Genomic DNA, 230,686 nt, shown 5'->3' with positions numbered 1-230,686 from the left:
GAAATTGTCCTTGGCAAACGACTGCAACAGGAAATATTCAAGTATCAGGTCGTCAAGATTGTCGAGCGAGGTATATCCGCCCTCGGCTGTCCAGTACGTCTTGAAGAAATTGTCTATCGCCGCGTTTGAAGGCGCGAATACATTATATCCCGCATACTCAAGTGTGGCGACGGCCTGCCAGCTTAGCACCGGCCACTCCATAGCTATCGAAGGCAATGTGCCGTGACGGTGTACGTATGCTATGTATCCGAGCGAGTTGTTTATATCTTCGGATGCCGGCTCGTATGTAGAGTACTTGTCGTACAGTTCCACATATTTGGAGTATTGGGGATTAAACCTCAACTCGTCGTATATTGTGTTCAACGGATCAATCACGCGGTCCACATGATACAGATAACCGTTGTCGGTGACAACATTCCTGCTGTCTTTCACCTTGGCATTGGCCACATTGAACACTCCGTTGGCGCCGGCGTTTCCTTTCCACTCCGTGCCGGGATAGAAATAGTTGTAGTTGTACGCCGCGTCTATGCCCTTAGTCTCGAACATCTTGTTTGAGAACACCGGCAGGTAGCGCTCGTAATGATAGATGTTGATGAGCGTGTCGCTGGTGGCATTGGGCGTCAGCTTCACACGCTGCTGTTCTATCGGGTCGATGCTGTGCGTGCGGTGCTTGTAGAAGTAGCCCGCCATCACCTCCTTGTCCTCGTCCGTACCGGCATCGCCGTCGTCGGGGCGGAAGTTCACCATCTTGGACCAGTCGTAAGCATAGTACATCAGATGGTATCCGATGAGCTTGTTGAGATACTGCGGGTCTTTCTGTTTCAGGTCGTCGATGGACGAATAGCCCTTTTCCTTCAAGAAAGTCCTGAACGCATTGTCATCCGGCGCCATGACCGTGACGATACTGTTGCCCCTCACGATAGAGGCATAGTCGGACAAATCGACACCTCTCAGGAAGATTCCGTGATTGCCTTCTCCCTGCAACACTTCGTAGGCATTACCTTTCAGCCAGTCGGGCGACTTGTAATGGTCGCTCTCGGACAGGTCGTCCTTACAAGAACTCACCCCCCCTAACAGAAGAAGCGCAGCCAACGAAATAAACAAATCTTTTCTTTTGTTCATTGGTTATAATATTTGTTAATAATTCTCGTCAAACCCGGAAACATCGACACAACAACGTATATAGCCGACAAATACGGCCCGGAAACCGGACTCATACTGTTCCATATCCAACTATGAAATTCTCTGTTTCAAGATTGTTTTATAAAGTTTGTAGTTTGTTAGTGATTAATCGGTACAAAATTATAAAAAATTATAAGCATTGCAAAAGCCCCCTTACGGGGGGGGGCAATATTATAATGTTTTTATCAATTATTCGGGTATTATAAGACTTAACGACAAGCCAAATAAAGGCGTTAAAACACTGAAATAAATATTAATTACAAAACCCGACACGAAAAAGGCCAAGACAGCATACGCCGCATGCTGACAAACGACGCAGAGACATGGCACACAGATGTTTGTAAATAAAATATCAAACGCAAACAAGCCTGACACCACTGCGAAAACACGATAAACAGTAAAGGTCGCAGCATAAAAGACAAACCGTCACCACTGTCGCACAAATGAATATTTATACAAAAATGGGGTAAATACGCAAGCGCTTTTCCTGCGTTTTTTGATATTTACCTCACTGTGCGAGCCATAAACATCGAATAAAACCGAAGAAAAAGCCTGCCCCGTGCAATGGGATACCCGTTACACTCCATTCGGTATCCCGTTGCGTCGCGTTTAGATACCAAACGCGACGCAACGGGATGCTTAACGCACGGCAAAAAGAGGCTTGTTACAAGGATTTTAAAGGCCTGAAAACAAAAAAAGGCACCCGATGCCAAGCATCGGATGCCCCGAGTATATGATACCGGACGGCCGCAAATCCCCTTCGTGCGCGCTACATAGTCATAGCGTGCATCGCCGCTGGCCTTTGCTTATCAAAAATCACAGACAATACCGGATGTATAAATATGCACATCCGCCATATATCTGTGCCGGGGCGCGAAACCTGATTGTGGATGCCTGCCATACCGGCCGCATGCGACAGAGCGCCCGTGTTGTAAAAATTATTCGTTGTTTCCATGGCTTTAAATCGTTTTTATATCACAAAGTTAGCATCAAACCGCCGAAAATGCAAGCGACATCACGATACACTTCACTATACGGCCGGTTATTATCCGGCAGAAAGAGAAAACCACAGGAAGGAGGATTAAAACTCGGCCGGCAACTCGTTTTTTTGCCACAACAGACTGCTAATTACGGGATTTTGAGTATTTTTGCATGAGATTAAGACGGGCATACGCACGGAGTGACATGAAAAACGAGGAAAAGCATGCCTGCAGCGGCACCCGTCACATACCGTATACACATCATCAACATCGTATTTTGAAATTATGCAAGAGACAAGACAGAACAAAATCGCGAGGCTGCTGCAAAAGGAGCTGAGCATCATATTCCAGCAACAGACACGGATGACACGCGGCATAATGGTGTCGGTGACACGCACGAGGGTGTCGCCCGACCTCAGTATATGCACCGCCTATCTGAGCATTTTCCCCAGCGACAAGGCCGAAGACATACTGGCCAACATCAAATCGAGCGAAAAGACAATACGCTACGAACTGGGAACACGCACACGCCACCAGTTGAGGATTATCCCCGAGCTGCGCTTCTTCGTGGACGACTCGCTCGACTACATCGAACATATCGACGAACTGCTGAAAGAGGAATGATACTGCCGCTATACATATCGCGCCGTTATCTCTTCTCAAAGAAAAGCACGCACGCCATAAACATCATCAGCGGCATCAGCATGGTGGGTGTGGCGGTGGCTACGATGGCGCTCGTGGTGACGCTAAGCGTGTTCAACGGTTTCCATGACCTGGTGGCATCGTTCTTCACCACGTTCGACCCGCAGATTAAAGTCACTCCCGTGACAGGCAAGGACGCTCCGGCCGACGACCCGGTGCTGACGCGCATAAAGGCTCTCCCGCAGGTGGAAGTAGCCACGGAGGTGGTGGAAGACATGGCGCTGGCCATGTATGAGGGCCGCCAGGCGATGGTGAATATAATGGGTGTGGAGGATAATTTCGACAGCCTGACACACATAAGGGAGATACTTGTGGGCGACGGCACATACGAGCTGCATGCCGCCGACATATCATACGGCATACCTGGCATACGCCTGGCCGAGACGCTCGGCACCGGATTCACCTACCGCAACCCGATAAGGATATTCGCGCCGAGGCGCGAGGGGCAACTGAGCATGACTGACGTGGAAGACGGATTTGTGGAAGACGAGCTTTACTCTCCGGGTGTGCTCTTCAACGTAAAGCAAGCCAAATACGACAAGGGCCACATACTGACTAACATTGCGTTTGCCAGGAGGCTGTTCGACCGCCAGGGAATGATAACGTCTCTCGAACTGCGCCTGAAGCCGGGAAGCGACTTCGACGCCGTGAAAGCCGAGATGAAGAATATCGCAGGAGGCAAATACTACGTGAGAGACAGGTACGAGCAGCAGGAAGACACGTTCAAGATAATGAAAATAGAGAAACTCATCGCATATATCTTTCTTACGTTCATCCTCATCGTGGCATGCTTCAACATCATCGGAAGCCTGTCGATGCTGATGATCGAGAAGAAAAACGACGTGGTGACACTGCGCAATTTAGGAGCGAGCGACAAACTGATAACAAGGATTTTCCTCTTCGAGGGGAGGCTCATCACCGTGATAGGCTCCGTGGCCGGCATTGCACTCGGCCTGCTGCTCTGCTGGCTGCAACAGACCTACGGCATCGTGGGACTGGGTCGCTCGTCGGGCTCTTTCGTGGTAGACGCCTACCCGGTGAGCGTGCATCCGGACGACATCATCGTGATTTTCATCACCGTCATAGCCGTAGGCTTCGTGTCGGTGTGGTATCCGGTGAGATATTTCGCAAAGAGGTTGTTGTGATTTGAGGAGTTGAGTAGTAAGGAGTTGAGTAGTAAGGAGAATACTTTCAAGAACAAGAACAAGATTTCATGCTCAAAGATGTGGATAAATATTCTTTGGGCAGTTAACGACAAATAAAAATCAAGCCGTGATTGTTTCATACACAAATCACGGCTTTTTGATTTTATAAGGAGAATACTTTAAGGAATAGTCAATTCCAGAAAGTATTCTCCTTACTCCACAACTCCTTACTCCACAACTCCTCAAATCAATATCTGAACGAGCTTCCTCCGAGAAACTCGCGCAACAGCGATGTAGACGGTACCTCATCGTTGGTGATCGGCTTTATATAACGAAGGAAACGAAGCAGGCGGCGGGCCTCGCTGTACTCGGGAGCGCACTCGGGCACAAGCTCGAGAAGCGGCTCGGCCTGCGTCTTTATCACGGCAAGCTCGAACAGCATGGCCGTATTGAACATCACGTCGGCATTCTCCTGGTAAGGAAATATCCACTTGTCTTCTCCCGCACGCACCGACGGCCAGCGACGTATGGTATCCAAGGCGCTCATGCCACGATACTTGTGGTCGCGGATGATCCGGCGCAGCAGACGGTTGTCCGTCGTGGGTACATAGTTGTGCGAGTCTAACAGGATAGTGGTAAGGGCGGAGGCATACACCCTGAACTTCTGTTCCTCGGGTATGGCGGCCGTCAGTTCGGGGTTAAGGGCATGTATCCCCTCAACCACAAGCACCTCGTTTCCTTTCAGACGGAGCCTGCGCCCGCTCTTCTCGCTGCGTCCCGTCTGGAAGTCATAGCGCGGCAACTCAATCTCTTCGCCTGCGAACAGTGCGTTCATCTGCTCGTTGAGCAACGGTATATTGAGCGAATACAGGCTCTCGAAATCATAATCGCCCGACGCGTCGCGGGGGCTTTTCTCACGGTCTACGAAGTAATCGTCGAGCGAGATGCCTATCGGCCGTATACCGTTGGCGAGCAGCTGGATAGACAACCGCTTGCAAGTCGTGGTCTTGCCGCTCGACGACGGTCCGGCAATGAGCACCATCCTGACGTTTCGCCGCTCGGCTATCCGCTCGGCTATTTTCACTATCTTGTTCTCCTGCAACGCTTCCGACACGTTTATAAGCTCGGTGCTGTTGCCGGATGCTATCACCTCGTTGAGGTCGCCGATGGTGCTCATTCCGAGAATATCCTGCCAGTGATGATGCTCCTTGAATATCTCGAACATCTTGTCCTGACGCACCAACTTGCCAAGCACCGACGGGTCTTTGCGCGACGGTATGCGCAGAAGCAGGCCGTCGTAGTAGCGCACGAGGTCGAAAAGATGCAGGTCGGCAGTGTTTGTCAGCAAGGAACCGTAGTAATAGTCGCAATATCCGTCGATATCGTAATACACGGTATAAAGGCTTCCCACGCTTTCGAGCAGTTTCACCTTAGAGTACGTGCCCAAGGCACGGAACATCTCTATCGCTTTCTCCGTGGTGGTCTCATGCCGGCGTATGGGATGGGCCTCGGCCACAATCCGGCGCATACGTCCAAGGATGGCGGCGGCGTCCGCATCGCTGACAGGGTGCCCTATGGACAGATCGCAATAATAACCGTTCGACACGGGGATGTCTATCTTCACATGGCCGTCGGGATAAAGGTCGTGAACGGCCTTGCACAACACGAAAAAGAGCGTCCGGGTATACGACCGTTGCCCCGAGGACGAATACAGGTCAAGAAATTCCACATCTTTATTATGGTACACCCTGTAATTCAGTCCCTCCACCTTGTTGTTCACTTTTGCGCTGACCGGGCCGAAAGGCATATCCAGATCAAATTCATCAAATATCTCAGAAAGTGTACTTCCGATGCGAAAGTTTTTAATTTTTTTATTATTTTTGCAACGTATTTGTAACATCTTTTCCATTCTCGTATCATTTTAATGGTTATACATTTACAGCCGTAAAGTTACTCAGAATATCCGAGAAAAGAAAACGGTAGCATTTTAATTAAATAAAAAATATGTCGTTAATTATTATTTTTAAGTTGATTGGAGCCTTGGCACTGCTAATCTATGGTATGAAAGTGATGAGCGAAGCCCTGCAAAAAATGGCCGGATCGCAATTGCGCCATATCCTCGGAGCCATGACAACGAACCGCTTTACAGGAATGCTCACGGGCATGTTCATAACCGTATCAGTGCAATCATCATCCGCCACGACGGTAATGACGGTGTCATTCGTAAACGCCGGGCTGCTGACTTTGACGCAAGCCATATCGGTAATCATGGGCGCCAACATCGGAACCACGCTCACGGCATGGATAATGAGTGCCGGTTTCTCGTTCAACATCACGGACTTCGTATGGCCTGCATTCTTCGCAGGCATCATACTTATATACATGCGCAGACACAGATACATAGGCGATTTCCTATTCGGAGTGGCGTTTATGTTCTTCTCCCTTGGCGCACTCAGCCAGACGGGCAAGGAGATGGACTTGGGACACAACGCCGAACTGGCGTCTTTCTTTGCCTCGTTCGACCATGACAGCTTCATTACCATCGTACTTTTCCTTGCCATCGGAACCATACTCACATGCATCGTGCAGTCGTCCGCCGCACTGATGGCCATCACGATGGTGCTCTGCACGAGCGGCGTACTGTCTATATACCACGGCATCGCGCTCGTGATGGGAGAGAATATAGGAACCACACTGACCGCGAACCTTGCCGCCCTCACCGGAAACACACAAGCCAGACGCGCGGCAATGGCCCACCTGTTCTTCAACGTATTCGGCGTGTCGTGGATACTTGCATGCTTCTATCCGTTCGTAAACACAGTGTGCTCCACGGTTGGAGTAGACCCGATGACCGAGCATATCAATCCCGTGCGATTGTCGTTCGTATTGGCGGCATTCCACACAGCGTTCAATATCACCAACACAGCGATACTGATTTGGTTCATACCACAAATAGAACGATTCTGCAATTGGGCTATAAAACCGAAGAGGAACGACGAGGAAGACGAGTTCCGGCTACGCTACATAGGCGGCGACAACATCATGAAAACCCCTGAGCTATCGGTACTTGAAGCGCAGAAAGAGATTCAGTCGTTCGCCAAGCGCATACAAAGGATGTTCGGATTTGTACGCGAACTGCTCGGAACAAAGGACGAAGCGGCCTTTACCAAACTCTTCACACGAATAGAGAAGTACGAGAGTATCAGCGACAACATGGAGATCGAGATAGCCAAATACCTCGACAGCGTGAGCGACGGGCATCTGAGCGACGACACAAAGGCAAAGATACGCACCATGCTCAGGGAGATATCCGAGATAGAGAGCATCGGAGACAGCTGCTACAACATAGCGCGCACCATCAGCAGGAAGAACTCCGGAAAGGAAGACTTCACCGAAAAACAGTATGAACGCATACACCAGATGCTCGAACTGACAGACGATTCGCTCACGCAGATGAACACCCTGCTCAGCGGCCGGAAGGACAACTTCGACGCCAACCGCTCGTTTAACATCGAAAACGAAATCAACAACTACCGCACACAACTCAAGAACCAGAACATCAACGATGTCAACAACCACGAATATACATACGCCATGGGCACGATGTACATGGATATCGTGAGCGAGTGCGAGAAACTCGGAGACTATGTGGTAAACGTTGTTGAGGCACGCATGGGCACAAGACAAAGAGGCGCGTGACCGAACGTCACACGTCACGTCACAGGCCGTAACCGGATAACGGCATGACAAAGGCACGACACACCCCATAACAATAAGATACATAAGCATGATGAGATACACCGCCGGCATAATGATATTGCTGTTATGCGCCGCCCTATGCAGGGCACAGCAACAAACGACATGGGGAGACATGGGCGACGGCACGTACCGCAACCCTGTTCTCAACGCCGATTACAGCGATCCGGACGTCATCCGGGTGGGCGATAAGTACTACATGGTAGCTTCCGACTTTCATTTCATCGGCATGCAGGTTCTCGAATCGGAAGATCTCGTCAACTGGCGGATTATCAGCCAGATATACGACAGGTTTGACATGCCGGGTTGGGATGCGAACAAACGGTACGCAGGCGGCTCGTGGGCACCGAGCATCAGGTATCACGACGGACTGTTCTACGTGTTCTTCTGCACTCCGCACGAAGGCTTGTTCATGAGTACCGCCACCGATGCCAGAGGCCCGTGGGCACCGCTGCACTGTGTGAAGGAAGTGGAGAAATGGGAAGACCCGTGCCCTATCTGGGATGAGGACGGACAGGCATATCTCGGCCACAGCGTGCATGGAGCCGGCCCGATAATAGTGCACCGCATGAGCGCCGACGGCAAAACACTTCTCGACGAGGGCACAACGGTATACACAGGCCCCGTGGCCGAGGGCACGAAATGGCTCAAACGCGACGGCTATTACTATCTCAGCATTCCGGAAGGAGGCGTCCGCACGGGATGGCAGACCATGCTGCGGTCGCGCGACATATACGGTCCTTACGAGAGGCGCATCGTTCTCGAACAAGGCTCCACAGCCATAAACGGCCCGCATCAGGGCGCGCTTGTAGACACTCCGAACGGCGACTGGTGGTTCATCCACTTCCAGTCTGTCCCCTCTACCGGCCGGGTGACGCACCTGCAACCGGCCCGCTGGCGCGACGGCTGGATAGAAATAGGCGAAGACTACGATGGGAACGGCATCGGCGAGCCTGTGACCGCATACTCGAAGCCTGCTCCCAAGAGCGACATGAGACCCGAAATACCGGCGATGAGCGATGAGTTTGCCGGCAACGGCCTGTTCTGGCGAGGCCGTAAGCAAACCGCTCTCGGCCTGCAATGGCAGTGGTGCCATAATCCTGTGGACAGCGCTTGGAGCCTGACAGAACGCGAAGGCTGGCTGACACTGCACGCCATGGAAGCCGACAGCCTGCGGTTTTGCCGCAACATGCTCACGCAGAAGAGTATAGGACAGCCCGGCGAGGTGACCACGGCCGTCGACTGTACAAACATTTCGACCGACACCTATGCGGGCTTGCTGCTCATCGGCAAGGAATTCAGAGCCGTCGGCGTTTGCCGCGACGGCATCTTTACAGAGGCAAACGGAAAAAGACAGATTGTCGACCGCAACGTGAAATCATCGAAAGGCAAGCCAAGAGTGGTATACCTGCGCGCCACCATCGACAATCAGAGAAACATAAACCGGTTTTATTACAGCACCGACGGAAAACGGTTCGTTCCAGCCGGAGCGTCATTCACCATGCGCGACGGCTATTGGAAAGGCGTGCGGCCGGGACTGTTCTGCTACAATACGAAAGAAAACGGCGGCACCGCACGGTTCGATTACTTCCACTACGACCTGAAGCAGCCGGCAGCCACACAGCGTACGACAAAGAAATGACCCATAACGGACGTATGGCGGAAAGGTGAAAACCTGCCGGCAGACCGGACATGAACCGCCGCTATCATCAGCATGGCTCTCGTCCGATCGCCGGTAAACGATGGCGGAGTGGCACAGGCTGACATAATCAGGAGGCTGTTCGGCTCGCCGACCGCCGTTTCCGAGGCATTCAAGCCATTCGAGACACAATACGACACATATCTTATAAGTATGAGGATATAATAGAGAGACAAGATTTATAACTGCCTGAAAGCATTTAACATAATGCTGAAAAAATATTTAACATAACCGCAAAAAGCGTTTAACAAATCAAGAAAATATCTGACAAAACGCTATCCGTATTTCGCCCGTTTAAAAATTAAAAGCCAAAAGCCGGAAATAAACGAATTACGAACTGCTTTCCGCAAGTATCTGTGCATCAGCTTGATACGCCTACCACACCTACTTCCCCTACCAAACCTACCCCACCTACCCTCACTATTTTTTCCATTCAGCGTCCCGTTGCCTCGCATTCAGACGCTAAACGCAAGCCAACGGGACACCGAACGCGACGCGATTGGCAACCCAACGCGATCCAACGGGCATCCCGTTGCGGAAAAAACGCCGCTTTTCGTCTATGGCGAAAAGCGGCGTATCGCATTGCATATAGCGGTGCGTATCGTATTCGTTCTCTGTTTCAACAGAAAACAAAGTGTTAAATACGTGACTTTATCATTACATTTAAAAAGCGTCTTCACGCACATACTCCGGACGCTCGTCCGGAGTGTCGGTACGTATCTCCACGTTGTCGAACACCACGTTGCGGGCATGGCGCACGAAGAAGCCTTTGGCCGGCAGGGTGTCCCACATAGTGGCCTCGGGGTAGTCTTTCTCTTTCTCGTCGGCCGGCACAGGAGTCTTCTTCCCGCCTCCCTTATGACATATAAGGATGTCGCTCAGCCTGACGTTCTCCACCGGATGGCCGGGAAGACCGGTCACCGAGCATCCCGTGGCACCCGCGTTGCGCACTATCACGTTGTCTATATGCACATCGCGGATTATACCCACATTGCCGATCACCTGCCCGTTGTAGTATCCACGGGCACGATTGCCGAGCCGCACGAATATCGGAGCCTCAGTGCCCTCGACGGTAATTCCGCTCACACTTACGTTTTCCAGCACGCCCCCATCCACTATTTCAAGAGATATTGCCGATATGCCCCTTGGCAGTCCGAAATACTGCGACGTCTGGTCTTCCGACGGTTTCACGGCGATGCCGCTGATGTTGATGTTGCGGAACCCGCCGTTGGTCTCCGTTCCCAGCTTTATAGCGTTGCAGTGGCTGCTCACCACACAGTTGCTTATCGTAACGTTCTCGCACAACCTCGGCGAGGTGCTCTTCAATGTGATGGCGTCGTCATCGCTGTCGGCCGTCATCCCGGTCACGATCACATCGTGACAGCCGTCTATGTCGAGCGCGTCATTGTTGTAGTTGTTGCGGTTTTTCACCCTGATGCCGTCTATGCGCAGACGGTCGCAAGCCAGATAGTGCTGCATCCAGCACCCGCTGTTGCGCAGGGTGATGTCTTTGACCGTTATGTCCCGTCCACGTATGAAGCGAAGCAGGTGCGGACGCGTGATTCCCTCGTCGTTCCACGACAGTTTCTTGAATGCCTTGCCGCGCCCGTCTATCGTGCCGTGACCGTCTATCACCACGTTGTCCACATCGTCGGCATATATCAGCTGTATAGTCTCGGTCTGTGTGCGGAGCGAAAGATAGTCCGATTTCACGGGCTTATAGTCTGCCAGGTCGGTACTGCCATACAGCGTGGCACCATGTTCGAGATGCAGGTTGACATTGCTTTTGAGCACTATCGTGCCTATCTTGTAGCCTCCCGTGGGCACTATTACCCGTCCGCCGCCGGCCCTCGAGCAGGCGTCTATGGCCTGCTGCACTGCAACGGTGCTCAGTCTCGCGGTATCGCCGACGGCGCCGAAATCCACGATGTTGTAGTCTGCGGCACCGGCCTGCGCCACGGCGACACATAGAGAAAAGGCGATAAATATCTTTCTGATGTTCATAAGATTAGTTTTTTTATTGAGACAACAGTCCCCACCGGTAGGAAGACCGGTTGCCCCGGGTTGTTTAAACAGTGTTTTTATCTTGAAGTCCCTTACCTTTTGATTGACAAACCGGTCATACAACCGTGGGACACACACCGCATTTAAGGCGTAAGACCTACGATAGCGCCTCAATCGGGACGGTCGTTTGTTTCATAACGACATACCCCGGCAGGCATATTATGGCCTGCCGGGGTATACAAAGGTATCATCATTTTTTGGTTGCCCGTATGAAATATACTATCAACAGGGCGTATGCGCCGAGCGAAAGAATTTCAGACAGCGGGTTTGCCCACCACGTGTCGTATGCGAAATCGACACCGCCGAAGCGCAGCAGGGCACTCACCACACCCATGAGAGCGCCGCCGGCAATGAACCCTGAAGCTATCAGGTTACCTTTCTCGCCACGCTCCTTGTTTGCTTTATCATCGGCTGTGCGTGTTGTCACAAACCAGTTTATCGCTCCTCCGACAAGCAAGGGAGTGTTGAGTTCCAGCGGGATGAACATTCCAAGAGCAAAAGCCAGGGCCGGAACACGGCACCATGTGAGCACAACGGCAATGCCGGCACCTATGGCATAGAGTATCCACGGAGCGCTGATGCCGTTCATCAGCGGCTCGATGACCGCTGCCATCGCATTGGCCTGAGGGGCTGAGAGCTTGCCGGTGTCAAATCCGTATGCCTCGTTGAGCAGCATCATCACACCGCCTACCGTGGCAGCCGACACCAACGTGCCGAGAAACTTCCACGACTCCTGTTTTCTCGGCGTGGTGCCGAGCCAGTAACCGACCTTCAAGTCGGTGATGAACGCTCCGGCCATAGACAGCGCCGTGCACACCACGCCACCCATGACGAGCGCAGCCACCATGCCGCTTGTGCCGCTGAGACCTACACCCACCATCACCACGGAGGCGAGAATAAGCGTCATCAGCGTCATACCCGACACAGGATTGCTGCCCACAATGGCTATGGCATTGGCTGCCACGGTGGTGAAGAGGAACGCTATCACGGACACAAGGACTATCGCCACGAGGGCGAAGAGCATGTTGCCGTCCATCACTCCCAACCAGAAGAAAAGGAAAGTGACGATTATCGTGAACACGGTGCCTACGGCGATGACCTTGAAAGGGATGTCGGCATTCCCGGAACCATCCTCACTCCTCGAAAAGCCGTTACTCTTTCCCCCCCCCGCGATTCTGCCGATGCTCTGCCTGATGATACCCCATGACTTGATGATACCGATGATACCGGCCATGGCTATGCCGCCGATGCCTATCGACTTGCCATACTCCTTGAATATAGCCTCAGGGCTCATGGCTCCCACGGGGTCGGTGATTGCGGGATTCCATGCGTTAAGCACCGTGTCGTGGAAGAGCAACGCCATGCCAGGCACTATCAGCCACCACACAGCCAGTGATCCGAGTGTGATTATCAACGCATATTTCAGACCCACGATATAGCCCAGTCCGAACACCGCAGCTCCGGTATTGACCTTAAACACGAGCTTGGCCTTGTCTGCCAATTGCTCGCCCAGCCCGCAAACGCGCGTCGTGAAGTTCTCGTTCCACAGTCCGAACGTGCCCACGATAAAGTCGTACAGACCGCCGACAAGTCCCGCTACGAGCAGCGGTTTCGACTGGTTGCCGCCCTGTGCCCCGCTTACAAGCACCTGTGTCGTGGCGGTTGCCTCCGGGAAAGGATATTTACCGTGCATGTCGCTTACGAAATACTTACGGAAAGGTATGAGGAAAAGTATACCGATGATACCTCCGAGAAGCGAGGATATGAATATCTTGATGAATGACACAGTTATCTCAGGATACTTGGCTTGAAGTATGTATATGGCCGGCAAGGTGAAAATGGCGCCCGCCACCACCGCGCCCGAGCACGCTCCGATGCTCTGTATGATGACATTCTCTCCGAGAGCCTTGTGGCGCTTGGCGGCGGTAGACACCCCGACAGCGATAATGGCGATAGGTATAGCGGCCTCAAACACCTGCCCCACTTTAAGACCGAGGTATGCGGCGGCGGCCGAGAAGAGCATCGCCATTATCACACCCCACGTCACCGACCATGCGTTTACCTCGGGATAGTTCTCTCCCGGCGTCATGACAGGCTCGTACTTTTCTCCTTCTTTCAACTCACGGAACGCGTTTTCCGGCAGTTGAAGCATTTCTTTTTCGTTCTGTTTCATATTTTGTTGATGTTTTGTTGCTAAATTTGAGGAGCTAAGAAATTAAGGGAGTCAAGCCAATAGCTTTCAAGACCTGAAAGCTCCAAAACTCCGGTTCCAATATTCCTGTATCCGCCACTCAAAGCTGTTGGTTTAACTTCTTGACTCACAAATGGTTCTCTTTCTCTTCCAAATACTCAGCGAATATCCTCGCGGCGGAGATTATCTGCCTGACGCACGGCCGCGTCTTGTAGTATTCCGCCGTGCGTTCGGATGCCTCGCAGGTGACGGGGGCACCCCGTTTGAGTTTCAACAGCTCGGCGCACGTGAGCGAGCCGTGCTCGGCGGCGAACCGTCCGGCAAGCCGCTGTACTACCTTATAGTTATGGGATTTGCCCTCCCGGTCGCCGGGCGTGGTCGAGCCGCAGTCCATCCCGGCAAGGGTGAACATACCGCAAGCGGCACCGCACGTAAGTCTCATACGTCCGATGCCGCCTCCGAACCCGGCGCTGAGCCTCAACGCCTGTTCTTCCGTGTACCCGTAAATATCGGCAAACGCCGCCACGACAGACTGCGAGCAGTTGAACCCCTGCATAAACAGTTCCTCGGCACGGCGTATCCGTTGTTCCTTATCTATCGGCATGGTCATTCATTACAGTTTATTTTTTAAGACAGTCAAACCGAACGCAATGAAAGCCGTTTCAAATTGCCGAGGCGCAGACTATCTCCTTGCAAAGTTAACCTAAATTCCGATGAATACAAAATAAAAAAGCCGCAAATATGACAAACCGGTCGTCAGCGTGGCAGCACGGCCGCCATGCGGCGCAGTCCTTCCATCATCCGCTCTCTCGGACAGGCAATGTTTATACGGATGAACCCCTCGCCCGCCTGACCGTATATTGTTCCGCTGCTGACCATCACCCGGCCCTCTGTAAGCAGCCGTTCGGTGACTTGGTCGGATGTCATGCCAAAAGCGCTGATATCCGCCCACACAAGATATGTGCCCTCCATAGGCACTATGCGCACACGCGGAAGCCGCCCGGCGAAAAACTCACACAGTGCCGTGTAATTGCCCTTGATGTAGGCCAACAGACTGTCGAGCCACTCCCCGCCCTCATTATAGGCCGCTATGAGGGCTGCCACACCGAAAGGATTTACGTCGCACACCTCGTTGATGTTTATCGCCCGGTCTATGCGACGGCGCACATCGGCATCGGCCGATATTATATTGGCTATCTGCAATCCCGCAGTGTTGAACGCTTTTGACGGTGAACAGCACGTCACCGAGTTTGCCAGACAGCCGGCAGAGAGCGACGCGAACGGGCGATACTCATGCCCGTCGTATACCAACTCGCAGTGTATCTCGTCGGAAACGACGGTCACACCGTGGCGCACGCAGATGTCGTTGACCCGCAACAGTTCCTCTGCCGTCCACACACGGCCGGCGGGGTTATGCGGGTTGCAGAGCAGCATGAGCCGTGCTTTCGGGTCGGCAGCCCGCTGTTCCAAGTCGTCGAAGTCCATTGTGTACAGGCCGCCGGCATATATCAGCGGACTTTCCGACACATCACAACCGTTATTCCTGATAGACGAAAAGAAGCAGTTGTAGACCGGAGTCTGCACGATCACACGGTCGCCAGGCACTGTGAGAGCTTTTATCACGGCCGACACGGCCGGCACCACGCCCGATGTATACTGTATCCACTCACGCCGCATTGTCCACCCGTGACGACGGGAGAACCATGAGATGACGGCATCGTAATACTCGTCGGTCACAAGCGTATATCCAAACACGCCGTGCTCGACCCTGCGCCGCAACGCGTCCATTATCGGCCGGGCCACACGGAAGTCCATGTCGGCCACCCACATGGGTATTATGTCGTCGCCTTCCGGCTCGTCCCACTTGTAGGAGCCGGTGCCGCGGCGTGTTATCAGATCGTCAAATTTATTGGTCATTTTTAGGGAATTAAGAAGTTAAGGAGAGTTTTTTTTGGAAAGTTATTTATTGTAGTTAAGGTAGTTTTCTTGGGGAGTTATCGTTCGCAAGCCTGCTCTAACTCCCCAAGGAAAACCACTTTAACTCCTTGATATAACCTCACAATCCGCCGGCGCCTTGATGTTCTCATCTATCGTGACACTTCCTATGCTGTCGGCCGTGATGCGTCCCGACCTTGGATTTTTGATGTTTGTTATAGCACCACGGATGTCGGCCTGCACGGTGGAATACTCGAATGCGCGGTCGCAGTCGGCACCGAACGTACAGTTTTCCAACACCAGGTCGTGAGCATAGCACAATGGCTGCTCACCCGTGATATGACAGTTCACCAGACGCAGGTTCTTAGAGTGCCAGCCGAGATACTCACCGTTGAGTTCGGAATCGTAAATAGTGACATTCTCCACCTCCCAGAAAGCGTCTTTGGTGGTTATCCTGGCATTGTGTATCTCAACATCGCGCACATACTGGAACACATACTTACTGTCGCTCACCAGCCCGTCGACACGGATATCCCGGCTGAACATGAACGGATAAGTGCCGTCGTGCAGCGTGACATTCTCCAACCGCAACCCCGAGCAGCGCCAGAATGTCTCGTCGGCATCATTCACGGTCACGTTGCACAGCGTCAGATCGTCCATCTCACGAAACATCTTCGGGGCATCTATCACAGTGTCCGTCATCTTCAAGTGCGACGAATACCACAACGCCGAGCGGGCTCCTACGGCAAAATAACAGTCGGCGATGCTGAAACGGTCCACATGCCAAAACGGATAGTTTCCCTCAAAACGACAACGCACGGCCTGTATGTCGCTACACTCTTTTATGGCAGACTCTCCGGTGGTTATCGTCACGTTGTCCAGCAACACGTCGTGATGCTCAAACAGCGGACGCTCGCCGCCAAAAGTCATGTTTCTTATCTCTTTCATCTTGATATTTGATATTGGTTTTTGTTGTTTATCCTGCCAGCTCAGGCTTGTTTGTTTTTTTTACGAATGCAAAATTAACAAGTTTTTTCCAATATCCGTGTAACTGTTTTACGGATTGAACAAACATTTTCATCCGTAAGCATGGAAAAGAGAGAAAAACAGCACACCACAGCGCAAACCGGGATACGACAGAAGACAGGACGAGAATGAGACGAAACGGGAACATACGTAAATAACGATGATATTATTTTGTTTTCCGCCGCCTTTGCACTACCTTTGCAGAAGATAGGCATTGCCACGGTAACCAGAAACAGGTTTCGCCGTACACGGCCTGCGCTGTCTTTGCATACAAAATATACTGAAAGAAAATGAAAAAACTGTTTATCGAGACCTACGGCTGCCAGATGAACGTGGCAGACTCGGAGGTGGTTGCGTCGGTGATGAAGATGGCAGACTATGACATCTGCGATACGATTGACGAGGCCGATGCCGTGTTTCTGAACACATGCTCGGTACGCGACAATGCGGAACAGAAAATATACAACCGGCTCGACACGCTGAACGCCATGCGCAAGAAAGGGCGGCGGCTAATCCTCGGCGTGCTCGGCTGCATGGCGGAACGGGTGAAAGAAGACCTCCTCGAAAACCATCATGCCGACCTCGTGGCCGGTCCTGACGCCTATCTAACCCTGCCCGACCTCATAGCGCAGGCCGAGACAGGGCACAAGGCAATAAATACGGAACTGTCTGTCACGGAAACGTATCGCGATATTGTGCCGCAACGCCTGCACGGGGCAAGGATAGGAGGATTTGTGAGCATCATGCGCGGCTGCAACAACTTCTGCCACTACTGCATCGTGCCATACACACGGGGCCGGGAGCGAAGCCGTGACATAGAAAGCATACTCCGTGAAGTGAGAGACCTGCGCGACAGGGGGTACAAAGAAGTGACGCTGCTGGGACAGAACGTTAACTCATACCGATTTGAGAAGCAGGCGGCAGACGGCACTGAGAACGCCGGACAGACGGTGGCAGACTTCCCGGGATTGCTCCGCGCCGTGGCCGGGGCAGTGCCGGAAATGCGAGTCAGGTTCACTACCAGCCACCCGAAAGACATGAGCGACGAGACGCTCAGGGTGATTGCCGAGATGCCGAATGTGTGCAAGCACATACACCTGCCTGTACAGAGCGGCAGCGACAGGATACTGAAACTGATGAACAGGAAGTACACCCGCGAGTGGTATCTCGACAGGGTGGCCGCGATCAGGAGAATAATTCCCGACTGCGGGCTGTCTACAGACATATTCGTGGGCTACCACAGCGAGACAGAAGAAGACCACCGGCTGTCGCTGTCACTGATGCGCGAGGTGGGATACGACTCGGCGTTCATGTTCAAATACAGCGAGCGACCCGGCACATACGCATCGAAGCATCTGCCGGACGACGTGCCGGAGGATGTGAAGATAAGCCGCCTCAACGAGATGATAAAATTGCAGACAGAACTGTCGGCCGAGGCAAACCGGCGCGATGAGGGCAAAACGTTCGAAGTGCTTATAGAAGGATACAGCAAACGTTCGCGCGAACAGCTCTGCGGACGCACAGAACAGAATAAGATGGTGGTATTCGACCGTGGCGACTATCATGTGGGACAGACCGTCAAAGTGAAGATAACAGGCAGCACAAGCGCCACACTGATGGGAGAACCGGCAGGCCTGTAAGCGGCTTGCGAAGATGTGGGACAGGGATTGAAGATGGTGGCAAGCATCATCACCCACCGAAAGAAAGGATGTACCACCCCAACAATAAATAAAACAACAAACCGGAAAATGAAAGAATTCATACAGGTGATGCGCCGCTTCGTGCCGCCATACAAGAAATATCTCGTCGCGTCGATCGTGTTCAACATACTGTCTGCCGTGCTGAACATATTCTCGTTCATGACGCTGATACCGATACTGAACATCCTTTTCAAGACAGAAGAGAGCAAACGGGTGACGGAACTGATGCCCGTAGGCTGGGACAATCTGAAAGAAGCGGCGATGAACAACGCCAACTACCACATCACACAGCTGATAGACAGCGTGGGGGCGACCACCACCCTGCTCATCATAGGACTGCTGCTCGCCGTGATGACATTCGCCAAGACCGCCGCCTACTTTTTCAGTTCGGCATCGATAATCCCCATCCGCACGGGCATCGTGCGCGACATTCGCAGCCAACTGTACAAAAAGATAACATCGCTGCCGCTCGGTTTCTTCACCGAAGAACGCAAGGGAGACATCATAGCAAGGATAACGGGCGACGTGGGAGAGATAGAGAACTCGATAATGTCGTCGCTTGACATGCTTTTCAAGAACCCGATACTCATCATAGCGTACTTCTCGATGCTGCTGTTCATCAGTTGGGAACTGACGCTTTTCACCATAGCCATAGTGCCGGCGATGGGCTGGGTGATGGGCATGGTGGGCCGAAAGCTCAAGGCACGGTCGCTCAAAGCGCAGTCGCTGTGGAGCGATACGATGAGCCAGGTGGAGGAAACACTGGGCGGACTACGCATCATCAAGGCCTTCTGTGCCGAGGAGAAGATGAACGCCCGCTTCGCAAACATAAACAACGAGCACCGCAACACCATCATGTGGGTCAACATCCGCCAGCAAATGGCACACCCGATGAGCGAGTTTCTCGGCACGGTGATGATTGTAATCGTGCTCTGGTTCGGCGGAATGCTCGTGCTCAACAACTCAACGCTATCGGGTCCGGTATTCATCTACTACCTCGTGATACTGTACAGCATCATCAATCCGCTCAAAGAGTTCTCCAAAGCGGGATACAACATCCCCAAGGGACTGGCGTCGATGGAGCGCGTCAACAAGATACTGAAAGCCGAGAACAATATTAAAGAACCGGCAAGCCCGAAGCATATAAAGGATTTCACAGGCAAAATAGAATTCCGAAACGTGTCGTTCGCTTACAACGCTGAGGCGGAAAACAACAAAAGCACATCTCCCTCCACACCACACGCACCACACTCCACAAAAGAAAACCCGAACATCCGCTGGGTATTGCGCGACATCAACCTCACGATAGAGAAAGGGAAGACCGTGGCACTGGTAGGCCAGAGCGGCGGCGGCAAGTCGACTCTCGTGGACCTTATACCGAGATATTACGACGTGCAGGAGGGCGAAGTGCTCATAGACGGCATCAACGTGAAAGACATCGGAATACAAGACCTGCGCCAGTTGATAGGCAACGTGAACCAAGAGGCAATATTGTTTAACGACACATTCCGAAACAATATAGGCTTCGGGGTGGAGAACGCCACGCAGGAACAAATCGAAGAGGCGGCGAAGATAGCCAACGCGTACGATTTCATAATGGAATCGGAACACCGGTTCGACACAAACATCGGCGAACGGGGCGGCCGTCTCTCCGGCGGACAACGCCAACGGGTAAGCATCGCACGCGCCATTCTCAAAAACCCGCCGATACTTATCCTCGACGAAGCCACGTCAGCGCTTGACACCGAAAGCGAACGACTCGTACAAGACGCGCTCGAAAGGCTGATGAAGACACGCACCACAGTGGCAATAGCCCACCGGCTGTCCACCATACGGCAGGCCGACGAGATATGCGTGCTGCACGAAGGACGCATAGTGGAGCGCGGAACGCACGACGAACTGATCGCCATCGACGGATATTACAAGAAGCTCAACGACATGCAGAGCAAATAAACATGGAAAAGGCCGCGCTTAAAATTGAAGACACAAGCGCGGCCTTTTATATTGTCAGGCTCCTTGCCTTTCAGCCTTTCATCCACCGGTCCTCTACCTTCAATACTACACCGACAGCCAACGGCATACCATTCCAGAACCATATCGTATTGACACAGGTTGCCGTCAACTTCTCGTCACTGAAAAGATGAAGCCACAACATAAGCAGTATGGCAATCCCTTTGAGCTGCAACGTAGTATTTTTCCGCATCACATTTATTTAAATTGCCACAAAGATAACGAATTTAAGGCGAATAACAACGTGTATCAAGTTTTTATCCGTATCTTTGCACAAGATTAAACGCATCATGGGCAAAGCCATTAAAGTATCATGGCGCTCATCCGATCCTTTATCAAACATGACAAAATATAATACCGACGGAAATCCATAAAACAGCATCGGACAATGAAAGCAACGTATTATATCATCCATACGACAATGTATCTGATATCATTGCTACCGCTCTGGATTCTATACCGCATCTCAGACGGTATCTATCACATCATATACCATATAGCCAAATACCGCCGTCCGCTGGTACGCAAACATCTGAAAGACTCTTTCCCTGAAAAAAGCGAGACTGAGATAATAAAGATTGAAAAAGGATTCTATTCATGGTTCGCCGACTATATAGTGGAGACAATAAAGCTGTTCTCCATGAGTGAGAGACAGATTAGGAAGCGGATGAAGTTCAAAGGAACGGAAGAGCTGGACATCTGCGTGGCAAACGGACAGTCGTGCGGAATATACCTGGGGCATCACTGCAACTGGGAATGGATAACATCATTGCCGCTTTGGACTACCGGAAAGGCGCACTGCGCACAGATATACCACGTGCTGGAAAACAAACAGTTCAACAACCTGTTCCTCCGGTTGCGCCAACGCTTCGGAGCCGAGTGCATACCGATGGCCGAGACACTGCGCCAAATAGCCCGGTACAAACAGGACAACCAACCGATTGTACTCGGATATATATCGGATCAGGTGCCGTTCTGGAACAACATACACCACTGGCTCGACTTCCTGAACCACGATACGCCGGTACTCACAGGTACGGAGAAGCTGATGCGCTCCACAAAACAAGCCGTTTTCTATGCCGACGTGCGCCGAATACGCCGCGGATATTATGAGTGCGAGCTGATACCGATAACCAGACATCCCGAAACGACCGGGCAATGGGAACTCACCGACACATATTTCGCGATGCTTGAAAAATCAATACGCAACGTGCCGGAGTGCTATCTGTGGACACACAACCGCTGGAAACGCACCCGCGAGGAGTTCAACATCCGATATGACACCGCCACCGGAAAGGTCGACTTGGGAAATCTGGATGATATCAAGAAACGAAAAGGCATCAAATAACATACCGACATGATATTCGTAAAAGGATACGGACAGATGTGCAACAACTGGTTGCAGTACGCTCACATCTATGCTTGGGGACTGGAGAACGGAGTAAATACCGTATCCATGAGGTTCTCATACAAGTACAAATATTTCAAACTGTCGGAACTGCCTTATCATAACTTCGCTACATACCTGCTCGCGAAATTCCTTATAAAGACCAAACTGATAAAATGCCTGTGGCTGCAACATCCCAAATACAGTACGGATGAAAACATATTGCGCATGCTCCGCAATACGCCGACAATCGCGGCAGACGGCTGGGCGTTCCGCCATCCGGCCTTATTTGACAAATATCACAATGAGATTAAGCGCCTGTTTGCCTTCCGCCATAAGAAAATCGCCGCCAAAGAGGCATGGATGAAGTCGCTGCCGGAGGCCGACATACGGCTGGGTATACACATACGGCGGGGCGATTACGCAAAGTGGCAAGGCGGATTATACTATTTTGACGACCGCATATACGCCGAAATGATACGCCGGTTCAGTGAATTGCACAACGGAAAGAGCATCCAGGTATTCATAGCCACCAACGATCCGAGAACCGACGTGGAGCTGATTAAGCGCATATCGGGAACCGACTGCATCTATATGAGCGCCGGAAATCCGGGCGAAGACCTGTTCGTTCTCTCCGAATGCCAATACATCATGGGCCCGAAGAGCACGTTCTCGCTCGTGGCCTCGTTCTACAACGACGCCTCGCTGCATTGGATCGAAAGCAAAGACGACAAGATAACGGAAGAGAGTTTCCGCAAATTCGATGATGTTTTCATGGATGTGTAAACACCGCCCAACCGCTTACAACCGTCAGGGCAATGCCCCTGCATATAATGACAAAGCGCAGAAAGACATGATAACGGAACATTATCGGATAAAAGACAACCACTCTCAACCATCGTATGCAAACATTACGGAATATCAATACAAGAATAAAGACATGAAAATAAAATCACCGAAGACAACACTTCTCATCACTACATACAACTGGCCGGAAGCACTGGAACGGACCGTAAGGAGCGCATTCGACCAAACAGTGGCTCCCGATGAGATTGTCATTGCTGACGACGGGTCGACAGACGAGACCAGGCAACTGATCGAACGATTGGGAAACGAAAGCCAGATACCAATAATACACGTGTGGCAGGAAGACAAAGGGTTTCTTCGCACAACCATACTTAATAAAGGCATAGCCAAGGCTTCGGGGGAATATATACTGCAAGTGGACGGCGACGTGATACTAAGCAGACACTTCGTAAGCGACCACCTGGAACTGGCCGAGCCAAACTATTTCGTATGCGGCAGCCGTGTCAAACTGTCACCGGAAATCACACAAAAGGTATTCGCCAACCCCGACTTCCATATCAGCCTGTGGAACATGCCGCCCAGCTTTGCCCTCAACAGCCTGCGCTCACGCCTCTTGCGCCGTTTCATGTCTCTGCGCTACGGCAAGAAGATAGACCACCTGCGCGGATGCAACATGGCATACTGGAAAGCAGACATCATAAAAATCAACGGATACAACGAGAAGCTCACTCAGTGGGGACACGAAGACGGCGAGATGGCCTACCGCCTTCACTTTGCCGGAGTAGGAAAGAAATCACTGAAAATGGGCGGATGCGTGTATCATCTGTACCACAAAGAAGCGTCACGAGACAACGAACAGGCGCATACAGCCGAGCAAAACAGGGTGATAAAAGAGCGGTTGCGCCGGTGCGACGACGGTATAGACAAATATCTGTAAAATCGTCGGAAAGCATTTACCGCGTTTTTGAAAAGTACTGATAACACTTTCTGAAAATATCCGCAATACCAACGGGATGTATCTGCAACACCATGGTAAAGCATTTGTAACGACATTGACAACTATCATACAAGAATGAACAACCTGAAAACCGGCATATTGAAATTCTTCTGCACACTCATCTCAGCGATTGTGCCGGTAAAATCATGGCGGCACAAGGTCAGATATGCGCTCAATCCGCTTAACGACAGACGATGCACGGCATACTTTACGAGAAAATATGCCACCTTGCCATATAACGGTTTCAGCGTAAAAGCACTCTGCCCGCTTCCTGCCGGCACCGAATGCCTGTGGCTATGCTGGCTGCAAGGCGAGCAGCAGATGCCCGAACTGGTGAAAAACTGCGTGCGGTCGGTGGAAAAACACAAGAACAAAGAACAACGGATATTCATCATCACCGAAGAGAACTACGGCCGATACATATCCCTTCCCGATTTCATTATAAAGAAACGAGAACGAGGAGCGATAGGAAACGCACATTTTTCCGACATCCTGCGTGTATATCTGCTCGCCGCATACGGCGGCTATTGGATAGACGCCACATGCCTGATGACCGACGCTTTCCCTGAGGGTATGTCCCGCCTGCCGTTTTTCATGTATCACTCGCAGGGAGAATTCGCATATACAATGATACAAAACTGCTTCATACATGCCAAGAAAAGCAACTATATCATAACCCGGTGGGCACAACTGACGACCGAGTTATGGCACAACGAGGACAGACTGCTGCACTATTTCCAACACCACCTGATGTTCAAGGCCATGATATCGTCCGATGACAGGGCAAGAAAAGAATACGAAGCCATGCCTTACGCCAACGAGAAAGACACACACACGATACAGGAATGGATGAAAGAACGAAAGGCTTTCTCGCCCGAACTGCTTGAAAAGGCTATGGGAAAATCGTTCATACACAAACTGACATACAAGCTGGCTGCTGACAACCACGACGGCACAGAAACCTTCACAGGCTACTTCTCCCGCCCGAAGCTATGCCTGCCACAGGCAAAACAGCACTCACTTACTTTTTCCTCCGCCGCTCCTCGATGAGCTTCGCCACTATCGCAAACTGATATACGGCATCCAACGTCGCGTGTATCAGGCCGGGCATACCGTCGAGAAACCCTCTTTTCAGAATGTAAGACTTGAAGAAACGGAACGCCGGGCGATATACAACCGCAAACAGTCCGTAGTTCTTATGCCTCCGTCGGGGCAGCTCGTGCTCTGAGTAAACATCCGTCTTTCGGATAATGGCGCTCACGGAATCGTTCGCAAGGTGCTCTAACGCCAGCCCGGTGCGCCAGGCCGGTATCTTCACCACCGTGCCGTCTACCCGTGGCGATGTGTGTATCACCGGAGGCCATACGGTCACACGGCGGTCAAAAAAACGCAATACATAGTCGGGATAGCAGCTGTGCATGAACCGCCCCATGAAGTAATTGCGCCGGGGTATGGCTATCCCGGCAGGACACGAACCGCCGGCAAGCATCCCGTAGAGATAGTTCCGCAACTCATCGGGCACCAGCTCATCGGCATCGACCACCAGCACATGATCGTAAGAGGCGCTGTCTATGGCAAACTGGCGGGCCGGCTCCACAATGTCGCAACCGTCTTTGGGAAACGTCACCACCCTGCAACCGCACCCGCGGGCAATCGCCACCGTGTCGTCGGTGCTCTCCATGTCGCAAACCAGTATCTCGTCGAACCCCGTCACCGACCCAATCACACGCTTCAAGTGTGCCGATGCGTTATAGGTGTTTATCACCACAGATATTTTCCTGTCGTTACTTGCTTCTGCCATACCGCCGTTTATAGATTGTTTACAAAAGTAATCGTTTTCCGCCAATACTCCAAATTTCGCGTTCCATTATACTGTTTATCTCTGAAAAACTTCTTACTTTTGCACGCATGAAGACAAGACTCACATATATAATAAGGTTATACGCCGTCATTCTCGCCATGTTTGCAGTGCAGAAGCCTCTGTTCATGTGGCTCGACAAGGCCGAAGACTCGTCATACTCAGCGGCCGACACGCTCGCCGTCGTTGCCCACGGGCTGTTGCTCGACATCCCCGTGACAGGCTATCTCATAGTATTGCCGCTGCTAATTACCGTTGTTTCAGTATGGACAGGCCGTCCGCTGCCGCTGCGCCGCCTCGCGTCGTTCTACTATCTGCCCGTGGCCGTGCTCTCGGCACTCGCCTTCGTGGCCGACACCTCGCTCTATCCGTTCTGGAAGTTCAAGCTCGACGCCACCATTTTCTATTATATCGACTCGCCGAAAGATGCCTTTGCCAGCGTGTCCGTGTGGTACCTTCTGGTCCGCCTTGTTCTTATTGCCGCATGCACGGCCGTCATATTCTTCTGCCTGCGCAAGGCCACGCCTCGCATGATGCCGCCGATGACCGGAGTCACGGCAGCCCGCCGATGTACCGCCACCCTCTCTTTCATACTGCTCATGATACCGCTCGGCATTTCTATCCGCGGCGGACTGGGCGAGTCGACGGCCAACATAGGCAAGGTTTATTTCAGCGAAGACGAGTATCTGAACCACTCTGCCGTCAATCCGATGTTCAGTATGCTCTACTCTCTGGGCAAGGCCGAGAATTATGCCGACGAGTTCGAATATTTCGACGAGCCGCGGCGGGCAAGTCTTTTCCGCGGCCTCTACCCGCAGACACCCGCAGACACTGCCTCGCTGCTCAACACACGACGGCCGGACGTGCTGCTGATACTGATGGAAAGTTTCGGCGGGCAGATTGTAGAGGCAGTCGGCGGACGAGCCGACATCGCTCCCAACTACAACCGGCTGGCCGCCGAGGGCGTGATATTCACCCGCTGCTACTCAAACAGCTTCCGCACAGACCGCGGCATGGTGTCGGCACTGAGCGGCTATCCGGCGTTCCCCACCCTCTCGGTGATGAAACTGCCGATAAAGAGCCGCACGCTGCCCTGCATAGCCAACAGCCTCAACGCCGAGGGATACAGAAGCACGTTTCTGTACGGCGGCGACATAAATTTCACAAACATGCAGAGCTATCTGCGCACGGGCGGTTACGGCACGATTATCAGCGACAGCGACTTCCCTGCCGACAAGAAGAAAGACAACCCGTGGGGAGCCGACGACGGAGTGACGTTCGACAGTCTGTTCAGCATCATCGGCGCGCAGAAGCACCACCCGTGGCACATCGGTTTCCTCACGCTGAGCAGTCACGAGCCGTTCGAAGTACCTTACAACAGGCTCAAAGAGCAGATACCAAACGCTTTCGCATATACGGACGAGTGTCTCGGACGGTTCGTGGAGCGCATGCGCAAGACTCCGCTGTGGGACAACCTGCTCATCATCTGCATACCCGACCACGGTTTCCAATATCCAGCTAACATCACCCACGAGCAACACCACCGCAACACCATGCTGTGGATAGGCGGGGCCGTGAAAGCGCATAAGACGGTAAGCACCGTCATGAACCAGAGCGACATGGCGGCCACACTGCTCTCACAGTTGGGCATCGGCCACGAAGACTATACGTTCAGCCGCGACGTGCTCAGCCCGGCATACCGCTACCCGTTCGCGTTCTTCACTTTCAAGGAAGGTTTCGGCTTTGCCGACAGTACGGGACACACCGTATACGACATCATCGGAAACAGGATATCGGAATACCGACCGGCAACGACATCCGGCGACAAAACGGCCGCCGACAGAAGAGCCGAACTTGGAAAAGCCGTTATGCAAAGCATATATGACGACTTGGGAAACAGATAATTTGTTTAAAGGTAAAAAGGTAGAAAGGTAAAAAGTAAGAGTCACCATGTATAAAAAACTGCACCCCAAAAGTTAGACAAATAACTTTTGGGGTGCAGTTAAAAACTTTCGGAGGTGTGCGGTTTAGCTTAAACGCAGTTTTTAAACCTTATTTACTCTTCTACCTTTTTACCTTTCTACCTTTAAACGGTTTTCCACCATTCTGGTCATATACTGTTGTATGATTGCTTTCACCTCACGCTCCATCTGCCCCTGTTCGGCCACATGCCCTACAAGGTTTTCCTTGAGCAGCGAGTCGGTGCGATAGCGGTATACGGCCTTCGTATTCCTGCCGTCGAACTGCAACAGATAGTCTCCCTTCACATACTGGTATATACCGTTGAGATAGTTCACCGCCCACGTGTCGGCGGCCGGTGTGGCAAGCAGGTCGCAACCGAAAGCCACGTAAGGCCGGTCGTAGCCCAGATAGCCGAGCACCGTTGGCATGATGTCTGTCTGCTGGGCTATGCCGTCACGCATGCCCGGAGTTATGCCGCCGCCCGGGTCGAAGAATATCACAGGCGAGCAAAAACCGCCGAGGTCTGTCTGGTAATAGGCGTGGTCGCTCAGGTTCGTGTGGTCTGACGTGATGACAAAGAGCGTGTTCTCGTACCACGGCTGGCGGCGGGCCGTCTCGAAAAAACGGCGCAGGGCGTTGTCGGTATACCGTATGCACTTGTGAATCACGATGCCCTCTTCCGGATATACATCCTTATACTCTTCGGGCACGGCATAGGGGTGATGCGAGGAGGCGGTGAAGACGGCCGACACAAACGGCTGTCTGAACTCCGACATCTTCAACGCATAGAATTGCAGGAACGGCTCGTCCCATATAGCCCACGTGCCGTCGAAGTCGTCGTCGCCGCGGAAGCGCTTGTCCTCGTTAAACTCTGTGCGCCCGAAATAGTCGGTAAATCCCGTTGTGCGGGCAAAGGCCTGGAAGCCCATCGACCCATTCTCGGCCCCGTGGAAGAAAGCCGAGTAATAACCCTTGTTCTTCAATTCGCCCGCTATTCCGCTCACATCGTTCATTGATGATGGAGTGAGGAAAAACGGTTCGACGAACATCGGTATGCCGGATAGTATGCTCGGCATGCCGTCTATGCTCTTGCGTCCGTTGCAATATGAGTACATCCACGTGGCACTGTGCCGCATGAGCGAGTCGGTGAACGGGGTGTAGCCTTTGTACTTGCCGTCATCGAGCCACTTGTTGAACCCGCCTATATACTCCCGTCCGAAACTCTCCACTATGAGCACCACCACGTTTTTCTTTCTCTCCGCGGCGTCCGCACGCGGCGTGTGCACCGGCGAGTATATCCGTTCAAGCTCCTGCGGACTATAATAATCGGGCACGATGAATATCTGTTTGTTGAACGTCCGTATCAGAGAGAAAGGAGTGTTGAGCACCAGGGCTGCTTCCAGCGGCCTGTCGACATACTGATTTGCGTTGCTGATGGTTATCGGCCGCACGGCGGTTGTGGCTCCGCCGCGCATCCCGCATACGCAGAGCGGCACGAAAAGTACGAGAAACAGTGTGTTCACGCCATAGTATGCCGCCATTTTCCGCCATCTGACAGGACGGCGCAACCCCTCGGGCACTCCCTTTTCCGGACTTACGTAAAGCCGCCACAGCCCGTAAACGACCAGCACCGCGAGCAGCACGAGATACCAGTGGCGCATGAACTCCACCGCCACGACCTTGCCCATGTTGCCCTCGTTGCCGAACTCGGAAAACACGGTTACCGTCGTCCGCCGGCCGGTATACTTGAAATACACGGCGTCGGCAAGGTTAATGGCCACGCACAGGCCGTTGAAAACGATGAACACGAGGCGCGCCGCACGCTGCCAGACAGCCGTCTCTTTCCAGTGGAGCGGCAATATCATCATCACGATATACAGAGCGTTTGTATACAGGATGGCCGACGTGTCGAACATCCACCCGCCGCGCAATATCTCGGCCATGGCACCCCATGTCAGGTTGGGAGCGAACGTGCTCCAATTCTCCAACAAATAGGCTATACGGCATATCCCGTATGCCACGTATACGAGTGCGAGATTGAGCATCATGCTCAACGGCGCGCGCAGAATGCCGCCGCTGTTTACAATCGGTTTCATATTCATTGTCTTTTATCGGGTTGCATGTCTCCTTTTGGCAAGTTGCCGGCCACGGGCATCCCGGCATAGTCGCGCGTCATCATCTCATACACGAGTTTCAGCCATATCAGCACGCAAGGCAACGCTTTGAGGGCATATGGCTGCACGTATGTCTTGCGGATGAAAGCCGGGAACAGGTCGGACGGCGACATACTGGTGAGTATGAAGGCGAAAACCATCAGCGCGATGTCCGCCCGGCCGCGCTTCCACGGAGCCGACACATACCATATCGCCGCTCCAAGCAACGCTATGATGTATGAGCTCGACTCGCTGCCGGTGCTGAACAGCACCACAAACAGCAGCACGGAAGCAAGTAAGGCATGGCGGAAAGCGAGGTTTCGGTATTGCCCTATGCGCAAATAAGGAAGTGCGAAAGCGGCCAGTGCGGGCACGATAAGCCACAGGTCGGAATACGACAGGCATCCGGTCAGCTTGCGCACAAGGCCGAGCAACGATATGTTCTGCCCGCCGCTAAGCAGGTTTTCAGAGTTCTTCTCGCCAAGACAGAGCGCCCATTCACGGTATTGCTCCACTATATACTCCGGACTGCTGATGGCCATCGGCAGCACAAAGAGCAGCGCCGACCACCCGACAAACGACAGGATGAAGCGCGATTTGTCGCGGGAGAAAAAGAAAAACGCCAGTCCCACTATCCCGTAGAGCTTGACAAACGTGCCAAGCAGGATGAGAAACGCGGCCGTGGCATCGCGCCCCCGCTGTATGCAGCAGAACGAGCCGATGATGATTGCGGCGATGGCTATGTTGAACTGGCTCATGAACAGGGCCGTGAGCAACTCGTGGGCGCAGAACCAGTAGATGAATACCAGCTTGCCCCATGGCAGCGACAGCCGTCCGACCGCATAGTAAAGGAGAACAGACATGACCGTAAGCCAGAGTATGAGGCCCGCCGGATGCGGAAGAACGGCAAACGGAGCTATCACCATACTGAACAGCGGCCCGTAATGATTGAGGTCGAAATACTCCGCCGGATACGGCTCATATAGCGGCGTCCCGTTCCATGTATGCACGAAAACACCCTTGAATATCAGAAAGTTATTGCACTTGTTTATCTTCAACAAGCCCGATATGACAGGCAGAAGAAGCCACAGCCCGCAAAGGACGCGCGGGTCGCTGAAAAACGGTTTGCCGAAAAAACGCCTCACCGACGCCGGCAGATTACTCATCACCATCGTTTTGTTATCACATAAATTCTTAAGTACGTGCAAAATTAGCGAAAACGGAATGAACGGCCAAATATATCGGGTTATTTCGCCTTTACGCCCATTTTTTTGAACATCGGGATACCGCATGTCGTTTTTTTTACTTAGATTTGCCGAAAAATAAAACGCTTACTGAGAATGAGAATAGGATTTGACGCCAAGCGGGCGGCACAGAACCGCACCGGATTAGGAAATTACAGCAGGTTCGTGCTCAGACTGTTATCGCAATATGAGCCTGAAAACGAATATCACCTGTATATCCCCGACGAGAGGCGCACACCCTACCTGAACGAGATCCCGACACTCACGGCACTCAGACTGCACTTCCCCGCGACCGGTATATGGCGCAGGCTGCGCTCCGCATGGCGGGTGCTGGGCGTGACAAAGGATGTTCGTCGCCACGGCATCGGCATTTTCCACGGGCTGAGCAACGAGCTGCCGCTGAACATCAGACGTGCCGGTTGTAAGAGCATAGTGACTATCCACGACCTGATTTTCATCAGTCACCCGCAGTATTACCACCCCATCGACCGATGGATATACGGCTATAAGTTCAAGAGGGCGTGCCGGATGGCGGACAGGATCATAGCCGTCAGCGAATACACGAAAAGGGAAATCATCCGTAACTACGGCACACCGGCCGAGAAGATAGACGTGGTATATCAGGGTTGCGACCCTGTTTTCTCGAAAGAGATAGCCCGTGAGACCCTGTCGGAAGTGAAAGAGCGATACCGGCTGCCCGACAGATTTATCCTTTACGTAGGCAGCATAGAGGAACGCAAGAACCTGATGGTCGTGGCACGGGCGCTCGCCGCGATGAGAAACGACGGCAACCGGGACGCTGAGAGCATCAGGGTGGTTGCCGTCGGACGTCACACGCCATACGAGGACAAGATCAAGGAGTTTCTCGCCGGCAACGGACTGGCTGACTCTTTCACGTTCCACAACAACGTGCCGTATGCCGACCTGCCCGCATTCTACAGGCTGTCGGACGCGTTCGTCTACCCGTCGCGCATCGAGGGTTTCGGAATACCGCTGCTCGAAGCCGCAAGCGCAGGCATTCCGGCAATCGGTTGCACCGGCTCGTGCCTCGAAGAGGCCGGCGGCAAAGGCGCCATATACACCGACCCTGACGACGAGAGGCAAATGGCCGATGCCCTGTCACTCCTGTGGAACGACACCGGCCTGCGCCGTCGAATGGCCGACGAGGGCAGAATACACGCCGAACGATTCACCGACGACAAGCTGCTTGCCGACCTTATGAAGGCATACGGCAAGCTATCGGCCGGCTGTTGAAAACATACACGGCCGGTCCGTTATCTGCCGGAAAGATAAATCAAGCTACATATCACCATGAAAATAACAGCGGCACACAAGGAATATCCCCGGTGTGCCGCTGTCTGCATATATAGGTAGTTCAGTAGTTTATCTATTACCAATCAGTTAAAGCCCGGCAGTACAATGGTGTCTGAACATATTCAAAAACTCTATCCGCAATAACGAAAATCTATCGGGCAATAACGATTGCACCGCCAAACAACCCCCTGTCTCCGTTCAAACATCCCGAAAACACTTACTCAAACCATCCCACCAGCGTGCTCTTATAGCTTTCGATGGCAGCTTTCAGAGCTTTCACCACGCCATAATCGGTGTCGGCAGTGGCGTTGTCGAACGTCCACTTGAAGTCGCCTTTGTTCATTCTTCCGGCCCCGTAGTAACCGGTCACCGCGGCAGGAACGTCGGTGGCCGGCAGAGGAGTGTATTCGTATATCAGCTTGCTGTCGGTGTCGAAGTTGTCGTATGTCGTTCCGCCGGCAACGGTCTTGAACGAAGCGGGCACCTGCTCGTCACGTGTATCTGCCTCATAACAGTCGAAATTGGCGGCACTCGCCTTGTGTGTGACCGGCGTATAGTTGGCACCGGTTCCCTTTTCGGCATACACATTGCCGAAACTCTTTATCATTCCGCCGTTCTCGCCACTGAAAGTGCCGTCTCCTTTGGCATCCGTTCCCTGCTTGGAGATGAGCATCGGGTTCTTGGTATGGCGGAAATAGTTGCTCTCCACGAAGACGCTCGACCCCATCATGGCTCCCACGCCATACTTGGAGCAGCCGTCATAGTAGTTGTTCCACACGTGAACGGTCATCGTGCGGACACGCGGATGGCGCGAGTCGCTATGGTCGAACCAGTTGTGATGATAGTCGATATAGTTCGGTCCGCTCTCGCCCGTCATTCCGCAGAGCGACGACTTGCCGCTGTCGAACATGTGGTTGTATGATATCGTGACATACTGCGAGTTGCCTTTTACGTCTATCGTTCCGTCGCCCTTGGCCTGGTCGCTGTCTCCTCCTGTCTTTCCGTAGAAGAGGTCGAGGTGGTGGATCCAGCAGTATTTGTTGTTCGTGTCTATCGACACGCAGTCGTCCATGCAGAGCATTATGGCGAAGTTGCGCAGCTCCACGCTCACGGCGTTGCGCAGCAGGAATCCGAATCCCCACACGGTGGCATCGTCGCCCACGCCCTCTACGGTGATGTTCATCGGTATGGTGTTGTTCCGGCCCTTTATTTGCAGTCCCTCCGACTTGCTTCCGAAAGCATCCATGTCGGTATCTTTGATTTGTCCTATGAAGCGGACTGCGAGCGGGCGTGTCTCAAGTCCTTTCTGATATGCGTTGATTATGGCCTGCAACCCGGTGAAAGTCTCTTTCTTCTCGTTGCTGCCTGTGATTACGTCGAGCCGCACGGTCTTTGCCGTCTGCGCCGTGACATATATCACACGGGCATCTGTTTTCAGTGTGCCATCGTCGTTATATGCTCCCACTCCCGTGTTATTGAAGTGCGCGAAGCCCGAGCGGTCGTATGCGTTCACGGTGATGTTGGCTGCCACGCTGGCCTTGGTTGCGTCTTCGCTGCCGCCCGCCACCGGCACCACCTTCACGGCATATCCCGTTCCAGCGGTCAGTCCCGGCACGTCGGCACGTCCGTATGTGCCGTAGTTTCTCACCAGTTCGGTGTCTATTTTCGTGTAGTCGGCATGCTTGCCGCCCTTGACGTACACGTTATACGCCGTGGCACCGTCGTATATGTCCCACCTGACATACAGCGACTCGTTCCAGCCCCGTGCCTCGGTTATCTTCACGCCGCCGTTCTGAATGTCTCCGCTCTGGCCCTGATCCGCGGCTTTCGAGAATGCTATGTCGCTCACGCTCTTGGTGTACACGTCGGTCCATTCGGCCGCTTTGGGCGTCACGGTGACGGTGCCGGCCTGCCTGTCGATGTCTATCGAGCCTATATTCTCCGTGTCGTAGTATTTTATCACGTTTCCCGCCGTGGTCAGCCGTGCCTGGTTTTTCGCCGTGTTTAGCGTCACGGAGTGGTCGCCGGGTGTTGTCGTCCCGCCTTGTCCTCCGCCCTGTCCGTCGGTCACGGCGATGCTGTAAACATACATCCCGCCGGTGTTTTCCAGTGTCACGTCACCATCTTCCGTCACCGTGCCCACGTTTGTCTGGTCGTCAATTGTCGTCGTCCCGAAATATCCCGACACGGGCGTAAGGTTGGTCGCGTTTATCCCTCGTGCCGCCGTCTTGCTCGATGTCTTGCAGTTCATGGTAAGCGTCATTCCTTTCCTGAGACCGGATATGGTGATTTTCATCACCTTGTTCATAGCCATGCGCTTTCCCTTGATGTCCACCCGCACAGCGTCGGCGACATCGGCCGTGACAGCCAGCCCTTTCGTAAATTCAAGTTCGGCACCGTTGGCTCTCAACGGCTCCGCGGCGTATGTCGTCCTGTTCTTGTACCTGTCGTTGCTGCTACTCAACTCGTGCTCCCAACCGGCGGCATCGGCAGCCAGATTGGCCTTGTCGGCACCGCTCACATACGAGAAATCCCATGTCTGCGCCACCGCCATATATGGCATGAGCATCATCAACAGCATGGCCGCACCGTATATAATAGTAGTATGTATATGTCTTTTCATGATTGCGGGTTATTTGATTATCATTTTCTTTCCATTCACGATATATACGCCTTTTGGCAACCCCTCGGGCGAGTCTCCGGCATACTGTCCGCCGATGGTATATATCCTGCGGGCGGTACTGCCCGATGCGGCATCCACATCGCTGATCGACGTGTCTTCGGCATCGTAAGATAAGGTTATGTTCACCTGGGACATGTCTGCGGCCATCGTCCTGCCGTCGTCAAAGAGCAGCGCGGCGTTGTCGCCATCAAATGTAATACGTGTCACAAACCCTTCTACGGCAGAGCCGCCCACGGTGACTGTCCCGCCGGTATCGGCCTGTCCCGCAAGGGCAAGCATGGCGAGACATGATGAAAGCATGTAATTCTTTTTCATACAGGTTAATGTTAAATAGATTGTCAAAAAACAGTTTACCTGACAAATATACGTCATTTAAATTGATATATTTACATAATATAATAAGTTTCTGCACGCAAACGATTACGCCTCGCCAATATTCTTTCACAAACAACAGTTATACGCCATATCGCTTACACAACGTTGCCATGCGGCCTGATCAGACATGTACCAACAGGGAGCATCCCGTCCTTTCAGGAATAATATTTACAAAACGCTATCCATATTTCGCCCGTTTCAAAATTAAAAGCCAAAGGCCGGAAATAGGCGAATTATGAGCCGCCTTCCGCAAGTATCTGTGCATCAGCTTGATACGCCTACCACACCTACTTCCCCTACCAAACCTACCCCACCTACCCTCACTATTTTTTCCATTCAGCGTCCCGTTGCCTCGCATTCAGACGCTAAACGCAAGCCAACGGGACACCGAACGCGACGCGATTGGCAACCCAACGCGATCCAACGGGCATCCCGTTGCGGAAAAAACGCCGCTTTTCGTCTATGGCGAAAAGCGGCATATCGCATTGCATATAGCGGTGCGTATTGTATTCGTTCTCTGTTTCAACAGAAAACAAAGTGTTAAATACGTGACTTTATCATTACATTTTCCTACCATGCCACCATGAACACGCACATTGGCACGGTAGGCACTGGCATAAAAAATCATAGATTCAGGAAAAGGATCCATATCATTTATAGGGCTCGCTATGTGTTTTCTATAATCCCAAACACGCCGTATTGCGGATTATTCGGAAATATTTGAAAAAAAACATGCCGCCATTAAATATATTTTCGTTTCTTTGCGTCTGTAAGAATAGAAGCGCCTTAAAAAAACAACGAACACCGAAAACAGATGAGCACCGACAGCGAACAGCACATGAAAAGGTTCGAGAGCCTCATTGCCGAACGGCAAGACTGGCTGTTCCGATTTGCATATATGCGCGTCGGGCGGCGTGAAGACGCCGAAGACATAGTGCAGGAGGTGTTCATGTCGATATTCTGCAAGATGAAGAAAGACAAGGACATCAAAGACATCGACCGTTATATGATAAGGAGCGTAAGCAACGCCTGCACCGACTATCACCGGCGGCGGAAGCAGAACCACATACAGATAGACGACATGCGGGACATCCCCGTGACCGAGACCGACCGGCAGATACACGATGAGTTCACGAGAATTAACCGCCTGCTCGACTCCCTTCCGCCCGAACAGGCGGAGACCGTGAGGCTGAAATGCTACGACAACCTTACCTTCCGGCAGATAGCCGAACTCACGGAAGTACCCGAAGCGACCGTAAAGTCGCGCTACCGATACGCAATCACGCATATACAACAACGATTAAGAAAGGAGCACAACAATGAAGGATAACCGCTATGACTTTAAGGACGTGGAGCAATTGCTCGGTCCGCGGTGCGATTTTCACGCATCGGAAGACCTCAAAGAGAAGATTACAGACAGGGCAAGGCGCATGGCCAAGCCCCGGCGGGCACGCCTCATGCCGTGGATTGCCGCAGCCTGCGCGGCCGGAATACTCGTGATATTCCTCACGCCGCCCAAGAACGGCGACACCGCCACGGCCCGGAAAGCACCGGTGACAGACACCGTAAGCGCGCAACCGCCACGGCAGCCGGCACCGACGGCAGACATACGGAAAGAAAACAACCTGACGGCCACGGCCTCACCGGCCGTAAAGAAAAAGCCGGCGCCGAAGCGCTCGGAAACCCGAACGCCACACACCAGCAGCGACAGCAGACAGGCCGAGGCACCCGCCAAGGCCGCAAGACGGAATATCACCGGGCCGATGCCTGCGGCAATAAGCATAGACGGAGCCTCACCGGACAGGATAATATCCGAGGCTGACCTGCCAATCACCAACCGGGAGAACTTCGAGTACACGGCCGAGGAAATAGAACAGATAAGGCGGCTGTCAGCGAAAGCCTGTCTGGCAAGGATGAGACTGGAAGTGGAAATAGCGAAGTACAACATGGAACAAATGGCAAACATATAACGGGAGCCTGTAATTTAATTAAAAAACAACTAAAACAATATTGATATGAAAAAGACAATCATCATGCTGCTCATCGCTTGCGGCATAAGCATGGCGGCAAGTTCGGCGGAGATTAACGCGCCGGCAAAAGTGCCCGAGAACCTGAAAAAGGCCCTTAACGACCTTTGCACGAAAGGCGGCAACGAGAAAGCCATGTCCGTAAAGAAAGACGTCGACCCGAATACCGGCTTGCTGAAAGAGATGTATAAGGGAACAAGCATCACGGTAAAAGCCGGCGACAAGCTGCTGCAAAAAGTCATAGAGGCATTCGAGAAAGACAAGGACTGCGGCTACCAGTATATCCACATAGCCCCGGGCGACAAGCCGAATGAAGTGATCAGCATGGGCAGCGGGCAGCTGGTATTGCGCGAGAAACCGGGAGACGAACTGTGGATGCTCAACACCAAAAATCCCGACAACCCGTCGCTGCGTGACTGCTATGCGCTCGTGCTCGACAACGGGAAAGACGTAAGGAAAGGAAAGATATTCATAATCACCTCTGCCCGCCCCGACATTGAAAATGATAAAGAAATCAAATACAACGGCTACATAACCTATCCGGGGATAACTCCCGCGGCCGGCGTAACGAAGAGAAGCGGCAAGTTTGTCATCGAGGGCACCGTAGACGAAGCCATTGCCGACTCGTGCTACAATATTTACATTGCCGACGACGATGACGTTATAGCCGACAACGACATTGTCGCGTGTGTACCGGTGGTGAACAAGAAGTTCCGTTTCGAGACAGAACTCGACAATATCAAATCCGGCCGCATACGCGCCATATTCCCGGGCAACGAGCTTTGCACGGCATGGATAGACATATACTTCATTCCCGACTTTACGGTCTACATGACGGTACATAACGGTCACTATAACATACAAAACCAAGGGGAATACTCCCGCATAGTGAACGAATACATTAACAGGCGCAACAACATCGGCGGCATCGTCCCGGTAGTGAAAGACAAAGAGTCGGATGAAGAAAAAATGAACAAGATGAGAGCATCGATAATACTTTACAGAAATATGATTTCCGACATAAAAGTTCAGATTAGGGACATCCGCAACAGCATGCCAGCCGACCACGACAACAAAAAGACAGCACAGAAACGCATCGACCGGCTGCACCAACAGATGGAAGACATAATGAAAAAGATGCAGTCGCTAATAGACAAGTTTGCCGAAAGCATCGACGAATAGAAAAAAGACATGGCAAACGCCGTATGGCAGACGCGGGACAACCGACGTAAAACAGATTAAACGGACGAGAGGTAAAAGGTGGTCGGGGCACCACTTTTTACCTCTCGTCCGTTTAATAACATTTGCATTTTTCCCAATTTCACATCCGCCATTTCACATTTACGCATCCGACATGATCAAAACTCCGATTATTTTCAGTAATTTTGCAGCGTAACCAAATAGAACACGGCAATGATATTACTCAGTTTTGACACCGAAGAGTTTGACGTTCCTCGCGAACATGGGGTGGACTTCACGCTCGAAGAGGGCATGAAAGTATCCGTGGAGGGTACGCGCCGCATACTCGACTGCCTGAAAGAAAACGGAGTTAAAGCGACGTTCTTCTGCACGTCCAACTTCGCCGAGAACGCCCCCGAGACCATGCGGCGCATCATCGAAGAGGGACACGAGGTGGCATGCCACGGTTGCGACCACTGGAAACCGGCGGCCACAGACGTGGAACGCTCCAAGAGGATACTCGAAAAAATCACCGGACGGACGATGAACGGCTACCGGCAGCCGAGAATGTTCCCAGTGAGCGACAGCGAACTGACCCGCATGGGGTATAAATACAACTCGTCGTTAAATCCCGCTTTCATTCCCGGCAGATACATGCACCTCTCCGCCCCGCGCACGTATTTCATGCGCGACGGCGTGATGCAGATACCGGCCTCGGTCACACCGTGGCTCCGCTTCCCGCTCTTCTGGCTCTCGCTGCACAACCTGCCCGAGCGGTTATACCACTCGCTCACGCGCCGTGTGCTGCGCCACGACGGGTATTTCGTGACCTACTTCCACCCGTGGGAGTTCTACGACCTTAAAGAACACCCCGAGTTCCGCATGCCGTTCATCATCCGCAACAACAGCGGGCGCCGCATGACGGAACGTCTCGACAGGCTCGTCAAGATGCTAAAAGCAGACGGACGGCAATTCATCACATACACCGAGTTCGTGAATTTAAAAACAAACCGATCATGACCAAACTGGCAATAGTGTCTCCCTGCTATAACGAGGAGGAAGTGCTCGAAAGCTCTGCCCGCCGGCTGACGGACCTGTTGGACAGCCTCACGGCATCGGGAGAAATCGGCGTAGACAGCTTCGTGCTCTTCGTGAACGACGGAAGCCGTGACCGCACATGGCAAATCATCGAGCGGCTGCACGCCGCCGACAACAGGATAAAAGGCCTCAACCTCGCCCGCAACGTGGGCCACCAGAACGCGCTTATGGCCGGATTGATGTCGGCTCGGTGCAGAGCCGACATTGTTGTCAGCGTCGACGCTGACCTGCAAGACGATCTCGACGCCATTCCCCGCATGATAAAGCTCTTCAAGGAGGGCAACGACATAGTCTACGGAGTAAAGGTGAAGCGTGACGCCGACCCGCTGATGAAACGCCTCTCGGCAGTGACGTTCTACAAACTGCAAAGCGGCATGGGCGTGGAATGTATATACAACCATGCCGACTTCAGGCTTATGAGCCGCCGGGCGCTCGACATGCTGGCCGGATACGGCGAACGAAATGTTTACCTGCGCGGCCTCATCCCGCTGATAGGACTGCAATCGGCAACGGTAGACGACGTGATAAGCGAGCGTGAGGCCGGCTCGTCGAAATACACACTGGGCAAGATGCTCGGCCTGGCGCTCGACGGAATAACGTCGTTCTCGGTAAAACCGATATACGGCATAGTGTGGCTCGGCGTGGTATTCATAATCATCAGCATGCTGATAGGCATCTATGTGCTGCACGCACTCATCGCCGGCACGGCCGTGCCAGGATGGTCATCGCTGATACTTAGTATATGGTTTGTAGGAGGAATGGTACTCATCTCAATAGGTGTCATAGGCGTTTACATAGGAAAAATATACAAAGAGGTAAAGAACAGGCCGCTATATAACATCAAGGAGACACTCGACTGAGAACCGGGAACAGGCATATCGGTAACAGACAACAAAACCGGCGGAAGATGAAAGAAAACGCGAAAGGGAAAATCAGGACCGAGTTCTGGCGGATATTCCGCTTCGGGGTGACGGGCACCGTGTCGTCGCTCATTCACTATGTGATATACTGCGTGGCGCTGTCGATACTCAACCCCACGCTGTCATACACCGCCGGCTATCTCGTCGGATTGGTATGCAACTACGGCATGACCACGTTTTTCACGTTCAGGCAACAGCCGTCGAAGAAAAACGCAGCTGGATTCGCGGCGAGCCACGCGCTCAACTATCTGCTCGAAATAGCGTTGCTTCACGCATTCTTCATACTCGGAGCGGGCGAACTGATGGCTCCCGTGTTGGTGATGATAGTGGTGGTGCCTATAAATTTCCTCATCCTCCACTTCGTCTACCTGCACAAGCGCAAGGCCTGAAGCGAGAGTATCAGCTCCCGTATAGTGGCAACGGCAGTCTCGCCGGCGGCATGAGCCACGACAAAACAATCGTCTCTTACTTCTATACGAACATCGGCAGGCTGACATCCGGCAACGCCGATGCCGTTTCTTTTCAACGCCTTCACCGCCATCTTGCGGCGCACGGTGTAGGCACCGAGAACGGTCACGCATGTGGCTATCGGCGTGTCGGCACGAAACAACCCCGTATCGGTATCGAAAGAGATGCCCCGCCCGGCAAAGAACTCCGACAGGCTGCCGTCTATCGACAGGTCTTCGGGAGTGCCGCTTACAATGCCCCGGCCACGCTCCATGAGCCATACGGTGTCCGATATCTGAAGAGCCAGTTCGAGATCGTGTGTCGACATGAATATCGTCTTGCCCGTCTCGCGGCTCACACGGTGCAGCAACCGCATGGTGTCCACCTTGCTCGGAAAGTCGAGAAAGGCCGTAGGCTCGTCAAGGATGATTATCGGTGTCTGCTGGGCTATGGCCTTGGCTATCATCGTCTTCTGCCGCTCGCCGTCGCTGAGGGTGTCTGTCATGCGGCCGGAAAGTTCCTCTATGCCCGTCATGGCTATCGCACGGTCAACGATTTCGAGATCGCCGGTACTGTATGTACCCCAAAATCCTGTATAGGGCGAACGACCCAAAGCCACCAACTCGCGCACCGTCATATTGCTTATATCGGGTTTCTCTGTGAGAACCACGCCGATATGGCGCGCCAGTTCCATGTCCTTAAATCCGGTGATGTCTCTCCCGTCAACAATCACCGTGCCGCCGAGCTTCGGCAAAAAGGCCGACAGCGTGCGCAGCAGCGTGCTCTTGCCCACGCCGTTGGCACCGAGCAGGCATGTCAACTCACCGGCACGTATCTCTCCGTTGAGGTCTTTCGCCACTGTTTTCGATGTCGCTCCCGTGCGGTATCCTATGGTGAGGTCTTTGAGAGTAATGGTCATTGATGCTTTATTATGATTCCGATCGGTTCTTTCAAGATATAAAAAAAACAAACAAACTTGTTTTTCGCCATCTCATTCGGACTATATTATGCTCTGCAAAGTTAGTGATAAATATCTATTACCAAATGCTGCCGACCGATATTTTTTTCCTATTTTGCCATTTCCCGGCCATTGCAAGACTCAGGCCACGCACAGGCACGCATCAATGAGGCGAAAACGGCATTCCCGCCGAGCAGCGCCGGATTGCCCGTGATTATCATCTGACGGCGGGCACGGGTGACGGCCACGTTCAGTTTACGGTCTATCACACGGCCGTTCTCGATGAAAGTGTTGGCAGTGAGGAATGCCAGCTGGCTGCGGCGATGCACGGTGAACGAATATATTATCACATCGCGCTGACTGCCCTGAAATCTCTCCACCGTATCAATGGATATCCGGTCAAGGGCCGATATGCCGAGAGCGGCCAGCCTACGGCGTATCATGGCTATCTGATTGCGGTAAGGCACAATGACTCCTATCGTCTTATCAGGGTCGAAGCGCTCTCCGTAAAAGCGATATATGCGACGCACGATGTCGGCCGCCATGTCGGCCTCGGCCACATTCACCTTGTCGGAAAGCCGGCCGGCGTTGTCATCCTCAACAGGGATGAATATCATTCTACGTACTTTCAAAAGTCCGTCCATGGCATCCTCTGCCGGAAGGTCATAACCGAGCGAGGCCTCAAGCTGGTGAGAAAGGGGCACAGGCCGCAGGTTCTCCCCGGTGTAGAACATGGTTTCGGCAAACCGCGCCACATCAGGGTGCATACGACCCTGCCTGTCCAAAAGTCCGACAAAACACTTACGGCCGCCGCGCCGCTCTATGTTCATCAATCGCTCGAACAACGAGTTTCGGCAGTCGGTCAGCCCGATGCCATGAAGCAGAGGGTCGTCTACCCGCGAATCAGTTTCACTTTGCTGAACCACGGCAGGTAACTGCTTATGGTCTCCCACAAGAATAAAGCGGTCTATGCAGCAACGTCCCGCTCCGTCGTGCGCCGACAATATGCCTATAAGCGCCGGTTCGAGTATCTGCGACGCCTCGTCGACAATGGCAAGGGAGAAGTGTTTCAGGCCAAACACGGACGGACGCGACTGCAACATTGACGTGGTACCGACAATGACAGCAACCGAACGCACGGCATCGCGCATATTCTCCACGGTGTCGAGACCGCCGACGGCATTCTCAAAAAGCCTGTCACGGAAACGTTCGTCACACGAACTCTCGCCGCCTATACGCAAAAATCCTATTCCCGCATCATTCAGCATAGCGCAAATCTCGTCTACCGCCATATTGGTATACGCAGTGAGAAGCACTCCGCATGTACCCCTGGCAATCTCTTCCTCTACCATGAAACGCAGAGCCATGGACGTCTTGCCTGTTCCCGGAGGGCCGACAAGCAGGAAAAAGTCTTGCGAACGGAAAGCGGAAAGCAGCACTTGATCGTAGTGAGGGTGGTATTTCCTGGTAAGACAGACAGTGTTGTCAGACACCGGTTCACGACGGCCGAGCAACAGGCTGCGCCGCTCTTCGGGCGCAGTAATAAATGTATGCAGAGCACGTATGGCACACGATGTTCCTGAATCGCTTGCCATGTGCTCCATGGCAAATGTCTTGCCATCGAACAAAGACGCGCTTCTCTGCCTGTTTACAAGCCTTACCGTAACATCATTGCCACCAAGCCGCTCCACCGTGGCGGTATGCAGCAGACTGCCGCACACATCAGGCTCACGGTCATAGCCGTATATATACACCATGTCGCCGCGTCTGAAATTAGGCATGAAGTCATCTCCCTGATCGGGATAAGAGAATGTCAGTGTTTTAAATGTCTGCCCGTTGTCTTCAGATGTGCCGGCATCCGCAATCCTCATGCCGGTTATAATGTTTCCCATCTCCTGCTTTTTGTATACAGGCAAGTTCCAAAGGTCGGCGGCACTCCTTGTTATTTCCTCGAAACCACCGGTCTTTGCGACAAGCTGTTCGCGATACACGAAAGTCATCATACGCTCGAAGTACGCCCGTTCGAGCGGCGGCATGGCATGCAACGGATCCGTAACCTCCTCAGTCTGCGGACGGATGTAAAGCTCGAAAAACCTGTTTTTCATCCCACGTTCGTTGATTGTATCTGCCGACAGATGACGCAATATATTGCCGATACCGCCCCGAGCGACAAACAACTCGCCCGCTACAATACGGTTGCGCAAGGCTATGGCTTCGTTGAACAGTGCATGGAAATAGTTGACATAAAGCAGACCGTCACGTGCCGGATAACCCGAATAGAGCAAAAAGGACGATATGTCACGGTCTTTAAGCCCGAAATTACAACGTAACACGCCAAAGTAAAGAAGCAATTGGACGTAGTGTGGTTCGAGATGGGAAATGCTGTCTTTCGGTGAGCGCAAAGAGTGTACCGCAGAAGAAGCTGAAGACCCGTCATTATGCTCCCCGCGACACCTTATGCCGCTATTCCCCATAAGCCGACCACCGCCCGAAAGCAAACTTTCTATCTTTCCGTTTCTTCCGGACTTCTGCTCCACAAGCAATTGAAGATCGGCGGTCATGAGGTCTACACGCCCCTGAATGCCGAGACGTTCGCACACAAAAGACGGCTCCACCACTACCTTCGAAATGTCGAACGGCCGCCGGCGGCCGTTCGCATCTCTACCGAACAAAGCCCCGACAGCCTGTTTTATGTTTTCGGCCTGCAAGCGGGCCTTGTCTTTCAAGTCCGCCATGCTTAAAGAACCGTCGGCGCAAAACGACAGCGACCGCTGCCGGCAAAAACCGGAAAATATTTCCTTGAAATCGAAACCGGCATCGTTCAATACGCCGTCAAGAATATCTCCGGCAAGATTTCCCAGTTGTATAGCCTGGGAAGGGACCTTCTTCCGCATCCTGTTGATAGTGTATGCAAGAGGATGATGACCGTAGTCAGTGAAACAAGCGGCCACAGAGCTGATGTCGACAAGAAAGTCCGGCTCTACCACTATCAGTCCCGGCGTTATCATGTCTCCCGATGTACGACAGTCAAGCAGGTTCAGTTGCATTCCGGGACGCAGCAGTTTTCGCAAATAAGACATATCCACACCATGGTCCTTGCTGCCATAGCCCACTCCCACCGTATGCCCTCCGTCGGCGCTGTCTGTGACAACAACAATCCTTTCGCTGTCGAATTCGACAACAACGCAGCGAATATAGGGAAGGTCTACGGCCGTATTGACGGCACGTTTGCGCCCTATGCGCGGTATGACGGCAGTGAGACGCGACGGAATATCAACCCCGAAGACAGCGGAAACGAACACGCAAAGAGCACGGATATCGTACATCAAGTCTTCATCAGGAATAATATCCTTACTGTTGGAATGACGCCGGGCGGTCTGTATCTCCCTGCGGTCATCCTCGGAAACGCCATACATACGGCACAGGCGGTCTACCTGGGAGAACACGTTTCCGAAGCACGAACCTTCCGGCGATGCCGCAGCGCATGCCATTACAAGCGTCTCACGCATACGCATATTCACGGTAATACCCTGCCGCCCGCAAGCAACGGCCATTTCATGACAACTGTCGAACAATTCTTCGGGAGTGACAACATTCATAAATGCAAAGATACGAAAAACAAGACAATAACGTAAACAAGAAAAGACAACTTTATATTCACAACCGTTTTATCGTGGCATAAGACAGCAATATCGTTTCGCTTACATCCCATGCTTGATGACAAACAATTCTCCGCGCCATGGCACGGGACAACAATACCTTTTTGTCTACATCCAAATAAAAAAAACATTACATTCCGAAATACAGGCCATATTGTTTCATTACCGTTATATACAACCGGTTTATGGACACTGGCGTCATACGGCACAATCCATACCGCATCAGACAGTCACACGGCATAAATACGTGACTACAAGTCAAAAAATACTTTATAATATTGCCGAAACGAGCCTTTTGTTATAACTTTACCACACATTTGAGATCTATTATCATTATTGACAACAAGAAAACAATAACATGGGAAGAAAGAAAATCACACTGCTCACAGGTGCCGGAATGTCGGCAGAAAGCGGAATAAGCACGTTCAGGGACGCAGGCGGACTATGGAACAAATATCCAGTCCAACAGGTAGCATCGCACGAGGGATGGCTCGCCGCCCCCGAACTGGTGACAGAGTTTTACAACTCGCGACGGGCCGAACTGATAAAGACAAGCCCGAACGACGGCCACAGGCTGGTGGCGGAATTGGAACGTGACTATGACGTGACTGTTGTCACCCAAAACGTGGATAATCTGCACGAGCAGGCCGGTTCGTCGGAAGTGATACATCTGCACGGCGAACTGATGAAGATGTGTTCAAGCCGCGACGTTGACAATCCGCGGTTTCATGTGACCCTCACGGCAGACAACTATCGTGTGGAACCCGGTACAACGGCCGGTGACGGCTCATTACTGCGCCCCTTCATCGTTTTCTTCGGCGAAAGCGTACCTATGATAAGCATCGCCGCCGACAAAGCGGCCGAGGCAGACATATTCATCATCATCGGCACGTCACTCAACGTATATCCGGCGGCCGGACTGGTGGATTTCGTAAGACGGGGAGTTCCCATATATCTGATAGACCCCAAACCTGTAGCCGCACCATCGAGATCAAACATTACCCACATACACAAAGGTGCGTCGGAAGGCATGCGGGAACTTATGAATATATTGGCGACAAGCACTGAATGATGTTCAGAATAAGAATTGAACTGCCAACGGGCATGGAAAAACTGCCGGACAGGGAACTCGTGATAAGAATAGACGATGACAACGGACTCTGCATACGGCCTAAAAGCACGAGAAGCAAGTCGGATGAGCGCCTGCTCCCATTTATGAGAAACATAACAGAAGAACTGCTTGCCGAGGGACGGGAACGAACCGCCGAGACATACATGAGCACCTTACGTAGTTTCAAGGAGTTCATGAACGGCAAGGACATAGCCATCGGAAACATTACCTGCGACACGACAAAAAGATACGAACAGTTCCTACGGCAAAAAGGGCTGAGCCTCAATACCGTATCATTCTACATGCGGGTGCTGCGCGCTGTGTACAATAAGGCTGTAACAAAGGGAAAAGCCATTGACATAAAACCATTCAGAAACGTATATACGGGCATCGCCAAAACCCGAAAGCGGGCACTCACCATAGAGGCGCTCAGGGCAATGAAGCGTCTCGAGCCGAAATCGGATGCGATGGCATTCGCAAGAGACATGTTTATGTTCAGTCTATACACCAGAGGAATGTCGTTTGCCGACATGGCCGCGCTGCGGCATTCGAACATCCGAAACGGTGAACTTGTATACACGAGAAAGAAAACAGGACAGCGCATAAGGGTTAAATGGGAAAAATGTATGCAGGACATAGTGGAACGTCACTACAGCAGGCATAAAGAAAAAGTGCCGGGGAACGATGATTTCCTCCTGCCGATAGCCGTAGACCCGAAAACAGGAAGGCTGCGACGGTATAAAAGCGTGCAATGGAAGGTGAACTACCAACTCAAAAACATTGCCGCCATACTCGGAATAACCAATGGCATCACCATGTATGCCGCGCGGCACTCATGGGCCAGCATGGCAAAGAACATGAACATACCACTTTATGTGATAAGCGACAGTATGGGACATCACTCACAAAACACCACACTAATATATCTGGACACGATAGACTCAGAAGTAATTGACCGTGCCAACATGAAAATAATAAAAGCGATATGACGCATCCGGCATGTAATTCATATATCGTCAAAAAGAAAAAGAGGATGCCGCACAACACCAACAGCCGAAACGTACTCTTACTATACGAATCAAATGTTATCCCGAACAATTAAAATCAGGTAGTACCGATGAGTATACTTCCCAAATGATTCTCATGTGTCTATAAACCTTTCTTTAAAGGTTTTCTTTTCACGACTCCAAATCTCTTGCAGAGTTTTACTTTTCGACGCAGAAACGGCCGGCAATCGAATGAAAACGATTGCCGGCCGTTTTTTATGCCGATGAATTATCGTCTTTATTTCACGTACTCCGCGAAATCCGTCAGTTTCATATCGCCTTTGCGCGCCAATGTATCGTGCATGGCGAACGCCGCCGACAGACAGTGCTTCGTATGACCGCCGGACGACAGTTTGAGATAGTCCCAAAGCAACTGGCGATAGTCGGGATGAGCACAGTTTTCGATAATGCACTGCGCCCGCTGCATCGGGCTTTTGCCTCTCAGGTCGGCCACGCCCTGCTCTGTCACTATAACGTTCACGTCGTGCTCCGTATGGTCATGATGGCTCACCACAGGCACGATAGAACTTATCATGCCGCCTTTCGCCACGCTCGGACAAGTGAAAATGGATATGTACGCATTGCGCTCGAAGTCTCCCGAACCGCCAATTCCGTTCATCATCTTCACGCCGCTGATATGGGTCGAGTTGGCGTTTCCGTATATGTCGCACTCCAATGCCGTGTTGATGGCAATCACGCCGAGACGGCGTATAAGCTCGGGAGAGTTCGAAATCTCGCTCTGCCGCAGCGTAAGGTGATTCTTGAAGTAATCTATATTGTCGTAGACCTTCATCAGACTGTCGTTCGTCACTGTGAGAGAGCATGCCGACGCCTCCTTCACACGGCCTTCAAGCATCATGTCTACCACGGCGTCTTGCAGCACCTCGGTAAATATGTTGAAGTCGGGCACGTTCTTGTCCTGGCTCAGCGCGGCGAGAATGGCGTTTGCAGTAGAGCCGACACCGCTCTGCAACGGCAGGAACGACTGCGGTATGATACCGCGCTTCATGTCGGCCACGAGGAACTCGGCCACGTTCATGCCTATCTGTGTAGTCACAGGATCAAGATCCTTGAAAGCGCGGGCCTCGTCGGGTATATGGCATTCCACCACTCCCACGATTTTGCTTGCGTCTATCTCCACGTATGGCGTGCCTATACGGTCGCTCACTCCCGTGATTGGAACAGGCTGGCGCAGCGGCGGGTCTTGCAGCTCGTATACGTCGTGCAGATACTTGGCGCCGGCACTGTGGAAAGAGTTCAGTTCGAGAATGACATGCTTGGCCAGCCGGGCGGCCGTCGGGCTGATACCTCCCGCCGACGTAAGATAAGCCTTGCACGTGGTCTCTCCCTCCTCTATGTCACACACCTCGAGTATCGCCCAGTCCACCTGTCCCATGAATCCGTAACGCAGTTCCTGTGCCATCTGGCTCAGGTGTATGTCGTTATATGCTATCTCGCCCATGTTGACGTGCTTGCGGAAATCGGGGTTCGTGGTATACGGAGCGCGGTATTTTATCGCCATGGCGTTTGCCAGGTCGCCATCGGTGCTCTGTCCGGTAGACGCTCCGGTGAACAGACCCACTTTAAACTCACGTCCGGCCTCATGTTCGGCCACGGCTATTTTAGCCAGTTCCTTAGTCACGGCCTTTGCCGTTCCCGAGGGTGTAAATCCGCTGAGAGCCAGGTTTTCTCCGTTTTTAATCAACGCTGCTGCTTCGGCAGCGGTCATGCGTGTGTATGCCATTTTGGTTTTATTGTTTTGTTTGTTATTCACTAATGTATATAAGCGAATGCAAAATTACTGAAAATCAGTCTTATGGCAAAACAAATCACCGTGTTTTATTTCCTCGTTTGCCCATTTTACCGTATCTTTGCAGGCGGAAAAAGCAATTATAAAGCCAAAAAGCGATGGAACAGAAACTTTTGATATACAACACTCTCAGTCGCCGCAAAGAGCCTTTCACTGCCCAGCACGCCCCCAACGTAGGCATGTATGTATGCGGCCCGACGGTATACGGCGACCCGCACCTGGGCCATGCCCGCCCGGCAATAACGTTCGACACGGTGTTCCGCTACCTGCGGCACTTAGGCTACAAGGTGCGCTACGTGCGAAACATCACCGATGTGGGGCACCTCGAACACGACGCCGACGAGGGCGATGACAAGATAGCCAAGAAAGCGAGACTCGAACAGCTCGAACCGATGGAGATAGCCCAACACTACACCAACCGCTATCACGACGCCATGGAAGCGCTCAACGTGCTGCCCCCGAGCATTGAGCCGCACGCCACGGGACACATCATCGAGCAACAAGAACTCGTAAGGCGGATAATAGACAACGGATATGCCTACGAGAGCAACGGTTCGGTGTACTTCGACATCGAGAAATACAACGGAGACCACCGCTACGGAATACTCTCCGGACGCAATCTCGACGACGTGATAAACGCCAGCCGCGAGCTCGACGGCGTGGGAGAGAAGCGCAACCAGGTGGACTTCGCCCTCTGGAAGAAAGCGCAGCCCGAGCACATCATGCGTTGGCCGAGCCCGTGGAGCGACGGATTTCCGGGATGGCACTGCGAATGCACGGCCATGGGACGCAAGTATCTTGGCGAGAGCTTCGACATACACGGCGGCGGAATGGACCTCGTGTTCCCGCATCACGAGTGCGAGATAGCGCAGGCGGTGGCCGCATACGGCAAGCCGATGGTGCGCTACTGGATGCACAACAACATGATAACCATCAACGGGCAGAAGATGGGCAAGAGCCTCGGCAACTTCATCACCCTCGAACAGTTCTTCACCGGAGACCACAAGAGCCTCGAAAAGGCATACAGTCCAATGACGATACGCTTCTTCATCCTGTCGGCACACTACCGCGGAACGGTCGACTTCTCGAACGACGCGCTCAAAGCGAGCGAGAAAGGCCTTGAAAGACTGATGAACGGACTGGCCGACCTCGAACGCATCCAACCGGCGGCAGAGTGCGACGAACAGACAAAGAAGACAGTGAAAGCTCTCCGTTCCAAGTGCTACGACGCCATGAACGACGACTTCGCCACGCCGCAGGTAATCAGTTACCTCTTTGAGGCGTGCGGAGTGATAAACAAGCTGATAGACCACAAAGCCTCCATCTGCGGCGAGTGCCTCGACGAACTGAAATCGGTGATGCGCCTGTTTGCCTGCGACCTGCTGGGCCTGCGCGAGGAACACGGCAACTCGACCGACGCACGCGAGGAGGCCTACGGCAAGGTTGTAGACATGGTTCTCGACTTACGTGCCAAGGCACGCGCCGACAAAGACTGGGCCACCTGCGACCGCATACGCGACGAACTGAAAGAGGCCGGCTTCGAGGTTAAAGACACCAAAGACGGCGTGACGTGGAAGTTGAACAGATAAACAACGGAAAAAACGTATTACATGATATGAACAGGCGGTATGCACAGTTATTGCATGCCGCCTGTTCATTTATCGGAAACGTATACCACACTTACCTCCCCCACCTGCCATGCCTGTCATAAATACCAAACCTACACTATCTACTCCCACTCTATCTTTCCATTCAGCGTCCCGTTGCAAAAAAAGCCGCTTTTCACCATCCGGCGGAAAGCGGCATTTCGCATCCTGTATATTCGGTGTGCATTGCTTTCGTTTTCTATTTCAACAGAAAACAAAGTGCCACATCCGTGATATTTTATTGACAACATGATGATGTCCCGCACTCATCGTCCATCTCGCACAGGCACGCAGTCGGCTGGAAGAAAGAGGGCTATGGTCTTCATCCGCACATAATCTTCCGACAGATACATCAGTCCGCCAAATGGATTGTCCGTGCCCCACGAATTTTTCATTATGAAATATCGGCGGCCCGATGAGTCACGGGCCATGCCAACAACAGCCATACTGTGATCGTCGGTGGTGTCGAAACGCTCGAAAGCGCTCTGGCGGGCAGCGGCATCAGACTGTGCACGGTAAGGGAGCACGGCCGTGCCGTCGGCAAACGAGAATCCCGGCTCACTGATATCGCCCTCCCAACATACACCACGACCATGGCTTACGGCATGCTCGAGGACGCTTATCATCGTGTCGAGCGGCAGGTTGTAGAAGCGATCGCGGTTATAGTTGTCGGGCAGTTCGAGATCTGCAAACTTATGGTAGGGATGGTGTGTGAAGCTCGTCACGGCAATATACTCGCCCGGGGCGCACACACTGCGGGCAAACTCCTGAGGAGTATACTCGGCGCCAAGCATGAACACGCGCCTGGGGACAGGACCGAGATCCTCATCGGCAATGCGGCATACACGCTCCCTGACAAACCGAAGTCCCTGCCGTCCGGAGGCGGCTCCTGCGGCAATGCGGAATGCCTTGCGGCCGAGAGTGGCAAAATCAGCCCCGCCGGCATCACCATAGGCATCGTGCGGCACCAGTCCGCGGGCGGAAATGGCGTCGAGCAGCGTGTGGGCCGTGGCACGAAGACGAAGCGGCCGCACACTTCCGGCAAGATAACAACGCACGGCACTCTCCTCTATCACCTGCCTGACGGCATACTTGACAGACAGGTGAACGGAGTCGCCGCGCATGATGTGCTCCGTCTCTATGGCCGACAGCATGGCGTACGCCCAGCATACGGGGTTCGTACCCTGATGCTTCACGGGTGTATAGCCGTTGAGCGTCTCCACGGTAAAGCGGCACCCTGGCTTTTCCTGCCCGTCTTCTCCGCCGGCACACGACACACACGCCACCACGGCGGCTGCCGCCACGCACCAAACCGCACGCCGTGTGCTGTGGCGAAACATATAATACGGTTTTGTCATCAATATCTGTTTTTTGCGCAAATTTATCAATATTAATCTGAAAAATAGTGATTTTTCGTTTATATTAAGCACCGTATCAGATAAAATAATTAACTTTGTATGTTTTTAAAAACATAATACACATTATTTATAAAAATACGAAAATGGACAAACTGAGTTACGCTTTGGGTCTGGGCATCGGTCGCCAACTGGCGCAGATGGGTGCGACAGACCTCAATATCGATGACTTTGCGGCCGCTATCAAGGATGTTATAGCAGGCAATGAACTGAAAGTTTCAAACCGTGAGGCACAGACTATCGTACAGGATTACTTCGCCAAGCAGGAAGAGAAACTGCAAGCCGAAAGAGCCGAAAACGGCAAGGCAGCCAAAGAGGCCGGCGAGAAATACCTGGCTGAGAACGCCGGAAAAGACGGTGTGACTGTGTTGCCGAGCGGACTGCAATACATGGTAATCAAAGAGGGCGACGGCCGAAAGCCGAAAGCCACAGACAGCGTGCAATGCCACTACGAGGGATTTCTCACCGACGGCACACTGTTCGACAGCAGCATACAGCGCGGCGAGCCTGCGGTGTTCGGCCTGCAACAGGTAATAGCCGGATGGACAGAAGGACTTCAACTGATGAGCGAGGGTGCAAAATACCGCTTCTTCATCCCCTATATGCTGGGCTACGGCGAGTCGGGCGCAGGCCAGTCTATCCCACCGTACGCAGCGTTGATATTCGACGTGGAGCTAATCAAGGTGATGTAACACGGCATACAGTCGACAAGGAAAGGAGCAAACGGGTATCGACAGCGGACAAACAAGCCAAGGATATTACCGAAAAGACGGGGCCGGAGGCCTGTCAGATATGTTTCGGCACAATAAGGCTTACACCTCACCGCCCGTATCCGGCGCTCCGAACCATGACAAAGACTGCACACAGCCTACATCCAAACAATAATAGAGAATAAATTTAAACAAGAATAAGAAAATGAAAAAACTTACATTCGTAGCCGCTATGGCCGTAGCGGCAGCCACAATGACATCGTGCGGAAACTCAACACCGAAAGCCAACCTCAAAAACGACATCGACTCTATGAGCTACGCCATCGGTATGGCACAGACACAGGGACTCAAAGGATACCTGCAATATAACTACGGAGTGGACACGACATACATTGACGAGTTCATCAAAGGTGTGAACGACGGCGCAAACGCAGGCGACGACAAGAAAAAAACGGCATACTACGCAGGTTTGCAGGTAGGCCAGCAGATAAGCAACCAGATGGTGAAAGGCATCAACAACGAGGTGTTCGGCGATGACTCCACACAGACGATTTCACTGAAAAACCTGCTTGCAGGCTTCGTCAGCGGAACAAAAGGCGAAGGAGGTGTCATCAGCATGGAGGAGGCTTCTACGCTGGCACAGACCAAAATGCGCGCCATCAAGGCCAAGAACATGGAAAAGAAGTTTGGAGACAACAAGAAAGAAGGTGAGAAATTCCTCGCCGAGAACAAGAAAAAAGAAGGCGTACAGACCCTGCCAAGCGGCGTACAATATAAAGTGATTAAAGAAGGCAACGGCCAAATACCGGCAGACACATCACGCGTGAAAGTACACTACGAGGGCCGCACGCTCGACGGTAAGGTATTTGACAGCTCATACAAACGCGGCGAGCCGGTAAGCATGCTGTGCAACCAGGTTATAAAGGGATGGACAGACGTGCTCACACACATGCCCGCAGGCTCCGTATGGGAAGTGTATATCCCGCAGGAACTGGCTTACGCGGAGCAAGGCACACCGAACATCAAGCCTTTCAGCGCATTGATTTTCAAGATAGAACTTGTAGGAGTAAACGAGAAATAATCGGATGAGAAAGATTATAATCATAGCACTCGCCATATTGGCGAGTGCCTCTTTTAATACGGCAGAGGCCGCAAAGAAGAGCAAAAAGAAGGAAAAAACCGGAGCCATGGCACCCGTTCAACTGAAAAACGGCTCCGACTCACTCAGTTATGCGGCAGGAATGTCATTCACAAACGGACTCACGACATACCTGAAACAGGCTCACAACCTCGACGAGACATACATGGCAGACTTTCTTCGCGGCCTGAACGACATGCTCAAAGCCGACAGCGACCCGAAGATGAAAGCATACGCGGCAGGCATGGAGATAGCCGGCAGGCTGTCAGGCTCTATGGTAGAGCAGTATAAAAAGGAGTTCGCGGAGAACAACGACACTATCGTCGCCACAATTTTATACCGAGGTTTCAACGACGCTCTGCTCAACGACACTACGGTTTTCGACCTGAAAGAGGCCGAAAAACTGCTTGCCGACAAGAACGAGGCCAACAAGAGAAGGAAAGAGAACACTTATCTGGAAGTGGAGAAAAAATTCCTGGCCGAGAACGCCACGAAAGACAGTGTCATGACGACACCGAGCGGACTGCAATATAAAATCATCAAGAAAGGAACGGGGGACATACCGAAAGCCAACGACGAAGTTCTCGTACACTATGAAGGACGCCTGCTCGACGGGACCGTGTTCGACGCATCGCGCAAACACGGTGACAAACCGCTGCAATTCCGTGCCAATCAGGTCATAAAAGGATGGACCGAAGCCCTCACCATGATGCCCGTAGGCAGCAGATGGCAGCTTTTCATCCCCTACAAACTGGCTTACGGAGACCGTGCCGCCGGACAAATAAAGCCTTACAGCACGCTCATTTTCGACGTGGAGCTGGTGGGAATAAACAAGAAATAGCTCTTGTCTGAAGTTAAGGGAGTATTTATTGGAAGTTAAGGGAGTTAAAGAAGTTATCGCTCGCAAGCTCGCTAAGAAGTCAAAGGACAATACTCTTTTTAAACATTAAAAGCCGTGATTTGTTTCAAATACAAATCACGGCTTTATTAATTTTGTTATTTTGGGAAGTTAAAGAAAGTACTTTTAGAAGCTAGAAGGACTCTTTTGGAAAGTTAAGAGAGTATTTATTGGAAGTTAAGAGAGTTCTTTTTAGAAGTTAAGGGAGTTAAAGAAGCATGCTTTATAGGTTATATGATTTAAAATCTCGGTTATGGAACAGGAGAAGCTCCATTTCAAAACTTAAAGCTATTGTCCTTTGACTTCTTAGCGAGCTTGCGAGCGATAACTTCTTTAACTCCCTTAACTTCCAATAAATACTTCCCTTAACTTCCAAAAAGAACTTCCTTAATTTCTAAAAGAACTCCTTATTCCCCCTCACTGAACAACACCTGAATGACCGTCTGGCCGACCGCTTGTAACGTATTGCGGTCTATATGCGACATATCGTCATGCACAGTGTGCCACGTAGGGCCGAAGCTACTCGCCTCACATTCCGGATAATATGGGACTATATCTATCGTAGGGATGCCCGCTATTTGGTTTACCGGCACATGATCATCGGATATCATGCCACCGTTTTCCACCGGGAAATAACTGCCGAAGCCAAGAAGTTCGGCCGCATCCCATACTTTTTCCACCACGCCGGGCGCATACTGCATCGAGAACGCCTCACGGTAGAAGCGTGCTCCCTGCCCCCCTACCATGTCGAGGAGCACACCGAAACGGGGCTTATAGCCTTTGACATGCGGATTGGCAGCCCAATACTGGGCACCGAGAGCAAACGAATTGCCATCGTCCCGCACATCGCTCCACGACGGGACGCCCCAATCCTCGGCGTCGAAGCATACGAAATCGACACCGACGGAAAGGCTGTCGGCCGACGACAATAGCCGTGCCACCTCAAGCATCACCGCCACGCCGCTCGCACCGTCGTTCGCTCCGAGCACAGGCTTGCGGTGGTTTGCGCTGTCGGGGTCGTTGTCTGCCCACGGACGGGTGTCCCAATGGGCGCAAATCATGACCCGCTCTTTCCTCTCGGGCTTATGGCTCGCTATGATGTTTGTGCTCTTCAACTGCGTGCCGTCATATCCGCGCAACACCGCTTTCTGTCTTGTCACCGTCATACCGTAAGCCTCGAAACGGCCGGCAATCCACTCACCGCAACGTTCGTGGGCCTCGCTGTTCATCACACGTGGTCCGAAATCGCACTGTGCGGCACAATAAGAATATGCGCTGTCAGCATTAAACACCGGACCGCAAGGCTCAGCCGCCGACGCTCCGGCAGTATCGTTTGCCTTGTTTTTGCCGCCGCAGGCACATAAAGCGGCTGAAATAATAATGTATGCCAATAATGTTTTTCTCATCACAAATATATTTTTGTTTTGTTTCCCGGCGGCAGATAACAACCGCCATGCCACTGCCGGCACCCGTTACGCCGCCGGCCACTCACTCTCTCGACCGCTGGGCGATATTCATCACCCGCAGGAAATTGCCTCCCCATATCTTCCTTATGTCGCTCTCGCTGTACCGACGCGCAAGAAGCATACGGGTGAAATTTATCAACTCGGCCGAATTGGCCAGTCCCCGTATACCTCCGTCACCATCGAAATCGGTGCCGATGCCAACATGATCGATACCCATTATCTTTACGGCATGCTCCAAATGAGCCATGGCATCGGCCACAGTGGCCTCGCCCTCACGCCTCAGGAAACCGCCGTAGAGCGTTATCTGCGCCACGCCTCCCGTACGGGCAAGGGCACGCATCTGGTCGTCTGTCAGATTGCGTGGATGATCGCACAACGCCTTCGCGCTGCTGTGACTGCACACTATCGGCACACCGCTGATGTCTATCGCATCGTAGAAACTCTTTTCCGACGCATGACTGAGGTCGACCATTATCCCGTTGCGGTTCATTTCCTTTATCACCTGCTCCCCGAAGCGGCTCACACCGCCGTGGGTATCGCATCCACGCGCACTGTCACAGATGTCGTTGTCGCCGTTGTGGCACAGAGTGATATATACCACGCCGCGCTGCGCGAAGTGCTTCACGCCCGCTATGTTTCCGCCCAGCGCCAGTCCGTTCTCAATCCCCAGCATCACTGACTTGCGGTTATGCCGCTTGTCCTCGTGAAGGTCGGCCGGTGTACGGGCTATGCTGACATAGTCCTTGTTGCGCATCACGATATCTTCTATCTTGTCGAATATCATGTCGGCATACTCCATAGGCCCGCTGACATCGAAGTCTACTTTCGACGAGAAAGTCTCGCCCATTCCGGGCTGAGGCAGATATGCCACCATTATCGTGGCGTCCTGACGGCCCTCGGTCATCTTGTGCAGGTCGACGAGCAATTGCGGGTCGCGGCTGTCAAAGCGCACGCCCCGTGGGAAAAGCATCGGGGTGTCGCAGTGGGTGTCGAGAGTGAGCACACGGTCGTGCAACCTGTGGGCACCACGATAATGCGCTGCTTGCTTCACAAGCCAGCAGAAGAGCGGAAGACCGTCTTCCATGCATTCCGGATGCCACTGCACACCCATTATAGACTTGAACTCCCTGCTCTCGATGGCCTCCACAACACCATCGGCCGCCACGGCCGTCACCCTGAACCGCTCGCCAGCCAAGGCCACGGCCTGATGGTGAAACGAGTTAACGGCGATACGCTCGCTGCCGTAAAGGGTGTGAAGAATAGAGTCGCGCTCTATCCTCACGCTGTGTGTCGGCTCGTCACGGCGTGTGTCTTGGCTATGTTTCACCCTCAGACCCGGATCGCCCGCGCCGGCAGCGTCTATGTCTTGCGCCACCTTTCCGCCCAGAGCCATTGCCAGTGTCTGTATGCCACGGCATATACCGAGCATGGGTATCTGCCTGTCGTAAGCCAGACGGGCGACAAGCAGCTCGGGAAGGTCGCGCTCGGCATTGATGCCGTGCAGGGCAGGCAACGGTTCCTCACCTGCATAAAGCGGGTTATAGTCGGCACCGCCGCTGAGCAGCAGACCGTCTATCCTGCCGAGGGTGTTCACGATCACACCCGCATCGGCCACGGGAGGGATAATCACAGGCACACCGCCCGCCGCAGCCACCGACTTGTAGTACATCTCACTCAGCCTGCAATCGGTGTCGGCATGATTGCCCGTAATGCCGATAACGGGCTTACGCTCCACTCCGGGGAAAGAGGAGTGGACATCGGCCAGACGTGCCTGCCAGTCAAAACGGTCCATGCTATACGGTTTGTTCCTCGTCTGTCATTGTACTCACGATAATGTCGCGCTTGATACTCTGTTCGAGCGATATCAGCGTCTCGGTAGCCACTACGCCGGGAATATCCTGCAAACGGCCGTTTAGTAGATCCATCAGTTGCTCGTTGTCACGGGCATACAGTTTGACAAGCATGGTATAAGGACCCGTAGTGAAGTGACACTCCACGATCTCGGGGATATGGCGCAGACGCTCCACGACCTTCTTGTACATGCTCCCTCTTTCGAGCGTTATTCCGACATAGGTGCATGTGGTATATCCGAGGCTTTTCGGACTGACGTCAAATCCGCTTCCCGTTATCACCCCTCCGTCTACCAAGTGTTGCACACGCTGGTGTATGGCAGCACGCGACACGCCGCATTCCGCAGCCACATCCTTAAAGGGTATGCGCGCGTTTTGTGACAGTATTCTAAGTATTTTCCTGTCAAGATTGTCGATTTTTTCCATTTAAATTAAGACTGTTATATTACAATATATTGGCTATACTTACAAAATGTAAGCAAAAGTAAAAACTTTAATCGAGCCGAGCAACTTATTGGAATAAAAAAAACTAAAAAAAGTATCAAAATGCTTTCATTCGGTCTTTAATTGCGGCATTTATCTCCGTTTGCCACGGCCTGACCGGCATCAAACCCGCAAATTGTAATTATAAAGTCATGAATTTAACACATTATCATTTAGTGAAATAGGATTGCGGAGACGATACCTGTCACGATATGCAACACGATATGCCATTTATTGCAATCTGATTATTCTGCCGATATTCCGCAACGGGACACCCGTTGGAGCGCGTTTGGCCGCCGGTCGCGTCGCGTTTGGATACCCGTTGCATTCCGTTTAGCGTCTAAACGCGAGGCAACGGGACGCTGAATGGAAAAAATCGGAAGGGCAGATGGGGTAGGTTTGGTAGGGGATGTGGGTACGGCAGACGTATTAAGCTGACGCACAGACACTTACGGAAAACAACTCATAATTCGCTTATTTCCGCCCATTGGATTTTAATTTTGAAACGGGCGAAATATGGAGAGCGTTTTGTATGATATTTTCTTAATTTGACAAAGAGGATTTTTTAAGGGCCAACGAGCCTTTATTCTTTGGGAAATACTCTAAAAGAATACCCTTAAAAAACTTATTCCAACCCACTGAAATCTATCGTTTAAAAAAATAAACAGAACTCACGTTAAATAAAATTGCATAATGATTGACATTGCCGATTATTTTGTAATTTTGCAACAATAATAACATCAGATAACACCAACGTATAATCAATGGCACAAGGTCAGGTTCAAGAGACAAGACAGGAGCAGGCACTCAAACAACTGCAAACCATCTCGCAGCAGCAACTGTTGCAGTCGCAACTCGTGGAACTGCCATTGAACCAGTTTCTCGAACGAATAAACACCGAGATGGACGACAACCCGGCTCTCGAAGCAGACACGCACGACCACGACGAAGACATGGCTCACGAAGACTATGGAGCCGACGAAGACACTACGGGAGCCGACGAAGACTTCGCCGCAAGCAAGGAACGTGAAGACCGGCAGACAGCACTCGACGAGGCGCTGAGCGGAATAGGACGCGATGACGAGGATCTGCCTGTATACCACGGCAGCGGGATGGCCACCGACGAAGAGCGTGAAGAGATCATATACGGCGACACGGTATCGTTCTACGACAGGCTGAAAGAGCAGATGGGCGAGACAGAGCTGACCGAAAGGCAAGCCGAGATAATGGAATATCTGATCGGATCGCTCGACGACGACGGACTGCTGCGCAAGAGCGCCGACTCCATTGCCGACGAGCTGGCTATATACCACGGGCTGGACATCAGCACCGAGGAGATAGACCGGGTGACGGCGATACTGCAAGAGTTTGACCCGCCGGGCATCGGCGCACGCACATTGCAGGAATGTCTGCTGCTGCAAATAGACAGACGTGACGAATCGCGCCTCAAAACACTTATGCGGACAGTGATAGGCAAATACTTCGACGAGTTTACCAAGAAGCACTGGGACAAGATAAGCGCGGCACTGAAACTGAACGACGAGCAGACCGAGGCACTGGCACGGGAACTGCGACGGCTCAACCCAAAACCCGGAGCGGCAATGGGCGAGACCGTAGGAAAGAACATACACCAGATTACACCAGACTTCGTCATCGACACGCAAGACGACGGCACCGTCACATTCACGCTCAACAGCGGGGACATCCCCGAACTGCACGTATCACAGTCTTTCGCCGACATGCTCAAAGAATATCAGGACAACAAGGCGGGCATGAGCCGGCAGATGAAGGAGGCATTGCTCTATACAAAGAAGAAGGTGGCGGCCGCACAAGGATTCATCGAGGCGGTGAAGATGCGACACCGCACGCTCACACTCACCATGAGAGCGATTATCAAATGGCAACACCGCTTTTTCGAAGAAGGCGACGAAGCGGCCCTGCGGCCGATGATACTCAAAGACATCGCCGAGAAGACGGGACTCGACCTCTCCACCATATCAAGGGTGAGCAACAGCAAATACGCCCAGACAAGGTGGGGCACTTTCCCGTTGCGCTACTTCTTCAGCGACGGATACGTGACCGAAAGCGGCGAGGAGCTGTCTACACGCGAGATAAAAGCCGCCCTGAGGGACATAATAGAGGCGGAAGACAAGAAGCGGCCGCTAAGCGACGACGCGTTGAAAGCGGAACTCAACAAGAAAGGATACCCGATAGCGCGCCGCACGGTGGCAAAATACCGTGAACAGTTGGGAATACCGATAGCGAGACTGAGGAAATGAAGAACAAAAACATCATAATAGCCGCACGCCTGATGAGCTCGGCGTTCACTCCTTTCTATCTTCCGATGGTGGGACTGATGGCTCTCTTCACATTAAGCTACCTAAGCCTGCTGCCAATGGCATACAAGATGGTGGTGCTCTCGATAGTGGCCTTCTTCACTATCCTGCTCCCGTCGCTGCTCATACACCTGTACCGCCGCTTCCAGGGATGGACGCTAATCGAGCTTGGGCACAAGGAACGGCGCATGGTACCCTACGTAATCTCAATAATGTGCTATATCACCTGCATATATGTGATGAAAGAGATGCACATCCCTCACTTCATGGGCAGCATACTGAAAGTGGCTCTGTGCATCCAGATTGTATGTGCGCTGATGAACGCCTGGTGGAAAATCAGCACCCACACGGCAGCCATCGGCGGTGTGGCAGGCGCGCTGTTCGCTTTCGCAGAGATATTCGGCTTCAACCCTGTGTGGTGGCTCTGCGTAGTGTTCATCCTCGCCGGCATGGTAGGCACAAGCCGCATGATTCTACGCCAGCACACTCTCTCGCAGGTGACCGGCGGTTTCTGTGTGGGAGCCGTATGCTCGGCCGTCACGATACTGATATGACAGGGTCACGCCGCAATACCGCAAAATACGCCACACATCAGCGCGCGCACCGCCAAACAACACCATAACGTCTGCCGGGCCGTACCGCGGAGACATCAAACAACACGGCGGAAACCGTAATTGCAAAGACAAAAAAACTTAAAAAACGATACGATATGAACAATCCATTGGTTAGCATCATCATGGGCAGCACAAGCGATATGCCCGTTATGGAGAAAGCATGCAAGTTTCTCGACGAAATGCAAGTGCCCTTCGAAGTGAACGCATTGTCCGCACACCGCACCCCGGATGCAGTGGAACAGTTTGCCCGCAACGCGAAAGAGCGAGGCATAAAAGTGATAATCGCAGGTGCCGGCATGGCCGCCGCATTGCCCGGCGTGATCGCCGCCTCCACCACATTACCCGTCATCGGGGTGCCAATCAAGGGCATGCTCGACGGTCTCGACGCCATGCTCAGCATCATACAGATGCCTCCCGGAATACCCGTAGCCACGGTGGGAGTGAACGGAGCGCAAAACGCCGCCATACTGGCAGTGGAGATGATGGCGCTCGCCGATGAAGAACTGGCCGCACGCCTGGCTGAATTCAAAAACGGACTGAGAGCCAAGATAGAGAAAGCCAACGGCGATCTGGCCGAGATAAAATTCAAATACAAAACCAATTAAAGGGCAAGGAGTCTTTTTAGGAAGTTAAGGAGCTCTTTTGGGAAGTTAAGGGAGTTAAAGAAGTTATCGCTCGCAAGCTCGCTAAGAAGTTAAAGGACAATAGCTTTATGCCGTTATACGATTTAAAATCTCGGTTATTCGGTTATGAAACAGGAGAAGTTCCGTTTCAAAACTTAAAGCTATTGTCCTTTAACTTCTTAGCGAGCTTGCGAGCGATAACTTCTTTAACTCCCTTAACTTCCCAAAAGAGCTCCTTTAACTTCCCCCAAAACTACTCCTTAACTTCCTATAAAAGTTTCTTTAACTTCTAAAAAAACTCTTTCTTACGTCCTAAAAAATACCCTTGAAATTTTTATTATGGATATATTCAATTACTCCCGTCGCCGCTCTTCAGTAGTCACGATTGGCGACACACCGCTGGGAGGCGACAACCCGATACGGGTACAGTCGATGACAACCACGTCGACAAACGATACGGAAAGTTCCGTGGCACAGGCCGAACGGATTACCGACGCCGGCGGAGAATATGTCAGACTGACAACCCAGGGAGTCAAAGAGGCCGAGAACCTGAAGAACATAAGCGCCCGGTTGCGGGCCGACGGATATACGGTACCACTCGTGGCCGACGTGCATTTCAATCCGAACGTGGCCGACGTGGCCGCGTCATACGCCGAAAAGGTGCGCATCAACCCGGGAAACTATGTCGACCCGGCACGCACTTTCAAACAGTTGGAATATACCGATGACGAGTATGCCGCCGAACTGCGCAAGATCGAGGAGCGGTTCGTGCCGTTTCTCCGTATCTGCCGCGAGCACGGCACAGCCGTACGCATCGGGGTAAACCACGGTTCGCTGTCGGACCGCATCATGTCTCGCTACGGCGACACGCCCGATGGTATCGTGGAGAGCTGCATGGAGTTCCTGCGGATATGCAAGCGCGAGCGGTTCGACAATGTGGTGATATCCATCAAGGCCAGCAACACGGTGGTGATGGTGCGCTCCGTGCGCCTGCTTGCCGACACAATGGAGCGCGAGGGCATGAACTATCCGCTACACTTAGGCGTCACCGAGGCGGGCGAGGGCGAAGACGGAAGGATAAAGAGTGCCGTTGGCATCGGAGCGTTGCTTGCCGACGGTATCGGAGACACCATCCGCGTATCGCTCAGCGAGGAGCCTGAAGAGGAAATCCCCGTCGGCCGTCATCTCGTAGAATATATCAGGCGGCGGGCCGGCCACATGATGATCCCCGGCACGGAAAATGCCGCTTACGATCCGATCCGCCCCGAACGCCGGGCCACAAAGGCAGTGGCAGACATCGGCGGGACAGCCGTACCCGTGGTAATCGGCAGCAGGACTACCGGTGAGACACATGCCGATGTCTGTAAGGGCATGACCCCCGACTATATATACATGGGCGGAAAACTGCCTGAGGACACAGATAGCGACACAAAGTACATAGTTGATTTCGATGTGTACAACTCATGGATTGAGAACGGCAGATTGAAGACCGGAAACGGTGAGGGAAATGATGGCAAGTATCGCGACACGCATCAATCCGCCATAAACGGCGGCCAGCCCTCTGAAACAGCTCATATATCATCGCGAAGCCAATGCGCTTCTCCCAGGCTCTTCCCTATTTTCCCGCACACCGCCATACCGTTCATCGGCATGACAGACGCCCCGTTGAAGTTTCTCGTGTTGCAATTCGGCGCGCCGGCGGAAGAATACATCGCCTGCCTGAAAGCCCACCCCGAGGTAGTGGTAGTGTGTGTGAGCAATCACGACAACCGTCTCGGCGAGCAGCGCGCGCTCATCCACGAGATGATGAACGCCGGAGTGACAAACCCGGTAGTCATCTGCCAGATGTACCGCCACACCAAAGGAGAGAAAGACGACTTCCAGCTTGAAGCCGCCGCCGACATGGGCGCACTGATGTTCGACGGACTATGCGACGGAATATGGCTCATGAACGACGGCGACCTGCCGTCGGACGACATAGACACCACCGCATTCGCCATACTTCAAGCCGCACGGTTGCGCACGTCGAAGACAGAGTATATCAGTTGTCCGGGCTGCGGACGCACGCTCTACGACCTGCGCTCCACCATCGCCCGCATCAAAGAGGCCACCAAAGACATGAAAGGCCTGAAGATCGGAATCATGGGATGTATAGTCAACGGGCCGGGCGAGATGGCCGATGCCGACTACGGATATGTGGGGGCGGGACGCGGCAAGATTTCTCTCTACCGCCGGAAAGAGTGCGTGGCAAAGAACATTCCCGAGGAAGAGGCCGTAGACCGGCTGCTCGAACTGATACACTCGGACAGGGTGTAGCCCATCGCCGGCCTGACGGCCTGTCGTGAGACGCCTTGGGATCAATATTGTTTTTCCATACAGCCAGGACCATGAGGGCCTGGCCGATGAATGCCATCCATAATAACACCGGCAGGACACACCATCCCAACAGCCATGGCGACAACTACCTGGAAGCCGGTCTCAGAAAATCGCTTATCCGGCCTATCGACTCCTTGAACTCATCGGGCTTGAAACCATGACCGGCACCACGAATGATGTGCAGACAGGCATCCTTATACACCTCTCCGGCCGCACGGCGCGAATCAGCCACAGAAACCACATTGTCCCTGTCGCCCTGAACGATAAGCACCGGACGGCTGTAACGGCCGATGGTACCGAACACATCCATATCGCGCACCTCAGTGAAGAAACGGCGTCCCATCGGCACGCCCCAAAGACGGGTGGTGTCGGGTATATCGGCCACCTCGGGATAACGCTCCGTCCAGTTGGCGGGGATACACAGTGCGGGGAACACAAGCACCAACCTGCTGATCTCCTTAGGCATGTCGGCGGCTGTGAGAGCCGAGACCAGTCCGCCCTGACTCTCGCCGATGAGCACGATGCGGTTCTTATCCACATCGGGACGGCCGCGGAAATGCCGCACGATGGCTTTCAGGTCGCTCACTTCGTCGAGCACGGACATGTTCATCGTGTTGCTGTCGCTGCGGCTGTTCAGCGAGCCGCAAGGAAAATCGAACGTATACACCTGATAGCCCAAAGCGTTCAACGCCCCGAAATAGCTTTTGCCGAACGAATGACTGCCGTTGAAACCGTGCGACACTATTGCCACGGGATGCTTGCCACGATTGTCGACCGGACGGCTCAGCACGCCGTATATCTTCCTGTCGCCGTTGGATATCCACAAATCACCGACCTGCGCAAAGGCCGCTACCGCCATATTGGCGGAAAACAACACTGATAAAAGTAGCTTTTTCATTTTATTCTAATAATTAAAGTTCATCATTTCACAATACATACTCTCCTCGCTGACTGTCACGCACGCTCAAAACCTCATCCTCGCCTGCACTTCGAGGTCGATCACGGACGAGGAATCTATCGCCTGATAACCGCTGCCGATGGTACTGCGGTCGAAATAGGCGGTATGGGCGAGACGGGCGTTGACAGTCATGCCACTCCATACGGATGCCGTGGCAAACAGCGAGCAGTGTATCCCATTGCCATGAAAAGACGGGAAACAGAACGTGTGCAGTATTCCGCTCTCATGCAGATAGACACGGCTGTCGTAGTCGTCGGTATCAAAATATGCCGCCGAAAGACTGACACTGAAACAAGGCCGCCTGTGCCCCACACGCCCCGAAAACATCCACCCCCGGCTGACATCGTCTCCGCCAGCCTGAGAAAAATCGGTCTGCGCGGCACAGTTCCAGTATCCTGCCGGCCCGGCATATACAGCACTGACACGCGCCCGATGCTCTGTACGCGGAACGAGAGCCGTCTTTTGTTCATTATCACGCTCTCTCAACCGAAGCCGATAGCGGCCTCCCACAGTCCAGGCACCGGCCTTATACGATGCCGAAAGCATGTTGTCTGCCGACTTTGACGACCCCGACACACGGTATCTCGGCCACGGGAAATAAGCGAAATCCGTATATGCCGACAGGCTCACGCGGCGGCTAATGTTCCAGTCGGCCGCCAGATACAGTCCGCTCTCGTTTCTGATGCTTCCTCCATCGCTGAAACCTCCGGCATAAAGAGACGTGTACCTGTATGAATAAAAACGCTGTACGGCGGTGAGCGACAATCCCCCCGCCACGGTCACACCTACGGTATTTATCGTGGCTATGGCACCGTGACGGTCGGTGGCCGTCTCGCCACGGAAAGTCAGGGCGCCAGCGATATATCCATAGTCCAAGCCAAGATTTACAAAATCACTTCCGGCAGCGTAATACTGACGGAAAACAGCGCCCGTCTTCGGCCTCAACTGCCTGTCGAGACGGGTATATACGGCCGTGGCTCCAACATGAATCCCGTCTGACGAGTAAGCAGCCGTAAGTCCTGCCGCCGCTGCATGGGTATTGTTTTTCTTCGCCATCTCCTCCGGACGGCGGTGATAGCCCGACGTGATTATGGTAGCCGCTGTGCCGTCGGCGTTCAGCGTGGCGTCCATCGGACGGTGAGAGACAAACACTCCTGCCTTTATCCGTCGCGACAGACGGGCGGTTGCAGCCGCACCGCGAAAGTATCCCGCCTCGGAACGCGACGAGTGCCCCCTGATCACGGCTCCCGAACGAGACGATCCTGAAAGCGCAGCCGTCTTTCCTATGCCGAATGAGTTGCCAAGCACAAGTCCCATGCCGGTCCGGAAGCGGTATTTGCCGACGGCAATGGTCTCAAACGGCCTGATGTCACGCATCACAACATAATATGAATAGTAGTCGTATCCGGTGTTGTTACCCGCCGAGAAAAACGGTTCGCCGGCATCATGGGCGCCCACCACGCCGGCCCGCAACCGGTAGCCGCAGTCAAAATCGTACCGGAACCAGTGCTTGAAAGGATAACCGAGATATCCGTTTATATCGCCCTTACGACTGTAAAACGGTATCTTCGCCGTGGCGACAAGCGTGTGGCGGCCGTTCTTTATGCTTTCGGAAAGCGGCCGGCGGCCGTCATGGGGCGGTTCGCCGGCATATACGAGACATTCGAGCAACCTGCGGCGGGCATTGTCAAGCGACGGTATCATCTGCAACTCGCCCGTTGTGCGCATCACCCCGTGACGGCCGATATACTCCTGTATGTCTTCTATCTGGCGGTCGGTGAGAAACGGCAACCGCTCAAGCCCGGTGCGCCCGGCGGCATTTATGTTTATCGGATGTTCCGCAACGGCCGACAACACATCGTGCATCTCTTCGAAAGCGGCTTCCGGTTCGTCTTCCAACGCCGCCATCTCACCCAGCACCGCTTCCCAGCCGGCACCCTGCTGGGCCGCCGACATCACCGGCACAAACAAGAAAAGAAGGCACAAAGCCTTCTTTTCCACATATTTCCTTATCGTCAAACAGTCTTTCATAGTATTCATTGTGTCGGTTTTGCGCCGGTCTGCCGGCCTGCTTACTGTATCTTGGAGGTCATCGGTCCGCGGACACCCTTGTAACCTTTAAGAAACGCCTTGGCCGAGCCGAAACTCAAAAACATGTCGAGCCTCACGGGTATGTGGTTTGTGTCGTCTGTCACATAAAACCTTATCAGCTCATGGTTCTTTCCGTCCTCGCGCTCTATGAACGAAAACACGAGACATCTGTACTTGTCGTTGGTACCTTCCATCTTGAAAGTCTCTTTCCCTCGGTATTTCAACCACGAGTTAGCCAGATGTTTAGCGTCGCTGATAGGCATCGGGATGTTCTGCCCTTTCTTCAAATTCCCGGTGTTGAAGTTACGCGCCCGTAGGAAGATGCTCATCATGTCGTATACGCATTTCTTGTATTCCGACTCCTTACGGATATGCTGCCCGGTGTGTTCGATACGGTGTTGCCTAAGGTGGCAGTTGCCGTTCGGATAGCTGTACCACAACTCATCGACGTAGTACCTGTCGCCTTCGTGCGCCCCCTTGCGGAAATAGAGCGGCGATAGATTCATGTCGCAGTATGAAAGGAGAGTGTCGCGCATTACAAACACCTTGTCGAGTTTGTTGTTTCCGCGTGTTATCAGACTGGTGCGATACGCCTTTTTTCCTTCATACACCGACTGCACGGTGCTCATGGACGCCGTGCCCACCTTCATCCAAATGAATTTCCAGTTGAAGAACAGGTCGTAATAGAGAAACTCTCCCGACTTGAAAGCCTTGTTCTCTATACCGCACTGAGCCGATACCGTGGTGGCCGACCACCTCTGTCCGACAACGAAAAACAACGCGACAACCAACAGCAATGCCGTCTTTGTCTTCAAACGGGTCCTCATCTTGCTTATATTTTCCATGTTTTTTCTTTTTGGTTTGACAAAAGTATATATCTTTCCAGCCACCCATAGCACTATGCCCGGCCGCAGACGCTCCGCAACAAGAACACCGGCCTTTCGTCACACGGCACCACGTACCACATCACCGGACCGGCCATATTACCGGATATTGCCTTTAAGCGTTCCGGGATAAGGCTTTCCGAGCTTGGCCGCCCGGTCGGCGTTTCTGTTTCTCAACTTCCTCTCCCTGTCTGGTTTTTGCTTCACTATGGCCCAAGGCTTCTGCCTTGCCACAGGCACCGCGGCCATATTCCAGTTATGGGTTATATCCCACTTGGCCTTGCACTCTATCTCCTTGGGATTGTAACAGACCGCCTCGGGTTGCAGATCGGCATGATAATCGCCTGTGTCCCACTTCCCGTTGCCGTTGACATCGGCGAAAGCGCGCATATAGTATTTGCCCGGCGCGAGATAGTAGAACTCGGCTGTGCCTCCGGTTACACGCGTCTGCTTGACAGGCTCGCCCGACCCGTTTAGCAATTGCACCACGAGCGTGGTGTCTTCCGTACCAGACAAGGTGACCATCAGCGAACCGAAATCATCGTTCGAGAGCACTCTTATGCCTTTCTTGACAGGCGACGACACCCGGCCGTATATGTCTTCAAAGGCAGCCGAGTCTATCTCTAGACTGTATTCAATGCCGGGACGCCACTCGGCGAGCAGCTCGTAGCCGCGCAAACGGCCCTCTATCGGCCTCAACTCGCACCGCGACCTGTACCAAAGCGTGTCTATCTTGGAGTAAAGATGGACGGCGGCTGTGTCGCAACGGGCCAAAGGCACCGGCATCTCGAATATGATTTTCCTGTCGGGCGCCATGGCCGACGGTATCTGTATGGAGGGTTCAAGAGGCTTTACAGGCATCACCGAGTCATACGGCTCTCCTTTCTTCTTTGCCTTCTCCTGCTCTTTCTGCCACTTCCCGAACTCACGCTCACGCTCTTTCTGGCGTCTCTCGTAAGACATCTTGGGCACCGCGTCTATCGTGTCGGTACGGCTGACGAGCAACCCGGTGGTGTCCGTCGTCATGTAGGTGACCTCCATCTGCAACGTATCGCGATTGACAAGGGCGGTGTCTTTGAGCCAGTAATAGACCGTGTCGAGTTTCTCGGACGACTCGACCAAGAATGCGTCCGAGGCGTCGAAGTCAAGCCCACGCACTGACGGCAGACTGTCGCTGCCCGCCGTGAAGTAGAAACCGATCTTCCTGTGGTCCTGACGTTCCGTTTTCAGAAGATAGCGGTCTGTCTGCGGAGCGGTGAAAGCCAGCAGCGTTATATCGTCTGGATAATGATGGGTATAGGGCACGCGGATGATCGAGTCGATACGCAGCGAGTCGCGCCATACGGTGTCTTGCCTTATGTCGGGCTTGCTGCTCGGCTCGAACGTGGCGTGACTGAAAGCCAGCATCTCGCTCTTCTGGCTGTAAACATAGTCTCCGTCGGCGTCTTGCAGGGCATATATGCGGTATGTTCCGGGAGCCACGCCCTTGATGACGAAGCGTCCGCGGCTGTCGGTGCGGCTCACGCGCATCATCGGCCTGGTGACGAACGCCGTGTCGGACAAGTCGTCGTAAAGCCCCACGAGTATCCCTTTCACCGGTTCGAGATTGGCCGCTTCGAGCACGTTACCCGCCACCTCGAACGTATCTATGCGCTCACCGGTGGAAAAAGTGTATGTATAGTTACCCATCGGGTTGCCCTCGTTGTTGTCGCTTATTGCGTCTGAGAAGTCTATCGTGTACGTGGTGTTGGGCTTGAGGGTGTCTTTCAGTTCGATGATTATCCGCTTGCCGGCGGCTTTAATGTCGGCCGGCTCTATCTGCGGGGGCGATATCACCACTTTGTTGACGGCGTCTTCAAGCTTTATGAACTCGTCGAACGTTATGGTTATCCTCTTGCCCCACACTCCGGTTGCCTTGTCGGCAGGCGATGTGTACAACACTCTTGGCGGAGTGTCGTCATACCATCCGCCGTCGGGCTGTCCCATACGGGCGCACGACAACAGTGTGGCTACGAGCGACAACGCCAATATATGTAAATGCTTTCTGCCCATAATGATTCGTTATGCCTTGCTCTGCTCGTTGAGTGTCATCATCTGCTCCATGATGTCGCGGCTGTTGCTCAGTCGCGGTATCTTATGCTGTCCGCCCAGCTTGCCTTTCAGTTTCAGCCAGTCGTTAAACAGGTTTGGCCGTGCCTCCACTATTTCGAGATGTTGCAAGGTGATGTCCTTATAACGTTTGGCCTCGTAGTCGCTGTTAAGCTCTTGCAGGCGCCTGTCGAGCAACCCGGCGAAGCGCCCAATGTCGTCAGGCCGGCGCGTGAACTCGATGAGCCACTGGTGGCGGCACTTGGCCTTGTCGTCCATGAACACCGGCGCGGCCGTATACTCGCTGACCTCGGCTCCCGTCTCGGCGCATGCGTAGGCAAGTCCCTGCTCGGCATTGTCTACGATAAGCTCCTCGCCGAAAGCGTTGATGAAACTCTTGGTACGGCCGGTTATTATGAACTTATAAGGATTGACCGACGTGAAGCTCACCGTGTCGCCGAGCACGTAGCGCCACAGCCCGCACGAGGTGGATATCACCATGGCGTAGTTACGCCCCGTCTCAACGCCCCACAGCGGAACCACCGCCGGGTTGTCCGTGCCGAACTCGTCCATGGGTATGAACTCATAGAACACGCCGTAGTCGAGCATCAGGAGCATTGACTTGTCGGCCGGATCGTCCTGCAAGCCGAAGAAGCCCTCGCTCGCGTTGTATGTCTCCATGTAGTGCATGTCGGGCGAGGTTATCAGTTGCTCATACTGCTTGCGGTATGGCGTGAAAGCCACTCCGCCGTGGAAAAACACCTCGATGCCCGGCCAGACCTCTTCCAGATGCGTCTTGCCTGTCAGCTCCATCACCCTTGTGAGCACCGAGAGCATCCACGAAGGCACTCCGCTCAGGTTGGTGATGTTCTTGCCTGCGGTCTCCCGCGCTATGCGGTCGCGCTTGACCTCAAAGTCAGACAGCAGCGCCGTCTGCTTGCATGGCACGCGCACCAGATTTGCGAGCGGTGTGATATTCTCTATCAATATGGCGCTCAGGTCACCCACGAGACTGTCTCTCAGATTGTAGTTCGGAGAGTGGCTTCCGCCAAGGATAAGTCCCTTCCCGTCAAACATGCGGCTCCTGGGATTGTTGCGCAGGTATATCGCCACAGCGTCCTTGCCGCCCTTGTAGTGCAGGTTTCTCAGTCCGTCGTCGCTCACGGGTATGAATTTGCTCTTGTCGTTGGTCGTCCCCGACGACTTGGCATACCACCTCACTTTTCCCGGCCACAGGATGTCGCGCTCTCCGTGACGCATCCTGTCGATGTCACCTTTCAGTTCCTCGTAAGTGTTCACGGGGGTGTTTCTCGCGAAATCATCATATCCTTTCGCGCTTCCGAAAAGGTGGTTGCGCCCATACTCGGTTTCCTTGGCATGTGCAAGAAGCCGCCTCAACACCTCGCGTTGCAGCGTCTCTCCGTCGTTTATGTGCTTTTCCAGTTCTTTCTGCCTGTGCAGGAAGACATTCCGCACTATTCCTGTTATGCTCATAATGATTGCAAAGATACGGCAAACTTTTGGAAGTAGGCCGCTTTTCACTATTTTTAAGGATAAAGCCGGAATACAGTCCTTTCTTCCGGCACATACGTTCATTATCACACAGATATATTTCTCATGTATTTTATATTAATTATTGCATGTATTTTATCTCAAAAATATATTCTCATGTCTTTTGTCTCAATTATTGCATGTATTTTGTCTCAATATATTCACACGTATTTTGTTTTCATAAACATATCGTTTATCATTAACAAGACACTTGGAAAAACAACATTCCGTAAAACGTAGAAAAAGGAATAAAATATTTACAAAACGCTCTCCATACTTCGCCCGTTTCAAAATTAAAATCCAATGCCCGGAAATAAGCGAATTATGAGCCGCTTTACGCAAGTGTCTGTGCGTCAGCTTAATATACCTTTCACACCTGCCTCCCCTATCAAACCTACCCCACCTACCCTCACGAATTTTTCCATTCAGCGTCTCGTTGCCTCGCATTCAGACGCTAAACGGAATGCAACGGGACGCTGAACGCGACGCAACCGGCAACCAAACGCACTCCAACGGGCATCCCGTTGCGGAAAAAACCGCTTTTTACCATCCGTCGGAAAGCGGCATATCGCATTGCATATAGCGTTACGTATCGTCTTCATTTTCTATTCCAACAGAAAACAAAATGTTAAATCCATGACTTTTTATTTACGAAACAATGATTGAAAGAATACCGCTTATCCGCCACAGTAAAGCAAACGGAATAAAAACCGGCCGGAACCGGCATTTGAACAACAGGAGGAAGACAAAACAAATCAATGAAAAAACGAGCCTCATACAAACGGAACAGAGATTTTTTAATTGACAGAGGACGGGATTTGGACAAATATGGAAAATAAAGCGAAATGAACATAAACCGGCCGCAAGCAACAATGAAATGAGATTTAACCTCGGAGAAAACGAAATTTAACTTTCAGTCTGCAACGTTATACGGGATATTTCGCTATTTTTGCAAAATACGACCGTCCGTAAACATAGACTATATCAACGGGCTATCAAACATAAAAAAACTACAAAAAAACGGAGTATGGAACAATATAAGGCTGACGAAGAGCGATACTCAGGACTGATGGAGTACAGCCGCTGCGGACGTAGCGGGGTGCTGCTGCCGAAAGTGAGCCTCGGGTTCTGGCACAACTTCGGCGGAGTGGACGACTACGGCCGAAGCAGAAATATAGTACGCTATGCGTTTGACAACGGCATCACACACTTCGACCTGGCAAACAACTACGGGCCGCCATACGGCAGTGCCGAGGAGACGGTGGGGCGGTTGATGGACGATGATTTCAGGCCATACCGCGACGAACTGTTCATAAGCACGAAGGCGGGATACGACATGTGGCCCGGGCCATATGGCAACTGGGGTTCAAGAAAATACCTTACGGCGAGCCTCGACCAGAGTCTCAGGAGGATGAGGATAGACTATGTCGACCTGTTTTACAGCCACCGCTATGACCCCGAGACACCTCTCGAAGAGACATTGCAAGCTCTCGTGGACATAGTGCGCTCGGGAAAAGCCCTTTATATCGGCATATCGCGCTGGCCGCTGCACGCACTAAGAGTTGCCATAAAGTATCTCAGGGAGCATGATGTGCCGCTGCTGATATATCAGGGACGGCTGAACATGATAGACCGGACACCGGTGGAAGAGGGTATAACAGACGAGTGTGAGCGCGAGGGAGTGGGATTCATCTCGTTCTCACCGCTGGCACAAGGGCTGCTCACCGACAGGTACCTGAACGGCATACCGACAGGCAGCCGCATGTCGAAAGGCAAATTCCTGAAAACGGAAATGCTGACACCCGATCTTCTCGAACGGCTCAAAGCACTGAACGCAAAAGCGGTCGGGCGAGGGGAGACGCTGGCGGAGATGGCTCTGGCCTGGGTGCTGCAACATAGGGCGGTGACCTCGGTGCTGGTGGGAGCAAGCAGTACGGAGCAATTGTCTGCAAACCTGAAATGCCTGAAAGCGGAGAAAGTGGAAGAGGATTTTTTTTAAAGTTAAAAAAGAGTTTTATTGGAAGTCAAAGAAAGGTTGTTTGGAAGTGAAGGAGGGATATTTGGAAGTTAAAGGAGGCTTGTTTGGAAGTTAAGTGGGTATTTGGAAGTTAAGGAAGTTATGGCAGGCACTGCCTGCCATAACTTCCTTTAACTTCTTTAACTTCCAAACAAGCCTCCTTTAACTTCCAGACAATCACCCTCTGACTTACAATAAAGAAACACATCAACAGAAAAAAACTTATGCCCATACATAGAATCATCGTAATACTGACCGCAATGCTTGCGGTATGCGCCATGGAGACAATGGCACAGGAGAAAGACAAGAATGCCAATGCGGAAGACAGGCAGCCCGACATGGACAGCCCGACATTCGTGCCGATGGTGAAGGTTGGAAAGGTGCTCGACGGCAGCGACAGCATACAGTACATGGAAATGAACAACGTTTATGTATACCCCGAACTGGAATTCAAGAACGAGAAACAGGCAAGAAACTACTCGAGGCTGGTGAGGAACGTGAAGACGGTGCTGCCCATAGCGAAAGAGGTAAACAAAATCATCATCGAGACATTCGAATATCTCGAAACACTGCCCAACAAGAAAGCACGGGACGAGCATATGAAGAAAGTGGAAGACGGAATATACAAACAGTATAAGCCGAGAATGAAAAAACTGACTTATGCGCAGGGCAAACTGCTCATAAAACTGGTTTACAGAGAGTGCAACTCATCGTCATACGACATTCTCAAAGCATTCCTCGGCCCGATAAGGGCAGGTATGTGGCAGGCGTTCTCGTCGATATTCGGAGCCAGCCTCAACAAGGAATACAAACCGGAAGAGACCGACCGCCTCACAGAGCGCGTGGTGCTGATGGTGGAAGCGGGGCAGATATGATTTATTGAGGAGTTGGGGAGTAAGGAGATATGCTACTTGTTGGTTAAGTCTGTACATAAAAGACATGAAAGTAATCACGACTCTACAGCTGTTCCCATTATTCTTCAAAGCACATCTACTTACTACACAACTACTTACTCCTAAGAAAAATACTCCCTCAACTGCGAGGCATACGAAGCGAGCGCCTCGCAACTGCTGTTGCCGAAGCGTTGCCATATACGCTGGCACGGCAGGAGCAACGGGCTGAACACAATATCAGTGCGGTTGAGATACGGATCGCAATGCTGGAACACATCCATTATGTCGGCGACATCCGCCGCATGCAGCCCTATGGTCCTCGCAAGTTCGACAACCTCGGGCGTATCGGCTACCATCGTGATCGGCGTGAGACGGAAATAAAGGTCGAGAATGAGTATAAGCATCACCGGGGTTACGGTCTCACCGTCGGCCACAGGGCGGAAATCGCGCTCAAACGTCTCGTTGGTCTCCACGCCGTCATAGAAACTTCCCGAACTGTTGAAACCGCTCATGGCACGTAACAGACCAACGACCCGCGACAGCCTGCGCGGATTTGAACCGTAATTACTCCACAGGCGCTCCATCCGCGGAGTGTCTATATTGGCGATTGAACACATCCGTGCAAACAGGGCGGCGGGCGGAATATGCAGTTCGAGACACAGTTCCACCATCGGACGACTGTACATCGGCTTTATGCCGACAGGGCGCCGAAGATACAACTGCATCAGCAACAGCCAATAATCATCGTGCCATACATACGGTTTTGACATAATCCTTTATTACAATAATAATCGGTTAGTTTTGCAAATATAGCTATTATTTTCTATATTTGCAGTGCCGGTACATCTTTTTATGACCGCAATACAAACAAATCATGACCATAAAACAAACAAACCTATGAGAAAAACCATCATCGCGGCGATACTGATATTCACGCCGGCAAGTGTCGGAGCGCAATCGGTACGCAAGGAAATAAGCGAAAACCTGCATCTCTCGGCAAGCAACCACCTTGCCTATCCAAATCCCAGGCCTGGAGCGATGACAGCTCCCCCTGACGGCAAAAAGCCTTTCTATATAAGTCATTACGGCCGACACGGTTCGAGATTTCTCATCGGCAAAGACGAATATGACGCGCCATACAGTACGCTGGCCAAAGCAGACAGCGCGGGAGCCCTGACCGACACCGGCCGCGACGTGATGCGACGGATTGCCGCCCTGCGCGATGAGGCACGAGGACGACTCGGCGAACTGACCCCGCTCGGCGCGCGACAGCACAGGAACATAGCCCGAAGGATGTATGAACGGTTTCCTGAAGTGTTTGCCGGAAACGCCAACATAGACGCAAAAAGCACCGTGGTGATAAGGTGCATACTGTCTATGGAGAACGAGCTGCTGCAACTCACGGCACTCAACCCTATGATAAACACCACCCACGACGCCAGTGAGCACGACATGTACTACATGAACTTCAACGACAAGAAGCTAAAGGCGAAAGCCCGGCCGAAAAGCGCCGAGCGGGTATACAGGGAGTTCTGCAATGCCTATCCCACTCATAAAAGACTTATGACGGTGCTGTTCGCCGACACGGCGTACGCCAACAGAAACGTGGATGCAGAAAAACTGAGCGACAGGCTTTTCAAACTTGCATCCAACATACAGAACTGCGAGTCGAGACGAGACATCACACTATACGACATCTTCACCGACGAGGAACTATACCTGAACTGGAAAAAGAACAACGTGAGATGGTATATGACATACGGAGCATGCCCGCTCAACGGCGGAACACAGCCTTTCACACAGCGGAACCTGCTGCGCCGCATTATCGAAGAGGCCGACAGCTGCATAGCGTTGCCTAAACCTGGAGCCACCTTGCGCTTCGGCCACGAGACGATGGTGCTGCCATTGACATGCCTTCTCGGCATAAACGGATACGACATGGAGGTCAGCGACATGGAGAAGCTCGAAAAAAAAGGCTGGATCAACTACCGGATATTCCCCATGGCGGCCAACATCCAGTTTATCTTCTATCGTGAAGGACCGGACGACGACGACGTGATCTTCAAGGTGTTATTAAACGAAAACGAGGCAACGCTGCCCTTGAAGACCAACATAGCCCCATATTATCGCTGGAAAGACTTCCGCAAATACTATCTCGACAAAATCAACTCGTTCAAGGAATGACCGCCCGCATGGCGGAAAACGCTTTTCAACAAAGTCTCAAACGCTCCTCATCGGAGTATTGAAGGTTTTTCATCGGAGTTTTGATTGCGGAGCGGTCAGTGGGATATACCGCAGGAAACATACGTTGCCCGCCATTCACCGGCAATATGTCCCACTGGCCGCTCCGCAATATCCGCTTTCAGAAAACCTACTCTCCTTTCACCTTATAAGCCAGCGCATACATACGCATCTGCTTCACCATGGCCAGCAATCCGTTGCTACGGGTAGGACTCAGGTGGTCTTTCAGACCGATACGGTCTATGAAATACAACTCGGCATCGAGTATCTCGGCGGGTGTGTGGCCGCCGAGCACACGTATAAGGAGTGCCACAATGCCTTTCACTATCAGCGCGTCGCTCTCCGCCGTGAAGTCTATCACGCCGTCGTGATAGTCGGCTTGAAGCCACACACGGCTCTGGCAACCGTCTATCAGGTTGCTTTCCGTCTTGTATTTGTCATCCAACGAAGCCTGCTCGTTGCCAAGATCTATAAGCAACTGGTACTTATCCATCCAATCGGTGAAGTCTGAGAATTCCTCGATTATCTCGTCTTGAATTTCATTTATAGTCATTATTGTATTATTTTGTCCGTTTCATTGAAAGATGTTGTCCGTTTTTATCAAGATACCATATCCTTATTATAGAAAGATGAAAAACATTCGATAATACCGACCTTGCTTTTCAAATATAAAAGAAAAGAACTCACATCATACCATAATGGGCGTTCCATCATTCCACTTTATCTATCCTGAACAACTTATCGCTCGGCCTCACCTTACCGGTAACGGCCACCGATACGCGTGTTCCCTTGCGGGCTACGTCCACAGGTCCGTGGTCGCCGTGAATTTCAGCGGTATCGATATACATCGCGCCTGTGGTCGGGCCGGTGACCAACAGCTTGTCGCCCACGGCGAACTCGGCGGCATCTACCGTGAACTCGGCTACCCCGAGCTTGCTGAAATACTTCACGCCGCGGCCCACATAGACCTTGCGCTCCGTGGCACATGAGCCGTAATGGCTGTTCCACTCGCCAAGCGTCTGCCCCTGGTAGTAACCGTCCCAGAAGCCGCGGTTGAACACAGTGGCGAGCCGAGCATCCCACCCGTCTTTCTTTTCCTCGGTAAACGTGCCGTCGAGCACCGACGCGATGGCCTCCTTGTAGCATCCCACCACGGTGGAGACATACTCCGGTCCGCGCGCACGCCCCTCTATCTTGAACACCCGCACGCCGGCTTTCATCATCCGGTCTATGAACCGCACGGTTTTAAGGTCCTTCGGACTCATGATATATTTGTTGTCTACAGCAAGCTGCGCGCTTGTCTCGTTGTCCGTCACTGTATACGAACGGCGGCATATCTGAACGCATTCCCCCCGGTTGGCGCTGCGGTTTGCCTCGTGAAGACTCATATAGCACTTACCGCTTATAGCCATGCACAGCGCCCCATGGCAGAACATCTCTATGCGTACCGGCTTGCCGGAAGGCCCGCAAATGTGCTCCCTCTCAATAGCATGGTATATCTCTTCCACCTGCTCCATGCGCAGTTCGCGAGCCAGCACCACCACATCGGCGAAGCGGGCATAGAACCGAAGCGCCTCGACATTGCTGATATTGAGCTGCGTACTGAGATGGACTTCCACCCCAACCTCACGGCAATATGTCATCACGGCCACGTCGCTGGCTATCACCGCCGATATTCCCGCCTCCTTGGCGGAATCCACCGTACGGCGCATCATGTCCATATCCTCGTCGTATATGATGGTATTCACGGTCAGATAGGTCTTTATTCCCTTCTCACGGCATGTGCCGGCAATATCCCGCAAGTCGTCCGCCGTGAACTCGTTTGCCGAGTGCGCCCTCATGTTCAGCCGTCCGATACCGAAATACACCGAGCCGGCGCCTGCCTGTATGGCGGCCGCGAGACTCTCGCGCGAACCCACCGGAGCCATTATCTCAAAATCGTTTATCGTATGTTCCATTATCGTTATATCATGAAAAAACTGTCCTCTTTCGTGTGAAAAGCAAGCCGTCGTATAATAAGATGCTCCGAAACAGATTTCATATATATTCGTTATCCGCTTCGGAGCATCTTCAAATAACCTTTTACCTATTCATAGGCAGCAGCTTCCGCTGCCGCTATGATGTCTTCTCTCGACGGTTCTTTCGGGTTGGCGGTGATGTCCGAGAGGTCGAACTCGTCTTTCACCGTCTCCACGCCGGTATTCCCCGCGCTCCCGTTCCGCCTTTCTTTCCTTACAGCCTGATCCTTGACCGGCTTCTCATCAGGCTCGGCCTGTATGGTGTCGGTTGTGTCGAGAGTCACTACCGGCGTTCTCCCGATGGGCTTATCATCATCGGCCACGGCCCGTGCCGGCTTTTCCTTCACGGTGCCAGCCTTGACCCTTTCAGCCTTTGCGGCAAACACGGCGTCGATAAACTGCGGCTCTTTCCGCAGACGCTGCAATGCCTCCTTGGCCGCCGCCTGCTGGCTTTCCTTCTTGGAGTATCCCCGTCCCGTTCCTGCCTCAAGCCCCTCGATGGACACTTTGGAAATAAATACGGGACTGACGTTGTCTTTCTCCATCTCCTCGCCCGCGAGCATGAACTCCATCGAGACCTTGTTCTTCTGCGTCCACTCTATCAGCTTGCTCTTGAAGTTGACCACCTTGTAGGCCACCTTGTCTATATTGACGAGCTGCGCGAGTATCCGCTTCTGCATGAAACGCATGCAGGCATCGTATCCACGGTCGAGATATATCGCCCCCACAAGCGCCTCGAAGGCGTTGCCGCCCATGTAGTTGTTGTGTGCGCAGTTGTGTCCCGACGACTTTATGAGGCGCGGTATGCCCATCTCGCCTGCCAGTTTGTTGAGCATGTCACGCTGCACGAGCTTGCTCCGGGTGTTTGTCAGGAAACCTTCACGCTTACCCTCGAAGTGGCGGTACACAATATCGCCCACCACGGCGTCGAGCACAGCGTCGCCGAGAAACTCGAGCCGCTCGTTGTTCAGCGGCTTTCCCTTGTCGTTGCGCCTGGCTACGCTCTTGTGCATGAGAGCCAGCTTGTAGTATTCTATGTGGTGGGGGTAGAACCCCATGATGTCATAAAGGGAAGAAAAAAGCTCCTTCTCCTTGCGGAAAGGGAGCTTGATCCTGTCTATGATATTGTTATTCAGCATACTTCTTGAAAACAACACAAGCATTGTGGCCTCCGAATCCGAAGGTGTTGCTTATAGCGGCGCGCACCGTTCTCTTCTGGGCCTTGTTGAAAGTGAAATTCAAGTCGTAGTCGATTTCTTCGTCGCGGTCGTCCTCGTCGTGGTTGATTGTCGGCGGGACGATGTCGTTCTTCACGGCGAGCACCGTTGCCATGGCCTCCACAGCGCCTGCCGCGCCGAGCAGGTGGCCGGTCATCGACTTCGTAGAACTGATGTTCAACTTGTATGCCGCGTCACCGAATACTTTCTTTATGGCCTTGGCCTCCGATATGTCGCCCACGGGTGTCGACGTGCCGTGCACGTTGATGTAGTCGATGTCCTCCGGTTTCAGGCCGGCGTCTTTCAGCGCGTTCTCCATCACGAGGCACGCTCCGAGACCCTCGGGATGCGACGCCGTGATATGATATGCGTCCGCGCTCGCGCCCTCGCCCACCATCTCGGCATATATCTTGGCTCCGCGCGCCTTGGCGTGCTCAAGCTCTTCGAGAATCAGACAGCCCGCGCCCTCACCCATGATGAAGCCGTCGCGGCTCTTGCTGAACGGGCGTGAGGCGTGTGCGGGGTCGTCGTTGCGTGTAGACAGCGCATGCATGGCGTTAAATCCGCCCACACCCACTGCACAGATAGCCGCCTCGGCGCCACCGCTCACCACTACATCGGCCTTGCCCAGACGTATCTGGTTGAAGGCGTCGGCCAACGCGTTGCTCGAAGACGCGCACGCCGATGTGGTGGCGTAGTTGGGTCCGTGAAATCCGAAGTGTATCGATATCTGGCCTGCGGCGATGTCGGCGATCATCTTGGGAATGAAGAACGGATTGAACTTAGGACCGTTCTCCTCGTTCACGCCATAGTATTTCACCTCGTCCTCAAACGTCTTGATACCTCCGATACCCACGCCGAATATCACGCCAACGCGTGTCTTGTCGATCGTGTCGAGGTTCATCTCGCTGTCTTTCACCGCCTGAATGGCCGACACGAAAGCCAACTGTGTGTAGCGATCCATCTTGCGCATTTCCTTGCGGTCGATGTATTCGGCAAAATTGAGGTTCTTGACTTCGCAACCGAACTGTGTCTTGAACTTCGAAGCGTCAAACAATGTGATGGGCGCGGCTCCGCTGACTCCGTTTACAAGGTTGTTCCATGTCTCCTCGGGGTTGTTGCCCACCGGGGTAACGGCTCCCAGACCCGTCACGACTACTCTTTTTAATTCCATGATGGTTATTTGTTTGTGGCGGAAAGCATCATTTTAAAGACACATACAAGACCACCGCCAAAACGGCAAAAGACGAGGGATGAAAGTTTTTGAACGCAACAGCATTCGGCTTTCAGCCTTCGTCTTTTGTCTTCCAGTGATAGTCTTTCAACTCGCGTCTTCCAACTTTCCGTCTGAAAAATATTATTTCGCGTTCTCCTCGATGTAAGTGATGGCGTCACCTACTGTACCAATTTTCTCAGCTTTGTCGTCCGGAATAGAAATACCAAACTCTTTCTCAAACTCCATGATGAGTTCAACTGTATCCAGAGAGTCGGCACCCAAATCGTTTGTGAAGCTTGCTTCGGGCTTTACTTCTGCCTCGTCAACACCAAGTTTATCAACGATGATTGCCTTTACTTTTGATTCAATTTCTGACATAATTGTAATGTTTAAAATGTTAATAATTTCTTCTTTTTGAAAAATACGGCTGCAAAGTAACTAATTTTTATTTAGTTACGCAAATTATTTCGAAAAAAAAGCACCGTTCATTGCACACAACGGGGGTGTTTGTGCAACTATTTAACGCTTTCGCCCTGTATTTCAGTCATATAAGACTGCATATACCACTATTTTGATTGCACATTGCAACATCATGGCACGTATATGCCGCCAAATGGGAACGCATTATATATAAATATGTGTCAAGATGATAACCGGCAAGATGCCCCAACGGCAACCACACTACATGTATCTCCGACCGGAAGGTGTCAATAATGTTTACAAAACGCTATCCATATTTCGCCCGTTTAAAAATTAAAAGCCAAAGGCCGGAAATAAGCGAACTATGAGCTGTTTTCCGCAAGTGCCTGCACGTCAGCTTAATACATCTTTCACATCTACATCCCCTATCAAACCTACCCCACCTACCCTCACGAATTTTTCCATTCAGCGTCCCGTTGCCTCGCATTCAGACGCTAAACGTAATGCAACGGGACGCTGGACGCGACGCGATTAGCTACCGAACGCGCTCCAACGGGCATCCCGTTGCGGAAAAAACAGCTTTTCACCATCCGGCGAATGGCTGCATATCGCATTAAATATAGCGGAATGTATCGTCTCCGCTTTCTATTTCAAAAGAAAACAAAGTGTTAAATACGTGACTTTATTATTACACACGCCGGCTGACGGAGACTACCGGAATGTCTCACGCCGCAACGGATAGTCGCCCCGCAGACGCTCGAAAGCCTCGGGCGACGATTTAAGTGCGGCGCTGTCTGTCAGCGGATTGTACAGTTCGAGCGGGTCGCCGGTATACACGAAGCCGGGCGGTAGCGGCGGAGCGACAACCGGCGGCGGCGGCACAAGTCCGAAAAAACGGCACAGGGCTGCCAGTGCCATATTGTCGGCGTTCACTTTCCCGTCGGCCGAATAGCCGGCGATATGGGGCGTGCCTATATATACCTTGTCGAGCAGGGCGCGGTCTATTTCCGGCTCGCCCTCCCAAGTGTCTATCACCGCCTGGCGCACCATGCCGCGGTCTATTGCCGCGCCGAGCGCGTCGCCGTCTACCACGGCACCCCGACTGGTGTTGATGATAAACGGCCTGCGTGCCAGACGGCCGAAGAACGCTTCGTCGGCAAGGTGGAACGTGGCATGGCGGCCGGAGGATGTGAGAGGCACATGAAACGTGATTACATCGGCCTCACGCTCTATCGTGTCGAGCCGCACGAAGCCTGTCCGGCCAAGCGGCGGGTCGCACACAAGCACGTTCATCCCAAGCTCACCGGCGGCGGCGGCCACGAGCGAGCCTACATGTCCGCAGCCTACCACACCGATGGTGGCACGGCAGAGGCACAGCCCGAAATCACGGGCAATCAGAAGCAGCGACGAGCGCACATACTGAGCCACGGAGGCGGCGTTGCATCCGGGGCAGTTGGTCCACGCTATGCCCGAACGGTCGAGAAAACGTGTGTCTATATGGTCATGGCCTATGGTGGCCGTGGCCACGAAGCGCACCCGGCTGCCGCCGAGCAGGGTCTCGTCGCAGCGTGTGCGGGTACGCACTATGATGGCGTCGGCATCGCGCACGTCAGCGGCGGTAATGGCCGCGCCGGGCATGTACACGGCATCAGGCGTGACGGCGGCCACCGCCTCACGTATATACGGAATCTTGTCGTCTATCACTATCTTCATCTTATCATGCTTTTTACAGGCAGAGGAAGAGCGGGGCCGCGGGGCCGCAGGCCCTCGTCCGTGCCATGTATCGTTGCCGGAAACAAAAGTAACTAAATTTCACATAAAAAGATTGCAATAAAAGTAAAAACTTATCTTTTAATTACGTAATTGGAAAAGTTTGAGTATATTTGCATCAGGATAACCGCTGCACGGCACTGCGCGGCCTTCATGAAAACGGACGGTTTTCACGGTGTCAGCCGCAAGCGGAAACAATACAATAACAATAAAAGAAACATACAGATAAACTATGTCATTTACAGAACAATGCAACACCATCTTCAACCAGGCGATAAGAGACTATCACCTGACGGATGACGTGGACACCCAGATAAACAACCCGTACGACAACAACACCATAGAGCACAACCTGTACATGAAGTGCTGGATAGACACAGTGCAATGGCATCTGGAAGACATAATCAGGGATCCTCACATAGACCCGCTCGACGCCCTCGCACTGAAAAGGCGCATAGACCGCAGCAACCAGGACCGCACGGATCTCGTGGAGCAGATAGACAGCCACTTCCGCAGCGAGTACGGCAACGTGACACCCATGGCGGACGCAAGACTGAACACCGAGAGCCCGGCGTGGGCGGTGGACAGGCTGTCCATCCTCGCACTCAAAATATACCACATGAAGGAACAGACCGAGCGCACTGAGGCATCACAGGAACACAGGGCCACATGCACGGCAAAGCTCGACGTGCTGCTCGAACAGCGGAAAGACCTCTCGCTGGCAATAGACCAGTTGATCGAGGACATCGCCGCCGGAAAGAAATACATGAAGGTATACCGGCAGATGAAGATGTATAACGACCCGGCCACAAACCCGGTGTTGTATAAGAATAAATAATGGTTTGAAAAGGCTCCGCACTCCAAGATAAACAACAAGATGAAGAAAGAGCATATTCTGGTCATCAGGTTCTCGGCTCTCGGCGACGTGGTGATGGCCGTACCGGTGGTGTACTCGCTCGCCAAAACATATCCCGACGTGCGGATAACGGTGCTGAGCAGGGCGTATGCACGCACTTTCTTCGAAGACCTCGCGCCGAACATCAACTTCATGGAAGCCGACCTCAGGGGTGAGTACAGCGGAGTGAGAGGACTGAACAAGCTCTACCGCAGGCTGACGGCAAAGAACTTCACGGCCGTGGCCGACCTGCACAACGTGCTGCGATCGGACTATCTGCGCATGAGGTTCAACATGAGCCGCTACAACGTGGCCCACATAGACAAGCACCGCAAGGCCAGAAAGATGCTCACGGCGGAAGAAAACAAGGCCATGGAGCAGCTGCCCACATCGTTCGAGAACTATGCCGACGTGTTCGGCAGGCTGGGATACCCGATAAAGGACATGTCGTTCAAGTCGATATTCCCGCCGGAGGGAGGCAACCTCAACCTGCTGCCGGCCATCATAGGACCGAAAAAAACATTCGGACAGTGGATAGGATTTGCTCCGTTCGCCGCGCACAACGGAAAGATATATCCGCCGGAAAAGATGCTCGAAGTGATAAAGATGACAAAAGCGGAATACCCGCAAGCACGCATTTTCCTCTTCGGGCGGGGCAAAAGGGAAGACGCCCTGTTCCCGAAATGGTGCGGAGAGACAAGCGACTGCATTAACGTGGGAGAGCACATGGAAACCATGCAGCAGGAACTGATACTCATGAGCCACCTCGACGCAATGGTGTCTATGGACAGCGCCAACATGCACCTTGCATCAATCACCGGCACGCCGGTAGTAAGCGTATGGGGAGCGACACATCCGTATGCGGGATTCATGGGATGGAAACAGGACACGGCAAACGCCGTACAGGAAGACATGCCATGCCGGCCGTGCAGCGTATACGGTAACAAACCGTGCATGCGTGGCGACTTTGCCTGCATGAACAACATAGCACCGAGACGGATTTTCGACAGGATAAAGGCCGTGGTAGGATGAAAAGACAAAAAGAAGATGTGAAAGACAGGGCGGCTTTGAGAAACGCCGCAATGCCACAATATAAACGCCATTGACAACGGCTTGAAAGGCCGAAGAGCCGACACTCCGGCAACAGGCAACCGGAACAACAGTGAAAGAAGCGCGATGAAAAGCCCGCAAAGCAGTGGCGACAATAAAAAGGCTGGACATAAACAGCATATAACTAACAGTATTATCAACCATTTAAAAACAAAAAGATTATGAAAAAGTATGTTTGTGACGTCTGCGGATACGTTTACGATCCGGCAGTGGGAGACCCAGAAAACAACATTGCACCAGGAACAGCATTCGAAGATATACCCGAAGATTGGGTATGCCCGCTATGCGGAGTGGGAAAAGACGAGTTTTCCGAAACAGAATAAAAAAACAAACGCTCTTCATTCAGTGAATGGGGAGCGTTTGTTTTTTTTATTGAGGAGTTGGTTGTGAGGAGTTGAGGAACAAGTTACTCCTCACTACCTACTTACCCAAGAATTTATACATTATTATCCCGGCGGTAACGGACACATTCATGGAGTGCTTCGTGCCGAACTGCGGTATTTCAAGACATCCGTCGCACATGTCTATCACCTCCTGATGCACTCCTTTGACTTCGTTCCCGAGCACTACGGCATAGCGACGGCCGGCAACGGGAACGAAATCGTGCAGCATGGTGCTGCCTTCTACCTGCTCTACGCCATACACCTCGTAGCCTGCGGCATGCAAAGCGTCGACAGCCTCAACGGCCGTGGCAAAATGTTTCCACTCCACACTGTCCTCGGCTCCGAGCGCCGTCTTGTGTATCTCGGTGCTTGGCGGGGTGGCGGTGATGCCGCACAAGTATACGGCCTCTACGCGGAAAGCGTCGGCCGTGCGGAACACACTGCCTACGTTATACATCGACCGCACGTCGTCGAGCACAACGACAAGCGGCAATTTCTCGGCCTGTTTGAAGTCCTCGACCGTCAGGCGGCTCATCTCTATCGTTCTTAATTTTCTCATAATCCCTATATAAAATAATGTGAACCTGCCCATACGGAATTTAACGCGTACCGGAACCAAGCAAAGAAACTCGCAGGCAGGATTATTTATAGCTTGCAAAGACAGTGAAAACCGAATGCGGTGAAAACAGTGTCTTTACCGCTGGGACACAGCCTATCTTGCTGCAAAGATACGCAAAAACGCCCGACCACACAAAAAATATAGTGGTCGGGCGATGTCTTTTTCATATCCTTTGCCGCCGGCTTCTTAATCAAAGGAAGCTTTTCTTTGGCTTTTTCACGGCAGGCTTCGTAGCCGGAACATCGGTATTCCGCTCGGTGGGCACGGCGGGCGACGTGCTGTCAGTCGCCGGAACTGCGGTATTTGACGGTGCCGGCTGCGGCTTGACGTTTCCCGTAACACCCTGCGTGTCGGCACGGCGAAGCAGATAGGCATGCGAAATAATCACGTTCACCCGGCAGTGTGTCTGTCCGGAAGCCGCACGGTCGAAGTCGTCTATCAACTCAATACCCGCACAGAATTGCTTGTAGCCCGGGTTCTTGCCTGTGAACATGTTGCCAAGCCAGAGGTTGGTACGCTTATGCTCGGCATTGGCCACTATGGGACGGCCGCCGTTGAAACCCTCCACCCCGCTGTACAGAATGGCTTGCATCACGTTGATACAAGCGTTTTCCAGCGCTTCCTCACGGTCGGCAGCGAATCCGTCAGAGGTGAACACGGCCGTCTGCGCGTCGGCATCGATGATGCTTATCCGTGCCCGTGAGTCCTGGGCGGCCACCGTCAACCTGACGACCGGCAAAGCAATGACGGCAAACAGCCGCATATATTTAAAACAGTGTAGCATATATTTTGAGATGACAGATGATTATTTAACAGTCAGGCCGCTTATTGCAGCAAATTGTCAAGTCCCTTGTCTATCGTATCGAACAGTGATTTCTTCGCACGGCTTACCACTGTCATCTTCACTCCGGCCTTATGTTTTGCCTGAATATCCTTTCCACCGTTCTTCACCTCGCACAGTGTCATATCTTCGGCCACCACCTCTTTGGCTTTCAGCTCGCCGATTTTCTTGCGCACGTTGCGGTTAGCGACGGTCACTTCGCTAAACACTTCGAATATCTGTCCCTTCTGAATGCCTTGTGCCGAGCCTGTCGTCACATACACCGTAACGGCTCCTTTCTTTTCATTCTCCTGCTCCAAATCGACAATTTCGGCCTCTACCTTGAAGTTCTCGTCCACAAACTTCTTCATGGCGCCATGCGCTTTCTTCACCACCGCAATGGCCGCTTCTTCCTCAGTCTTGTTCAGTGAGCTAAGGTCGGTATAGTTCTTTGACGCAACAGACTCACCCGTCTCAATGTCGGTGACAGTCAGCGTGTAGCTCACATGCGATGTGTATGTCGTCTTTCCGTCCTTTACATCTTTATCGTAAGTCATAGTGTTCAGCGTACCGCCGATTACATAGTTGATGCCTTTCTCACCAAATGCCTTCAACCGCTCGTTGGTTGTGGCCGGCAGGTCGGTCATCACGTTAACATCGACGACCGTAAGGCGTGTGGTGGCGTTCAAGCCGGCGATAATATCGGTGCGGAGAGCATCTACCACATCGCTCGTCTCGGTGGTGTTATCGGCAAATTTATCGACAACCACCACTTTCTTGTCCTGTGCGGAAACGGTAAGCACTGCGCAAACCATGGCCGCAAAAACAATAACTCTTTTCATAATAATCTGTTTTTTAAGTTTGTAAACGTTATAAATAATACTAATATCATAATAAATATCCATCGGCTGTATGTATGGCCCGGAGGTCACTTCTTGTCCTGAGCCAACCTTAATCCAACGGTGGGACGGGCTTCGTGCTGCTTCATGTGCGAGCGGTGCGATGTATGTCCGAGCCATCCGACGGTATCGTAAGCGCCTCCGCGCACCACACGCTCATAGCCGTCGGCATCGTTGCGGGGATTGTTGGCCGACAGTGCCGTGTAGCGCTTGATGAAGTCCTGGCACCATTCGGCCACGTTGCCCGTCATATCGCACAGTCCAAACACATTGGGGCGCTTGCCGCCGCATGCAGCCGTACCACTGCCGGTTACGGCGACATCATCCAACCGTGAGCCACCGGAATAGCTGTCGCCCGATGCCGTGCGCCCACGGGCGGCATATTCCCATTCGGCCTCGGTAGGCAGACGAAACTGTTGGCCGGTCATGCTGTTGAGCCGGGCTATGAACTGTTGGCAATCATCCCATGACACATTCTCCACGGGGAGGTCGCCGCCCTGATGAGCGGACGGATTGCTGCCCATCACCTTCTGCCACAAGGCTTGTGTCACCTCGGTCTTGCCGATGGCAAACGTGCCTACCGTGACACTGTGTGCCGGCTTGTCCATGCTGAAAGTGCTGTACTTGTCAAGCTCCCGCTGCGAACCCATGGTGAAAGTACCGCCTTCCACGAGCACCATCTCATACGATACACCGTCGAGAGAGAGGCTTCCGGCAGCCACCATGTTCATGCGGTAGTCGACTGTACGTCCAAGACGGATATCCACCTCGGCCGTCTCATCGTTGTAGCCGTCTGCCCGAAGTGTCAGCTTATGGCGCCCCTCGGTACCCTTATATACAAAGGGTGGCACACCGCCTGAAATATGTTTCACTCCGTCTACATAGAAATCGGCACGGCTTACATTGCTCGCCACGACAACGGTTCCTTTCGGATCGGTGTCTTTTTTGACGATGGTGTCTGTCTTGTTGGCCAGCACAAGGTTGCATACGAGTTTGTCTTTCGGCGTGAGGCCTTCTATAAGTGCCGCTTGAAGGGGAATGCGGTTTGTGCCGTTACCTTGCAGCACCACCGTGACTGCCTCGGCATATTCGCGTGTCGCGTTATCGCTCGCGTCTTTCAACTGCTCCAACCGCTTCCATTGGTCGTCGGTCCACTGCCCGTTGGCCGAATCATCCATCTTGCGGTAGGTATCGGCCGCATCGGCGGCCGCTGTCTTCAACTGCCCTATCCGCACTGTATTGACAACAAATGAATACTGATAGGTGCCTTCTCCGGTAAGAGTACCCTCGCCACCGGATACCTTTACCTTATCGCTTATCTGCACATCGAGTCTCACCGGACTCTTGATATCTATCAGTGCCTCGGTGGGCTTCTCGCCTTTGGCAAAATATGCGTTCTTGTCGATACGTTGGGTAGACGGCAAAAGGATAGTGGCCGGCTCGTCAATACGGAAGTACCGGTATTCATCCGGATTGACATTGAGCTGGTCTGACTTACCGGCGATGGGACTTCCTTTTTTATTGACTACGAACACCCGGCTCTTGCCTTTCGACACGTCGAGCAGCAACTTGAACTCGTAATGGCCGCCGACTTGCCGGCTTTCGGTGCATACAGGCTCGTCTTTATTTGTCGTCCGTATCACGTAATCAGGCTTCTTTGCCAAGAAGATGACTCCCGCCTTACCGTCGAGAGCCGCTTTCTCCTGCCGGTCTTTCACCACATTAAGCATATTGTCGCTGTCCTGCGCCAATACATGCAAAGGTATCGCCGCATACAGGATAAGCAGCCATAATATTCTTGTCATTGTTTTCATTACTATTTTGTTTTTATTAGGAGTTGGGGAGTAAGGAGTTGAGGAGTAAGTAAACGTCTATTGGGAGCTGTGGAGTAAGTAGTTGAGAAGTAAGTAAACATCCATTATGAATTGAGGAGCAAGGAGTCGGGAAATAAGTAAAATACCATCAAGGTAAGAAAACTTATCATACCGATGCCGTTAAACGGCTTTTTTACCCTCTTACTTCCTAAACCCCCTTTACCTTTTTACCTTTTTACCTTTTTTACCTTTTTACCCTTAAACACCCTCCAAATATCTTACGGTATCATGTCTTCCACCGAACTGATATTGAATATCTCCTCTTCCGGCAGTTTCTGGGATGTACCGCCTGCGGCAATCATCGTCGGCTGCCATGTACGCACATGGATCACAGGGTTCTGCTCGTCGCGGAAGTCCCACAATAGGAACACATATCCGTCGTCGCTGTAACTGCTCGACCGCCATTCCTGACGCAACCGCACGCCATAAAAGTCGGGATTGTTGCGCGATTGGGTGATGCCCGGACATCCGCCTCCACTTCCACCGTCGCCTATTTCGCTGAACTTCACTTCTATATACTTGTTGCGCAGGAACGCACGGCGCAGGTTCGACAGATACTGCTGCTTGTTCTGACGGTTGTATTCCACCTTGGCATTAGACTGTCCGAGATCGTCCGGCTTCGACATCACCACCTTACCGGTAATGATAAGCGCGTCGTCGCTGAATATCTTCTCCATAAAATTGAGGTTCTTCGTGCAGTAGGCTGTACGGAACTGCTCTATGTAATCGAGGATAATCATGCGCCGTTCGGTCTCAACCACCGAGCCACACCGCTCCATACTCTCCGAAAGCTGAGCGTCGAGAGCGAAACGGAAGTCGGTGATCATCCCGTCTTTACCGAACTCTATCACCGCTTCCTGATACGTACCGCTGGTGAACGCCTCATCCTGCGGGTCGATGATAAGCGGTATCTGACGCAGCAGATAACCTTTCTTCAACGGCCAGCAGCGGTCCACTACTTCCTCGTCGTCACAGTAGAAGTGCACCGTCGACCATAACGTGACGAGCATGTTCTTGGCGTGGTCGTCCATTTTGAGACCCGCCGTGTTCACATCCCGATTACCGTTATACGCATTGTTTATCTCAGTGAGCACCTCGCCGAGGTTCTGTTGCATCTTCTCTATAATCGCCGGATCATCAAATCCCTCGTCGGTGGTTATAGTTACAGTGACCGCATTGGCGCAAACGCTTGCCAACAAGGCAATAAAACCTAAATAAAACTTTCTCATTGTCATATCCGTTATTTTTTTATTTTTACTCCTATGGCGCCGCATCCCTTATAGTTGCTTATAGCGTCGGCCTTGCCCGTCTTCATGTTCGTGCGTCCTACACCCTCGCTCAACACAGCCTGTATGTTTCCCTCGCCGGTGAATATCACCATTAGATAGTTCTCGGGAGAGGTCAACGCGCTTAACTTGTTGTACTCGGTGATCTTTCCCTGCTGTTTGAGTTGCTTTAAGACGGCAGACAGCTGGCCTGTGTTCTCAACCTTGATGATTTCCGACACCACCGCGTCAACCTTCGGATTGCCTATCGGCGTGACGGTAGACACCCCCGGCTTGGCGGCCGTCTTGACCTGCATGTCAGGCGTATCGGTCACAGTCACGTTGTTGGCAGGTATGATGTCGTTTTTCTTCACGTACATGAACGCCCTGAACATATTGCCTCTGGGCAGCATCATATCCTCCACAGCATAGTTGGTGTTAACGGTAACCACGTTGCTCGAACCGGCAAATTTCTTCTGCTTCGACACCCATTCGTTTACATTCTGATACAATATATCCTTCGCAAGGTCTATGGCGGCCTGCTTGTCGGCGAGCGTTGCCTCGCCATATATATACGAACTGCTTTTCTTTATCTTGTTGATTTCTTTCTTCTGTTCCTCCACAGATTTCTGGGCAGAGGCAAAAGAGAAAACCGTCATCGCCGCAAATACGACGCATGTAATTCGTTTTAAACCGGAAATGTTCATCATTCGTTATTATTTTATAGGTTCAAACTCCGCTACATTCAACACTTTGTCCGACACGTTGTGCAACGGTATGTAGCAGTATATCCGTGCACCGGCCGTATATTTGGCAGGATCATCCAACGCTTGTTCAGGTATGTCTACGCTAAGCAGATGCAGATATCCGCCAAGTCTGTTTACCATGAATACCGTGCAGCGGTACATGTCGCCGGCCTTGCCTTTCATTCCGAAGTACGGAGTGCATCCCTCATCCTTACAGAACTGCCATAACGCGCTGTATCTCACCGTCGCGCTGTCCGTACGCAGTCCGTATTTATCCAGTTTCAGCCTCATTTCAAGACCGTTGCCGCTTTCAGGCCGGAGCATCATGTTAGACAATGCCCTTGTCGCCATCCGGCTGCCGCTCACGAGCGACCATCCGTCCCTGTCGCTTTTTCTCTTGTAATAGAGGTCGTTCCGCACCGCCGGACTTATGAAATAGTTTCCTTTCACCGTGTAGTCAGTGCCTTTCACGGGCAATACAGGCATGTCGGTGCCACGCGATTGCGGCTCGTAACGCCGCAGATTGCGGAACAACCGCTGTTCAAGCTCTATAGCATTAAGCCCCGTGAGCAACTGATAGTCCATCTGAAACGACATTTCGAGCACTTTCCTGTCAGCCACCGACCACGATACTTTATATACATGCAGGTCCACATGGTTCTCGGTAAACATCGCCGTGGTGTCTATCGAGAGCGCCGTACGCGCGTTTCCCACGGCAAAATATACCTTTTCCCAACTCATCTTCATCCCGTATTCGGAATTTGCCGGCACTGCGTTTGCGGCCAACAGATAACGTTCGAGAAAGTCATGTACGGGCAGCGGATTTATCTCTCTCAACTGTCGTGGAAAAAGCAAGAGGCCGATATGCTCGATCTCGTTCCACTTGTTGACGCGCACCGTCACCCTGTGTTGCTTGTAACGATAGCCGTCATGCACTCCGGGACGCAACGTGTCGAGACGTTGCAGACCGGCGTATGCCGCCAACCGTTCAAGTCTTTCCGACGAAAAAGTGGCAGCCCGGGCCTCGCCAATACCTATGGCAAGTGCCACCGAAACCGCAATGAAGAATTGTCTAAGCATGGTTTTGTGCCATTAAAAAAGCAGCGCACACATTATAAAATAACATGTACGCATACTCATTGTTATCATCTGTGTACCTTGACCGTGTTGCCGTCGTTCTTATACAGGGTGACAAAAGACGGCTTGCCATTGTCAAACACACCCTCGATGCGCTCACCGCTCTCTGCCATCACGTCTTTCGTGCTCACCACTCTCTGAGATGTATTGTATCTGAGAACACCTGTTCCGTCGGGTCTTCCGTCTACAATCTCGCCCGAATATGTTCCGTAACCGAGGTTGAGCGTGCCTTGATAGCGCTCACCGGGAGCATGCTTGGGAGCCGACTGTCTTGCGGCGGGTTTGCCCACTGTCTCCTTTCCGGCGGCTGTCTCTTTCTGTTCGGGCTTATGTGTCTCCTCAACAGCCTTGCTGTCAGCCTCTGCCGGCTTAGCATCAGCAATAACTTGTGCGGTATCGTTTTTCGCGCTGTCGGCCGGTGTTGCCAATATGACGGCCTGTTCGTTTTCAGCGGCCTCATCGCCACCACCTATAGATATACCCACACCGGCTCCCACAACAGCCACCGCCACTGCGGCGATTATGGTTTTCTTTCCGTTTTTGTCCCACCACGACTTCGGTGGAGGACAGTCAAGAAGAGATTTTCCACACTCAGCGCATACAAAATCCTTGTGTGCCGAAATCTGCTGTACTTCCTTTGCTTTTCCTTTCGAGCATGACTCATTCAGACATTTACCATATCTGAAACGCACACTCTTCGAACGATTTGATGTTGCCATGTTTTTTTTTATTGTTTTATTTGTTTATTATCGTGTTCATTATTGATTGGCCGATTATAGGATTGACTTGCCAAACCGTCTTTATCCGAGATTACACAAGTCAACCCGATATACCTTATCTTGATTATTACTACATCATCGGCGGCGGAACCGGACCTCCCGTAGGAGGCATCGGCGGCATTTCAGGAGTTGCGGGAGGAGCAAATAGCGGCTGCAATGCCGGCACCTGACCTGCCGGTGTCCATGCGGCCATGCCTTCCATCCATACCATTGTCTGTGCCGTAAGCTGTCTGCCCTGCACCATCTGCTTGCACATGTCCATGTTGTAAGGCCCATATTGCTGTCCGCCAATAGCCAAGAACAGTTTAATATCCGGCTGGGCGGGTGTCAATGGCGGAGGAGCGACATGAGATTCGGGCATTACCGGAGGTACCGCACCTGTTCCGACAGCAGGCTGTTGGGCGCCTGGCATCGGCTGACCTGCCGGTTGCTGCATGGATTGCCGCTCGTTTTGCTTGCGCCATACTTCTCTCTCATAGCGTTTTACGGATATCTCTTCCTCGCTGAGGGCAAACAATGATGGAAGTTCCGTACCGTCACCCTCGCTGTGTAGCAATATAGCGTTCTTGATATCGGTTATGGGATTACCAGAATTGAGGAACTGATTATAGCGGTCTTTGTATGGTGCCATCCAATCAATGGCACGCATCGGGTAACAATACTGTATTGCTATTATGGATAATTCATCCTTACGCGGACTTTGACGATTGATTATTATACTTCCTTGCGATGCTCCATTGCCAAACTGATCGTTAAAAGCATCAACAAGCTTATTGGCAAAACGCTCCAAGCCGGGACTTTCTTCATCAGACGGTATAGACACAAGTATCGTCTTTTTATTTACACTTGCCGGATTAATAGGACTTAACTCACCTTCATTATTACGAAGATGCAATTGCATTTGATCATTATTCAATTTGAGATATACCCCACTTTGCTTTACTATCTTGGTAGCAAATTCCTTTATATCATCATCGGTAACAAGTTTCTGTTGCAGCTGTGTGAGTATATTCAGACCCAAAACTTTCTTGTCGCTATCCGCTTTCTCGTCGTGTTTGGCTTTCACTATGGCCGACAATTTTATGTCGAAAGCGTCTTTTATGTCGTCCACGCTTATCTCGTTCGTAAGGCGTCCGAAATTAACAAATTGGCCTTGAGGCAGTATAGTCTCTCTTATCTGGCGGGCTATGTTGGGCATTTCCACCTTATCTACCTTTATGTCTACCTCAAACTCGCTCATCGCCTCGTCCTCGCTGACCTCGATAATGGCTCCCTTCATGTCTTCAAGACCTTTGTTTACCTTGCGTTGCGCGCCGACAAGCCGCTCAGTCTCCTCGATAGCCTCGTTTATCTTCTGTCCGAATGCCAGTATCTCAGCGTCCATCTTACCTATCTCCACGAATACTTTGGCTGCCAGTTTCTTGGCAAATTCAAGAGCCACGAGTTTTGTTTTAGACGTATAATAGTCTGTGAGTATACCTTGATGATCGGCATAGCGGCGTGCTCCAACTCCCACCATACGCTGCAAAATTCCCAGTCGGCTCCACTCTGATACATTATCAGTACGATCCTGATCGAAAGCGGTATAGTTGTCTTTCTCCTCTTTTGTCTTGGCTTCAAGCTCGGTCCGGATTTCTCCCATGCGTTCAAGCAGCAGCTTGGATACTTTTTGAAGCTCCACTATCGACACGTCGCCGATTTTCCAACTCTCAAAGATTCCGTTCTCTATCCTATGGCGTATCTCTCTCGCCATCTCGGGAATGGCACGCTCCTTGCCTGTGTAGAATGCCTCTACACCCTCTTCACGGAAGTGGTTTGCGTAGAACTCGCCCATTATGTTGTCAAGTTCGTTCAGCGGGCAATCGGCTTTCTTTGCGTCTTCGGCGTATGTTATCGCCTTGTCGTGCCAGTAATCGTTAAACTTCGGATAGTCGGTATCGCTTTCAAGCACTTTCAGTTCGAGTGTCATGTGATCCGTATCTATCATCCATTCCGATTGCTTGTCTGCGTTAAGATATGCCTTGCGGTAATCCTTATTACGCTCTTCGTTGACAAACCCTTGGTTTTCACGCCAGTTGTTGTACTTGAATTGATATAGCACGCTCTCGCCCACGGTATATGTTATATGTTTGAGCACGCGCAGTTCGGGATACATCACGCGCTTGATACCTATCGAATTGACTTTCTTTGTGCGGGCGACAGGTATATGACCTTTCTCGTCAGGATCAGCTGCCTCATCGTATTCAAGAGCGAACTTATCCATATTCTCATAGTTATAAGCACGCAGAATATCACCGAAATGTTTCTCGTCCTCTTCATTAACAAAGAATATACGGGCAAATATATAATCGCTGATAATCTTCGGAAGCTCTTCAAGCGAGTTGACAGTCATTCCGTTTTCGTTAACATTACTATATAATGTAACACCGTTTGCCACACCCTTTATCCTATCACTATAAAGACAAGCTTTACCGGTTCCCGTCACGTCTTGCGGACAGAAACGACCGGCCTGCAAGGCATTAAGTTCATTTACGGCCGCATATCCGTTCTGATAATAACGTCCCTGATCCATGTTACTTTTCGGAAGGTGCATTTCCGGTATCATGGTGTAAACGGAAATAATGGCATCGGGGAATGTCTTGCGTGCCTGTACTATGGCATCTATGATAGAACCGGAGCCGGTACCGCCACACAATCCGGCGAATATATATACATACTTTCTTGAAGCATCACCCGAAATCTGTTCGCAACGGCCGTATGCGTCTTTAAGGGCATTCACGTAAGCGACGGCGTTTGCGGCGAAAAGCAGACGGCCGGCACGGCGCATCTGTCCTGCGGCCTGACCGAGAGACCCGATAGCCGACTTCACCTGCTCTGCGTCTTCCACTATTCCTTTCACCGAAGGGTAGTTTCCTATATGGTCGAGTATATAGCTTACGTCAACCGCCTTGATGTTCAGAAATTCCCTGTTTGTGAACGAGGCGTCTTGTCCCATCACCCTGAAATCGGGGCGCGGACGGCCGTCCTTGGGCATCATCTCATCCGTAGAGTCAACATATAGCAACTGTACGGGCAGCTTCTTACGCTCATCGTGTGTAGGGAACTCTTCGAACATACGCATCTTAAACGCACGGAGAATCTTACCTCCCGTACCTCCAAGTCCCACCAGGATATGGTTGGCTGTGCAAAAACTTTTTGTCTCTGTCATGGTTATATTTATTTTTAGTTATATTTATTTTTAGTTTTATTTATTTTTAGTTTTATTTCAATATACGGTTTTTGTTATCGGTATAGAACAAATGGCTCCATGGATACACTCACCGCCGGCGGCGGACATGAGGACGCGAACCACTGCCCGACATCGGGGCACGGCTTCTCACAGGCCGTGCCGACCGGTGGCCGAGCCTGTTTTCGACAGTTATCGTCTTCACGGCTATCACTCCTCCCACAAGCACGAAACCGAGACACCACAACAACCTGCGCACAATATACTTCTTCATGAACGAACGCAGCTCGTCGGCCATGGCGTGTGGAAGCTCAGCGGCACTGTAACCGCTGAACTCCCCACCACCTATATAGTTGTTTAGTATTGGATACTTGTCCGTCAGACTGTCTATTATGCCGCTTGACTGTTCCACGTCTATCATATCGGCGCTGTCGTAAATACTGTTCACTATCCCCGTAATCTGCTGCTCATAGTATCCGGCGGTGTTCATTATCCTTATGGATCCGCAGATGAGTATGCACTGGATTGAAAGCAAAACGAAGAGAACGGCTCCCACGGCGTATGTGGCGACGGTGAAGACGGCGTTTTTCCACCATCCTTTTATTATGAGCACAAAGAGCGCCATGCACACCATGGCTATCAACACTCCCCAGAAAATGCTGCCTGCCGAAAAACGGATAATGTCAAAAAGTGCCCACATAAAAATACTTGCCGCAATGTTTTTATGCCTGCCGTTCCCCTGACAAAGCTTTTTGATATTATCTGAACAGAACATAAAAAAAGCGTGGGAACCGCACCTGTCACTCGTCCCACGAACTGAGGCTCTAGCATTGCCCGATATTGTAGAACGAGCAACGCTTAGAGCCCACGCCGATATGTATATAACAAATTCCCCTCTGTATGCAGATATCCGAATACAACGACCCAATAGCCATTACCCCTCTACCGCAACAAAGGGGATGCGTATAAAACACATCCCGAGGACATCTACCGTTGCCTCACCCTTGACAATATCAGTTGAATTTGCTAGATTCCAGTCCGTCAAGAACAAAGCGCCATGTAAACGCCTTTTAATATGTCGTGAATCCGTATTCCCTACCCTAATCCGCCGCCTCGCAATATACACCGATACATCGCTGGCGGCCCGGCGCAGGCTTCTCATCGCTCTGGCTGTCATCAAAGGCTCGAGACCTGGATTGACGCAAAGTCGATAAATAATGGATTCATTTGCAAATATAACGATTATATTTTACAAAACAACTAAATATTGTGAAAAATATTATGTATTTTAATCACATGAGTTTTCTGGCATGAGGATAACAGTATAATCACAATATCAAGACACGCCAAAAGCAATAATAATAAAAAATAACAATGATAATTCAGAATAATATTTACAAAACGCTATCCATATTTCGCCCGTTTCAAAATTAAAAGCCAAAGGCCGGAAATAGGCGGATTATGGGCCGCTTTACGCAACAACCTGCGCGTCAGCCTAATACACCCACCACACCTATTTTCCCTACCAAACCAACCACACCTACCCTCACTATTTTTTCCATTCAGCGTCCCGTTGCCTCGCATTCAGACGCTAAACGCAAGCCAACGGGATGCCGAACGCGACGCGATTAGCTACCGAACGCGCTCCAACGGGCATCCCGTTGCGGAAAAAACCGCTTTTTACCATCCGTCGAAAAGCTGCATATCGCATTGCATATAGCGCTACGTATCGTATTCGTTTTCTATTTCAACAGAAAACAAAGTGTTAAATACGTGACTTTATCATTACATTTATAAATCGAAAACAATGGACTATCAACTGTTGATAACTCTGTGGATAACCGTGTTGATAACTTGTTTATTATCCACAGAGATTTGCGCAGCCTGTGGCAGGCAGTGGATATCAACACTGTTATTATGCGGTTTTAAGTAAGTTTTAAACAGAATATTGACGGAAAAAGATATAAACTTATTAATTTTGCACAGAAATGAAATATTGTGGATAAAGTGCCGATATGGCTAACAGTCAGCAAGTAACTATCAACAATGTATGTTGAAAAACGAATTTATTACGTTTATATCGGAATATGCAAGAATTATGAGAAAAAGTTTTCAACATATCAACATCACATCATCTACAACATTTTATTTTTTAAAAGAAGAAAATAAAAAAAATAATAATAAAACAAAGCTGATAACGGGTGGAAAAACACCGTGCGGAGCCTGTGTGCGACGAACGGAACACATCAGCCGCCGACAGCTAAAACAATGACAGCGATGATAAAAAAAGAATGGGTTGAGAAAGGGTTCATAGACGAACCGGCCGCCGTGGGAACAGACCTGAAGGCTGAGATAAGACGGATGTGTGAAGAGAAGAATGCCGTGATACTGGCACATTACTATACAAGGGGTGAGATACAGGACGTGGCCGACTTCATAGGAGACTCGCTGGCTCTGGCGCGCAAGGCTGCCGATACAGACGCGCGTATCATAGTGATGTGCGGCGTTCACTTCATGGCCGAGACGTGCAAGATACTCAGTCCGGAGAAAACGGTGCTCGCTCCCGACCTGAATGCCGGTTGCTCGCTGGCCGACTCGTGCCGTGCCGAGGATTTGAAAAAGTATAAGGAGGAGCATCCGGGGTACAAGGTGGTGAGCTATGTGAACACCACGGCCGCCGTGAAAGCTCTCACCGACGTGGTTGTGACGAGCGGAAACGCCCGCAAGATAGTGGAGGCGCTGCCTAAGGACGAGAAGATAATCTTCGGGCCCGACAAGAATCTCGGTTCCTATATAAACGAGGTCACGGGCAGGCAGATGCTTCTATGGAACGGCGGTTGCCATGTACACGAGCGTTTTTCGGTAGAGGCGATAGCGGATTTGAAGAAAGCGCATCCCGGAGTGAAGGTGCTGGCGCATCCTGAGTGCAAGGGTACAGTGCTGGCACTGGCCGACGTGATAGGTTCAACGGCGGTGTTGCTCGACTATGCTGTAAAGAGCGGTGACAGGGAGTTTATAGTGGCTACCGAGTCGGGGATACTGCATGAGATGAACCGTAAGTGTCCCGGTAAGACATTCATCCCCGTGCCTCCCGAGATCGGTGAGGGAAGCATGGGATGTTCCTGCAACGAGTGCGACTACATGAAGATGAACACGCTGCTGAAGATATACAACACTCTAAGATACGAATGGCCAGCAGTAGATGTCGACGCTGATACCGCTCGCCGGGCCGTGAAGCCTATCGAGAGGATGCTCGCAATGAGCTGACGGCGGCGATACCGGCTATTGCGAACGGCAGGGAGGCATTGAAATACGTAATGTCGTACATAGAGTTGAAAATCTCCGTCCATGTGCCGTGTGCCAGCATGCTGTGGGTAAATGCCGTGGCGGGCAGCAGAACCATCATCACGGCCGTGAAAACGAGCATCCGGACGTGATTGCCTTTCCATTTGAGAGCGAGCAAGAGCGCTGCCGTCAGCGCGATGACTGAGTCTGGGGGTGTCCCCTGCCGTGTCTGAAGCACGAACGGGTTGTATTCGGCTCCTGTGAGGGCGTCGAAATCCCACAGGGCGAGCGGCAGGAAAGTTATTATAAAGGTGATGATAACCGTCAGTGGGACGGTTATCATTATTTTTTTGTCTGTCCGCAGATAGCCGGGCAGCAGGCAGATGAACAGCGGAAAGGCCGTGGAAAGGCGTGTGCTGAGCCATAGCCCGCAGCATACCGACAATATTATGGCATGGTTTGTGAAGTCTGTTTGCCGCCGGCATATATATAATATGAAAGCACACAGCAGCATGAAGTTTGTCATCATGTCGCTCCTCACGGCTGTCTCGTACCACAGGCTGACGCTCGCCGTAAGCAGAGCGGCCGATACAATGGCGGCTGTCGTGCCGTAAGCGTACCTCACGCTTAGTATGAAGACAACTGTTGCGGCGATTACGGACAGTCCTACGTTGTTCAAAAAGTAGAATGGTATGTGTAATACCATCCACACGGGAAAAGGAGACGCAAAGCCGCCCAAATGCGTCTCGGCCATATACGGGTATTCTCCGCCAAGCAGAGCGGCTATCACGTTATGGATGGCCGACCAGCGATCCACTTGTATCTGCATGGGGTCGAAGTGGTATTGAACGGCTATCATCATAACAGTCATGGCAGGGATTATGGCGTACAGGGTCTTCGGCGAACGCATGACTGCGCTGTCTTTGTATTTATACATTATATGTATCAGTGAGAGGACGGCGAACAGATATGACATGATAATGTACCCGAACATGTCTGTCACGCGCATGGTATACTTGCATATCACCATGTATCCCACTCCGGCGTATATGACCGTGGCGGCCGATGTTATGCCGTTTCCAGGCTTGGCGATGAACTTGTCGAGTTTATAAAGAAAATAAGCGAGTAGGCAGGAAAAAGCCATGTATAGCGGAATCACTGCCGCGTTATTGTCAATATGGGCCATGAACGGAGTGTGAACCATGAACAGTTCGTATGTGGCTAAGCCTGTAACGGATAGTATTCTTGATTTTGTTGCCTCCGGAAAGAAATACGGCAGTGTGATGACGAATATTCCCAGAGGCATTTTGATGAGCAGCAGTATGATGTTGTAAGGCAGTGTTCCGATAAAAGCCCTTACGCAGTGAATTTCTTTCAACAGCAGGAATGTCATGCCCACGGCAAGCGATGACAAGCCCACGGCAAGGATTTTACGGGCGTTCCATTGCCGGATACTGCCTATGTGGCGCGAGGCCATATAGCCGGCGAAGAACGAAAAGGCTTGTTCGCTTTCCAGTTGCGGCAGAAAAACATTGGCGACACCGAACAATGCCAGTGCCGTTGTCTTATGGCGACATAGAAAACGGTTTGCCATCCAGAAGGCGGCATACCACCTCAGTAGGAAGGTTATGAACCAGAAGTCGCATTTTACGAAGAAGATATTATTGAAAAGCCACTCGGGAGTGAACTCTGCTCGGAAGGGAATGACAAGCAGCGTGAATATCCAGAACGGTATGATGATGCGTTTGAACTTCTTGGTCCAAAAACCGTAGATGCCTTTTGACTTGTAGCTTTCGTTGAGTCCGAAGCCCGATACGAACATGAATATTGCCACTCCGATGCTTGCCGGCAGGTTGAGAAATCTCGGATAACCGTCTGTCTGCATTACGTAATGCAATGCCATTATAATAATAATGGACAGTCCTTGCAGGCATCTTGTGTGCTTATGAGACAGTATTTCGGCTGCCGGCAGTGTTCGTATCATGTGTTTCGGGTGCTTTACTGTTGTTCGTTCTGTGGCTTATTGTCGTCTTGTTCGGCGGCTTTCTTTGTCTGTTAGGAATATTGTCTGTTATAGGGTGGTTGCCGGTATTTTCATCAGTTGACTATCGCTATCTTGCATACGGTGCCTTTCGAGCCGTCGGCCTTTGCCGTATGCACCATATATACGCCCGAAGCCACTCTACGGCCGTCTTTGTCACGGCCGTTCCAGGTAAACATTCCGCCGTTGCTGCGTCCCTGAGCCACTATCGCTCCGTTGGCCGTGGTTATCTTTACGTCGGCGTTCATGGAGAGACCTACCACGGTGATGAGTCCTGTGTGGTCGGGTGTCACGGGATTGGGATATGCGTATACGTTGTCGTCTGTCATGTCGTCGCTTGGCATCGTGGCGTCACTCATGTATGAGCAGAGCCCTTTGTCTGTGCCCATGAACACCTCTCCGGTGCTGTTGTTTACCGCTATCGACTCGACGGTATTGGATAAAAGCATGCTGTTGTCGAACGTGAAGTGATGTATTTCCTCGATGTTGTCGTCGCTGATGAGGTATACTCCGTTGCCGTCGGTGGCAAACCATTTCCTGTTGGCACCGTCGACTACGATGTCTCTTATCCCGATGCCGGCCAACAGGTAGTCGGCAAGGTTTGTTCCGTCGTTTCTCGGCACTTTGACCTGAGTGAATTTATAGTCGTCTTTGAATATGTCTTCTTTCTCGATGACTATCGGCCCGATGTTTGTTCCTATCCAGATGTTCCCTTCTTTGTCTTCCGTTATGGCCGGAAGTGTGGTAATGCTGCCTATGTTGGCACCGTCCTGGTTGTAGAACCTGTCGAATGCTTTGATGCCGTCGGTAGCCGGATCATAGCAGAATACGGCCGGTTTTTCCCAATAGTCGAAATTAAACCAGAACAGTCCGCGGCTGTCTTCAAACATCTTTATCATATATGTCTTCGATATTCCGTTTTTGTCGAGCAGCTCTTTCTTGTTGTGTGTGGTCCAATTACCGTCTCTTTGTAGTGCTATTACCGACTGGCCGGGTGCCATGCTGTTCAGGCACCACAACGTTCCGCCTTTATCGAAAGCGCAGGTGAACACACAATTGTAGTTATATGAGTTTAAACCTGATTTTATCGGACTGTTGTCCATGGTGTATTCCTTTTCCAACCTGCCGTTCCTGAACTCGTAAATGCCTGTCCGTCCGCATGCGAACACATGTCCGGCATCTTTCGGATCAACATCGACGCTCATTATATCGACATAGTTATGCTCGTCTGTTCCGAAGTCATCCTGATATATTGTCCAGTCATCGGATATGTTGTCGGAACGGTCGAGCACCTGGACTGTGCCGGGACGCATGAGGTCCGACAGTATGTTGTATCCGCAACCGACGGTATACAGTTTGTTGTTTCTGATCCGCATGAAGCCGAAATTATTGTATTTGGGTCCTCCGGGATTGAGTTTCGAGACGGTGGGCAGCAACCTGTCATAATCGCTCGTGTCGATATCGAACATGCTTGCGTCGTAGTCTTGGGTTATAGTCCAATTGTTTCTGTCCACTAAATTGTCGGACATAGATGCCGACATCACAATGTTATCTTTTCTTTTGACGTAAATACGGTTGCCGCTTACGACAATGCGGGCCATGCTGATGCCGAAGATATTATACGATTCACTTATCTCAGCCCTGTCCATGTCTACCTTTACCGCTCCGAAATTAGTGGCGAGATAGGCGTGTTTGCCGTGTATGAAGATGTCGTTCACGGTCTTGTCTTCCGTCATGGGTTTTGCGTACAGCGCCGAAATGTTATTCACATTGCCGTTGACATCTATGAGGTCTATGTTCGAGTTTCCGTATACGGCTATCAGGCGGCGCGCCGTTTTCGACCATGCCATATGTGTGATATACGTGTCGTTAAGGCCGTTTGTACGGTCGTAAACGGTTATCGACATGTCTTTTTGGTTATAAGAGAACAGGTTGTTAGACGCCCTTACGAACACATCATCGCCTGCCGGTACTATCTGTTGAATGTCGTGGTAGGCCAAATAAGCGTTCCATTTGCCGGTGGCGGCATTCGCCAGGCTGCCGGATATTGTGCCGATGATGCAGAAAATATAGACTGTGATTGTTCTTTTCATATTATTACGCTTGTTTTGATGTATGTCCGTAAGATGCCTTATGTCTCTCTGTCAGCAGGTAATTGTAGTTTTTCCGGCATGTGGTCATCGGTATGTCGACAGATGGGTATTCCTATCGGTAACCAATCACCGTGTTTCGGAAAACCAATGGTTAATCGTATGGTATCGGCATGCTACCTTTCCAACAGGTAACCGGCCAGTTTCTTGACCGCTCTCGCACGATGGCTGATTTGGTTTTTGATGTCGTTTCCAAGTTCGGCGAATGTCTTTTCATATCCATCGGGACAGAATACGGGGTCGTATCCGAAGCCTTCCCCACCCCTTCTCTCTCGTATTATGCTGCCGTTGACGATGCCTTCGAATGTCATTACGGTGTCGGCCGCTTGCCCATCGCCTGTCAGTATCATTGCTATCACGGTGCGGAAGCGTGCCTTCCTGTTGTCGTTGTCTCCGAGTTCGGCCAGCAGTTTGTCCATGTTGGCCTCGCTGTCGTGCCCTGCTCCGCCCGCATACCGTGCGCTGTAAACTCCCGGCGCGCCGCCGAGTGCGTCCACTTCGAGACCCGTATCGTCGGCAAATACGCTCAATCCGTAATTGCGGCGTATGTAATAGGCTTTCTGCATGGCGTTCTCTTCGAGGGTGTGCCCCGTCTCGGGTATGTCTGTCGTGCACCCGATGTCTTTCAACGATACTACTTCTATATCGCTGCCGAGCATGTTTCTTATCTCACTTAGTTTATGCTCGTTGTTTGTCGCGAATACTATTTTCATGTTATGATGGAGTTAATGGAGTTAAAGGATTTATAGCGGACAGCGTCCGCGGGAGTCAAAGACAATGGCTTTTTATTCTTTGCAGAGTTAAAGAAATAAGGGAATTAAGAAATTAAGACAATGTTTTCAGACTTGAAAGCAATCATATCTTTGTACTTATCGCTAATGGTTCAATACTTGAAAGCCATTGTCTTTGACTCCCGCGGACGCTGTCCGCTATAAGTCCTTTAACTTCTTTAACTTCAAAAATCATCTTACCAAGCCCTCAAAAACAGGTTTTTGAGGGCTTGGTAAGATGATTTTATTTAATAACCACGTTCACCATGCGTTTCGGCACGATGATAACCTTCACTATCTGCTTGCCTTCAGTGTATTTTGCGGAGCGCTCGTCGGCCAGCACGGCGGCTTCTATCTGCTTGTTGTCGGCATCGGCGGCAAACTGCATCTCGAAGCGACGCTTGCCATTGAAGGCCACACCGAGCTGCACGGTGCTCTCAACGAGATATTTCTCGTCGTGTTCGGGCCATGCGGCATCGCACACGCTGCCATCGCCTCCGAGTGCGCTCCACAACTCTTCGGCTATATGCGGGGCGAACGGGGCTATGAGAACGACAATCGTTCGGAGCAGTTCCTTGTTGCAGCACTTCTGTTGCGACAGTTCGTTGACACATATCATGAACGCCGATATCGACGTGTTGTAACTGAAATTCTCTATGTCCTGCGACACTTTCTTTATCAGCTTGTGTACCGATTTGAGCTGTCCGGCAGTCGGTTCGCTGTCGTCCCATGTGGCGTTGCCGCTCTTTTGGTCGTAGAACAAGCCCCAGAACTTCTTCAAGAAACGGTGGCAACCGTCTATTCCGTTGGTGTCCCACGGCTTGCTTTGCTCCACGGGACCGAGGAACATCTCATAGAGCCTGAGTGTGTCGGCGCCGTATTTCTCCACGATCATATCCGGATTGACCACGTTGTACATCGACTTCGACATTTTCTCGACCGCCCATCCGCACACATACTTGCCGTTTTCGAGTATGAACTCGGCATTGTTGTATTCCGGTCGCCATGCCTTGAAGGCTTCGGTGTCGAGTATGTCGCCGCTTACTATGTTCACGTCAACATGAATAGGAGTAACGTCGTATTCGTCTTTGAGGCCCAGTGAGACAAATTTATTGGTATCCTTGATGCGGTATACGAAGTTGCTACGTCCCTGTATCATGCCCTGGTTGACGAGCTTGCGGAACGGTTCTTCGCTGCGCGAGTATCCGTAATCGTAGAGGAACTTGTTCCAGAAGCGCGAGTAGATGAGATGACCGGTGGCGTGCTCGGTGCCGCCCACGTAGAGATCGACGCACTGCCAGTATCCGGCCGCGTCTTCGCTTACGAGCGCACTGTTGTTGTGCGGATCCATATAGCGCAGGTAATACGCGCTCGAACCGGCAAATCCCGGCATGGTGTTCAGTTCGATTGGGAATACTTTGACGTTGTCTATGTTAGTGTTGTCCGTTATCTCGTTTTTCTCAGTGTCCCAAGCCCATTTCGTGGCGTGTCCGAGCGGCGGCTCTCCCGTCTCCGTGGGCAGGAACTTAGCCACTTCGGGCAGTTCAAGCGGCAGCTTGTCTTCCGGAATCATGTATGGCATGCCGTCCTTGTAGTATACGGGGAACGGCTCGCCCCAGTAGCGCTGGCGGGAGAATATGGCATCGCGTAGACGGAAATTTACCTTCACGTGGCCCAGATTATTGGTTTTGACATACTCCTTGGTCTTGGCGATGGCCTCCTTTACTGTAAGTCCGTTGAGCGAGAAGCCCCCCTCTCCCACTCCGTCCGTTGAGTCGGCGGCGGCCGGCGAGTTCATCACGATACCCTCTTTGGCGTCGAAGCTCTCCTCGCTCACGTCGGCTCCCTCTATCAACGGGATAATCGGCAGGTTGAAATGCTTGGCGAAGGCATAGTCGCGCGAGTCGTGCGCAGGCACTGCCATGATGGCTCCCGTGCCGTATCCGGCGAGGACATACTCGCTGATCCATATCGGGATGTTCTTTCCCGTGAACGGGTTGACGGCATAGCTGCCCGAGAACACGCCCGTGACACGTCGGTCACTGATACGTTCGCGCTCGGTGCGCTTCTTCACGTATGCTATGTATTCGTCCACTGCGGCGCGCTGTCCGGCAGTGGTAAGGCGGTCTACGAGTTCGCTCTCGGGTGCGAGCACCATGAATGTCACACCGAATATGGTGTCGGCGCGGGTGGTGAAGATTGTGAAGCTATCGTCCTCATCCATAAGTGGGGATGAAGAGTCGGCGTCCCGGCGGCCATCGTCTGACGGCTCTACCCTTTCGGGTGAGCCTGATGGTGTTGCCACCTTGAACCTCATTTCCGTACCCTCGCTGCGTCCTATCCAGTTGCGTTGCGTCTCTTTCAGCGAGTCGGTCCAGTCTACGTTGTCCAGTCCGTCGAGCAGACGCTGTGCGTATGCCGACACGCGCAGACACCACTGGCGCATCTTTTTCTGCACCACGGGATAGCCGCCGCGCTCGCTTACTCCGTCCACCACTTCGTCGTTTGCCAGCACGGTGCCCAGTTGCGGACACCAGTTTACCATCGTCTCGCCAAGGTAGGCTATGCGGTAGTTCATCAGTATCTCCTGCTGCTCTTTCTCGGTCATGGCCTTCCACTGCTCGGCAGTGAAGTGAAGTTCCTCGCCGCAGGCCGCGTTGAGACCCTCGTTCCCGTGTTTTTGGAAAGCGTCCGTGAGTTCCTGTATCGGTCTTGCCCTGTTAGTGTCGTTGCAGTAGTAGCTTTCAAACATCTTCTTGAACGCCCACTGCGTCCAGTGATAGTATTCCGGATCGCAGGTGCGTATCTCGCGGCTCCAGTCGAACGAGAAGCCTATCTTGTCGAGCTGCTCGCGGTATCGGCCGATGTTAGCCTCGGTAGTCACCGCCGGGTGCTGTCCCGTCTGTATGGCGTATTGCTCGGCGGGCAGTCCGTATGCGTCGTAACCCATCGGGTTCAGCACGTTGTATCCGTTGAGACGCTTGTACCGTGCGTATATGTCGCTGGCTATATATCCGAGCGGGTGGCCTACGTGCAGGCCGGCTCCCGAGGGGTAGGGGAACATGTTAAGCACGTAGAACTTCTTTTTTTCCTTGTCTTCCGTCACTTTGTAGGTGTTGTCTTTCACCCACTTCTCATGCCATTTTTTCTCGATTTCTCTGAAATTGTATTCCATTTCCGTATCTTGTTTTTTTGTTTTTCGCTTTTCGCGGATGTGCCGCCGTCATCGACAGTCGTGTCTCCGGGCAACGGTTCGAGCGCTGTTGCCTGCTTTTATATTAATGTGCAAAGATAGCGAAAAGCAGGATAATAACAAAACAAACGGCTCGTTTTGTTTTCCGCCTGTTTACGGTCGTTTTCCCGTTTGTGACATTTTCAGCTCCCGCCGAACACTTGTTTTATATTTATTATTTGTAAATAAAATATCATGCGTTTTGCTCTTTATTTTCCTATGCCTGTCTATGTTTTATCGGGCGTATGGGATTCGGTTTTCATTTGTATTTTTGATAAATATCCGTTGTTGCCGGTTTGCTGTACCGTTGCGTAATGTTGAAATATCTGTCTTGTCGCGTTCGGTACCCCGTTGTCATGAGTTCGGCGTCCCGTTATGTGTAACGGATATTGTTTTGTAAATATTATTCATCGTTTTTAATGCTTTTTCGTTATTTTACCGTAAGCAAATTTACGGCAAAAACCAAGCTGTCATATATATAACTGTGATGCAGATGACGATACTGCGGTGTTTTAATTTATGTTTACGAAAGGGAAATAAGCCTGCCAAATGTTTGAGTGAATGATATATTTTAATTAAATTTGCATACAGAAAGTATAATTATCAACAATTTAAAACAGTATTATTATGATTAAAGATTTACGTTATTCATTAGTTGTGTTGTTTGCTCTGATAAGCAGCCTGTCATTCGCTGATGCTTATAAGACTTTGACTTTCCCCGAAGGAAACAGCGAGGAAATAAGTTCTTACACAGCTACATGGACGGTGACATTGGACAATTTCACATGGACTATCGAGAACTTTAACAACAACAAGAACCAGTGGGCATACGTCAAGTGTGGAAGAAAGAACGCTGAGTCTATAGGTTATATAACCAATTCGACAGTGATGGACCAGGCAATCGGTTCTGTTGTTGTAACTATTGATGCACTTACGGCTTCAAAAGTAAATTCAATTTCACTGACAGTGGCTTCCGATAATGAGTTTGCTAATGTGGTGGAGAAGATCGAAGCCAAAGAAATAGCCAAGGGAGACATGACTTTCAAAGTGACAAAACCGACGGCTAACTGCTATTACAAGCTTACATTTGATTGTCAGTCAGGTTCGTCAAACGGTCTGGTACAGGTTTCAAAAGTGTCTTACTACAAGGAGGGCGATGAACCGCAGATAGTTGATATTTCCAATACTCCCGAGACAGCGTATACTGTTGCCAAGGCACATGAGTTGATAGCTGCCGGCGAGGGTTTGACGACAGACGTGTATATAAGAGGCATTGTCTACAATGTTGAAGAAGTTTCATTGGAGTACGGAAACGCCACTTATGTTATTTGCGACGACGCAACAGGTCAGAATCCGCTCAAAGTGTACCGCGGATATTATCTCAACGGTGACAAATTTACGGCCGAAGATCAGATAAAGGTTGGCGACGAAGTTATTGTTTACGGTCAGTTGACTGTCTATAAAGGCGAAAATCAGGTTGGCCAGGGTAACAAACTCCACTCCCTGACAACAGGTATCAGCGACATCACGGCTGATAAGGCTGAAGGCAGCGGAGCCATCTACAACCTTGCCGGACAGCGGATTGAGAAGATGCAGAAAGGCATCAACATCATCAACGGCAAGAAATACGTTGTGAAATAATAAACGTAAGCTTGTAGTTTTAGAGTGATATCGGGCGGAAGCAAATGTTTTGTTTCCGCCTTTTTTTTGTTGTGGCAGGGTGGGGTAGGTGTTACTTGTCGCTGCGGTAATTGCGGATTGGAATAGGCGGTATATCCGTCTGAGTGGGACAGAGGTAGGGCGCACGTATGTAGGAAGCCATACAGGAGTGGAAACGACTGTCGACTGACATGTGCCGCATAGCCGGATGCAGGCTTGTGAAGGGCTTAAAAACGAATGTTTTATTTTGTTTTTAAGCCCTTTTGCCGTACCTTTGCAGAACATAAACAATGCCTCGGCACGGTTGATGAGTTTCCGGATTATTGCGGAACAACCACGATCGTGCCCTGTTAGCATCATCTTTGCAGTAAAATAAAATACGCAGACATGACGAAGAAAGACAAGGAACTGACCCCGATGATGAAGCAGTTTTTCGACCTTAAGGCACAGCATCCCGACGCTGTGCTGCTTTTTCGTTGCGGAGATTTCTACGAGACATATTGCGAAGACGCCATCACGGCATCGCAGATACTTGGCATCACGCTGACACGGCGCAGTAACGGAGGCACGGAGATGGCCGGTTTTCCGCACCATGCGCTCGACACGTACCTGCCGAAACTGGTGCGTGCCGGCAAGCGGGTGGCTATATGCGACCAGCTTGAAGACCCGAAGCTGACCCGAAAGCTGGTAAAGCGCGGTATCACAGAGCTTGTCACGCCGGGAGTGGCCATGGCCGACAACGTGCTTAACTACAAGGAGAACAATTTTCTGGCGGCCGTCCACTTCGGGAAAGCCGCCTGCGGAGTGGCTTTTCTCGACATATCCACCGGCGAGTTCCTCACCGGCCAGGGCACGTATGACTACGTAGAGAAGCTGATGGGCAACTTCTCTCCCAAGGAAGTGCTGCACGACAGGGGCCGCAAGAAAGACTTCGAGCGGTATTTCGGTAACCGTTATTTCACGTTCGAGCTCGACGACTGGGTGTTTACCGACCAGAGCGCGCGCCAGAAGCTGCTAAAACACTTCGGCGTGAAGAACCTGAAAGGCTTCGGCGTGGACCACCTTGAAAGCGGAGTGATAGCCGCCGGCGCAATATTGCAGTATCTCGAGATGACGCAGCACACGCAGATCGGCCACATCACGGGTATCGCCCGCATTGAGGAGGAACGCTACGTGAGGCTCGACAAGTTCACCATCCGCAGTCTCGAACTGCTCAATCCCATGCAGGAAGACGGCTCGTCGCTGCTCGACGTGATAGACCGCACCGTGTCGCCGATGGGCGGCCGCATGCTGCGCAGGTGGCTGCTGTTCCCCTTGAAAGACGAAAAGCCCGTTGCCGAGCGTCTCGACATGGTTGAATACTTCTTCCGCCGGCCCGATTTCCGCCGCTGTATAGACGAGCAGTTGCACCGTATGGGCGACTTGGAACGTATAATGTCGAAGGTGGCTGTGGGCCGTGTGTCGCCACGCGAGGTGGTACAGCTCAGAGTCGCGTTGCAGTCTCTGCTGCCGATAAAGACCGCCTGCCTGTCGGCCGCCGACGAAACGCTGCGCAGGGTGGGGGAGAGAATAAACCTTTGCGAGTCGCTCCGCGACAGGATAGAGCGCGAGGTAGAGTCTGACGCCCCGCAGCTTGTAAACAAGGGCGGCGTGATACGCAGCGGGGTGAACGCCGAGCTTGACGAGCTGCGCCACATAGCATACAGCGGCAAGGACTATCTCTTGAAGATACAGGAGCGCGAGATGGAGGCGACGGGCATCGCAAGCCTTAAAATAGGGTACAACAACGTGTTCGGATATTACCTCGAAGTGCGCAACACGCACAAGGAGCGGGTGCCCGAGGGATGGGTGCGCAAGCAGACACTGGCCAACGCCGAGCGTTACATCACCCAGGAACTGAAAGAGTACGAGGAGAAAATTCTCGGGGCTGAAGACCGCATACTGGCTCTGGAAGCAAAGCTGTTTGGCGAGCTTGTCATGGCCATGCAGGAGTTCATACCTCAAATTCAGATAAACGCCGGCATCGTGGCTCATCTCGACTGTCTGCTGTCGTTTGCCAAGACGGCCGAGGAAAACAACTACATACGTCCGCAGATAGACTCCACCGACGTGATAGACATAAAGCAGGGACGACACCCCGTGATAGAGAAACAGTTGCCTCCGGGAGAGGATTTCGTGCCGAACGACATATATCTGGACAGCGACAAGCAGCAGATAGTGATAATAACAGGGCCGAACATGGCCGGAAAATCGGCTCTGCTGCGTCAGACTGCGCTGATAGTACTGCTCGCCCAGATAGGAAGTTATGTGCCGGCAGAGAGCGCCAGAATAGGCCTGGTCGACAAGATATTCACCCGTGTGGGCGCGTCGGACAACATATCGCTCGGCGAATCGACATTCATGGTCGAGATGACCGAGGCTTCAAACATACTGAACAACGTGTCGTCGCGCTCTCTCGTGCTCTTCGACGAGCTGGGACGCGGCACTTCCACATACGACGGCATAAGCATAGCGTGGGCAATAGTGGAGTATATGCACGAAAATCCGCGGGCACGGGCACGCATGCTCTTCGCCACACACTACCATGAGCTGAACGAGATGGAGAAGAATTTCGACCGCATAAAGAACTATAACGTAAGTGTGCGGGAGGCCGGCGGAAAGGTGATCTTCTTGAGAAAGCTCGCCCGTGGCGGCTCGGAGCACTCTTTCGGTATTCATGTCGCCGAGATTGCGGGCATGCCGAAAAGCATTGTCAAGAGGGCGAACACTATCCTGAAACAGCTCGAAGACGACAACTCTTCCGTTGGTTCGGCAGGCAATCCGGCCGTCACGCTCGCCAATCCGGCGGCCGACACGCAGCTGAACTTCTTCCAGCTCGACGACCCCGTGCTCTGCCAGATACGCGACGAGATTCTGGGTCTCGACATAAACAACCTCACTCCCATGGAGGCTCTCAACAAGCTGAACGATATCAAGAAGATTGTAGGCGGATAAACAGGGTGGGGCAGGCATATAACGAAAATCCGGTGACAGTGAAAAAACATTTTTCCTGTCACCGGATTTTCGGTTGATAATTTTCTGTTTATCATTGTTTGTTGTACGTAATAGACATGAATCCGCACGAACTTGAAAACTTGCTGTCATTTCTTTTCTGTCGTTTCATAGTCTTGCCGTTGTGTTTTTACTTCGTGTTTGTAATGTCCTGACTTTATATTTGTGTCGTTTTCCTTGTGTTTTCATGTCGTTTCTGGTACGTGGTTATTGTCATATTAGTAATAATAAATTCATGAATTTAACATTTTTATTTTCTTTAAAGTAGGATTTTTTAACGCTACGCATCGCTATACGCAATGCGATAATATTTTTATTGAAAGATGACGATTTTGCGGATGTTTTGCAACGGGACGCTCGTTGGAGTGCGTTTGGTTGGCCGTTGCATTGCATTCAGTATCCCGTTGCATTACAACGGGATACTGAATGCAATGCAACGAGGTGCTAATGAGCCCCCTCCGACTCTCTCGAGGGGGAGAATTTGGAGCAGAAACAAATTAAAATCCTTATATAATACTGACACACAGATATTTACAAAAACCGTAAAATACGGAGATATTTTCGTCCGCCGGATTTTTATTTTGAAATAAAACGAATTATGGAGAGCGTTTTGTAAAGATAGTTCCGAGTTTTTGTTGTGTCTGTCGATGATCTTTATTTAAATGCGGGATAAGTTGATTTTAAGATGTGATTTTTTGGTTATTCCATATTATTTTTGCTATCTTTGTGGTGTGGTTGGGATTGCCCCGACCACTACTTTTAGGAAATAGGAGCGTTGTGTCCTCATCTTGTAAGTGCGAAGCCTGAGAAACTTATCACAAATCGACAAGAGTTGGCATGACAGTTCCCACGTTATGGCGTGGGCTGTTGTCACCATATCTTTCGATTAAGGTTTTCTCAGGGCCTGCACTTTAAGACGTGGCGCATAGCAGGCCACGCTCTTTTAATTTTTATTTAACCGCTTCCGCATGGCCTGAGGAGCTAAATTTATGATTATGAAAAAGGTATTATCGGTTGTGTTGGTTGTCATGCTGGCTTTGGCTGCGCATGCACAGAATGATGTCACGAAGTTTCTTGGCATTCCTGTGGATGGCAGTAAGCAGGCAATGATACAGAAGTTGAAAGCCAAAGGGTATAAATATAATTCTACTTATGATTTTTTAGAGGGGGAATTTAATGGTAATGATGTTCATATATATGTTGTGACTGATAATAATAAAGTATGGCGAATAATGGTAACTGATGAAAAAAGTATAGATGAAACGAGTATAAAACTACGGTTTAATAAACTTTGCAGGCAGTTTAATAATAATAAAAAGTATGTCCAATCATCATTAAATGACTTTACAATACCGGAAGATGAGGATATAAGCTATGAAATGTTAGTTCATAAAAAGCGCTATGAAGCATCTTTTTTTCAATTACAAGGAACTGAAAATGATAATCCTTACAATAGATTTGTTTGGTTTATGATAAGGGAATTTGAGGGTAAATATTATATAACAATGTTTTATGATAACGAATATAACAGATCTAACGGTGAGGATTTATAACATTATAAAACAATGAAATCATGAAAACAGAAAATCAAGAGAAAGAGATTGTCATCAGATGTGGCAAGACTACAGACAACTTTGAGACACTGAAAGAACTGTGTGAGAAAGAAGCCGAGAAATTATCGGAAACGATAAGAGTTACCGAGCATGAGACGGTCTCTGTGCCCTGTTGGACAGAGGATGCGCCCGAGCTTATCTGTGTGGCTCGTTTTGAGATAGGCAACGGTGGTTCGATAGTGTATAATTTGGATTTCTCCGAAACAACCTTATAAGTATTTCACATATTAACAAACAAATATCCATCACCAACGGGAAAGGCAAATGACGCTTTTTCTGTTGATGATGAATATTTGTTTTATTCGTTAATATATTACCGCCGCCTCTTTTTGGTGGTGATATAATGAACTGGTGTACAGCCATTCTACGGCTTTCGGATATTAATTCTCATCTGTAATATCCTCTATGTTCTCCATTATCTCGCGGTATTTGCGTTGTATCTTGAAGTGAACGGAGAAGCCGGCTATACCTCCGGCGACACCTCCTATGGCTCCGCCAATAAGTAGCGGCATTCCGTTGGTGATGTTGTATCCTTCGTAGCAGAACCAGCCGAGCCATACGGTGACGAACGGTATTCCGAGCATCAGCCAGTCGGCATCCATCTTTTTGGCGCGGGCTATGCCGCGGTTTGTCTCTATGAGGCTGTTTTCGGGCTTGAAAGCCTGTCTGAGGGCTTTCATGTTGTAATACGTATATACTCCCGCCGTGATGAAAAAGAGGCTCGTGACGATGTTGAACGGCAGCGAGAAGCCAATCCATCGCATGGCCGTCATGGTGTAGGGGACCATCAGCACGCACGCAATGATGGATATGATGTATTTCCGTGATATCCATTTGCTGTTTCTATTCATTGCCCGGCGCAGTATCTTGTCGTTGACGATGGTCTGCTTTTCGAGTATGCTTTTCAGTGCCTGCATTTGTGATTGCAGGTCGTCTTGTCTGTTTACGTTTTCCATTTTCATTGTTTTTTTTGTTGTTATACATTTAGTTTTTCCGGTTATTGCGATACCGTATGTCTGTTTTTCAGACGGTGTTTTCTGTTTTTCGGGGTGCCTGTCGTCCCGTTTCCGGGAGGCAGCAGTGCCGTGGCGGTGTGTTTGCGGTGTCAGTCGGACATGCGTTTCAGTTGCTCCTTAATCCTGAACAGTCGCACGGAGACGTTCTTTGCGCTTATTCCGACGATGTCCGCTATCTCGTCGTAGCTTATGTTTTCGAGCCACAGCAGCACTATCGCGCGGTCGAACGGGCGCAGCCTGCTTATCCGTCGGTGGAGCAACGAGGCTTGTGCCGTGTCTTCGTTGTCGGTCTCGAAGAGGTCTACTGTCATGGTGAGATCGGCCGATTGCCGCCTTTTCTTCTTTCGCTCGGTGGATATGCAACTGTTGAGCGCCACCCGGTATATCCATGTCTTGATGTCGCTGCGGCTCTTGAAGCTGTCAAATCCATTCCACAGTTTTACGAGAACTTCTTGAAACAGGTCAGCGATCTCGTCGGCATCTCTGGAAAACATGTAGCAGACGGTATAGATAGTGCCTTTGTGTTCTCTCACAATCCGTGTGAACTCTTTTTCGGATGTTTTCATCATTTTATTTTGTTTGTTAATCAGTTTCTGTATGTTAGACGCTCAGTGTGCCGGAAAAACTACATTGTTTTTGGAAAAAGGAGTTTTGGCTTATTCAAGAGTTGTGTAGTGAGAGTAGTATGGAGTAAGTGAATATGCGTGGTTGGTTAAGTCTGTGCTTTCAATACATTGGATGGTGGGTAGGATATGATAAGTGGATATTAATGGGATATGCGGTAAGTTTTCTAGGAGTTGAAGGGCAATATTAATGAGATATGCGGTAAAAGGAATTAGGGGAAATTTACCGTAAATTTCCCCTAATTCCTTTCCCGTTTATACTTCTTCCGGTAATATTTTTACTACTGTTTACTTACTGATCGCCTGTCGTTTTCTTTCGGTATACCGTCCTTTTTCTATCAGTCTTGTGTTTCTTTTCTTTTATCCTCATGCCGGACGGCTCTATCCCAGCTGTTTTGCCGTCATTTGTCCTTTCTGCTCCTTGCCATGCACACAGCGCCGAGCACGATGAACGGTATGCTAAGCAGTTGTCCCATGTTCAATATCATGTCGGCCTCGAAGGCTTCCTGTATATCTTTGGTGTACTCGATGAAGAAACGGAAAGTGAATATGTATGCGAGACAAAGGCCGAAGAAGAAGCCTGTGCCCACCTTTTCGGCGTGCTTGCGGTATAACGCCCAGCCGATGAAGAAGAGAACGGCGTAGGCTATCGCCTCATAGAGTTGACCGGGATGCCGCGGCATGGAGTCTACGCGCTCGAATATGAACGCCCATGGCACATCGGTTATCTTACCGATAATCTCAGAGTTCATCAGGTTTCCGAGTCTTATGAAGCACGCCGTGACGGGCGTGGCTATGGCGATATTGTCGAGCACGGTCCAGAGTTTCACTCCGGTACGCTTCACGTAGAGCCATAGGGCGAGCATTAAGCCGAGCGTTCCGCCGTGGCTTGCCAGTCCCTCGTAGCCTGTAAACTTCCAACCGCCGTCCGGAAGAAAGTGAATAGGCACTATCATCTCGATGAAGTGTGGCACCGACGTGAGGAAATAGTCGGGCTGGTAGAACAGGCAATGCCCAAGGCGGGCACCTGCCAATATGCCTATGAAGCAGTAGAAGAACAGCGGTTCGAACAGCTCTTCCTTTATTTTCTGCTGCTTGTAGAGCATTTTTACTATGATATATGCCGCCGCCAGACCTATGAGCCAGCACAGGGAGTACCAGCGTATGCCCGCAAATGCGGTCAGATCGGGGTTCCAGACGATATAATTAAGTATGTTCATAATTGCAAATGATTATTGGTTCGCGGTTTATGGTAATTCGTTTCGGAGTTTATTACTATTCGTTTTGCGGTTTATGATAATTCGTTTTGCGGTTTATTATGCTTTGGTTCGGGGTTCGGTCGATAAGTGTCGAGCCATGATTACTTTCATTTCTTGAAAGCACAGGCATAGCCGCCAAGCATATCTACTTACTCCATACTACTTACTGCACAACTCCTTGATAAAGCGTTTGTCGTTAACTTCCAAACAAAAACTCCTTTAACTTTCCTCAAAAGAGCCTACACATTAAACCGGAAGTGCATGATGTCTCCGTCCTGAACGACGTATTCCTTGCCCTCGATGCCCAGCTTGCCGGCCTCCCGCACGGCGCTCTCGGAGCCGTATTGGATATAGTCTTCGTATTTGATTACCTCGGCGCGGATAAATCCTTTCTCGAAGTCCGTGTGTATCACGCCGGCGCATTGAGGCGCTTTCCAGCCCTTGCGGTATGTCCATGCCTTCACCTCCATCTCTCCTGCGGTGATGAATGTTTCGAGGTTAAGCAGCGAGTAGGCTTTCTTTATCAGTCGGTTCACGCCGCTTTCTTCCAGCCCCAGCTCGTCGAGGAACATCTGCTTGTCCTCATACGATTCCAGTTCGGCGATGTCTTCTTCCGTCTTTGCGGCGATAACCATCGCCTCGGCACCCTCTTCACGGGCCAGCTCCTCCACGCGGCGGGTCTTATCGTTGCCTGTCTTAGCGGCTGTCTCATCCACGTTGCACACGTATAACACCGGCTTGGCGGTAAGCAGAAAGAGGTTGCGTGCGGCCTCCTGCTCGTCCTTACTCTCGAACTCCACGGTACGTGCGTTCTTTCCCTGTTCCAGTGCCGCTTTGTACGCTTCGAGCACTCCTACCTCTATTTTGGCCTCCTTGTTGTTGCCCACAGCGGCCACTTTGGCCTGCTTTTGCAGTCGAGCCTCTATCGTTTCGAGGTCTTTGAGTTGCAGTTCGGTGTCTATTATCTCCTTGTCGCGTATGGGGTCTATCGTTCCGTCTACGTGTGTGATGTTATCGTCGTCGAAACAGCGCAGCACGTGTATTATGGCATCCGTCTCGCGGATGTTTCCGAGAAACTTGTTTCCGAGACCTTCGCCTTTCGATGCACCCTTGACCAGTCCGGCGATGTCCACTATCTCGCACGTTGCCGGCACTATTCGCCCGGGGTGCACAATCTCGGCGAGCCGTGTCAGCCGCTCATCGGGCACGGTGATCACGCCCACATTGGGTTCTATCGTACAAAAAGGGAAATTGGCCGCCTGCGCCTTTGCGCTCGACAGACAGTTGAAAAGCGTGGACTTGCCCACATTGGGCAGTCCCACGATACCACATTTTAAAGCCATATCTATTTTAAACGTTTAAATTCCGTATAGTCGAAACATCGCTGTCATATACCGGAGAACGGCACCGTGCGGTCATGCGCTTGGCTTGTCTGCCTGCCGGGTGACCTGTGTTTCTTTTGCAAAGGTAGTCTAAATAGTATAAAAAGCAAAATAAATAATGTTTTGTTTGCTTTCAGACATGCAAAAGTTATTGTCGTCGTGCTCTGAAAACCATGGTGATACATGGCATGACAGCCGCTCGGACGTTTGTTTCCTGCTTACCGCTTTTTGGAACATGCGGGGCAGGCGGTGCTTCTCCTCACGGCTATCTTCATGAAGTCCATCGTGCGGGCGTCGAACCGCAGCAGCCTGTCGGTCAGCAGGGTGCCCGTGCCCGTGAGATATTTCAGTGCCTCGGCGGCCTGTATCGTGCCGAGCATTCCCGCTATGGCGCCCAGCACCCCCGCCCCGGCCTTGGCCGGCATGACGTCGGGTGGGGGAGCGGAGCCGAAGATGCAGCGGTAGCATGCCGTGCCGGGCGTGTGTGTGAATGTGTGACCCTCAAACTCGAATATTGCGCCGTGGGAGAACGGTTTGCCTGTAGCCACGCAGAGGTCGTTGATGAGTATCTTGGCGGCGAAGTTGTCTGTGCCGTCTATCACGAAGTCATATCCGTCCATGATGTCCAGGGCATTGCTCTCCGTGAGCATCCCGTTGTGTGTGTGCACCGTGATGTTGGGGTTTATAGCTGTCATCCTTTGCCGTGCCGACTCGGTCTTCTGTATGCCCACCATCTCTGTGGTGTGTATCACCTGCCGTTGCAGGTTGGAGAGGTCTACCGTGTCGCCGTCGGCTATTCCTATTGTGCCCACTCCCGCCGCCGCGAGATACATCAGTACGGGTGAGCCGAGTCCGCCCGCTCCGACCACGAGCACCCGCCCGCGCTTGATTTTCTCCTGGCCCTCGATGCCTATCTCAGGTAACAGTATATGCCGGCTGTACCGTTGCCGTTCCTCTTCCGTCAGGTGTGTCATATAGCTTGTCTCGATGATTAAACATGTGCAAAGATAATGCTTTTCACGTGAAACATGTCCGCTTGTCGGGATAAAACGGTAACTTTGCAGAAGACAAGCAAACTTAAAGACAACAAACAATGAATATCGTTTCTGTATTTGGCACATGTCCGGCCTGTATTTGGCGTACTGTGTTTTCACGTATCGCCGCCATGCTGGCGTTTGTGTTTTTCGTTGCCGTCCCGGTAGGGGCGGGAGAACCGGATCCGCAGTTTGACGGACACCGCCGCATAGACCTTTGGCAGGGTGTTAAGATGCCGAACAGCCGGGGGCTTCACATCACAGACTCCGTCAGCAACCATCGCACGTGGCGCGTAGCCAGTCCGCGGCTATATGCCTTTCAGCCGTGTGCCGACGAGCGTACAAATACAGCCGTGATACTCATTCCCGGCGGAGGATATGCCAAGCAGGCATACGAGGCTGCCGGCATAACGATGGCCCGGTGGCTCAACAGTATAGGCATCACGGCGTTCGTATTGCTGCACCGTCTGCCCAACTCGCCCGACCTGACAAATGGCTGGGAAGCACCTGTGCAAGACGCTCAGCGGGCCGTGAGATATGTGCGTGCCAATGCGGCCGAGTATGGTATTGCTCCTGATCGCATAGGGGTCATGGGGTGCAGTGCCGGCGGCCATGTATGTGCCTGCGTGTCAACGATAGCCGACGACATGAGCCTTGCGGGCGACTCGCTCGACAGACACTCGTTCCGTCCCGACTTTGCGATACTCGTCAGTCCGGTGATAAGGATGACAGACGGCCTTGAAAGGCATTTCCTGTGCTCCGAGGCGGGCAATGAGGAGCTGCTTGCCCGTTACAGCATGGACCGCCACGTGACACCGGCCAATCCGCCTACACTGTTCATCCATGCGTCTGACGACCGCACGGTGAAACCCGTTCATAGCCTGTCGATGTATCAGGCGCTGATAGACAAGGGTGTCACACGCTCGTCGATACACATATTTCCTTTCGGGCGGCACAGCATTGCCGTGCGCCGTCAGCCAGGTACGACGGCCCTATGGCCGGAGATTGCCGAGCTGTGGATGGAGGAGACAGGGTTTCTCGAACCGCTGAAATACGGGAGATGAAGTAAAAAGGCTGTGTTTCACAGCTTTAAAATGTAATGATAAAGTCACGTATTTAACACTTTGTTTTCTGCTGAAATAGAAAACGAAGACGATATGCACCGCTATATGCAATGCTATATGCCGCTTTTCGCCATAGACGAAAAGCGGCGTTTTTCCGCGACGGGCATCCCCGTCGCATGGTGTTGTCAGTGTGCTTCGAGCCAGTTTGCGCCCCAGCCGCAGTCTGCCGTGAGCGGCACTTTCATCTCGAAAGCTCCCTGCATCTCTTCAAGCACTATGCGCTCTACAAGCTCTTTCTCATCGGCCGGCACGCTGAAGTTGAGTTCGTCGTGTACCTGTAATATTATCTTGGCGCGCACTCCCTCGGCCTTGAAGCGGCGGTGTATGCGTATCATCGCCACTTTTATTATGTCGGCGGCCGTGCCCTGGATTGGGGCGTTTATGGCGTTGCGCTCCGCAAAACCGCGCACGGTGGCGTTTCGCGAGTTTATGTCGGCCAGATAGCGTCTCCGTCCGAATAGGGTGTCCACGTAGCCTTGGCTACGTGCCGTCTCCTTGGCCTGCTCCATGTATTCATGCACGTGCGGGAACGTCTCGAAATAACCGTCTATCAGCTGTCGTGCCTCGTCACGGCCTATGTTGAGCCGGTCAGCCAGTCCCCACACGGTGATGCCGTAGATGATGCCGAAGTTGGCCCGCTTGGCTTTTGTCCGTTGGTCGCGCGTCACGCTGTCGATAGCCTCTTTGTATATCTTGGCTGCCGTGGCCGCGTGTATGTCGTGCCCCTCACGGAAAGCCTCGATCATGTTTTCGTCGCCGCTGAGGTGCGCCATGACGCGCAGTTCTATCTGGCTGTAATCGGCGGAGAAGAACAGGCAGCCAGGCTCCGGTATGAAAGCGCGGCGTATCTCTTTGCCGTCCTCGCCCCGCACGGGGATGTTTTGCAGGTTGGGGTCGCTCGAAGATAGTCGTCCGGTGGCCGTGACCGTCTGGTTGAACGACGTGTGTATGTGCCCGGTCCGGGCGTTGATGAGCTTCGGCAGGGCGTCCACGTATGTGCCCAGCAGTTTCTTTAACCCTCTGTGCGCCAGTATGTCGGCCACAATCTCGTGCTTGCCTTTCAGTGTTTGCAGCACATCCTCGCTCGTGACATACTGTCCTGTTTTCGTCTTCTTGGGCTTCTCTATGATTTTCAGTTTGCCGAACAGTATGTCGCCAACCTGTCGTGGCGACGCGATGTTGAACCGCTCGCCCGCCAGTTCGTATATCCGCCGTTCGAGTTCTTCCATCCGTGCGGTCAGTATGTTAGATGTTTCGGCCAGTGACCGGGTGTCTATCCGCACGCCGTTCATCTCCATTTCCGCCAGCACGGGCATGAGCGGCATCTCTATTTCGTGGAACAGTCGCTCGGCGCCGTACTTCTTTAATTCAGGTTCGAGCTTGTTTTTCAGTTTCAGTGTGATGTCGGCGTCCTCGGCGGCATACTCGTATACCTCAGTCGGTGTCAGGTCGCGCATGTTCTTCTGGTTCTTGCCTTTCGGACCGATAAGCTCGTCTATGTGTATGGTCTTGTAGTTGAGATACACTTCGGCCATGTAGTCCATGTTGTGACGCAACTCCGGTTGTATGAGATAGTGGGCTATCATGGTGTCGAACATGGGGCCGGCCAAGGTCACGCCGTAGTTTGCCAGCACTTCAAGATCATACTTTATGTTTTGCCCTACCTTGACTATTTTATCGTTTTCGTATATCGGTTTAAATATATTAACAATTCTTTGGGCTTCTTCACGGTTGGCCGGTACTGGCACGTAAAAAGCCTCATTTTCCTTGACGGCAAAGCTCAAACCGACCAATTCGGCATCAATCGCGTTCATTGAGGTAGTCTCCGTGTCTAGACTGAGAATTTCTTTTGTAATGAAATAATCATAAATTCGATGTAAACCATCCTCTGTATCAATGAGTTGGTAGTCGTGAGGGGTCGTTTTAAGGCTCTCAAAACTCGAAAATTCTGCGCTGCATGTGCTCTCGCCCGTATTTTCCGCAAATAAATCGAGTTGTGTATTATCGCTTTTTTGCTTATTTTCAGTTTTTTTTAGAAATTTGTTTGCAAAGCTTTTGAACTCCAACTCATCGAATATTTTTCGCAGTTCGTCCTCGTCGGGGTCGGCCACTGCGAGAGAGTCGAGGTCGAGTGGGATGGGGACATCGGTCTTGATGGTGGCGAGGAACTTCGAGAACACGATCTGTTCACGGTTCTCTTCCACTTTCTTTTTTATGGCGCCTTTCAGCTTGTCGGTGTTTTCGAGCAGGTTTTCGATGCTTCCGAACTCGTTGATCAGTTTTGCGGCGGTCTTCTCTCCCACACCCGGGCATCCCGGAATATTGTCCGACGAGTCGCCCATCAGCCCGAGCAGGTCTATCACTTGCAGAGGCGACGATATGCCATACTTCGCCTCCACCTCTTTCTCGCCCATTATCTCGTATCCCGCATTGCCGTGTCTCGGGCGATACATGTATATGTTCGGCCGGATGAGCTGGCCGTAGTCCTTGTCGGGTGTGAGCATGTATGTGGTGACGCCGGCTTCCGCCGCTTTCACGGCGAGTGTGCCTATGACGTCGTCCGCCTCATATCCTTCCGCCTCGATGACAGGTATGTTGAACGCCCTGAGCATGTCTTTGATGATAGGTACCGATGCCTTTATATCCTCGGGACATGCCTCCCGCTGTGCCTTATACTCGGGGTAGGCCTCGTGCCTGAATGTAGGGCCGGCGGGATCGAAAGCCACTCCTATATGGGTGGGTCTCTCTTTTGTGAGCACCTCGTTCAGAGTGTTTAGAAATCCCATTACCGCCGATGTGTTGAGGCCTTTCGAGTTAACTCTCGGGCTTCGTATCAGGGCGTAGTATGAGCGGTATATCAGCGCGTATGCGTCTATGAGGAAGAGTTTATCCATAATTCTATTTAATTTTAAGCGTAAAATTACGAAAAAATAATCAGTATACCGATAAAAATCAGTAATTTTGTGCCAAATTAAATTCGATGGACTATTTATCACTGATAAGGAAACCAATAGAAACCGAATTGAGCGATTTCATCGGATTGTTCAACGATTCGCTCACGCATACAGACGGACTTCTCTCACAGGCTTTGGAATATATTCGCCGCCGCACGGGCAAGCAAATGCGCCCCATGCTGATATTGCTGATGGCGAGAAACTACGGGCTTGTGACTGATGTGACACAGAATGCGGCCGTGGGTCTTGAGCTGTTGCACACGGCAAGCCTCGTGCACGACGACGTGGTTGACGAGAGTTGCGAGCGGCGCGGGCAGGCATCAGTGAACGCCATGTACAACAATAAGGTGGCGGTGCTTGTGGGCGACTATCTGCTTTCAACGGCGCTGCTCCGGGTGGCCTGTACGAGAAACGCCACGATAGTGGAATATCTCTCGGAGCTTGGACGTGTTTTGGCAAGCGGAGAGATACTTCAGCTGTCCACCACACATAACCAGGAGATATCGGAAACCGTTTATTATCAGGTGATAAGGCAGAAGACAGCGGCGCTTTTCGAGGCCTGTTGCGCCATGGGGGCAATGTCTTCAGGTGCCTCTGTGTCGGGCATTGAGGAAGCAAAGGCGTTCGGACGCAATCTCGGCATCATCTTTCAGATAAGAGACGACATATTCGATTACTACGAGTCGCCCGAGATAGGCAAGCCCACGGGCAACGATATGGCCGAAGGAAAATTGACACTTCCCGTCATACATGCCTTGAAAGCTACAGGCGACGGGGCCATGCATGCGCTTGCCCTGCGGGTGCGCAACCGCATCGCCACCCAGGAAGAGATAAGCATGCTCATCGGTTTCGCAAAGGCGAATGGCGGAATAGAGTATGCCGAGAGCCGGATGAAAGACCTGCGGGGCGAATGTCTCGCTTTCATAGACAGGTCTGTGGCTGCGGAAGACATAAAGACCGCGCTCAGGGCATACATCGATTTCGTGATAGAACGTAGCAAGTAAGGGGATATAGCGGAGCAAATAAGAAGATAGAACGAGGCAAATAGAAATATAGCAGGACATCATAGCAAAATGCACGGAAAGCGCTGTCATGGCTTTCCGTGCATTTTGTGTTTGGTATCATCATGCTTGTATGTATGAGGATAAAGCGCTGCCCGTCATCTTCCGCCGCTTATGATTTTGGTAATCGTGGGCATGGTTCTGCTCATCACATGATATATCATCAGGCAAATGGCAATCGTTATTACCGGCACGGCAAAGAAAACGGCAATCAGCAGGTATGGAGATTGCGGGTGCGGTGCCGTTTATCCGTAAGCATTCCAACGTTTCAAGACGTTTGTTCTCAGAAGAACTTGGTCTCTTCGCCCGTGATCTCGCTCAGCAGCATGTTGGCCAGCCGGCTCGTGCCGAGGCGGAACCATTGGTTGGTGAGCCATTTTTCGCCCAGCACCTCTTTCACTATCGTATAGTATATCAGTGCGTCCATCACGCTGTTGATGCCTCCGGCGGGCTTGAAACCTATCTGTATGCCTGTTTTGTCGTAGTATTCCTTTATAGCCTGACACATCACGTAGGCGGCTTCGGGTGTTGCCGCGGGTTCGAGCTTGCCTGTCGATGTCTTTATGTAGTCCGCTCCGGCATACATTGCCAGGATAGACGCTTTCTTGATGTTCTCGGCTGTTTTGAGGCATCCCGTTTCGAGAATGACCTTCATTTTCCTGTCGCCGCACACCTCTTTCAGCTCGCCGATTTCGTCGGCCACGCTCTCGTAGTCGCCGCTGAGAAACTTACCCACCGACATCACGATATCAATCTCTGTGGCGCCGTCTTTTATGGCGAGCGCAGTCTCGGCCACCTTGACCTCTATAACGGCCTGAGAAGACGGGAAACTGCCCGATACGCATGCTATTTCAACACCGTCCACCTCGAGCGTCTCGCTCACCACGTCGGCAAAGCATGGATATACGCATACGGTGGCTATGTGGGGTAGGTCGGGGTATGTGTTGTCGAACTCGTTGACGCGCTCGGTGAACGCCATTACGCTTTCCGGTGAGTCGGTTGTTTTCAGTGTGGTAAGCTCGATGCTGCCCATAAGGAATTTTTTCACCTCGGGTGTGTCGTTCTCGTGTACTTTCTCTGCTATTATCTTCTTCACGGCCTCGCGCACGCTGTCGTCGGACGGTGCGCTGTCGTACTTACCGAGAGCTTCTTCGATCTTGCTCTTTCCGTGGGCATGCTCATGCCGCTGCCCGCATGTGTCTGAATGTCTTTCCGTCATATTCTTATTGTTTTTTTTGTTTGATTGTATGTTTATATATTGTTTTTCGTGGATTGTGAGTTGGATGATTGAGGGTGGGGCGGCTCAAGACTGTGTTCACTCTCCTCCGAGCTTCTTGTTGTTGATGTGCCTGTCCTTGTCCCGTGCGGTCTTTTTCTCGATGTTGCGGCGCAGTTCCTCGGTGAGGTCGATGCCTGTCTGGTTGGCTATGCAGAGCAGCACCCACAACACATCGGCCATTTCGTCGCCAAGGCTGTCTTTATCACCGGGCTTGAAGCTCTGGTCGCCATAGCGACGGGCCATTATGCGCGCCATCTCGCCTACCTCCTCGGTGAGGACGGCCATGTTGGTGAGTTCGCTGAAATAGCGCACGCCGTATGCCTTGATCCATTGGTCTACAAGGCGCTGCGCCTCGCTGATGGTGATGGCTGTACTTTTTTCCACGGATGGATGAGGTTTCGCTGCCATGCTGTCTTCTTCTTTCATTGCTTTATGTTGTCTTTCAATGAATATATGCTTTATGCCGTTGTTTTCCATTGCCTTTGTCGGAGTGGGGCGGGACTTTACTCCGGATTTTTAGAGTCCATGCAGATTGTCACGGGGCCATCGTTGAGCAGTTCCACCTTCATGTCTGCTCCAAACTCACCCGTGCCCACGGGGCATCCTGTGGCTTCGCCCAGCAGCGTGCAGAACTCTTTGTACAGCGGTATGGCGGTCTCGTGGCCTGCGGCCCGTATCCATGACGGGCGGTTACCCTTTTTATACGACGCCATGAGTGTAAACTGACTTATCACCAGCGCCTCTCCGCCGATGTCTGTTATCGGGCGGTTCATCACGCCGTTGTCGTCTTCGAAAATCCGCAGGGAGGCTGTTTTTCTGGCCAGCCACGCCGCGTCTTCGCTTGTGTCTTCGGCACATACGCCGAGCAGTATGAGAAAGCCCCGGCCTATTGCCGATTTTACTTTCCCGTCTATGCTCACAGATGCGTGCGCCACGCGTTGTATCACTATTCTCATCCTTATTATATCGCTTGTTTCAACTATTCGTTGTATCAATATGCAAACTTACATATTTTTTCAGACATAGCGTAATATTTTTGGCCTATAAAGCCATAAATGTGGTTAATCTTTATTTCCGGAATACTATTTCTCACGGGCTGAGACACATGTTGGTGATCTGTATTTATCCATTCAATGATAACGGCATTTTGATGAGTGCCGGTCCGCATCGTTAGTGTTCCGTACACGCTCATTTCCCGCCATGTAAGTTCGCATGTTTCCATGTGTCGTTTTGGGTGTTTGTTGCCGGATTTATATATATTTTTCGCTGTATGAATATTTTTTATTGCCGGTTGATGGCGTTCTCTTGATTTGTAGAATATAGTTTGTGAACTATTTTTACAAAACATGCTTTATATTTCGCCAGTTTCAAAATTAAAAACCGCCTGCCGAAAATACTCGAGTTTTGGATGGTTTTGCACAAATATCTGTGTGTCAGGGTGATACGCTGGACATACCTGCCTCGACTGCAAATACAACCTTGCCTGTACTCCCGATTTTTTCCGTTTAGCGTCCCGTTGGTTCGCGTTTAGCGTCTAAATGGAGTGCAACGGGATGCTAAACGCAACGCGATTGGCAACCGAACGCACTCCGACGGGCATCCCGTTGCAGAATATCGGAAGGATTTTTGAGTTTGAAATGAAAGCATATCGCTTTGCGTATCGTGATTGGTATCGTACTGATTTTCTATTTCGTGAAAAAGCAAAACGCTTTTTTTATGATAATTATATTACAGATCCGGGAATGTTTTTACGGTTTTGGGTTACCGCTCGGGCATGTAAGCGGTTGGTTGGCTTGGTGGGTAAGTAGCACCGGCGGGTATCGGCGGTGCTACTTGCTATTGTGTTTTCATCATTAAAGAATAATGCTTTGCTGTTTTGAAAGAGTTTTTTGTATTCGGTCATTTATTGAAATACTCGTATATGAGTTTCGCTTTTGCCGTTCCCACGATGGAAGATAGAGTCTTTTCGTCTGCCGATTTTATCTGCTTCACGCTTTTCAGTTCTTTAAGCAGGGTCTCTTTGGTCTTCGGGCCGATGCCTTTGATGTCGTCAAGCTCGCTGTGCAGGGCGTGTTTTGATCGCTTGTCGCGATGGAAAGTGATGGCAAAGCGGTGTACCTCGTCCTGTATGTGAGTGAGCAGGCGGAACAGCTCGCTGTCTGTCTTCATGCCAACGGTGACGGGCGGAAAACCGTATAGCAGCTCGTTGGTGCGGTGTCGGTCGTTCTTGGCCAGTCCGGCGATGGGAATTTGTAGTCTCAGCTCGTCTTCGACTACCTGCCGCACCACCTCCATCTGTCCCCGGCCGCCGTCGGTTATGATGAGGTCGGGCAGGGGTGCGCCCTCTTCCAGCAGGCGGGTGTAACGCCGGCGCACCACCTCCTGCATGGATGCGTAATCATCGGGGCCGCTGGCGGTCTTTATGTTGTACTTGCGGTAGTCGCGTTTGCTCGGCCGCATTTTTTTGAATACCACGCAGGCGGCCACGGCATCGGTTCCGCTGATGTTCGAATTGTCGAAACACTCTATCTGATAGGGCATTTTGGGCAGTTTCAGGCAGTCTTGTATCTCTTTCATGAGACGCACCGATTTCTGTTCGGGATTTAGCTTTTCGGCCTGTTTCAGGCGGTCGAAACGGTACTGGCGGCAGTTCATCTGCGACAGGTCGAGCAGCGTCTTGCGATCGCCACGCTGCGGAACGGTGAGTGTCACCCCGTCGAGCGGCAGGTCGATAGCCATGGGCAATACAATCTCGCGCGAAGTGCTCTTGAACCGTTCGCGCATCTCCACGATGCCCAGTGCGAGCAGTTCCTGGTCGCTTTCATCGAGCCGTTTGCGGTATTCGAATGTGAACGACTGGTTGATGTTTCCGGCCGTTACGTGGATATAGTTGATGAAGGCAGTCTTTTCGTCGCTTGTGATCGAGAAAACGTCCACATTATCTATAACATGGCTCACCACCTCGCTCTTTGCGCAGAAACTCTCTATAAGAAGATACTTTTTCTTTATCTCCTCGGCTTCCTCAAAGCGAAGCTCTTCGGCGAGCTTCTCCATCTCCGCTCGCATGTCTCGTAGCACACCCCGTGTGTTTCCTTTGAGTATCTCTCTCGCACGGGCTATGTTTTTACGGTATTCATCGGCTGTCTGGCGACCTATGCACGGCCCCTCGCAGTTCTTGATGTGGTATTCGAGGCACACATCGTATTTGTTGTGTCTGACGCCATCTTCTGTCATGGGTATGCGGCATGTGCGCGGCCGGCAGAGCTTTTTTATCAGTTCGAGCACGGCATACATGGAGTTCAGGTTGGAGTAGGGGCCGTAAAACGTGCCCCACGACTTGTTGATGTTGCGGGTCTTGAATATGCGGGGAAAAGGCTCGTTGGTTACGCAAATGCTCGGATATGTCTTTCCGTCTTTTAGCAATACATTATAGCGGGGATTGTATTTTTTTATCAGACTGTTTTCGAGCAACAGCGCGTCTTCCTCTGTATTCACCACGGTATAGGATATGTCGTGTATCTTGCTGACAAGTACTTTTGTCTTGAAGCGGTCTACCTCTGTGTGGAAATAAGACGACACACGGTTTTTCAGGTTCTTGGCCTTGCCCACATAGATTATCGTTCCGTTCTCGTCGTAGTACTGGTAGCTGCCCGGCTTGCCCGGCATGCTGCTCACAATGGATTTCAGTCTGGCTAACCTTTGCTCGTTTTCTTCCTTTGTCATGTCCGTAACTCGTTTATATTAAGCACTTTTTGATATTAAAGTTTCACGTGAAACTTATAGTGCATGTACCTTGTCTTTATGTTGCGGCGCAATGCTGTATGCGCCTGTGTTAATAGTAAAGCGCAAAGGCGCAATGGGTATAAGATTTTGTTTTGTTTGTGGTTTCCCTGTAGTGGGCTTTCTGAAAATCTTTGTTCCTTTGCGTCTTTGCGCTTTGTCGCACGTTTGTTTTGCGGTAATGCTCTGTTCGCTGTGCGGGACGTGTGTCTTTACGCCGCTATGCTTATACGGTTACCAGTGTGGTCACTTCGGTCTCTTTGTCGAAGATAGCACGTCCGTTCAAGCCCTCATCGGTTATTTCTATAATGAAATTCACCATTATGTTTTTCGGGTTGAACTTGCGCACAAGGTTGTATGCGGCTTTCATTGTGCCTCCGGTAGCCAGCAAGTCGTCGTGTAGCAATACGACATCGTCTGCCGATATGGCGTCTTTGTGTATTTCTATCGTGTCGCGTCCGTATTCTTTGGTATAGCTTTCCTGGACCGTCTCGGCCGGAAGTTTGCCGGGTTTGCGGCATAATATTACTCCTGCGCCCAACCGTATGGCCAGGGCTGAGGCCAATACAAACCCGCGGCTCTCTATTCCCACAATCTTGGTGATGCCCTTGTCTTTGTAGATTTCATAAAGTTCATCGACCATAATGTTAAGACATTCGTTGCTTTTAAAAAGTGTCGTGACATCACGGAAGATTATTCCTTTCTGCGGAAAATCCGGAATGCAACGCAAGTTCTCCATTAATGTTTTGTTGTTCATACTCAATGAGTTGTAATTTTATGTTTAATTAATTTGTTTCACGTGAAACTTTGGTTTATATATCTCCTATTTTTTATGTGTATTTGCTTTTCCGCTCCGTTGCGGCCGCATTTCTTTTGTTGCCGTATATGGCATTTCGTGTTTTTATATGCGGTTTATGTTTTGCTGTGTTCAGTGTCCTGCCGCTTTCATACAGAGGTGTGTATGCATTGTTGGCGGGCGGCCTTGGTTTATTTCCGGGCTTTCTTTATCTTTTCGCCCTGTGTGGCCTTGGTATTTTGTCATCGTTTCATCAGCACGAGCATAACGTTTATGTCGCTCGGAGATACACCGGGTATCCGGCTTGCCTGGGCAAGGGTCTCGGGGTCGATGGCTTGCAGTTTTTGTCTGGCCTCGGTGGAGAGCTGCCGCATGTCAGAGTAGTTGAACCGTCCTTTTATCTTTATGTTTTCGAGTCTGTGCATCTTTTCGGCTACCATTCGCTCTCGTTCCACATAGCCTTTGTACTTTGTCCTTATCTCTACGGCTTCCGCTATTTCCTCCTTTCGGTTGGCGGGCGAGTCCAGTATTTCCTTAAACGACGGTATCAGGTCGGCAAGTATCCGGATGTTAAGTTGCGGACGGCTGATGAGATCCGTCAGTTTGCATCCTTCGCGGAGTGGGGTGGTGCCGAGGTTTTCAAGCGCTGGGTTTATGTCTTGCGCTCTTACAGGAGTGTTTTTGCAGAAATTCTCAATCCTCTCTATGTTTTCCTGTTTTTCTTTCCACCAGTCGTAACGGTCTCTTCTTGCCAGTCCGAGGCTGTATGCGCGTTCGGTCAGTCGTGCGTCGGCATCGTCCTGGCGCAGCAATATGCGGAACTCGGCCCTTGAAGTGAACATGCGGTAGGGCTCGTCCACGCCCTTGGTCACCAGGTCGTCGATAAGTACGCCTATGTAGCTCTCGTCTCGGTGCATCACGAACGGCTCGCCTCCGCTGCATGACAGGGCGGCATTCACTCCGGCCACGAGGCCTTGTCCGCCGGCTTCCTCGTATCCTGTGGTGCCGTTGACCTGTCCGGCGAAGAACAACCGTCGGATGATTTTCGATTCAAGAGAATGTTTCAGTTGGGTGGGGTCGAAGAAATCATACTCTATCGCATAACCGGGGCGGTATACTTTGACGTCGCGCAATGCCGGTATTTTTCGCAGGGCGGCTATCTGCACATCCATTGGCAAGGAGGATGAGAAGCCGTTAAGGTACATTTCGTTAGTGTTTTCGCCCTCCGGTTCGAGAAACAGCGGGTGCATGTCTTTGTCAGGGAAGGTCACGAGCTTGGTCTCGATTGATGGACAATAGCGTGGTCCGATGCTCTGTATCTGTCCGTTGTAGAGCGGGGAATCGGCCAGTCCGCCGCGCAGCGTGTCGTGGACATCGCGGTTGGTATAGCATGTCCAGCATGGCAGTTGTTTAAGAATACGGCCGGCTCCCATGAAGCTGAAGCCGTGATAGTCTGTCTCTCCATCCTGGATCTCCATGTCTTCGAAGTGTACCGAGCGTCGGTCGATACGTACCGGTGTGCCGGTTTTCATTCGTCCGGCCGTTATCCCATGTCTGGTGATGCTTTCTGTAAATCCGGTTACGGCTGGTTCGGCAATGCGTCCGCCGCATACCTTTCGCCGCCCGATGTGCATCAGTCCGTTGAGGAATGTGCCTGCCGTGACGATTACACTCCCGGCTCTCAGTTCGGCGCCCCATATCGTCCTTATGCCGACAGCCTGTCCGTTTTCAACGAGCAGCTCTTCGGCCTGGTCTTGCCAGATGTCAAGGTTGGCGGTGGCGTCGAGCGTGGCTCTCCATTGCCATATAAACTTCTCTCTGTCGCACTGGGCGCGTGGGCTCCATACTGCCGGTCCCTTGCTGCGGTTGAGCATACGGAACTGTATAGCCGTGGCGTCTGTCACGAGTCCCATTTGTCCTCCGAGCGCGTCTATCTCCCTGACGATTTGCCCCTTGGCTATACCTCCCACCGCAGGGTTGCAGCTCATCTGGGCAATCTTGTTCATGTCCATCGTCACGAGGCATGTCCTGGCGCCCATGTTGGCCGCCGCCGCCGCCGCCTCGCATCCTGCGTGGCCGCCGCCGATTACCAATACGTCGTAATTCATTTTCATAATTAACCGCAAAATTACGCATAAAAATTGATTTTTACTTTAAAAACTTTGATTTATCATTAATTTATTGTAATTTTGCCACCTAATATTAATGAGGTGAAAGACTGCGTATCGTCACGCTCAAAGCCCGGATATTACATGGTGAAAGTCATAAAATTTCATGATGTGAATGTGAGGTTGCGTGATGAAAATACCGGTATCGGGTGATGCCAACCTGTTTGTTCTCGGGTGATTGCCTGGCAGTCAGGTGGTTATGTGGTTATGTGGACGGGTGTGGGCTGTTCCGAGGCCGCTTTGCGGCATGGCGGTTGCTTTCGTTTGGGGCCGTGCTTGCACGCCCTCCGGCTTCTGATAATTTTAATTCTAACTTTTAAATAATTTAATTTCAATCATTTATGTGGTTATTTAATTCATCTATTGGTCGAAAGGTTGTGATGTCCGTCACCGGCGTCGCGCTCATTCTGTTCCTGACGTTCCACATGTCCATGAACATTGTCGCGCTCTTCTCGGGTGATGCTTACAACATGATTTGCGAGTTTCTCGGTGCCAACTGGTATGCGGTAGTCGCAACGTTGGGTCTGGCTGCGCTGGCAGTATCCCACATTGTTTACGCTTTTCTGCTCACCATGCAGAACCGTCGTGCCCGCGGTGCAGAGCGTTATGCCGTCACGGCGCGTCCCGCAAAGGTGGAGTGGGCGTCTCAGAACATGCTTGTGCTGGGAATAATCATCGTTCTCGGCTTGCTGCTTCATTTGTTCAACTTCTGGTATAACATGATGTTTGCCGAGTTGTTCCACATCGCCGACCCGCTCGGAAATCCCGCGGACGGCTATGGCTACATCAAGGAGACGTTCGCAAATCCTGTGTATGTCGTTCTCTATGTCGTATGGCTGGTTGCCATCTGGTTCCACCTGTCACACGGTTTTTGGAGTGCCATGCACACATTGGGATGGAACGGCAAGGTATGGTTCTGCCGTTGGAAGGTGATCGGTATCGCTTACTCCACGCTGCTCATCCTCGGTTTCCTCGTGGTTGTGTTGTACTTCGCCATCCGTCCGTGTCTCGGATGCTGCGCCTGATAATCCAATCATGTTCAAAATAAATTCATTTTAAGAAAAGAATATTATGGCAAAGACATTAAATTCCAGAATACCGGAAGGCCCCGTGGCCGAGAAATGGACCAACTATAAAGCCCATCAGCGTCTCGTAAACCCGAAGAACAAGCTCAAACTCGACGTTATCGTCGTTGGTACGGGTCTTGCGGGAGCGTCCGCCGCCGCCTCTCTTGGCGAGATGGGTTTCAACGTTTATAACTTCTGCATACAGGATTCTCCCCGCCGCGCGCACTCTATCGCCGCTCAGGGAGGTATCAACGCCGCCAAGAACTATCAGAACGACGGCGACTCTGTATACCGTTTGTTCTATGATACCGTCAAAGGCGGTGACTACCGTGCCCGCGAGGCAAACGTATACCGCCTTGCCGAGGTGTCGAACGACATCATCGATCAGTGCGTGGCACAGGGAGTTCCCTTTGCCCGTGAGTACGGCGGAATGCTCGCCAACCGTTCGTTCGGCGGCGCGCAGGTGTCTCGTACGTTCTATGCAAAGGGCCAGACGGGCCAGCAGCTCCTTCTCGGCGCATACTCATCGCTGAGCGCACAGATAAAGGCTGGCAAGGTAAAGCTTTTCGCTCGCTATGAGATGGAAGATCTCGTGATAGTGGACGGCCGCGCCCGTGGTATCATCGCGAAGAACCTCGTGACAGGACAGCTTGAGCGTTTCAGTGCCAACGCAGTGGTAATAGCCACCGGCGGATACGGCAACGCATACTTCCTGTCTACCAATGCCATGGGCTGCAACTGCTCTGCGGCGATGGCTTGCTACCGGAAGGGAGCATATTTCGCAAACCCCTCTTACGTACAGATACACCCGACATGTATTCCGGTGCATGGCGACAAGCAGTCGAAGCTGACACTTATGTCTGAGTCTCTGCGTAACGACGGTCGTATTTGGGTACCCAAGAAACTTGAGGACGCAAAGAAATTGCAGTCCGGCGAAATCAAAGGCTCCGACATTCCCGAGGAAGATCGCGATTATTATTTGGAGCGTCGCTATCCCGCATTCGGCAATCTCGTGCCTCGTGACGTGGCCAGCCGTGCGGCCAAAGAGCGTTGCGACCACGGTTTCGGTGTCAACAACACCGGTCTTGCCGTGTTCCTCGACTTCTCCGAGTCAATCAACCGTCTCGGTATCGACCAGATCATGCAGCGCTATGGCAACCTCTTCGATATGTATGAGGAGATTACCGACGTCAATCCCGGAGAGCTTGCTAACGAGATTGACGGCGTGAAGTACTACAACCCGATGATGATATTCCCCGCCGTGCACTACACTATGGGCGGTATCTGGGTCGACTACGAGCTGATGACAACCATCCCCGGCCTCTTCGCTATCGGCGAGTGCAACTTCTCAGACCACGGAGCAAACCGCCTCGGAGCCTCTGCCCTCATGCAGGGACTGGCCGACGGATACTTCGTTCTGCCTTACACAATCCAGAACTATCTTGCCGATCAGGACATCTGGCCGCGTCTTTCGACAGACCTTCCCGAGTTTGCGGAGGCAGAAAAGGCTGTTGCCGCAGGCATAGACAAGCTCATGAACGTCAAGGGCAAGCGCTCGGTAGACTCCATCCACAAGGAGCTTGGCCACATCATGTGGGAGCACGTGGGCATGGGACGTACCAAAGCAGGACTCGAAGAGGGCCTGAGACTCATCAAAGATGTCCGCAAGGAGTTTGAGACCAACCTCTTCATCCCAGGCAGTAAGGAAGGCCTCAACATCGAGCTTGACAAGGCGATCCACCTGCGCGACTTCATCACCATGGGCGAGCTTATCGCCTACGACGCACTGCACCGTGAGGAAAGCTGCGGAGGTCACTTCCGTGAGGAACATCAGACGGAGGAAGGCGAGGCAAAGCGCGACGACGCAAACTTCTTCTATGTCGGTTGCTGGGAGTATCAGGGAAGCGACGATAAGGCTCCCGAACTAATCAAAGAGCCGCTCGAATATGAAGCAATAAAGGTACAAACACGTAATTATAAGAACTAAGTAATATGGCTAAGAATATAAGTTTCACACTGAAATATTGGAAGCAGAACGGTCCGAAAGACGAAGGCCGCTTCGATACACGCGAGATGAAGAACATCCCCGACGACACTTCGTTCCTCGAAATGCTCGACATCCTCAACGAAGAACTTATCAGCGAGGGCAGCGAACCATTCGTGTTTGACCACGACTGCCGCGAGGGTATCTGCGGCATGTGCTCGCTCTACATCAACGGACATCCTCACGGACCCGCCACGGGAGCGACGACCTGCCAGCTATACATGCGCCGTTTCAACGACGGTGACGTCATCACGGTGGAACCGTGGCGTTCGGCCGCATATCCCGTGATAAAGGACTGTATGGTAGACCGCTCGGCGTTCGACAAGATAATACAGGCCGGAGGCTACACAACCGTGCGCACCGGCCAGGCACAGGACGCCAATGCCATTCTCATTCCCAAGCAGAATGCCGACGAGGCCATGGACTGCGCCACATGTATCGGTTGCGGAGCGTGCGTTGCCGCTTGTAAGAACGGCTCTGCCATGCTTTTCGTCAGCTCCAAGGTGTCACAGCTCGCGCTCCTTCCCCAAGGCCGTCCTGAAGCCGCCAAGCGCGCCAAGGCCATGGTCATGAAGATGGAAGAGCTCGGTTTCGGTAACTGTACGAACACCCGTGCCTGTGAGGCCGAGTGCCCCAAGAACGAGTCTATCGCCAATATCGCCCGCCTGAACCGTGAGTTCATCAAGGCGAAACTGTCCGATTGATTTCTGTTTATATATTTATAAATAAGTTTCAGGGAGGGTCGTGACCAATGCCACGACCCTCTTTTTTGTCCGCTATGCTTATTGTTTTCGTATGTTTTGATTGTTGTTGCGGTATAAAAGACCGTTATACGCATCTTTCAGGCAAAGCCGTAAGCATCCTGTTCCTTTGTCCTTTCACATTATTCTGATTGCCGAATACATTTCCTTGCGTATCTTTCTTGGCCGAATAATGTTTTTAGTATTATCCTTTTATTTGCAAGATTCCAAATCAGGCTTATAGCATTGCGTATCGCATCCGTATCGTGTTATTTCTCCTGTTTCATCAAAAAAAATAAAGTGTTAAATTCGTGACTTTATTCGTACATACTGCCGCCTGTCCAGATAAGGATACGAATAAAACCGCATTATGCTTCCATTAAGCCTGCCGATGTATTAAGCCGTTATTCACCCGTGATTTATGCTTAAAGTTACAAAAACGTAAAAATAAGCACGTCCAAACAGTCTTATTTTTACGTTTTTGTCAAAATAAGGCCGTCTTGCCCTTATTTTCTTCCTTGTTTGTTTTGCGCTGTTCGTCTTTTATTCGTATTTTTGTTATCTGTCATTATAAGTGAAACCATCTTCATATAGCAATAAACATACATCATGAGGCGAAAGTGGGGCATACCTTTTAAAGTGGCGGTCGGCTACGTGTTTTTAATCGTGCTGCTCGGCGTTGCCGTGTGGCTGATATTCCGGTACACCCGCACGGCAGTGCGTCTGTCGGAGGTGGAGCGGTCGGTTTCCGTGCGGTGGAATGCCGTCAACCGCCTTGTGAGCGGCATTTTCGAGGTTGACAATATGGAGCGTGCCGTGTGCATGGGCTATACCGACGTTACGGCCGATTACTCGCGTGCCGTCGATCGTGCGTTGGCCTGTGCCGACAGTGTGGCCGCCCTGCTTGGCGAGCCTGGACAGAAAGCCCGTGTGGATACGTTGAAGATGCTCCTTGCCGGCAAGCGCGACAACACGCTGAGACTGGCGTCGATGCTGAGCGACAACCGCCGTGCCCGCCTTTACGAACAGACCGTCGAGCGGTTGCGCAGCGGCCGCGACTCGGTTGTGGTCAGTTCGCACGATTCCGCCGCCGTCGGCGAGAAGCAGGTGACTTATGTCGTCGAGAAGACCGGCCGCACGTTTTTCGACCGTCTGGCCGACGCTTTCCGCCGTTCGCGTTCCGATACCACAGCCGTCCGTGTGGATACCGTCCGCAGCGAAGCCGACAGCGTCCGCCGGCGGATAAACGTGGGTAGCGACGTGGCGGACGTGCTTACCGATATCGGCCGTCGTGAGGAGCAGCGCAGGCGCCATCGACGCAGCCGTTACCGTGAGAGCGCCGAGGCTCTTCAAGCCGACGGGATGGAGCTTACCCTGCGCACCGAACAGATAATGACAGGCATAACGGCCGGTGAGCAGCGGTGGATTCAAAGTGAGGCGGCGCGTGATGCCGACCTGCGTGATGTCACGGTGATTAAAATCGGCGGCCTGGCCGTCGTCGCGCTCATTGCCGCCGTGATAATGTTGTTCCTCGTATGGCGCGACAACAACCGCGCGGCGCTCTACCGTCGCGGTCTCGAGCATGCCCGTCGGCATGCCGAGCAGTTGCTTTCGCAGCGCGAACGTCTTTTGCTTACTATCACACACGACATCAAGTCGCCTGTGGCCGCCATATCCGGGTTTGTCGAACTGCTCCGGCCGCATGTCGGCGATGGCAAGGCCAGCCGCTATCTGCATAATATCGACAGTTCTGCCCGTCATCTGCTGCGCCTTGTCGGGGCGCTGCTCGACTATCATCTTCTCGAACAGGGGCGCATTGAGGTGAGCGAGGTCAGTTTCTCCCCGTCGCGGCTGATGGCCGAGTGTACCGACAGCTTCCGTCCGAGGGCCGCTGAGAAAGGACTGTCTCTCGGCTATGAATATTCCGGCGGCGATGCCGTCCTATGCCGTGGCGATGCTTTCCGCATACGCCAGATTGCCGAAAACCTTATCGGCAATGCCCTGAAATATACCGACAGCGGCAGCGTTTCGGTGTCTGTATCGTTGCGAGATGAGACCCTTTGCATCGCCGTTTCCGACACTGGACAGGGCATGACCGAGGAGGAGAGCGGCCGCATATTCCGTGCTTTCACCCGTCTGCCAGGCGCACAAGGCATAGACGGGGTGGGGCTTGGTCTCTCCATTACCCGCGAGCTGGTGTCTTTGCTTGGAGGCGATATCACGCTCGACACCGCCCCGGGCAGCGGAAGCACGTTTACCGTCACTCTGCCCGTCGCCATTGCCGGTCAGGAGATAGTGGCGCCCGATGCCGGCAGCCAGCCTGCCGTGCACGGACAGAGAGCAAGCCATATTCCTGCTGGGACCGTGCAATCCGGCGATGGGGAAGGCCTGCCGCCCGCCGATGCCGGCAAATCATGCACCGACGGACCAGTCACGGCGGATAACTTACCTTGCGGCAGTCTGCGAATAGTGGTTATCGACGATGACCGGTTGCAGTTGCGGCTTGTCGGCGAGCTGCTTTCGTCATTGAATACCGGATCATGGCAAGTGGACATGTACACTCGTCCCGACGACCTTATGACCCGTCTCGACGGGCATGGAGCCGACCTTCTGCTCACGGATATAGAGATGCCGGCCATGAGCGGGTTCGACCTTGTGGCCAGTTTGGCCGGCCGTCGTGTGCCGGTGGTGGCCATGACGGCGCACGACGGCATTGCCGAGGCCGATTTCCTGAAAGCCGGTTTTGCCGCACGGCTGTCAAAGCCGGTCACTGTCGACGCTCTCGCCGATGTGATAAGCCGTGTCACAGGTGTTACGGTCGGTCATCAGTCGCCGTCGGTCAATCCCTTTGCCGCCCTCACGGCCTTTGCCGACGGAGATCCTGAGGCCGAGCGGTCAATACTGTGTGAGTTCAGGGAACAGACCGTAAGGAATATCGAAGCCATGCGTCGGGCGATGGCGACGTCAGATATTTCCGCCGCCGCATCCCTTGCGCATAAGCTCACTCCTGTGTATACCATGCTCTCGTCGCCTGTCGTTCCACGTCTTCGTGCCCTCTCTGCCGCCCGCAACGGAGATGTGCCTCTTGCCGTTTGCATGGAGCATTGCCGTGAGATTATCGCCGAAATGGAAAGGATTTTAAAGGTAAAAAAGTAAAAGGGTAAAAAGGTAAAAAAGCCGTGCGGGTAGGTCAGTAATTGTATTTTGCACTTCCATTATATACTTCTTATTCCTGTTTTTACATTGGTAAAATCTATCCGCACGGCTTTTTTACCTTTTTACCCTTTTACCTTTTTACCTTTAAAAGTTGCGTTATTCACACTAAAAAAATGTAATTTTGCACTATAAATGCCACATATACTCATTGTAGAAGACGACACGACCTTCGCCATGCTGCTCAAAACATGGCTTGGAAAGAAAGGTTACAAGGCAGACACGGCCGGTACCGTGGCTGCCGCTGCCCGTATGCTTTTTGCCGCCGACAGTGTGGACGTTGTGTTGTCTGACCTCCGTCTGCCCGACCATGACGGTCTCGAACTGCTCGGGCAGATGCGAAAGCGGGGATTGCGACAGCCGTTTATCGTGATGACGAGCTATGCCGAGGTGCAAAACGCCGTGCTGGCAATGAAGTCTGGAGCGAGCGACTATATAGCCAAACCCGTGCAGCCGGATATTCTTCTGCAAAAGATTGAAGACGCCATGGCTTCCGCCGCCGCTACAGACAGTGGTGCGTCAGTCGGACGGCCTGCCGCTTTGCCGGCGGATAAGCGCCACGGTGCTGCCGCTGACATGCCGGCTTCGTCGGTGCCTCAGTATCTTGATGGCACGAGCGAGGCATCGCGCCGGCTGTACGACTATGTTTCTCTCGTGGCCCCCACGCCTATGTCGGTGCTCATACTCGGTGCCAGCGGAACAGGTAAGGAGCATGTTGCCCGCCGGATACACAACGGCAGCCGCCGTTCGGCGGGGCCTTTCGTGGCGATAGACTGCGGAGCGGTGCCAAGGGATGTTGCCGCATCCGAGTTTTTCGGTCATGTGAAGGGGGCGTTCACCGGAGCCGTGACCGACAAGCGCGGTGCTTTTGTAGAGGCTTCTGGCGGCACGCTCTTTCTCGACGAGGTGGGAAACCTGAGCTACGACGTGCAGGTACAGTTGCTCCGGGCCATCCAGGAGCGTCGTGTGCGCCCAGTAGGCTCTGCCGCCGAGATCGAGGTAGACATCCGTCTGGTGTGTGCCACAAACGAGAATCTGTCCGAGGCCGTTGCCGCGGGCACGTTCCGTGAAGACCTGTATCACCGCATCAACGAGTTCACCATAGCCATGCCGGAACTGAAAGACCGTGGAGCGGACCTTCTTCTGTTTGCCGACCTGTTCATGAGGCAGGCCAATGAGGAACTTGACCGTAATGTGGAAGGGTTTGACGCATCGGCCTCCGAGAAGCTCACGCGCCATACATGGCCCGGAAACCTGCGTGAAATGAAAAACACCATCAAGCGTGCCGTGCTCCTTGCGCGCGGCAACAGGATAACGGCGGCCGACCTTGATATTGTCGTTCCCGTGACGGCAGCTAATGTGCGGCCGTTGCACGATGCCGGTTCGGAGCTTGAGCGGATAAAAGCCGCGCTGCAATATGCCGGCGGCAACAAGAGTCTCGCTGCCCGGCAGCTCGGGATAGACCGCAAGACGCTTTATAACAAGATGGATAAGTATGGTATGAACCGGTGATATGTTCTCGGGTTGTGGAGGCCGTTCCACAGCCGGTTGTGGAATTTTTCTACACTGTCCACACATGATTCCACACTTTCACATATTTCGAAAAAATCCCGGTTTTAATTTGTTTTCCACTGAAAATCAGAAGGTTATATTGTCTGTTCGTTTTTCTGGCACGCCTGTTGCACATCTATTGGTGTGAACATTAATTTTATTAACTAACAATAAAAATATAACGATTATGAAGAAGTTTTCAGTAATGGCTATCGCAGCCTTGGCATTAGTTTCAGTAAGTGGCGCTTTCGCAAGTCAGTCTCAGGTGAATGTAAATGATGTTGTAGCTTCCGACTCAACAGTAGTGACAGATACAGTGGCTCCGGCACAGCCCGCACCGACCGCCCAGCCGGCCGACACGACAGCAGTCGCAAATTGACAGTGAACGTTAGTATCACTAAATAAGTCTTTTTTGATTCATGACGAGAGAGTGGCGCCCATGTTTGGGTATGCGCTCTCTCTCTTTGTTTTGTAATGATAAAGTCACGGATTTAACACTTTGTTTCTCGTCAAGATAGAAAACGAATACGATACTCACCACTATATGCGATGCGATACGCCGACTTTCGCCGGATGGCGAAAAGCTGTTTTTTCCGCAACGGGACACCCGTTGGAGCGCGTTTGGTTGCTAATCGCGTCGCGTTCGGCATCCCGTTGGCTTGCGTTCAGCGTCTAAATGGAAGGCAACGGGACGCTGAATGGAAAAAATCGGAAGGGTATGTGTGGTAGGTTTGGTAGGGGATGTAGGTATGGTGGGTGTATTAAGCTGACGCGCAGGTGGTTGCGGAAAGCGGCCCATAATTCGCTTATTCCCGGTCTTTGTGCTTTTATTTTTAAACGGGCGAGATATGAAGAGCGTTTTGTATGATATTTTCTTAATATGTAAAAGAGGATTTTTGAGAGAGCAAATGGATGCTCTTTGTGAAGCCGGAGGATATTTTTTCATGGATCAGAGAGGTAAAGGGATTTATCGCCGGAAAGCCCGTTTACGGCTGGTACGATACTTTCTGGAACGGAAGGCAATCACACTCACGCACTTCATATTTCCAAACTCTTCACTGCCGAGCACGTTTGTTTACCGGATTTTCGCTAACTTTGCACTTTCTTATAAAACTATTATGAAACAATCATCCAACATTCGCCACGGCCATTATACCGCGTTGCTTAATCTCGGCGTGCCGATAATCATCGGACAGATAGGGACGATCGTTCTCAACTTTGCCGACACACTAATGATAGGACATCACAGCACGGTGGAACTGGCGGCGGCCAGTTTTATAAACACTCTGCTGGTGCTCGTCATTATTTTTGCCCTCGGTTTCTCATACGGTCTCACTCCGGTGGTAGGAAATCTTGTGGGGCGCGGTGAGACAGGCAAGATTGGAGGGGTGATGCGCACGGCGATGGCTGCCAACACCATGCTTGCCGCGCTCATGCTCGCTGTGGTGGCAGCTCTGTATGTCTGTCTCGACCGTCTCGGACAGCCCGAAGAGCTGATACCTTTGATGCGCCCGTATCTGCTTGTGAACATCATATCGCTGCCGTTTGTCTGCTGGCAGAACACTTTCAAGCAGTTTTACGACGCAATCGGCGATACCACCACGCCTATGTATGTGCTCATCGGAGGCAATGTGCTCAACATCTCGGGCAACTATATGCTTATATATGGCGCGTTAGGATTTCCCGAGATGGGACTGCTCGGCGCCGGAATATCTACGATGGCTTCGCGCATTATAATGTGTGCCGTCTTCGCCGTGTTGTTTTTCCGTGCCCGCCGCTACCGCATCTATGGCGACGGTTTCCGCCGTTCGGGTTTCGACGGCGCGGTGTTCCGCCGTCTCAACGCTCTCGGATGGCCCATAGCGTTGCAGATGGGCATGGAGACTGCCGCTTTCTCGCTGACTGCCATCTTCGTGGGGTGGATGGGCATGGTGTCTCTCGCCGCCCACCAGATCATGCTCACCGTATCTCAACTGTTCTTCATGGTATACTACGGTCTTGCCGCCGCCGTGTCGGTGCGTGTCAGTTATTTCCACGGGCAGGGTGACACGCCGGCCATCAGAGCCACCACGTCGGCCGGTTTCCGTATGATTTTGCTTGTGGCTTCGGTGGTGGCGGTTCCGATTTTTCTTCTGCGCGGCACGGTGAGCCTGTGGTTCAACGACAGTGCTGAAGTGTGCCTGCTGGTATCCCATACCATTATCCCGCTCATACTATATCAGTTTGGCGACGGTTTGCAGTGTACCTTTGCCAACGCCCTGCGCGGCATGTCGTGCGTGCGGCCGATGATGTATGCCGCCTTCTTCTCCTATTTCGTGGTCTCCCTGCCTCTCAGTTGGTGGCTCGGTATCCGTATGGGCTATGGTCTTGTGGGATTGTGGTACGCCTTTCCTGTGTGTCTCACCTGTGCGGGAGTGCTGTATTATTTGATATACCGCAGGGAAGTGCGCGGGATCGAGGGCTGATAATCCACTGTCCGCTCCTCGAAAAAATCATCATCCGCCTGTATTAATCATCCAAAAATCACTATCTTTGCAACCGGATAAAACATAAAAACATGCGAAAGGTAATAGGAATAGGCGAGACAGTGCTCGACATAATATTCAAGGACGGACAACCGGTGGGCGCCGTGCCTGGAGGTTCGGTGTTCAACGGTGTGATATCGCTCGGCCGTTCGGGTGTCAACGCCACGTTCATCAGCGAGACCGGAAACGACAGGGTGGGGCGGACGATAGTCGACTTCCTGAAAGACAACGGCGTGAACGCCGATAACATCAATATGTATCCCGACAGCAAATCGCCCATCTCGCTCGCGTTTCTCAACGAGAACAATGATGCCGAGTATGTATTTTACAAGGATCATCCGCACGACCAGCTCGATTTCGCATACCCCGACGTGCGGCGCGACGATGTTGTTATGTTCGGGTCGTACTATGCGGTCAATCCCGTGATACGTCCTCAGGTGGCCGGTTTTCTGGAATATGCCCGCGGCAGGGGAGCCATTCTCTATTACGATGTCAATTACCGTGCCTCCCACCGCAGCGAGGTGATGAAGCTGACACCCAATATCCTCGAAAATCTTGAATACGCGGATATAGTACGCGGCAGCAGCGAAGACTTCGAGGTGATGTTCCGCAAGACCGATCCCGATGTCATATACCGTAGCGAGATCTCTTTCTATACCCGGAAGTTCATATTCACCCAAGGCTCAAACCCGGTGCGGTTGCGGGCCGACGGCGGGTTCGCCAAGTCGTATCCGGTGACGAAAACGGAGACGGTGAGCACCATCGGCGCGGGCGACAACTTCAACGCAGGCTTCGTGTACGGGCTTATCCGCTACGGCATCACCCGCGACATGATAGAAGCCGGACTTACGGAAGAGCAGTGGGACAGTCTCGTGGGTTGTGCGCAGAAGTTCTCGGCCAACTGCTGCAAGAGCATCAACAACTCGATAGACAAGGATTTTGGCGAGGAGATGAGGAATGATTTAAGTCACTGTTGACCGTCTTTGCCGTGAGGTGTCCGCCGATCGGCGGTTGACAGATGGTACGGAACGAATTATAACAATAACGAAATGACAATGCGACAAATAACATCAAACATCCATTACGTGGGTGTGAACGACCGCAACAAGCACCTGTTTGAAGGCTTGTGGCCGTTGCCTGACGGAGTATCATACAACTCTTATCTTATCGCAGACGAAAAAGTCTGCCTTGTGGACACGGTGGAGGTCGACTTCTTCGTGCAGTATATACAGAACATCCGCGAGGTCATCGGAGACCGGCAGATAGACTATCTTGTTATAAACCACATGGAACCCGACCACAGCGGTTCCATATCGCTGATAAGGAAGTACTATCCCGAGGTGCGGATAATAGGCAACAAGAAGACGTTTGACATGATGGCGGGCTTCTATGGCATAGGCGACGGGTGTGTGGAGGTGAAGAACGGCGATACAATCAGTCTCGGCCGCACGACGCTCAGTTTCGTGATGACGCCTATGGTGCACTGGCCGGAGACGATGATGACGCTGGCTTGCGTGGAAGCCGGCCGCGGCCGCGGTTGCGGATGTGGCACCGGCGTGTCATTGCCCGACGACGGTTGTGCCACGGCCGGCAGCCCTTCGGCAACCGTTCTTTTCTCGGGTGATGCTTTCGGATGTTTCGGCGCGCTCAACGGCGGCATCATAGACTCGCGCATCGACTGCTCGCCTTTCTGGCTCGAGATGGTTCGTTACTATTCCAATATCGTCGGGAAATACGGCGTTCCGGTACAGAACGCTTTGAAAAAGCTTGCCGGAGTGAAGCTCGACTATATCTGTTCGACGCATGGTCCGGTGTGGCATGAGAATATAGACAAGGTCATCGGGATGTACGACGGCATGAGCCGGTATGCCACCGAGCCGGGTCTTGTGATATGCTACGGCACTATGTACGGCAACACCGAGCGTGCGGCAGAAGAGATTGCCCGTGCGGCGAGCGAGGCGGGAGTGCGCAAGATAGTGATGTACAACGTGTCAAAGACACACCATTCGTATATTATCCGCGATGTGTTCCGCTATCGTGGTCTCATAGTAGGCGCCCCGACATACAACACCGGGTTGTATCATGAGATGGAAGTGCTGCTCAGCGAGCTTGCCGGCAGAGACATCAAAGACCGTCTTATCGGCTGGTTCGGCAGTTATGCGTGGGCCAGCAAGGCTGTATCCAAGATTAAACAGTGGAACGATGACCATCTGCATTTCGACCATGTGGGTCCCGTTGTCGAGATAAGGCAGAGTCTCGACAGCACGACCGCCACCCAATGCCGTGAACTTGGACAGGCGATGGCAGAGGCTTTGGCTCTTAGAGATTAAGAAAGTATTTTTTAGAAGTCAAAGAAGTTAAAGGAAGTTATCGCCCGCAAGCTCGCTCCGAAGTTAAGGACAATAGCTTTAAGCTGTGATTTATTCTTGATAAGTGATAGGTAACACGAAACAAGAGTATTGTCCTTAACTTCGGAGCGAGCTTGCGGGCGATAACTTCCTTTAACTTCTTTGACTTCTGAGCGATACTCCTTTAACTCCTAGAATAAGACCTCTTCCACCGAGTTTGCCACTTTTATGACATCCCGCCAGTTTCCGCGGATGAACCCGCGTCGCTGCAAGTCGTCGAGCATTTCGATGAGCTTATCCCAAAATCCTTTTATGTTATACAGTATAACTGGTTTTGAATGGTATCCTATTGTGGCAGACGCGGCTATCGTGAATATCTCGTCGAGCGTGCCTATGCCGCCCGGCAGTGCTACGAACATGTCGCTTTGGGCAAACATCAGTTCTTTGCGGTCGCTCAGGTTGTCGCACGGTATGTGCACGTCGATATGGCGGCTGGTGCGTCCACGCTCCTCAACTTTCGACGGAACGACACCTATTGTCCTTCCGCCGTTCTCCCGTGCAGTGCGGCCGACACACTCCATCAGTCCCAGGTCGCATCCGCCAAACACTATCGTGTGTCCTCTTTCGGCCGCCCGGCGACCCAGTTCCTCCGTGGCGGTGAAGAAATCGGGGTCTATATCGCTGTTGGCCGAACAAAAAATACATATTTTCATAATGCCGCAAAGTTACGCTTTTATTTTCGTCCGGTGAAATGTCGGCATACTGTTTGTGAGCGTTTATTTTATGTCCGTATTAAAATAATTGCCGTTATAGGTGCGATAACCCGTTTATTTTCACTACCTTTGCGGCCGAAAAGCTGCATTTCGGCAAGGGTTGGTGAGCGGACGGGTGATTTTTTGTATTTTTCATGTCGCTCAATTTGCGTTATTTTTGCAGCTCGATGTTCCTGGCATACTGATTGTTTTTATTGTGTTTAGGGACGAATAACGATTTTATATAAGACATTTTAGATTGAAGACATTTGAAGAATTGGGCGTAAGCGAAGAGATTCGCCGCGCCATCACGGAGCTTGGTTTTGAGCATCCGATGCCCGTACAGGAAGAAGTAATCCCTTATTTGCTTGGTAACAAAAACGACGTTATAGCGCTCGCACAGACCGGAACGGGCAAGACAGCCGCGTTCGGAATACCTGTTTTGCAGCGTATCGACCCGCAAAATAGAGAAACGCAGGCACTTGTGCTCAGTCCTACGAGAGAGTTGTGCCTGCAAATAGCAGACGACCTTAAAGACTTTTCAAAATACATGCCGGGTATCAATATCGTGGCTGTATATGGGGGAGCGTCGATAGACACGCAGATTCGCGCCCTGCGCCATGGCGCCCAGATTATCGTAGCGACCCCGGGCCGGCTCATCGACCTGATGAACCGCGGCAAGGCGAAGCTCGACGCCGTTCGTAATGTAGTGCTTGATGAGGCCGACGAGATGCTCAACATGGGCTTTTCAGACAGTATCAACGCCATTTTCGAGGGCGTGCCCGAAGACCGCAATACCCTGCTTTTCTCGGCAACGATGAGCCGTGAGGTGGAGAAAATAGCAAAAAACTATCTGCACGACCATAAGGAGATTGTGGTTGGAAGCCGCAACGAGGGTGCAGAGAACGTCAACCACGTGTATTACATGGTCAATGCCAAGGATAAATACCTTGCGCTCAAGCGTGTTGTAGACTACTATCCCCGCATATTCGCCATCATCTTCTGCCGCACGAAGCGCGAGACGCAGGAGATAGCCGACAAGCTGATACACGACGGATACAACGCCGAGTCGTTGCATGGCGACCTCAGCCAGCAGCAGCGCGACCTTACGATGCAGAAGTTCCGCCAGCACATGACCCAGTTGCTCGTGGCTACCGACGTGGCGGCACGCGGTCTCGACGTGGACGACCTGAGCCACGTGATAAACTTCGGCATGCCCGGCGACACCGAGAGCTATACCCACCGCAGCGGACGTACAGGCCGTGCGGGCAAGAAAGGAACGTCTATATCTATCGTGCACAGCCGTGAGCGCAGCCGTATACGTGATGTGGAGAAGACCATCGGCAAGCAGTTTGTGGCCGGAGTGATGCCCACATCACAGGAGATATGCACCAAGCAGCTCTACAAGGTGATGGACGAGATTGTGAAGGTTGATGTCAACGAAGACGAGATAGCCCCCTTCATGGAAGAGATCAACCGCCACTTTGAGTATGTAGACAAGGAAGATGTGATAAAGAAGATTGTAAGCCGTGAGTTCGGCCGTTTCCTCGCATACTATGCCGACGCCCCCGAGATAGAGGCTGTGAAATCCGGCGGCAGGGATAAAAAATCCGGCAAGGGCGAAGGCCGTGGCACTCAGAGGGCGCAGGGCGGCAAGCGCCGCTCCGAGAGCGGTTACCGCCGTCTGTTCATCAACCTCGGCAAGGCCGACGGTTTCTATCCCGGCGAGGTGATGCAGTATGTCAACAGGCACGTGCAGGGACGCCAGGAGATAGGCCATATAGACCTGCTCAGCAAGTTCTCGTACATCGAAGTGCCCGAGTCCGACGCTAATAAGGTCATACGTGCGCTCGACGGTACACGATATAAAGGCCGCGAGGTGCGTTGCAACGATGCCGACGAGCGTGGCGGCCGTGGCGGTTCGCGTGGATCACGGGGCGATGCCCGAGGCGCGTGGGGCGACGAGCGTGGAGGCAGAAACGCTTCAGGAAGAGGCGGTAAGGCTGTTAATGACGCCGAGCCTTTCAAGAAAAAGAAAGGCGGCCGTGGCCGTGCCGATGTTGATGTGCGGCCCGAGAGCGGCAACACGAGCGACTGGCGCCAGTTCTTCCAGGGGCATGACGTGCAGCTGATAGGCGACGAACCCGATTTCAGCGAGGAAGGATGGGCACGCCGCAAGCCGAAAAACAAATGATGCGTGATGTTTATGAATACTCCAATGGCGTGTCATGATGTTTGTGATAGGTGTTTGAAACACATTACGTTCCCGATGAAGTGGCTTTTGGGATACTGTTGGGAACAGGTATTATGATGGTTAAAAAGAATTAAATAAAAAAGCGGCACATACTTCTGTGTCGCTTTTTTTCGTACCTTGCCTCCAATTAAACGTATGACTGTGAATATGCCGTTGATACATCGTGTCATGGTGCTGGCGGTTTCGTGCGCAGCCCTGTGCGGTTGCGCTGGCCCTAAGGAGGGGTCCATTCTGCCGCATGACGTGCGGCTGCGGCCTGGCGACGTGGTGTTCAGAAGCGGTCACGGCCTTACGAGCCGTGCCGTGATGCTGGCCGACAACGGCGGCACCTATTCCCATGTCGGTATCGTGGCCGACTCGGCCGGCGTTCCGGTGATAGTGCATGCCGTGCCCGACGAGCCTGATTTTCCCGGCGATTCCGACCGTGTGAAGATGGAGCGGCCCGATAAGTTCTTCTCGTCGGTCAATGCCGGGGCGGGTCGTGTGATGCGGATTGCCGACAGTGGCGTTGCGGCGAGAGCCTCGCGGGTGGCGGTCGCGGTGTACATGCGAGGCACCGGGTTCGACCATGACTACGATGAGTCCGACACCGTGAGGATGTATTGTTGCGAACTGGTGGAGCACGCCTATTCCGAGGCGGGAATGCCGCTTACCGGCGGGCGTCGCCACAGTGTAGACCTGCCCGGCCTGCGGTACAGGAACGTGATATATCCGTCTGATTTCATCCGCTCTCCCGCACTCAGGACGGTAAGTGAGTTTTAATCCGTCTCATACCGTATGAAGACCGGATGAGAGCCGGACTGGCGCAAGACAGCTGCCGGATACAGGCGGCGGATATGGAACATGATCAAAATAGCTGACCGATATATGGCTGACCGATGACAATAACATTTATAACCCAAAAACAATTAACGGCAATGAAAAAACTATTAGGTATCTTATCACTTCTTACAGTGATGTTTGTAATGGCGGCGTGCAGTGGCGGAAACACCCCGGGCGGTGTGGCGGAGAAAGCCGTGAAGTGCATGAAAGACAAAGACTACAAAGGCTATGTGGACCTTGTGAACATAACGGAAAAGGGCGAGCATTCCGAAGCCGAAATGCGAAGTGAGCTTACCGTGTTGCTTTCTGAAAAGGCTTCGAAGAATATCGAGAAAGACGGTGAGATAGAATCGTATAAAATTCTCTCCGAAGAGATCTCCGAAGACGGCACCCATGCCGTGGTGAAGATGCAGATTACTTACAGTAAAGGAAATACGGACACCGAGGAGATAACGCTCGTCAAGACCGAAGCCGGCGACTGGATGCTCGATATGGGCAAGTAAGAAAGCGTACTGGCGTATCGCTGCTGTATATATACGGTATTTGTTTTGCCTCCTTTTCTCCCGTGTCATGCGGGCGGAAAGGAGGCAAAGTCTTTTTATGTAAACTTTTTCTGTTTTTATTTTGTCGGTAATCGGAGTGCGAATATATTGTTGATGGGGTATGTTCGTATCGTTTGTCAGGTGTGGTATATCGTCAACCGGCGTTTAATCATATCGTTAATTAAAAGTAAAGATTTTGTCTTTGATGTCTGTTCTTTTGTGAGACGGTAAATAATAGTTATCTTTGCAGGCAGAAAACTTTAAGCATTTTTTAGTTTTATGAATATAAAGCGAATGATGTTTTCCGTGGCCGCAGTGCTGCTCGGAGTCTGTATTGATGCCGGTATGTGCCTGGCGCAGAAGCCGGTCGGCCGCAAGGCGGGCAACATAGGTGTGGGAATAAACCGCCACACGTCCGACTCCATGCTTCACAGCAAAGCCAATATAGGTCTTTTTGCAAACACAGACACGCTGCGAGGGGCACAGCTGGGGGTGTTCACGGCCGTAGCCCGTCGTGAGACCCGTGGTGTGAACATCGGCGGTCTTGCCGCCATGAGCCACGCACGTATGTACGGTGTGCAGATAGCCGGAGCGATGAACAGTGCCAAGACCATGCGCGGCGTGCAGCTCAGCGGTGTCAGCAATGTTGCAGGCGAGGCCAACGGCGTACAGGCGGCACTGCTCACAAACTCATGTACCGCCCCGTTCCGTGGCGTGCAGATAAGCGGAGTGACGAATATTGCAATGGGAGTGAAGCGCGGCGTGCAGATAGCCGCCGCCACAAACGTGTGCTCTTCGTATATGCGAGGCATTCAGGTGGCGGCGTACAACTATGCCGACACGCTCAACGGGTCGCAGCTCGGCGTGGTAAACGTGTGCGTGAGCCATCCCCGAGGCGTGCAGGTGGGCATCATCAATTACAGCCGCGACACCCTGGCCCATAAGATAGGGCTGGTGAACATCAACCCCAAGACACGCATAGACCTGCTTGCCTACGGCGGCTCGTCGACCAAGACGAACGTAGCACTGAGGTTCCGGAACCGCAGCACATACAGTATGATAGGCTTCGGCACGCACTACATGGGGCTTGACGAGAAGTTCTCGGGAGCCGTCTTCTACCGTATAGGCCAGTATTTCCGGCTCGCCAGGGCGCTCACAGTCAGCGGCGACATGGGGTATTATCACGTGGAGACTTTTGAGGAGCACTCGGCCGACAAGCCGGCGCGCCTCTACTCGTTGCAGGCCAGGATGAACCTCGACCTGCAAATCAACCGCACGATAGGTGCTTTCGTGTCTGTAGGGTATGGCGACACGAGGTATTACCGCCACTCGCGGCGATACAGAGACCGCGCCATATTCGAGGCCGGGTTGTCGTTCGGTTACAGCAACAGGTCGAAGTGATGTTATAGCTGGGATCAATCATTGTGATTAAAGGATTGCGGATGGGGAAATACGCTCAGCCCTCCCATGGAATTGGTAATCTGAATAAAGTGTAATTAGTAATCTAAATCAGTATCTGTAATGATAAAACAATATCTGTCTGTCGTCGCATTGCTGGTGTGCGCCGCCGTTTCGGCCGAAGAACAGTCGCATGCCGACTCGCTTACGGCCGCACAACGCGACAGTATTGCCGCGCACTATCTGGGCCGTGTGGTGAGTGAGGGCGAGGCAGAGGAGTGCAACCTGCCGCCCGTGATGACGGTAGGGCAGGGCGGTCTGACTCCCGGCGAGACGATATACGCCTTCGACAATCCCGAAAGGAGAGGCAAGCAGCCGTGGATGGCGGCAGCGGAGGCGTTTGGGATAAATATGCTTGTGCTCGGGTTCGACCGCTATGCGCTCGACGCCGAGTTTGCCCGGGTGACGTTCTCGACGATGAGGCATAACGTGAAGACTGGATTCGTGTGGGACAACGACCAGTTCTCCACCAATCTGTTCGCCCACCCTTACCACGGCGGACTGTACTTCAACGCCGCCCGCAGCAACGGCATGAACTTCTGGGAGTCGGTGCCTTATGCTTTCTGCGGCAGCCTGATGTGGGAGACGCTGTGCGAGACGGAGCCGCCGGCCATCAACGACCTCATCGCCACCACCGTGGGAGGAGTGTGCATCGGCGAGGTGACGAGCAGGATAAGCGACCTTATTTACGACGACCGCCAGCGCGGATTCGGACGTTTTGCCCGTGAGTTTCTCGGTGCGTTGGTGTGCCCCATAAAGGCGCTCAACAGGATTGTCAGCGGCGACGCGTGGCGGGTGCGCACGTCATACTATAAATATCATGATTACGAGCGGTTGCCCGTGAGCTTCAATCTATCGGCCGGATACCGCTATCTGGCCGATGACAATGCCATGTTCAGAGGCGAGTCCAACCCGTATGTGAATGTGAACCTGACATACGGGGACCCGTTTGACGAGTCGACCAACAAGCCGTATGACTATTTCACGGCCGACATCACTTTCGGACTCAGCTCGAACCAGCCGCTGATAAGCGGCGTGCATCTGCTCGGCCAGTTGTGGAGCGCACCGGTATATACGGGTAACGACATGCAGGCCGAGTTCGGACTGTTCCAGCATTTCAACTACTATGACTCGCAACCTGTGAAAGACGGCACGAGCATGGTGCCTTTCCGTATCTCGGAGGCTGCGTCGGTAGGTCCGGGAGTGATCTACAAGTTCCCGCAGATAGGCAACCTCACGCATCTCGAACAGCGTGTCTTCATCAGCGGAATACTGCTCGGCGGCTCGCTGAGCGACTATTACAACGTGATAGACCGGGATTACAATATGGGCAGCGGGTACAGCGCCAAGGCCACAACCATAATGGAGTTCGGCCGCTACGGGCGGTTCACGTTCGGTGCGGACTACTATCGAATATACACGTGGAAGGGTTATGAAGGCAAGGACCTGGATACCGTAGACCCTTTATACCTCAATGCCCAGGGGGATAAGGGCAACGCTCAGTTGCTCGTGCTGACTCCCGGCCTGCATCTGTCGGTAAACGACAAGTTAGGCATCGATGTGTCGGCGTCATATTATCTGCGCGACACTCACTATAAATATTATGACGATGTGAGCGCAAACACGTTCACCGCCCAGATCGGTCTTGCGTGGAAGATGTTTTAAGACAGTTCGCCTGGCGAACTGTTTTTTGTGTATAGGGAAATGTATGGCAGATATTGTCAACGGGTAGGGGTGTGGCGGAATATACCATGCCTTTCTCCTCTTCCCGAGCCATGTGTTATCGGTAAATCATGCGTTCTGAGCTTTTTCCGGCAATGTACCGGCAGTTTGCAAACTGCGTACCGCCAACCTTTGGTTATGGTGTGCGGTATGCTCATTGCCACATACTCAAAAGCACGGGCCTGACGGTGTGTTTCCGTGTCGGTATATACGAAATAAAGACATTGAACAAACTTTACAAAACGCTCTCCATATTTCGCCCGTTTAAAAATAAAAGCACAAAGGCCGGAAATAAGCGAATTATGGGTTGCATTACACAAATGCTTGTGCATCAACTTAATACATCCACCATACCTGTTTCCCATATCATACCAACCACACCTACCGGAAATATTTTTTCCATTCAGCGTCCCGTTGCCTCCCATTCAGACGCTAAACGGAATGCAACGGGACACCGAACGCGACGCGATTGGCAACCCAACGCGCTCCAACGGGCATCCCGTTGCGGAAAAAAACAATCCGGCGAATGGCGGCATATCGCATAGCATATAGCGGTGAGTATCGTATTCGTTTTCTATCTTGACGAAAAACAAAGTGTTAAATCCGTGATATTGTTATTACAAAAAAGCCTTTTCGTGAACCGGGAGTATGCCTGAAAGGCGGGAAGACAAAAACAGAGAACGGAAGGGAGTGTTCAAAAAGCAATATACAGAAATCAACTCTCAGATAACTTCCTTTGCCTGCCTGACTTCGCAAAAAAAATCTTTTTCCTTTTCTCCGGCACAGTCTTCCATCGTTTTTATCCCCTTTGCCCTTTTGTGTTTAAGAACCTTCCGTATCCTCAAATTTCCTTGTAAATATTGCCCCTTTGTCGCTAAAAATCAGTATCTTTGCCGAGATAAAGCAATAATTGGACATGAAAATAGCATTGATAGGATACGGCAAGATGGGCAAGATGATAGAGCAGATTGCCCTTAGCCGCGGTCATGAAATCGTAAGTATAATCGAAGTGGACAATGTTCATGACTTCGACAGTCCCGAATTTGCCTCGGCCGACGTGGCGATAGAGTTCACCGCTCCGCAGGCTGCGTATGGCAACTTTCTCAAAGCGTTTGATAAAGGCGTGAAAGTGGTGAGCGGCTCTACCGGATGGATGAAAGACCACGGTGACGATGTGCGCCGGATGTGTGGCGAAGAGGGGCATACGCTGTTTTGGGCGTCCAACTTCTCTATAGGTGTCGCCATCTTCTCCGCCGTAAACCGCTATCTCGCCAAGATGATGAACGGCTTCGGACAGTATGACGTGGAGATGGAGGAGGTGCACCACATACACAAGCTCGACCACCCGAGCGGCACGGCGATAACGCTTGCCGAGGAGATAACGGCCCGCCTGGACCGCAAGGACGGTTGGACGGTTGGCACGGTGACAAATCCCGACGGCACCGTGGAGGGCACGAAAGACACTCCCGCCGACAAGTTGCGTATAGACAGCATACGCCGCGGCGAGGTGCCGGGAATACACAGCATATCATACGACAGCGAGGCAGACCGTATCACGATAACACACGACGCGCACTCACGCAAGGGGTTTGCGCTGGGCGCGGTGCTCGCCGCCGAGTATACCAAAGACCACAGCGGCCTGCTGACGATAAGCGATATGTTTGATTTTTAGGAAAGGGGAGCTTCCGGCTTTTTTGCGGCAGACACCTGTCAGCCCTCCTGCTTATCGCCGGCATCCCTTTAAATAAAAGCCAATGACAAATAAATATAAGATGAGAAAAGAAATAAACATGCGCACGCAATGGATCAAGTTTATCACCGTGCTTGTGCTTTATCTGGCTTTCCTCCTGTGGGTGGAGAGCTGGTGGGGACTTGTGGTTGTCCCGTTCATATACGACGCTTACATATCGAAAAAGATAAAATGGCAGTGGTGGAAAGAGTCGCCCACGCCCGAAGTGCGGTTCATAATGTCGTGGGTCGACGCGATAGTGTTTGCCCTCGTGGCCGTATATTTCATCAACCTGTTCTTCTTCCAGAACTATGTCATACCGTCGAGCTCGCTCGAAAAGTCGCTCCTTACCGGCGATTATCTCTTCGTCAGCAAGGTCAGCTACGGCCCGAGGGTGCCGCAGACGCCGCTTACCATGCCGCTCACGCAGCATACCCTGCCAGTGCTCCAATGCAAGTCGTATATCGAGTGGCCGCAATGGGAGTACCGCCGTGTGAAAGGATTGGGCAAGGTGGAGCTTAATGATATTGTCGTATTCAACTATCCGGCCGGCGACACCATATGTTCGGCGCCCCAGTATCAGGCACAGGATTTCTATATGATGTGCTACGGGCTCGGATACCAGATATATCCGCAAGGCCCCGATCCCGACTCGCTGTCGGTGACGCAACGCCTGCGCTACTTCGGCGACGTGTATGCGGCCGGCCGCTCATACATAGCCGGCAACCCGCAGGAATACGGCGCGATAGACACGCGCCCCGTGGATCGTCGCGAGAACTATGTGAAGCGGTGCGTGGGACTGCCCGGACAGACGTTGCAGATAAAGAACCGGATAGTATATCTCGACGGAAAGGCCAACAAAGAGCCGGACAACGTGCAGTACACCTATTACGTAAAACTGCGTCAGGCCATTCCTGACGGGCTGATGGATGAGCTTGGAATATCGATGGAAGACCTGCGGAGCCTTAACACCGCCGGTTACATGCCGCTGACAAAGCGGGCCGTGGCGGCGCTCTCGGCCCGCAAGGATATTGTGGAGCGCATAGAGCTCAACACCGCGGCAACCGACAGGGACATCTATCCGCTGAACGGAAACATGCACTGGACTCGCGACAACTATGGCCCGATATGGATCCCGGCCAAGGGAAAGAGCATAGACCTGACGCTCGATAACATAGCGATATACGAGCGGCCTATACGTGCTTACGAGGGCAATGACCTCGAGGTGCGCGACGGTAAGATAATCATCAACGGCAAAGAGGCGTCGAGCTATACTTTCAAGATGGACTATTACTGGATGATGGGCGACAACAGGCACAACTCGGCCGACTCACGTTACTGGGGATTCGTGCCCGAAGACCATATCGTGGGAAAGCCTATATTCATCTGGTGGTCGTCAAATCCCGACAAGAGTTTCTTCGGTGGAGTGCGCTGGAACAGGCTGTTCCGTTTTGTGGACAACATCAGGTGACGGCCGGGGCATATCAGGCAGCAGCTGATATACCACACATACGGACACGGATATTAATATAATGTGATGGAGGATTTATGAAAGCCGGTTTTAAGTTTATACTTGCTTTTGCGGTGGCGGCATTGTGCATGCTCGCTTTCCGCAGCCTGGCTTTCACCCTGCTCACCGTCGACGGCAATGCGCTCGAACCGGTGCTCAGGCGAGGCGACCGTGTGGTTGTCAACCGGTGGAGCTACGGCCTTCGTGCGGGTGGCAACGGCAGTCTGTTCAGTTACGGCCGGTTGTGGCGCTCGGAGGTGAGGCGGGGCGACATCGTCGCTTTCGACAGTCCGTCCGACTCGATATCGGGCATCGTAGTGTGCCGCTGCACCGCATTGCCTGGCGACACGGTGAGAACAGCCGGCGGCACGGTCACCGTACCCGGAAAAATAAACTGTGACGAGGAGGATTGCTACTGGATGGAGTCGCTCAACAAAGCGAACACCGCCGACAGCCGTGTCTTCGGGTTTGTGCCCGAGAGCCTGATAATAGGCCGTGTATGCCTCATCCTGTACAATCACGACGACAAATTGCCGCCATTCGAGGGCTACGACCCCGACAGACTATTCTTAAAGGTAAAAAGGTAAAATGGTGGAAAGGTAAAAATATGAGATCTGGCACTTGATGTTTTCCATGTTGTCACCTGCCATGTAATGGCTGGCATTTACCGTATTGGCATCTGGCATTTACTGTGTTAACATCAATCGTCCGGCATATTGACATCCGCCACCTGCCATATAAAATCAAAATCCTCTATGTATCCAATTCTATCCACAACATATTTCGGACCCGTCCAGTGGTATCAGAAGCTGGCACGTCACGGCTCGGTGCTGATGGAGGGCTGCGAGAATTATCAGAAACAGACGTTCCGCAACCGTTGCGTGATAGCCACGGCCAACGGTCCGCAGGCTCTCACCATACCTGTCGTGCGTGGCGACAGCGACTGCCTGAGAGACATACGTATCAGCGATCACGGCAACTGGCGCCATGTCCACTGGCATGCGTTGCTGAGCGCATACAGCGAATCGCCGTTTTTCGAATACTATGCAGACGATATACAGCCGTTTTTCGAGAGTCGGTGGACATTCCTTCATGACATGAACATGGATATATGCCGCAAGATTTGCGAGCTTGTCGACATTCGCCCCGATATCCGGTATACCGATGAGTATATGCCTGCGGACGCCCTTCCGCCTCATGTCATAGACTATCGGGACGCCATCCGCCCTAAAAATCCGGTGCCCGACGACGAATTCGAGCCTCGCCCTTACTATCAGGTGTATGCACGCAAGCACGGTTTCCTGCCCAATATGAGCATCCTCGACCTGCTTTTCAACATGGGTCCCGAGAGCATCTTCTATCTCGTCGGGTAGCGTGCCGCTCCCGGTTGATTTTTCGTTTTTTCGTATCTCGGTATTGTTTTAAGTGTGGATTACACGGTCATCGCGATAGTTAAAATGGTCGTTTCTTCAAATTTAACTCGCTGGAAATTTGGCAGTTGTTTTTTTTTACATATCTTTGCCGCCGTATACCTCATGAATAACTTAACAAATACCAGATATAAAGAATTATGATTATGTTTAACAAAGCCTCCCTGCTTGCAGTTGTGGCAGGTGCAGTTCTTCTTTCTTCGTGCTCGAAGGAGACGGATTTCTTTGACCCCAACTATGCTTCCAAGCAGTATGCTCAAAGTTGGGAGAATGCGTTTGGTAGCGTGGCTGCCGAACAGGACTGGAACATGGCTGTGCGTACTACCCTGAACATCAATCTTCCTTACATCAAAGGGGAAAGCGCTGTGCGGGTATTTACGACCAACCCTCTCGAAAAAGGCTGTTATCTCATGGCTGAAACCAAATTGGACAATGGTACGGGCAGTATCGTTTTCGACGCTCTTAAAAGCATGAGCCAAGTGTTTGTGGCTGTCAACAATAACGGCGAGTACCGTGTTTACGGATATTACGGCATAGAAAACGGCTTCGTGAACATAGGCACCAACACGGCAAGCATGGCAAAGAACGCTCCCGCCACGAGAGCCGCAGGCGAGTGCAATGTCACCAAAGGCGAGAAAGATACTGTTATGCAGTATTTTACCGGCTATTATAATATAAACGGTGAAAAGTTGACCGAGGAACAGGCAAGGGAGAAAGCTCCCTGGGGATTTGCGGACAACGGAACAGGAGCGGTTGCGGATTGGTTTATCAACCAAAACGGTGAGAAAGCCGGTATTCCAAATATTTACCTTGACGGTGTTGAAAAAACTGCGGCCAATCCTTATAAATTAAGTTGGGGTTATGAGAACTTCGGCTCAGGTTCGTTCTTTGAGGAATTCTTGCATTATAATTTGGCACCGAAGTACGGCACATTCTATAACAGTGCTGAAGAAATGGCCAAGGTAGAACAAGGCTTCTCCATAACGACAGAGGGCGGAGAGATAGAGTTGCCTTATATATATGGTGCCACGATAAACACCAACATGCTCGGATATGTGTATTATAAGGACGGCCAGGACCCGTTGACCCAACCGCACTATATCCTGATGCGTGACGGACGCCCGAAAGAGAATATTTACTGGGATTCCTGGCAGGGAACAAAGTTGCACGAGAACATGCAATTGTCTGTATGGGGCGATAAAGACAGCATAGCCGGCCATGGCCCAAGTTCTCTTTTATATGGAACGAATTATAAATTGGCATTCTTTGGTGAGAACCATGAATTGGAAACCGGAACATACGATTTCCCGGCCGGTTATCATGTGGTGTTCTTTATCCGCCCGATGGATTGCGGTTCATTTGAGAGCAAAGGCAAATACAACTATTCTTTGCCGGAACTGAACCGCCGCATAGGGCACTACTACATGAAGGGCCCGGGATATGACTTGAGCCAGGCGGATATGACGCGTGGCAGTGTCAAGGCAGTGTCTTGGACATATAAGGGGCATTGTTTCCTCGGATTTGAGGATGGAGCGGACGAAGATCTCAACGACATAGTGTTCTGGGTAGACGGTGCTTACACTCCCGACCAGAAAGATGAGATAGAAGTGCCGAGCAAAGACCCCGATCCGGAGCCTGAGGCTCAATCGTGGATACTCGCGTGCGAGGATCTCGGCGCTATCGGCGATTTCGATTTCAACGATGTTGTGTTCGGCATAAGCTATGTGGCAGGCCGTGATTTTGTGACGGTCACTCCGCTTGCGGCCGGTGGTAATCTGCCGTCGGTGATAAAATATAACGGCATGCCCATTGCCGATAATGCGGAGATACACCACCTTGTCAGTCCGGGTGTGACTCCGGGTGACGACGGTAAGTATCCGTTACTAAACACGAGGGGTTCGAAAGGTGTTGCCGGCGACCCGATAAAGGTAAAGGTTGGCAGTGATTTCAGTATGGAGAAACATGGTTTCACCATCACTGTCGAGAGCAACGGAGATTCGAGAACCATCACCATGGGCACCGAGACCGGCAAGGCTCCGATGATGCTCTGTCTGCCGGGTGACTGGATTTGGCCTACCGAGTGGACACGTATAGATGCCGCTTACCCGGCGTTCAAGGACTGGGTTAAAGATGTCAACGAGAATGAGTGGTACAAATCACCCGTGGAAGACAAGATTGTACAGTAAAAAAAACAAAATGAATGAAGTCGGAATCAGTTCCGACCCGAAACGAAAGATAAAGAGATGCGCCTGCGGTGCATCTCTTTTTTTTGTTGCCGTTGCATGTCGGTGCGCATTGTGTTGCGTGCCGGTCTGCTTTTTGTTGTATGTCGCAAGCATTTTATTGTGTGCCGGCGGGGTGCTTCTTGGAAAGACAGGGCGGGTAGGTGGAGTATGTTTTTGTAGGGGAATTAGGTGTATCAAATGACATAGAGGACGTTGCGAGAACCGACAAATACGTCGATATTTAGAGCTGTCGGATTTTTATTTTCAAACGAGTGGAATATGGAAGGTGTTTTGTTTTGAGTAATCAAGGGGATTTTTGAGGAGTTAAGGAGTTATCGCTCGCAAGCCCGCTAAGGAGTTAAAGACAATGGTTTTCAAGACATTAAAGTAATCATGGTTTTGTACTTATCGTCTACTCCCCGGACTGTTATCATTTTCTCTTTAATTATTTAGCGGGCTTTCGAGCGATAACTCCCTTAATCCTTCAATACAATTCCTCAATACATAAAGCTGTTGTCTTTGGCTCCTTAGCGAGCTTTCGAGCGATAACTCCTTAACTCCTTAAAAGCCCCATTGTCTTCTTAAAATAACTAATACACCATGTTCTTTTCAGGATACATATACCAGTCTGTCGCCGAGTTACGGTCTCGCGCCCACTCACCGAACGAGTGCCCGAAAGTCTGGTATGCCCCGCCCAGCATGTTGCTGTCTGTGAACGAGCCTATCGGTTTTGTCTCTCGTGCGTAGGGCGTTCCTCCAGGTAACAGCAGCGCCCAGATATACGGGTTGTCGTACGCGGCTGTGGAATAGTCGAACAGAGCGTTGTCGAGTTTGAACGGTGGCGTGTGTATCTCCCATGTTCCGCCGTTATACTGCTTTATCATGAACACGTCGAGATTGGCGGCACAGATACTGCGCGCGGTGGTCTCGCTGTCGAACATTATCGATATGGTACACTTGCGCGGAGCGATGTCTTCCGCCTCGAAGAGGTCTTCGGGTTTCATGATGCCCCTGTAAGTATTGTAGTATGGTCTCGCGACGCTTCCGTCTGTCGCTTTCACGGGCTTCATCGCCCAGTGGGCATCGTTGAACAGATATATTACGGCATCGCCGTTGTGTGCCTTGGTCACGAGCTTTCCGTTGTCTATCAGGTTGAGACTGGCCGTGGTGCGGTTGTAGAAGTCGAACCAGTCGTCGCCCTCTGTCCTCACTCCGAGCAGTTGGTCGCGGCTCGTTCCTTTCAGTCTGACGGCCGCCGCCAGTTGGTTGAGGCTCCCCACGGCATCGAGGCTTACCGTCAGTCGCATTATGTATGGGTTTGTCTCGTCTATCTCTGGTTGCAATGACACCACGATGTCGTTGAAATCGAAATCGCCCGGTTCGGGGAAGTTCTCCTCGAAACAGTACCGCAGGCTCTGCCTCTCTCCCTCTGCAGGCATCGATGATGTCTCTCCGGCAATGTCGGTTCCTCCTATTTCGGTCGTTAGCGTGCCTCCGGCAATTGTCCGGCGGTATATTCTTGTGTGTCCGTCTTCTGCCGTGAGGGCTATGTATGCGGTGTTTTCCGTCGTCATACGGTTTATTGCCGTCTCGAAGCGGCCTTGTCCCTGCGCGCGTCCCGAGGCGAGAAGCGTCGGTCTGTCGCCGCCGATAGGATTTCCGGCATATATCCGTATGGTGTATATCGACTTGTCGGCTGTTCTGAGTGTCGTTCTCACCGTGACAGGCTTAATGGTCTCCCACGTGTGCGCCCGGTCAACGTCTGTCACGGGGAAAGCTCCGCTCACAATCTCTTCGTATACCCCTTGGTCGAAGTAGTCCTTGTCTTTGCACGATGTGGCTGCGCCGGCCGTCAACGTGAGTGCAATCAGCAGTTTTGCCTTGTTGTTCATGATAGGTGTCTTTAATCTTACAAATGTATGAAAAAAATCCCTACCTTGGCGTTGTTCTCCTGTCTTTAACACTTTTGTTTACCGCTCGTTGCGAGTATTTTTGTACCTTTGCAGGAGATAGGCCGTGCCGTGCACGGAACGGATAATGACAGGGCCGGTTTCATTTCGCCCGGCCAAGCGCAGTCTTTGCACGGTATGAATATGTAATAAAAGCAGTTTGCGTACAGATGGTTCTCAATTATATTTGGATGGCTTTTTTCGTCATTGCGTTTGCCGTGGCCGCGGTACGGCTCGTGTTCATTGGAGATCTTGAAGTGTTCCCCGCCATGATGGACTCCACGTTTGCATCGTCGAAGACAGCTTTCGAAATTTCGCTCGGGCTCACGGGCGTGCTCTCCCTATGGCTCGGCATCATGAAGATAGGCGAGCGCGGCGGGGTGGTGGCGGCGCTGGCAAGAATACTAAGTCCGGTGTTTGTTCGTCTTTTCCCCGACATACCCAGGGGGCATCCCGTCACCGGGAGCATCTTCATGAATATTGCCGCCAATATGCTGAACCTCGACAACGCCGCCACGCCGCTCGGACTAAAAGCCATGGAGCAGCTGCAAGAGCTGAATCCGAAAAAAGACACGGCCACAAACCCGATGATAATGTTTCTCGTGCTCAATACGAGCGGATTGACGCTGATACCGGTGAGTATCATGGTGTACAGGGCGCAGATGGACGCTGCCAATCCTACCGATGTGTTCATACCGCTTCTTCTCGCCACGTTTTTCTCCACGTTGACAGGTATCGTTGTCACAAGCCTCTATCAGCGGATAAACCTCATCAACCGTACCATGATACTGGCGCTCGGCGGAATGTGTGCGGTCGTAGCCGCGATAGTATGGGGCTTCGGCCGTATGGATAAGGTGATGATGGACACCGTGAGTGTGAGCGTGGCCAACATATTGCTGATGACCGTCATCACGGGCTTCATAATCGCCGGGGTGAGAAAGCGGATAAACGTGTACGATACGTTTATCGAGGGAGCGAAAGACGGTTTTTCCACCGCCGTGCGCATCATACCGTATCTCGTGGCTATGCTCGTGGGAGTGGGAGTGTTCCGTGCATCCGGGGCGATGGACATCATCACAGGTGCCGTCCGCATGGCTGTCGAGGCATGTGGAGGCAGCGGCGATTTCGTGGGCGCGCTACCCACGGCGCTGATGAAGCCACTCTCCGGCAGCGGGGCGCGCGGCATGATGGTCGACGCTATGACTACATACGGTGCCGACTCGTTCGTGGGTCGCCTGAGTTGCGTGTTCCAAGGTTCCACGGATACCACGTTCTATATTCTCGCCGTGTATTTCGGCAGCGTGGGAGTGCGCCACACACGCCATGCCGTCACCTGCGGCCTGCTCGCAGACGCGGCCGGAGTGGTTGCCGCCATAGGGGTGTGCTATTTGTTTTTTTAAAGGTAAAAAGGTAAAGAAGTAAAAAGGTAAAAAGCCATGCGGCGTGGGAGTGGCCATTATTATTGTTAGTGAGTAAATACAAACGGATGCGTGGATATAAAATAAATAGTTATGGGGCAGGGGAAGAATGTTATTTATCAGTTGAGCAAATGCTTTGCGTTGAGGATTGTGAGGCTTTACTGTTGTTTGCGTGACAACAGAGGAGAATATGTCATTTCGAAGCAATTATACAGGTCGGGCACGAGCATCGGGGCAAATATCGCGGAAAGCATCTATGCTCAAAGCGATGCGGACTATATAAGTAAACTGAGCATTGCCCTGAAAGAAGCAAGCGAGACTGAGTATTGGTTGGACTTGTTATATGAGTCGGAAGTGATAAGTGAAAAGGAACATAACTCGTTGGTTACGGACTTGAAAACAATAATTGGAACATTGATAAACATAATAAACAAAATAAAAAAACAAGAAAAGGGAAGATAAATAAAAGTAATAAACATCTGTAATTATATTATTGAAAGACAATTCGTTTGTCTTAATAAATATCTGTTATAGTAAAATTGAAAAGTCATCATATTAGAATTATGATTAGAATCATGAAAAGACAAAAGATAGATGATTATCTGTATAATGTCATACGGTTTTCTGATAATGTAAGTTCCGGTGTTTTTTACCTTTTTACCTTTTTACTTTTTTACCTTTAAACAATGTCTTCTTTAAAATCATTGGCAAAAGATACTGCGATATATGGATTGAGCAGTATTGTAGGCAGGTTTCTCAATTACCTGCTTGTACCGCTTTATACGGCCAGGCTGTCGGCCGAGAGCGGAGGTTACGGAGTGATAACGCACGTGTATGCGTACACGGCATTGCTGCTCGTAATACTGACATACGGAATGGAGACCACCCTGTTCCGGTTCTCTAACAAGGAAAGCGAAGATCCCGATACGGTGTTCTCGACCGCTTTGAAGGCCGTCGGCATCACCTCGTTGTCGTTCATCGTGCTTGTGTTTGTCTTCATATCGCCCCTGTCGCAGGCCATGGGATATGCCGATCATCCGTCGTATATACTGGCAATGGCGGTCACAGTGGCCGTGGATGCGTTCCAGTGCATACTCTTTGCCCGTCTGCGCCATGAGAAACGGCCTGTCAAGTTTGCCGCTCTCAAGCTCCTGTTCATCGTCATGAATATAGCTCTTAACGTGGTGTTCTTTGTCGTTTTGCCGGAGATTACAGACAGCCCTGTCGATGTTGGCGATGCGTTCTATATCAATCTCGCATGCACGGTGTTCATAACGCTCTGCTTCGCGGGAGAGCTCAAGACGGCATTCACGGCCTGTTTCGATGCCGCTTTGCTGCGCCGCATGCTCTCGTATAGCTGGCCGATACTCGTGCTCGGTATAGCGGGAATACTCAATCAGACGGCCGACAAGATACTTTTCCCTTATCTGTATGATGGGAATAACGTCAACAAGCAGCTCGGAATATACAGTGCGGCGTCGAAAATAGCCATGATCATGGCAATGATAACCCAGGCGTTCCGTTATGCTTACGAGCCGTTTGTGTTCGGAAAGTCGAAAGATAAGGATGGCGACAGCCGTGAGGTGTATGCCAAGGCGATGAAATATTTTATTATCTTCACGCTCATGGCGTTCCTTTTTGTAACCGGATATATCGGGGTACTCCGCTATATCATAGGCAGCGACTATTGGCCGGGGCTTGATGTGGTGCCCGTAGTGATGGTGGCGGAGATAATGATGGGAGTATACTTCAACCTCTCTTTCTGGTATAAGCTCATCGACAGGACGATATGGGGGGCGTGGTTCTCCGGTGTCGGTTGCGCCGTGCTGTTGGCGATAAACGTCATTTTCGTGCCGCGATACGGCTATGTGGCGTGTGCCTGGGCCGGTGTCGCCGGTTACGGCACGGCCATGACACTGTCGTATGTCGTCGGTCAGCGTTACTACCCAATTCGCTATCCGCTCGGTGAGATAGCGGCCTATGTGATTCTTGCCGCCGCTCTCTTCGCCGGTATCACCGTGTCAAACGCCGGTCTGCCGCCCATTGCCGCCGTCGGGGTGAACACAGTGCTCGTGGCCGTGTTTGCCGCCGTGGTGGTCAGGCGCGATTTTCCGCTCTCTTCGCTGCCCGTTGTGGGCAAGTATTTCCGCGGCAAGCGTGGCGTTTAGCGGAAAAATAGCTATCTTTGCACCTGGCAAACGTGATGGGGCGGGCACCGCAACGACACGATACTTAGACAGTCGAACGACAATTTGATTGTAATTACGTCAGTCCTACGGTTGACGGATGGATATCAGGATATGCTGTCACGGTGACGAGACGGCGCGTGTGCGTTCATTCATAAGCATATCTGAATGAGGCATACTGTCAAAATCACTAAACACTAATCTCAGCATTAGGAATAATACAAACATATATAAAAGATGAAGAAAATAACATTGACAGCAGCGTTGGTGCTCTCCATCACGGCGGCAAAGGCCGATGAGGGCATGTGGACGCTCTATGACCTGCCCAATGCCGTATACGAGCAGATGCGGGCGGAAGGTTTCGCCATGCCTTATGATGGCCTTTACAACAGTGACAACGCCATAAAGAACTGCGTGGTGAACTTCGGCGGCTTCTGCTCGGGTGTGGTGGTGTCGCCCGACGGCCTTGTATTCACCAACCATCACTGCGGTTTCGAGGCCATACGCAGCCACTCTACCGTGGAGCACGACTATATGCTTAACGGTTTTTTCGCCAAGTCTTACAAGGAAGAACTGCCCAACAAGGACTTGTTCGTGAGTTTCATGGTGGAGCAGAAGGATATTACCTCGAAGCTCGACAGCATGGGGCTTAACGACATGTTGCCGTCCCGTCAGGCTGTGTTCCTCGACTCGATAGAGAACGTATGGTCCAAGGACGTGAAGGCTAAGGACTCCACACTGCGACTCGAAATAAAGCCTTTCTACGAGGGTAACAGATTCTATGCCACCACATACCGTGATTTCCGTGACCTGCGTCTTGTTTTCACCATTCCCAAGTCTATGGGAAAATACGGCGGAGAGACGGACAACTGGATGTGGCCGCGCCAGACTTGCGACTTTTCCGTGTTCCGCATATATGCCGATCCGAAGACAAACGGTCCGGCGGATTACAGCGAGAACAACGTGCCCTATCACCCGTCGTCATGGGCTCCCGTGTCGATGGACGGATATAAGGACGGTGATTTCTCGATGACGATAGGCTATCCCGGCAGCACCAGCCGTTATCTCTCGTCTTACGGTATACGCCAGCGCCGTGACGCCATCAACGAGCCGCGTGCCCAAGTGCGCGGCGTGAAGCAGGATGTGATGATCCGTCACATGCGTGCCGATGAGGCGGTGCGTATCAAGTATGACTCGAAATATGCCCAAAGCTCCAACTACTGGAAAAATTCCATCGGTATGAACAAGTGTATCGACAGCACGGGACTCATACGCCAGAAGGCCGATTTCGAGGCACGGATACGCCATTATCAGGACTCTACCGGCTACTTGAAAGGCAAACTCGACTTCGACCTGATGTCCCGCCTTTACAATGAGCGCATAGCCGTGCGCCGTGCGATGACAGTATTCACAGAGACGTTCTTCCGTACAAACGAGCTTGCCAGCCGTGCGCTGCGTGCCCACAACGGTTCCGAGGTGAAAGGACCGGAAAACAAGAAGTCAAAGCAGTACATAGAGTTTGCTGATAACAGCGCCGAGTGGGATGAGGCACTTGACAAGGAGGTGTATGCCGTGCTGTTGAAGAACTACCGTGAGCAGGTGGATGCCAAGTATCTGCCCGATTTCTACAAGACTATCGACAGCCGTTTCGGAGGCGACTGTGCCAAATACGTGGATTACCTGTATGCCAATTCGATGCTGATGAAGAGCGGAAAGAAGATTTATATCAACAAAAAGAGCTTCAGCAAAGACCTCGGTGTGCAGATGGGTCTCGACATTATGAGCATGTATGCCTCCTTAGGCGAGCCGCTCACGGCATCTGTCGACTCTATCGACGTGCAGGAGAAATATCTCTGTGCCGCCAAGATACGCATGGAAGAGGATATGCCTCATTACAGCGACGCCAACTTCACTATGCGTCTGAGCTACGGACAGGTGGGCGGATTCATGCTTAACGGCAAGCCGTCGGGATATTACACCACGGCAGAGAGCATGGTGGAAAAGATGGACAAGGGCGACAAGGTGGTGGATTACTTTGCCGAGCCGATAATGAAAACGCTGCTTTCAGCAAAGAATTTCGACCCGTATACCGACAAGACCACAGGTAAGATGCAACTCTGTTTCCTCACAAATAACGACATCACTGGCGGCAACAGCGGTTCGCCGATGTTCAACGGGAAGGGACAGCTTATAGGATTGGCGTTCGACGGAAACTGGGACAGCCTCTCGGGCGATATCTTCTTCGATTCCAAACTCGCGCGTTGCATCGGTGTCGACATCCGCTACGTACTCTTCATGATGGACCGTTGGGGACATGCCGACCGCCTTTTGAAAGAGATTGACGCCAAATAGAATATCCGGCAGACCGTGCCCGTGGCTTGCCGGCGGATAATGATTTCCGGCTGTTTGCCGCATATTAACCGTTAATTAGGATAGCAAGGACATGGCCATACCGGACTTACGGTACCGCAGAGGCGCCGGGACATGCAGGATGATGACATTCGGTCGATTACTCCCGTGTCCCGGCGCCTCTGCGGTATTTTAATCTCCGCATAGTGCCTTTGCTTAATCATGTCAATTATCAACCATCCGTAGATGAAAAAGATAACAATCATTTGCTTTTTATCGCTGCTGGCGGCTTCGTTCACGGCCGTGAACGGTCAGGACACTAAGCTGCTCACATCCCTGTTTGGCGGAAACCGCGCTGAGGATGCGCTTGACAAGATACTCGTGGCCTGCGGACAATTCGAGCCGTTGCCCCGTTCTGGCAGTTCTTTCTGGCGCGACTCGATACCCCAGAGCGTTCGCCGCAGTTATATAGAATACGGTGAGAGGTATCTCGGTGTGTCGTGGCCGGTGCTTCCTGTCACCGAGTTCGCCCGTTTCAAGACCGATGGCAACCGTACCGGCTACGAGCGTCTGTCGTTCGCACGCCGCCGTGCGCTGGCCGCTTTGGTGGTGGCCGAGATTGCCGAGGGGCGCCACCGTTTTGTCCCCGGCATCGTCAACGGTCTGCAAGCGCTGCTCGAAGAGACGTGGTGGGGTATACCGGCGCACTACAACAAGCCTGTGCCGGTGTATGAAGACCAGACGGTAGACCTGTTCAACGCCGAGACGGCCGGGCTCGTGGCATGGACATCATACATGCTCCGTGCCGAGATAGACAGTTTCTCGCCGCTTCTCCGCAGACGGATAGACAGCGAGATAAACCGTCGCCTGCTGCGCCCGGCCCTGAAAACGGACTACTGGTGGAAGCGTGCCGGAATGAACTGGAACCCATGGATAGCGAGCAACTGGCTCGCCTGTGTGCTCATCTGCGAGCATGACAGAGACCGGCAGCTTGCCGCCGTGGCTCAGATAATGACGGCTCTCGACACCTTTACAGACTCGTATCCGGCCGACGGCGGTTGTGATGAAGGCCCTAACTACTGGGATCGCGCCGCGGCATCGCTTTTCGATTGTCTCAACCTGTTGCGCATTGCCACCGGCGGCCGTGTCGACATAGGCTCGCATCCGAAGATAAGGGCCATGGCGGGATATGCTTACAAACTGTACGCGGGTGACGGCAGGTGCGTGAACTTCGCCGACGCCGGCATTAACACCATGGCGCTGCAACTCAACGTGGCCTATCCTTTCGGGCGGTATACCGGCGACAGCACGATGACGGCTTTCGCGTCGCACATTGCCGTAAAGAAAGATTTTGCCAATCATGCCGCCGACATCTACGATCGCAGCGGAAACTGGCCCGCCCTTGCCCGCGAGCTGTTTCTTCTCCGTGATGTGGCGGGTCTGCTGGCCGAGCCTGCCCGTGAGCCGCTGCTGGCCGATGTGTGGCTTCCCGACCTGCAAATCATGACTGCCCGGCGCCGTGAATTATACGTGGCGATGAAGGGAGGAACGAACGGCGAGAGCCATAACCACAACGATGTGGGCAGTTTTGTCGTCTACTGCGACAACCGCCCGGTCATCGTCGATCCGGGCGTCGGCAGCTATACGGCCAAGACATTCGGCCGGGACCGCTACGATATATGGACCATGCAGTCGCAATATCACAACCTGCCGGTAATCAACGGTATGGGGCAGCGCGACGGTGCTGGATATGCCGCATCGGCGGTGAGATACTCCAAGGGACGCATGCGACTCGACATTGCCGGTGCCTATCCGGCAGAAGCCGGGGTGAGGCGTTGGATTAGGGAAGTGCGCGTTGGCGGTTCGGGAATTGTCGATATTACGGAAGACTACGAACTGACTGTATGCGGCGTACCGCCGTGCCTCGTTGTCATGGCCGCCGTGTGTCCCGACATGTCCGTGCCGGGCAGAATATCGCTCGGTTCACATGCCGTCCTTTACAACCCGGCTCAACTTTCCGTTTCCATTGAACCTATGGAGCCTTTGCTCGACGACAAGTTACGCGGCGTATGGGGCGACGACCTTTACCGTATTGTGATGACGGTGAAAGGGAAAGATAAGAGAGGGAAAATAAGGTGGAGGTTTTCTTTGGGGAGATGAGTAGTAAGGAGTTGTGGAGTAAGGAGGTATGCTTGGTGATAAAGTCTGTACTTTTAATACATGAAAGTAATGATGGCTTTGCATCCGGCGCCCATTATCCAAAAACTCTGTACTCAAAGCATACCTCCTTACTACTCATCTCCTTCCTCCCCAATTTCTTCCTCCCCATCTCCTTCCTTATAAATTTTACTAAAATCAAAAAAATATGACCTATAATACAACAACCCTTCCGTGCGGGCTCCGTATAATCCACAGGCAGACAGACTCACCGGTGATATACTGCGGATATGCCGTGAATACCGGGACACGAGATGAACAGCCGGGCGAAGAAGGAATGGCACACTTCTGCGAGCATCTCACTTTCAAGGGCACGTCCCGCCGCAGTGCCATCAGAATAATAAACTGTCTCGAGAGCGTGGGCGGCGAACTGAACGCTTTTACCACCAAGGAGCATACCGTATACTACTCATCGGTGTTGAAAGACCATTTCGCAAAGGCCGTCGACCTGCTCACCGACATTGTGTTTCACAGCACTTATCCGCAGAGCGAGATAGATAAGGAAGTGGAGGTGGTATGCGACGAGATAGAGAGCTACAACGACTCGCCTGCCGAACTGATATACGATGAGTTCGAGAGCCTGATTTTCGGCGGTCATCCGCTGGGACGCAATATTCTCGGTGAGGCCTCACGGCTGCGCACGTATACCACCGCCGACGCCCGCCGATTCATCGCCTCCCATTATCGGCCCGGCAACATGGTGTTTTTCGCCTGCGGCAATCTCGATTTCGGCCGTCTTGCGTCCTTGCTGCGCCGCCTTACAGCCGATATGCCGGCTGCTTCGCCGCATGCGGTTTGTCAGCGCGTCGCCTCGCTGCCGCCTTACACTCCGTGTACCGTGACGCGCGAGAAAGCCACTCATCAGGCGCATGTGATGATCGGCAACCGTGCATACGGCATGTACGACAGTCGCCGTACCGCTCTCTATCTGCTGAACAACATGCTCGGCGGGCCGGGCATGAACGCGCGCCTGAACCTCTCGCTTCGTGAGCGTCACGGCCTGGTATATACGGTTGAGAGCACAATGGTGAGCTATCGGGACACCGGCATGTGGAGCGTATACTTCGGTTGCGATCCGAAAGACGTATCACGCTGTCGCCGACTTGTATTCCGGGAGCTTGACCGCATGGCCGACCGTCCGCTCGGTGCGGCCCGCCTTGTTGCCGCAAAGCGGCAGATAAAGGGACAGATAGCCATTGCATGCGACAACAGGGAGAGCTTTGCGCTCGATTTCGGGCGTACTTATCTCAATTTCGGTAAGGAGAAAGATGTCAACCGGCTCTTTGAGCGCATAGATGCCGTCACGGCGGAAGACATAATGCGGACAGCCGCCGAGGTGTTTGCCCGCGATAGACTGACAACGCTCGTTTTCCGATGAGCATCCCTAATAGATATTTATAATCTGTACCGCCCCGTTTTCCGAACACGTCAGGAAAGCGGGGCCTCATTGTTTTTTGTACTAATAAAGTCACGTATTTAACATTTTGTTTTCTGTTGAAATAGAAAACGAAGACGATATGTAGCGCTATATGCAATGCGATATGCTTTTTATCGCAAGTTGGTAATTCTGCCGATTTTCCGCAACGGGATGCCCGTTGGCTTGCGTTCGGTTGCCGGTTGCGTCGCGTTTGGATACCCGTTGGCTTGCGTTTAGCGTCTGAATGCGAGGCAACGGGACGCTGAATGGAAAAAATCGGAAGGGCAGGTGGGGTAGGTTTGATAGGGGAGGCAGGTTTGAAAGGTGTATTAGGTTGATGCACAGGTGTTTATGCTATACTGCTCATAATTAGCTTATTTCCGGCCTTTGGGTTTTAATTTTGAAACGGGCGGAATATGGAGGGCGTTTTGTAAATATTATTCATTTATGCGGGTTGATGTCTCCGGATGTGCGGGTTGATGTCTCCGATAACTCTACGGATGTCTGTTTCCGGTCAAAGGAGAAAGCCTACGGACGTAGGCATGTTTGCTGTCGATGTCAGAAAAAATATTACTTATGGCTTTGGTCGGCATGTATGCCGAAAAGCGGCATACCGCCGATATGCCCTTGCGGTGCGTATCGACGGTATGTCAGGCGTGTTTTTCATTCAAGTGATTTCGTTATCTGGCGGCGAAGAACATCCCGTCGTTCATCGCCATGCGCAGGTTGTACACTCCTGCCTCGTCGGGAGTGACGTCCATGCTGCGTCCGTCGGGCAGGAAAGCCCTGATAGTGCCGTCTTCATTGAAGCGGAATATCTCTGCCTCCTGGCCGTCTGATTTCAGTGTCCACGAGTCGTTGGTGTTGTCGTGCACGAAGAGCACCTTCTCACCAGTGGGCTTTGTGATCTCGTATCCGTCTTTCAGTGTTTTCACTGCATATTGTTTTCCGTCCTGTCCCCAGACGTTTTCCACCTGTCCTGCCTTTGCAAGGGGGCTTGAGCCGCTCCAGAACTCGATTGAGTTGAGCACCAGCAGGTCGGCCAGTCCGAACAGTGCGTATACCGGTGAGCCAACGATGAACACCAGCTCGTTGACGAATTTATTGCTCAGTTTCTTGTTCCATGCCAGTGTTTTGTTGAACAGTGGGAACGAACCGATGCACGAACTTGTCATCATGGCTCCGGCCATGAGACAAACGAAGACTTTGATAGTAATCTTTCTCATAATTTTTCCGTTTTAAAATGTTATTATTTCATGGTCTTGCGGCCGCCCGCCGTGCTTGCCGTGCGTTCCCGCGGCCGTTTTCGGTGCAAATATAATGATTGATTTCCACAGGTTGACGCAAACGCGTCTCTTTTTCATTTTTCTTTTTTTACGTTATGTTTCTTTTGTTTTTCCGGATCTTCTTTTTCCGTCCGTTTTCATTATATGGTGAGGCGTTCAGGCATCTTGCGGCAGATGTCGTTTCTTTTTGCGTACGATTGCCGTATAATCCGGATAAGAATGGTTATCTTTGCAGAAAACATAATACACAATGCTTATGATTAAAAATCTAATGACATTCATTATTCTGCTTGCCGCCGTGGCGCAACCTGCCGTTGCCGGGAAACGTAAAGGACAGACAGACCGCGAGTACTGGTGCTCGCTGGCCTATAAAATGGCCCGGCCGGTGCTCGAAAAGATGGCCGACGGCCGCTTGCAGGCCGACATGCAGGTTGAGGTCAGCCCCACGTGGGATGGCCGTGACAGACGGGTGACGTATATGGAGTGCTTCGGCCGTCTGATGGCCGGCATTGCCCCGTGGCTCGCCCTGCCCGACGACGGCACGGCCGAGGGGGCCGGTCGCCGCCAACTGAGGGAGTGGGCGCTTGCGAGCTACAGGAATGCCGTGGATCCGCAGTCACCCGACTATCTGCTGTGGCGCAATGAAGGGCAGACGCTTGTAGATGCCGCCTACGTGGCGGAGAGTTTCGTACGTGCCTATGATGCGCTGTGGATGCCGCTCGACAGCGTTACAAAAGCACGGTATATAGACGAGTTTACCCGCCTGCGCCGTGTCGATCCGCCATATACCAACTGGTTTCTTTTCTCGTCGGTGATAGAGAGTTTTCTCGCCAAGGCTGGCGCGCCGTTCGACATGTTCCGTGTGAACACGGCCATCCGCAAGACCGAGGAGTGGTATGTGGGCGACGGATGGTATGCGGACGGTCCCGAGTTTGCTTTCGATTACTATTCGAGCTATGTCTTCCACCCGATGTATCTCGAAACGCTCCGCAACATGATAGACTCCAAGCGAGGCTCGCGCATAGACTATCCGAAATACTATGACCGTGAGTTGCGCCGCGCGCAGAAGTATGCCATCGTGCTCGAACGGTTCATATCGCCCGAGGGCACGTTCCCGGTCTTCGGCCGCTCTGTCCCTTACCGAATGGCAGCCATGCAGCCGCTGGCCTTGCTCGCACGCATGGAGAGATTGCCGCGCGAGCTGACTCCTGCCCAGGTGCGTTGCGCCCTGACGGCCGTGATGCGCCGCATGTTCGACCGTCACGAGAACTTCAACGAGGGAGGCTATCTCACCATCGGCTTCTGCGGCAGTCAGCCCGGCATTGCCGACTGGTACACCAACAATGGAAGCCTTTACATGGCATCACTCGCTTTCATGCCGCTCGGCCTTCCCGCCGACAATGCCTTCTGGTCGTCGCCCGCCGAGGAGTGGACGCAGAAGAAGGCCTGGGGCGGCGAGCCGTTCCCGAAGGACCATGTATGGAAAGACGAGATACGGACGAAAGACAAGTATTGACTTGCGGGCCGGCAGGTTGTCGGCAATCATGCCGGTCGAAAATAATAGAGGTATAAATAATAGTGTGTCAGCCCGGCCCCCATGTTGGTATGTTATGTGTAAATAAGCGGCTTTTTCTCTGATGCCCGTATGGCAATCCATACGGGCATTCTCCGTCATGATGTCATTGTATAGACTCTGTTGTATAAATGTGGTTTACAATACGAAAAAAGGCTGAGTGATTATAATCACTTAGCCTTTCTGTTTTCGGTGGGCCATCCAGGGCTTGAACCTGGGACCTCCAGATTATGAGTCTGTTGCTCTAACCAACTGAGCTAAAAGCCCGACAAAATCAGACAACCGTTCTGATTTCGAGTGCAAAGGTACGTTTAATAAATTAAATATGCAAATTTTTTATGCAAAAAGAAACTAAATAATTTTACATAGAGCGGTTGTTACGCCCTTTTTTGACTAACTTTGCACGAAGACAGGCGGTATGCCGGGCGCTCCGGGAGTGTTATGGCGGCCGGTCATCGGTATTATATATTGATTGATTGAAGATTATATTTTAAGTAAAAACCATATTTGGAAGTAAGGAATGGAAGAGAATAAAAATCGTCCCGAAGTGAGGACAGACGGTCTTACGGACGCAGAGGTGGCTCAAAGCCGCATCAAGCATGGAGAGAACATGCTCACCCCGCCGGTGAGGGTATCCCTTTGGCGGTTGTATATAGATAAGTATAATGACCCGATAATAAAGATATTGCTCGTCGCCGCGGGCGTGTCTCTCGGTCTGGCTTTCGTCGAAGGCAACTTCGCCGAGACGGCGGGAATATTCCTTGCCGTGTTTCTCGCCACTACTGTGGGATTTTGTTTCGAGCGTGACGCCGCCAGGAAGTTTGACGTGCTCACGGCAATGGGCGAGGAAGAGCCGGTGAAGGTGGTGCGTGGCGGCCGTGTGACGGAGATTGCCCGCCGCGATGTCGTTGTTGGCGATGTGGTGATAATAGAGACGGGCGACGAGGTGCCGGCCGACGGCGTGCTGTTTGAGGCCACCGACCTGCAGATAGACGAATCGGCGCTGACAGGTGAGTTGATTGCCTATAAAAGCACCGATGGCGTGGACGACGGGGCATATCCGTCGGATGTTGTGCTGCGGTCGACGATGGTAATGGCCGGTACGGGACGAATGACGGTGACGGCGGTGGGCGACGGCACGGAGATCGGGCATGTGGCAGGCAGTTCCACGGAGCTGACAGCGGTTAAGACACCCCTCAACATGCAGCTCGACAGGCTCGCCTCTCTGATAAGCAAGATTGGAACCGGCGTGGCAACATCGGCACTCGTGATATTTCTTGTACACGACATACTCACCAATCCACTTTGGCATACCGATGATTACATCGGGATGACGGGCGTGGCGCTGAGATATTTCATGATGGCCGTCACGCTTATAGTGATGGCTGTGCCGGAGGGTCTGCCTATGGCTGTCACCCTTGCGCTTGCCCTGAACATGCGGAGGATGCTTAAAAGCAATAATCTCGTGCGTAAGTTGCATGCCTGTGAGACGATGGGAGCCGTGACGGTGATATGCACCGACAAGACGGGAACACTGACACAAAACAGAATGCAGGTGGCCGAGATGGTCTCGGGATGTGATGAGTGCGGTTCCACTCAGTCACAGGTCATGCAAGGCAAACTGCCAATCGCCATCGCTGCCAACACTACCGCCGAACTGAACGACGGACAGGGGATAGGTAACCCTACGGAGGCGGCTTTGCTGTTGTGGCTCGAAGGCAACGGCGAGGACTATCGTATGTTGCGTGAAGAAGCGCGCGTGGTGGAGAGGCTTCCTTTCTCCACGGAGCGTAAATACATGGCCACGCTGTGCGACGTGGGTGGCGAGCGGTGGCTGTTTGTAAAAGGCGCGCCGGAGATAGTGATGGGGCATTGCGCCATGACGGATGGAGGGCGCAAGGAAATGACCGCCCGGCTGACGGCTTATCAGAACAAGGCCATGCGCACTCTGGCTTTCGCCTGCAAGCGTACGGACACGGTGGATATATCGGGGATGACGTTTCAGGGAATCGCCGCCATCAGCGATCCGTTGCGCAAGGAAGTGCCGGACGCCGTTCGGAGTTGCCGTGAGGCAGGCATCGACGTGAAGATCATAACCGGCGATACCGCAGCCACGGCCTTGGAGATAGCCCGGCAGATAGGCGTGGCGGATGCGGATGGTTTCCCGGTAGACGGAAGAGACGCCTCTCCGGGAAGAGATGATGAGGGATTGAGGATTGATATCACCGGCCCTGAGTTTGCCGCTTTGTCTGATGCGGAGGCTTATGAGCGTGTGAAAGAAATAAAAGTGATGAGCAGGGCACGTCCGACAGACAAGATGCGGTTTGTTGAGATGCTGCAAAAGCGTGGCGAGGTGGTGGCCGTCACGGGCGACGGCACCAACGATTCGCCTGCTCTCAACCATGCCCATGTGGGTTTGTCGCTCGGCTCCGGCACCTCGGTTGCCAAGAATGCGAGCGACATGACACTGCTCGACGACTCGTTTAACAGCATTGTCAAGGCCGTGCAGTGGGGCCGTTCGCTCTATCGTAATATCCAGCGGTTCGTCTTTTTCCAGCTGGTTGTCAATGTTACGGCATTGCTTCTTGTTCTCGGCGGGTCTATCATAGGTACCGAGTTGCCGCTTACCATACCGCAGATGCTGTGGGTCAACCTTATCATGGATACCTTTGCGGCGATGGCTCTTGCCTCGTTGCCGCCTGAAAGCGACGTGATGAATGAGCGTCCGCGCAGTCGCGGCGAGTTCATAATAAGCAAGTCGATGGGCAGGGCTATACTTATTATAGGAATATTGTTTTTCATCGTAATGTCGGCCATGCTCTATTATTTTGAGAATGTAGCCGGCGTGTCGGCCGAAGAGCTTACGGTCTTCTTCACCGTTTTCGTGATGTTGCAGTGGTGGAACCTGTTCAATGCCAAGGCGTGGGGCACGTGTGGCTCGGCTTTCCGCGGCTTCACGGCAGACAGGGGGCTGCTGCTCGTGCTTGCGATAGTGTTTGTAGGCCAGTGGCTTATAGTCACGTTTGGCGGCACAATGTTCCGCACGGTGCCTTTGTCTGCCGATACATGGATCATGATAATGGCCGGAACATCTCCCGTGATGCTCATAGGAGAGGTGTTGCGTATGATTTGCTCAAAGAGGGCGGCGGCTGTGTGACATCGTAAAGTGGAGACGGATATACGGTGAAGATTAATCAATCGGAATATGACAATCGTTAAATATACGGATATGGATGATGTCGCCGCGGAGTGTGTGGCCACTGTCGGTTTCTTCGACGGTGTGCATCGGGGGCATCGTTATCTGATAAAACAGGTGAAAGAGGAGGCGGAAAGACTGGGAGCGGAGGCCGTTGTAGTGACGTTCGACCGCCATCCCCGCCAGGTGCTCGGATGCGATTATCGCCCGAGAATGCTTAATACTCTTGACGAAAAGACGGCGCTTCTCGAGTCTACGGGTATCGACCGTTGCGTGATATTGCCGTTCGATGAAGCCATGTCACGTCTTTCGGCACGTGATTTCATGAGCGGTGTGCTTCGCGAGAGGATCGGAGTGAAAATTCTCGTGACAGGATATGACAACAGGTTCGGCCGTAACCGCAGCGAGGGTTTCGATGAATATGTTCGCCACGGTGTAGACATAGGCATGGATGTGGTTCTCGCCAAGCCGCTGATACTGAACGGAGTGAGCGTCAGCTCGTCCGTAATCCGTTCTTTTATTGAAGCCGGCGAGGTGGAAATGGCTGCCCTGTGTCTCAACAGCCATTACTCGATGACCGGTTGTGTGGTAGACGGAGAGCATGTGGGCAGGGGGCTCGGATTCCCTACCGCCAACATCGAGCCGGACGATGCAGACAAGATCATTCCCGCTACGGGTGTCTATGCCGTGTGGGTTGAGATGGACGGAGAGCCTGTCAGGTATCATGCGATGATGAACATAGGTTTCCGCCCTACGTTCGGCGGAAACCGCCGTACTCTCGAAGTGCATATACTTAATTTCTCGGGCGATATCTACGGCCGTAGGATCAGCGTGTCGTTCGTAGGCCGCCTGCGCACCGAACGTAAGTTTCATGGTGCGGCCGAGCTTGCCGCACAGTTGCGTGAAGACGCCCGTCTTGCTGTCGGGATACTGGAAGAGGATGTAAAAAAACAAACAACTGATATACGATTATGAAAAAAGCGTTTATATATCTCATGGTGTTCATGGGCCTGCAAGTAGGTGTGACCGCTGTCGTGATGTTGATAATGAGGTTGACCGGTGTTTCCGGTGACCCGTCGGCCGATAGCCTTATAATATCCATGGCGGCGTCAAGCATTGTCGCCGGAGCCGTGTTTCTGATTGCCCGGTGGGGCCGTGTGTCGCGCGATTATGTGCGGTCTCGTCCATGGGGGGTGCTGTTTTGGTGTGTGTTGGCCTCTGTCGGCATGGTGATACCATCCACATGGCTGCAAGAGAAGTTGCCGGAACTGCCCGATATGCTCGGCAGTCAGTTTGCCATGATATTGAAAAACCGCTACGGGTATTATGTGGTGGGGCTGCTTGTGCCGGTTGTCGAGGAGCTTGTTTTCCGTGGAGCTATACTGCGTGCGCTGCTCGCCGGTTTCAAGAAGCATTGGATAGCCATAGCCGTCTCGGCTCTGTTGTTTGCCCTTGTGCACGGAAATCCGGCGCAGATGCCCCATGCTTTGATCGCCGGGATGCTGCTCGGATGGATGTATTACCGTACGGGAAGCATTGTTCCGGGTGTGGCATATCACTGGGTGAACAACACGATAGCATATATACTATATAATATATTGCCGGATCCGAACGTCCCCCTCATCGTAATCTTCAACGGCGACGGGCGTGCGGTGCTGGCAAGCGTGCTGTTCTCGCTGTGCATCCTCCTGCCGTCCATATACCAGCTGAACATCAGGATGAAAAGAGCGGATGGCGGGAAGCCTGCCGTTCAGGATATATCCGGCGGAGTGTGATATACATGCGACCATGCGATAGCTGACGGTTTGTCGGGTGATTGCCGCATCGACATAATTTAATGAATAACCAAATAATCATCATGGAAAAACTCCTGCATTACGTATGGCGCCATCGCCTGATGCCGTCAATGTTGGCGACAACCGACGGCCGGTCGGTGGAACAGATAGATCCGGGACTTCCCAACAACGGAGCCGGACCGGATTTTTTCAATGCCAAGGTGAGAATCGGCGGTACGTTGTGGGTCGGCAACGTGGAGATACACGACCGGTCGGCTGACTGGGAGCTGCATGGCCACGGGCGAGACCGTGCGTACGACAATGTGGTGCTGCATGTGGCGGGAGATACAGACTGTGATGTATTCGATTCGCAAGGACGCCGTATACCGCAGATAAGGCTTGAGGTGCCGCCTCATGTGCTTGAAAACTATGAGACATTGCTGCATGAAGATAAATATCCGCCTTGTCACCGTGTTGTCGCCACGCTGCCCCGGCTTACCGCCCACTCATGGATGGCCGCGTTGCAGACGGAGCGTCTCGAACGAAAAACGGCCGATATACGTCGCAGGGCAGAGTTGTGCGGAGGCTCGTGGGAAGATGCCTGCTTCATCACGCTTGCCCGCAACTACGGGTTCGGCATCAATGGCGATGCCTTTGAGCAGTGGGCGTGCCGGGTGCCGCTCGCTGCCGTGGCCCATCATCGTGACGATTTGTTCCAGGTAGAGGCCGTATTCATGGGGCAGGCGGGGCTGCTCACCCCTGAGTCCATACCTGAGCGGTATCGCGACGGGGCGCTCGCCGATGATTACTATAAGCGTCTGTGCGGTGAGTATGCCTATCTGTCGCATAAGTTCGGTCTGTCTCCGATGGACTGGAAACAATGGAGATTCCTCAGGCTCAGACCGCAAAATTTCCCTCACATACGTATCTCGCAACTGGCAAACCTGTATCACGGTCGTAGGATGGGGCTGCGGGCGCTTGCCGAGTGCGATTCCGTTGACTCTCTTCGGGATATGATGCGCACTCATGTCACTCCATATTGGGAAACCCACTACACGTTCGCTTCGGAGAGCATGAAGAACGAAAAGCGCCTGTCGCCTTTCTCCCTCGACCTGCTTATGATAAACACGGCCATTCCGGTGATATTCGCTTACGGGCGGCATATATCCGATGAGCGGCTTTGCGAGCGTGCGGTTGATATGCTCGATGGTCTCAAACCTGAGAATAACCGGATAATAAGAATGTGGCGCGAGTGCGGACTCGACGTGCGTTCGGCCGGTGACAGTCAGGCATTGATACAGCTCAAAAACGAGTATTGCGACCGAAAAGACTGCCTGCGGTGTCGCTTCGGATATGAATTTTTAAAATCAGAGGAACGATGAGGCTTTTGGGATGAAAGGGTGTCCGTGAGTTGCGGTGTTTTTGGAGTGTACATAAGGTTTATTTAGCTTCAAGATAAGACAAGTTTACTCCCATGCACCTTTCCCGCTCGACAATAAAACTCATTTAATTCAGCAAAATATAAATGACAATGATGGAATATCAATTTGAAACGAAGATGGAAGTCCGCGACTATGAGTGCGACATCGAAGGAATAGTGAACAACGCCAACTATCTGCATTATGCGGAGCATACACGACATTTATATCTCAAAAAGTGCGGACTGAGTTTCGCCGAGATGCACCGCCGTGGCATAGACGCGGTGGTGGCGCGGATGAATCTGCAATACAAGGTGCCTTTGCGGTGCGACGATGAGTTCATGTCCCGTCTGTATGTGGAGAAAGTGGGCTTGCGGTATGTGTTCCACCAGGATTTCTACCGTCTGCCCGATGAGCGGCTTTGCTTCAAGGCCGTGACCGAGGTAGTGTGCCTCGTTGACGGCAAGATGTCCGGGTGCGACGAATACGACGGAATACTATGACGGCCGGCAACGACACCCTTTATGCGATGGCGCTGACACGTATCAGCCATTTCAATTATGCCGCCGCTCTCGCCCTCTATCGTGAGTTGGGCAATGCCCGTGCCATATACGACCATCGTGCCGATATCGGCGACATTGTCGACGGCTGTTCGCCAAGGCTCTCCGCTGCCCTCGCGTGCTGGGATGAGCCCCTGCGGCGTGCAGAGGCCGAGATGGAGTTCATGCAAAAGCACGGAATCAGGCCGCTCACACTTGCCGACGACGGTTATCCGCAGCGGCTTAGGGAATGTGCCGATGCACCTATCGTGCTCTACTATCGGGGTTCGGCAGACCTCAACGCCCTCCGCGTCATAAGCATGGTGGGCACACGTCATGGCACAGTCTACGGGCAAGACCTCATAAGCAGGTTTATGGCCGACCTCAGAGACCTGTGCCCGCAGACGCTTATCGTCAGCGGCCTGGCATACGGTGTCGATATCTGCGCGCACCGCAATGCGCTGGACCACGGTTTCGATACCGTGGCGGTACTTGCCCACGGGCTTGACTATATCTATCCGTCGTCGCACAGGGACACCGCCGTGCGGATGCTCGACCATGGCGGTCTGCTCACCGAGTTCATGTCGTCTACCAAGGCCGACAAGGTGAACTTCGTGCGGCGCAACCGTATAGTGGCGGGCATGGCCGACGCCACTGTTGTCGTTGAGTCGGCGGCCAAGGGCGGCAGCCTTATCACGGCGGGTATAGCCCGTGGCTATTCGAGAGACGTGTTTGCCTTTCCCGGTGCCGTTGGCGCGGCAGGTTCAGAGGGGTGCAACAATCTGATACGCGACAATTGCGCCGGTCTTATCACCTCGGCTTCCGATTTCGTGCAGGCCATGGGGTGGGAAGATGCCGCGGCGCTGAGCCGTGCCAAGGCCTCCGGTATAGAGCGTTCGCTGTTTCCCGACCTTACAGGTGATGAGTCGCGGATAGTGGATCTGCTGAATACGGCCAACGACTTGCAGGTGAACATAATAACGGCGAAGACCAATCTACCCATAAGCCGTGTCACCTCGTTGCTCTTTCAACTCGAGATGAAAGGCGTGGTAAAGCCGCTTGCCGGTGGGATGTATCATTTGCTGGGCAGGTGAATGTTATGATATTTGACAACGAAAGAATGCTGACAACCATAATAAACCGATTGACATGAAAATAGGCAATATAGAATTTGGCTCTCGCCCGGTGTTTCTCGCACCGATGGAAGATGTGACAGATATTGGCTTCCGTACGCTGTGCAAGCGTTTCGGGGCATCGATGGTATATACTGAGTTCGTAAGCGCCGAGGCGTTGGTGCGGTCGGTGAAGTCGACGATGGGCAAGCTGGCGATAAGTGACGATGAGCGTCCCGTGGGAATACAGATCTACGGCCGCGACGTAGAGTCGATGGTAGAGGCCGCCCGCATCGTGGAGCAGGCCCGCCCCGACGTGATAGATATCAATTTCGGCTGCCCCGTGAAGAAAGTGGCCGGTAAGGGAGCGGGTGCGGGCATGTTGCAGAACATCCCGTTGATGCTCGACATCACACGTGAGGTGGTCAAGGCGGTCAACGTTCCCGTGACGGTGAAGACGCGCCTGGGCTGGAACAGCGAGCAGCTCGTCATCACGGAGCTTGCCGAGCGGTTGCAGGACTGCGGCATACAGGCGCTCACCATCCACGGACGCACCCGTGCGCAGATGTATACCGGCACGGCCGACTGGACGCTGATAGGCGAGGTGAAGCGCAATCCCCGCATTCATATTCCGATAATAGGCAACGGCGATATCACCGCTCCCGAGGAGGCGCGTCTCGCTTTCGAGCGTTACGGCGTAGACGCGATAATGGTTGGCCGTGCCACGTTCGGCCGCCCGTGGATATTCAAGGAGATAAGGGATTATTTCAATTCGCGGGCTGTTGGCGATGGGGCTGTCATGGGGGGTGAGACCGGTGGATTGGCTATGGATGCCTCTCATCCGCTTACGCTCAACGACAAAATCGACATACTCGAAGAGCAGCTTCGCATCAATGTGGAGCGTATAGACGAGTATCGTGGTATATTGCATACACGGCGGCATCTTGCCGCAAGCCCCATATTCAAGGGTATACCTGATTTCAGGCAGACACGTATTGCCATGTTGCGGGCATCTACGGTAGAGGAGCTGGTGGGCATACTGGAAGACGTGCGGCGGCGCCTCGCTGAGTGACGAGGCTGTGCACGCTCACGTCTTTGTACGAATAAAATCACGGATTTAACACTTTGTTTTCTGTTGAAATAGAAACCGAAGATGATACACACCGATATACAAGACGCGATATGCCGCTTTTCGCCATCCGGCGAAAAGCGGCTTTTTTTTGCGACGGGATGCCCGTTGGAGTGCGTTGGGTTGCCAATCGCGTCGCGTTTGGCGTCCCGTTGGCTTGCGTTTAGCGTCTGAATGCGAGGCAACGGGACGCTGAATGGAAAAAATAGTGAGGGTAGGTGGGATAGGTTTGGTAGGGGATGTAGGTGTGGTAGGTGTATTAAGCTGACGCACAGATACTTGCGGGAAGCGGCTCATAATTCGCTTATTTTCGGCCTCCTGCTTTTTATTTCAAAACGAGCGGGTTTTAAAATGAGTTTTGTCAAATAGTTTCTTAAAAGATGAGAAATGGTAATATGGGGAAGACAATATGGGGAAGATAGGAAGCGATGATATGTGGGCGCCCCGACAGAATATTCTGTCGGGGCGCCCACATATCATCGTCTTTCACCCATTAAAAGACCTTGCCGGTCTTTATGGTCCTGCCTTTTTCCCGGATGATGTATATACCCTTTCCGAGATTGTTTTTAGATACTTTCCTTCCAGAGAGGTCGTAGTATTCCGCCTGTCCACGGGATGTTTCCGTGGTCGAGATACCGCTTGTCTCGCCGGATACGGTCGCGGTGTATTCTTCCGACGGCATTGATTTGAGGTCGGCCGATGTCGCCGTTATGCGCAGCCCGTATTTGGCATTGTGCTCAAGCGTATTGAATGTGTACGACAAAACGTTGCCCACATTCAAGTCCCGGTAGCCGTCGACCGGTGTGCGCTCCGTTCTTACATAGCTTGCGGTCACGTCGTCCACAACAAGGAAACCGCTCTCCCGGCTGTATCTTATGCGTACCTTGTCGGCCGGGTCGATGGCGGCCGTCACCACTCCGCCTTCATCCTGCGGCACTATCTGCTCCACCTCGTGCCACTCTCCGTCGGCAAATCTGTCAATGCACACGCTGCCGTTGCCGTTTCTCAGTCGGCACCAGAGCGACAGGCCGGTGATCTTGCTGTCTGGATAGGCCACCTCTATGTAGTCGCCGTCTGCCGACATGCGCAGCGAGGGAGACGCCTCGCCGTAGTATCCGGCTATCGAATAGTATGTGGTGCTGCTGGTGCTCCACAGTTGGGGTATACCCTCGGCACGCTCGCCGAAGTCGTAACCGCCGGTCTCGGTTTCTGTGCCGGCAGAGTGCTTATACAGGTTGACGATATATCCGTCCGCGTCCTGCACGGCATCCCATGCGGCTGTAAATCCGTCAGAATATACAGCGGTGGCCGTGACACCTGTCGGGATGACCTTCTCGAATGCCAGTTCGAGTGTCTTCACTCTTGTGGTCTGCGGCTCCGAGCGGTAGCTTCCGAAACCGGCCGTCACCGTGATTTCATATTCCGTGGCCGGTTTCAGGCCGTTGATGTGCAGTGTCTGTGCCTTGTCGAACGTGGCGTTGTCCATGCCCTCTATGGGAGTCCTGCCGTCGTCAGGCCCGATTTCGTTAATGCTTACTATATAGTATGCGGCGTCTTCGGTGCCGCTCCATGTGATGGTGAAGCTGCTGTCGGCGGTCTCGGTCACGGTGATGGCCTCCGGTGATGCGGGCTTGTAGCCTGTTCCGGCCAGTGCGAAGCGTATGTTATCGGGCGTTTCCATCACCTCGTCGAGAGCGAGCAGGCTGCTGCCGTCCCAAGCCTTGAAGTCAAACTGCCTGATGTTGTCTGTTCCGGGGAACGGGTCGGCCTTGCGTGTGCCCGTGCTCCTCACTCCGTCTGCCGCGACGATGTCTACCCGCTGGTGGTTTGTCACAGTGTTCACCGTGTTTTCTTTCCATGCCGTTTCGTCCATGTCTATGTGCCATGCGAGCATGCCGTGTCCCGGCAGATATGTGTCCCAGCCGGTCTGTTGGCGGTTCTCGAAGATGAAATACTCGTTTTCCTTTCCCGGCACGGTCACGCGGTATGCCTTGTTAGACTGTTTCAGGTCGGCTATGGCCTTCACTCCTGCCTCGTCCGGTGCCATCTCGGTGTAGTCGAGCCATCCCAGCTCGGCGCGCTCGAATGCCGAGAATACCGGCGGTGTGTTGCCGTCGTTGTTGTAAGAGCCTGTAGCCATGGTGTCCCACTCGCCCACGGTGTATGTCCGCGAGTCGGCCGAGTCATAGTGGTCTGCCAGTCCGAGCACGTGTCCGAACTCGTGTACGAACGTGCCTATGCCTGCCGGTACCTTGTCTGTGATGTGGAAGCGCAGTTCGTTGCTGCACGCATAATGGTTTATTCTCTTGCCGTCGCAGGTCAGGTCTATGCCCCAGCCGGCCAGCTCGGCGGAGTGCGGCCATATAGACAATGTGGCTCCGGGTGTGTCTGCCTGTCCCGGACCGGCATAGAAGCAGTAGATGTTGTCCACATAACCGTCGCCGTCGCCGTCAAACTGTGTGAAGTCAACGCCGCTGTCGATGGCCTTGCACACGTCCACTATCATCTCGTGGGCATGATAGTCCGTGCCCGGCGTGTCGCCTCCGTAGTAGTCTGACGGCTTGTCGAGCTTTATGGGCCCCACGACAACAAAGTCGGGATCGAACATTCCGGCCGAGCTTGCGATGTAGAAGTCGCGCGCGCTGCCGGTGGCTCCGTTGCTGTGGGTAAATCCTTGCTCGTTGAGCATGCGGTTGTAGAAGTAGTGCGGGTCTGTCATGGCCGTGAAGCCTATATCGCTGAACTCCACGAGCACCACGAGGGTTTTCTGCCTGCCGATGGTAGGGAAGTCGGTCAGCTTTATGCGTTGCTGGATTCCGGCCCTGCTTTTACTCCTGTTCTTGGCGGCTGTGGCGCTACCGCAGGCGCTTTTCCTGGCCGTGGATAGTAGTGCGGCTTTTTCTATTCCGCTTATGTTGATGGTACGCAGATATGCCGCTGCCTTGGCGTCGCGCCGTGATGCGTCTGCCGCGACCATTCCGCTGCCGCCTATCCGGCCGTCTGCCGTGATGCATGCGTACTCGAAGTTGCGTGTGTCACGGTTGTAGAACAACGGGTACCCGTCTGTCGTCCGTGTGATGTGGGCATGCTCGTCGCCGGCCATCACCACCGTTACAAAGCTCCCGTCGGCCTGCCTTACTTGTTTGGGGCGTGGGTCGGCGGGCACGGCTGTTGCCGATTGCGACATTATTGCCGCCGCGAATAGTGCGAGTGTGATTTGCTTTATGTTCATTTTTACGTACTGGTATTATCTGTGTTTGGCGGCATCCGCCGGGTGGTGGGGCTGTGTTCGCTTGGCTCGGTAACCCGTCGTCTGCCGTCAGGCAATTAAAAAGCGGGGCGGAGCGCCGCTGTCTTTCGACACCTCCGCATCCGTCCCGCTTGCCTTACTTTATCGTTTATCCCGTAGTATGTTATTTTAATACAATCTTGCTTGTGGCCGTATGTCCGGCGGTGTCTGTCGCCACGATGACGTATACACCCTTGCTCATGCCCGATGTGCTCATGGTTGAGCCGGCGTTGTCGGCAGCAAGCTGTCCGTTGATGTTGTAAACGGAAATCCTGGAAGCGCCATCGGCTACGATGTTGCCGTCGCGGAATGTGATGGCCGGGCCGTTGCCGTCGGCTGTTATTCCGTCTATTGCTGTGGTGACACCGTTGATGAGGCATGTTGCGGTCAGTGTGCCGGCGGTAGCCGTGATGGTGGCCGTGCCCGTTTTCTTGCATTTTACCTCAATGGTGATGCTGTTGTCGCCCTCTTCGACGATTTCAGCCTCGGCCACGCTGTTGTCTGAAGACACTACGTCTATCATGCTCGGGTCGGCTCCGTAGAGTGTGGCGACGATGCGTACGCTCTCGTTTTCAACCACGTTTACGGCGCTCTGGCTGAGTGTCAGCGACATTGGGATGTTCTCGAAGTAGAGCACCGGCAGCTTGCCAGCCTCTTTCCAAGGCTCTGCCGCTGTGTTGCCGTATGCGAAACCGATGCCTTTGAGGAAGTCGGTCGTAAGGTCGGCAACACTCTTTGTGGCACCCTCGGATGTGGTGTCGTCCGTATATTCCACGGCGGCGTCGTTCCATTTTACGGCTGTTGTGGCATAGTTCTTGGCGAAGCCCTTGTCTTCCGCTTTTCCGCCGGCATCCTCAGCGGCGTTTACGATGGTGTATCCGGCTATGCGGTGAACGCTCTTCATGGCTTTGGCAGTGAGGTCGATTTCCGCTCCGGTGTCGGGATCGGTGGTCACATTAGGCTCTGCCGTGACATTGATTTCGGCATTCATGATGTTGCCTGTGACGTCGGTTGCCTCGACAAGCTCGCCCGCTATGCCTCCAACGGCAAACTTACCCCAGCGTGTGGGAGCGTCGGCGTCGATGGTTCCGTTGGCGATGCAGTTTGTGATCAGGCCCTTGTTGTTGTCCACTCCGACGATACCGCCCACGGTGTTCTGAGCCTTTATTGCAGCGTCTACACGGCAGTTGGTCACATTGGCGTCTCTCTCGGTCTCTCCGACTATTCCGCCGAGTGTGTTGGCGGCGGTGAAAGTTCCGGTTGCGGCACAGTGGTCGGCCGTTGTTCCGGTGCGCATGTTGCCTACGATACCGCCGGCAACGCTTGTCTCAGGCAGGTTGATGACGCCGTTGAACGAGCTTGAAGCGATGGCGGTGTATGTAGTGCCTTGGCCGATCAGACCGCCGATGGCGTCTGTAGAGCCGTTGCCCTCAATGCGTGCGCCATAGACGTGGATGTCCGTGATCGATGTCTTGGTCGTCGCTCCGGCCACGAATCCTGCGTATGTGGTCTGCGGGTTGACAACGAGAGTGGGGTCGGTGATGATGATGTTCTTTATCTGTGTGCCCTCCTCCGTCTGGCGGAACAGTCCGGCCTTGCCGTTGTTGTCGTCTATTGTAAGGTTCATCAGTTTGTGTCCGTCACCGTCGAGTATGCCGCCGAACGTGTCTATCGGCTTCCATGTCTGCAGGCTGTTTGACATGTCGATGTCGGCAGCCAGCTTGTAAGCCGCTTTCGGGGCTTTCTCTATCTGCTTCATATCGCCGGCGGTGGATATGAGATAGGGGTTGTTCTCGGTTCCGTCTCCGCCTTTGGCAAATTTGTTGAACGGCAGCGGGTAGAAATCAATGCTGTATTCGCCGGTATTGTTGTTCATATAACCCACGATGAACTCAGGACGTGAAGTGTTGTTGTCGAGAATGGCACTTGTCATCATCTTATATTCGTCGTCTCCGCTGTATTTGCGGATGAACTCGCCGTTCTCCTTAGCCACGACCACCACGTTGTCGAGTACGGTGCTGTTGTCGCGTTTTATTTTGGCGATGAAGCAGTATTCGTGCTCGTCGTCGGTGTCGAATGTATAGGGATTCATGGCGTCGTCGTTGAGCAGCGGTGTGAAGTACTGTGCGTTTGGACCGAGGTTGAACTTAGTGAAGTGATCGAGTTTCAGGTCGGTGGTGTACCATCCGAGCAGAGCTATTACGTTCTTGTCCGCGTCGCCCTCGGCGTATGCCATCTTAATGACGTACTGGTAAGAGTCGCCCACCGGAGCGCGGTTTATGTCGGCCGAAATCTTGTTGCCTTCGATGGATGACGGTATGCGTGTTTTCTTCTCGCAAGAGGGCATATCCACCATCTGGATGAACTGGTCGCTGCCGATGGTCTGTATGAAGGCATACTGGTCGCTTTGTCCGTTTATCGAAGACAATGGGAACCATGTGTCTGTGACATAGTCGCAGATGGTGTTGACATGCTTGCCTTCCGAGTAGACCTCGAAGCGGAACCTGTTGCTGTCGTCAGACTTGATGTAGTCGTATAGGGTCACCGTATAGTTCAGCTTGTCGTCGCCGGTGAAGTAGCCTTTCGTGAGGTCATTGTATGAGAACGTGCCGAACGAGGCAAATGCCGGCCACAGGGCGTCGGGAGCTTTGGTGAGCGGTATGGCCAGGGAGTCTATGCGGTTGAAGTTTCTGTCGAATGTCTCTATCACGTAGAAGTTGTTCTCTGTGGGTATGGGGTCGAGCCCGATGTTTGAGTCGGAGTCGAAATCAAAGTCATATCCCGAAGCCCACGGTTTCTCATAGTGGGTGTACAGATAGTAGGGGGTGCCTTCTACATCGTATGCGTGGAAAGCCGGACCGTCGCTGTAGCTGACTTTCTCGAAGTCGATAGTGAAAGTGTGTTCCAGTTCGGGTGTTGTGTTGTTCCATCCTCCCGGCTTGTAGATGTCAACCTGTATGTAAGAGGTATCCTCGCCGATGTAGTTGTTTGTGAGCAACAGTCTCTGATATACGTCCCATGAGTTCTTGACGGACTCTGTCATCTGTGCCACTCCCTTGAAAGCGGCCACCTTTTCACTGTTCATGTTGTAGGCGAAGGTCGAGTCGATGGTGACTCCGGGAGACGGAACCTCATGATAGTAGATGGGTATTTCGAGTGTCTTGTCGTTCTTGTCAAAAAACTTTGTTGTAATCTGGCCGAACGGCTCTATCACGTTCACGACCTTATCCTGTGGTACTTGGATATTGATACGGCCACGCTCTTTGTGGGTGTTGTCGTAGACCACGATTTCGGTCTTGTCGTAGTACCAGTCGTTGCGTGTGGCTATACTTTGGGTATAGGTCCATGTGGTCTTGTCCGGACCTTCGATGTAGCCGAACTGATGGCTCTTCATGTTGAATATCGGTTCGTCGCCGGCACCTGCCTGTGTGGGGCTGTATGATACCGATGATGGGCCGAAGCCTGCTTTTTCAAATTTCGCCGCTGTGGCAGACTTGGCTGCTTGCCTTTCGGAGTGCACGGCGACAAAGTTGCGCTTGGCGTTGTCAAAACGCCTTAGGCCGTTGGCTGCCTTGCTTTGCGCATTGGCATCAACAGCCGTTCCTGCCATCAGGAGTGACAGGGCGAAAAGTGTAAACTTTCTCATAAACGATTATTGAATATTAAAAATAATTAAAATTGCATTTTGATAAAAACGTCTAATTCTAAACTGCAAAGTTAAGTTTTTGTTGATAAGTACATTATAAATATGCGATTAATTAAACTTTAATTAACATTTTTATGCAGTTATGATGCCGGTATTGTAAATATTGTTTGTGGTTTTTCTTAAAAACGTATATTTATGCAATGTTTGGCATGCGGTTGGCGTTGATAGCGGTTGCTGTAGCGAGCGGTTTTTTAAAAGGTAGGAAAGGCAGTTGTAAAAATCATCCGGTTGCGCCTTTGTTGTGTATGCAATCCGTTGAATTGCATTTAGATAACGGCAGTGCCGAATCTGACGGACAAACGGTTTGCGGCGGTGTCCGGACGTAGCGTGTCGGGCATGCCGTTGATGGGCAAGAAAACTATGGATGCACCGTGACGGGAGGATTCAATGCAACATGTCGGTCGGTGTTTTTGCATATTTATACCGTTTTTGCAAACTGTCTGTACTGTTTTTGTGCTTTTGTCAATTCACGGCCGGCAATAAACCGGTAGAAATGGACTCTAATCAATATGCGACTGCCGGTGAATAAACATGCGCAAACGTACTTTATGTTTAATAAATTTAACCATAAAGAATAAAAAGTGAACTATATGTGCATCTCGGCGTATTACTTTTGCAATCGATATCAAAAACAAAAACAGAGTGGCATGCGACTCTTAGAAAGCGTCTGCCGATGATGCGGCGGAATGTATGAAGGTAACTTTAATAATTTAAGGACAATGATGATTTACTACAACAACACACACGTCAAAGCCGGCGACGAAAGCCGCAGGGCTATCGAAGCGCGACAGGAAAGGGAGGCTCGCGAACGTATTACGGAGGAGTTTGTGGCTCTTTTGAGTCTTGATCCTGACGAGGGGGCAAGGTGGACGGGAACGGTGACCGACCTGATGGAGGCGACACACATAGCATACACGCAGGGCACGATATGCGACTCGGAGGGAAACACGTGCACATTCACGCAGTTGGTGACCGGTATTTGCGATACGCTGCACGTAAAGCGGCCGCGCAATCCGGCCGGATGCGCATATCAGGCCGCACAGCGGAAGGGAGTGCGGAAGAACTCATTGATATACAGATATATGCGGCAAATGTTTCACTCGGCCGTGGAAAAACCGCTTTCAAGTAAAGTGATCAAATAAAAACAGATACCATGAAACTGACAACACACTTTTCGCTCGAAGAGATGATACGCTCGGGCGTGGCGATAAGCCGGAGAATAGACAACACGCCGACAGTGGAGGACATAGAGCGGATGTGCCTGCTGTGCGAGAATGTGCTCGAACCGATACGTCGGCGGTTCGGGGTGACGAGGATTTCGAGCGGATACCGCTCGCGGGAGCTAAACAAAGCCGTGGGAGGGGCACCATCCTCGCAGCACATGAGGGGAGAGGCGGCGGACATACATATATCAGATATGGAGACGGGGATGAAGATATATGACTTCGTGCGGAAGCACTTGGACTTCGACCAGATGCTTTTTGAGCACAGGATGAGCAACGGATGCCGCTGGCTGCACATTTCATATACCGCGCGGCGCACAAACCGAAGGCAGGCACAGACCGTGCGGTGCTGACGGAGACGGCATGTTTTCAGATGCCGGAGAGCGGCCGGATGCCGGACGGCCGGCATGCTATCGGGAAGAGTAGGCCGATGTGTATCGTGATAACGCTTGACAAAGGGTTTAAAATTCACTACCTTTGCAATGTCTTCCGGAAAGACAAGCGACAACAATTTTTCATTAACCATTTTAAAATTAAGGAAAGGAACAAAAACTATGGCAGTACATTACAGACTTTATCAGAACAAAAACAAGAAAAGCGCTTTTTTCAATAAGTGGTATGGCAGGGCGGTGGTGCTCGATACCGTGACTACCGACCAACTGGCAGACACCATAGAGGCCAACTGTACGGTGAAGCGGGCGGATATTCTCGCGGTGATCAGTGAACTGGTGGTGACGATGAGAAAAGAGTTGCAAGACTCCAAGAGGGTGAAACTCGACCGTTTCGGTTCGTTCAAGCTCGGCATCAGTACATCGCCGAGTGAAACGGTGAGAGATTTCGGTGTGAACCAGAACCTTCGCGACATACACATTATATTCCAGCCGGAGGTGAAGATATCCAAGGAAGGCAGACGGGTGAAGGCGTTTCTCGAAGGATGCAAGGTAGCCGAGCTGCCAAAGAACACCGTGATGAAAGAGACCGCCGGGGCTGACGTACCCGCGGTATGACGATGAGACTCACGGTATGCTGGAAGACGGTTTTGATGCCGGTCGGCAGTGAATGTCCGTCTTTCAGGACGGAAGCGGGATAATAAATGCGTGGCGGCGAGATTGTTTTAGGCATGAGCCGCCACGCTCAGTGAAAAAGAATACCATGACAAACAACGACACAAAAATGAGTAAGATAACCATAAAGAACATCAAGTTGATAATAAAAGTGATAGCAACCGTGGCCACGGCACTGCTCGGTGCCCTCGGTGCGACATACGTATAGAGGTGAGAAAAAGATATATCAAGGAAACTTAGAACTTAAAGGGTAAAATGGTGAAAGTGGTAAATACGGTAAATCACAGCTTTAGCTTCTTTACTTTTTTACCTTTTTACCTTTTTACCTTTAAAAAAAGTGCTAACTTTGCAGTTCTAAGATATACACGGACAAACGGATGAACGAAGATTTTGACATAAGGCAGGAACGGGCTTCGGCAGAGAAAGACTTTGAGAATGCATTGCGGCCGTTGCGGTTTGGTGATTTCAGCGGACAGCAGAAGGTGGTGGAGAATCTCGAAGTGTTTGTCGAGGCCGCCAAATATCGTGGTGAGCCGCTCGACCATACCTTGCTCCACGGACCTCCCGGACTGGGAAAGACAACACTGAGCAATATTATCGCTAATGAGCTTGGAGTGGGATTTAAGATAACGAGCGGGCCGGTGCTCGACAAGCCCGGCGATCTGGCTGGAATACTGACCTCGCTCGAACGCAACGATGTGCTGTTCATCGACGAGATACATCGATTGTCGCCTGTGGTGGAGGAATATCTGTACTCTGCCATGGAAGACTATCGGATAGACATAATGATAGACAAAGGACCGTCGGCGCGCTCTATACAGATAGACCTGAACCCGTTTACACTCGTGGGAGCTACAACGCGTGGCGGACTTCTCACGGCGCCGTTGCGTGCCCGTTTCGGTATAAACATGCATCTTGAATATTATGACCCGGATACGCTGACGAAGATAATAAAGCGCTCGGCAGATATTCTTCGGGTGCCGATATATGACGATGCGGCCATGGAGATAGCCAGGTGCAGCCGAGGTACGCCGCGTATAGCCAACGCTTTGCTGCGCCGTGTGCGTGACTTTGCGCAGGTGAGAGGCACTGGACGCATTGACCTTGGTATCACGACGATGAGTCTCTCTGCACTGAACATTGACCGGTATGGGCTTGATCAGATAGATAATAAGATTTTATTGACTATAATAGACAAGTTCAAGGGTGGCCCGGTGGGCATCAGTACCATTGCCACAGCGATAGGAGAAGACTCCGGTACGGTGGAGGAGGTATACGAACCGTATCTCATAATGGAGGGTTTCATAAAGCGGACTCCGCGCGGACGTATGGTAACCGAACTGGCTTACCGTCATTTCGGGCGTAATCCTTACACCGGAAACATCATGCATCCGGAACTGTTCTGACTAAGTCGGGAGATAATATGGGAGTCGTGAGTGATTGTCCCAGAAGCATGAAAGGTTGTAATGAAAGATTTGATATGAAAAGTTCGGAACTAAGAGCGTATCACGCAGAAGGATGATTGGCATGCGATATTCATGGTGTCGCAATATCTGTCCGAGGGATACGTATGATATGGGATTACGGTTGGTGTGATATATTCTTTTGGTAAATATGGAAATACAGAGATGCGGGACGTTAAGTAATAGATAAATAATATCTCAAAGTTCATTATTCTGTGCTTTTCACTGTTGTCATTTGACTTGATTCATGACAGATAATATAGGCAAGAGGTCTCTTGATACTTCGGATTTACAATTTAATTACCCTTGTTTCACTAAGTAAATATCATAAAAATTTATGTTTAAAACGGCGATATATTCGGGCAGTTTCGACCCGTTTACCATTGGACATGACTCAGTAGTGAGGCGTGCGCTTCCTATTTTTGACAAGATTATAATCGGTGTAGGGGTGAATGAGAACAAGAAATATATGCATTCACCGGAGAAAAGGGTGGCTGATATTGCCGCTCTATATGCAGATGAGCCGAAGATAGAGGTTAAGTCGTATTCCAATCTCACGGTAGACTTTGCCAGGAATGAGGGTGCTGGCTTTATAATCAAGGGAGTGCGAAGTGTGCGTGACTTTGAGTATGAGCGTGAGCAGGCTGATATCAACCTCAGAATTGGTAATATAGAGACGGTTCTTTTCTATGCCGAGCCACACCTGGCGAGTGTCAGTAGCAGTGTAGTGCGTGAACTTATGCACTTCGGGCGTGATGTAAGTGAGTTCCTGCCGCGGCGCTGACAGATGCTTCTTTTATGTATGAATGCTTATGAAATGGGCATGAGTGTGTGTTATTTGAAGCATTGAGATTTTTTTTTGGGGGGGGTAAGGATATATTTTCGGTCTAATATGATCGGGCACTACTTGATTCTTTTCTTTCATAAAATTTTCTTCATTTTGCAAATGTATAAAATAAAAAATACGAGATTCAAACTTGAATCCCGTATTTCCATTTACACAAAATATTTTATAGTGCCTATTATGACGGTAAAACATTTCGAGTATATGATAAAAACATTTCCGGGGCATGAATATTTCATGCCCCGGAAGTTTATAGAATACCGTTCAATGAAGTATTATATTTGGCAGCTTCTGTATTTTGCTAACCACGAACATCTGCTTGATACCTCATTACATGTTAAACATATATGATATACGGTTCGTATACCTCATTCCTTTCTTTTTGATTGAGTTCTTTTTTATGTTTGTTGAATGGAGTATATTTACCGTTCATGTGATGCCTTTCCCTTATTATTACGGAGCTTTTTCCTTATCGGATTGGTTTTCTCCTGTTTTTCTGTCCGGGCACTTCATTCAACGGAAGATGACGTTTTCACGTTTTCGATAAGACTTATTGTCTTTGTCATTATTTGTTGATGAACTTCTTGCCGTTCTTGATCATCAGGCCTTTGAAGTTGTTGTTTACGCGCTGACCGGCCATGTTGTATGCCGGAGCGTCAACATTCTCTGTATTGGCTTTGATGTCGTTGATACCGTCTTCTGTTCCGAGGTTTATCGAAACGTTCTGATAAGCCACAGCCTTGTTGTTTCCGATACCGTATACAACGATGCGGAGAGTAATCTCGTATGCGTCCTCGGGGAAGTCGGCTGGTGCCGGGATAGTGTATGTCGTGGCACCGGCATCGCATGAAGCGGGTTTTGATGCGTCCTCGCGGGAAGGCTCTGCGCCTACGATTTCTCCTTCTGCGCCAGTTGCCTCAACCCATGCGCCTGTTCCGTCAGACACTGTTGCCCAGTTTTCACCGTTGATGAGCCAGTCTGATTCATAGTCGGCTTCGGCTGCCGCGATAAGTTTTGCGTTGATACGCACGGCATCTGTACCGAGACGTGTGGCGTTGAACTGTACGTTATTCAATGACAATACCTTTTTTATATCGCCTTCTTCGATTTTGAAGTCAATGTACTGGCCGGCGGCATAAGCCTCGTCGATAGTCTTAATAGCTGCATCAGAAGCACATGTGGGAACCCACTTGATGATAGCCGGTGTAGCCTCAGAACCGAATTGGATAGATGTTCCACTTGCGTCCTTGTGGCTTTTCTGGCATGTTGTGGGAGGGAAGATTATTCCTGTTCCTGCCGTAACGGCATGGGCTTTGATAGATTCGCTGCCGCTTACCACGCCATCCAGTGTGTAATCAGCCTCAGTCATGTTCTTGCCATCGGCAGAAGCGGTCTCGCAAGACCATTTTACTGATTGGGCGTTAACCGCAACGCTCGCAAACAGCGCTGCTGCAAAAAGTAAACTCTTTTTCATAATTACTTGTTTTTGATTGTTAATAAAATGATTGTATTTATATGGCTTGCCGGCAACACTTTTTGGAGAATTTGCCGGCAAGCCGTTGTTCACTAAGTAGTACTTATTCCTTTTTTCTGCTAATGCGAGCCGATATGATTGATTTTAATCTTGATGGTCTCATCGGATCAATCGCCCGCCATGTTGTCCCACGGTTTGTTTTCCGGTTTGTGCTATCAATGTCAGCATTCGGCACTATTCGCCGTCTGTGCTTGCAGCCACGTATCCCGGGTTCTGGTCTTTCTCACTGATGGCGCCGTTGAGGTTGATGACATCCTGCGGCAGCGGTCTGAACCAGCGTATTCTTCCGTCAGGACCTTTCATGTCGTCTGCCGATGTCACGCCGCTGTTATGCTTCACGTTGTAGCTTACCAGTCGTTTGGTGCGTCGGAGGTCCATCCAGCGGTAGTATTCTCCGCACAGTTCGCGTGCGCGCTCATCGAGGATTACATCGATCGGGTCGAGATTTGTCTCGAACGGGACGTTGCCTATGCCGGAGCCGTTGTTATACGAGTTGGCCGTTCCGTCTGAATAGTGGCGCTTGTATGACGCATAGCTTGTCAGTTTTTCCGCCTTTGCGCGTTCACGCACCACGTTGAGGCGTTGCAGTGATAGCGGCTCGTCGCCCGCCATGTAGTATGCCTCGGCTGCCATGAGGTAAGATTCGGTCAGGTGGGCCAGCACGATATTGTGGAACGATACGCCCTTTGTCGTGTTTCTCTTCGACTCGTAGTCGTCAAACTTGCGCACGCATATCGTCTGGCTTGTCTGTGTACGGCTGACGGAGTATCTTTGCTCGCTTTTCGTATATGTGATTTTGCCTGTACGCTTGTTTATAGACACCTTGATGTAAATGCAGGGATCGGATGTCGAGTAGACATTGGTCGTCTTATGTCCTTCCGCGCTTGTGTTGTATTTATCGAGCGTGCTGAGGTCCGTATACCATGCCGGGAAGTAATAAAGGATCTCTGTCTTGTCCGTTACCGGTTCCGTGTACCAGCTCATATACGAGCGCAACTGGCTTACCATGAACGTTCCGTCAAATCGTTCGTCGCCCGGTTCGAAAAGATATATCAGTTTCTCGCTTGCCGGGAATTGCGAGTCGGTATACTTTGTCTCTGGCAGGTCGTCGTTATAGTAGTTTCCGAAGTGGGCCATCTGCTTGTTGCCTGTCGTGGTCTCGTCCTGTCCCGATATGCCGCGGGTGTACTGTATGGCGAAGAGTATGTCGTCGTTGTTGTCGTTCTTCACGTCCCACATGTCGCTGAAAGAGAGCGATGGCGTCTTTCCGGCGATGGCCTTGTCGGCATATTGTGCCGCCAGCCCGAAGTAGGTGCGGTCGGTAACCGCCAGGTTGCTGCCGTCGTCGTTGGCTGTCGTTCCGGTATCCCATCCCCATGCGAGATACACTTTGGCCATCAGGTTGTATACCGCCCTCATGGACACGCGTCCGGTGTGGTCTTCTTCCGGCAGTGCGTTGGCCGTTTCCACGCTTTTCAGCAGGTTTATTATATAGCCATATACCTCTGTCTGGCTCTTGCGCGGGAACGAAGTCATCACGCTTGTGATATAGCTGTCAGACACGGGCACACCTCCGAACTGCTGTGTCAGCAGGTAGTAGTAAAGGGCTTTGAGGAATTTCGCCTCGTTGAGTCTTTTCTGTACGTTGCTGCCAGCCGCGCCTTTGTTTGCATAGTCGATGACGGTGTTGCACTGCTGTATGCCGTCGTAGCATGCCTTGTAGAAGTTGAGCAGCGTCTTGTTCTCCGCGTTCAGGTTCTTGTATGTTGCCAGTGCGGCGTCGGCATAGTTCGAGCGTCCTTTCTCGTAGAGGTCTGTTCCGCTGATGAACAGGTTTACAGGGTCACCGTCATATATGGCCCTCAATTTGAAATAGGGGGTGGTGCTGAGGTTCTCGAAGCCCTCTTCCGACATGAAATATTTTTCAGATTCCACGTTCGATTTGTTTTCGGCATCAAGGAAGTCGCTGCATCCGGTGAGTCCGATACATCCTGCCATTACCAATGCCGACATTAATATTTTGTTTCTCATATTCTTTTCAATTTTAAAATTAGAACTTAATGCTTGCTCCGAACTGATATGTCACTGTGCTCGGACCGCCTTGCGACATGCTTGCGCCTGCCCATTCAGGGTCGAATCCCTTATAGTCTTTCGAGAAGACGAACGGGTTGGTGATGTTCACATACAGCCGCAGATAGTTGATGAACGTCTTTGAGAGCAGGGATTTCGGGAATGTGTATCCCAGGCTGATGTTCTTCACTTTCCAATAAGATCCGTCCACGATCTGGTAGGGCGCGCCTTTCCTGTTCGCGTCAGCCATCTTGTCCATGTTGTCCGCTCCGTCTTTCGCGTTTCCTGAAGCCCAGTAGGTACCGGCTCCTGCGTTAGACGCGGCCTCGTTGGTCGGGAAAGGATATTCTCCGTAGTGTGTACCCTGCTGGTAGACCTCGTTGATGCGGTTTCCGTTCTCGTCGTAGTCGCAGCTCAGCAGTGTGCCGTCGGGGATGTAGAAGTCCATGTACGCGTGCTGCATGCCGCGGTCTCCGTAGTTCATGTACTGTTTGTAGAACGGAGAGTAAACCTTGTAGTTCTGCTTTGTATATATTGAGAATGAGAAATCCCAGTTCTTGTATGTCAGTGTGGAGTTGATGCTTCCTGTCCATGTGGGGTTGCTCTTGCCGATGATGCTCTTGTCGTGCTGGTCTATCACGCCGTCGCCGTTGAGGTCGGCGATGATCGGCATACCCTCGCCCCATCCGTAGCATGTATGGTAATAGTCGCGGCTCGGCACCGATTCGCCCGGGGTGAATCCCTTGTCCTTTGCGATTTTGGTGTTCGGCACGGTCATGGCCTGATCGTTCACGATGCCCGCCCATGTGTAGTTGTATAGTGCGTTGATCGACTCTCCGATGAAGAAGCTGTTGGCAATGTCGTCCACTTTTCCGCCGTTCACTTCGAGAATTTCGTTCTTGTTGTGCGAGAATGTGAACGATGTGGTCCAGTTCCAGTCTTTCGTGCTTACGTTGACAGTGTTGAGCACCACTTCAAAGCCGCTGTTGCGAACCTTTCCGATGTTGTCGATCACCGTCGCGTTGCCTCCTGTCTCGTATGGCAGCTGGCGGCTCATGAGCAGGTCCTTGCTTGTCTTGGTATACCAGTCGATAGAACCGTTGATGCGTCCGTTGAGGAATCCGAAGTCTACACCGACGTTGTATTCCGTGGTTTTCTCCCATGTGAGGTTTTTGTTCACCAGGGCGCCCGGCCAGTATGGCGTGGTGCCTGTTCCGTCGGCAAATCCGTAGTAGTCGTTTCCGCCGTTTGCCGATACTGTCACCGGATAGTTGGTACCCTGTGTATAGTTGTTTCCCGTGACACCGACACTGGCGCGCAGTTTCAGGTTTGAGAGCCACTCGCTTGTCTTCTCCATGAACGGCTCTTCCGTGATGCGCCATGCCACTGCCGCCGACGGGAACGAGCCCCATCTGTTTCCTTCGGCGAATCTTGATGAGCCGTCCCGGCGTATGGTTCCCGTGAAGAGGTAGCGGTCCTTGTATGAGTAGTTCAGGCGTGCGGCATACGAGAGCATGCTCCACTCCGTGTATGCCGAGGCGTTTGTATATGCCGTTCCCGATGCCTGCGACAGGTTGTACCACATGGCCTGCTCGACCACTCCGAATGCTTGCTGCTCATATTTCTCCTGGTTGAAAGCGCTTGCGCTTATGAGTCCCATGATGCCGATGCTGTGGTCTTTTATCTTCAGGTTGTAGTTGACCTGGTTGTCCCATGTCCAACTGAACTTCTGCGTGTTGTTCACGTATGCGCGGTTTTCGCCGAAGTTGCGTGCGGCTGTGGCGCTGCCCTCGAACTGTCCTGCGCGTGAGTTGGTGTAGCTGGGGGAGAATGTCGTTTTGAGCGACAGGTTCTTTATCGGGCGAACCTCGACATACAGGTTTGCGAGAAACTGGTATGTCTTGGTGTTGTATGATGAGTTCTCGAAGTCGAGCATCGGGTTGGCCGTGCCTGTAAACTGGTCGCCGCTTGTGCCGAGGGCCTCCGACTTGCCCGGGTAGTCAACAATGTTTCCGTTCTCGTCGTAGGGGTTGCAGAACGAGTTGAGGCGGAATGCCTGTCCTATTGCCGAGTCGTCCACGGTAGAGTGGTTGGTGTAGGCGCCGTTGAAGCTGATACCCGCGCTTATCCAGTTGTTGATTTTCGTGTCCACGGTACCTTTCAGGTTGATGCGTTCCATCTGGTCGTCCTTGTAGATACCTTCTTCTTTCTGGTATCCGGCACCGAAGTGATAGTTGGTGTTTCCGCCGCTGTTGCCGCTCACGCTGAGATAGTGGTTCTGCTGCGATGCCGTGCGCATCACGAGATCCTGCCAGTCAGTCTCGCTGCCGTTGCGGATTACCGATTTCAGGTATGAGTCGTCGAGGGTCGCCCTTGTCAGCCAGGCGGTCTTGTAGTTGCCCTCGGTCATTCCCCAGAAGTTCCGCGCTCCGTATCCTTTGAGTGTCTGCGAGCCTTTTGCGTCTACCGGGTTGAGGTAGCGGAAGTGGCGGTACTGCGCGAATTCGCTTGCTGTCATGAACTCGGGCATGCGCGCCGCTTTCGTCACTCCGTAGTAGCCGTCATAGCTTATGGTCGGCTTCGAGGCTTTTCCGCCTTGTTCCTTCGCGCTCTTTGTCGATACGATCACCACGCCGTTTGTGGCGCGCGATCCGTAGATGGCTGTCGACGAGGCGTCTTTCAGAATGTCGATGCGCTCTATGTCCTGCGGGTTTAGGAAGTTGATGTCATCGCAGATTATCCCGTCTACCACGTATAGCGGGCTCTTGTTGCTTCCCAGTGTGGACTGGCCGCGTATCTCGATGTTGAATCCTCCGCCGGCACGGCTCGATGTCTGTGTGATGTTCACGCCCGGCACGGAGCCTTGCAGGTTTTCCATCACCGTGGTGGCTCCCTTGGCGTTCAGCTTGTCGGTGTTCACAGACGCTATCGCTCCCGTGAGATCCGATTTCTTCATCGTTCCGTATCCCACTACGACCACGTCGCTGAGTGTGTTGCTGTCTTCTTTCATCACCACGTTGACCTGTGTCTTCTCGCCCACCTTGATGTTTTGCTCCACATAGCCGATGTACGTGATTTTCAATACTGTCTGTGGCGACACGTTGTTCAAAGTGAACTTGCCTTCCATGTCGGTGATGGCACCTGCCTTGCCGCCCGCAAAGACGGTAACGCCGATCATCGGTTCTCCAGATGCGTCCCTGACCGTTCCGTGAATGGTCTTTTGGGCATAGCCCAGGACACAAATCATGGACATGATCAAAATCGTAAAGATTCTCCTGATTTGTTTCATAATGATTGTTATTAATTAGGTTTGATAGATTTTTTCATGGTTTGTTTTCTTCGGTAGATAGATTATCACGTGGCAAAGTTAGGTTAATGTTTCAAAAAAGAAAAATAACAAAGGTAAAAAATTATCCAATAAATTTTATTTTAGCTTTTTTTAAGACATGACCTCTTTTTAAAGTATTAATTTTGCGCTTGAAATACTTGTGATAAAGATTTATTAATAATTTTGTGTTATTTTAATATTGGACAATGATTACATACAGTGCCGAAGGCGTGAAGATGCCGGCCATAAAAAAGCGTGATACCACCGCATGGATAAAGGCTGTGGCAGCGGCGCACGGGCGCAAGGTGGGTGAGATCGGGTATATGTTTGTAAGCGACGAACGCATACTCGAAGTGAACAACGAGTATCTCGGCCACGACTACTATACGGACATCATCACTTTCGATTACGACGAGGGAGATGTCATAAACGGAGACATAGTGATAAGTCTCGACACGGTGAGAAGCAATGCCGCACAGTTCGGAAAAGACTATGACGACGAGTTGCGCCGGGTCATTATCCACGGCATACTCCATCTGTGCGGCATAGACGACAAGGGGCCGGGCGAGCGTGAGATAATGGAAGCCGAGGAGAACAAAGCTCTGGCTATGCTTGTACCGGCGGGAAGATGACTTTCGCTGTTTCCAATTCCATTGGCGGGCTTGATGGCCTTTATGTTTATGAGTGTTCTGAATTGTTTTTACAAAACACTCTCCGTATTTCGCCCGTTTCAAAATAAAAGGCCGGTTGCCCGAAAATAAGCGGATTATGGGACGTTTTGCGCAACCGCCTGTATATCAACCAAATAAACCTGCCATAACTGCATACCTTACCGAACTTACCACACCAACCCGAAATATTTTTTCCATTTAGCGTCCCGTTGCCCCGCATTTAGACGCTAAACGGAAGCCGACGGGTATCCAAACGCGACGCAACCGGCAACCGAACGCACTCCAACTGGCATCCCGTCGCAAAAAAAAGCCGCTTTCAGCCATCCGGCTCAAAGCGGCATATCGCGTCTTATATATCGGTGTGTATCGTCTTCGTTTTCTATTTCAACAGAAAACGAAGTGTTAAATCCGTGATTTTATTCTTACATATGAGGCATGTCTAACGTCCGGTTATCACTTCTATTCCCTTCTTCACAATGTCGCTGCTCTCGTTGATGATGTCGAAATATTGGTTCAGATCCCACAGATCGCGCGCCACGAGGGCTTTCATTTGCAGTCTCAGGTAGGCGAGGGTGGTGCTCTTTTCCTCGTCGTCCTTTGGTTTTATGTTCTGTTTCGCGGCCTCCTCCATTATACCGTCTATCACGCTTTGCGGTATGCTGTATGAGGCCTTGAAGCTCTCGAACGTCGGATATGCCTTCACGAGGTTCTTGCGCTGCGTGTCGATATATCTCAGGTTGGCATTCACTATCAGTCCCTTGGCCGCCAGCTCGCGGTGAAACTTGGTGAATCGTGTGGTGTCGAGCGGCACGAAAAAGTCGGGCATGATGCCTCCCCCGCCGTATACGGTGCGTTGTTTTTTCAGTGTCCGGTATTTCAGCGAGTCTGCGAAATGCACGCTGTCGGCATTTGTCAGCTCGCCGCTTTTCAGCCGGTTGAGCATGTCCATGGCGTAGTCTTTGTGCTCACCCTTGGTGTATGGTTTCTGGATGCACCGTCCCGACGGGGTGTAATAGTGCGACACGGTGAGGCGTATCATCGAGCCGTCGGGCAGGTTGACGGGCCGCTGCACAAGACCCTTGCCGAAAGTGCGGCGTCCCACCACCGTGCCACGGTCGTGGTCTTGGATCGCCCCGGTGACAATCTCTGCCGCCGATGCCGTGTATCCGTCTACGAGCACCGCCACTTTCCCGTCCATGAACGCTCCGTTGCCCCTCGCCTTGTAGTCCGTGCGGGGCGTCTTGCTGCCCTCGGTATATACTATCAGGTCGCCGCGGCCCAGAAACTCGTTGGCTATCTCTACCGCCGCCTGCAGATAGCCGCCGCCGTTCTCTTGCAGGTCGAGTATCAGGTCTTTCATGCCCTGCGCGTTCAGTTTTGCAATGCTCTCCAGGAACTCGGCGTGCGTGGTGGCTCCGAAGTTGCCTATCCTGATGTATCCCACGCCCGGACGTATCATGTATGTGGCATCGACAGACTTCACCGGTATCTTGTCTCTGGTGACGGTGAAAGCCAGCCTGTCCTTTATTCCGTTACGCGTCACGCCGAGCCTCACTTTCGTTCCCTTGGCTCCCCGCAGGCGGCGCATTATCTCGTCGCGGTTCATCTTCACTCCCGCTATCGCCGTGTCGTTCACCGTCACTATGCGGTCGCCGGCGATGATACCCACTTTCTCCGACGGGCCGCCAGCTATCGGTTGTATCACCATCAGCGTGTCGTCTATCATGTTGTATTGCACGCCGATGCCTTCAAAGTTGCCTGCGAGCGGCTCGTTCATGGCTTTCACCTCTTTCGGTGTCGAATATGATGAGTGCGGGTCGAGCTTTTCGAGCATCCCCTTGATGGCGTCTTCTGCGAGCTTGTTCTCGTCGACGCTGTCTACATATAGGTTTGACACCGCGAGGTGCGCTATGGTGAGCTTCTGCAACGCCTCGTTATTGTTCGTGTTGATGCGCAACTGGGCGTTTAAAGGTAAAAAGGTAAAAAGGTAAAAAGGTAAAAAGAACGCTTGTACTCTTCGCCATGGGATGGCACGCAGGTGTTTGGCGGTGTGGCTGATGTATTTGCTTATGTTCTGTTTCATGATGTATTGATGTGTAGTCTTTTTATTATGATATTCTGTTTCTGATGGTATATGAAAGCCATGCCGATGTTCCATCCGCATGGCTTTTTTACCTTTTTACCTTTTTTGCCCTTTTACCTTTAAACGTCTTCCGGGAGGTCTTCTTCTATCACGAGGTTGTCTATGATGAAGTTCTGTCTTTCGGGTGTGTTCTTGCCCATGTAGTATTCGAGGAGCTTCTGCACCTGGTCCGTTTTGTGGAGCGTCACCTGTTCGAGGCGCATCTCCGGACCGATGAAATTGGCGAACTCGTCGGGCGAAATCTCGCCGAGACCTTTAAATCGGGTTATCTCCGGGTCGGGACCCAGCTCGCCGATGGCTTTGAGCCGCTCGTCCTCGCTGTAACAGTAGCGGGTGACGAAGTCGCTCTTCTTGCCGTCGCCTTTTGCCGCCGCCTCTGCGAGCACGCCCTTGTCTTTTATCTTCGTGCGGCGGTTGCGTACCCTGAATAGCGGCGTTTGCAGCACATAGACATGTCCTTTCTTTATCAGGTCGGGGAAGAATTGCAGGAAAAACGTTATTATCAGCAGCCGGATGTGCATTCCGTCGACATCGGCATCCGTGGCCACGATGACTTTGTTGTATCTCAATGTGTCGAGACCTTCCTCGATGTCGAGCGCCGCTTGCAGCAGGTTGAACTCCTCGTTCTCATACACCACCTTCTTCGTCAGCCCGAAGGAGTTGAGCGGTTTTCCGCGGAGAGAGAACACGGCCTGCGTGTTCACGTCGCGGCTCTTGGTGATGCTTCCGCTGGCCGAGTCGCCCTCGGTGATGAATATCGAGCTTTCCTCCTTGCGTTCGTTCTTCACGTCGCTGAAATGTATGCGGCAGTCGCGCAGCTTACGGTTGTGCAGATTGGCCTTTTTGGCTCTTTCACGGGCCAGCTTCGTCACTCCGGCCATGGCCTTGCGCTCTTTCTCGCTCTCCTGGATTTTTTGCAGCATCACCTCGGCCGTGTCGGGCGCCTTGTGCAGATAGTTGTCCACCTCGGTCTTTATGAAGTCGCCCACGTATTTGTTTATGCTCACCCCGCCGTTCGGTTCCATCGTGAGCGAGCCGAGCTTGATTTTCGTCTGGCTCTCGAACATGGGTTCCTCGACGTTTATGGCTATTGCCGCTACCAGTCCGTTTCTGATGTCGCCGTACTCGAAGTTCTTGCCGTAGAACTCCTTTATCGTCTTGGCTATGTGCTCTTTGAACGCGCTTTGGTGTGTGCCTCCCTGTGTGGTGTGCTGTCCGTTGACGAACGAGTGGTACTCATCACCATACTGTCCGGTGTGCGTGAAGGCAATCTCTATGTCCTCGCCTTTGAGGTGTATGATGGGGTATATGCCGTCGTTGGTCATCGTGTCGTTGAGCAGGTCTTTGAGTCCGTTGCGGCTCAGTATCCGCCTGCCGTTGTACATGATGGCCAGTCCGGTGTTCAGGTATGTGTAGTTGCGGAGCATTGTCTCCACTATGTCGTTGTGGAACGAGTAGTTGACGAACAGCGTGTTGTCCGGTTCGAAGTATATGTACGTGCCGTTCTCGTCCTCGGTGTCTTCCGTGGTGTCGCTCGTGAGCGAGCCGCGCTCGAACGTCGCCTTGCGCACCTTGCCGTCCCTGTACGACCGTACCTCGAAACGCGAGCTGAGTGCGTTCACCGCTTTCACGCCCACGCCGTTCAGTCCGACGCTCTTCTTGAACGCCTTCGAGTCGTATTTGCCGCCGGTGTTGAGCACGCTCACCGCCTCGATGAGCTTTCCTTGCGGTATGCCGCGGCCGTAGTCGCGCACCGACACGCACAGGTTTTCGCTCACGTTGATTTCTATCCTGTTGCCGGCGTGCATCTTGAACTCGTCTATAGAGTTGTCTATCACTTCTTTCAGCAGTACGTATATGCCGTCTTCCGGCAGATTGCCGTCACCGAGCCGGCCTATATACATGCCCGGTCGGGTGCGCACGTGCTCCATGTCCGACAGGTGCCTGATGTTGTCGTCGGTATATTCCGTCTGCGGCGCGAGCTCGTTTTCTATGTCTGTTATGTTGTCGGTCATTTATGTCTGTTTTTTAAAGCGTAATCTTTTTCACGTAGCATCTGCGGCGTTTGTGAAGTATGGATTCGAGGTATTGCCACTGGCTCTGCACTTTTTCGTTGGTCTCCATCTCAACGTGCGTCTCTCCCCATTTGAAGCCGTAGCGCTGGTACCACGGTATCAGGTCGGCGAACAGCAGCGAGTTGGCTCCCTTCGATCGGTACTCGGGCAGCACGCCGACAAGCAGCAGGTCCACAACCTCTGTCTTGTGGAATTTCAGGGCGCGCAGCACGTGCCACCAGCCGAGGGGAAACAGTCTGCCCTTGCGGCATTTCTGCAATGCCTTTGTGAGCGAGGGGATGGTTATTCCCACTCCTACTACCTTGTTGTCGGCACTACGGTCTTCTATCAGTGTGATGAGATTGAGGTCGGCCATGGGCAGGTACATCTTTATGTACTGGTCTATCTGTCTTTGTGAAAGTTCCGAGTATCCGTACAGGTGACCGAACGTAGCGTTTATGACGTCGAATATCTTTTGTCCGTAACCGTCGGCGCCGAATATCTCGCCGCGTTTCAGTTTCTTCACGTGCAGATTGTAACGCTTCTCTATCATGGAGGCTATTTTGGCATATTTGTCGGGCACTTCGTCGGGCACGATCAGCTTGTATTCCACATAGTCGTTGTCTTTCTCCCAACCGGCAAGTTTCTCCATGTGTTCCGGATAGTAGGGATAATTGTATATTGTGGCCTGTGTTCCGAGCTGGTCGAATCCGTCGATGAGCATTCCTTCCGGGTCAAGGTCGGTGAAACCGAGCGGTCCCACTATTTCTGTCATGCCTTTGCCTCGGCCCCATTGCTCGACGGTGTCGAACAGGGCGGCCGACACTTCAAGGTCGTCTATGAAGTCGACCCATCCGAAACGCACGCTCTTGCGCTCCCATTTGTCGTTTGCCTTGTGGTTGATTATTCCCGCTATGCGGCCTGCGGGCTTTCCGTCTTTATAGGCGATGAAGTACTCTGCCTCGCAGAAGTCGAACGCCGCGTTCTTGTCTTTGCTCAAAGTGGCAAAGTCATCACAGTACAGGTTGGGGGCATCGAACTCGTTGCCTTCATACAATTCATGGTGGTATTCAATGAAAGTCTTTAATCCCTTCTTGTCAGTGACTTTCTCTATTCTTACAGATGACATTACAGTCGTTTTTTATCTTGTTATTATATTGTGTGCTGTTTGGAAAGACAGTGCGGCACGCGCATGTGGCGGCGTTGGCTCCAATTCATCCGCGGTGCCGGTGTATCAGTGTCGAATGGCAGGCTGTCTTCTGCAAAGATAACGCTAAAAATCAAAACGAAGAAAGAAAACGGGTATTTTTCGTTTATGTTGTTTTTCTTTTGCAGATGAACAATATGTGCTTTCTGTCGGCCGTTGTGGTGGCGAATATATAGGTGTCGCCGCCGTCTTTGAGTCTCAGCCGTCGCCGGAGTTCGGCCACTGACAGCGGGAAATTCCGTGTCGCTATGTTGGCTTGCGTGACGGTGCCGAGAGTCTTTTTAAGCTCTTTTTTGTTCATTCCGGTCATAGCCTCTACGGTGAACTCACGTCCCGGGAAGTTGTCGGCGGGCTTGTCGGAGATGAACAGGTGGCTGTCTTTGCTTATCTGCCGCACGCCGTATCTCCGCCCGACGAGTGCGAAGCAGCCGGCTTTCATTATCGATGCGTTCGGCTCATAGAGGAACAGTGGCGCTCGTGAGGGGTCTGTTTTATCTTCGGTCCCATCTCCGTTTTCCGATTGGGGGTGGGCATCCGTGTGTGTCGGGCTTTCTGCCGGTGTGAGGCAACCGGTCTCGGGGGTGTATGATATCACATTGTCGTCGTCCGCGCAGAATACAGTCAGCGGCCTGTCGCATTCCCTTGATATCACGAGCAGCAACTCCTTGCACTCGTTTGCCGCAGATACGATGTGTACTTCGCGCACGTTTCGCCCTATGTCGGACACAGCCTTGTGCCAGTCGAGCATAGGCGAGAGCTTTATCATCACGTGGTCCGTCTTGTCGAGCAGTGTGTCCATGACCTCTGTCATGTCGGGAGTACAGTCACCGATGGCGTATGTGCGGCCTCCGTTGCTGTTGCGGCGTGCCGGGTCTGCGTATATCATCGAGGCATGCCGGGTTGTCGTGCGCACGTGCTCCACGCCGTCGCCGTTGACTATCCGGCAGTTGGCGGCACCGAGCAGGGCAAGGTTTTTTTGGGCTATGGCGCACAGATGCTCCTGCCGTTCCACGTATACCGCCGTGTCGAAAGCGCGTGCCATGAACGAGAAGTCGACCCCGAAACCGCCGGTGATGTCTATCAGCAGTCCGCCGCCGGCAATCCGCCGTGCCACATCGGCCTTGTATCGGGCGGTCTGTTCGCTCGAACATTGCTCCATTGATATGTGTGGCGGGTAGGTGATGCCTTCCGTAGCGGCCCACGACGGCAGTTTGCGGCGTGCCGTCTGCCTGCCCGCTATCTGGTCGAGGGCGAACGGCAGGTCGATGTCTTCGCGGCCGCCGGCTTTCAGTGCCAGTGTCCTTATGTCGTCATCGGCATGCGCCTGTATGAACTCAGCTGTCTTCCGGCAGGTCATTTTATTACCTTGAAGTATTTTTTAGCCTCGGCTCTTGTGCGCAGGTTGAAGTGCCACCATTCCGTGCGGAGCGGTTTCCAGCCGGCGGCACGCATCACCTTGCGCAGCAGCCGGCGGTTGTCGTACGCCTCGCGGGAAATTTTTCCGCTTTTGAGCAGCCCGTCTTCATTGTCGATGTGCGACAGGTTGTTCATGTTGTCTATCTTCGTTCCCATCGGGATTGTGTCGCCATCGGCCTTGCACAGCGTTATGTCCACTGCCAGTCCGTAGTTATGCAGTCCGCCACCGTTTCTCGGGTTGCTCACGTAGAAGCTGTGGTTGGTGTTTTTCACGGTGTCCCACATCTTCTGTTGGATGCTCATCGGCCGTGCGGCGTCGTACACCTTGATGCTCAGGTCGGGGCGTTCTTTCTTCAAGAGGCGTTGCGCCTCTTTGAGGGCCTTTGCCGCCAGAGGGTGCAGATATGCCTGTCGCAGGTCTTCATAGAGTATGCGTCCCGTGAAGTTGTCGGCCCGAGAGTACATCAGGCTGACATGTATCGTAGGGTCAATATCCGCTATGTCCGTAAAGCCCTGCTTGGCGATGCTCCCGGCCGTGGAGGCCTTTATTGTGGCCTTGGCTGCTTCCTGCCGTGAAGCGCCGCTGCCCTTTGCGGTCGCGGTGCTTTTATGCTGTGCCGTCGCCGCCATGGCGAAAGCCGCGGCGAGGGCCGTTATCATTGCTCTCAGTGTCATTATATATTGATGTTATGTTCCGGTTGTTGCGTGCTTATGTATCCTTGGCTGCATGCTCACGCGCCTTTTACTGTGTGTTTACGCTTCCTTTGTCGTGTGTTCATATTTCCGTTACCGGATGCAAAGGTAGTGAAAAAAAGCGGAAACAATGAGAGCCGCCGACTGTAATTCAGTCCGGCGGCTCTCTCTTCAACGTTAGTATGTTATGAAAAATTTGAGAGATTTGAAACTTCGCAGTTTCGTTTTTGTTTTACTAAACATGATTATTATTGAGAAAGCATAGAAATTTCTTTTGTTGTTTTGCGGTCAGGCACAGGCTGTTTTCACTCCGAAATGCTTTGCCAGGCTGTCGATGAACTCCTTGTCGATGTCTCCTGTCAGGTTGACTATCACCATTGTGCCTTTCCGGGTGTCGTTGTGCAGCAGTATGAGTTCCACCGTATTGCCGTTTTTGGTCTGTCTTGTGTAGAACGTTCCGTGGGCGCTTTGGGTGTTGTAGCTCTTGCTTCTGCGGAACCGTCTGTTGTTTTTGACGAGCAGTTTCTCCGCCCTGTCGTAGTATACGTCGCTGTTGCTGGTGGCCGTCACGATGCGCGCGCTTTTCAGTTTGTGTATCGCCTGCGCCATGTCCTCGCTTATTTCGGCATCGTTTTGCCTGCCGAGCTGTTCCATCATCTTCGGGCTTACCGTCACGCAGACCACCGCCGTGTCCTCGTCGCACATTTGCATGAACCGTGACGCAAAGTCTTGCGCGCTCTGGGCGAGTGCCGTCACGGCCGTTGCCATCACCGTCATTATGCAAACCAGTCTTCTCATCGCTCGTCTGTCGTGTCGTTTAGGATAAGGCTTCCGACTGTGGAGTCGGCCGGTTGGGCTTGCGCCATGCCTTCCGATACCAGTTCGAGGGCGTTCTGTATGTTGTCGTATGCCATTGCCGGGTCACTGAATGTGTCGGTATAGGCGGCATAGTTTATCTCGTCGCTGTTGTCCTGCTTGTTGAAAGAGAACTGGGCCGCATTCACTATTGTCACTATTATTGCCACCATGGCCGCGGCCTTGAATAGCGGGGCAAGCCGTTGCCTGATGCTTATGGTCCGCGCCTTAACCCGTGCCGGCTCGTTTATTGCGGCCAGAATTCTGGAATCAAAGTCATCGCCCAGCATGTCGTTGCCGTCACCGCATCCCGTCACCGTGAATATTTCCCGGTATTGCGCAAGTTCAGCCGGCAAGTCGTTCTGGCTGAAAAATGTGCGTAGTATCTGCTCTTCTTCGAGCGATGTCTCGCAGTTCCAGTAGCGTTCGAGCAGTTGCTCTATATACTTATAGTCCATAACTCTCTGTTTTTGCATATTTCTGCTTTATTGTCTGTCGGGCACGGAAGATGTTTATCTTCACCTGCTCCTCCGTAATGTCGAGTATCGCGGCAATCTCCTTGTAGCTTTTTGCCTCGAAGTCTCTCAGGTGCATGGCGCTGCGCTGCTTTTCCGGCAGGCTGTCCATAATCCTTTTTACCGTGTCCATTCTGTCGCGCTGCACCGCCTGCTCCTCTGGGTTTGCCTCGTAAGACGTGTCGGCGGGCGCTTCGGTAATGTTGTCGTCTATGGTGACATTGCGCCTTGCCGCCGCTTTGACCTTGTCGAGGGCGATGTTGCGGCATATCGTCATGCAGAATGCCTCCATCGACTCTATCCGTTCCCAGTTGTCACGGCGGTTCCATACCTTTATCATCGTATCCTGCACGACATCTTCCGCCTCCGCTTTATCGAGAGTAATGCGGAGAGCGAGCCGGAAGAGTTTGTTCTTCAACGGCAACACGTCGTCCCGGAAGCAGATATTTTTCATCCTCTCTGTATATATGACGATTGTGGAAGCGAAAAGTTACACGCCCGTGTGATTTTTTGATATTAATGTTATTCAATAGGAAACCACCGGCACTCTGTCCGCTTTGTTGCTTCCATCAGTGAAATATGTCTTTAAATAATGTGAATATTGAGATCTTAGTTCTTCCGTGTTGAGGAAGAAAGTATTAAATCAGTGACTTTATCCGTGTGTTTAACGGTAAAAAGCTATACAGGCAGATGTGTTGTCATGTAACGACATGCATCGTTGAAAAATGAAAACAGGCATTATGGTGAAAGCAATCTCAAATTACAGAAAATATATGCCTGAGTTATGTGTAAGCGCATCTTTCCGCCTTTAGGTCCACTTGTCTTTAAAAGCGGCTCTTTACCATTTTACCTTTAATCCGTTTTGCCGTCATTTTGTCACCACGGTGCCGTGCCGTCCGTCTATTGCGCTGGCGAGGGTGATGATCACACGGCTCACGCCTGCATCGACGGCGGCGAGGGCGTTTTCTACTTTCGGTATCATGCCGCCGCTGATGGTGCCGTCGGCTTTGTATCGGGCGAAGTCGTCATGTGTGATTGTGGGTATAAGACTGCTGTCGTCGTCGGGATTTCGGAGTACTCCGGGTTTCTCGAAACTGTATATCAGCGTCACGTCGTGGCTCTTGGCGAGCGCTTTTGCCGTCTCGGCGGCCATGGTGTCGGCGTTGGTGTTGAGTATGTTTCCAAGTCCGTCGTGGGTCAGCGGGGCAATCACGGGGGTCACTCCGGCGTCGAGCAGGTGTGAGAGAGCGTCGGCGTCCGCACGCTCCACGTCTCCTACGAAACCGAAGTCGACACCGTCTTTCACCGGTCGTCTGCGGCTTCGGATTATGTCCATGTCGGCACCGGTCAGTCCGAGGGCGTTCACTCCCGCCGCTTGCAGCCCGGCTACTATCGTCTTGTTCACCAGTCCGCCGTATACCATTGTCACCACTTCGAGCATGTCGGAGTCGGTAATGCGTCGTCCGCCGACCATCCTGCTCTCTATCCCGAGGCGTGAGGCCACTTGAGTGGCACGTCGTCCGCCGCCGTGCACAAGGATTTTGCGTCCCTTAATGGCGGCGAAGTCATTGAGGAGCCTTTCGAGCTGGACCGTGTCTTCGACTACGGCACCGCCTACTTTCACGATTGTGAGGTGGGGATTGGCTCCTTCCGGTCTCCCCGAAGGAGAGGAATTGTGGTATTGGGTGAGGGGAGTGATGGGATTCATCGGATTTTATGGGAATAATGTGGTTTTATGGTAGTAATGGGAATTATGAGCCGGGCATCCCTTGACCTCCCCTTTCGGGGAGGCAGGGAGTGGTTTCTCTATTCTAAGTAAGTATATCCGTACAGTCCAGATCGGTAGTTGCTGAGGAACTCTTTGCCCTCTTCGAGACTGATCTTGCCGTCTTTCACGCTCTTGGTCACCCACACTTCGAGCTGGCGCACGAGTTTCTTCGGGTTGTACTGCACGTAGTCGAGTACCTCGGCCACCGTCTCGCCGTCGAATATCTGGTCGATGTGGTAGTGTCCGTCTTTCACGCTGATGTGCACCGCCGTGGTGTCTCCGAAGAGGTTGTGCATGTCGCCGAGTATCTCTTGGTACGCCCCCACGAGGAAAACACCGAGATAGTAAGGCTCGTTGCGGCGCAGGGGGTGTACGGGCAGGATGTGCGAGTTGTTGCGGTTTGTGACAAAGTTGGTTATCTTGCCGTCGCTGTCGCAGGTGATGTCTTGCAGCGTGGCGCTGCGGTTGGGCCGCTCGTCGAGCTTCTGGATGGGCATGATGGGGAACAACTGGTCTACAGCCCACGAGTCGGGCAGGCTCTGGAATAGCGAGAAGTTGCAGAAATACTTGTCGGCAAGCAGTTTGTCGAGGTTCATCAGCTCCTCGGGCGTGTGCTTGAGGTGCTTCGCCAATATGTTGACCTCCCGGCATACGCTCCAATACATGCTCTCTATCTCGGCACGGGTTTTAAGGTCTACAATACCGTGACAGAACAGGTCGAGCGCCTCTTCGCGTATCTGCTCGGCGTCGTGCCAGTCTTCGAGCATGGTGCGTGGGTTGAGGTTGTCCCATATTTCGTATAGGTCTTTGACGAGCTGATGGCTGTTCTCATCCGGTTCGTACTGTTCGTCCATCTCGGGCAGGGATGCCGTTTCGAGCACGTCGATGACGAGTACCGAGTGATGGGCCGTCAGCGAGCGTCCGCTTTCGGTGATGATGTTGGGGTGGGGTATGCCGTTCTTGTCGGCACCGTCCACGAATGTGTATATGCAATCGTTGACATACTCCTGGATCGAGTAGTTCACCGAGCTTTCGCTGCTCGGCGAGCGTGTGCCGTCGTAGTCTACTCCCAGTCCGCCGCCACAGTCTACGAAGTCAACGTTATACCCCATCTTGTGCAGTTGTATGTAGAAGTGCGATGCCTCTCGCAGGGCGGCCTGTATGCGTCGTATCTTCGTTATCTGGCTTCCTATGTGGAAGTGTATCAGGCGCAGGCAGTCATGCATGCCTTTCTTGTCGAGCAGCTCGAGCGCTTCGAGCAGCTCGCTGCTTGTGAGTCCGAACTTGCTGGCGTCTCCTCCGCTCTCTTCCCACTTGCCGCTGCCGCTTGCCGCCAGCTTGATGCGTATTCCGAGATTGGGCTTCACGTTGAGCTTCTTTGCCTCGCGGGCAATGATTTCAAGTTCGTTGAGCTTTTCCACGACGATGAATATGCGCTTGCCCATCTTGTGCGCGAGCAGGGCCAGTTCTATATAGCTTTGGTCCTTGTAGCCGTTGCACACTATGAGAGAGTCGCTCTGGCACTGGATGGCAATCACGGCGTGCAGTTCCGGCTTCGAGCCGGCTTCGAGGCCGAGGTTGAATTTGCGGCCATGCGATATTATTTCTTCCACCACCGGCTGCATCTGGTTCACCTTGATGGGATATATTATAAAGTTCTCGGCCTTGTAGTTATATGTCTGGGCCGCTTTCTTGAAGCAACTGCTTGTCTTCTCGATGCGGTTGTCGAGGATGTCGGGAAAGCGCAGCAGCACAGGGCTTGTTACGTCGCGCAGCGCCAGTTCGTCCATCACCTCACGCAGGTCTATCTGTGCCTCGTCTTTGCTTGGCGTGACGTAGACGTTCCCTTTGTCGTTGATGCTGAAATAGGACGTGCCCCAGCCGTTGATGTTGTAAAGTTCCTTAGAGTCTTCGATTGTCCACTTTTTCATCTCGTTTGCTAAAAAAAATAAAGAAGTTAGGGGTTGTGAATAAAATATTAACGGTGCGGTTATAATCTCGCGGAGCGCCGGTGCTGTCCGCAACGGATTACGGCCGGCGGGAAAGGGGGATGCCCGCCGGCGGTTAACAATCATATTTTCAGGATTTCCCTGAGTCTTGATACAGATATTTTTATTTTCTCGTAGTTGTCCATCAGGTCTACATCGAGCGTGTGACGCGCTTTCGAATAGAAAGGCTCGCGCTTGCCGAGCTGCTCGTGTATGAATGTCATCAGTTCTTCCGGAGTCTTGTTTTTAAGCAGAGGTCTTTCCGTCTTGCCCATCATAAGATGTTTGTACAGTACGTCGGGCGACGCTTTCAGATATACTGTCTGCGCCTGGCCGTTCATGTATTCGATATTGTCGAAGAAGCAGGGGGTTCCTCCGCCGCAACTGATTATCACGTCTTCGAATTCAGCTACCTCGTGGAGCATGTTGTGCTCGATCTGCCGGAAAGCCTCCTCGCCACGCTCGGCGAAAATCATGGGTACGGTCTTGCGCATCCTGCTCTCGATGTACCAGTCGAGGTCGTAGAACCGTAGGCCGGTCTCCTTGGCCAGAGCCTTGCCTACAGTGGTCTTGCCGGCTCCCATGTAGCCTACTATTATTATTCTCCTCATCAGCTTCTTAATTCCGGGGATTATCGCTTTCTCGTCGGAAGGTGCGTTCTTTTCATTTCTTTTTGGTGGGAGCGGCCTTTATTATCTCCATGCACTCTTCGAGCGTCAGCTCGGCCGCCTTTTCGTGAACGGGTTTCGGCAGACGGTAGTTCTTGCCGTCGTAGGCGATGTACGGGCCGTATCGTCCGTTGAGAATCTCAAGTTTCGGCTCTTCGGCGAATGCCTTGATGTGGCGCTGCTCCTCTTGCTTGCGCTTTTCTTCTATGAGGCTTATGGCCGTGTCGAGTGTCACGGTCATCGGGTCTTCGCCCTTTGGCAGCGACACGTATTTTCTGTTGTGCAGCACGTAAGGGCCGAAACGGCCTGCGCCGATAATCACTTTCTCTCCCTCATACTCGCCGATTTCCCGTGGTAGTTTGAACAGTTCGAGCGCCTCTTCAAGCGTGATGGTTTCCATGCTCTTGTCGGACGGCAGCTGTGAGAAGCGCGGTTTCTCCTCTTCGTCTGCCGCGCCTATCTGTATAACGGGGCCGAAACGGCCGATTTTCACGAATACAGGCCGGCCGCTTGCAGGGTCGATGCCGAGCTGCCGCTCACCGGCTTTGTGCTCCGAGCGGGTGTTCATGGTGTTCTCTACGATCGGTTCGAACTTCGAGTAGAAGTCTTTCATCATGTCTGTCCATTTCTCTTTGCCCTCGGCAATCTCGTCAAACTTCTGTTCCACGGTGGCGGTGAAGTTGTAGTCCATTATACTCGGGAAGTATTTCATGAGGAAATCGTTCACCACAATGCCTATGTCTGTGGGCAGCAGTTTGCCTTTGTCGCTGCCTGCCATCTCTTTTTTCGTGTGGCGTGTAATCTTGTTGTCTTTGAGCGTGTCGATGGTGAAGGTGCGCTCTTCACCTTTTTTATCGCCCTTGTGCACGTATTCGCGTTGCTGTATGGTGCTGATTGTAGGGGCGTATGTAGACGGTCGCCCGATGCCCAGCTCTTCCAGCTTGTGCACGAGGCTTGCCTCGGTGTACCTGAGCGGCCCCTGGCTGAAGCGCTCGGTGGCGGTAATCTCTTTCGACATCAGTTCCTGACCCTCGCTCATGGGGGGCAGTATGTGGCTGTTGGCCTCGTCGTCATGCTGCTGTTCGTCGTCATCCGCCGACTCGCGGTATACTTTCAGAAAACCGTCGAACTTAACCACCTCGCCCGTTGCCATGAACTGCGGCATGCTTTTGTCGCCCGTTTCCGGCCGTATGCTTATCGACACGGTGGTCTTCTCAATCTCCGCGTCGGCCATCTGGCTTGCCGCCGTGCGCTTCCAGATGAGGTCGTAGAGGCGTTTCTCCTGTGTGGTGCCGTCTATCTCATGGTCGTGCATATATGTTGGGCGTATCGCCTCGTGCGCTTCCTGCGCTCCTTTCGAGTTCGTATGGTACTGCCGTTTATGGCTGTATTCCTTTCCCCACACTTTTATTATCTCGTCTTTGCTCGCGTTGAGGCACAGTGAGGATAGGTTTACAGAGTCAGTACGCATGTAAGTGATGCGTCCGTTCTCGTACAGGTGCTGCGCCACCATCATCGTCTGGCTCACTGTGAAGCCGAGTTTGCGTGCCGCCTCCTGTTGAAGCGTCGATGTGGTGAATGGCGGTGCCGGGGTGCGTTTGAGCGGTTTTTTGTTTGTCGACTCTATCGTGAACCGTGCGTTCTTGCACTTTTCGAGGAAATCTGTAACCTCAGCCTCCGTCTTGAAGCGTGTGCCGAGTTCGGCTTTCACCTCTGTCACGCTTCCGTCGCCGCCCTTGATGGCGAAAATACCGTTCACACGATAGTATGGCTCGCTGTTGAAAGCCTGTATCTCACGTTCGCGCTCGGCTATCAGGCGTACCGCTACGCTCTGCACACGGCCGGCCGACAGAGCCGGTTTCACCTTGCGCCACAGTACAGGTGAGAGTTTGAAGCCCACAATTCTGTCGAGCACTCGGCGTGCCTGCTGCGCATTGACAAGGTTCATGTCGAGGTTTCTCGGCTTGTTGATGGCATCGAGTATGGCAGGCTTTGTTATTTCGTGGAATACTATTCTGCTTGTTTTGGCCTCGTCGAGACCCAGCACCTCGCACAGATGCCATGATATGGCTTCTCCCTCGCGGTCCTCATCGGATGCGAGCCATATCTTGTCGGCTTTCTTGGCGTTGCTTTTCAGTTCCTTGACGAGCTTTTCTTTCTCTTCGGGAATCTCGTAGTCGGGCTGCAACGTGTTGACATCGACGCTAAGCTCTTTCTTTTTCAGGTCCCTGATGTGGCCGTAGCTCGACATCACTTTATATTCGTCTCCCAAAAACTTCTCTATTGTTTTCGCTTTTGCCGGAGACTCGACTATAACTAAATTCTTTTGCATAATCGACTGATATTATTATAATTGGGGTGCAAAAGTAAGCAAAAACTTTTCCACTACATTATATATAAGGTAAAATTTCTACTTTTTTAATGATTTATTGTGAATATCGAGATATGTCCTTATCGCATGGCGGATGGAGCGCAGCCCGAACTGCTCTGTGTGGATGTCGCCGGGCGCGAGCCAGAAACACTCGTCGGCATCGTCCGCCGGTCGTGCACAGGAGCAATCTCTCACCTCGCACCGGAAAAACATGTCAAGAGTATGGATGTCGAGGCCGGAGTAGAGATAGATGTTCGGCAGGCTGAACAGGTATTCGGTCTTCTTCACTTCCAGTCCCGTCTCCTCCATTATCTCACGTGCGATGCCCTCTTCGGCCGTCTCGTCGTTGTCCACAAAACCGCCCGGCAGGTCGAGGGTGCCTTTCCCCGGCTCTTTCCCACGCTTTGTCACGAGCAACTCTCCCTTGTCGTTTACTATGAAAGCGGCCGTTGCAGCGCTTGGGTTTACATAGAACACGAGTCCGCATTTGGCGCATACACGGCTCTTTTCGTTGTTTATGTTGAAGTGCTTGCTGCCGCACTTGGGGCAATAGTTGAGTTTGTCCAGCATTTCGGTATTCTGTTTTTTCGTATTAATTACGTGGGCATGTAGCCATACGGATGTCATATCATGTGCAATATTACGAAAAAATATTTGCAGCCGCAATATAAAGCGTATGTTTTTTATCGGATGGCGGCGTTATTGGTTTTATGTGGAAACATTTGGGTTTTATGATGCGGCATTATGCCTTTGCGGCTTCTCTTTGATGGGCTGTGAGCCGACTGAAAGGGGAAAACACTGTGCCGAACGGAAAAAAATCGTTATCTTTGCAGTGGACAGATTGTGGCTTGCGTGTGTCGGTAGGCTGTGGGACACCGTTTATATGTTGGTTCGCGGCCATCGGCTTGTGCCATATTTGCGGATGAATATTACTATGATAATTATGAAGAAAAGATTTAAAACACTGTTTGTCATGCTTGCCGCCGTGCTCGCCGCGTCGGCTCAGAAAGGCATGGAGTTTGATTTGTGGCCTGGTAAAGCACCGGGAAATAACGGCGACCCGAATGACGTTGCCAAAGTGTATGTATATCTTCCGGATGCCAAGAAAGCCACGGGGCGTGCCGTGGTGATATGTCCGGGCGGTGCTTATACGGTGCTGGCTATGGGGCACGAGGGCAAAGACTGGGCACAGTTCTTTAATGGCCAGGGCATAGCGGCTATCGTGTTGAAGTACCGTATGCCGCACGGTAACCGTAACATTCCTGTCAGTGATGCCGAGGAGGCCATGCGGATGGTACGGCGCAATGCCACGGCTTGGCATATAGACCGCAATCAGGTTGGTATAATGGGCTCGTCGGCAGGCGGTCATCTTGCTTCTACAGTGGCTACCAAGGCCAAGGGTGACGCCGCTCCCAACTTCCAGATATTGTTCTATCCGGTGATAACGATGGATCCGAGCTTCACCCATAAAGGCTCACACGACAATCTCCTCGGAGCCAATCCTGGCAAGAAACTGGAGCGGCTGTACAGCAGCGATCAGCAGGTCACCCATACCACGCCACGCGCTTTCATTGCCCTGAGCGACGACGATGACGTTGTTCTTCCGGCAAACGGCACCAATTATTATCTTGAATGCTATCGCCACGATGTGCCGGCATCGCTCTATGTCTATCCTGCCGGCGGTCACGGATGGGGCATTCAGCAAAGTTTCCCTTACCACATAGAGATGATTCTCAACCTGAAAGCGTGGCTGAACAGTTTTTAAAGGTAAAAAGGTAAAAAAGCCATGCGGACTAATGAGCGACAGAGAACAACCTGTCGATAAAGAGTCCGCATGGCTTTTTTTACTTATCTATTTGGTAGTTGGGTGGTTAGGAGACGGGTGGCAAGTAACATACCACCAAGGTGGGACCGACCGAATTTTCATACCGCAGCCTTTAACCAACGTTTTTTTGCCTTTTTTACTTTGATACAGGTATCCGCCGGTCTTCTCATGCGGTCATGCCGTTGTCACAGCAGTCTCTCTATCTCCAGGCTCAGGTCGTCCATCTGCTCCGAGCGCTTCACGAGATTGTTGTTTCTGTCTATCAGGAAGAACTCAGGCAGGTTGCTTATATTATATAATGACAGGTATCTCGAGCTGAGACTGCTCTTGTCGTATACGCATATCCACGGCAGGGCGGCTGTCTTCTGCTTCCAGAAATGCTCGTCGGCGTCTACCGACACCTGGTATATCTCCAGGCCCCGGTCGTGATACTTGTTGTACAGTTCGCGGAGCATGAGTATTCGTTTGGGCGACTCTTCCATGCCGAATATGTGGAAGTCGAGCAGCACCACGTTGCCGGCCAGCTCTGTCAGTGTGTGTATCGTGCCGGTGTTGTCGGGCAGTTTGATGTCTATCACTCCGGCTGTCGAGATCTTTGCCGGGTCTATTTCTTTGTCTCTGTCGGCCGCGGCTATGCGCTCATTCTTCATTCCCTCGATAGCTATGTTATGCAGGTTCTTGCCACGCTCGGCCTCTGGGTAGTAGGTGTCCCATGCCGTGGCCACGGCGGCGAACACCCTTATGTCGTCCCTGTTTGTGCGTGGGTTGAATATCAGGAAGTTGCCGAGTGTCTGGAAGAGGGCGAAGTATGACGATGCCGCCTTGGGGTCTTTGAATATGTAGTTTGTCTTGACATATGCTTTGTGCTCGTCTATGATTTTCATCAGGCTGTCGAGCGCTTCCTCGCGGTTCATGTCGTGGTTGTTCTCGAGCGCCATCACCCGCTTGTGCAGCGCAATCTGTCTTAGCGACAGCTCCTTGATGCGCTCGCAGTCCTCAGAACCGCTGACGGTATAGCCTGTGGGCATGGTGGCGTATGACGCTTTCACGGTGATATCGCGTGCCGAGTCGCAGGCAAGGTTTATAATCCGGTCGCCTATGCGCAGACGGTAGAACTCCGGCGACATGCCTGCCTTGTCGCTGAAAGCGAACTTGCCGTCGGCACCGAGCCTGGCTGAGTCTACGGCCACGGGGCCTGTGAGGCTCATGTTCTCGAAATACAGCACCGAGTCTTCCGCTCCGGTAATCTCGCCGTTCACGACATACTTGTTTCCGATATCGCAGGAGGCCATTGCCATCAGCGTGGCGGCCACGAAAATAATCTTTTTCATATATTGTTTTGAGGATATAAGTCTGCCGGCAACACCGTGCGGGCTTGCCGATTGATGGTGCAAAGATAGGAATTTTGGACGTATGTAAATATTATTATCAATAATTTAACACTTGGATTTGGTGTGAAATAGACGCGGAAACGATATACGGCACGATATATGGGAGGCCGTTTCCCGGCTTCGGTTTTGCGTTTAGCGTCCCGTTGGGTCGCGTTTGGCATGGTTTTGCGACGCGACGGGTATCCCGTTGGAGGATGAAAGGCGGCTAAACGCGACCCAACGGGATGCCCGTTACAGGAAAAAGTCCGGATTTTTTGCCGCGGGCGGCTTGTCATGATGTGGGTGTTTTTGTGTTAATCGCTGGTATTGAGGAGGTTGCGCTAATCGGTCGGATACTCGGAAAATCGAGACCAGGCGATTTGTTTTTTGAAATACAGGTCTTAATTTTGAGGCTGTTGTAAATATTGATTACCGTTTTTAACACTTCGTCCACGTTTGATTGCCGGATCCTCCATTTTATCGGAACGTCAGGTAGGAGACACGTCATATCATAATAAAACGAAAAATAGCATACATTATTCGTTTGTTAGTGCGAATTTAATTATCTTTGTCCGAATTTTATTTATTAGATGTTTTTAAATACAAAGATGAACGTAATTACGAAAAGTATTCAACTGGCTGATGGAAGAACCATCACCATTGAGACCGGGAAAGTGGCAAAGCAGACCGACGGAAGTGTTGTACTGCGTATGGGCAACACCGTACTTCTGGCCACTGTTTGTGCCGCAAAAGATGCAGTTCCCGGAACAGATTTCATGCCCTTGCAGGTCGACTACAAGGAGCAGTATGCCGCGGCGGGTCGTTTCCCCGGCGGCTTCACGAAGCGCGAGGGTAAGCCCGGCGACAACGAGATACTCACTTCTCGTCTTGTAGACCGTGTGCTGCGCCCCCTGTTCCCGTCAAACTATCATGCAGAAGTATTCGTCAACGTGATGCTGCTCAGTGCGGACGGCGTTGACCAGCCCGATGCTCTGGCCGGATTTGCTGCTTCCGCAGCCCTGGCTTGCTCGGATATACCTTTCGAATGCCCTATAAGCGAGGTGCGTGTGGCACGTGTGAACGGCGAGTATGTCGTGAACCCGACATTCGCCCAGATGAAAGACGCCGACATGGATATCATGGTAGGTGCTTCGGCTGAGAACATAATGATGGTTGAGGGCGAGATGAAGGAGGTGTCCGAGCAGGACATGATCGGAGCGCTCAAAGTGGCCATGGAGGCAATCAAGCCTATGTGCGAGTTACAGGCCGAACTGTCGAAAGAACTTGGCAAGGATGTGAAGCGCGAGTATGACCACGAGGTGAACGACGAGGAGCTGCGCGAGCAGGTGAGCAAGGAGTGCTATCAGAAAGCATACGATATCACACGCCAGGCCCTCGACAAGCATGCGCGCGCCGAAGCGTTCGAGAAGATCATCGAAGAGTTCAAGGAAAGCTATGCCGCTGCGCACGCAGACCTCACCGAGGACGAACTGGAAGAGAAGTGCGCCATGATGGACCGTTACTATCACGACGTGGAGCGCGATGCCATGCGCCGCTGCATCCTCGACGAGGGAATACGTCTCGACGGCCGCAAGACAGACGAGATACGCCCGATATGGTGTGAGGTAAGCCCGCTGCCAATGCCTCACGGAAGCTCGATATTCACCCGCGGCGAGACACAGAGTCTCTCCACATGTACGCTTGGAACTAAACTCGACGAGAAACTGGTGGACGATGTGCTCGACAAGAGCTATCAGCGTTTCCTGCTGCACTACAACTTCCCGCCTTTCTGCACCGGCGAGGCAAAGGCGCAGCGCGGTGTGGGACGTCGTGAGATAGGACACGGACATCTTGCATGGCGCGGTCTTAAGGGCCAGATACCCGAGGACTTCCCCTACACTGTGCGTCTGGTGAGCCAGATCCTCGAGAGCAACGGCTCGTCGTCGATGGCTACCGTATGTGCCGGCACGCTCGCGCTGATGGATGCCGGAGTGCCGATGAAGAAACCGGTGAGCGGCATCGCGATGGGTCTCATCAAGAACCCGGGCGAAGACAAGTATGCCGTGCTCAGCGATATTCTCGGCGATGAGGACCACCTCGGTGACATGGACTTCAAGACTACCGGTACGAAAGACGGACTGACAGCCACACAGATGGACATCAAGTGCGACGGACTTAGTTTCGAGATACTTGAAAAGGCGCTCATGCAGGCAAAGGCCGGACGCGAGCACATACTCGGAAAACTCACCGAGACGATAGCCGAGCCGCGCGAAGAACTTAAGCCACACGTGCCGCGCATCATACAGATAGAGATCCCCAAGGAGTTTATCGGAGCGGTGATAGGCCCGGGCGGTAAGATAATACAGCAGATGCAGGAAGACACCGGCGCCACTATCGTGATAGACGAGATAGACGGTGTGGGCAAGGTTCAGGTGAGCGGACCGGACAAGACGAGCATCGATGCCGCTCTCGGAAAGATACGCGCCATCGTGGCAATACCCGAGGTGGGCGAGGTATACGACGGAACAGTACGCTCGATAATGCCTTACGGCTGCTTCGTGGAGATAATGCCCGGCAAAGACGGACTGCTTCATATCAGCGAGATAGACTGGAAACGTCTTGAAACCGTCGAGGAAGCAGGTATCAAGGAGGGTGACAAGATTCAGGTGAAACTGATGGAGATAGACCCCAAGACCGGCAAGTACAAGCTCTCTCACCGTGTGCTCATCGAGAAACCGGCCGATTATGTGGAGCGTCCCGCACGCGGCGAGCGTCGTGAGCGCCGTCCACGTCCTGATCGTGGCGAGCGTCGTCCGCGCCCCGAGCACGGCGAGCGCCGCCAGCATCATGACTTCAACGAAGCTCCGGTGCAGGAAAACCACGAGCCGAAAGATTTCAACGACTCTCTCGACCACATGGATTTCTAAACGGTGGAAGATGGTTTCCGGAGTAGGGTAGCATACATTCCGGAAATGATTATAGTGCAATAGACAGCCTTGCCAAAGGCTTTATGATAGTCTCCGCCCGTGATAGTTTGCCCGGGCGGAGATTTTTTTTCATATACAACCATTTTATATACGACCAATGGTTTTGGGATGACGGGGCATCGCATGATGGCGTATCCGTATATACGCTTGAAGCCATGCAGATATAAATACATTCATTTTAAAGAATATAATTATGAGCAACGAAGTTTTATATATCCTTCTGCCTGATTACGCAGCGCATGAGGCAGTGTACCTCTCCCAGGCGATAGCATCGGATGAGCAGTCGTTGAAGGAGACTCCAAAGTATGTCAACAAGGTTGTGGCGCCCACGATGGACCCGGTAAGGTCTATCGGTGGTTTCCGCACGATGCCCGACTATTCGTTCGACACGATGCCCGACGATTATGCCGCAATAGTTCTTATAGGCGGTTTCGGCTGGTATCAGCCCGTGGCCGACAGGGTGGTGCCGATTGTGGAGAAGGCGCTAAAGGCAGGTAAAGTGGTCGGCGCGATATGCAACGGGGCGTCGTTCATGGCAAAGCATGGTTTTCTCAATACCGTGAGGCATACCGGTAACGGCTTGGAGCAACTCCGGTCGTGGGGAGGCAGCAACTATACCGGTGAGAAAATGTATGTGCACAGTCAGGCTGTTAGCGACGGCATGACGGTGACGGCCAACGGGTCGGCAGCGTTAGAGTTTGCGAAAGAGTTGCTGCTGGTATTGGAAAATGACACGCCGGAGCGCATAGAGATGTACTACCGGTTCAACAGGCAGGGCTTTTGCGCGCTGTTTCCAGCAAAGGAATAATATGATGCGAAGCGGACGGTAGAGCGCGTGGCCGGTATGTTGACGTCTTATTATGTGTCGCATCGTTGAGTGTCCATGCGGAGAATGAATACCGGTCGAATGTTAATGCCATTATAACAGTATGGAAACATCAAGATTAATATTACGCCCTTGGCAAGAGAGCGATGCGAATTCGTTGTTCAAGTATGCCAAGGACACGGCTGTGGGGCCTGCCGCCGGATGGCCGCCGCATACATCGGTGGAAGACAGTGCTGAGATAATCCGCACCGTGTTTGCCGCTCCCGAGACTTATGCTGTAGTGTTGAAAGCCACCGGCGAGCCGGTAGGATGTTGCGGTTTGGTGTTTGCCGACGGAACACATTCATCGGAAACAAGAAAAAACGAGGCTGAAATCGGATATTGGATAGGCAGGCCTTATTGGGGGCAAGGTCTTATTCCCGAAGCCGTCGGGGCGCTTGTTGAACGGTGTTTCGGATATTTCGCCTTGTCGGCAGTGTGGATTGGACATTACGACGGTAATGCCCAATCGCGTCGTGTGGCCGAGAAGTGCGGTTTCAGGTATCATCACACGGAGTATGGCAAGCCTTCGCTTCTCGGTGATACCCGCACTGAGCATTTCCTGAGGCTTACATCGCAAGAGTGGCGTACCGCTAATGACAGGCGGCCATAAATTTTTTATTGATGATGGTTGCTGACAAAATAAAGGTGGTGTTCTCACAACCTTTATTTTGTCAGCATTATTTATAAAAAAGAACAATGTAGACAGCATGGGGTAGTGCATTACCGGGTGAGGGCCATAGAAAGTTTGTCCGTAGAGAGCGGCCAATTGCATTCTTAATGTCCAGTCTCTCAAACCTGGAGCCGCGTGATGTTTGTCGGTAAAGAATAACTCTAATATGGTTTGTCGGGTTATACCGGGTAGCGTTTTGAGCGATAAAAGCCAATGCGCTTTATTGTATGTCCGATGGTGGGGATGAGGAATGCCAAGCCTATTTTGCCGTGAATACCGCCAAGCGCAGAGTGCATGAATGAACCAACCCAATGGATGAAAGCCGCAACAGCACTGATGATGGTAAGAAGTGTGAAAATGGCAAGCGACCGAGTGACTGGAGATACTTGTTTACGCAGCTTCTGGAACCATGCTTTCCAACCAAAATGCAAGTATAGATGCCAGACGACATTGCCGGGAAACATACATCCCATAATGATATGTATCCATATCCATGACGAGTGACGGCTTCCCATCGCTTCGAGTAGTATGCTTGAAGCAAGTGTAAACGCTGTCATACATAGCAGTATGCGGTCGCGCAATCAGAGTTTGTCTGCCTTTGTCATTGATGATGGTTTCTTATCAATTCGTACATTGTGGCAATATCCTGGGTCAGTAGAAATTCTACTGCCCCTAAAAAATTGCATAAGAACCGCTACAAATAAAAAAAAGGTTGGACAAACCAACCTTTTACCTTTCATTTTGTCGGGATGAGGCGACTCGAACGCCCGACCCCTACGTCCCGAACGTAGTGCGCTACCAACTGCGCTACATCCCGATTGCTTGAAAGCGAGTGCAAAGGTATAGAAAAAATCCGAAACACGTGCAATTTTATCAATAAAAATTTGCATGTATGCAAAAAAACATCTACCTTTGCACTCGGATTTGAAAAAATCCTATTGGTGCCATAGCTCAGTTGGTAGAGCAAAGGACTGAAAATCCTTGTGTCCCCGGTTCGATTCCTGGTGGCACCACTTAGAAGAGAAGCAAAAGACAGTAAAATCCTGATTTCCAAACGAAATCGGGATTTTTTGTTTTCCGAGAGGACGCAAAAAACGGCAGAATATTACCGTTATTGGTGTTCCAAAAGGTGGAGCAAAAGAGGTGGAGCGTAAATCTCCACCGAATAAGATTACTTCTCTCTGATTTGCAACATTTTGCGTATCAAGAAAGCGTGCATGGTTTCCTACTTTTGTACAACGAAAAACTGTAGGAACATGAAAAGAGACTCATTCAACGTGCTTTTCTTTATCAAGAAAGCCAAACTGCTGAAAAACGGGGAAGCCTCCGTATGTATGCGTATCACCGTGAACGGTGTGCGAGTGGAAAACAATATCCGCAAAAGCATTGAACCAGCCTTGTGGAATCAGGCGAAGGAGTGCGCCAAAGGCAAAAGCCGCAAGGCTTGTGAACTCAATCTCTACATCGAGCAAGCCAAAATCAAGTTGCGCAAGCTGTTCGATGAACTGGAAGAGAGGAACCACTCCATCACAGCCAGAATCTTGCAAAAAAAGTTCTTTGGAGCTAACGAAGAAGTGAAGGAGGTCCGCACACTCATCCAAACCATACAGGAGCATAACGACCAATGCCGTGAACTTGTGGGCAAGGACTATGCGCTGATTACTGTCTGCCGTTATGAAAGCTGCAAACGCTATCTAGCAGAACTTATCAAACTGAAATATGACAAGGAGGATTTGCCCTTGTCGGAAATCAATGGTGAACTAGTACGTGCTTTTGAATTTTATCTCAAGACGGAAAAGGAGTGCCAACAAAATACGGTCATCCGTTATATGAAGTGCCTGAAGAAGATAACCAATCTCGCACTTGCCAACGAATGGATAACCAAAGACCCGTTTATCGGTATCAAGTTTCATGAGAAAGAAGTTATCCGTGAGTTCTTGACAATGGATGAACTACTCACTATCTATCACAAGGAATTTCCGTTAGAGCGTATCACCATTGTCCGTGATGTCTTCATCTTTGCAGGCTTCACATTTGTTGCACTAACTAATGTATGCTTGATTATCAATAAATTGCAAACTAATAATAGAGGTATAGGTAATGGATTAGAAACCACCTGCCTTCATCATTTTGCATGATTCCCAATCATTTCAAATAGCTCAATGCGAAGATAATATTATTTTGAGAATTAACCAAATTCTGATAATCAAAATCATACAAATTCAG

At 52.0% G+C, this 230,686-nt stretch carries 169 protein-coding genes, 3 tRNA genes and 1 pseudogene (1 of these 173 cut by a window edge); 90 read left to right on the top strand and 83 right to left on the bottom strand.

The genetic code is table 11. The features are described 5' to 3' along the window. On the bottom strand, positions 1 to 1,122 hold the 5' end (the start) of the coding sequence (locus tag HPS53_RS03655; protein ID WP_172204437.1) for a fasciclin. It extends 1,185 nt beyond the left edge of the window; only the first 1,122 of its 2,307 coding nucleotides appear in the window; its start codon is at positions 1,120 to 1,122; its stop codon lies off the left edge, out of view. A gap of 1,325 nt (positions 1,123 to 2,447) precedes the next feature. On the opposite strand from HPS53_RS03655, the gene rbfA reads away from it, so the two are divergent. Together rbfA and HPS53_RS03645 are read left to right on the top strand one after the other, a co-directional pair. Next, entirely contained in the window at positions 2,448 to 2,786 is a 339-nt protein-coding gene (rbfA, locus tag HPS53_RS03650) for a 30S ribosome-binding factor RbfA (RefSeq protein ID WP_104369477.1), read from the top strand. Then, positions 2,783 to 4,009, top strand: coding sequence for an FtsX-like permease family protein (locus tag HPS53_RS03645; protein ID WP_172204435.1), 1,227 nt, complete (start codon positions 2,783 to 2,785; stop codon positions 4,007 to 4,009). Before rbfA ends, HPS53_RS03645 begins: the two co-directional genes overlap by 4 nt. A gap of 247 nt (positions 4,010 to 4,256) precedes the next feature. Here HPS53_RS03645 and HPS53_RS03640 read toward each other — a convergent pair whose 3' ends face one another. Further along, positions 4,257 to 5,918 carry a nucleoside kinase gene (locus HPS53_RS03640; RefSeq protein WP_104369475.1) on the bottom strand — a complete coding sequence of 554 codons (1,662 nt, stop codon included), beginning with the start codon at positions 5,916 to 5,918 and terminating at the stop codon, positions 4,257 to 4,259. A gap of 95 nt (positions 5,919 to 6,013) precedes the next feature. On the opposite strand from HPS53_RS03640, the gene HPS53_RS03635 reads away from it, so the two are divergent. The 3 genes from HPS53_RS03635 to HPS53_RS03625 all read left to right on the top strand — a co-directional run bounded on the left by HPS53_RS03635 (position 6,014) and on the right by HPS53_RS03625 (position 9,629). Continuing rightward, on the top strand, positions 6,014 to 7,708 hold the full coding sequence (locus HPS53_RS03635) for a Na/Pi cotransporter family protein (protein ID WP_104369474.1): 1,695 nt from the start codon (positions 6,014 to 6,016) through the stop codon (positions 7,706 to 7,708). Between the two features lie 112 nt (positions 7,709 to 7,820). Then, positions 7,821 to 9,407: a glycoside hydrolase 43 family protein gene (locus HPS53_RS03630; RefSeq protein ID WP_253942810.1), complete on the top strand. Its 1,587-nt coding sequence runs from the start codon at positions 7,821 to 7,823 to the stop codon at positions 9,405 to 9,407. A 72-nt stretch (positions 9,408 to 9,479) separates the two neighbouring features. Continuing rightward, the gene (locus HPS53_RS03625) at positions 9,480 to 9,629 is read left to right on the top strand and encodes a hypothetical protein (RefSeq protein WP_158249580.1); all 150 of its coding nucleotides are present in this window, start codon (positions 9,480 to 9,482) and stop codon (positions 9,627 to 9,629) included. Between the two features lie 498 nt (positions 9,630 to 10,127). On the opposite strand, the gene HPS53_RS03620 is transcribed toward HPS53_RS03625, so the two are convergent. From HPS53_RS03620 to HPS53_RS03600, 5 genes are all read right to left on the bottom strand, one after another. Then, positions 10,128 to 11,468 carry a glycoside hydrolase family 28 protein gene (locus HPS53_RS03620; RefSeq protein WP_104368672.1) on the bottom strand — a complete coding sequence of 447 codons (1,341 nt, stop codon included), beginning with the start codon at positions 11,466 to 11,468 and terminating at the stop codon, positions 10,128 to 10,130. 250 nt (positions 11,469 to 11,718) lie between these two features. Beyond that, a complete protein-coding gene (locus HPS53_RS03615; RefSeq protein WP_172204433.1) occupies positions 11,719 to 13,701 on the bottom strand; it encodes an OPT family oligopeptide transporter in 1,983 nt (660 codons plus the stop codon). 145 nt (positions 13,702 to 13,846) lie between these two features. Next, positions 13,847 to 14,323 carry a C-GCAxxG-C-C family protein gene (locus tag HPS53_RS03610; RefSeq protein WP_172204431.1) on the bottom strand — a complete coding sequence of 159 codons (477 nt, stop codon included), beginning with the start codon at positions 14,321 to 14,323 and terminating at the stop codon, positions 13,847 to 13,849. 152 nt (positions 14,324 to 14,475) lie between these two features. Beyond that, entirely contained in the window at positions 14,476 to 15,636 is a 1,161-nt protein-coding gene (locus tag HPS53_RS03605; protein ID WP_172204429.1) for a MalY/PatB family protein, read from the bottom strand. A 120-nt stretch (positions 15,637 to 15,756) separates the two neighbouring features. Then, positions 15,757 to 16,602 (bottom strand): DUF3737 family protein, encoded by an 846-nt coding sequence (locus HPS53_RS03600; RefSeq protein WP_172204427.1) that lies wholly within the window; start codon positions 16,600 to 16,602, stop codon positions 15,757 to 15,759. A gap of 368 nt (positions 16,603 to 16,970) precedes the next feature. On the opposite strand from HPS53_RS03600, the gene miaB reads away from it, so the two are divergent. Both miaB and HPS53_RS03590 read left to right on the top strand, forming a co-directional pair. Continuing rightward, positions 16,971 to 18,320: a tRNA (N6-isopentenyl adenosine(37)-C2)-methylthiotransferase MiaB gene (miaB, locus tag HPS53_RS03595; RefSeq protein WP_172204425.1), complete on the top strand. Its 1,350-nt coding sequence runs from the start codon at positions 16,971 to 16,973 to the stop codon at positions 18,318 to 18,320. Between the two features lie 108 nt (positions 18,321 to 18,428). After that, a complete protein-coding gene (locus HPS53_RS03590; RefSeq protein WP_172204423.1) occupies positions 18,429 to 20,333 on the top strand; it encodes an ABC transporter ATP-binding protein in 1,905 nt (634 codons plus the stop codon). Between the two features lie 70 nt (positions 20,334 to 20,403). Here the strand turns inward: HPS53_RS03590 and HPS53_RS03585 are convergent, their stop codons facing one another. Continuing rightward, positions 20,404 to 20,583 carry a hypothetical protein gene (locus HPS53_RS03585; RefSeq protein WP_104369139.1) on the bottom strand — a complete coding sequence of 60 codons (180 nt, stop codon included), beginning with the start codon at positions 20,581 to 20,583 and terminating at the stop codon, positions 20,404 to 20,406. Positions 20,584 to 20,778: 195 nt separating this feature from the next. Here HPS53_RS03585 and HPS53_RS03580 point away from each other — a divergent pair, with 195 nt between their 5' ends. The 4 genes from HPS53_RS03580 to HPS53_RS03565 all read left to right on the top strand — a co-directional run bounded on the left by HPS53_RS03580 (position 20,779) and on the right by HPS53_RS03565 (position 24,631). Next, positions 20,779 to 21,738 (top strand): lysophospholipid acyltransferase family protein, encoded by a 960-nt coding sequence (locus tag HPS53_RS03580; protein ID WP_104369140.1) that lies wholly within the window; start codon positions 20,779 to 20,781, stop codon positions 21,736 to 21,738. Between the two features lie 9 nt (positions 21,739 to 21,747). Continuing rightward, positions 21,748 to 22,563: an alpha-1,2-fucosyltransferase gene (locus tag HPS53_RS03575; protein WP_172204421.1), complete on the top strand. Its 816-nt coding sequence runs from the start codon at positions 21,748 to 21,750 to the stop codon at positions 22,561 to 22,563. A gap of 154 nt (positions 22,564 to 22,717) precedes the next feature. After that, positions 22,718 to 23,521 (top strand): glycosyltransferase family 2 protein, encoded by an 804-nt coding sequence (locus HPS53_RS03570; protein ID WP_172204419.1) that lies wholly within the window; start codon positions 22,718 to 22,720, stop codon positions 23,519 to 23,521. Positions 23,522 to 23,656: 135 nt separating this feature from the next. Continuing rightward, a complete protein-coding gene (locus tag HPS53_RS03565) occupies positions 23,657 to 24,631 on the top strand; it encodes a capsular polysaccharide synthesis protein (RefSeq protein ID WP_172204417.1) in 975 nt (324 codons plus the stop codon). On the opposite strand, the gene HPS53_RS03560 is transcribed toward HPS53_RS03565, so the two are convergent. Next, the gene (locus tag HPS53_RS03560) at positions 24,603 to 25,382 is read right to left on the bottom strand and encodes a glycosyltransferase family 2 protein (RefSeq protein WP_104369143.1); all 780 of its coding nucleotides are present in this window, start codon (positions 25,380 to 25,382) and stop codon (positions 24,603 to 24,605) included. The genes HPS53_RS03565 and HPS53_RS03560 overlap by 29 nt on opposite strands. 107 nt (positions 25,383 to 25,489) lie before the next feature. Between HPS53_RS03560 and HPS53_RS03555 the strand changes: the two genes are divergently transcribed. Continuing rightward, entirely contained in the window at positions 25,490 to 27,343 is a 1,854-nt protein-coding gene (locus tag HPS53_RS03555) for an LTA synthase family protein (protein ID WP_172204415.1), read from the top strand. Positions 27,344 to 27,511: 168 nt separating this feature from the next. Here HPS53_RS03555 and HPS53_RS03550 read toward each other — a convergent pair whose 3' ends face one another. Both HPS53_RS03550 and HPS53_RS03545 read right to left on the bottom strand, forming a co-directional pair. Further along, the gene (locus tag HPS53_RS03550; RefSeq protein ID WP_172204413.1) at positions 27,512 to 29,497 is read right to left on the bottom strand and encodes an LTA synthase family protein; all 1,986 of its coding nucleotides are present in this window, start codon (positions 29,495 to 29,497) and stop codon (positions 27,512 to 27,514) included. 2 nt (positions 29,498 to 29,499) lie between these two features. Then, a complete protein-coding gene (locus HPS53_RS03545) occupies positions 29,500 to 30,720 on the bottom strand; it encodes a glycosyltransferase family 87 protein (protein ID WP_172204411.1) in 1,221 nt (406 codons plus the stop codon). 174 nt (positions 30,721 to 30,894) lie between these two features. Here HPS53_RS03545 and HPS53_RS03540 point away from each other — a divergent pair, with 174 nt between their 5' ends. Then, positions 30,895 to 32,052 (top strand): glycosyltransferase family 1 protein, encoded by a 1,158-nt coding sequence (locus HPS53_RS03540; protein WP_172204409.1) that lies wholly within the window; start codon positions 30,895 to 30,897, stop codon positions 32,050 to 32,052. Between the two features lie 277 nt (positions 32,053 to 32,329). On the opposite strand, the gene HPS53_RS03535 is transcribed toward HPS53_RS03540, so the two are convergent. Further along, entirely contained in the window at positions 32,330 to 34,735 is a 2,406-nt protein-coding gene (locus tag HPS53_RS03535; RefSeq protein ID WP_172204407.1) for a polysaccharide lyase family 1 protein, read from the bottom strand. Positions 34,736 to 34,744: 9 nt separating this feature from the next. After that, positions 34,745 to 35,110 (bottom strand): subtilase, encoded by a 366-nt coding sequence (locus HPS53_RS03530; RefSeq protein WP_104369151.1) that lies wholly within the window; start codon positions 35,108 to 35,110, stop codon positions 34,745 to 34,747. An 874-nt stretch (positions 35,111 to 35,984) separates the two neighbouring features. Here HPS53_RS03530 and HPS53_RS03525 point away from each other — a divergent pair. The 6 genes from HPS53_RS03525 (at position 35,985) to HPS53_RS03500 (ending at position 40,783) form a co-directional block, all read left to right on the top strand. Further along, positions 35,985 to 36,500, top strand: a complete 516-nt coding sequence (locus HPS53_RS03525) for an RNA polymerase sigma factor (protein WP_172204406.1) — start codon at positions 35,985 to 35,987, stop codon at positions 36,498 to 36,500. Next, positions 36,490 to 37,140: a hypothetical protein gene (locus tag HPS53_RS03520; protein ID WP_172204404.1), complete on the top strand. Its 651-nt coding sequence runs from the start codon at positions 36,490 to 36,492 to the stop codon at positions 37,138 to 37,140. Before HPS53_RS03525 ends, HPS53_RS03520 begins: the two co-directional genes overlap by 11 nt. A 45-nt stretch (positions 37,141 to 37,185) precedes the next feature. Continuing rightward, entirely contained in the window at positions 37,186 to 38,379 is a 1,194-nt protein-coding gene (locus HPS53_RS03515; protein WP_172204402.1) for a hypothetical protein, read from the top strand. Positions 38,380 to 38,610: 231 nt separating this feature from the next. Continuing rightward, positions 38,611 to 39,396: a polysaccharide deacetylase family protein gene (locus HPS53_RS03510; RefSeq protein WP_172204400.1), complete on the top strand. Its 786-nt coding sequence runs from the start codon at positions 38,611 to 38,613 to the stop codon at positions 39,394 to 39,396. Next, a complete protein-coding gene (locus tag HPS53_RS03505; protein ID WP_172204398.1) occupies positions 39,393 to 40,334 on the top strand; it encodes a glycosyltransferase family 2 protein in 942 nt (313 codons plus the stop codon). The genes HPS53_RS03510 and HPS53_RS03505 overlap by 4 nt, the downstream gene beginning before the upstream one ends. Before the next feature lie 47 nt (positions 40,335 to 40,381). Continuing rightward, the gene (locus HPS53_RS03500) at positions 40,382 to 40,783 is read left to right on the top strand and encodes a GtrA family protein (RefSeq protein ID WP_172204396.1); all 402 of its coding nucleotides are present in this window, start codon (positions 40,382 to 40,384) and stop codon (positions 40,781 to 40,783) included. Here HPS53_RS03500 and HPS53_RS03495 read toward each other — a convergent pair. Next, entirely contained in the window at positions 40,759 to 41,760 is a 1,002-nt protein-coding gene (locus HPS53_RS03495; protein ID WP_172204394.1) for an ABC transporter ATP-binding protein, read from the bottom strand. The two genes, HPS53_RS03500 and HPS53_RS03495, sit on opposite strands and share 25 nt — an antisense overlap. Before the next feature lie 149 nt (positions 41,761 to 41,909). Continuing rightward, positions 41,910 to 45,398, bottom strand: a complete 3,489-nt coding sequence (locus tag HPS53_RS03490) for a DEAD/DEAH box helicase (RefSeq protein ID WP_172204392.1) — start codon at positions 45,396 to 45,398, stop codon at positions 41,910 to 41,912. Between the two features lie 418 nt (positions 45,399 to 45,816). On the opposite strand from HPS53_RS03490, the gene HPS53_RS03485 reads away from it, so the two are divergent. Together HPS53_RS03485 and HPS53_RS03480 are read left to right on the top strand one after the other, a co-directional pair. Continuing rightward, complete coding sequence (locus HPS53_RS03485; RefSeq protein WP_172204390.1) at positions 45,817 to 46,530, top strand: Sir2 family NAD-dependent protein deacetylase; 714 nt, start codon at positions 45,817 to 45,819, stop codon at positions 46,528 to 46,530. Next, positions 46,527 to 47,558 carry a site-specific integrase gene (locus tag HPS53_RS03480; RefSeq protein WP_216651877.1) on the top strand — a complete coding sequence of 344 codons (1,032 nt, stop codon included), beginning with the start codon at positions 46,527 to 46,529 and terminating at the stop codon, positions 47,556 to 47,558. The genes HPS53_RS03485 and HPS53_RS03480 overlap by 4 nt, the downstream gene beginning before the upstream one ends. 295 nt (positions 47,559 to 47,853) lie before the next feature. Here the strand turns inward: HPS53_RS03480 and HPS53_RS03475 are convergent, their stop codons facing one another. Continuing rightward, positions 47,854 to 49,359, bottom strand: a complete 1,506-nt coding sequence (locus HPS53_RS03475) for a succinate CoA transferase (RefSeq protein ID WP_172204386.1) — start codon at positions 49,357 to 49,359, stop codon at positions 47,854 to 47,856. A 164-nt stretch (positions 49,360 to 49,523) separates the two neighbouring features. Between HPS53_RS03475 and cysS the strand changes: the two genes are divergently transcribed. After that, on the top strand, positions 49,524 to 51,014 hold the full coding sequence (gene cysS / locus HPS53_RS03470; protein WP_172204384.1) for a cysteine--tRNA ligase: 1,491 nt from the start codon (positions 49,524 to 49,526) through the stop codon (positions 51,012 to 51,014). 323 nt (positions 51,015 to 51,337) lie between these two features. Here the strand turns inward: cysS and HPS53_RS03465 are convergent, their stop codons facing one another. Next, positions 51,338 to 52,429, bottom strand: coding sequence for a C1 family peptidase (locus HPS53_RS03465; RefSeq protein ID WP_253942809.1), 1,092 nt, complete (start codon positions 52,427 to 52,429; stop codon positions 51,338 to 51,340). Positions 52,430 to 52,572: 143 nt separating this feature from the next. Between HPS53_RS03465 and HPS53_RS03460 the strand changes: the two genes are divergently transcribed. From HPS53_RS03460 to HPS53_RS03450, 3 genes are all read left to right on the top strand, one after another. Continuing rightward, positions 52,573 to 53,178, top strand: a complete 606-nt coding sequence (locus HPS53_RS03460) for an FKBP-type peptidyl-prolyl cis-trans isomerase (RefSeq protein ID WP_172204383.1) — start codon at positions 52,573 to 52,575, stop codon at positions 53,176 to 53,178. A gap of 223 nt (positions 53,179 to 53,401) precedes the next feature. After that, entirely contained in the window at positions 53,402 to 54,277 is an 876-nt protein-coding gene (locus HPS53_RS03455) for an FKBP-type peptidyl-prolyl cis-trans isomerase (RefSeq protein WP_172204381.1), read from the top strand. A 4-nt stretch (positions 54,278 to 54,281) separates the two neighbouring features. Then, complete coding sequence (locus HPS53_RS03450; protein WP_104368427.1) at positions 54,282 to 55,175, top strand: FKBP-type peptidyl-prolyl cis-trans isomerase; 894 nt, start codon at positions 54,282 to 54,284, stop codon at positions 55,173 to 55,175. Between the two features lie 464 nt (positions 55,176 to 55,639). Here the strand turns inward: HPS53_RS03450 and HPS53_RS03445 are convergent, their stop codons facing one another. The 3 genes from HPS53_RS03445 to HPS53_RS03435 form a co-directional block, all read right to left on the bottom strand. Beyond that, positions 55,640 to 56,638 carry a M28 family peptidase gene (locus tag HPS53_RS03445; RefSeq protein ID WP_172204379.1) on the bottom strand — a complete coding sequence of 333 codons (999 nt, stop codon included), beginning with the start codon at positions 56,636 to 56,638 and terminating at the stop codon, positions 55,640 to 55,642. 82 nt (positions 56,639 to 56,720) lie between these two features. Then, complete coding sequence (locus HPS53_RS03440; protein ID WP_172204377.1) at positions 56,721 to 58,490, bottom strand: gamma-glutamyl-gamma-aminobutyrate hydrolase family protein; 1,770 nt, start codon at positions 58,488 to 58,490, stop codon at positions 56,721 to 56,723. Position 58,491: 1 nt separating this feature from the next. Next, positions 58,492 to 58,974, bottom strand: a complete 483-nt coding sequence (locus tag HPS53_RS03435; protein WP_104370424.1) for an Lrp/AsnC family transcriptional regulator — start codon at positions 58,972 to 58,974, stop codon at positions 58,492 to 58,494. Positions 58,975 to 59,795: 821 nt separating this feature from the next. Here HPS53_RS03435 and rpoN point away from each other — a divergent pair. The 4 genes from rpoN to HPS53_RS03415 all read left to right on the top strand — a co-directional run bounded on the left by rpoN (position 59,796) and on the right by HPS53_RS03415 (position 64,920). Further along, on the top strand, positions 59,796 to 61,310 hold the full coding sequence (gene rpoN, locus HPS53_RS03430; protein WP_172204375.1) for an RNA polymerase factor sigma-54: 1,515 nt from the start codon (positions 59,796 to 59,798) through the stop codon (positions 61,308 to 61,310). Continuing rightward, positions 61,307 to 61,921: a phosphatase PAP2 family protein gene (locus HPS53_RS03425; protein ID WP_104370422.1), complete on the top strand. Its 615-nt coding sequence runs from the start codon at positions 61,307 to 61,309 to the stop codon at positions 61,919 to 61,921. The genes rpoN and HPS53_RS03425 overlap by 4 nt, the downstream gene beginning before the upstream one ends. Before the next feature lie 155 nt (positions 61,922 to 62,076). Beyond that, positions 62,077 to 62,586, top strand: a complete 510-nt coding sequence (gene purE, locus HPS53_RS03420; RefSeq protein ID WP_104370421.1) for a 5-(carboxyamino)imidazole ribonucleotide mutase — start codon at positions 62,077 to 62,079, stop codon at positions 62,584 to 62,586. A 357-nt stretch (positions 62,587 to 62,943) separates the two neighbouring features. Continuing rightward, positions 62,944 to 64,920 carry a 4-hydroxy-3-methylbut-2-en-1-yl diphosphate synthase gene (locus tag HPS53_RS03415; RefSeq protein WP_216651876.1) on the top strand — a complete coding sequence of 659 codons (1,977 nt, stop codon included), beginning with the start codon at positions 62,944 to 62,946 and terminating at the stop codon, positions 64,918 to 64,920. A gap of 145 nt (positions 64,921 to 65,065) precedes the next feature. Here the strand turns inward: HPS53_RS03415 and HPS53_RS03410 are convergent, their stop codons facing one another. The 5 genes from HPS53_RS03410 to HPS53_RS03390 form a co-directional block, all read right to left on the bottom strand. Next, on the bottom strand, positions 65,066 to 65,878 hold the full coding sequence (locus HPS53_RS03410; protein WP_172204373.1) for a S9 family peptidase: 813 nt from the start codon (positions 65,876 to 65,878) through the stop codon (positions 65,066 to 65,068). Between the two features lie 66 nt (positions 65,879 to 65,944). Then, complete coding sequence (locus HPS53_RS03405) at positions 65,945 to 67,969, bottom strand: helix-hairpin-helix domain-containing protein (protein ID WP_172204371.1); 2,025 nt, start codon at positions 67,967 to 67,969, stop codon at positions 65,945 to 65,947. Positions 67,970 to 68,010: 41 nt separating this feature from the next. Beyond that, positions 68,011 to 68,874: a DUF3108 domain-containing protein gene (locus HPS53_RS03400; protein WP_253942808.1), complete on the bottom strand. Its 864-nt coding sequence runs from the start codon at positions 68,872 to 68,874 to the stop codon at positions 68,011 to 68,013. A gap of 138 nt (positions 68,875 to 69,012) precedes the next feature. Continuing rightward, on the bottom strand, positions 69,013 to 70,965 hold the full coding sequence (locus tag HPS53_RS03395; RefSeq protein ID WP_253942807.1) for an Ig-like domain-containing protein: 1,953 nt from the start codon (positions 70,963 to 70,965) through the stop codon (positions 69,013 to 69,015). Positions 70,966 to 70,974: 9 nt separating this feature from the next. After that, entirely contained in the window at positions 70,975 to 72,495 is a 1,521-nt protein-coding gene (locus HPS53_RS03390) for a GH3 auxin-responsive promoter family protein (protein WP_172204369.1), read from the bottom strand. A 1,084-nt stretch (positions 72,496 to 73,579) separates the two neighbouring features. On the opposite strand from HPS53_RS03390, the gene HPS53_RS03385 reads away from it, so the two are divergent. Together HPS53_RS03385 and HPS53_RS03380 are read left to right on the top strand one after the other, a co-directional pair. After that, positions 73,580 to 74,551 (top strand): aldo/keto reductase, encoded by a 972-nt coding sequence (locus HPS53_RS03385; RefSeq protein ID WP_172204367.1) that lies wholly within the window; start codon positions 73,580 to 73,582, stop codon positions 74,549 to 74,551. Between the two features lie 296 nt (positions 74,552 to 74,847). After that, the gene (locus HPS53_RS03380) at positions 74,848 to 75,444 is read left to right on the top strand and encodes a DUF4294 domain-containing protein (RefSeq protein WP_371410530.1); all 597 of its coding nucleotides are present in this window, start codon (positions 74,848 to 74,850) and stop codon (positions 75,442 to 75,444) included. A 140-nt stretch (positions 75,445 to 75,584) separates the two neighbouring features. Here the strand turns inward: HPS53_RS03380 and HPS53_RS03375 are convergent, their stop codons facing one another. Further along, positions 75,585 to 76,232, bottom strand: a complete 648-nt coding sequence (locus HPS53_RS03375; RefSeq protein ID WP_104370113.1) for a hypothetical protein — start codon at positions 76,230 to 76,232, stop codon at positions 75,585 to 75,587. A gap of 127 nt (positions 76,233 to 76,359) precedes the next feature. On the opposite strand from HPS53_RS03375, the gene HPS53_RS03370 reads away from it, so the two are divergent. Then, on the top strand, positions 76,360 to 77,646 hold the full coding sequence (locus HPS53_RS03370) for a histidine-type phosphatase (protein ID WP_172204365.1): 1,287 nt from the start codon (positions 76,360 to 76,362) through the stop codon (positions 77,644 to 77,646). A 187-nt stretch (positions 77,647 to 77,833) separates the two neighbouring features. On the opposite strand, the gene HPS53_RS03365 is transcribed toward HPS53_RS03370, so the two are convergent. The 6 genes from HPS53_RS03365 to HPS53_RS03340 form a co-directional block, all read right to left on the bottom strand. Further along, entirely contained in the window at positions 77,834 to 78,256 is a 423-nt protein-coding gene (locus tag HPS53_RS03365; RefSeq protein ID WP_104370114.1) for a SufE family protein, read from the bottom strand. A gap of 157 nt (positions 78,257 to 78,413) precedes the next feature. Beyond that, positions 78,414 to 79,661 (bottom strand): peptidase U32 family protein, encoded by a 1,248-nt coding sequence (locus HPS53_RS03360; protein WP_172204363.1) that lies wholly within the window; start codon positions 79,659 to 79,661, stop codon positions 78,414 to 78,416. Between the two features lie 128 nt (positions 79,662 to 79,789). Next, the gene (gene rnc, locus HPS53_RS03355; protein ID WP_371741753.1) at positions 79,790 to 80,860 is read right to left on the bottom strand and encodes a ribonuclease III; all 1,071 of its coding nucleotides are present in this window, start codon (positions 80,858 to 80,860) and stop codon (positions 79,790 to 79,792) included. Then, entirely contained in the window at positions 80,850 to 82,112 is a 1,263-nt protein-coding gene (gene fabF / locus HPS53_RS03350; protein WP_172204361.1) for a beta-ketoacyl-ACP synthase II, read from the bottom strand. Before fabF ends, rnc begins: the two co-directional genes overlap by 11 nt. Before the next feature lie 183 nt (positions 82,113 to 82,295). Next, on the bottom strand, positions 82,296 to 82,532 hold the full coding sequence (locus tag HPS53_RS03345) for an acyl carrier protein (protein ID WP_104370118.1): 237 nt from the start codon (positions 82,530 to 82,532) through the stop codon (positions 82,296 to 82,298). A 753-nt stretch (positions 82,533 to 83,285) separates the two neighbouring features. Beyond that, the gene (locus HPS53_RS03340) at positions 83,286 to 84,287 is read right to left on the bottom strand and encodes a 4-phosphoerythronate dehydrogenase (protein WP_104370267.1); all 1,002 of its coding nucleotides are present in this window, start codon (positions 84,285 to 84,287) and stop codon (positions 83,286 to 83,288) included. 289 nt (positions 84,288 to 84,576) lie between these two features. On the opposite strand from HPS53_RS03340, the gene HPS53_RS03335 reads away from it, so the two are divergent. The 3 genes from HPS53_RS03335 (at position 84,577) to rd (ending at position 86,672) form a co-directional block, all read left to right on the top strand. Beyond that, a complete protein-coding gene (locus HPS53_RS03335; RefSeq protein ID WP_172204359.1) occupies positions 84,577 to 85,182 on the top strand; it encodes a DUF4254 domain-containing protein in 606 nt (201 codons plus the stop codon). Positions 85,183 to 85,221: 39 nt separating this feature from the next. Continuing rightward, positions 85,222 to 86,271 (top strand): glycosyltransferase family 9 protein, encoded by a 1,050-nt coding sequence (locus tag HPS53_RS03330; protein ID WP_104370255.1) that lies wholly within the window; start codon positions 85,222 to 85,224, stop codon positions 86,269 to 86,271. A 239-nt stretch (positions 86,272 to 86,510) separates the two neighbouring features. Beyond that, positions 86,511 to 86,672: a rubredoxin gene (gene rd, locus HPS53_RS03325; protein WP_104370256.1), complete on the top strand. Its 162-nt coding sequence runs from the start codon at positions 86,511 to 86,513 to the stop codon at positions 86,670 to 86,672. Between the two features lie 97 nt (positions 86,673 to 86,769). Here the strand turns inward: rd and HPS53_RS03320 are convergent, their stop codons facing one another. The 10 genes from HPS53_RS03320 to HPS53_RS03275 form a co-directional block, all read right to left on the bottom strand. After that, positions 86,770 to 87,291 (bottom strand): RNA methyltransferase, encoded by a 522-nt coding sequence (locus tag HPS53_RS03320; protein WP_104370268.1) that lies wholly within the window; start codon positions 87,289 to 87,291, stop codon positions 86,770 to 86,772. A 250-nt stretch (positions 87,292 to 87,541) separates the two neighbouring features. Then, positions 87,542 to 88,135 carry a hypothetical protein gene (locus tag HPS53_RS03315; protein ID WP_172204357.1) on the bottom strand — a complete coding sequence of 198 codons (594 nt, stop codon included), beginning with the start codon at positions 88,133 to 88,135 and terminating at the stop codon, positions 87,542 to 87,544. 41 nt (positions 88,136 to 88,176) lie between these two features. Then, entirely contained in the window at positions 88,177 to 89,013 is an 837-nt protein-coding gene (locus HPS53_RS03310) for a hypothetical protein (RefSeq protein ID WP_172204355.1), read from the bottom strand. Between the two features lie 86 nt (positions 89,014 to 89,099). Next, on the bottom strand, positions 89,100 to 90,875 hold the full coding sequence (locus HPS53_RS03305; RefSeq protein WP_216651875.1) for an SUMF1/EgtB/PvdO family nonheme iron enzyme: 1,776 nt from the start codon (positions 90,873 to 90,875) through the stop codon (positions 89,100 to 89,102). Between the two features lie 287 nt (positions 90,876 to 91,162). Continuing rightward, positions 91,163 to 92,173 carry a hypothetical protein gene (locus tag HPS53_RS03300; RefSeq protein WP_172204351.1) on the bottom strand — a complete coding sequence of 337 codons (1,011 nt, stop codon included), beginning with the start codon at positions 92,171 to 92,173 and terminating at the stop codon, positions 91,163 to 91,165. Between the two features lie 11 nt (positions 92,174 to 92,184). Further along, a complete protein-coding gene (locus HPS53_RS03295) occupies positions 92,185 to 92,919 on the bottom strand; it encodes a hypothetical protein (RefSeq protein WP_172204349.1) in 735 nt (244 codons plus the stop codon). A 6-nt stretch (positions 92,920 to 92,925) separates the two neighbouring features. Further along, the gene (locus tag HPS53_RS03290) at positions 92,926 to 94,035 is read right to left on the bottom strand and encodes a hypothetical protein (protein WP_172204347.1); all 1,110 of its coding nucleotides are present in this window, start codon (positions 94,033 to 94,035) and stop codon (positions 92,926 to 92,928) included. A 65-nt stretch (positions 94,036 to 94,100) separates the two neighbouring features. Beyond that, complete coding sequence (locus HPS53_RS03285; RefSeq protein ID WP_172204345.1) at positions 94,101 to 94,811, bottom strand: hypothetical protein; 711 nt, start codon at positions 94,809 to 94,811, stop codon at positions 94,101 to 94,103. A gap of 130 nt (positions 94,812 to 94,941) precedes the next feature. Further along, positions 94,942 to 98,079 carry a tubulin-like doman-containing protein gene (locus HPS53_RS03280; protein ID WP_172204343.1) on the bottom strand — a complete coding sequence of 1,046 codons (3,138 nt, stop codon included), beginning with the start codon at positions 98,077 to 98,079 and terminating at the stop codon, positions 94,942 to 94,944. A 109-nt stretch (positions 98,080 to 98,188) separates the two neighbouring features. Continuing rightward, positions 98,189 to 98,797: a hypothetical protein gene (locus HPS53_RS03275; RefSeq protein ID WP_172204341.1), complete on the bottom strand. Its 609-nt coding sequence runs from the start codon at positions 98,795 to 98,797 to the stop codon at positions 98,189 to 98,191. A gap of 1,350 nt (positions 98,798 to 100,147) precedes the next feature. Between HPS53_RS03275 and HPS53_RS03270 the strand changes: the two genes are divergently transcribed. Next, positions 100,148 to 100,369: a hypothetical protein gene (locus HPS53_RS03270; protein WP_216651874.1), complete on the top strand. Its 222-nt coding sequence runs from the start codon at positions 100,148 to 100,150 to the stop codon at positions 100,367 to 100,369. Between the two features lie 5 nt (positions 100,370 to 100,374). Then, a complete protein-coding gene (nadA, locus tag HPS53_RS03265; RefSeq protein WP_172204337.1) occupies positions 100,375 to 101,364 on the top strand; it encodes a quinolinate synthase NadA in 990 nt (329 codons plus the stop codon). Here nadA and HPS53_RS03260 read toward each other — a convergent pair. From HPS53_RS03260 to leuS, 4 genes are all read right to left on the bottom strand, one after another. Beyond that, entirely contained in the window at positions 101,336 to 103,366 is a 2,031-nt protein-coding gene (locus HPS53_RS03260) for an acyltransferase (protein ID WP_172204335.1), read from the bottom strand. The genes nadA and HPS53_RS03260 overlap by 29 nt on opposite strands. A 113-nt stretch (positions 103,367 to 103,479) precedes the next feature. Further along, entirely contained in the window at positions 103,480 to 105,516 is a 2,037-nt protein-coding gene (locus HPS53_RS03255; RefSeq protein ID WP_172204333.1) for a two-component regulator propeller domain-containing protein, read from the bottom strand. Positions 105,517 to 105,689: 173 nt separating this feature from the next. Further along, complete coding sequence (locus tag HPS53_RS03250) at positions 105,690 to 106,286, bottom strand: non-canonical purine NTP diphosphatase (RefSeq protein ID WP_104369216.1); 597 nt, start codon at positions 106,284 to 106,286, stop codon at positions 105,690 to 105,692. A gap of 301 nt (positions 106,287 to 106,587) precedes the next feature. Continuing rightward, a complete protein-coding gene (gene leuS / locus HPS53_RS03245; protein WP_172204331.1) occupies positions 106,588 to 109,518 on the bottom strand; it encodes a leucine--tRNA ligase in 2,931 nt (976 codons plus the stop codon). A 684-nt stretch (positions 109,519 to 110,202) separates the two neighbouring features. Here leuS and HPS53_RS03240 point away from each other — a divergent pair. The 4 genes from HPS53_RS03240 (at position 110,203) to HPS53_RS03225 (ending at position 116,113) form a co-directional block, all read left to right on the top strand. Continuing rightward, entirely contained in the window at positions 110,203 to 111,216 is a 1,014-nt protein-coding gene (locus HPS53_RS03240) for a hypothetical protein (RefSeq protein WP_146078667.1), read from the top strand. Positions 111,217 to 111,621: 405 nt separating this feature from the next. Beyond that, positions 111,622 to 114,228: a DNA mismatch repair protein MutS gene (gene mutS, locus HPS53_RS03235; RefSeq protein ID WP_172204329.1), complete on the top strand. Its 2,607-nt coding sequence runs from the start codon at positions 111,622 to 111,624 to the stop codon at positions 114,226 to 114,228. 1,052 nt (positions 114,229 to 115,280) lie between these two features. Then, positions 115,281 to 115,838, top strand: a complete 558-nt coding sequence (locus HPS53_RS03230; protein WP_172204327.1) for a hypothetical protein — start codon at positions 115,281 to 115,283, stop codon at positions 115,836 to 115,838. 20 nt (positions 115,839 to 115,858) lie between these two features. Beyond that, complete coding sequence (locus tag HPS53_RS03225) at positions 115,859 to 116,113, top strand: hypothetical protein (RefSeq protein WP_104369220.1); 255 nt, start codon at positions 115,859 to 115,861, stop codon at positions 116,111 to 116,113. A 165-nt stretch (positions 116,114 to 116,278) separates the two neighbouring features. On the opposite strand, the gene HPS53_RS03220 is transcribed toward HPS53_RS03225, so the two are convergent. The 5 genes from HPS53_RS03220 to HPS53_RS03200 form a co-directional block, all read right to left on the bottom strand. After that, a complete protein-coding gene (locus HPS53_RS03220) occupies positions 116,279 to 116,860 on the bottom strand; it encodes a hypothetical protein (RefSeq protein ID WP_216651873.1) in 582 nt (193 codons plus the stop codon). Between the two features lie 143 nt (positions 116,861 to 117,003). Continuing rightward, positions 117,004 to 117,480 carry an RNA polymerase sigma factor gene (locus tag HPS53_RS03215; RefSeq protein WP_104369236.1) on the bottom strand — a complete coding sequence of 159 codons (477 nt, stop codon included), beginning with the start codon at positions 117,478 to 117,480 and terminating at the stop codon, positions 117,004 to 117,006. A gap of 458 nt (positions 117,481 to 117,938) precedes the next feature. After that, positions 117,939 to 118,757: a prolipoprotein diacylglyceryl transferase gene (lgt, locus tag HPS53_RS03210; RefSeq protein WP_216651872.1), complete on the bottom strand. Its 819-nt coding sequence runs from the start codon at positions 118,755 to 118,757 to the stop codon at positions 117,939 to 117,941. Positions 118,758 to 119,035: 278 nt separating this feature from the next. Beyond that, complete coding sequence (gene ychF / locus HPS53_RS03205; RefSeq protein WP_104369223.1) at positions 119,036 to 120,139, bottom strand: redox-regulated ATPase YchF; 1,104 nt, start codon at positions 120,137 to 120,139, stop codon at positions 119,036 to 119,038. A gap of 257 nt (positions 120,140 to 120,396) precedes the next feature. Continuing rightward, the gene (locus HPS53_RS03200; protein WP_172204323.1) at positions 120,397 to 121,152 is read right to left on the bottom strand and encodes a HesA/MoeB/ThiF family protein; all 756 of its coding nucleotides are present in this window, start codon (positions 121,150 to 121,152) and stop codon (positions 120,397 to 120,399) included. Between the two features lie 119 nt (positions 121,153 to 121,271). On the opposite strand from HPS53_RS03200, the gene HPS53_RS03195 reads away from it, so the two are divergent. Further along, the gene (locus HPS53_RS03195) at positions 121,272 to 122,276 is read left to right on the top strand and encodes an alpha/beta hydrolase (RefSeq protein ID WP_172204321.1); all 1,005 of its coding nucleotides are present in this window, start codon (positions 121,272 to 121,274) and stop codon (positions 122,274 to 122,276) included. A 185-nt stretch (positions 122,277 to 122,461) separates the two neighbouring features. Here the strand turns inward: HPS53_RS03195 and polA are convergent, their stop codons facing one another. Beyond that, positions 122,462 to 125,230: a DNA polymerase I gene (gene polA, locus HPS53_RS03190; RefSeq protein WP_172204319.1), complete on the bottom strand. Its 2,769-nt coding sequence runs from the start codon at positions 125,228 to 125,230 to the stop codon at positions 122,462 to 122,464. Positions 125,231 to 125,316: 86 nt separating this feature from the next. On the opposite strand from polA, the gene HPS53_RS03185 reads away from it, so the two are divergent. Then, complete coding sequence (locus HPS53_RS03185) at positions 125,317 to 126,294, top strand: polyprenyl synthetase family protein (protein WP_104369227.1); 978 nt, start codon at positions 125,317 to 125,319, stop codon at positions 126,292 to 126,294. Between the two features lie 340 nt (positions 126,295 to 126,634). Here the strand turns inward: HPS53_RS03185 and deoC are convergent, their stop codons facing one another. The 3 genes from deoC to dtd all read right to left on the bottom strand — a co-directional run bounded on the left by deoC (position 126,635) and on the right by dtd (position 128,586). Continuing rightward, entirely contained in the window at positions 126,635 to 127,570 is a 936-nt protein-coding gene (gene deoC / locus HPS53_RS03180; RefSeq protein ID WP_172204317.1) for a deoxyribose-phosphate aldolase, read from the bottom strand. 96 nt (positions 127,571 to 127,666) lie between these two features. After that, positions 127,667 to 127,996 carry a nucleotide pyrophosphohydrolase gene (locus HPS53_RS03175; protein ID WP_172204453.1) on the bottom strand — a complete coding sequence of 110 codons (330 nt, stop codon included), beginning with the start codon at positions 127,994 to 127,996 and terminating at the stop codon, positions 127,667 to 127,669. A gap of 137 nt (positions 127,997 to 128,133) precedes the next feature. Then, positions 128,134 to 128,586: a D-aminoacyl-tRNA deacylase gene (dtd, locus tag HPS53_RS03170; RefSeq protein WP_104369238.1), complete on the bottom strand. Its 453-nt coding sequence runs from the start codon at positions 128,584 to 128,586 to the stop codon at positions 128,134 to 128,136. A 615-nt stretch (positions 128,587 to 129,201) separates the two neighbouring features. Between dtd and HPS53_RS03165 the strand changes: the two genes are divergently transcribed. Then, positions 129,202 to 129,438: a hypothetical protein gene (locus HPS53_RS03165; protein WP_146078669.1), complete on the top strand. Its 237-nt coding sequence runs from the start codon at positions 129,202 to 129,204 to the stop codon at positions 129,436 to 129,438. A 91-nt stretch (positions 129,439 to 129,529) separates the two neighbouring features. On the opposite strand, the gene uvrC is transcribed toward HPS53_RS03165, so the two are convergent. From uvrC to mnmG, 3 genes are all read right to left on the bottom strand, one after another. Next, complete coding sequence (gene uvrC / locus HPS53_RS03160; protein WP_172204315.1) at positions 129,530 to 131,353, bottom strand: excinuclease ABC subunit UvrC; 1,824 nt, start codon at positions 131,351 to 131,353, stop codon at positions 129,530 to 129,532. A gap of 283 nt (positions 131,354 to 131,636) precedes the next feature. Further along, entirely contained in the window at positions 131,637 to 132,167 is a 531-nt protein-coding gene (locus HPS53_RS03155; RefSeq protein ID WP_172204313.1) for an adenine phosphoribosyltransferase, read from the bottom strand. 281 nt (positions 132,168 to 132,448) lie between these two features. Further along, entirely contained in the window at positions 132,449 to 134,320 is a 1,872-nt protein-coding gene (gene mnmG, locus HPS53_RS03150; protein WP_172204311.1) for a tRNA uridine-5-carboxymethylaminomethyl(34) synthesis enzyme MnmG, read from the bottom strand. Positions 134,321 to 134,715: 395 nt separating this feature from the next. Here mnmG and HPS53_RS03145 point away from each other — a divergent pair, with 395 nt between their 5' ends. From HPS53_RS03145 to HPS53_RS03105, 9 genes are all read left to right on the top strand, one after another. Then, positions 134,716 to 135,399, top strand: a complete 684-nt coding sequence (locus tag HPS53_RS03145; RefSeq protein WP_104369233.1) for a succinate dehydrogenase/fumarate reductase cytochrome b subunit — start codon at positions 134,716 to 134,718, stop codon at positions 135,397 to 135,399. A gap of 46 nt (positions 135,400 to 135,445) precedes the next feature. Continuing rightward, positions 135,446 to 137,428 (top strand): fumarate reductase/succinate dehydrogenase flavoprotein subunit, encoded by a 1,983-nt coding sequence (locus tag HPS53_RS03140; RefSeq protein ID WP_104369234.1) that lies wholly within the window; start codon positions 135,446 to 135,448, stop codon positions 137,426 to 137,428. A gap of 5 nt (positions 137,429 to 137,433) precedes the next feature. After that, positions 137,434 to 138,189, top strand: coding sequence for a succinate dehydrogenase/fumarate reductase iron-sulfur subunit (locus tag HPS53_RS03135; protein ID WP_172204309.1), 756 nt, complete (start codon positions 137,434 to 137,436; stop codon positions 138,187 to 138,189). Positions 138,190 to 138,834: 645 nt separating this feature from the next. Continuing rightward, a complete protein-coding gene (locus HPS53_RS03130; protein ID WP_172204307.1) occupies positions 138,835 to 141,381 on the top strand; it encodes an ATP-binding protein in 2,547 nt (848 codons plus the stop codon). Between the two features lie 192 nt (positions 141,382 to 141,573). After that, complete coding sequence (locus tag HPS53_RS03125) at positions 141,574 to 142,950, top strand: sigma-54 dependent transcriptional regulator (protein WP_172204305.1); 1,377 nt, start codon at positions 141,574 to 141,576, stop codon at positions 142,948 to 142,950. A gap of 226 nt (positions 142,951 to 143,176) precedes the next feature. Further along, positions 143,177 to 143,368, top strand: a complete 192-nt coding sequence (locus tag HPS53_RS03120) for a hypothetical protein (protein ID WP_104368229.1) — start codon at positions 143,177 to 143,179, stop codon at positions 143,366 to 143,368. Between the two features lie 739 nt (positions 143,369 to 144,107). After that, complete coding sequence (locus HPS53_RS03115) at positions 144,108 to 145,454, top strand: MATE family efflux transporter (RefSeq protein ID WP_172204303.1); 1,347 nt, start codon at positions 144,108 to 144,110, stop codon at positions 145,452 to 145,454. A gap of 92 nt (positions 145,455 to 145,546) precedes the next feature. Beyond that, positions 145,547 to 146,491 carry a carbohydrate kinase gene (locus HPS53_RS03110; RefSeq protein WP_172204301.1) on the top strand — a complete coding sequence of 315 codons (945 nt, stop codon included), beginning with the start codon at positions 145,547 to 145,549 and terminating at the stop codon, positions 146,489 to 146,491. A 78-nt stretch (positions 146,492 to 146,569) separates the two neighbouring features. Continuing rightward, positions 146,570 to 147,844 (top strand): FprA family A-type flavoprotein, encoded by a 1,275-nt coding sequence (locus HPS53_RS03105; protein WP_172204451.1) that lies wholly within the window; start codon positions 146,570 to 146,572, stop codon positions 147,842 to 147,844. A 209-nt stretch (positions 147,845 to 148,053) separates the two neighbouring features. Here HPS53_RS03105 and HPS53_RS03100 read toward each other — a convergent pair whose 3' ends face one another. After that, positions 148,054 to 148,575: a TIGR00730 family Rossman fold protein gene (locus tag HPS53_RS03100; protein WP_172204299.1), complete on the bottom strand. Its 522-nt coding sequence runs from the start codon at positions 148,573 to 148,575 to the stop codon at positions 148,054 to 148,056. Positions 148,576 to 148,873: 298 nt separating this feature from the next. Between HPS53_RS03100 and HPS53_RS03095 the strand changes: the two genes are divergently transcribed. From HPS53_RS03095 to HPS53_RS03050, 10 genes are all read left to right on the top strand, one after another. Further along, positions 148,874 to 150,808 (top strand): DEAD/DEAH box helicase, encoded by a 1,935-nt coding sequence (locus HPS53_RS03095; protein WP_104368267.1) that lies wholly within the window; start codon positions 148,874 to 148,876, stop codon positions 150,806 to 150,808. A 195-nt stretch (positions 150,809 to 151,003) separates the two neighbouring features. After that, positions 151,004 to 151,630 carry a YiiX/YebB-like N1pC/P60 family cysteine hydrolase gene (locus tag HPS53_RS03090; RefSeq protein WP_172204297.1) on the top strand — a complete coding sequence of 209 codons (627 nt, stop codon included), beginning with the start codon at positions 151,004 to 151,006 and terminating at the stop codon, positions 151,628 to 151,630. Between the two features lie 155 nt (positions 151,631 to 151,785). After that, the gene (locus tag HPS53_RS03085; RefSeq protein ID WP_172204295.1) at positions 151,786 to 152,193 is read left to right on the top strand and encodes a DUF4878 domain-containing protein; all 408 of its coding nucleotides are present in this window, start codon (positions 151,786 to 151,788) and stop codon (positions 152,191 to 152,193) included. A 318-nt stretch (positions 152,194 to 152,511) separates the two neighbouring features. Continuing rightward, on the top strand, positions 152,512 to 153,633 hold the full coding sequence (locus HPS53_RS03080) for an LA_2272 family surface repeat-containing protein (RefSeq protein ID WP_172204293.1): 1,122 nt from the start codon (positions 152,512 to 152,514) through the stop codon (positions 153,631 to 153,633). 120 nt (positions 153,634 to 153,753) lie between these two features. Further along, positions 153,754 to 155,355: a DUF3943 domain-containing protein gene (locus tag HPS53_RS03075; protein WP_253942805.1), complete on the top strand. Its 1,602-nt coding sequence runs from the start codon at positions 153,754 to 153,756 to the stop codon at positions 155,353 to 155,355. Between the two features lie 973 nt (positions 155,356 to 156,328). Beyond that, on the top strand, positions 156,329 to 157,084 hold the full coding sequence (gene dapB, locus HPS53_RS03070; protein WP_172204291.1) for a 4-hydroxy-tetrahydrodipicolinate reductase: 756 nt from the start codon (positions 156,329 to 156,331) through the stop codon (positions 157,082 to 157,084). A 100-nt stretch (positions 157,085 to 157,184) separates the two neighbouring features. Further along, a complete protein-coding gene (gene lepB, locus HPS53_RS03065; RefSeq protein ID WP_371741749.1) occupies positions 157,185 to 158,612 on the top strand; it encodes a signal peptidase I in 1,428 nt (475 codons plus the stop codon). A 77-nt stretch (positions 158,613 to 158,689) separates the two neighbouring features. Further along, positions 158,690 to 159,238 (top strand): signal peptidase I, encoded by a 549-nt coding sequence (lepB, locus tag HPS53_RS03060; protein ID WP_104369158.1) that lies wholly within the window; start codon positions 158,690 to 158,692, stop codon positions 159,236 to 159,238. Between the two features lie 168 nt (positions 159,239 to 159,406). Further along, a complete protein-coding gene (locus HPS53_RS03055) occupies positions 159,407 to 160,024 on the top strand; it encodes a WbqC family protein (RefSeq protein ID WP_172204287.1) in 618 nt (205 codons plus the stop codon). Positions 160,025 to 160,221: 197 nt separating this feature from the next. Next, entirely contained in the window at positions 160,222 to 162,267 is a 2,046-nt protein-coding gene (locus HPS53_RS03050) for a DUF4842 domain-containing protein (RefSeq protein ID WP_172204285.1), read from the top strand. A 629-nt stretch (positions 162,268 to 162,896) separates the two neighbouring features. On the opposite strand, the gene HPS53_RS03045 is transcribed toward HPS53_RS03050, so the two are convergent. Beyond that, complete coding sequence (locus tag HPS53_RS03045; protein ID WP_104368798.1) at positions 162,897 to 164,198, bottom strand: LruC domain-containing protein; 1,302 nt, start codon at positions 164,196 to 164,198, stop codon at positions 162,897 to 162,899. 227 nt (positions 164,199 to 164,425) lie between these two features. On the opposite strand from HPS53_RS03045, the gene HPS53_RS03040 reads away from it, so the two are divergent. From HPS53_RS03040 to HPS53_RS03015, 6 genes are all read left to right on the top strand, one after another. Continuing rightward, positions 164,426 to 165,655, top strand: coding sequence for a nucleoside recognition domain-containing protein (locus HPS53_RS03040; protein WP_172204283.1), 1,230 nt, complete (start codon positions 164,426 to 164,428; stop codon positions 165,653 to 165,655). A gap of 111 nt (positions 165,656 to 165,766) precedes the next feature. Further along, a complete protein-coding gene (locus HPS53_RS03035; RefSeq protein WP_172204282.1) occupies positions 165,767 to 166,135 on the top strand; it encodes a four helix bundle protein in 369 nt (122 codons plus the stop codon). A gap of 224 nt (positions 166,136 to 166,359) precedes the next feature. Continuing rightward, positions 166,360 to 167,841: a lipopolysaccharide biosynthesis protein gene (locus tag HPS53_RS03030; protein ID WP_172204280.1), complete on the top strand. Its 1,482-nt coding sequence runs from the start codon at positions 166,360 to 166,362 to the stop codon at positions 167,839 to 167,841. Between the two features lie 255 nt (positions 167,842 to 168,096). Then, positions 168,097 to 170,211, top strand: a complete 2,115-nt coding sequence (locus HPS53_RS03025) for a S46 family peptidase (RefSeq protein ID WP_172204278.1) — start codon at positions 168,097 to 168,099, stop codon at positions 170,209 to 170,211. Positions 170,212 to 170,454: 243 nt separating this feature from the next. Then, positions 170,455 to 172,368 (top strand): heparinase II/III family protein, encoded by a 1,914-nt coding sequence (locus tag HPS53_RS03020; protein WP_172204276.1) that lies wholly within the window; start codon positions 170,455 to 170,457, stop codon positions 172,366 to 172,368. 205 nt (positions 172,369 to 172,573) lie between these two features. After that, positions 172,574 to 173,803, top strand: coding sequence for a pitrilysin family protein (locus HPS53_RS03015; RefSeq protein ID WP_172204274.1), 1,230 nt, complete (start codon positions 172,574 to 172,576; stop codon positions 173,801 to 173,803). A gap of 719 nt (positions 173,804 to 174,522) precedes the next feature. Here HPS53_RS03015 and HPS53_RS03010 read toward each other — a convergent pair. Next, positions 174,523 to 175,068, bottom strand: coding sequence for a DUF3332 domain-containing protein (locus tag HPS53_RS03010; RefSeq protein WP_104370294.1), 546 nt, complete (start codon positions 175,066 to 175,068; stop codon positions 174,523 to 174,525). A 316-nt stretch (positions 175,069 to 175,384) separates the two neighbouring features. Here HPS53_RS03010 and HPS53_RS03005 point away from each other — a divergent pair, with 316 nt between their 5' ends. Continuing rightward, positions 175,385 to 176,644 (top strand): DUF2264 domain-containing protein, encoded by a 1,260-nt coding sequence (locus tag HPS53_RS03005; protein ID WP_104370295.1) that lies wholly within the window; start codon positions 175,385 to 175,387, stop codon positions 176,642 to 176,644. 250 nt (positions 176,645 to 176,894) lie between these two features. Here HPS53_RS03005 and HPS53_RS03000 read toward each other — a convergent pair. After that, positions 176,895 to 176,968, bottom strand: a tRNA-Ile gene (locus tag HPS53_RS03000). A gap of 253 nt (positions 176,969 to 177,221) precedes the next feature. On the opposite strand from HPS53_RS03000, the gene HPS53_RS02995 reads away from it, so the two are divergent. The 7 genes from HPS53_RS02995 to dusB all read left to right on the top strand — a co-directional run bounded on the left by HPS53_RS02995 (position 177,222) and on the right by dusB (position 185,813). Beyond that, positions 177,222 to 179,858 carry a cation-translocating P-type ATPase gene (locus tag HPS53_RS02995; RefSeq protein WP_172204272.1) on the top strand — a complete coding sequence of 879 codons (2,637 nt, stop codon included), beginning with the start codon at positions 177,222 to 177,224 and terminating at the stop codon, positions 179,856 to 179,858. Positions 179,859 to 179,906: 48 nt separating this feature from the next. After that, entirely contained in the window at positions 179,907 to 180,872 is a 966-nt protein-coding gene (locus tag HPS53_RS02990) for a bifunctional riboflavin kinase/FAD synthetase (RefSeq protein ID WP_104368591.1), read from the top strand. Further along, positions 180,869 to 181,672: a CPBP family intramembrane glutamic endopeptidase gene (locus HPS53_RS02985; RefSeq protein WP_104368590.1), complete on the top strand. Its 804-nt coding sequence runs from the start codon at positions 180,869 to 180,871 to the stop codon at positions 181,670 to 181,672. The genes HPS53_RS02990 and HPS53_RS02985 overlap by 4 nt, the downstream gene beginning before the upstream one ends. A gap of 83 nt (positions 181,673 to 181,755) precedes the next feature. Next, the gene (locus tag HPS53_RS02980) at positions 181,756 to 183,054 is read left to right on the top strand and encodes a DUF2851 family protein (RefSeq protein WP_172204270.1); all 1,299 of its coding nucleotides are present in this window, start codon (positions 181,756 to 181,758) and stop codon (positions 183,052 to 183,054) included. 149 nt (positions 183,055 to 183,203) lie between these two features. Continuing rightward, complete coding sequence (locus tag HPS53_RS02975; RefSeq protein WP_172204268.1) at positions 183,204 to 183,593, top strand: thioesterase family protein; 390 nt, start codon at positions 183,204 to 183,206, stop codon at positions 183,591 to 183,593. Beyond that, the gene (gene dprA / locus HPS53_RS02970) at positions 183,590 to 184,723 is read left to right on the top strand and encodes a DNA-processing protein DprA (protein ID WP_172204266.1); all 1,134 of its coding nucleotides are present in this window, start codon (positions 183,590 to 183,592) and stop codon (positions 184,721 to 184,723) included. The genes HPS53_RS02975 and dprA overlap by 4 nt, the downstream gene beginning before the upstream one ends. A 55-nt stretch (positions 184,724 to 184,778) precedes the next feature. Then, positions 184,779 to 185,813, top strand: coding sequence for a tRNA dihydrouridine synthase DusB (gene dusB / locus HPS53_RS02965; protein WP_104368588.1), 1,035 nt, complete (start codon positions 184,779 to 184,781; stop codon positions 185,811 to 185,813). 550 nt (positions 185,814 to 186,363) lie between these two features. On the opposite strand, the gene HPS53_RS02960 is transcribed toward dusB, so the two are convergent. Further along, positions 186,364 to 189,102 carry a M6 family metalloprotease domain-containing protein gene (locus tag HPS53_RS02960; protein WP_172204264.1) on the bottom strand — a complete coding sequence of 913 codons (2,739 nt, stop codon included), beginning with the start codon at positions 189,100 to 189,102 and terminating at the stop codon, positions 186,364 to 186,366. A gap of 181 nt (positions 189,103 to 189,283) precedes the next feature. Further along, positions 189,284 to 192,805, bottom strand: a complete 3,522-nt coding sequence (locus HPS53_RS02955; RefSeq protein ID WP_172204262.1) for a T9SS type A sorting domain-containing protein — start codon at positions 192,803 to 192,805, stop codon at positions 189,284 to 189,286. Positions 192,806 to 193,584: 779 nt separating this feature from the next. On the opposite strand from HPS53_RS02955, the gene HPS53_RS02950 reads away from it, so the two are divergent. The 6 genes from HPS53_RS02950 to coaD all read left to right on the top strand — a co-directional run bounded on the left by HPS53_RS02950 (position 193,585) and on the right by coaD (position 197,399). Then, a complete protein-coding gene (locus HPS53_RS02950; protein WP_104369266.1) occupies positions 193,585 to 194,007 on the top strand; it encodes a hypothetical protein in 423 nt (140 codons plus the stop codon). Between the two features lie 11 nt (positions 194,008 to 194,018). Beyond that, on the top strand, positions 194,019 to 194,441 hold the full coding sequence (locus HPS53_RS02945; protein WP_172204260.1) for a D-Ala-D-Ala carboxypeptidase family metallohydrolase: 423 nt from the start codon (positions 194,019 to 194,021) through the stop codon (positions 194,439 to 194,441). Between the two features lie 201 nt (positions 194,442 to 194,642). Continuing rightward, on the top strand, positions 194,643 to 195,095 hold the full coding sequence (locus tag HPS53_RS02940; protein ID WP_172204258.1) for an HU family DNA-binding protein: 453 nt from the start codon (positions 194,643 to 194,645) through the stop codon (positions 195,093 to 195,095). Between the two features lie 166 nt (positions 195,096 to 195,261). Then, the gene (locus tag HPS53_RS02935) at positions 195,262 to 195,360 is read left to right on the top strand and encodes a smalltalk protein (RefSeq protein ID WP_158249565.1); all 99 of its coding nucleotides are present in this window, start codon (positions 195,262 to 195,264) and stop codon (positions 195,358 to 195,360) included. A gap of 169 nt (positions 195,361 to 195,529) precedes the next feature. Further along, positions 195,530 to 196,558 (top strand): Holliday junction branch migration DNA helicase RuvB, encoded by a 1,029-nt coding sequence (gene ruvB, locus HPS53_RS02930; RefSeq protein WP_104369269.1) that lies wholly within the window; start codon positions 195,530 to 195,532, stop codon positions 196,556 to 196,558. A 394-nt stretch (positions 196,559 to 196,952) separates the two neighbouring features. Then, entirely contained in the window at positions 196,953 to 197,399 is a 447-nt protein-coding gene (gene coaD / locus HPS53_RS02925; RefSeq protein ID WP_172204256.1) for a pantetheine-phosphate adenylyltransferase, read from the top strand. A gap of 625 nt (positions 197,400 to 198,024) precedes the next feature. Here coaD and HPS53_RS02920 read toward each other — a convergent pair. From HPS53_RS02920 to HPS53_RS02910, 3 genes are all read right to left on the bottom strand, one after another. Continuing rightward, positions 198,025 to 198,933, bottom strand: coding sequence for a hypothetical protein (locus HPS53_RS02920; RefSeq protein WP_146078672.1), 909 nt, complete (start codon positions 198,931 to 198,933; stop codon positions 198,025 to 198,027). A gap of 234 nt (positions 198,934 to 199,167) precedes the next feature. Beyond that, positions 199,168 to 201,024 (bottom strand): RagB/SusD family nutrient uptake outer membrane protein, encoded by a 1,857-nt coding sequence (locus HPS53_RS02915; RefSeq protein WP_104369272.1) that lies wholly within the window; start codon positions 201,022 to 201,024, stop codon positions 199,168 to 199,170. A 19-nt stretch (positions 201,025 to 201,043) separates the two neighbouring features. Then, positions 201,044 to 204,310, bottom strand: coding sequence for a TonB-dependent receptor (locus HPS53_RS02910; protein ID WP_216651871.1), 3,267 nt, complete (start codon positions 204,308 to 204,310; stop codon positions 201,044 to 201,046). Between the two features lie 287 nt (positions 204,311 to 204,597). On the opposite strand from HPS53_RS02910, the gene ybeY reads away from it, so the two are divergent. Then, positions 204,598 to 205,023 carry an rRNA maturation RNase YbeY gene (ybeY, locus tag HPS53_RS02905; protein WP_104369274.1) on the top strand — a complete coding sequence of 142 codons (426 nt, stop codon included), beginning with the start codon at positions 204,598 to 204,600 and terminating at the stop codon, positions 205,021 to 205,023. Positions 205,024 to 205,501: 478 nt separating this feature from the next. On the opposite strand, the gene HPS53_RS02900 is transcribed toward ybeY, so the two are convergent. The 13 genes from HPS53_RS02900 to HPS53_RS02840 all read right to left on the bottom strand — a co-directional run bounded on the left by HPS53_RS02900 (position 205,502) and on the right by HPS53_RS02840 (position 221,310). After that, positions 205,502 to 207,145 carry a S41 family peptidase gene (locus HPS53_RS02900; protein WP_172204252.1) on the bottom strand — a complete coding sequence of 548 codons (1,644 nt, stop codon included), beginning with the start codon at positions 207,143 to 207,145 and terminating at the stop codon, positions 205,502 to 205,504. 119 nt (positions 207,146 to 207,264) lie between these two features. Continuing rightward, complete coding sequence (locus HPS53_RS02895; protein WP_104369276.1) at positions 207,265 to 209,220, bottom strand: DNA topoisomerase IV subunit B; 1,956 nt, start codon at positions 209,218 to 209,220, stop codon at positions 207,265 to 207,267. A 13-nt stretch (positions 209,221 to 209,233) separates the two neighbouring features. Continuing rightward, positions 209,234 to 210,388 carry an N-acetyltransferase gene (locus HPS53_RS02890; protein ID WP_172204250.1) on the bottom strand — a complete coding sequence of 385 codons (1,155 nt, stop codon included), beginning with the start codon at positions 210,386 to 210,388 and terminating at the stop codon, positions 209,234 to 209,236. Between the two features lie 184 nt (positions 210,389 to 210,572). Then, positions 210,573 to 211,823: a class I SAM-dependent methyltransferase gene (locus tag HPS53_RS02885; protein WP_172204248.1), complete on the bottom strand. Its 1,251-nt coding sequence runs from the start codon at positions 211,821 to 211,823 to the stop codon at positions 210,573 to 210,575. Continuing rightward, positions 211,820 to 212,560 (bottom strand): M15 family metallopeptidase, encoded by a 741-nt coding sequence (locus tag HPS53_RS02880; RefSeq protein WP_371741758.1) that lies wholly within the window; start codon positions 212,558 to 212,560, stop codon positions 211,820 to 211,822. Before HPS53_RS02880 ends, HPS53_RS02885 begins: the two co-directional genes overlap by 4 nt. Positions 212,561 to 212,863: 303 nt before the next feature. Beyond that, positions 212,864 to 213,373, bottom strand: a complete 510-nt coding sequence (locus HPS53_RS02875) for a DUF4252 domain-containing protein (protein ID WP_172204246.1) — start codon at positions 213,371 to 213,373, stop codon at positions 212,864 to 212,866. Beyond that, the gene (locus tag HPS53_RS02870) at positions 213,370 to 213,888 is read right to left on the bottom strand and encodes a hypothetical protein (protein ID WP_172204244.1); all 519 of its coding nucleotides are present in this window, start codon (positions 213,886 to 213,888) and stop codon (positions 213,370 to 213,372) included. Before HPS53_RS02870 ends, HPS53_RS02875 begins: the two co-directional genes overlap by 4 nt. After that, complete coding sequence (locus tag HPS53_RS02865) at positions 213,878 to 214,399, bottom strand: RNA polymerase sigma factor (RefSeq protein ID WP_172204242.1); 522 nt, start codon at positions 214,397 to 214,399, stop codon at positions 213,878 to 213,880. The genes HPS53_RS02870 and HPS53_RS02865 overlap by 11 nt, the downstream gene beginning before the upstream one ends. Before the next feature lie 414 nt (positions 214,400 to 214,813). Further along, positions 214,814 to 215,653 (bottom strand): acetylglutamate kinase, encoded by an 840-nt coding sequence (argB, locus tag HPS53_RS02860; protein ID WP_104369282.1) that lies wholly within the window; start codon positions 215,651 to 215,653, stop codon positions 214,814 to 214,816. A gap of 98 nt (positions 215,654 to 215,751) precedes the next feature. Beyond that, a complete protein-coding gene (speA, locus tag HPS53_RS02855; RefSeq protein ID WP_172204240.1) occupies positions 215,752 to 217,644 on the bottom strand; it encodes a biosynthetic arginine decarboxylase in 1,893 nt (630 codons plus the stop codon). Positions 217,645 to 217,784: 140 nt separating this feature from the next. Then, the gene (locus HPS53_RS02850) at positions 217,785 to 218,312 is read right to left on the bottom strand and encodes a shikimate kinase (protein WP_104369284.1); all 528 of its coding nucleotides are present in this window, start codon (positions 218,310 to 218,312) and stop codon (positions 217,785 to 217,787) included. Positions 218,313 to 218,364: 52 nt separating this feature from the next. Then, a complete protein-coding gene (gene topA / locus HPS53_RS02845) occupies positions 218,365 to 220,701 on the bottom strand; it encodes a type I DNA topoisomerase (RefSeq protein WP_172204238.1) in 2,337 nt (778 codons plus the stop codon). A gap of 78 nt (positions 220,702 to 220,779) precedes the next feature. Continuing rightward, positions 220,780 to 221,310 (bottom strand): NUDIX domain-containing protein, encoded by a 531-nt coding sequence (locus HPS53_RS02840; protein ID WP_104369289.1) that lies wholly within the window; start codon positions 221,308 to 221,310, stop codon positions 220,780 to 220,782. A gap of 373 nt (positions 221,311 to 221,683) precedes the next feature. Here HPS53_RS02840 and HPS53_RS02835 point away from each other — a divergent pair, with 373 nt between their 5' ends. Next, on the top strand, positions 221,684 to 222,505 hold the full coding sequence (locus HPS53_RS02835) for an alpha/beta hydrolase (RefSeq protein ID WP_172204236.1): 822 nt from the start codon (positions 221,684 to 221,686) through the stop codon (positions 222,503 to 222,505). Positions 222,506 to 222,750: 245 nt separating this feature from the next. On the opposite strand, the gene HPS53_RS02830 is transcribed toward HPS53_RS02835, so the two are convergent. After that, positions 222,751 to 223,896 (bottom strand): DUF4369 domain-containing protein, encoded by a 1,146-nt coding sequence (locus HPS53_RS02830; protein WP_172204234.1) that lies wholly within the window; start codon positions 223,894 to 223,896, stop codon positions 222,751 to 222,753. A gap of 647 nt (positions 223,897 to 224,543) precedes the next feature. Between HPS53_RS02830 and pnp the strand changes: the two genes are divergently transcribed. From pnp to HPS53_RS02815, 3 genes are all read left to right on the top strand, one after another. Continuing rightward, complete coding sequence (pnp, locus tag HPS53_RS02825) at positions 224,544 to 226,862, top strand: polyribonucleotide nucleotidyltransferase (RefSeq protein ID WP_104369292.1); 2,319 nt, start codon at positions 224,544 to 224,546, stop codon at positions 226,860 to 226,862. A gap of 253 nt (positions 226,863 to 227,115) precedes the next feature. Continuing rightward, a complete protein-coding gene (locus HPS53_RS02820) occupies positions 227,116 to 227,730 on the top strand; it encodes a DJ-1/PfpI family protein (RefSeq protein ID WP_172204232.1) in 615 nt (204 codons plus the stop codon). 121 nt (positions 227,731 to 227,851) lie between these two features. Then, positions 227,852 to 228,400 carry a GNAT family N-acetyltransferase gene (locus HPS53_RS02815; RefSeq protein WP_172204230.1) on the top strand — a complete coding sequence of 183 codons (549 nt, stop codon included), beginning with the start codon at positions 227,852 to 227,854 and terminating at the stop codon, positions 228,398 to 228,400. Positions 228,401 to 228,639: 239 nt separating this feature from the next. Here the strand turns inward: HPS53_RS02815 and HPS53_RS02810 are convergent, their stop codons facing one another. Further along, a complete protein-coding gene (locus HPS53_RS02810; protein ID WP_172204228.1) occupies positions 228,640 to 229,017 on the bottom strand; it encodes a hypothetical protein in 378 nt (125 codons plus the stop codon). A 187-nt stretch (positions 229,018 to 229,204) separates the two neighbouring features. Then, positions 229,205 to 229,277: transfer RNA gene (locus tag HPS53_RS02805), tRNA-Pro, on the bottom strand. A gap of 123 nt (positions 229,278 to 229,400) precedes the next feature. Here HPS53_RS02805 and HPS53_RS02800 point away from each other — a divergent pair. Together HPS53_RS02800 and HPS53_RS02795 are read left to right on the top strand one after the other, a co-directional pair. Then, a tRNA-Phe gene (locus tag HPS53_RS02800) sits at positions 229,401 to 229,473 on the top strand. Positions 229,474 to 229,716: 243 nt separating this feature from the next. Continuing rightward, a pseudogene (locus tag HPS53_RS02795) lies at positions 229,717 to 230,514 on the top strand (phage integrase SAM-like domain and Arm DNA-binding domain-containing protein); the annotation flags it as partial. Between the last annotated feature and the right edge of the window lie 172 nt (positions 230,515 to 230,686).

This window comes from Prevotella sp. PTAC (genome assembly GCF_013166535.1).
In the GTDB taxonomy this organism is placed as follows: domain Bacteria; phylum Bacteroidota; class Bacteroidia; order Bacteroidales; family Bacteroidaceae; genus Prevotella.
Note: the sequence above shows the minus strand (reverse complement) of the source record. Positions and strands in the feature narration are given on the sequence as shown.

What these genes read in the sequence shown, in the direction of transcription:
- rbfA (WP_104369477.1), top strand. Translation starts at nt 2,448, where the DNA reads ATGCAAGAGACAAGACAGAACAAAATCGCGAGGCTGCTGCAAAAGGAG.
- HPS53_RS03645 (WP_172204435.1), top strand. Translation starts at nt 2,783, where the DNA reads ATGATACTGCCGCTATACATATCGCGCCGTTATCTCTTCTCAAAGAAA.
- HPS53_RS03640 (WP_104369475.1), bottom strand. Translation starts at nt 5,918, where the DNA reads ATGGAAAAGATGTTACAAATACGTTGCAAAAATAATAAAAAAATTAAA.
- HPS53_RS03635 (WP_104369474.1), top strand. Translation starts at nt 6,014, where the DNA reads ATGTCGTTAATTATTATTTTTAAGTTGATTGGAGCCTTGGCACTGCTA.
- HPS53_RS03630 (WP_253942810.1), top strand. Translation starts at nt 7,821, where the DNA reads ATGATATTGCTGTTATGCGCCGCCCTATGCAGGGCACAGCAACAAACG.
- HPS53_RS03625 (WP_158249580.1), top strand. Translation starts at nt 9,480, where the DNA reads ATGGCTCTCGTCCGATCGCCGGTAAACGATGGCGGAGTGGCACAGGCT.
- HPS53_RS03620 (WP_104368672.1), bottom strand. Translation starts at nt 11,468, where the DNA reads ATGAACATCAGAAAGATATTTATCGCCTTTTCTCTATGTGTCGCCGTG.
- HPS53_RS03615 (WP_172204433.1), bottom strand. Translation starts at nt 13,701, where the DNA reads ATGAAACAGAACGAAAAAGAAATGCTTCAACTGCCGGAAAACGCGTTC.
- HPS53_RS03610 (WP_172204431.1), bottom strand. Translation starts at nt 14,323, where the DNA reads ATGCCGATAGATAAGGAACAACGGATACGCCGTGCCGAGGAACTGTTT.
- HPS53_RS03605 (WP_172204429.1), bottom strand. Translation starts at nt 15,636, where the DNA reads ATGACCAATAAATTTGACGATCTGATAACACGCCGCGGCACCGGCTCC.
- HPS53_RS03600 (WP_172204427.1), bottom strand. Translation starts at nt 16,602, where the DNA reads ATGAAAGAGATAAGAAACATGACTTTTGGCGGCGAGCGTCCGCTGTTT.
- miaB (WP_172204425.1), top strand. Translation starts at nt 16,971, where the DNA reads ATGAAAAAACTGTTTATCGAGACCTACGGCTGCCAGATGAACGTGGCA.
- HPS53_RS03590 (WP_172204423.1), top strand. Translation starts at nt 18,429, where the DNA reads ATGAAAGAATTCATACAGGTGATGCGCCGCTTCGTGCCGCCATACAAG.
- HPS53_RS03585 (WP_104369139.1), bottom strand. Translation starts at nt 20,583, where the DNA reads ATGCGGAAAAATACTACGTTGCAGCTCAAAGGGATTGCCATACTGCTT.
- HPS53_RS03580 (WP_104369140.1), top strand. Translation starts at nt 20,779, where the DNA reads ATGAAAGCAACGTATTATATCATCCATACGACAATGTATCTGATATCA.
- HPS53_RS03575 (WP_172204421.1), top strand. Translation starts at nt 21,748, where the DNA reads ATGATATTCGTAAAAGGATACGGACAGATGTGCAACAACTGGTTGCAG.
- HPS53_RS03570 (WP_172204419.1), top strand. Translation starts at nt 22,718, where the DNA reads ATGAAAATAAAATCACCGAAGACAACACTTCTCATCACTACATACAAC.
- HPS53_RS03565 (WP_172204417.1), top strand. Translation starts at nt 23,657, where the DNA reads ATGAACAACCTGAAAACCGGCATATTGAAATTCTTCTGCACACTCATC.
- HPS53_RS03560 (WP_104369143.1), bottom strand. Translation starts at nt 25,382, where the DNA reads ATGGCAGAAGCAAGTAACGACAGGAAAATATCTGTGGTGATAAACACC.
- HPS53_RS03555 (WP_172204415.1), top strand. Translation starts at nt 25,490, where the DNA reads ATGAAGACAAGACTCACATATATAATAAGGTTATACGCCGTCATTCTC.
- HPS53_RS03550 (WP_172204413.1), bottom strand. Translation starts at nt 29,497, where the DNA reads ATGAAACCGATTGTAAACAGCGGCGGCATTCTGCGCGCGCCGTTGAGC.
- HPS53_RS03545 (WP_172204411.1), bottom strand. Translation starts at nt 30,720, where the DNA reads ATGAGTAATCTGCCGGCGTCGGTGAGGCGTTTTTTCGGCAAACCGTTT.
- HPS53_RS03540 (WP_172204409.1), top strand. Translation starts at nt 30,895, where the DNA reads ATGAGAATAGGATTTGACGCCAAGCGGGCGGCACAGAACCGCACCGGA.
- HPS53_RS03535 (WP_172204407.1), bottom strand. Translation starts at nt 34,735, where the DNA reads ATGAAAAGACATATACATACTACTATTATATACGGTGCGGCCATGCTG.
- HPS53_RS03530 (WP_104369151.1), bottom strand. Translation starts at nt 35,110, where the DNA reads ATGAAAAAGAATTACATGCTTTCATCATGTCTCGCCATGCTTGCCCTT.
- HPS53_RS03525 (WP_172204406.1), top strand. Translation starts at nt 35,985, where the DNA reads ATGAGCACCGACAGCGAACAGCACATGAAAAGGTTCGAGAGCCTCATT.
- HPS53_RS03520 (WP_172204404.1), top strand. Translation starts at nt 36,490, where the DNA reads ATGAAGGATAACCGCTATGACTTTAAGGACGTGGAGCAATTGCTCGGT.
- HPS53_RS03515 (WP_172204402.1), top strand. Translation starts at nt 37,186, where the DNA reads ATGAAAAAGACAATCATCATGCTGCTCATCGCTTGCGGCATAAGCATG.
- HPS53_RS03510 (WP_172204400.1), top strand. Translation starts at nt 38,611, where the DNA reads ATGATATTACTCAGTTTTGACACCGAAGAGTTTGACGTTCCTCGCGAA.
- HPS53_RS03505 (WP_172204398.1), top strand. Translation starts at nt 39,393, where the DNA reads ATGACCAAACTGGCAATAGTGTCTCCCTGCTATAACGAGGAGGAAGTG.
- HPS53_RS03500 (WP_172204396.1), top strand. Translation starts at nt 40,382, where the DNA reads ATGAAAGAAAACGCGAAAGGGAAAATCAGGACCGAGTTCTGGCGGATA.
- HPS53_RS03495 (WP_172204394.1), bottom strand. Translation starts at nt 41,760, where the DNA reads ATGACCATTACTCTCAAAGACCTCACCATAGGATACCGCACGGGAGCG.
- HPS53_RS03490 (WP_172204392.1), bottom strand. Translation starts at nt 45,398, where the DNA reads ATGAATGTTGTCACTCCCGAAGAATTGTTCGACAGTTGTCATGAAATG.
- HPS53_RS03485 (WP_172204390.1), top strand. Translation starts at nt 45,817, where the DNA reads ATGGGAAGAAAGAAAATCACACTGCTCACAGGTGCCGGAATGTCGGCA.
- HPS53_RS03480 (WP_216651877.1), top strand. Translation starts at nt 46,527, where the DNA reads ATGATGTTCAGAATAAGAATTGAACTGCCAACGGGCATGGAAAAACTG.
- HPS53_RS03475 (WP_172204386.1), bottom strand. Translation starts at nt 49,359, where the DNA reads ATGGCATACACACGCATGACCGCTGCCGAAGCAGCAGCGTTGATTAAA.
- cysS (WP_172204384.1), top strand. Translation starts at nt 49,524, where the DNA reads ATGGAACAGAAACTTTTGATATACAACACTCTCAGTCGCCGCAAAGAG.
- HPS53_RS03465 (WP_253942809.1), bottom strand. Translation starts at nt 52,429, where the DNA reads ATGACAAAACCGTATTATATGTTTCGCCACAGCACACGGCGTGCGGTT.
- HPS53_RS03460 (WP_172204383.1), top strand. Translation starts at nt 52,573, where the DNA reads ATGGACAAACTGAGTTACGCTTTGGGTCTGGGCATCGGTCGCCAACTG.
- HPS53_RS03455 (WP_172204381.1), top strand. Translation starts at nt 53,402, where the DNA reads ATGAAAAAACTTACATTCGTAGCCGCTATGGCCGTAGCGGCAGCCACA.
- HPS53_RS03450 (WP_104368427.1), top strand. Translation starts at nt 54,282, where the DNA reads ATGAGAAAGATTATAATCATAGCACTCGCCATATTGGCGAGTGCCTCT.
- HPS53_RS03445 (WP_172204379.1), bottom strand. Translation starts at nt 56,638, where the DNA reads ATGAGAAAAACATTATTGGCATACATTATTATTTCAGCCGCTTTATGT.
- HPS53_RS03440 (WP_172204377.1), bottom strand. Translation starts at nt 58,490, where the DNA reads ATGGACCGTTTTGACTGGCAGGCACGTCTGGCCGATGTCCACTCCTCT.
- HPS53_RS03435 (WP_104370424.1), bottom strand. Translation starts at nt 58,974, where the DNA reads ATGGAAAAAATCGACAATCTTGACAGGAAAATACTTAGAATACTGTCA.
- rpoN (WP_172204375.1), top strand. Translation starts at nt 59,796, where the DNA reads ATGGCACAAGGTCAGGTTCAAGAGACAAGACAGGAGCAGGCACTCAAA.
- HPS53_RS03425 (WP_104370422.1), top strand. Translation starts at nt 61,307, where the DNA reads ATGAAGAACAAAAACATCATAATAGCCGCACGCCTGATGAGCTCGGCG.
- purE (WP_104370421.1), top strand. Translation starts at nt 62,077, where the DNA reads ATGAACAATCCATTGGTTAGCATCATCATGGGCAGCACAAGCGATATG.
- HPS53_RS03415 (WP_216651876.1), top strand. Translation starts at nt 62,944, where the DNA reads ATGGATATATTCAATTACTCCCGTCGCCGCTCTTCAGTAGTCACGATT.
- HPS53_RS03410 (WP_172204373.1), bottom strand. Translation starts at nt 65,878, where the DNA reads ATGAAAAAGCTACTTTTATCAGTGTTGTTTTCCGCCAATATGGCGGTA.
- HPS53_RS03405 (WP_172204371.1), bottom strand. Translation starts at nt 67,969, where the DNA reads ATGAAAGACTGTTTGACGATAAGGAAATATGTGGAAAAGAAGGCTTTG.
- HPS53_RS03400 (WP_253942808.1), bottom strand. Translation starts at nt 68,874, where the DNA reads ATGGAAAATATAAGCAAGATGAGGACCCGTTTGAAGACAAAGACGGCA.
- HPS53_RS03395 (WP_253942807.1), bottom strand. Translation starts at nt 70,965, where the DNA reads ATGGGCAGAAAGCATTTACATATATTGGCGTTGTCGCTCGTAGCCACA.
- HPS53_RS03390 (WP_172204369.1), bottom strand. Translation starts at nt 72,495, where the DNA reads ATGAGCATAACAGGAATAGTGCGGAATGTCTTCCTGCACAGGCAGAAA.
- HPS53_RS03385 (WP_172204367.1), top strand. Translation starts at nt 73,580, where the DNA reads ATGGAACAATATAAGGCTGACGAAGAGCGATACTCAGGACTGATGGAG.
- HPS53_RS03380 (WP_371410530.1), top strand. Translation starts at nt 74,848, where the DNA reads ATGGAGACAATGGCACAGGAGAAAGACAAGAATGCCAATGCGGAAGAC.
- HPS53_RS03375 (WP_104370113.1), bottom strand. Translation starts at nt 76,232, where the DNA reads ATGTCAAAACCGTATGTATGGCACGATGATTATTGGCTGTTGCTGATG.
- HPS53_RS03370 (WP_172204365.1), top strand. Translation starts at nt 76,360, where the DNA reads ATGAGAAAAACCATCATCGCGGCGATACTGATATTCACGCCGGCAAGT.
- HPS53_RS03365 (WP_104370114.1), bottom strand. Translation starts at nt 78,256, where the DNA reads ATGACTATAAATGAAATTCAAGACGAGATAATCGAGGAATTCTCAGAC.
- HPS53_RS03360 (WP_172204363.1), bottom strand. Translation starts at nt 79,661, where the DNA reads ATGGAACATACGATAAACGATTTTGAGATAATGGCTCCGGTGGGTTCG.
- rnc (WP_371741753.1), bottom strand. Translation starts at nt 80,860, where the DNA reads ATGCTGAATAACAATATCATAGACAGGATCAAGCTCCCTTTCCGCAAG.
- fabF (WP_172204361.1), bottom strand. Translation starts at nt 82,112, where the DNA reads ATGGAATTAAAAAGAGTAGTCGTGACGGGTCTGGGAGCCGTTACCCCG.
- HPS53_RS03345 (WP_104370118.1), bottom strand. Translation starts at nt 82,532, where the DNA reads ATGTCAGAAATTGAATCAAAAGTAAAGGCAATCATCGTTGATAAACTT.
- HPS53_RS03340 (WP_104370267.1), bottom strand. Translation starts at nt 84,287, where the DNA reads ATGAAGATAGTGATAGACGACAAGATTCCGTATATACGTGAGGCGGTG.
- HPS53_RS03335 (WP_172204359.1), top strand. Translation starts at nt 84,577, where the DNA reads ATGTCATTTACAGAACAATGCAACACCATCTTCAACCAGGCGATAAGA.
- HPS53_RS03330 (WP_104370255.1), top strand. Translation starts at nt 85,222, where the DNA reads ATGAAGAAAGAGCATATTCTGGTCATCAGGTTCTCGGCTCTCGGCGAC.
- rd (WP_104370256.1), top strand. Translation starts at nt 86,511, where the DNA reads ATGAAAAAGTATGTTTGTGACGTCTGCGGATACGTTTACGATCCGGCA.
- HPS53_RS03320 (WP_104370268.1), bottom strand. Translation starts at nt 87,291, where the DNA reads ATGAGAAAATTAAGAACGATAGAGATGAGCCGCCTGACGGTCGAGGAC.
- HPS53_RS03315 (WP_172204357.1), bottom strand. Translation starts at nt 88,135, where the DNA reads ATGCTACACTGTTTTAAATATATGCGGCTGTTTGCCGTCATTGCTTTG.
- HPS53_RS03310 (WP_172204355.1), bottom strand. Translation starts at nt 89,013, where the DNA reads ATGAAAAGAGTTATTGTTTTTGCGGCCATGGTTTGCGCAGTGCTTACC.
- HPS53_RS03305 (WP_216651875.1), bottom strand. Translation starts at nt 90,875, where the DNA reads ATGACAAGAATATTATGGCTGCTTATCCTGTATGCGGCGATACCTTTG.
- HPS53_RS03300 (WP_172204351.1), bottom strand. Translation starts at nt 92,173, where the DNA reads ATGAGAAAGTTTTATTTAGGTTTTATTGCCTTGTTGGCAAGCGTTTGC.
- HPS53_RS03295 (WP_172204349.1), bottom strand. Translation starts at nt 92,919, where the DNA reads ATGATGAACATTTCCGGTTTAAAACGAATTACATGCGTCGTATTTGCG.
- HPS53_RS03290 (WP_172204347.1), bottom strand. Translation starts at nt 94,035, where the DNA reads ATGCTTAGACAATTCTTCATTGCGGTTTCGGTGGCACTTGCCATAGGT.
- HPS53_RS03285 (WP_172204345.1), bottom strand. Translation starts at nt 94,811, where the DNA reads ATGGCAACATCAAATCGTTCGAAGAGTGTGCGTTTCAGATATGGTAAA.
- HPS53_RS03280 (WP_172204343.1), bottom strand. Translation starts at nt 98,079, where the DNA reads ATGACAGAGACAAAAAGTTTTTGCACAGCCAACCATATCCTGGTGGGA.
- HPS53_RS03275 (WP_172204341.1), bottom strand. Translation starts at nt 98,797, where the DNA reads ATGTGGGCACTTTTTGACATTATCCGTTTTTCGGCAGGCAGCATTTTC.
- HPS53_RS03270 (WP_216651874.1), top strand. Translation starts at nt 100,148, where the DNA reads ATGTTGAAAAACGAATTTATTACGTTTATATCGGAATATGCAAGAATT.
- nadA (WP_172204337.1), top strand. Translation starts at nt 100,375, where the DNA reads ATGATAAAAAAAGAATGGGTTGAGAAAGGGTTCATAGACGAACCGGCC.
- HPS53_RS03260 (WP_172204335.1), bottom strand. Translation starts at nt 103,366, where the DNA reads ATGATACGAACACTGCCGGCAGCCGAAATACTGTCTCATAAGCACACA.
- HPS53_RS03255 (WP_172204333.1), bottom strand. Translation starts at nt 105,516, where the DNA reads ATGAAAAGAACAATCACAGTCTATATTTTCTGCATCATCGGCACAATA.
- HPS53_RS03250 (WP_104369216.1), bottom strand. Translation starts at nt 106,286, where the DNA reads ATGAAAATAGTATTCGCGACAAACAACGAGCATAAACTAAGTGAGATA.
- leuS (WP_172204331.1), bottom strand. Translation starts at nt 109,518, where the DNA reads ATGGAATACAATTTCAGAGAAATCGAGAAAAAATGGCATGAGAAGTGG.
- HPS53_RS03240 (WP_146078667.1), top strand. Translation starts at nt 110,203, where the DNA reads ATGATTAAAGATTTACGTTATTCATTAGTTGTGTTGTTTGCTCTGATA.
- mutS (WP_172204329.1), top strand. Translation starts at nt 111,622, where the DNA reads ATGACGAAGAAAGACAAGGAACTGACCCCGATGATGAAGCAGTTTTTC.
- HPS53_RS03230 (WP_172204327.1), top strand. Translation starts at nt 115,281, where the DNA reads ATGAAAAAGGTATTATCGGTTGTGTTGGTTGTCATGCTGGCTTTGGCT.
- HPS53_RS03225 (WP_104369220.1), top strand. Translation starts at nt 115,859, where the DNA reads ATGAAAACAGAAAATCAAGAGAAAGAGATTGTCATCAGATGTGGCAAG.
- HPS53_RS03220 (WP_216651873.1), bottom strand. Translation starts at nt 116,860, where the DNA reads ATGAAAATGGAAAACGTAAACAGACAAGACGACCTGCAATCACAAATG.
- HPS53_RS03215 (WP_104369236.1), bottom strand. Translation starts at nt 117,480, where the DNA reads ATGAAAACATCCGAAAAAGAGTTCACACGGATTGTGAGAGAACACAAA.
- lgt (WP_216651872.1), bottom strand. Translation starts at nt 118,757, where the DNA reads ATGAACATACTTAATTATATCGTCTGGAACCCCGATCTGACCGCATTT.
- ychF (WP_104369223.1), bottom strand. Translation starts at nt 120,139, where the DNA reads ATGGCTTTAAAATGTGGTATCGTGGGACTGCCCAATGTGGGCAAGTCC.
- HPS53_RS03200 (WP_172204323.1), bottom strand. Translation starts at nt 121,152, where the DNA reads ATGACACACCTGACGGAAGAGGAACGGCAACGGTACAGCCGGCATATA.
- HPS53_RS03195 (WP_172204321.1), top strand. Translation starts at nt 121,272, where the DNA reads ATGAATATCGTTTCTGTATTTGGCACATGTCCGGCCTGTATTTGGCGT.
- polA (WP_172204319.1), bottom strand. Translation starts at nt 125,230, where the DNA reads ATGGATAAACTCTTCCTCATAGACGCATACGCGCTGATATACCGCTCA.
- HPS53_RS03185 (WP_104369227.1), top strand. Translation starts at nt 125,317, where the DNA reads ATGGACTATTTATCACTGATAAGGAAACCAATAGAAACCGAATTGAGC.
- deoC (WP_172204317.1), bottom strand. Translation starts at nt 127,570, where the DNA reads ATGACGGAAAGACATTCAGACACATGCGGGCAGCGGCATGAGCATGCC.
- dtd (WP_104369238.1), bottom strand. Translation starts at nt 128,586, where the DNA reads ATGAGAATAGTGATACAACGCGTGGCGCACGCATCTGTGAGCATAGAC.
- uvrC (WP_172204315.1), bottom strand. Translation starts at nt 131,353, where the DNA reads ATGACAAAGGAAGAAAACGAGCAAAGGTTAGCCAGACTGAAATCCATT.
- HPS53_RS03155 (WP_172204313.1), bottom strand. Translation starts at nt 132,167, where the DNA reads ATGAACAACAAAACATTAATGGAGAACTTGCGTTGCATTCCGGATTTT.
- mnmG (WP_172204311.1), bottom strand. Translation starts at nt 134,320, where the DNA reads ATGAAAATGAATTACGACGTATTGGTAATCGGCGGCGGCCACGCAGGA.
- HPS53_RS03145 (WP_104369233.1), top strand. Translation starts at nt 134,716, where the DNA reads ATGTGGTTATTTAATTCATCTATTGGTCGAAAGGTTGTGATGTCCGTC.
- HPS53_RS03140 (WP_104369234.1), top strand. Translation starts at nt 135,446, where the DNA reads ATGGCAAAGACATTAAATTCCAGAATACCGGAAGGCCCCGTGGCCGAG.
- HPS53_RS03135 (WP_172204309.1), top strand. Translation starts at nt 137,434, where the DNA reads ATGGCTAAGAATATAAGTTTCACACTGAAATATTGGAAGCAGAACGGT.
- HPS53_RS03130 (WP_172204307.1), top strand. Translation starts at nt 138,835, where the DNA reads ATGAGGCGAAAGTGGGGCATACCTTTTAAAGTGGCGGTCGGCTACGTG.
- HPS53_RS03125 (WP_172204305.1), top strand. Translation starts at nt 141,574, where the DNA reads ATGCCACATATACTCATTGTAGAAGACGACACGACCTTCGCCATGCTG.
- HPS53_RS03120 (WP_104368229.1), top strand. Translation starts at nt 143,177, where the DNA reads ATGAAGAAGTTTTCAGTAATGGCTATCGCAGCCTTGGCATTAGTTTCA.
- HPS53_RS03115 (WP_172204303.1), top strand. Translation starts at nt 144,108, where the DNA reads ATGAAACAATCATCCAACATTCGCCACGGCCATTATACCGCGTTGCTT.
- HPS53_RS03110 (WP_172204301.1), top strand. Translation starts at nt 145,547, where the DNA reads ATGCGAAAGGTAATAGGAATAGGCGAGACAGTGCTCGACATAATATTC.
- HPS53_RS03105 (WP_172204451.1), top strand. Translation starts at nt 146,570, where the DNA reads ATGCGACAAATAACATCAAACATCCATTACGTGGGTGTGAACGACCGC.
- HPS53_RS03100 (WP_172204299.1), bottom strand. Translation starts at nt 148,575, where the DNA reads ATGAAAATATGTATTTTTTGTTCGGCCAACAGCGATATAGACCCCGAT.
- HPS53_RS03090 (WP_172204297.1), top strand. Translation starts at nt 151,004, where the DNA reads ATGACTGTGAATATGCCGTTGATACATCGTGTCATGGTGCTGGCGGTT.
- HPS53_RS03085 (WP_172204295.1), top strand. Translation starts at nt 151,786, where the DNA reads ATGAAAAAACTATTAGGTATCTTATCACTTCTTACAGTGATGTTTGTA.
- HPS53_RS03080 (WP_172204293.1), top strand. Translation starts at nt 152,512, where the DNA reads ATGAATATAAAGCGAATGATGTTTTCCGTGGCCGCAGTGCTGCTCGGA.
- HPS53_RS03075 (WP_253942805.1), top strand. Translation starts at nt 153,754, where the DNA reads ATGATAAAACAATATCTGTCTGTCGTCGCATTGCTGGTGTGCGCCGCC.
- dapB (WP_172204291.1), top strand. Translation starts at nt 156,329, where the DNA reads ATGAAAATAGCATTGATAGGATACGGCAAGATGGGCAAGATGATAGAG.
- lepB (WP_371741749.1), top strand. Translation starts at nt 157,185, where the DNA reads ATGAGAAAAGAAATAAACATGCGCACGCAATGGATCAAGTTTATCACC.
- lepB (WP_104369158.1), top strand. Translation starts at nt 158,690, where the DNA reads ATGAAAGCCGGTTTTAAGTTTATACTTGCTTTTGCGGTGGCGGCATTG.
- HPS53_RS03055 (WP_172204287.1), top strand. Translation starts at nt 159,407, where the DNA reads ATGTATCCAATTCTATCCACAACATATTTCGGACCCGTCCAGTGGTAT.
- HPS53_RS03050 (WP_172204285.1), top strand. Translation starts at nt 160,222, where the DNA reads ATGATTATGTTTAACAAAGCCTCCCTGCTTGCAGTTGTGGCAGGTGCA.
- HPS53_RS03045 (WP_104368798.1), bottom strand. Translation starts at nt 164,198, where the DNA reads ATGAACAACAAGGCAAAACTGCTGATTGCACTCACGTTGACGGCCGGC.
- HPS53_RS03040 (WP_172204283.1), top strand. Translation starts at nt 164,426, where the DNA reads ATGGTTCTCAATTATATTTGGATGGCTTTTTTCGTCATTGCGTTTGCC.
- HPS53_RS03035 (WP_172204282.1), top strand. Translation starts at nt 165,767, where the DNA reads ATGGGGCAGGGGAAGAATGTTATTTATCAGTTGAGCAAATGCTTTGCG.
- HPS53_RS03030 (WP_172204280.1), top strand. Translation starts at nt 166,360, where the DNA reads ATGTCTTCTTTAAAATCATTGGCAAAAGATACTGCGATATATGGATTG.
- HPS53_RS03025 (WP_172204278.1), top strand. Translation starts at nt 168,097, where the DNA reads ATGAAGAAAATAACATTGACAGCAGCGTTGGTGCTCTCCATCACGGCG.
- HPS53_RS03020 (WP_172204276.1), top strand. Translation starts at nt 170,455, where the DNA reads ATGAAAAAGATAACAATCATTTGCTTTTTATCGCTGCTGGCGGCTTCG.
- HPS53_RS03015 (WP_172204274.1), top strand. Translation starts at nt 172,574, where the DNA reads ATGACCTATAATACAACAACCCTTCCGTGCGGGCTCCGTATAATCCAC.
- HPS53_RS03010 (WP_104370294.1), bottom strand. Translation starts at nt 175,068, where the DNA reads ATGAGAAAGATTACTATCAAAGTCTTCGTTTGTCTCATGGCCGGAGCC.
- HPS53_RS03005 (WP_104370295.1), top strand. Translation starts at nt 175,385, where the DNA reads ATGATTAAAAATCTAATGACATTCATTATTCTGCTTGCCGCCGTGGCG.
- HPS53_RS02995 (WP_172204272.1), top strand. Translation starts at nt 177,222, where the DNA reads ATGGAAGAGAATAAAAATCGTCCCGAAGTGAGGACAGACGGTCTTACG.
- HPS53_RS02990 (WP_104368591.1), top strand. Translation starts at nt 179,907, where the DNA reads ATGACAATCGTTAAATATACGGATATGGATGATGTCGCCGCGGAGTGT.
- HPS53_RS02985 (WP_104368590.1), top strand. Translation starts at nt 180,869, where the DNA reads ATGAAAAAAGCGTTTATATATCTCATGGTGTTCATGGGCCTGCAAGTA.
- HPS53_RS02980 (WP_172204270.1), top strand. Translation starts at nt 181,756, where the DNA reads ATGGAAAAACTCCTGCATTACGTATGGCGCCATCGCCTGATGCCGTCA.
- HPS53_RS02975 (WP_172204268.1), top strand. Translation starts at nt 183,204, where the DNA reads ATGATGGAATATCAATTTGAAACGAAGATGGAAGTCCGCGACTATGAG.
- dprA (WP_172204266.1), top strand. Translation starts at nt 183,590, where the DNA reads ATGACGGCCGGCAACGACACCCTTTATGCGATGGCGCTGACACGTATC.
- dusB (WP_104368588.1), top strand. Translation starts at nt 184,779, where the DNA reads ATGAAAATAGGCAATATAGAATTTGGCTCTCGCCCGGTGTTTCTCGCA.
- HPS53_RS02960 (WP_172204264.1), bottom strand. Translation starts at nt 189,102, where the DNA reads ATGAACATAAAGCAAATCACACTCGCACTATTCGCGGCGGCAATAATG.
- HPS53_RS02955 (WP_172204262.1), bottom strand. Translation starts at nt 192,805, where the DNA reads ATGAGAAAGTTTACACTTTTCGCCCTGTCACTCCTGATGGCAGGAACG.
- HPS53_RS02950 (WP_104369266.1), top strand. Translation starts at nt 193,585, where the DNA reads ATGATGATTTACTACAACAACACACACGTCAAAGCCGGCGACGAAAGC.
- HPS53_RS02945 (WP_172204260.1), top strand. Translation starts at nt 194,019, where the DNA reads ATGAAACTGACAACACACTTTTCGCTCGAAGAGATGATACGCTCGGGC.
- HPS53_RS02940 (WP_172204258.1), top strand. Translation starts at nt 194,643, where the DNA reads ATGGCAGTACATTACAGACTTTATCAGAACAAAAACAAGAAAAGCGCT.
- HPS53_RS02935 (WP_158249565.1), top strand. Translation starts at nt 195,262, where the DNA reads ATGAGTAAGATAACCATAAAGAACATCAAGTTGATAATAAAAGTGATA.
- ruvB (WP_104369269.1), top strand. Translation starts at nt 195,530, where the DNA reads ATGAACGAAGATTTTGACATAAGGCAGGAACGGGCTTCGGCAGAGAAA.
- coaD (WP_172204256.1), top strand. Translation starts at nt 196,953, where the DNA reads ATGTTTAAAACGGCGATATATTCGGGCAGTTTCGACCCGTTTACCATT.
- HPS53_RS02920 (WP_146078672.1), bottom strand. Translation starts at nt 198,933, where the DNA reads ATGAAAAAGAGTTTACTTTTTGCAGCAGCGCTGTTTGCGAGCGTTGCG.
- HPS53_RS02915 (WP_104369272.1), bottom strand. Translation starts at nt 201,024, where the DNA reads ATGAGAAACAAAATATTAATGTCGGCATTGGTAATGGCAGGATGTATC.
- HPS53_RS02910 (WP_216651871.1), bottom strand. Translation starts at nt 204,310, where the DNA reads ATGATTTGTGTCCTGGGCTATGCCCAAAAGACCATTCACGGAACGGTC.
- ybeY (WP_104369274.1), top strand. Translation starts at nt 204,598, where the DNA reads ATGATTACATACAGTGCCGAAGGCGTGAAGATGCCGGCCATAAAAAAG.
- HPS53_RS02900 (WP_172204252.1), bottom strand. Translation starts at nt 207,145, where the DNA reads ATGAAACAGAACATAAGCAAATACATCAGCCACACCGCCAAACACCTG.
- HPS53_RS02895 (WP_104369276.1), bottom strand. Translation starts at nt 209,220, where the DNA reads ATGACCGACAACATAACAGACATAGAAAACGAGCTCGCGCCGCAGACG.
- HPS53_RS02890 (WP_172204250.1), bottom strand. Translation starts at nt 210,388, where the DNA reads ATGTCATCTGTAAGAATAGAGAAAGTCACTGACAAGAAGGGATTAAAG.
- HPS53_RS02885 (WP_172204248.1), bottom strand. Translation starts at nt 211,823, where the DNA reads ATGACCTGCCGGAAGACAGCTGAGTTCATACAGGCGCATGCCGATGAC.
- HPS53_RS02875 (WP_172204246.1), bottom strand. Translation starts at nt 213,373, where the DNA reads ATGAGAAGACTGGTTTGCATAATGACGGTGATGGCAACGGCCGTGACG.
- HPS53_RS02870 (WP_172204244.1), bottom strand. Translation starts at nt 213,888, where the DNA reads ATGGACTATAAGTATATAGAGCAACTGCTCGAACGCTACTGGAACTGC.
- HPS53_RS02865 (WP_172204242.1), bottom strand. Translation starts at nt 214,399, where the DNA reads ATGAAAAATATCTGCTTCCGGGACGACGTGTTGCCGTTGAAGAACAAA.
- argB (WP_104369282.1), bottom strand. Translation starts at nt 215,653, where the DNA reads ATGAATCCCATCACTCCCCTCACCCAATACCACAATTCCTCTCCTTCG.
- speA (WP_172204240.1), bottom strand. Translation starts at nt 217,644, where the DNA reads ATGAAAAAGTGGACAATCGAAGACTCTAAGGAACTTTACAACATCAAC.
- HPS53_RS02850 (WP_104369284.1), bottom strand. Translation starts at nt 218,312, where the DNA reads ATGAGGAGAATAATAATAGTAGGCTACATGGGAGCCGGCAAGACCACT.
- topA (WP_172204238.1), bottom strand. Translation starts at nt 220,701, where the DNA reads ATGCAAAAGAATTTAGTTATAGTCGAGTCTCCGGCAAAAGCGAAAACA.
- HPS53_RS02840 (WP_104369289.1), bottom strand. Translation starts at nt 221,310, where the DNA reads ATGCTGGACAAACTCAACTATTGCCCCAAGTGCGGCAGCAAGCACTTC.
- HPS53_RS02835 (WP_172204236.1), top strand. Translation starts at nt 221,684, where the DNA reads ATGAAGAAAAGATTTAAAACACTGTTTGTCATGCTTGCCGCCGTGCTC.
- HPS53_RS02830 (WP_172204234.1), bottom strand. Translation starts at nt 223,896, where the DNA reads ATGAAAAAGATTATTTTCGTGGCCGCCACGCTGATGGCAATGGCCTCC.
- pnp (WP_104369292.1), top strand. Translation starts at nt 224,544, where the DNA reads ATGAACGTAATTACGAAAAGTATTCAACTGGCTGATGGAAGAACCATC.
- HPS53_RS02820 (WP_172204232.1), top strand. Translation starts at nt 227,116, where the DNA reads ATGAGCAACGAAGTTTTATATATCCTTCTGCCTGATTACGCAGCGCAT.
- HPS53_RS02815 (WP_172204230.1), top strand. Translation starts at nt 227,852, where the DNA reads ATGGAAACATCAAGATTAATATTACGCCCTTGGCAAGAGAGCGATGCG.
- HPS53_RS02810 (WP_172204228.1), bottom strand. Translation starts at nt 229,017, where the DNA reads ATGACAGCGTTTACACTTGCTTCAAGCATACTACTCGAAGCGATGGGA.